The sequence below is a fragment of the Halorussus limi genome, assembly GCF_023238205.1.
Classification (GTDB): domain Archaea; phylum Halobacteriota; class Halobacteria; order Halobacteriales; family Haladaptataceae; genus Halorussus; species Halorussus limi.
Genome location: NZ_CP096659.1, coordinates 2329311 through 2549685, shown reverse-complemented (window position 1 = coordinate 2549685; position 220375 = coordinate 2329311). Strand labels below are relative to the sequence as shown.

225 protein-coding genes, 2 tRNA genes and 2 pseudogenes (2 of these 229 only partly in view) are annotated in these 220375 nt (G+C 67.0%); 133 read left to right on the top strand and 96 right to left on the bottom strand.

The genetic code is table 11. From position 1 onward, the window contains the following. The 4 genes from M0R89_RS13185 to moaA all read right to left on the bottom strand — a co-directional run. A protein-coding gene (locus M0R89_RS13185; RefSeq protein ID WP_248649549.1) for a 30S ribosomal protein S13 crosses the window boundary here: on the bottom strand, positions 1–130 show its beginning. Its footprint begins 389 nt before the window's first position; only the first 130 of its 519 coding nucleotides appear in the window; it begins with the start codon at positions 128–130; the stop codon falls past the left edge of the window. Between the two features lie 18 nt (positions 131–148). Further along, positions 149–233, bottom strand: a tRNA-Ser gene (locus M0R89_RS13180). 172 nt (positions 234–405) lie between these two features. After that, complete coding sequence (locus M0R89_RS13175; protein ID WP_248649548.1) at positions 406–732, bottom strand: hypothetical protein; 327 nt, start codon at positions 730–732, stop codon at positions 406–408. Between the two features lie 237 nt (positions 733–969). Beyond that, on the bottom strand, positions 970–1938 hold the full coding sequence (moaA, locus tag M0R89_RS13170) for a GTP 3',8-cyclase MoaA (protein ID WP_248649547.1): 969 nt from the start codon (positions 1936–1938) through the stop codon (positions 970–972). 130 nt (positions 1939–2068) lie between these two features. On the opposite strand from moaA, the gene M0R89_RS13165 reads away from it, so the two are divergent. Continuing rightward, the gene (locus M0R89_RS13165) at positions 2069–3103 is read left to right on the top strand and encodes an Mrp/NBP35 family ATP-binding protein (RefSeq protein WP_248649546.1); all 1035 of its coding nucleotides are present in this window, start codon (positions 2069–2071) and stop codon (positions 3101–3103) included. Between the two features lie 3 nt (positions 3104–3106). After that, positions 3107–3316, top strand: coding sequence for a DUF7976 family protein (locus tag M0R89_RS13160; protein WP_248649545.1), 210 nt, complete (start codon positions 3107–3109; stop codon positions 3314–3316). A gap of 5 nt (positions 3317–3321) precedes the next feature. Here M0R89_RS13160 and M0R89_RS13155 read toward each other — a convergent pair whose 3' ends face one another. Then, entirely contained in the window at positions 3322–4254 is a 933-nt protein-coding gene (locus M0R89_RS13155; RefSeq protein WP_248649544.1) for a hypothetical protein, read from the bottom strand. Positions 4255–4259: 5 nt separating this feature from the next. Beyond that, entirely contained in the window at positions 4260–7748 is a 3489-nt protein-coding gene (locus tag M0R89_RS13150; RefSeq protein ID WP_248649543.1) for a PKD domain-containing protein, read from the bottom strand. A 237-nt stretch (positions 7749–7985) separates the two neighbouring features. Here M0R89_RS13150 and M0R89_RS13145 point away from each other — a divergent pair, with 237 nt between their 5' ends. Together M0R89_RS13145 and M0R89_RS13140 are read left to right on the top strand one after the other, a co-directional pair. After that, the gene (locus tag M0R89_RS13145; RefSeq protein WP_248649542.1) at positions 7986–9884 is read left to right on the top strand and encodes a 2-oxoacid:acceptor oxidoreductase subunit alpha; all 1899 of its coding nucleotides are present in this window, start codon (positions 7986–7988) and stop codon (positions 9882–9884) included. Between the two features lie 2 nt (positions 9885–9886). After that, on the top strand, positions 9887–10822 hold the full coding sequence (locus M0R89_RS13140) for a thiamine pyrophosphate-dependent enzyme (protein WP_248649541.1): 936 nt from the start codon (positions 9887–9889) through the stop codon (positions 10820–10822). 234 nt (positions 10823–11056) lie between these two features. Here M0R89_RS13140 and M0R89_RS13135 read toward each other — a convergent pair whose 3' ends face one another. Continuing rightward, positions 11057–11302: a hypothetical protein gene (locus M0R89_RS13135; protein WP_248649540.1), complete on the bottom strand. Its 246-nt coding sequence runs from the start codon at positions 11300–11302 to the stop codon at positions 11057–11059. Positions 11303–11492: 190 nt separating this feature from the next. Between M0R89_RS13135 and lrpA1 the strand changes: the two genes are divergently transcribed. Continuing rightward, positions 11493–11921 (top strand): HTH-type transcriptional regulator LrpA1, encoded by a 429-nt coding sequence (gene lrpA1 / locus M0R89_RS13130; RefSeq protein ID WP_248649539.1) that lies wholly within the window; start codon positions 11493–11495, stop codon positions 11919–11921. A 196-nt stretch (positions 11922–12117) separates the two neighbouring features. Here lrpA1 and M0R89_RS13125 read toward each other — a convergent pair whose 3' ends face one another. Continuing rightward, on the bottom strand, positions 12118–13275 hold the full coding sequence (locus M0R89_RS13125; RefSeq protein ID WP_248649538.1) for a pyridoxal phosphate-dependent aminotransferase: 1158 nt from the start codon (positions 13273–13275) through the stop codon (positions 12118–12120). Positions 13276–13439: 164 nt separating this feature from the next. On the opposite strand from M0R89_RS13125, the gene M0R89_RS13120 reads away from it, so the two are divergent. The 6 genes from M0R89_RS13120 to M0R89_RS13095 are packed head-to-tail and all read left to right on the top strand — an operon-like array spanning position 13440 to position 18464. Continuing rightward, positions 13440–14726, top strand: coding sequence for a substrate-binding domain-containing protein (locus M0R89_RS13120; protein ID WP_368408834.1), 1287 nt, complete (start codon positions 13440–13442; stop codon positions 14724–14726). 13 nt (positions 14727–14739) lie between these two features. Then, entirely contained in the window at positions 14740–15672 is a 933-nt protein-coding gene (locus M0R89_RS13115) for a carbohydrate ABC transporter permease (RefSeq protein ID WP_248649536.1), read from the top strand. Continuing rightward, entirely contained in the window at positions 15669–16589 is a 921-nt protein-coding gene (locus M0R89_RS13110; RefSeq protein ID WP_248649535.1) for a carbohydrate ABC transporter permease, read from the top strand. The genes M0R89_RS13115 and M0R89_RS13110 overlap by 4 nt, the downstream gene beginning before the upstream one ends. A 10-nt stretch (positions 16590–16599) precedes the next feature. Then, positions 16600–17727 carry an ABC transporter ATP-binding protein gene (locus M0R89_RS13105; RefSeq protein WP_248649534.1) on the top strand — a complete coding sequence of 376 codons (1128 nt, stop codon included), beginning with the start codon at positions 16600–16602 and terminating at the stop codon, positions 17725–17727. After that, a complete protein-coding gene (locus M0R89_RS13100; protein ID WP_248649533.1) occupies positions 17724–17915 on the top strand; it encodes a hypothetical protein in 192 nt (63 codons plus the stop codon). Before M0R89_RS13105 ends, M0R89_RS13100 begins: the two co-directional genes overlap by 4 nt. Positions 17916–17975: 60 nt before the next feature. Beyond that, positions 17976–18464, top strand: a complete 489-nt coding sequence (locus M0R89_RS13095; RefSeq protein WP_248649532.1) for an SRPBCC family protein — start codon at positions 17976–17978, stop codon at positions 18462–18464. Positions 18465–18483: 19 nt separating this feature from the next. Here M0R89_RS13095 and M0R89_RS13090 read toward each other — a convergent pair whose 3' ends face one another. Further along, positions 18484–19725 carry a tripartite tricarboxylate transporter permease gene (locus tag M0R89_RS13090; RefSeq protein ID WP_248649531.1) on the bottom strand — a complete coding sequence of 414 codons (1242 nt, stop codon included), beginning with the start codon at positions 19723–19725 and terminating at the stop codon, positions 18484–18486. 156 nt (positions 19726–19881) lie between these two features. Here M0R89_RS13090 and M0R89_RS13085 point away from each other — a divergent pair, with 156 nt between their 5' ends. The 3 genes from M0R89_RS13085 (at position 19882) to M0R89_RS13075 (ending at position 22055) form a co-directional block, all read left to right on the top strand. Next, positions 19882–20499, top strand: a complete 618-nt coding sequence (locus M0R89_RS13085; RefSeq protein ID WP_248649530.1) for a DUF420 domain-containing protein — start codon at positions 19882–19884, stop codon at positions 20497–20499. Beyond that, positions 20496–21443, top strand: a complete 948-nt coding sequence (locus M0R89_RS13080) for a fructosamine kinase family protein (protein ID WP_248649529.1) — start codon at positions 20496–20498, stop codon at positions 21441–21443. Before M0R89_RS13085 ends, M0R89_RS13080 begins: the two co-directional genes overlap by 4 nt. A 72-nt stretch (positions 21444–21515) precedes the next feature. Next, positions 21516–22055, top strand: a complete 540-nt coding sequence (locus tag M0R89_RS13075) for a hypothetical protein (protein ID WP_248649528.1) — start codon at positions 21516–21518, stop codon at positions 22053–22055. A 37-nt stretch (positions 22056–22092) separates the two neighbouring features. Here M0R89_RS13075 and M0R89_RS13070 read toward each other — a convergent pair whose 3' ends face one another. The 3 genes from M0R89_RS13070 to M0R89_RS13060 form a co-directional block, all read right to left on the bottom strand. After that, positions 22093–22638, bottom strand: a complete 546-nt coding sequence (locus tag M0R89_RS13070) for a hypothetical protein (protein ID WP_248649527.1) — start codon at positions 22636–22638, stop codon at positions 22093–22095. 74 nt (positions 22639–22712) lie between these two features. After that, positions 22713–23513, bottom strand: a complete 801-nt coding sequence (locus tag M0R89_RS13065; protein WP_248649526.1) for an ABC transporter permease — start codon at positions 23511–23513, stop codon at positions 22713–22715. Beyond that, positions 23510–24526: an ABC transporter ATP-binding protein gene (locus M0R89_RS13060; RefSeq protein WP_248649525.1), complete on the bottom strand. Its 1017-nt coding sequence runs from the start codon at positions 24524–24526 to the stop codon at positions 23510–23512. The genes M0R89_RS13065 and M0R89_RS13060 overlap by 4 nt, the downstream gene beginning before the upstream one ends. Positions 24527–24610: 84 nt before the next feature. Between M0R89_RS13060 and M0R89_RS13055 the strand changes: the two genes are divergently transcribed. Beyond that, positions 24611–24868, top strand: a complete 258-nt coding sequence (locus M0R89_RS13055) for a WNWW family protein (protein WP_248649524.1) — start codon at positions 24611–24613, stop codon at positions 24866–24868. 19 nt (positions 24869–24887) lie between these two features. On the opposite strand, the gene M0R89_RS13050 is transcribed toward M0R89_RS13055, so the two are convergent. The 3 genes from M0R89_RS13050 to M0R89_RS13040 form a co-directional block, all read right to left on the bottom strand. Next, on the bottom strand, positions 24888–25508 hold the full coding sequence (locus tag M0R89_RS13050; RefSeq protein ID WP_248649523.1) for an SHOCT domain-containing protein: 621 nt from the start codon (positions 25506–25508) through the stop codon (positions 24888–24890). 133 nt (positions 25509–25641) lie between these two features. Further along, positions 25642–26313 carry a DUF7546 family protein gene (locus M0R89_RS13045; RefSeq protein ID WP_248649522.1) on the bottom strand — a complete coding sequence of 224 codons (672 nt, stop codon included), beginning with the start codon at positions 26311–26313 and terminating at the stop codon, positions 25642–25644. A gap of 3 nt (positions 26314–26316) precedes the next feature. After that, positions 26317–27693: a heme o synthase gene (locus M0R89_RS13040; RefSeq protein ID WP_248652272.1), complete on the bottom strand. Its 1377-nt coding sequence runs from the start codon at positions 27691–27693 to the stop codon at positions 26317–26319. Between the two features lie 167 nt (positions 27694–27860). Between M0R89_RS13040 and coxB the strand changes: the two genes are divergently transcribed. Then, on the top strand, positions 27861–28580 hold the full coding sequence (gene coxB / locus M0R89_RS13035; protein WP_248649521.1) for a cytochrome c oxidase subunit II: 720 nt from the start codon (positions 27861–27863) through the stop codon (positions 28578–28580). Between the two features lie 727 nt (positions 28581–29307). On the opposite strand, the gene M0R89_RS13030 is transcribed toward coxB, so the two are convergent. Together M0R89_RS13030 and pdhA are read right to left on the bottom strand one after the other, a co-directional pair. After that, positions 29308–30159, bottom strand: coding sequence for a cytochrome c oxidase subunit 3 (locus tag M0R89_RS13030; RefSeq protein WP_248649520.1), 852 nt, complete (start codon positions 30157–30159; stop codon positions 29308–29310). Positions 30160–30328: 169 nt separating this feature from the next. Beyond that, the gene (pdhA, locus tag M0R89_RS13025; protein WP_248649519.1) at positions 30329–31408 is read right to left on the bottom strand and encodes a pyruvate dehydrogenase (acetyl-transferring) E1 component subunit alpha; all 1080 of its coding nucleotides are present in this window, start codon (positions 31406–31408) and stop codon (positions 30329–30331) included. A gap of 198 nt (positions 31409–31606) precedes the next feature. Between pdhA and M0R89_RS13020 the strand changes: the two genes are divergently transcribed. The 3 genes from M0R89_RS13020 (at position 31607) to M0R89_RS13010 (ending at position 34353) form a co-directional block, all read left to right on the top strand. Continuing rightward, positions 31607–32917, top strand: a complete 1311-nt coding sequence (locus M0R89_RS13020) for a M28 family peptidase (RefSeq protein WP_248649518.1) — start codon at positions 31607–31609, stop codon at positions 32915–32917. Positions 32918–33093: 176 nt separating this feature from the next. Further along, a complete protein-coding gene (locus M0R89_RS13015) occupies positions 33094–33864 on the top strand; it encodes an NAD(+)/NADH kinase (protein WP_248649517.1) in 771 nt (256 codons plus the stop codon). Between the two features lie 48 nt (positions 33865–33912). Continuing rightward, the gene (locus M0R89_RS13010; RefSeq protein ID WP_248649516.1) at positions 33913–34353 is read left to right on the top strand and encodes a DUF7313 family protein; all 441 of its coding nucleotides are present in this window, start codon (positions 33913–33915) and stop codon (positions 34351–34353) included. Positions 34354–34882: 529 nt separating this feature from the next. On the opposite strand, the gene M0R89_RS13005 is transcribed toward M0R89_RS13010, so the two are convergent. From M0R89_RS13005 to M0R89_RS12960, 10 genes are all read right to left on the bottom strand, one after another. Beyond that, positions 34883–35137, bottom strand: coding sequence for a DUF7314 family protein (locus M0R89_RS13005; RefSeq protein ID WP_248649515.1), 255 nt, complete (start codon positions 35135–35137; stop codon positions 34883–34885). Continuing rightward, complete coding sequence (locus M0R89_RS13000) at positions 35130–35450, bottom strand: DUF7315 family membrane protein (protein WP_248649514.1); 321 nt, start codon at positions 35448–35450, stop codon at positions 35130–35132. The genes M0R89_RS13005 and M0R89_RS13000 overlap by 8 nt, the downstream gene beginning before the upstream one ends. Positions 35451–35468: 18 nt before the next feature. After that, positions 35469–36248 carry a cytochrome b family protein gene (locus tag M0R89_RS12995; protein WP_248649513.1) on the bottom strand — a complete coding sequence of 260 codons (780 nt, stop codon included), beginning with the start codon at positions 36246–36248 and terminating at the stop codon, positions 35469–35471. 3 nt (positions 36249–36251) lie between these two features. Continuing rightward, entirely contained in the window at positions 36252–37055 is an 804-nt protein-coding gene (locus tag M0R89_RS12990; RefSeq protein WP_248649512.1) for a cytochrome b, read from the bottom strand. Between the two features lie 3 nt (positions 37056–37058). Continuing rightward, a complete protein-coding gene (locus M0R89_RS12985; protein WP_248649511.1) occupies positions 37059–37907 on the bottom strand; it encodes a ubiquinol-cytochrome c reductase iron-sulfur subunit in 849 nt (282 codons plus the stop codon). Between the two features lie 2 nt (positions 37908–37909). Continuing rightward, on the bottom strand, positions 37910–38296 hold the full coding sequence (locus tag M0R89_RS12980) for a DUF7318 family protein (protein WP_248649510.1): 387 nt from the start codon (positions 38294–38296) through the stop codon (positions 37910–37912). A gap of 2 nt (positions 38297–38298) precedes the next feature. Next, positions 38299–38952 carry a plastocyanin/azurin family copper-binding protein gene (locus M0R89_RS12975; protein ID WP_368408832.1) on the bottom strand — a complete coding sequence of 218 codons (654 nt, stop codon included), beginning with the start codon at positions 38950–38952 and terminating at the stop codon, positions 38299–38301. A gap of 85 nt (positions 38953–39037) precedes the next feature. Next, a complete protein-coding gene (locus M0R89_RS12970; protein WP_248649508.1) occupies positions 39038–39943 on the bottom strand; it encodes a DUF7319 domain-containing protein in 906 nt (301 codons plus the stop codon). Positions 39944–40042: 99 nt separating this feature from the next. Further along, entirely contained in the window at positions 40043–40708 is a 666-nt protein-coding gene (locus M0R89_RS12965) for a DUF7504 family protein (protein ID WP_248649507.1), read from the bottom strand. After that, the gene (locus M0R89_RS12960; RefSeq protein WP_248649506.1) at positions 40705–41640 is read right to left on the bottom strand and encodes a GAF domain-containing protein; all 936 of its coding nucleotides are present in this window, start codon (positions 41638–41640) and stop codon (positions 40705–40707) included. Before M0R89_RS12960 ends, M0R89_RS12965 begins: the two co-directional genes overlap by 4 nt. A 135-nt stretch (positions 41641–41775) precedes the next feature. Between M0R89_RS12960 and M0R89_RS12955 the strand changes: the two genes are divergently transcribed. Further along, positions 41776–42264 (top strand): DUF7321 family protein, encoded by a 489-nt coding sequence (locus M0R89_RS12955; protein ID WP_248649505.1) that lies wholly within the window; start codon positions 41776–41778, stop codon positions 42262–42264. 17 nt (positions 42265–42281) lie between these two features. Here M0R89_RS12955 and M0R89_RS12950 read toward each other — a convergent pair whose 3' ends face one another. Next, the gene (locus tag M0R89_RS12950; RefSeq protein ID WP_248649504.1) at positions 42282–42737 is read right to left on the bottom strand and encodes a DapH/DapD/GlmU-related protein; all 456 of its coding nucleotides are present in this window, start codon (positions 42735–42737) and stop codon (positions 42282–42284) included. 75 nt (positions 42738–42812) lie between these two features. Next, positions 42813–43499, bottom strand: a complete 687-nt coding sequence (nth, locus tag M0R89_RS12945; protein ID WP_248649503.1) for an endonuclease III — start codon at positions 43497–43499, stop codon at positions 42813–42815. 98 nt (positions 43500–43597) lie between these two features. On the opposite strand from nth, the gene M0R89_RS12940 reads away from it, so the two are divergent. Together M0R89_RS12940 and mvaD are read left to right on the top strand one after the other, a co-directional pair. Continuing rightward, entirely contained in the window at positions 43598–44005 is a 408-nt protein-coding gene (locus M0R89_RS12940) for a DUF7979 domain-containing protein (protein ID WP_248649502.1), read from the top strand. 86 nt (positions 44006–44091) lie between these two features. Next, positions 44092–45075 carry a phosphomevalonate decarboxylase MvaD gene (gene mvaD, locus M0R89_RS12935; RefSeq protein WP_248649501.1) on the top strand — a complete coding sequence of 328 codons (984 nt, stop codon included), beginning with the start codon at positions 44092–44094 and terminating at the stop codon, positions 45073–45075. A 6-nt stretch (positions 45076–45081) separates the two neighbouring features. Here mvaD and M0R89_RS12930 read toward each other — a convergent pair whose 3' ends face one another. Beyond that, on the bottom strand, positions 45082–46614 hold the full coding sequence (locus tag M0R89_RS12930) for an MEDS domain-containing protein (RefSeq protein ID WP_248649500.1): 1533 nt from the start codon (positions 46612–46614) through the stop codon (positions 45082–45084). Between the two features lie 398 nt (positions 46615–47012). On the opposite strand from M0R89_RS12930, the gene M0R89_RS12925 reads away from it, so the two are divergent. Beyond that, positions 47013–48173 carry an NAD(P)/FAD-dependent oxidoreductase gene (locus M0R89_RS12925; protein WP_248649499.1) on the top strand — a complete coding sequence of 387 codons (1161 nt, stop codon included), beginning with the start codon at positions 47013–47015 and terminating at the stop codon, positions 48171–48173. A 13-nt stretch (positions 48174–48186) separates the two neighbouring features. Here the strand turns inward: M0R89_RS12925 and M0R89_RS12920 are convergent, their stop codons facing one another. Then, on the bottom strand, positions 48187–48561 hold the full coding sequence (locus M0R89_RS12920) for a hypothetical protein (RefSeq protein WP_248649498.1): 375 nt from the start codon (positions 48559–48561) through the stop codon (positions 48187–48189). A gap of 185 nt (positions 48562–48746) precedes the next feature. Here M0R89_RS12920 and M0R89_RS12915 point away from each other — a divergent pair, with 185 nt between their 5' ends. The 3 genes from M0R89_RS12915 (at position 48747) to M0R89_RS12905 (ending at position 52185) form a co-directional block, all read left to right on the top strand. After that, positions 48747–48968 (top strand): hypothetical protein, encoded by a 222-nt coding sequence (locus tag M0R89_RS12915; RefSeq protein WP_248649497.1) that lies wholly within the window; start codon positions 48747–48749, stop codon positions 48966–48968. Positions 48969–49003: 35 nt separating this feature from the next. Then, positions 49004–49351: a DUF8159 domain-containing protein gene (locus M0R89_RS12910; RefSeq protein ID WP_248649496.1), complete on the top strand. Its 348-nt coding sequence runs from the start codon at positions 49004–49006 to the stop codon at positions 49349–49351. 125 nt (positions 49352–49476) lie between these two features. Next, positions 49477–52185 (top strand): bacterio-opsin activator domain-containing protein, encoded by a 2709-nt coding sequence (locus tag M0R89_RS12905; RefSeq protein ID WP_248649495.1) that lies wholly within the window; start codon positions 49477–49479, stop codon positions 52183–52185. A gap of 171 nt (positions 52186–52356) precedes the next feature. Here the strand turns inward: M0R89_RS12905 and M0R89_RS12900 are convergent, their stop codons facing one another. The 6 genes from M0R89_RS12900 to M0R89_RS12875 all read right to left on the bottom strand — a co-directional run bounded on the left by M0R89_RS12900 (position 52357) and on the right by M0R89_RS12875 (position 58004). After that, positions 52357–53445 carry a pyridoxal-phosphate-dependent aminotransferase family protein gene (locus M0R89_RS12900; RefSeq protein WP_248649494.1) on the bottom strand — a complete coding sequence of 363 codons (1089 nt, stop codon included), beginning with the start codon at positions 53443–53445 and terminating at the stop codon, positions 52357–52359. Between the two features lie 143 nt (positions 53446–53588). Then, entirely contained in the window at positions 53589–54131 is a 543-nt protein-coding gene (locus M0R89_RS12895) for a chemotaxis protein CheD (RefSeq protein ID WP_248649493.1), read from the bottom strand. Continuing rightward, on the bottom strand, positions 54128–54874 hold the full coding sequence (locus M0R89_RS12890) for a chemotaxis protein CheC (RefSeq protein ID WP_248649492.1): 747 nt from the start codon (positions 54872–54874) through the stop codon (positions 54128–54130). Before M0R89_RS12890 ends, M0R89_RS12895 begins: the two co-directional genes overlap by 4 nt. Next, positions 54871–55377, bottom strand: a complete 507-nt coding sequence (locus tag M0R89_RS12885) for a chemotaxis protein CheW (protein ID WP_248649491.1) — start codon at positions 55375–55377, stop codon at positions 54871–54873. The genes M0R89_RS12890 and M0R89_RS12885 overlap by 4 nt, the downstream gene beginning before the upstream one ends. Positions 55378–55380: 3 nt before the next feature. Further along, complete coding sequence (locus M0R89_RS12880) at positions 55381–57312, bottom strand: methyl-accepting chemotaxis protein (RefSeq protein ID WP_248649490.1); 1932 nt, start codon at positions 57310–57312, stop codon at positions 55381–55383. Positions 57313–57464: 152 nt separating this feature from the next. Beyond that, positions 57465–58004 carry a heme NO-binding domain-containing protein gene (locus tag M0R89_RS12875; protein ID WP_248649489.1) on the bottom strand — a complete coding sequence of 180 codons (540 nt, stop codon included), beginning with the start codon at positions 58002–58004 and terminating at the stop codon, positions 57465–57467. A 293-nt stretch (positions 58005–58297) separates the two neighbouring features. Here M0R89_RS12875 and M0R89_RS12870 point away from each other — a divergent pair, with 293 nt between their 5' ends. The 6 genes from M0R89_RS12870 (at position 58298) to M0R89_RS12845 (ending at position 64545) form a co-directional block, all read left to right on the top strand. Then, positions 58298–58939, top strand: coding sequence for a GNAT family N-acetyltransferase (locus tag M0R89_RS12870; protein ID WP_248649488.1), 642 nt, complete (start codon positions 58298–58300; stop codon positions 58937–58939). 82 nt (positions 58940–59021) lie between these two features. Then, positions 59022–60554 carry an FAD-dependent oxidoreductase gene (locus tag M0R89_RS12865; protein WP_248649487.1) on the top strand — a complete coding sequence of 511 codons (1533 nt, stop codon included), beginning with the start codon at positions 59022–59024 and terminating at the stop codon, positions 60552–60554. 163 nt (positions 60555–60717) lie between these two features. After that, a complete protein-coding gene (locus M0R89_RS12860) occupies positions 60718–62079 on the top strand; it encodes an OFA family MFS transporter (RefSeq protein ID WP_248649486.1) in 1362 nt (453 codons plus the stop codon). A gap of 352 nt (positions 62080–62431) precedes the next feature. Further along, positions 62432–62665: a DUF8015 family protein gene (locus M0R89_RS12855; RefSeq protein WP_248649485.1), complete on the top strand. Its 234-nt coding sequence runs from the start codon at positions 62432–62434 to the stop codon at positions 62663–62665. 150 nt (positions 62666–62815) lie between these two features. Beyond that, positions 62816–63814, top strand: a complete 999-nt coding sequence (locus tag M0R89_RS12850; protein WP_248649484.1) for an ornithine cyclodeaminase family protein — start codon at positions 62816–62818, stop codon at positions 63812–63814. 404 nt (positions 63815–64218) lie between these two features. Continuing rightward, entirely contained in the window at positions 64219–64545 is a 327-nt protein-coding gene (locus M0R89_RS12845) for a hypothetical protein (RefSeq protein WP_248649483.1), read from the top strand. Between the two features lie 33 nt (positions 64546–64578). On the opposite strand, the gene M0R89_RS12840 is transcribed toward M0R89_RS12845, so the two are convergent. After that, on the bottom strand, positions 64579–65619 hold the full coding sequence (locus M0R89_RS12840; RefSeq protein ID WP_248649482.1) for a presenilin family intramembrane aspartyl protease PSH: 1041 nt from the start codon (positions 65617–65619) through the stop codon (positions 64579–64581). A gap of 176 nt (positions 65620–65795) precedes the next feature. Between M0R89_RS12840 and M0R89_RS12835 the strand changes: the two genes are divergently transcribed. Next, the gene (locus tag M0R89_RS12835) at positions 65796–68546 is read left to right on the top strand and encodes a DUF7282 domain-containing protein (RefSeq protein ID WP_248649481.1); all 2751 of its coding nucleotides are present in this window, start codon (positions 65796–65798) and stop codon (positions 68544–68546) included. Between the two features lie 49 nt (positions 68547–68595). After that, positions 68596–68913: a hypothetical protein gene (locus tag M0R89_RS12830; RefSeq protein WP_248649480.1), complete on the top strand. Its 318-nt coding sequence runs from the start codon at positions 68596–68598 to the stop codon at positions 68911–68913. Between the two features lie 31 nt (positions 68914–68944). Here M0R89_RS12830 and M0R89_RS12825 read toward each other — a convergent pair whose 3' ends face one another. From M0R89_RS12825 to M0R89_RS12815, 3 genes are all read right to left on the bottom strand, one after another. Then, positions 68945–69172, bottom strand: coding sequence for an H/ACA ribonucleoprotein complex subunit GAR1 (locus M0R89_RS12825; protein WP_248652271.1), 228 nt, complete (start codon positions 69170–69172; stop codon positions 68945–68947). A 5-nt stretch (positions 69173–69177) separates the two neighbouring features. Next, entirely contained in the window at positions 69178–69459 is a 282-nt protein-coding gene (gene srp19, locus M0R89_RS12820) for a signal recognition particle subunit SRP19 (protein WP_248649479.1), read from the bottom strand. A 70-nt stretch (positions 69460–69529) separates the two neighbouring features. Then, positions 69530–70618, bottom strand: coding sequence for a PGF-CTERM-anchored ABC transporter substrate-binding protein (locus M0R89_RS12815; RefSeq protein WP_248649478.1), 1089 nt, complete (start codon positions 70616–70618; stop codon positions 69530–69532). A gap of 61 nt (positions 70619–70679) precedes the next feature. On the opposite strand from M0R89_RS12815, the gene btuC reads away from it, so the two are divergent. The 3 genes from btuC (at position 70680) to M0R89_RS12800 (ending at position 74219) form a co-directional block, all read left to right on the top strand. Next, positions 70680–71792 (top strand): vitamin B12 ABC transporter permease BtuC, encoded by a 1113-nt coding sequence (gene btuC / locus M0R89_RS12810; protein ID WP_248649477.1) that lies wholly within the window; start codon positions 70680–70682, stop codon positions 71790–71792. A gap of 100 nt (positions 71793–71892) precedes the next feature. Next, positions 71893–73158 (top strand): heme ABC transporter ATP-binding protein, encoded by a 1266-nt coding sequence (locus M0R89_RS12805; RefSeq protein ID WP_248649476.1) that lies wholly within the window; start codon positions 71893–71895, stop codon positions 73156–73158. A gap of 41 nt (positions 73159–73199) precedes the next feature. Continuing rightward, entirely contained in the window at positions 73200–74219 is a 1020-nt protein-coding gene (locus M0R89_RS12800) for a hypothetical protein (RefSeq protein ID WP_248649475.1), read from the top strand. Between the two features lie 58 nt (positions 74220–74277). Here M0R89_RS12800 and M0R89_RS12795 read toward each other — a convergent pair whose 3' ends face one another. Further along, positions 74278–74586, bottom strand: a complete 309-nt coding sequence (locus M0R89_RS12795; protein ID WP_248649474.1) for a hypothetical protein — start codon at positions 74584–74586, stop codon at positions 74278–74280. A 146-nt stretch (positions 74587–74732) separates the two neighbouring features. On the opposite strand from M0R89_RS12795, the gene crtID reads away from it, so the two are divergent. From crtID to folP, 5 genes are all read left to right on the top strand, one after another. Next, a complete protein-coding gene (gene crtID / locus M0R89_RS12790) occupies positions 74733–76295 on the top strand; it encodes a bifunctional phytoene desaturase/3,4-desaturase (RefSeq protein ID WP_248649473.1) in 1563 nt (520 codons plus the stop codon). A 6-nt stretch (positions 76296–76301) separates the two neighbouring features. Next, positions 76302–77207, top strand: a complete 906-nt coding sequence (locus M0R89_RS12785) for a prenyltransferase (protein WP_248649472.1) — start codon at positions 76302–76304, stop codon at positions 77205–77207. Continuing rightward, complete coding sequence (cruF, locus tag M0R89_RS12780) at positions 77200–78036, top strand: bisanhydrobacterioruberin hydratase (protein WP_248649471.1); 837 nt, start codon at positions 77200–77202, stop codon at positions 78034–78036. Before M0R89_RS12785 ends, cruF begins: the two co-directional genes overlap by 8 nt. Before the next feature lie 54 nt (positions 78037–78090). Beyond that, positions 78091–78618 (top strand): SHOCT domain-containing protein, encoded by a 528-nt coding sequence (locus M0R89_RS12775; protein WP_248649470.1) that lies wholly within the window; start codon positions 78091–78093, stop codon positions 78616–78618. 139 nt (positions 78619–78757) lie between these two features. After that, on the top strand, positions 78758–81226 hold the full coding sequence (gene folP, locus M0R89_RS12770; protein WP_248649469.1) for a dihydropteroate synthase: 2469 nt from the start codon (positions 78758–78760) through the stop codon (positions 81224–81226). Positions 81227–81392: 166 nt separating this feature from the next. Here the strand turns inward: folP and M0R89_RS12765 are convergent, their stop codons facing one another. The 3 genes from M0R89_RS12765 to M0R89_RS12755 form a co-directional block, all read right to left on the bottom strand. Next, a complete protein-coding gene (locus M0R89_RS12765; protein WP_248649468.1) occupies positions 81393–82526 on the bottom strand; it encodes a glycosyltransferase family 4 protein in 1134 nt (377 codons plus the stop codon). A gap of 165 nt (positions 82527–82691) precedes the next feature. Continuing rightward, positions 82692–83255: a DUF7344 domain-containing protein gene (locus M0R89_RS12760; RefSeq protein WP_248649467.1), complete on the bottom strand. Its 564-nt coding sequence runs from the start codon at positions 83253–83255 to the stop codon at positions 82692–82694. A gap of 396 nt (positions 83256–83651) precedes the next feature. Then, positions 83652–85670 carry an integrin alpha gene (locus M0R89_RS12755; protein ID WP_248649466.1) on the bottom strand — a complete coding sequence of 673 codons (2019 nt, stop codon included), beginning with the start codon at positions 85668–85670 and terminating at the stop codon, positions 83652–83654. Positions 85671–85840: 170 nt separating this feature from the next. Here M0R89_RS12755 and M0R89_RS12750 point away from each other — a divergent pair, with 170 nt between their 5' ends. The 5 genes from M0R89_RS12750 (at position 85841) to M0R89_RS12730 (ending at position 91035) form a co-directional block, all read left to right on the top strand. Beyond that, complete coding sequence (locus tag M0R89_RS12750; protein ID WP_248649465.1) at positions 85841–87643, top strand: S9 family peptidase; 1803 nt, start codon at positions 85841–85843, stop codon at positions 87641–87643. A 393-nt stretch (positions 87644–88036) separates the two neighbouring features. Further along, positions 88037–89065, top strand: a complete 1029-nt coding sequence (locus M0R89_RS12745; protein WP_248649464.1) for an ABC transporter ATP-binding protein — start codon at positions 88037–88039, stop codon at positions 89063–89065. Beyond that, positions 89062–89895: an ABC transporter permease subunit gene (locus M0R89_RS12740; RefSeq protein ID WP_248649463.1), complete on the top strand. Its 834-nt coding sequence runs from the start codon at positions 89062–89064 to the stop codon at positions 89893–89895. The genes M0R89_RS12745 and M0R89_RS12740 overlap by 4 nt, the downstream gene beginning before the upstream one ends. A gap of 37 nt (positions 89896–89932) precedes the next feature. Further along, positions 89933–90469, top strand: a complete 537-nt coding sequence (locus tag M0R89_RS12735) for an NUDIX hydrolase (RefSeq protein WP_248649462.1) — start codon at positions 89933–89935, stop codon at positions 90467–90469. 101 nt (positions 90470–90570) lie between these two features. Next, the gene (locus M0R89_RS12730) at positions 90571–91035 is read left to right on the top strand and encodes a DoxX family protein (protein ID WP_248649461.1); all 465 of its coding nucleotides are present in this window, start codon (positions 90571–90573) and stop codon (positions 91033–91035) included. A gap of 45 nt (positions 91036–91080) precedes the next feature. Here M0R89_RS12730 and M0R89_RS12725 read toward each other — a convergent pair whose 3' ends face one another. The 3 genes from M0R89_RS12725 to M0R89_RS12715 all read right to left on the bottom strand — a co-directional run bounded on the left by M0R89_RS12725 (position 91081) and on the right by M0R89_RS12715 (position 94110). Continuing rightward, entirely contained in the window at positions 91081–92130 is a 1050-nt protein-coding gene (locus tag M0R89_RS12725) for an NAD(P)-dependent glycerol-1-phosphate dehydrogenase (RefSeq protein WP_248649460.1), read from the bottom strand. 85 nt (positions 92131–92215) lie between these two features. Beyond that, the gene (locus M0R89_RS12720) at positions 92216–92944 is read right to left on the bottom strand and encodes a hypothetical protein (protein ID WP_248649459.1); all 729 of its coding nucleotides are present in this window, start codon (positions 92942–92944) and stop codon (positions 92216–92218) included. Positions 92945–93120: 176 nt separating this feature from the next. Next, positions 93121–94110, bottom strand: coding sequence for an NAD-dependent epimerase/dehydratase family protein (locus tag M0R89_RS12715; RefSeq protein ID WP_248649458.1), 990 nt, complete (start codon positions 94108–94110; stop codon positions 93121–93123). Between the two features lie 188 nt (positions 94111–94298). Here M0R89_RS12715 and M0R89_RS12710 point away from each other — a divergent pair, with 188 nt between their 5' ends. The 3 genes from M0R89_RS12710 to M0R89_RS12700 are packed head-to-tail and all read left to right on the top strand — an operon-like array spanning position 94299 to position 97697. Further along, on the top strand, positions 94299–95057 hold the full coding sequence (locus M0R89_RS12710) for a GNAT family N-acetyltransferase (protein ID WP_248649457.1): 759 nt from the start codon (positions 94299–94301) through the stop codon (positions 95055–95057). A 35-nt stretch (positions 95058–95092) separates the two neighbouring features. Continuing rightward, complete coding sequence (locus tag M0R89_RS12705; RefSeq protein ID WP_248649456.1) at positions 95093–95839, top strand: hypothetical protein; 747 nt, start codon at positions 95093–95095, stop codon at positions 95837–95839. A gap of 31 nt (positions 95840–95870) precedes the next feature. After that, positions 95871–97697 carry a prenyltransferase/squalene oxidase repeat-containing protein gene (locus M0R89_RS12700; protein ID WP_248649455.1) on the top strand — a complete coding sequence of 609 codons (1827 nt, stop codon included), beginning with the start codon at positions 95871–95873 and terminating at the stop codon, positions 97695–97697. 188 nt (positions 97698–97885) lie between these two features. Here M0R89_RS12700 and gltB read toward each other — a convergent pair whose 3' ends face one another. Together gltB and M0R89_RS12690 are read right to left on the bottom strand one after the other, a co-directional pair. Next, a complete protein-coding gene (gltB, locus tag M0R89_RS12695; protein ID WP_256478329.1) occupies positions 97886–102532 on the bottom strand; it encodes a glutamate synthase large subunit in 4647 nt (1548 codons plus the stop codon). A 187-nt stretch (positions 102533–102719) separates the two neighbouring features. Then, entirely contained in the window at positions 102720–103745 is a 1026-nt protein-coding gene (locus M0R89_RS12690; RefSeq protein ID WP_248649454.1) for a phosphotransferase family protein, read from the bottom strand. 161 nt (positions 103746–103906) lie between these two features. Between M0R89_RS12690 and M0R89_RS12685 the strand changes: the two genes are divergently transcribed. Beyond that, positions 103907–104047, top strand: coding sequence for a DUF7563 family protein (locus tag M0R89_RS12685; RefSeq protein ID WP_248649453.1), 141 nt, complete (start codon positions 103907–103909; stop codon positions 104045–104047). 68 nt (positions 104048–104115) lie between these two features. On the opposite strand, the pseudogene M0R89_RS12680 reads toward M0R89_RS12685, so the two are convergent. Continuing rightward, positions 104116–105028 (bottom strand): annotated as a pseudogene (locus tag M0R89_RS12680) (branched-chain amino acid ABC transporter permease); the annotation flags it as partial. A gap of 148 nt (positions 105029–105176) precedes the next feature. On the opposite strand from M0R89_RS12680, the gene M0R89_RS12675 reads away from it, so the two are divergent. From M0R89_RS12675 to M0R89_RS12660, 4 genes are all read left to right on the top strand, one after another. After that, positions 105177–106010: an aldo/keto reductase gene (locus M0R89_RS12675; protein WP_368408831.1), complete on the top strand. Its 834-nt coding sequence runs from the start codon at positions 105177–105179 to the stop codon at positions 106008–106010. An 87-nt stretch (positions 106011–106097) separates the two neighbouring features. Next, a complete protein-coding gene (locus M0R89_RS12670; RefSeq protein ID WP_248649452.1) occupies positions 106098–106619 on the top strand; it encodes an SHOCT domain-containing protein in 522 nt (173 codons plus the stop codon). Positions 106620–106862: 243 nt separating this feature from the next. Beyond that, positions 106863–107606, top strand: coding sequence for a hypothetical protein (locus M0R89_RS12665; RefSeq protein ID WP_248649451.1), 744 nt, complete (start codon positions 106863–106865; stop codon positions 107604–107606). A 37-nt stretch (positions 107607–107643) separates the two neighbouring features. Next, positions 107644–107835, top strand: coding sequence for a DUF7333 family protein (locus M0R89_RS12660; protein WP_248649450.1), 192 nt, complete (start codon positions 107644–107646; stop codon positions 107833–107835). Between the two features lie 210 nt (positions 107836–108045). On the opposite strand, the gene M0R89_RS12655 is transcribed toward M0R89_RS12660, so the two are convergent. The 6 genes from M0R89_RS12655 to M0R89_RS12630 form a co-directional block, all read right to left on the bottom strand. After that, on the bottom strand, positions 108046–109017 hold the full coding sequence (locus tag M0R89_RS12655) for a phosphoadenosine phosphosulfate reductase family protein (protein WP_248649449.1): 972 nt from the start codon (positions 109015–109017) through the stop codon (positions 108046–108048). A 274-nt stretch (positions 109018–109291) separates the two neighbouring features. Next, on the bottom strand, positions 109292–109879 hold the full coding sequence (locus tag M0R89_RS12650; protein ID WP_248649448.1) for a DUF7110 family protein: 588 nt from the start codon (positions 109877–109879) through the stop codon (positions 109292–109294). Positions 109880–109991: 112 nt separating this feature from the next. Beyond that, positions 109992–110333 carry a glutaredoxin family protein gene (locus M0R89_RS12645; protein WP_248649447.1) on the bottom strand — a complete coding sequence of 114 codons (342 nt, stop codon included), beginning with the start codon at positions 110331–110333 and terminating at the stop codon, positions 109992–109994. A 37-nt stretch (positions 110334–110370) separates the two neighbouring features. After that, positions 110371–111012, bottom strand: a complete 642-nt coding sequence (gfcR, locus tag M0R89_RS12640; RefSeq protein WP_248649446.1) for a transcriptional regulator GfcR — start codon at positions 111010–111012, stop codon at positions 110371–110373. Next, positions 111009–112121: a glucose 1-dehydrogenase gene (locus M0R89_RS12635; protein ID WP_248649445.1), complete on the bottom strand. Its 1113-nt coding sequence runs from the start codon at positions 112119–112121 to the stop codon at positions 111009–111011. The genes gfcR and M0R89_RS12635 overlap by 4 nt, the downstream gene beginning before the upstream one ends. A gap of 270 nt (positions 112122–112391) precedes the next feature. Beyond that, a complete protein-coding gene (locus M0R89_RS12630) occupies positions 112392–113360 on the bottom strand; it encodes an AIR synthase family protein (RefSeq protein WP_248649444.1) in 969 nt (322 codons plus the stop codon). 82 nt (positions 113361–113442) lie between these two features. Here M0R89_RS12630 and M0R89_RS12625 point away from each other — a divergent pair, with 82 nt between their 5' ends. The 3 genes from M0R89_RS12625 (at position 113443) to M0R89_RS12615 (ending at position 115732) form a co-directional block, all read left to right on the top strand. Further along, positions 113443–113853, top strand: a complete 411-nt coding sequence (locus M0R89_RS12625) for a hypothetical protein (protein WP_248649443.1) — start codon at positions 113443–113445, stop codon at positions 113851–113853. A gap of 71 nt (positions 113854–113924) precedes the next feature. Beyond that, positions 113925–115184 carry an HAD family hydrolase gene (locus M0R89_RS12620; protein WP_248649442.1) on the top strand — a complete coding sequence of 420 codons (1260 nt, stop codon included), beginning with the start codon at positions 113925–113927 and terminating at the stop codon, positions 115182–115184. A 74-nt stretch (positions 115185–115258) separates the two neighbouring features. Then, the gene (locus M0R89_RS12615; protein ID WP_248649441.1) at positions 115259–115732 is read left to right on the top strand and encodes a hypothetical protein; all 474 of its coding nucleotides are present in this window, start codon (positions 115259–115261) and stop codon (positions 115730–115732) included. A 103-nt stretch (positions 115733–115835) separates the two neighbouring features. On the opposite strand, the gene M0R89_RS12610 is transcribed toward M0R89_RS12615, so the two are convergent. Beyond that, on the bottom strand, positions 115836–116108 hold the full coding sequence (locus M0R89_RS12610) for a MoaD/ThiS family protein (RefSeq protein WP_248649440.1): 273 nt from the start codon (positions 116106–116108) through the stop codon (positions 115836–115838). A gap of 100 nt (positions 116109–116208) precedes the next feature. Here M0R89_RS12610 and M0R89_RS12605 point away from each other — a divergent pair, with 100 nt between their 5' ends. The 3 genes from M0R89_RS12605 to M0R89_RS12595 all read left to right on the top strand — a co-directional run bounded on the left by M0R89_RS12605 (position 116209) and on the right by M0R89_RS12595 (position 118894). After that, positions 116209–117129, top strand: a complete 921-nt coding sequence (locus M0R89_RS12605; protein ID WP_248652268.1) for a dihydrodipicolinate synthase family protein — start codon at positions 116209–116211, stop codon at positions 117127–117129. Positions 117130–117388: 259 nt separating this feature from the next. Beyond that, on the top strand, positions 117389–117646 hold the full coding sequence (locus M0R89_RS12600) for a hypothetical protein (protein WP_248649439.1): 258 nt from the start codon (positions 117389–117391) through the stop codon (positions 117644–117646). Positions 117647–117655: 9 nt separating this feature from the next. Next, a complete protein-coding gene (locus M0R89_RS12595) occupies positions 117656–118894 on the top strand; it encodes a mandelate racemase/muconate lactonizing enzyme family protein (protein ID WP_248649438.1) in 1239 nt (412 codons plus the stop codon). Positions 118895–119299: 405 nt separating this feature from the next. Here M0R89_RS12595 and M0R89_RS12590 read toward each other — a convergent pair whose 3' ends face one another. After that, the gene (locus M0R89_RS12590; RefSeq protein WP_248649437.1) at positions 119300–119662 is read right to left on the bottom strand and encodes a group I truncated hemoglobin; all 363 of its coding nucleotides are present in this window, start codon (positions 119660–119662) and stop codon (positions 119300–119302) included. A 163-nt stretch (positions 119663–119825) separates the two neighbouring features. Between M0R89_RS12590 and M0R89_RS12585 the strand changes: the two genes are divergently transcribed. The 7 genes from M0R89_RS12585 to M0R89_RS12555 all read left to right on the top strand — a co-directional run bounded on the left by M0R89_RS12585 (position 119826) and on the right by M0R89_RS12555 (position 127201). Continuing rightward, complete coding sequence (locus M0R89_RS12585) at positions 119826–120197, top strand: response regulator (RefSeq protein WP_248649436.1); 372 nt, start codon at positions 119826–119828, stop codon at positions 120195–120197. Positions 120198–120257: 60 nt separating this feature from the next. Beyond that, positions 120258–123596, top strand: a complete 3339-nt coding sequence (locus M0R89_RS12580; RefSeq protein WP_248649435.1) for an ATP-binding protein — start codon at positions 120258–120260, stop codon at positions 123594–123596. Beyond that, entirely contained in the window at positions 123593–124891 is a 1299-nt protein-coding gene (locus M0R89_RS12575) for a chemotaxis protein CheC (RefSeq protein ID WP_248649434.1), read from the top strand. Before M0R89_RS12580 ends, M0R89_RS12575 begins: the two co-directional genes overlap by 4 nt. 47 nt (positions 124892–124938) lie before the next feature. Continuing rightward, entirely contained in the window at positions 124939–125517 is a 579-nt protein-coding gene (locus M0R89_RS12570) for a class I SAM-dependent methyltransferase (protein WP_248649433.1), read from the top strand. A gap of 78 nt (positions 125518–125595) precedes the next feature. Beyond that, the gene (locus M0R89_RS12565) at positions 125596–126012 is read left to right on the top strand and encodes a DUF3054 domain-containing protein (protein WP_248649432.1); all 417 of its coding nucleotides are present in this window, start codon (positions 125596–125598) and stop codon (positions 126010–126012) included. Positions 126013–126122: 110 nt separating this feature from the next. Further along, on the top strand, positions 126123–126791 hold the full coding sequence (locus tag M0R89_RS12560) for a helix-turn-helix domain-containing protein (protein WP_248649431.1): 669 nt from the start codon (positions 126123–126125) through the stop codon (positions 126789–126791). A gap of 74 nt (positions 126792–126865) precedes the next feature. After that, entirely contained in the window at positions 126866–127201 is a 336-nt protein-coding gene (locus M0R89_RS12555; RefSeq protein ID WP_248649430.1) for a HalOD1 output domain-containing protein, read from the top strand. Positions 127202–127268: 67 nt separating this feature from the next. Here the strand turns inward: M0R89_RS12555 and M0R89_RS12550 are convergent, their stop codons facing one another. Next, entirely contained in the window at positions 127269–127910 is a 642-nt protein-coding gene (locus M0R89_RS12550) for an SdpI family protein (protein WP_248649429.1), read from the bottom strand. A 134-nt stretch (positions 127911–128044) separates the two neighbouring features. On the opposite strand from M0R89_RS12550, the gene fen reads away from it, so the two are divergent. Continuing rightward, a complete protein-coding gene (gene fen / locus M0R89_RS12545; protein ID WP_248649428.1) occupies positions 128045–129028 on the top strand; it encodes a flap endonuclease-1 in 984 nt (327 codons plus the stop codon). 195 nt (positions 129029–129223) lie between these two features. Here the strand turns inward: fen and M0R89_RS12540 are convergent, their stop codons facing one another. After that, positions 129224–129544: an antibiotic biosynthesis monooxygenase family protein gene (locus M0R89_RS12540; protein ID WP_248649427.1), complete on the bottom strand. Its 321-nt coding sequence runs from the start codon at positions 129542–129544 to the stop codon at positions 129224–129226. A 513-nt stretch (positions 129545–130057) separates the two neighbouring features. Here M0R89_RS12540 and mre11 point away from each other — a divergent pair. Next, positions 130058–131479, top strand: a complete 1422-nt coding sequence (mre11, locus tag M0R89_RS12535; RefSeq protein ID WP_248649426.1) for a DNA double-strand break repair protein Mre11 — start codon at positions 130058–130060, stop codon at positions 131477–131479. Continuing rightward, on the top strand, positions 131476–134142 hold the full coding sequence (gene rad50 / locus M0R89_RS12530; protein WP_248649425.1) for a DNA double-strand break repair ATPase Rad50: 2667 nt from the start codon (positions 131476–131478) through the stop codon (positions 134140–134142). Before mre11 ends, rad50 begins: the two co-directional genes overlap by 4 nt. A 58-nt stretch (positions 134143–134200) precedes the next feature. Here rad50 and M0R89_RS12525 read toward each other — a convergent pair whose 3' ends face one another. The 3 genes from M0R89_RS12525 to M0R89_RS12515 form a co-directional block, all read right to left on the bottom strand. Beyond that, on the bottom strand, positions 134201–134626 hold the full coding sequence (locus M0R89_RS12525; RefSeq protein ID WP_248649424.1) for a DUF7346 family protein: 426 nt from the start codon (positions 134624–134626) through the stop codon (positions 134201–134203). 25 nt (positions 134627–134651) lie between these two features. Beyond that, positions 134652–135086 (bottom strand): DUF7322 domain-containing protein, encoded by a 435-nt coding sequence (locus M0R89_RS12520; RefSeq protein ID WP_248649423.1) that lies wholly within the window; start codon positions 135084–135086, stop codon positions 134652–134654. 148 nt (positions 135087–135234) lie between these two features. Next, the gene (locus tag M0R89_RS12515; RefSeq protein ID WP_248649422.1) at positions 135235–135420 is read right to left on the bottom strand and encodes a DUF7331 family protein; all 186 of its coding nucleotides are present in this window, start codon (positions 135418–135420) and stop codon (positions 135235–135237) included. 114 nt (positions 135421–135534) lie between these two features. On the opposite strand from M0R89_RS12515, the gene M0R89_RS12510 reads away from it, so the two are divergent. The 8 genes from M0R89_RS12510 to M0R89_RS12475 all read left to right on the top strand — a co-directional run bounded on the left by M0R89_RS12510 (position 135535) and on the right by M0R89_RS12475 (position 144057). Continuing rightward, on the top strand, positions 135535–138267 hold the full coding sequence (locus tag M0R89_RS12510) for a DNA-directed DNA polymerase (RefSeq protein WP_248649421.1): 2733 nt from the start codon (positions 135535–135537) through the stop codon (positions 138265–138267). 151 nt (positions 138268–138418) lie between these two features. Continuing rightward, the gene (locus M0R89_RS12505; protein ID WP_248649420.1) at positions 138419–139327 is read left to right on the top strand and encodes an ABC transporter ATP-binding protein; all 909 of its coding nucleotides are present in this window, start codon (positions 138419–138421) and stop codon (positions 139325–139327) included. Between the two features lie 9 nt (positions 139328–139336). Beyond that, the gene (gene sufB / locus M0R89_RS12500; RefSeq protein ID WP_248649419.1) at positions 139337–140767 is read left to right on the top strand and encodes a Fe-S cluster assembly protein SufB; all 1431 of its coding nucleotides are present in this window, start codon (positions 139337–139339) and stop codon (positions 140765–140767) included. Beyond that, complete coding sequence (gene sufD, locus M0R89_RS12495; RefSeq protein ID WP_248649418.1) at positions 140764–141978, top strand: Fe-S cluster assembly protein SufD; 1215 nt, start codon at positions 140764–140766, stop codon at positions 141976–141978. The genes sufB and sufD overlap by 4 nt, the downstream gene beginning before the upstream one ends. Before the next feature lie 172 nt (positions 141979–142150). Next, entirely contained in the window at positions 142151–142642 is a 492-nt protein-coding gene (locus M0R89_RS12490) for a ferritin-like domain-containing protein (RefSeq protein ID WP_248649417.1), read from the top strand. After that, the gene (locus M0R89_RS12485) at positions 142639–143067 is read left to right on the top strand and encodes a metal-dependent transcriptional regulator (RefSeq protein WP_248649416.1); all 429 of its coding nucleotides are present in this window, start codon (positions 142639–142641) and stop codon (positions 143065–143067) included. Before M0R89_RS12490 ends, M0R89_RS12485 begins: the two co-directional genes overlap by 4 nt. Before the next feature lie 86 nt (positions 143068–143153). Further along, positions 143154–143903, top strand: a complete 750-nt coding sequence (locus M0R89_RS12480) for an HNH endonuclease (RefSeq protein WP_248649415.1) — start codon at positions 143154–143156, stop codon at positions 143901–143903. A gap of 50 nt (positions 143904–143953) precedes the next feature. Further along, positions 143954–144057, top strand: a tRNA-Gln gene (locus M0R89_RS12475). A gap of 177 nt (positions 144058–144234) precedes the next feature. Here the strand turns inward: M0R89_RS12475 and M0R89_RS12470 are convergent. Next, positions 144235–145296 carry a BAR domain-containing protein gene (locus M0R89_RS12470; protein WP_248649414.1) on the bottom strand — a complete coding sequence of 354 codons (1062 nt, stop codon included), beginning with the start codon at positions 145294–145296 and terminating at the stop codon, positions 144235–144237. Between the two features lie 240 nt (positions 145297–145536). On the opposite strand from M0R89_RS12470, the pseudogene M0R89_RS12465 reads away from it, so the two are divergent. The 6 genes and pseudogenes from M0R89_RS12465 to M0R89_RS12440 all read left to right on the top strand — a co-directional run. After that, positions 145537–146118, top strand: a pseudogene (locus M0R89_RS12465) (FAD-binding oxidoreductase); the annotation flags it as partial. A gap of 133 nt (positions 146119–146251) precedes the next feature. After that, positions 146252–146461, top strand: coding sequence for a DUF6199 family natural product biosynthesis protein (locus tag M0R89_RS12460; protein WP_248649412.1), 210 nt, complete (start codon positions 146252–146254; stop codon positions 146459–146461). A 176-nt stretch (positions 146462–146637) separates the two neighbouring features. Next, positions 146638–146973, top strand: a complete 336-nt coding sequence (locus tag M0R89_RS12455; RefSeq protein ID WP_248649411.1) for a hypothetical protein — start codon at positions 146638–146640, stop codon at positions 146971–146973. A 125-nt stretch (positions 146974–147098) separates the two neighbouring features. Beyond that, complete coding sequence (locus M0R89_RS12450) at positions 147099–147821, top strand: alanyl-tRNA editing protein (protein ID WP_248649410.1); 723 nt, start codon at positions 147099–147101, stop codon at positions 147819–147821. Positions 147822–148060: 239 nt separating this feature from the next. Beyond that, on the top strand, positions 148061–148771 hold the full coding sequence (locus tag M0R89_RS12445) for an HD domain-containing protein (protein ID WP_248649409.1): 711 nt from the start codon (positions 148061–148063) through the stop codon (positions 148769–148771). A gap of 135 nt (positions 148772–148906) precedes the next feature. Further along, the gene (locus tag M0R89_RS12440; protein ID WP_248649408.1) at positions 148907–149707 is read left to right on the top strand and encodes an aldo/keto reductase; all 801 of its coding nucleotides are present in this window, start codon (positions 148907–148909) and stop codon (positions 149705–149707) included. 9 nt (positions 149708–149716) lie between these two features. On the opposite strand, the gene M0R89_RS12435 is transcribed toward M0R89_RS12440, so the two are convergent. Both M0R89_RS12435 and M0R89_RS12430 read right to left on the bottom strand, forming a co-directional pair. Continuing rightward, on the bottom strand, positions 149717–150391 hold the full coding sequence (locus tag M0R89_RS12435) for a LysE family translocator (protein ID WP_248649407.1): 675 nt from the start codon (positions 150389–150391) through the stop codon (positions 149717–149719). A 44-nt stretch (positions 150392–150435) separates the two neighbouring features. Then, positions 150436–151152 (bottom strand): metal-dependent transcriptional regulator, encoded by a 717-nt coding sequence (locus tag M0R89_RS12430; RefSeq protein WP_248652267.1) that lies wholly within the window; start codon positions 151150–151152, stop codon positions 150436–150438. A gap of 272 nt (positions 151153–151424) precedes the next feature. Between M0R89_RS12430 and M0R89_RS12425 the strand changes: the two genes are divergently transcribed. Together M0R89_RS12425 and M0R89_RS23315 are read left to right on the top strand one after the other, a co-directional pair. Then, entirely contained in the window at positions 151425–151595 is a 171-nt protein-coding gene (locus M0R89_RS12425) for a hypothetical protein (protein WP_248649406.1), read from the top strand. Positions 151596–151875: 280 nt separating this feature from the next. Then, positions 151876–152001, top strand: a complete 126-nt coding sequence (locus M0R89_RS23315) for a hypothetical protein (RefSeq protein ID WP_256468562.1) — start codon at positions 151876–151878, stop codon at positions 151999–152001. Here M0R89_RS23315 and M0R89_RS12420 read toward each other — a convergent pair whose 3' ends face one another. Next, positions 152002–153195, bottom strand: a complete 1194-nt coding sequence (locus M0R89_RS12420; protein WP_248649405.1) for a threonine synthase — start codon at positions 153193–153195, stop codon at positions 152002–152004. Between the two features lie 127 nt (positions 153196–153322). Here M0R89_RS12420 and M0R89_RS12415 point away from each other — a divergent pair, with 127 nt between their 5' ends. Both M0R89_RS12415 and M0R89_RS12410 read left to right on the top strand, forming a co-directional pair. After that, a complete protein-coding gene (locus M0R89_RS12415; protein WP_248649404.1) occupies positions 153323–154417 on the top strand; it encodes a phosphotransferase family protein in 1095 nt (364 codons plus the stop codon). Between the two features lie 266 nt (positions 154418–154683). Next, positions 154684–154905 carry a hypothetical protein gene (locus M0R89_RS12410; protein ID WP_248649403.1) on the top strand — a complete coding sequence of 74 codons (222 nt, stop codon included), beginning with the start codon at positions 154684–154686 and terminating at the stop codon, positions 154903–154905. Positions 154906–154920: 15 nt separating this feature from the next. Here M0R89_RS12410 and M0R89_RS12405 read toward each other — a convergent pair whose 3' ends face one another. Continuing rightward, positions 154921–155556 carry a cupin domain-containing protein gene (locus M0R89_RS12405; protein WP_248649402.1) on the bottom strand — a complete coding sequence of 212 codons (636 nt, stop codon included), beginning with the start codon at positions 155554–155556 and terminating at the stop codon, positions 154921–154923. Between the two features lie 163 nt (positions 155557–155719). On the opposite strand from M0R89_RS12405, the gene M0R89_RS12400 reads away from it, so the two are divergent. Continuing rightward, positions 155720–157003 (top strand): MFS transporter, encoded by a 1284-nt coding sequence (locus M0R89_RS12400; RefSeq protein WP_248649401.1) that lies wholly within the window; start codon positions 155720–155722, stop codon positions 157001–157003. 20 nt (positions 157004–157023) lie between these two features. Here M0R89_RS12400 and M0R89_RS12395 read toward each other — a convergent pair whose 3' ends face one another. Together M0R89_RS12395 and M0R89_RS12390 are read right to left on the bottom strand one after the other, a co-directional pair. Then, on the bottom strand, positions 157024–157920 hold the full coding sequence (locus M0R89_RS12395) for a hypothetical protein (protein WP_248649400.1): 897 nt from the start codon (positions 157918–157920) through the stop codon (positions 157024–157026). A 68-nt stretch (positions 157921–157988) separates the two neighbouring features. Next, a complete protein-coding gene (locus M0R89_RS12390) occupies positions 157989–158765 on the bottom strand; it encodes an enoyl-CoA hydratase/isomerase family protein (RefSeq protein ID WP_248649399.1) in 777 nt (258 codons plus the stop codon). Between the two features lie 239 nt (positions 158766–159004). Between M0R89_RS12390 and M0R89_RS12385 the strand changes: the two genes are divergently transcribed. Next, positions 159005–159505, top strand: coding sequence for a DUF5797 family protein (locus M0R89_RS12385; RefSeq protein WP_248649398.1), 501 nt, complete (start codon positions 159005–159007; stop codon positions 159503–159505). Positions 159506–159784: 279 nt separating this feature from the next. Here the strand turns inward: M0R89_RS12385 and M0R89_RS12380 are convergent, their stop codons facing one another. After that, complete coding sequence (locus tag M0R89_RS12380; protein WP_248649397.1) at positions 159785–160867, bottom strand: DUF5787 family protein; 1083 nt, start codon at positions 160865–160867, stop codon at positions 159785–159787. Between the two features lie 130 nt (positions 160868–160997). Further along, complete coding sequence (locus tag M0R89_RS12375; RefSeq protein WP_248649396.1) at positions 160998–161432, bottom strand: bis(5'-nucleosyl)-tetraphosphatase; 435 nt, start codon at positions 161430–161432, stop codon at positions 160998–161000. Between the two features lie 382 nt (positions 161433–161814). Between M0R89_RS12375 and M0R89_RS12370 the strand changes: the two genes are divergently transcribed. Next, positions 161815–162141, top strand: a complete 327-nt coding sequence (locus M0R89_RS12370) for an uS10/mL48 family ribosomal protein (RefSeq protein WP_248649395.1) — start codon at positions 161815–161817, stop codon at positions 162139–162141. Between the two features lie 132 nt (positions 162142–162273). Here M0R89_RS12370 and M0R89_RS12365 read toward each other — a convergent pair whose 3' ends face one another. Beyond that, positions 162274–162540, bottom strand: a complete 267-nt coding sequence (locus M0R89_RS12365; protein ID WP_248649394.1) for a DUF7513 family protein — start codon at positions 162538–162540, stop codon at positions 162274–162276. Continuing rightward, entirely contained in the window at positions 162537–164120 is a 1584-nt protein-coding gene (locus tag M0R89_RS12360; protein WP_248649393.1) for a Na+/H+ antiporter NhaC family protein, read from the bottom strand. Before M0R89_RS12360 ends, M0R89_RS12365 begins: the two co-directional genes overlap by 4 nt. A gap of 208 nt (positions 164121–164328) precedes the next feature. Here M0R89_RS12360 and M0R89_RS12355 point away from each other — a divergent pair, with 208 nt between their 5' ends. From M0R89_RS12355 to M0R89_RS12335, 5 genes are all read left to right on the top strand, one after another. Further along, positions 164329–165612, top strand: a complete 1284-nt coding sequence (locus M0R89_RS12355; RefSeq protein ID WP_248649392.1) for an amidohydrolase — start codon at positions 164329–164331, stop codon at positions 165610–165612. A 121-nt stretch (positions 165613–165733) separates the two neighbouring features. Further along, positions 165734–166030, top strand: a complete 297-nt coding sequence (ddfA, locus tag M0R89_RS12350; protein ID WP_248649391.1) for a DdfA family disk-determining factor — start codon at positions 165734–165736, stop codon at positions 166028–166030. A gap of 167 nt (positions 166031–166197) precedes the next feature. Continuing rightward, positions 166198–166488 carry a DUF5789 family protein gene (locus M0R89_RS12345; RefSeq protein WP_248649390.1) on the top strand — a complete coding sequence of 97 codons (291 nt, stop codon included), beginning with the start codon at positions 166198–166200 and terminating at the stop codon, positions 166486–166488. A 94-nt stretch (positions 166489–166582) separates the two neighbouring features. Continuing rightward, positions 166583–167170 carry a CPBP family intramembrane glutamic endopeptidase gene (locus M0R89_RS12340; protein ID WP_368408873.1) on the top strand — a complete coding sequence of 196 codons (588 nt, stop codon included), beginning with the start codon at positions 166583–166585 and terminating at the stop codon, positions 167168–167170. Positions 167171–167259: 89 nt separating this feature from the next. Beyond that, the gene (locus M0R89_RS12335) at positions 167260–167712 is read left to right on the top strand and encodes a DUF302 domain-containing protein (RefSeq protein WP_248649388.1); all 453 of its coding nucleotides are present in this window, start codon (positions 167260–167262) and stop codon (positions 167710–167712) included. Here M0R89_RS12335 and M0R89_RS12330 read toward each other — a convergent pair whose 3' ends face one another. From M0R89_RS12330 to M0R89_RS12320, 3 genes are all read right to left on the bottom strand, one after another. Then, positions 167713–167934 (bottom strand): hypothetical protein, encoded by a 222-nt coding sequence (locus tag M0R89_RS12330; RefSeq protein WP_248649387.1) that lies wholly within the window; start codon positions 167932–167934, stop codon positions 167713–167715. It abuts the gene before it with no gap. A 54-nt stretch (positions 167935–167988) separates the two neighbouring features. After that, entirely contained in the window at positions 167989–169248 is a 1260-nt protein-coding gene (gene nreA / locus M0R89_RS12325; RefSeq protein ID WP_248649386.1) for a DNA repair protein NreA, read from the bottom strand. A gap of 409 nt (positions 169249–169657) precedes the next feature. Continuing rightward, positions 169658–170623, bottom strand: coding sequence for a transcription initiation factor IIB (locus M0R89_RS12320; protein ID WP_248649385.1), 966 nt, complete (start codon positions 170621–170623; stop codon positions 169658–169660). Positions 170624–170798: 175 nt separating this feature from the next. Between M0R89_RS12320 and rnhA the strand changes: the two genes are divergently transcribed. Next, complete coding sequence (rnhA, locus tag M0R89_RS12315; protein ID WP_248649384.1) at positions 170799–171392, top strand: ribonuclease HI; 594 nt, start codon at positions 170799–170801, stop codon at positions 171390–171392. Further along, a complete protein-coding gene (locus M0R89_RS12310; protein ID WP_248649383.1) occupies positions 171385–171978 on the top strand; it encodes a DUF7108 family protein in 594 nt (197 codons plus the stop codon). Before rnhA ends, M0R89_RS12310 begins: the two co-directional genes overlap by 8 nt. Before the next feature lie 22 nt (positions 171979–172000). Here the strand turns inward: M0R89_RS12310 and M0R89_RS12305 are convergent, their stop codons facing one another. Further along, entirely contained in the window at positions 172001–172357 is a 357-nt protein-coding gene (locus M0R89_RS12305; RefSeq protein ID WP_248649382.1) for a PadR family transcriptional regulator, read from the bottom strand. Positions 172358–172582: 225 nt separating this feature from the next. Between M0R89_RS12305 and M0R89_RS12300 the strand changes: the two genes are divergently transcribed. From M0R89_RS12300 to M0R89_RS12290, 3 genes are all read left to right on the top strand, one after another. Continuing rightward, positions 172583–173116 carry an inorganic diphosphatase gene (locus M0R89_RS12300; RefSeq protein ID WP_248649381.1) on the top strand — a complete coding sequence of 178 codons (534 nt, stop codon included), beginning with the start codon at positions 172583–172585 and terminating at the stop codon, positions 173114–173116. A gap of 104 nt (positions 173117–173220) precedes the next feature. Then, positions 173221–174336 (top strand): DHH family phosphoesterase, encoded by a 1116-nt coding sequence (locus tag M0R89_RS12295; RefSeq protein ID WP_248649380.1) that lies wholly within the window; start codon positions 173221–173223, stop codon positions 174334–174336. A 107-nt stretch (positions 174337–174443) separates the two neighbouring features. Then, positions 174444–175787 carry an alkaline phosphatase family protein gene (locus M0R89_RS12290; RefSeq protein WP_248649379.1) on the top strand — a complete coding sequence of 448 codons (1344 nt, stop codon included), beginning with the start codon at positions 174444–174446 and terminating at the stop codon, positions 175785–175787. A 94-nt stretch (positions 175788–175881) separates the two neighbouring features. Here the strand turns inward: M0R89_RS12290 and M0R89_RS12285 are convergent, their stop codons facing one another. Continuing rightward, entirely contained in the window at positions 175882–176961 is a 1080-nt protein-coding gene (locus tag M0R89_RS12285) for a tubulin/FtsZ family protein (protein ID WP_248649378.1), read from the bottom strand. 176 nt (positions 176962–177137) lie between these two features. Between M0R89_RS12285 and M0R89_RS12280 the strand changes: the two genes are divergently transcribed. The 12 genes from M0R89_RS12280 to M0R89_RS12225 all read left to right on the top strand — a co-directional run bounded on the left by M0R89_RS12280 (position 177138) and on the right by M0R89_RS12225 (position 190894). Then, entirely contained in the window at positions 177138–177650 is a 513-nt protein-coding gene (locus tag M0R89_RS12280; RefSeq protein WP_248649377.1) for a DUF7310 family coiled-coil domain-containing protein, read from the top strand. After that, positions 177650–178156 (top strand): DUF7311 family protein, encoded by a 507-nt coding sequence (locus M0R89_RS12275; protein ID WP_248649376.1) that lies wholly within the window; start codon positions 177650–177652, stop codon positions 178154–178156. The genes M0R89_RS12280 and M0R89_RS12275 overlap by 1 nt, the downstream gene beginning before the upstream one ends. Positions 178157–178408: 252 nt before the next feature. Further along, complete coding sequence (locus tag M0R89_RS12270) at positions 178409–180397, top strand: ATPase, T2SS/T4P/T4SS family (RefSeq protein ID WP_248649375.1); 1989 nt, start codon at positions 178409–178411, stop codon at positions 180395–180397. Beyond that, positions 180394–182082, top strand: a complete 1689-nt coding sequence (locus M0R89_RS12265) for a type II secretion system protein (protein WP_248649374.1) — start codon at positions 180394–180396, stop codon at positions 182080–182082. The genes M0R89_RS12270 and M0R89_RS12265 overlap by 4 nt, the downstream gene beginning before the upstream one ends. 144 nt (positions 182083–182226) lie before the next feature. Further along, entirely contained in the window at positions 182227–183411 is a 1185-nt protein-coding gene (gene solA / locus M0R89_RS12260) for an N-methyl-L-tryptophan oxidase (RefSeq protein WP_248649373.1), read from the top strand. 120 nt (positions 183412–183531) lie between these two features. Beyond that, positions 183532–183996 carry a DUF7283 family protein gene (locus M0R89_RS12255; protein WP_248649372.1) on the top strand — a complete coding sequence of 155 codons (465 nt, stop codon included), beginning with the start codon at positions 183532–183534 and terminating at the stop codon, positions 183994–183996. Next, positions 183977–184390 (top strand): DUF7285 family protein, encoded by a 414-nt coding sequence (locus M0R89_RS12250; RefSeq protein ID WP_248649371.1) that lies wholly within the window; start codon positions 183977–183979, stop codon positions 184388–184390. The genes M0R89_RS12255 and M0R89_RS12250 overlap by 20 nt, the downstream gene beginning before the upstream one ends. Next, entirely contained in the window at positions 184387–184923 is a 537-nt protein-coding gene (locus M0R89_RS12245) for a DUF7284 family protein (protein WP_248649370.1), read from the top strand. Before M0R89_RS12250 ends, M0R89_RS12245 begins: the two co-directional genes overlap by 4 nt. Continuing rightward, positions 184920–188042, top strand: a complete 3123-nt coding sequence (locus M0R89_RS12240) for a DUF7286 family protein (RefSeq protein ID WP_248649369.1) — start codon at positions 184920–184922, stop codon at positions 188040–188042. The genes M0R89_RS12245 and M0R89_RS12240 overlap by 4 nt, the downstream gene beginning before the upstream one ends. Positions 188043–188129: 87 nt before the next feature. Then, complete coding sequence (locus M0R89_RS12235) at positions 188130–188564, top strand: DUF5791 family protein (RefSeq protein WP_248649368.1); 435 nt, start codon at positions 188130–188132, stop codon at positions 188562–188564. A 184-nt stretch (positions 188565–188748) separates the two neighbouring features. Further along, positions 188749–189636 carry an SDR family oxidoreductase gene (locus M0R89_RS12230; protein WP_248649367.1) on the top strand — a complete coding sequence of 296 codons (888 nt, stop codon included), beginning with the start codon at positions 188749–188751 and terminating at the stop codon, positions 189634–189636. Between the two features lie 70 nt (positions 189637–189706). Continuing rightward, entirely contained in the window at positions 189707–190894 is a 1188-nt protein-coding gene (locus tag M0R89_RS12225) for a DHH family phosphoesterase (protein WP_248649366.1), read from the top strand. A 24-nt stretch (positions 190895–190918) separates the two neighbouring features. Here M0R89_RS12225 and M0R89_RS12220 read toward each other — a convergent pair whose 3' ends face one another. Together M0R89_RS12220 and M0R89_RS12215 are read right to left on the bottom strand one after the other, a co-directional pair. Beyond that, positions 190919–193366 (bottom strand): DUF5059 domain-containing protein, encoded by a 2448-nt coding sequence (locus tag M0R89_RS12220; protein WP_248649365.1) that lies wholly within the window; start codon positions 193364–193366, stop codon positions 190919–190921. A gap of 60 nt (positions 193367–193426) precedes the next feature. Then, positions 193427–194107, bottom strand: a complete 681-nt coding sequence (locus M0R89_RS12215) for a hypothetical protein (RefSeq protein ID WP_248649364.1) — start codon at positions 194105–194107, stop codon at positions 193427–193429. A gap of 132 nt (positions 194108–194239) precedes the next feature. Between M0R89_RS12215 and M0R89_RS12210 the strand changes: the two genes are divergently transcribed. Beyond that, a complete protein-coding gene (locus M0R89_RS12210) occupies positions 194240–195328 on the top strand; it encodes an aldo/keto reductase (RefSeq protein WP_248649363.1) in 1089 nt (362 codons plus the stop codon). Between the two features lie 40 nt (positions 195329–195368). On the opposite strand, the gene M0R89_RS12205 is transcribed toward M0R89_RS12210, so the two are convergent. Further along, a complete protein-coding gene (locus M0R89_RS12205; RefSeq protein WP_248649362.1) occupies positions 195369–195560 on the bottom strand; it encodes a hypothetical protein in 192 nt (63 codons plus the stop codon). Positions 195561–195688: 128 nt separating this feature from the next. Between M0R89_RS12205 and M0R89_RS12200 the strand changes: the two genes are divergently transcribed. From M0R89_RS12200 to M0R89_RS12190, 3 genes are all read left to right on the top strand, one after another. Then, positions 195689–196885: an MFS transporter gene (locus tag M0R89_RS12200; protein ID WP_368408872.1), complete on the top strand. Its 1197-nt coding sequence runs from the start codon at positions 195689–195691 to the stop codon at positions 196883–196885. Between the two features lie 63 nt (positions 196886–196948). Then, entirely contained in the window at positions 196949–198052 is a 1104-nt protein-coding gene (locus M0R89_RS12195; RefSeq protein ID WP_248649360.1) for a glycosyltransferase family protein, read from the top strand. A 104-nt stretch (positions 198053–198156) separates the two neighbouring features. Continuing rightward, positions 198157–199290, top strand: coding sequence for an ArsA family ATPase (locus tag M0R89_RS12190; RefSeq protein ID WP_248649359.1), 1134 nt, complete (start codon positions 198157–198159; stop codon positions 199288–199290). Positions 199291–199386: 96 nt separating this feature from the next. Here M0R89_RS12190 and M0R89_RS12185 read toward each other — a convergent pair whose 3' ends face one another. The 4 genes from M0R89_RS12185 to M0R89_RS12170 form a co-directional block, all read right to left on the bottom strand. Next, positions 199387–200229 carry an SDR family oxidoreductase gene (locus M0R89_RS12185; RefSeq protein ID WP_248649358.1) on the bottom strand — a complete coding sequence of 281 codons (843 nt, stop codon included), beginning with the start codon at positions 200227–200229 and terminating at the stop codon, positions 199387–199389. Between the two features lie 168 nt (positions 200230–200397). Beyond that, the gene (locus M0R89_RS12180) at positions 200398–201222 is read right to left on the bottom strand and encodes an endonuclease V (protein WP_248649357.1); all 825 of its coding nucleotides are present in this window, start codon (positions 201220–201222) and stop codon (positions 200398–200400) included. Positions 201223–201246: 24 nt separating this feature from the next. Next, the gene (locus M0R89_RS12175; RefSeq protein WP_248649356.1) at positions 201247–202176 is read right to left on the bottom strand and encodes a rhomboid family intramembrane serine protease; all 930 of its coding nucleotides are present in this window, start codon (positions 202174–202176) and stop codon (positions 201247–201249) included. Between the two features lie 109 nt (positions 202177–202285). Next, positions 202286–202975: a class I SAM-dependent methyltransferase gene (locus M0R89_RS12170; RefSeq protein ID WP_248649355.1), complete on the bottom strand. Its 690-nt coding sequence runs from the start codon at positions 202973–202975 to the stop codon at positions 202286–202288. A gap of 205 nt (positions 202976–203180) precedes the next feature. Here M0R89_RS12170 and M0R89_RS12165 point away from each other — a divergent pair, with 205 nt between their 5' ends. Genes M0R89_RS12165 through M0R89_RS12155 form a run of 3 tightly spaced genes read left to right on the top strand, consistent with a single transcriptional unit; the run spans position 203181 to position 205874 of the window. Continuing rightward, positions 203181–203618 carry a DUF5788 family protein gene (locus M0R89_RS12165; RefSeq protein WP_248649354.1) on the top strand — a complete coding sequence of 146 codons (438 nt, stop codon included), beginning with the start codon at positions 203181–203183 and terminating at the stop codon, positions 203616–203618. Positions 203619–203622: 4 nt separating this feature from the next. Further along, positions 203623–205362 (top strand): DNA polymerase/3'-5' exonuclease PolX, encoded by a 1740-nt coding sequence (locus tag M0R89_RS12160; RefSeq protein WP_248649353.1) that lies wholly within the window; start codon positions 203623–203625, stop codon positions 205360–205362. 2 nt (positions 205363–205364) lie between these two features. Then, entirely contained in the window at positions 205365–205874 is a 510-nt protein-coding gene (locus tag M0R89_RS12155) for a Mut7-C RNAse domain-containing protein (protein WP_256478325.1), read from the top strand. Between the two features lie 8 nt (positions 205875–205882). Here the strand turns inward: M0R89_RS12155 and M0R89_RS12150 are convergent, their stop codons facing one another. Both M0R89_RS12150 and M0R89_RS12145 read right to left on the bottom strand, forming a co-directional pair. Next, positions 205883–206032: a hypothetical protein gene (locus M0R89_RS12150; protein ID WP_248649352.1), complete on the bottom strand. Its 150-nt coding sequence runs from the start codon at positions 206030–206032 to the stop codon at positions 205883–205885. Positions 206033–206096: 64 nt separating this feature from the next. Continuing rightward, positions 206097–207098, bottom strand: coding sequence for a cell division protein CdpA domain-containing protein (locus M0R89_RS12145; RefSeq protein ID WP_248649351.1), 1002 nt, complete (start codon positions 207096–207098; stop codon positions 206097–206099). Between the two features lie 369 nt (positions 207099–207467). Here M0R89_RS12145 and M0R89_RS12140 point away from each other — a divergent pair, with 369 nt between their 5' ends. From M0R89_RS12140 to M0R89_RS12130, 3 genes are all read left to right on the top strand, one after another. Then, positions 207468–207908: a hypothetical protein gene (locus M0R89_RS12140; protein ID WP_248649350.1), complete on the top strand. Its 441-nt coding sequence runs from the start codon at positions 207468–207470 to the stop codon at positions 207906–207908. A 338-nt stretch (positions 207909–208246) separates the two neighbouring features. After that, a complete protein-coding gene (locus tag M0R89_RS12135; protein WP_248649349.1) occupies positions 208247–209542 on the top strand; it encodes an MFS transporter in 1296 nt (431 codons plus the stop codon). Between the two features lie 72 nt (positions 209543–209614). Continuing rightward, a complete protein-coding gene (locus M0R89_RS12130) occupies positions 209615–210388 on the top strand; it encodes an NAD-dependent epimerase/dehydratase family protein (RefSeq protein WP_248649348.1) in 774 nt (257 codons plus the stop codon). Between the two features lie 105 nt (positions 210389–210493). Here M0R89_RS12130 and M0R89_RS12125 read toward each other — a convergent pair whose 3' ends face one another. From M0R89_RS12125 to M0R89_RS12110, 4 genes are all read right to left on the bottom strand, one after another. Further along, positions 210494–210763, bottom strand: a complete 270-nt coding sequence (locus M0R89_RS12125; protein WP_248649347.1) for an HAH_0734 family protein — start codon at positions 210761–210763, stop codon at positions 210494–210496. Between the two features lie 117 nt (positions 210764–210880). Continuing rightward, a complete protein-coding gene (locus M0R89_RS12120; protein ID WP_248649346.1) occupies positions 210881–211681 on the bottom strand; it encodes a hypothetical protein in 801 nt (266 codons plus the stop codon). Between the two features lie 193 nt (positions 211682–211874). Then, positions 211875–212273 (bottom strand): hypothetical protein, encoded by a 399-nt coding sequence (locus M0R89_RS12115; protein ID WP_248649345.1) that lies wholly within the window; start codon positions 212271–212273, stop codon positions 211875–211877. Further along, positions 212273–212659 carry a hypothetical protein gene (locus M0R89_RS12110; protein ID WP_248649344.1) on the bottom strand — a complete coding sequence of 129 codons (387 nt, stop codon included), beginning with the start codon at positions 212657–212659 and terminating at the stop codon, positions 212273–212275. The genes M0R89_RS12115 and M0R89_RS12110 overlap by 1 nt, the downstream gene beginning before the upstream one ends. A 367-nt stretch (positions 212660–213026) precedes the next feature. On the opposite strand from M0R89_RS12110, the gene M0R89_RS12105 reads away from it, so the two are divergent. From M0R89_RS12105 to M0R89_RS12085, 5 genes are read left to right on the top strand one after another with little or no spacing between them, the layout of a single operon-like run. Then, positions 213027–213308 (top strand): 50S ribosomal protein L44e, encoded by a 282-nt coding sequence (locus M0R89_RS12105; protein ID WP_248649343.1) that lies wholly within the window; start codon positions 213027–213029, stop codon positions 213306–213308. A 3-nt stretch (positions 213309–213311) separates the two neighbouring features. Further along, positions 213312–213527: a 30S ribosomal protein S27e gene (locus M0R89_RS12100; RefSeq protein WP_248649342.1), complete on the top strand. Its 216-nt coding sequence runs from the start codon at positions 213312–213314 to the stop codon at positions 213525–213527. Then, positions 213524–214327, top strand: coding sequence for a translation initiation factor IF-2 subunit alpha (locus tag M0R89_RS12095; protein ID WP_248649341.1), 804 nt, complete (start codon positions 213524–213526; stop codon positions 214325–214327). Before M0R89_RS12100 ends, M0R89_RS12095 begins: the two co-directional genes overlap by 4 nt. Before the next feature lie 12 nt (positions 214328–214339). Then, positions 214340–214522: an RNA-protein complex protein Nop10 gene (locus M0R89_RS12090; RefSeq protein WP_248649340.1), complete on the top strand. Its 183-nt coding sequence runs from the start codon at positions 214340–214342 to the stop codon at positions 214520–214522. Between the two features lie 5 nt (positions 214523–214527). Then, positions 214528–215286 carry a proteasome assembly chaperone family protein gene (locus M0R89_RS12085; protein WP_248649339.1) on the top strand — a complete coding sequence of 253 codons (759 nt, stop codon included), beginning with the start codon at positions 214528–214530 and terminating at the stop codon, positions 215284–215286. Positions 215287–215344: 58 nt separating this feature from the next. Here the strand turns inward: M0R89_RS12085 and M0R89_RS12080 are convergent, their stop codons facing one another. Next, positions 215345–215884: a DUF7344 domain-containing protein gene (locus M0R89_RS12080; protein ID WP_248649338.1), complete on the bottom strand. Its 540-nt coding sequence runs from the start codon at positions 215882–215884 to the stop codon at positions 215345–215347. Positions 215885–216039: 155 nt separating this feature from the next. On the opposite strand from M0R89_RS12080, the gene M0R89_RS12075 reads away from it, so the two are divergent. Continuing rightward, positions 216040–216600, top strand: a complete 561-nt coding sequence (locus tag M0R89_RS12075; protein ID WP_248649337.1) for a J domain-containing protein — start codon at positions 216040–216042, stop codon at positions 216598–216600. Between the two features lie 25 nt (positions 216601–216625). Here the strand turns inward: M0R89_RS12075 and M0R89_RS12070 are convergent, their stop codons facing one another. Continuing rightward, on the bottom strand, positions 216626–217411 hold the full coding sequence (locus M0R89_RS12070) for a DUF7839 domain-containing protein (protein ID WP_248649336.1): 786 nt from the start codon (positions 217409–217411) through the stop codon (positions 216626–216628). A gap of 118 nt (positions 217412–217529) precedes the next feature. Between M0R89_RS12070 and M0R89_RS12065 the strand changes: the two genes are divergently transcribed. Beyond that, positions 217530–217955, top strand: a complete 426-nt coding sequence (locus M0R89_RS12065; RefSeq protein WP_248649335.1) for a putative toxin-antitoxin system toxin component, PIN family — start codon at positions 217530–217532, stop codon at positions 217953–217955. 61 nt (positions 217956–218016) lie between these two features. Next, positions 218017–218727, top strand: a complete 711-nt coding sequence (locus tag M0R89_RS12060) for a metallophosphoesterase (protein ID WP_248649334.1) — start codon at positions 218017–218019, stop codon at positions 218725–218727. Positions 218728–218793: 66 nt separating this feature from the next. On the opposite strand, the gene M0R89_RS12055 is transcribed toward M0R89_RS12060, so the two are convergent. Next, on the bottom strand, positions 218794–220059 hold the full coding sequence (locus tag M0R89_RS12055) for an NAD(P)/FAD-dependent oxidoreductase (RefSeq protein ID WP_248649333.1): 1266 nt from the start codon (positions 220057–220059) through the stop codon (positions 218794–218796). Between the two features lie 97 nt (positions 220060–220156). Between M0R89_RS12055 and M0R89_RS12050 the strand changes: the two genes are divergently transcribed. Further along, positions 220157–220375 carry the 5' portion of a DUF5789 family protein gene (locus tag M0R89_RS12050; RefSeq protein ID WP_248649332.1) on the top strand. It continues 39 nt past the right edge of the window, so only the first 219 of its 258 coding nucleotides appear in the window; it begins with the start codon at positions 220157–220159; the stop codon falls past the right edge of the window.

Sequence of the window (220375 nt, the reverse complement as noted above, 5' to 3'; positions counted from 1 at the left end):
CTCGGCGACCGATCCCGTTCAGTTCGCTGAGGGATCGTTCGACGGACTTCGTCCCATCGAGGTCGGTTTGCCCGATGCGGACGAAATAGCGGAGGTCCTCGTCTTCCTCCTGTGGTTCTTCCGTACTCATGGTTTGGATACTGGAAAGCGTCGAGGGAGGGATTCGAACCCTCGAGGCTTGACGCCACAGAGTTAGCAACCCTGCGCCGTGGGCCAGACTAGGCTACCTCGACACGCTTGCATTCACTGTCGCCCTCTCGGACTCGGGACCCGGCGCCCCTACAGGTTTGCAACTCAACGTACTGGGCGACCATATATAAATACAACGAAACGCTGCCCCTTCGTCGCGCCTTCTCACTCCCCGACGGGCCGGGATTCCGACGACGGGAGACCGGCCGTACTTGGCTACGAGTGACCCCACTCCCACTCGTCTTCGTCGCCGCGAACCTCGATGCGTTCGACCGCCCCGAGGGTCTCCCATCCGGAATCGCCGTCGGCGGCGTCGGTGTGACGGACCGACATCGCATTCCACTCCCCGTCGTAGTCGGCACGGAGTTCGTACCGCTCGGTGGTCCCGCCCTCGGGCCGGACTTCGACCCGGAGCGACTCCTCGGGAACGTAGTCGATGGGACTCGCCACTCCTTCGAAACTGGTGCCGTCCGCGAGGTCCACGCTCACGTGGTCGCCTACGTCGGCCGCGCCCAGTCGTTCGACCAGTTCGGTCTCGCTCATGTCTCGGGGTTCATCGGAATCACGGTTAAGCGTACGGGCCGGTAACGATGCGGGTCGGCGACGGTGGCGGTGAGGCCAGTAGTGCTGCGTGGCCGTCGCACGACGATTACGTCGGCAATCGGTAACGGTGCAACTTCCGACAACTTCGTACTGCCATTGCGAGGAACAGGGATAGGAGCCACTCCGCCACGAACGCCGGAAACTCCGGAGAGGACGATTCGAGCGCGAAACCCGGAATCAGACTTCGACGTTGTTGACGTACTCGTCGTTTATCTCCCACTCGCCGTCGTCGCCTCGAACCATGTACTCGCCGTAGTAGGGGACCCGATTCTCGACGGTTTCGCGGAACGTCTCCCGAATCTCGCCGCGAGTCATCTCGCCCATCGAACGGAGGTCGTCGTTCCGATTGAGACACCCCTTAAGGAATCCTTCGTGCGTGACGCGTACGCGGTGGCAGTTCGCGCAGAACTGCGGATTCTCCACCGGGTCGACGATTTCGACCATCCCGCCGTCCACCCAGTAGCGGTTCCGATGGTGCATCTCGCGGGTCTCGACCTCGTCGGCGATGTCCGCCAACCAGTCGTGGACGCGCTGGATGTCGATGTTCCACTCGGGCTTGCCGGTGAGTTCCGGCATGTACTGGATGAGTTGAAGCTGAAGTCCGTCGTTCTCGGCGACGTGTTCGACCATCTCCTCGACGTAGCCCGCCGTGTGCTCGAACACGACCATGTTCAGTTTGACGGGGTCGAGTCCGGCGTCGAGCGCGGCGTGAACGCCCTCGATGACCTTGTCGTAAGCCCCGCTCTGAGTGACTTCCGCGAACGCCTCGGGGTCGAGCGCGTCCTGCGAGACGTTCACGCGCTCCAGTCCGGCCGCAACGAGGTCCGGCGCGCGACCGGGGAGGAAAGTCCCGTTGGTCGTCAACGAGACCTCCATCTCGTCGGGCGTTCGTCGGATGATGTCCTCCAAGTCCTGCCGGAGCATCGGTTCGCCGCCCGTGAACTTCACCTTCTCGACGCCGAACTCACGGGCAACTTCCAGGAACCGGACCACGTCGTCGGCGCTCATCTCGTCGTCCTGTGGGTCCATGGGACCGCGCGTGTCGCCCAACCCCTCGTTGTGGCAGTAGACGCAGTCGAAGTTACACCGGTCGGTGAGCGAGACCCGAACCCCGGAGACCTCGCGCCCGAAATCGTCCTCCAACATAGTTCGGACCTTTCGCGCGCGAGTCCTTAAAATCGCTGTCGAATACCCCGCGAGAGTAACCGAATCCGGTTACGGTTTCGGACTCGAAAGTTGACAAGGCTTATCGCCGCTTCGGACCGTACCCACGGCTATGGACGCATCAGAGGTACGCGACTTGCTCCGGGAAGTCGAGGACCCGGACCTCGGCGACGACATCGTCTCGCTCGGTCTCGTCAACGACGTGTCGGTCGACGGCGACACAGCGACCGTCTCGCTGGCGTTGGGTGCCCCTTACTCGCCAAACGAGACCCAAATCGCCAACCGGGTTCGAGAGGTCCTCGGGGACCGCGGTCTCGACGCCGAACTCTCGGCCCGCGTGGACGACGACATCTCCGCCGACGAGCAAGTCCTGCCGAACGTCAAGAACATCATCGCGGTGGCGTCCGGTAAGGGCGGCGTCGGCAAATCCACCGTCGCGGTCAACATCGCGGCGGGCCTCGCACAGATGGGTGCGCGCGTCGGCCTGTTCGACGCCGACGTGTACGGCCCGAACGTCCCCCGGATGGTCGACGCAGAAGAGGTCCCGAGAGCGACCGAAGACGAGACCATGATTCCGCCCGAGCAGTTCGGCGTGAAACTCATGAGCATGGCCTTCCTCGTCGGCGAGGATGACCCCGTCATCTGGCGCGGTCCGATGGTCCACAAGGTCCTCACGCAACTCTGGGAGGACGTCGAGTGGGGCCACCTCGACTACATGGTCGTGGACCTGCCGCCGGGAACCGGTGACGCTCAGCTCACGCTCCTCCAGAGCGTGCCGGTCACGGGTGCGGTCATCGTCACGACGCCCCAGGAGGTCGCTATCGACGACGCCCGCAAGGGTCTGCGGATGTTCGGGAAGCACGACACGCCGGTCCTCGGCATCGCCGAGAACATGTCCACGTTCAAGTGTCCCGACTGCGGCGGTGAACACGACATCTTCGGCCGGGGCGGCGGCGCGAAGTTCGCCGAGACGAACGACATGCCGTTCCTCGGGTCGATTCCCATCGACCCCTCGGTCCGGACCGGCGGCGACGAGGGTAAACCCATCGTACTGGACGAAGACAGCGACACGGGCGACGCCTTCCGCGTCTTGACGGAGAACGTCGCCAACAACGTCGGAATTATCAAGCGACGCCAACAACGCTGACCCATGTCCGACGACGGCCCAGATGGAAGTGACGCTCAGCGCGTCGAGACGCTCCGAGCGATTGCCGACGACATCCGCGCCGAGAGTTCCGAGAGCAAGATGGTCGCCGCGATTCTCTACCGTATCAGCGACATCTACGACCCCGACGAGGAGACCACGCCGCGGGATATCTACCTGAACATGCGCGAAATCATCCGTACGAAGGAGTCGTAGGCCGTTTAACGGAATTTCCGAAACGCAAACAGTCCGAGCAGAACCCCGGCACAGAGATATGCGACCGGGATTCCAGCCACTTCGTGCCCGCCGCTGAGCTTCGTCGCGAGACCGGGGGCGTAGCTGTCGTTGTGATACTCGTAGTTGTTCTGCATCCACGTCGGCCGCACGGACTCGTACGAGGCGTTCCAGACTCGAGTCTGGGCTCCGGCACGACCGGCAAACTCTACTTGGTCGATACCGCCTTCTGCTGTCGTCAGGTTACCGGTGTAGAGTCGCGCCTCGCCAGCTATCTTGGCACCGCGGTCGTCCAGCAACTCCACGGTGATCGTTCGGGTGTCGCCCGGACGGACCGAAGCGGGGTAGAGACTCCCGTCGGTCCCGACCGTGTGGACCATGAGCTTCGTGCTGTAGAGTTGTTCCGAAGGATTCGCGAGCGTCACCTCGGCGACTGCGGACGGTTCACCGTTGATGGTGCCCTCAATGACTTCTACGTCCGCAATGTACGGTGTTGGAATCTTTCCGGAGTCGGCTGAATCTATTTCGCGAGTGAAGTTGAACTCGGTGTGACCGCCGTAGGTGGAGAAGGTTACGGTGTGGCTATCCTGGTTGACGTTTATGCCGTCCGTAATATTGATTCGTTTCGTTCGTTCTTCGCCCACGGAAAGATTGAGATTCTTCTCATGAACTTGTCGTCCATCGACAGTGACTACATATCCTGCAAGTCGGATTTTCTCTTTAGTCGGGTTTTTAGCAGTAACTTTGAGAGCCGACTCCTCCCCGTTGAAAGCGACTGTGTACGTAGTCCCTCCGGTCGCTTCGACCTTCTCGTTCGAACTCTCGTCTTGCAGTACTCCAGCGGCGACTACTCCCGTGGACAACAACGCGCAGACCACGAACAGCGTTCCGACGGTAACGTAGAATTTTTTGTTCGTCATGTCCGTTAGATCCCTCCGTTAGACTTCGAGCATGCGACTTTCACTCGACACCAATTGAGTCTCTCCTCGCCCCTATCTATTTTTCCTATTATATATTGTCTGCTTTTTGCCCCTTCGTACGTGAAGGTATCTGATTTGAGTTCGCTCTCCTCCGTGACACGGCCAACCCTGGAATCGTAGGATCGGGTCGTGAGCGTCCCGGTGATGGTAGCTTTGGTTTTGACGACGTCGCTTTCGGCTTCGTATATCGGCGTCCAGAACTTCGTCGTGCCATCGTCTCTGCCGAGAACCCACGTAGTGGCCTGTGCCTCCCTCATCCGCCAGCCGTTTCGGGACACTTGCTTTCTCGCGAGTACGTAGTCCGTCGTCTCCGATTTTGCCCGCCACTCGTAGACCGCATCCTGGACTTTCTTGTCGCGTATCGCCTCGTACTTCGTCACGGTCTCCGTGCGTTGAGTCTTGTACTCAACCTCGAAGCGAGTTTCGTAGACCGCATCCGAGATTTTTACTCGTCTCTTCTTTCCGGTAAACGCGTGGTCCGACTGGTGCCTCGAAGTCGCCCAGTACGTTTCCGTCTTCGTGATCGTGTACGTGTAAGTCTTCGTCGTTCTGTAGGTGTACGTTTCCTTCGTCCTGTAAGTGTACTTCTGGGTCACCTCTTCGCAACCGAACCTGAGACTACAACGCTCCACCGTCCGTGTAGCGGTTTTCGTTACCCATCGAGTTTTGCTCCGTCGTACCGGAATCGTCTTCGTTTTCTCTATCTCGTTTTCGTAGCGGTACTTGCGCTGCGTCCGGTACTCGGCAGATTCGACTTTTATTCTGCGGGTGTCACCGGTCCGCTCACCGTTCCAGAGGCTCGAATCGTGCCACTTCTTCTTGAATTCTATTTCCGAGGACGGGTGCCACTGGGAGAACCGTTCGACCTTGGTTCGCTGCGTCTCGTGACGTCCGGAGGCGTACCACGCATTCGACGTTTGTAGAAACATCTTCCGGAGGCGCCGACTGGCGAAGCGCTTGGTTTCGGTTCCGTACTTCGCGTCCTGCGTCTTAACCTTCTTTTCGAGGATGTATTTCGTGGTTCCGGTCGTCCGCCGAACTTCGTATCCATGCTTGAGATACTCGTCCCGAGTCTCCTTCTCGTTGACCGTCACGTTTCTTACGCGAGGCTTCTCGACCAAATAGGAGAGATTTTGTACAGTGACGTCAGTCCAGTACTTACTACTGCTTCCCGAAACGAGAATTTGCGGTAGCTCCGCTTCGGTCTTCTTCCGAGCGTTCTCTCGGTTGTAAATCGTCACGGTTTGAGACGGTGTAGTCGAGGCGAGCGATTCGGTGGGGAGTTCGATAGTCCAGACGTATCGATATGCGTCTTCGGTCGCGTCTGAATGGCCGCTTCGCTCGGCTTCGACCTTCTCTCGCTCGACGACGCTCGCAGCGGGATTCGACACCGAGATCCCCAACGAGAAGTCCTGATAGTACGTCTCTTTTGCGAAGTGATACGGTTCCGTTTCTACTTGGACCCGAACCGTTTCCTCGTCAGAGTACGGTTCTTCGCTCAGAACACTCGTGTTGGAAATGCCCGGAACGAAGTAGTTCAAGAAGTCGAAGTTCCGCTTCGCTCGCAGGTCGTAGCCGTCTTCGACGATACTCGCCGCTCGCTCGTAAGACCGAAACTTCGCCGTGGAATTGTCGGGTTTCGTGGGTTCTGCCCCGTATTTCCAGATATATTTGAGATCCGTACCGTCTGGGTCGAACGAACCGGACGCATTTACTAGGATACCGTGTTCTCGGGTGATATACTCCTTTGTGCCGTCGTTGACGACATTCAGTCGAAGTTCTGGTTTACTAGGTGTAACTCGGAAATTTGACACGCTTTTACTTTCCCAATGGGCATATGTATTTGAGTAGTTAACGTACGCAGTTGTGCTGTACTGGCCTGGTGATTCTCCAAACCAGAAACTATGCAGTACTAAGTGCTCCTTGCCTCCTTCTTCTACTCGGCTAAGTCCATTAGTGTCGGTTCTTTTGGCAAGATCATTCCTTGACTGAATTTGGATATCCACCTTTTCAGGGTCTACACCGTTCAAATCAATTTCCAAGACGTGATGTGCCGCATATCGAGTAGGATCAAGGCGTTCGTGATACGAATCCACCGGCCCGTTGACGAACTCTGACCGGACGATTTCGGGTTTCTCGACCGGAACGATTTCGCGACTCGCCCGGACGGTCTGGCCCCGTTCGTCGGTGGCAACGACGGTCACCGTGTATGGTTCACCGGGCGTGAACTCGGCGTCGGAGAAGCGCATAGTCCGCTGGCGGCCGAAATCGTGACGATACCGACCGCGTACGGTGCCCCCGGCCACTGCAACGGTCTCGCCGTCCACTTCGACGCGGAGTCCGTTCAGATTCTCGTACTCGTCGACTCCACGGACCGCACCCGAAATCAAACCGTGTCGGTCGAGCGATTCGAACGACACGTTCGGGCGAGGGTCGGCCGTGACAGTCGTCGTCCCGTCGGCGAACGTGGCGACGTTCGACGAGCCATCGGCGTAAGTCACGACGGCGTAGAGTTCGTGGTCGCCGGGTTCCCACGTCCGGGTCAGTGACCGTCCCTCGGAGATTTTCCCGGCGGTGCTTCGCCATTCTACCGCGGCGACGGCAGTAGTCGGAGCGTCCAGTCGAACGTCGTACCGGCCGCGGAGCGGTTTCGACCCAGTCACGACCTTGTCACCCGCTATTCGAGGAGACTTTCCATCGGCGGTCGACGTACTCGATTCCGGCGATTCGGACGGTGAATCCGAATCAGACTGGACCGCTACGGTGAGGGAACTCGCGTTCGTGAGTCCGTCGGCGTCGTAGACCGTCGCAGTAACGTCGCGATTCTCGGCAGTGGGGAAGTGTTTCGTCACGGCGTCGGTCGTCTGCTCGGCCGAGAGCGAGTGGTTGGCGATTCGAGTACCGTCGACCTTCCAGACGACATAGTCGAGCGCAGCGGCCCCCACCGTGAGGTTCGCGGTGTAGGTCGCCGTAGAACCCTCGGTCGGCCGCGTCGGTCCGGAGACCGAGACGCCGGGGCCCGACCCGGGTGACACGTCGACGTAGAGCGTGTCCGAACGCGTCGCGCCGTCGTCGTCAGTGACGGTTATCGTGACCTGATAGCGACCGGTCTCGGTCGGTGTGAACCGAGTTCGGGCACAGTCGGCGCAGTCCGGCGCAACCGTGTCGCCGTTCGGTGTCCGAATCGACCACTCGTAGCGTTCGATGCGACCGTCGGAGTCGCGCGACCCCGTGGCGTCGAGGAGAACGGTCGCACCTCTCGTTACGTCTTGGTCGAGACCGGCGTCTGCGAGCGGTGCTTCGTTCGGAGTCGCGGCGTCGTTCGCCGGGGTGGCGTCCGTGACGGACGCGGCATCGTCCGTTGGAATCGTTCCGGCAGCAGTGGTCGTCACGACGAGAAAGACGGCGACGGCGATCAACGTCGGCTTCGACATACGATTGGTTTGCCCCTATTTTTCTTATAAACTTATGTGTTTAGTTTTAGTTAGAAACTGAAGTATCGGTTAATCGCTGCCGTCTCCGGCACGGAGTACCGATTAACAGGGAAATGGTCGGAAATGCGCCATTACCGCCTATCCCTCATGAACATTCCTTGCTAATCTATAGCAAAGGCTTTACTGACTCCCCGATTTATCTTCAATCACTGGGCCTAACGGCCGTGAGCAACAGATATGACTAATGACGAACTTATCTGGCGAATCGCGGGCGGTTCCGGCGACGGAATCGACTCGACGAGCCAGAACTTCGCCAAAGCGCTGATGCGCTCGGGCCTGAACGTCTTCACGCACCGACACTACCCGTCGCGCATCCGCGGTGGCCACACGTACGTAGAGATTCGGGCGAAAGACGAGCCCGTAAAGTCGCGGGGAGACAACTACAACTTCCTGCTCGCGCTGGGCGACAGCTTCGCCCGGAACCCGCAGGAGGAAGCCTACTACGGCAACGAGGAGATCAAGCCGCTGACGGAGAACCTCGACGAGCTTCGAGAGGGCGGGGTCATCGTCTACGACTCCGGCCTGCTCGACGCCAGCGAAATCGAGAACTTCGACGAGCGCGTCGAGGAGAACAACTGGCACGTCTACGACCTCGACCTGCGCGGCCTCGCCAAGGAACACGGTCGAGAGGTCATGCGCAACACGGCCGGCGTGGGCGCGACCGCCGCGCTGCTCGACATGGACCTCCAGTACATCGAGGACCTGATGGAGGACGCCATGAGCGGCGACGTGCTGGAGGCCAACCTCCAGATTCTCGAAGAGGCCTACGAGTCGGTCAACGAGGATTACGAACACACCCACGACCTGCGCGCCCCGACGGGGACGCAGGAAGAGGAGCAAGTCCTCGTCTCCGGTTCGCACGGCATCGCCTACGGATCGCTCGACGAGGGCTGTCGGTTCATCTCGGGCTACCCGATGACCCCGTGGACCGACGTGTTCACCATCATGACCCAGCACCTGCCGGACATGGGCGGCATCTCCGAGCAGGTCGAGGACGAAATCGCCGCGGCGTCGCTCGCCATCGGCGCGAGCCACGCCGGCGCGAAGGCGATGTCCGGGTCGTCGGGCGGCGGGTTCGCGCTGATGTCCGAACCGCTCGGTCTCGCGGAGATGACCGAGACGCCCATCGTCCTCGTGGAGTCGATGCGCGCCGGCGGTTCGACGGGGATGCCGACCAAGCCCGAACAGGGCGACCTCGAACACGTCCTGTACACGAGTCAGGGCGACTCCAACCGCGTCGTGTTCGCACCGGGCGACGCCGCGGAGTGTTACGAGCAGACTCGGAAGGCCTTCGAAATCGCCTACGAGTACCAGATTCCGGCCATCGTCATCTACGACCAGAAGCTCTCGGGCGGCCACCAGACCGTCCCCGAGGACGTGTTCGACGAGGAGCCGAACCCCGACATCGGAAGCGTCGTCACCGAGGAGGACCTCGAAGAGGCCGTGCAGGAAGCCGGTCGGTTCAAGCGGTACATGTACGACGCCGACGGCGAACGCGGCGGCGTCAGTCCGCGCTCGCTCCCCGGACAGAAGGGTGGCAACTACCTCGCCTCGGGTAACGAGCACAACGAAGTCGGCCACATCAGCGAGGACCCGGACAACCGCGTCCTCCAGATGAACCGCCGGATGTCGAAACTCGAGTCCATCCGCGACGAACTCGCGGAGAACGCCGACCACCAGACGGTCTACGGTCCCGAGGACGCCGAGTACGGCATCCTCAGTTGGGGCAGTACCAAAGGCGTCGTCGAGGAGGCCGTCGACGTACTGAACGAGCAGGGCCACTCGGTGAAGGCCATGAACGTCAGCGACATGATGCCGTTCGCCAAGGACGAAGTGACCGCGTTCCTCGAGAGCGTCGACGAGGCGCTGGTCGTCGAGATGAACGCCACGGCGCAGTTCCGCCGCCACGTTCAGGGCCAACTCGGCCGCTTCGGCGAGAAACTGTACAGTCTGCTCAAGTACGACGGCAACCCCTTCGAGCCTCGCGAGGTCGTCTCCGGCTTCGAGAGCCGAATCGGCGACGACGCCGACCTGAGCCAGTACAACGTCCGCATCGAATCCGCAACGGGTGACTAATCATGAGTGCATTCAACGCAATCGGTGAAGAGCGAGAGATCAACAGAGACGAGTTCACGCCCGAAATCGAACCGCAGGCGACGTGGTGTCCGGGCTGTGGCGACTTCGGCGTCCTGAAGGCGCTGAAGCAAGCGATGCCCGAAGTCGGTCGTACCCCCGAGGAGACCCTGCTGGTCACGGGTATCGGTTGCTCGGGTAAGCTGTCGAGTTACTTCAAGAGCTACGGGTTCCACTCCATCCACGGCCGGGCGCTGCCGGTCGCTCGCGCGGCCAAGATGGCCAACCCCGACCTCGAAGTCGTCGCGGCGGGCGGCGACGGCGACGGCTACGGCATCGGCGGGAACCACTTCATGCACACCGCCCGAGAGAACCACGACATGACCTACATCGTCTTCGACAACGAGATCTTCGGGCTGACGAAGGGCCAGACCTCCCCGACCAGTCCGAAGGGCCACAAGTCGAAGACCCAGCCCCACGGCAGCGCCAAGCAGCCGATTCGGCCGCTGTCGCTCGCGCTGACCTCGGGTGCGTCCTACGTCGCCCGGACCGCGGCGGTCAACCCGAATCAGGCGAAGGAAATCCTGACGGAGGCGATGGAACACGACGGGTTCGCGCACGTGGACTTCCTCACCCAGTGCCCGACGTGGAACAAGGACGCCAAGCAGTACGTCCCGTACATCGACGTGCAGGACAGCGACGACTACGACTTCGACATCACCGACCGCAGCGAGGCGTCGGAGATGATGCAGAAGGCCGAGAACGCCCTCTACGAGGGCGAGGTCCTCACGGGTCGGTTCTACCACGACGAGGACCGACCGTCCTACCAGGAGGAGAAGCAGGCCACGGGCGACATGCCCGAGGAACCGCTGGCCGAGCGGTACTTCGACGAGGACTACGAGTGGGAGCGTAGCTACGACCTGCTCGACCGCCACAAGTAAACGGGGACGAGAACCGTCGGTCGCGGTCGGATTATCGCCGTTCTCTTCGCTTTTTCGGGACCGAGCGTCTACGTCCGTTCGCTACTCTCTAGAATCTGCTTTCTACTCGCTACACGGGTCGTGTTTCCAGAAGGCGTTGGCCGCGTTCATCAGGTCCCGCTGGTCACGACCCGGGTAGGTGCGGTCGAAATTCGGTATCTCGGTCAACCCCCCGCGAACCGAACACCGGCCGCGCTACGAATCGGGACCGACCTCGGGCGCGGCCCTGTCCTCGCCGCCCTCACCGCCTTCGCCACCTTCTCCTCCTCCTTCACCGCCCTCTCCGCCTTCTCCTCCCTCTCCTCCTCCTTCACCGCCCTCTCCGCCTTCGCCACCCTCCCCGCCTTCGCCGCCACCGCCCGGGAAGCCGCACCCGGCGAACGCAGTGGCTAGTCCGGCGAGCGAGACCTGAAGGAATCGTCGGCGCGAGCGTCGTGCCATACGCTCGGTACCTCGTCTGCGGGGAAAAAACGGATGGCCGTCGCCGAACGGCGGCGTTCCGTGACGAGTCGTTTCCGTTCCGAGCCGACAACCGGCGGGCGACTCGAAGTTCCAAAGGAGTGTTCGGTCAGCGTGGGGACCGTTTTCCTATTCGGAAGGTATTTTTTCCCGTATCCGAAATACACTGGTAATGAGTACACAGTCTACGGAGGACCGAATCCTCTCGGTCCTCGAGGAGGACGCCCAAGCGTCCTACGCCGAAATCGCCGACCGGGCGAACGTCTCGAAGCCCACGGTCCGGAAATACATCGAGAAACTCGAAGACGAGGGGGTCATCGTGGGGTACTCGGCCGAAATCGACCCGAAGAAGCTCTCCAGCAAGTCCATCGCGATGGTGGGCATCGACGTGGCCAGCGAGGAGTACGTCGAGGCGACTCGCGACCTGAAGAACTTGGACGAGGTCGAGACGCTGTACTCGTCGTCGGGCGACCACATGCTCATGGCGGAAGTTCGCGCCGCGGACGGCGACGCCGTCGGCGACGTCATCAGCGAGAAGATTCTGAACATCGAGGGCGTGACGGCGGCCCACCCCTCGTTCCTGCAAGAGCGACTGAAGTAAGCCGGTACGGGGACGGGAACTCGCCGGAGGCCGGTCGGGCGGGGTCGGGACTGACTCGTACGAGATACGTCGAGTAGCGGTGGCGCTACCGAATCCTGCGAGCAGAGAGTCCTCGAAGCTATCTACTACTGTCGTTTACCATTCTATATGTTTCTCGGAGAAATGAGAATGTTGCTGAAGGCCGTCTGCTAACGGGTCAGTCCGCCGCTGAAATCTCGACGCTCTCCAAGGCGCGCTGGATGCGCTCGGACGCCTCGGCCAGTCGCTCGGCGCTGTTGGCGTACGACACTCGCAGGCACTCCTCGGCGTTGGTCCCGAAGTCGGGACCGGGCGTCATCGCCACGCCCGCGTCTTCGAGGAAGAAGTCCGCGGCGTCGAAGGCGTCGCCCGGCAGGTCGCTCACGTCCACGAGCAGGTAGTACGCGCCGCCGGGCGTGTACCCCATGCTCAGTCCCCAGTCTTCGACTTCGCTCACGAGGAAGTCCCGGCGCTCGCGGTAGGTGTCGCGCACGTCGTCGAGGAAGTCGTCGCCGGATTCCAGCGCCGCGACGCCGCCCGACTGGACGAAGTTCGGCGCGCAGATGAGCGTGTTCTGCGCGATGCGGTTGACGTGGCCGACGTACTCCGGCGGTGCGACCATCCACCCGAGTCGCCACCCGGTCATCGCGAACCGCTTCGAGAAGCCGTCTATCACGAAGGCGTCGTCGGTGTACTCCAGCACCGTGTGGTCCTCGCCCTCGTAGGTCAGGCCGTGGTACACCTCGTCGGACACCACGGTTGCGTCGGCGTCGTCGGCCAGCGCCACCAGTTCCTCCAGCGTTCCGCCGTCGAGGACCGCGCCGGTCGGGTTCGCGGGCGAGTTGAGCAACAGCGCCTCCGTGTCGGAACTTAGCGTGCGCGCGAAGGCGTCCGCGCGCGGGCGGAACCCGTCGTCGGCCGACAGCGGAACCGTCGAGATGCGCCCGCCGGTCTGGCGGACGAAGTTGGGGTAGCAGGCGTAGTATGGGTCGGTCAACACCACCTCGTCGCCGGGGTCCACCAGCGACGAGAACGCCAGCAAGAGGGCGGGCGAGGACCCTGAGGTGACGACGATGCGGTCGGGCGACACGTCCACGCCGTACCGCCGGTCGTAGTACTCTGCGATGGCCGCCCGGAGTTTCGGTTTGCCCTTCGAGGACGTGTAACTGGTCTCGCCTGCCCGGAGCGCTGCGACTGCCGCGTCGGTGACTGCCGCCGGCGTGTCGAAGTCGGGTTCGCCTACTTCGAGGTGTACCACGTCGTCCATGCGGTTTGCCCGTTCGAGTACGTCCATCGCGGCGAACGGGGTCGTCCGGGTCGCGCGCTCCGATACCATGTGCAGTGGAGAACGGGACCACGCATATAAAGCTTCGATGTGACAGTCAGTATTTGCCGGGCACCAATCCATCATGAACCATGATTATACTCATGGCGTAGCGCCGCGCCTCCGATAATATTACTGCCCATTGGTGACACTGGCCGTGATTATTATTACCATGGATGCGGAATTGCGGGTGGGATTTGGGGGCAGTCATGAAACAGACACGCAGAAGCTTTCTGAAAGCGACCGGAGCAACGGGTGTGGCCGGTGTGGTGGGGAGCGCCTCCGCACTGGCTCAGAACAAGTCGATTACCTTCTACAACGCCGGGAGCCTGAAGTACGACCCCGGTACGGAGAAGAACATTCAGCGGTTCGAGGACGAGACGGGCATCACGGTCAACGTCAACGAGGTGCCGTGGTCGAACCTCAAGACGACGCTCATCACGCAGTGGCGCAACCAGGGGAGTCAGGTCGACGCGTTCAACGGGCCGACGTGGTGGCTGGCGGACTTCGTCGCGGCCAACTGGATCGTCCCGCTGGACCTGCCGAGCGACCACGTCTCGAAGTACCCGAAGAACCTGCAGGAACTCATCCAGTTCGACGGACAGGCCTACATGGCCCCGCAACTGGGCAAGTGGGGCACCTACCTCTACGACAAGCAGGCGATGCAGCAGAACAACGTCCAGCAACCGCCCCAGAACTGGGACGAGATCATCCAAAAGGGCAAGAAGATGAGCGACGGGAACCAGTCCGGGTTCGCGTTCACGTGGGCGAACAAGGACGTGTTCACGTTCAAGCAGTTCCTCTATCAGGCGGGCGGCCAACTGTTCAACGAGAACAACGAACCGACGTTCGTCAACAAGGGCGTCGACGTGTTCGAGAACCTGCTCACGCCGCTCCGAAAGCAGAACATCATCCCGGACGGCATCTCGACGATGGGCGAGGGACCGGTCGGCGACGCCTTCATCGGCGGCAGTCTCGCTACCGTCGAGTCGTGGACGCCGCTGGCGAGTCGCGCGTGGGACTCCCAAGACTGGAGCCAAGAGCGTCTCGGCGTCGCCAAGCCACCGAAAGGGCCCCAGAGCCGCGCGACGTTCCAAGACACCAACGGCATCGGCGTCTCGAAGTTCTCGCAGAACAAGCAGGCCGCGAAGCGGTTCGCCCGGTTCATGTCCACGACCGAGTCGGTCAAGACCGACATGATAACCGAGGGCAACCCCGCGCCAGTGCCGGAGGTCTACGACATGCAGGAAGTGAAACAGGAGTTCCCGCAGAAGTGGCTCGACGTTCAGCAGTACAACCTCAAGCACGCCAAGAGCGAGACCTACCGCGCCCAACCGCAGGTGGACAACTACCTCTCGAACCAGATCACCCCGGCACTGCTCGGTAAGAAGCCGCCGAAGCAGGCGCTACAGACCGCCGAGAAGAACATCACGCAACTCTACAAGAACCTCGGCATCCTGTAGCTGCATCCCCTTCATGTCGCAATCGTCACAGTCGATACGCCGCACGCTCGACCGCCTGTTCGTCCCGCTCACAGTCGGGCCGACGGTTCTCTGGATAGCCGGTATCATCGTCTATCCGACGCTGCAACTGTTCTGGTCGAGCCTGTTCTGGACCAATCCGATAACGGGTGCCAAGGAGTTCGTGGGCCTCGAAAACTTCACGGACCTCCTGTTGGGCGACGCCGGGGGTTGGTTCGGCGTACTCAACCCGACGTTCGTGAACTTCACGTGGCACACCATCGTCTACGTGGGGTTCAGCGTCTCCATCTCGTTCCTGCTCGGACTGGGCGTCGCGCTCCTGTTGAACAAGGACTTGGCGGGTCGCGGCTGGCTTCGCACGGCGGTCATCGTGCCGTGGATTCTGCCGTACGTGATGAGCGGGCTGATGTGGCGCTGGATGTTTCAGGCCCAGTACGGAGCCATCAACGGCGTCCTGATGCAGACCGGTCTCATCGACAACAAGATTGCGTTTCTATCGGACGGGACGCTGGCGATGATGGCGCTGATAATCGCGGACGTCTGGGTGTTCACTCCGTTCATCATCATCATCCTGCTCGCAGGGCTGCAAAACGTCCCAGAACAGCTCTACGACGCCGCGGAGGTCGACGGCGCGAGCCGGTGGTCGCGCTTTTGGAACGTCACGTATCCGTTCCTCAAACCCTCCATCCTCGTCGCGCTCACCATCCGCATCATCTTCGACATCCGCGCCCTCGACCTCGTCTGGGTCATGACCCAGGGCGGCCCCGGAAAGAGCACCGAGGTGTGGGCGTCGTGGCTCTACCGGACCGCGATGGTGTTCGGTCGTCCCGGTGAGGGCGCCGCGCTCGGCGTCGTCCTGCTGGCGGTCACGTTCGCCATCGTCGCAGTGCTGTACAAGGTATTCGGCGAGACTCCCTACGCAACATGAGTACGAGAACGTCCTACATCGACCGAATCGTCGACGGGTTCGGCCTCGACACCGACAACGAGTGGCCGAGCGTGGTACGCGAGCGACTGGTGTCGTACGGCCTGCTCGGGTTGTACGTGTTCGTGGTGTGGTTCCCCATCTACTACATCCTCATCACGAGCATCCAACCGACCGCGGAAGTGCTGAGTCTCCCCGTCAACTTCCTGCCGGCCAGACCGACTATCGACAACTACGTGGACATCTTCGCCAATCGGCCGTTCGAGCTATACACGCTCAACAGCCTGATAGTGGCCAGCACGACGACGCTCATCTGCGTCACCCTCGGGACGCTCACGGGCTACACGTTCTCGCGCCACGACTTCTTGGGGAACAAGGCGTTGCTCCTCTCCATCGTCGGCGCCCGCATGATTCCGCCCATCGCGCTCATCGTCCCGTTCTTCGCCATCATGTCGAACCCGCCGCTCGTCGGCGGCCTCACGGGGAGTCTCTACGACACGAAAATCGCGCTCATCCTGACGTACACGTTCTTCAACCTGCCGTTCGCGGTGTGGATAATGAAGAACTACTTCGACGGCGTGCCCGAGAGTCTGGACGAGCAGGCGCAGGTCGACGGCTGTTCGCAGTGGGAAGGGTTCGTGAAAATCATCCTCCCCGTCGCCAAGCCGGGCATCGCCGCGACGGCGATTCTGGCGTTCATCTTCTCGTGGAACGAGTTCGTCTTCGCGCTCGTTCTCACTTCGTCCGAGCAGGCCCAGACGCTCCCCATCGCCGTCTCGCTGTTCATCGCCGACGACTTCGTGGACTGGGCGCATCTGGCCGCGGGCGGGATGATAGCGGCCCTGCCTGGCATCCTGTTCGGCCTGTTCTTCCAGCGGTACATCGTCAGCGGACTGACTCAAGGAGCTGTCAAAGAATGAGGTGGTACACGTGGCCGAAGTAACGCTCGAGGAACTGGTCAAGGAGTTCGACGACGTGGTCGCGGTCGACGGCGTCTCGCTCGACATCCCGGACGAGAGTTTCACGGTCCTCGTCGGACCGTCGGGGTGTGGCAAGACGACGACGCTCCGACTCGTCGCGGGTCTCGAACGCGCTACCGACGGTATCGTCTCCATCGGGGGCGAGGTCGTCAACGACAAGCGCGCGTACGAGCGGGACATCGCGATGGTGTTCCAGAACTACGCGCTCTACCCGCACAAGACGGTCGAGGAGAACATGCGGTTCGGCCTCGAACAGCAGGGCACCGACGACGACGTTATCGAGGAACGAGTGGCCGACGCGGCGCAACTCCTCCAGATAGAGGAGTTGCTCGACCGCCGCCCCTCGGAACTCTCGGGGGGTCAGCAACAGCGGGTGGCGCTCGGCCGGGCAATCGTCCGGGACCCCGACGTGTTCCTGATGGACGAACCGCTCTCCAATCTGGACGCCAAGTTGCGCGTCCAGATGCGGGCGGAACTCAACAAACTCCACGACGAACTCGACACCACCACGGTGTACGTCACTCACGACCAGATAGAGGCGATGACGCTGGCCGACCAGATTGCAGTGATGGACGCCGGGAAGATTCAGCAGGTCGGCGAACCGACGTTCGTCTACGCCAACCCGCGGAACATGTTCGTCGCCGACTTCCTCGGCAGTCCCTCGATGAACTTCCTCGAAGGCGACCTTCGACGGAGCGACTCGGGGCTCGTCGTGGATCTCGGGGGTCTCGAACACGAGATACCGGAGACACACCGTTCGAAGGTCGAGCACCGGGTCGGCGAGTCGCTCGCGCTGGGAATCCGACCCGAGAACATCTCGGTCGCTCAGCGAGGCTACCCCGCGAGCGTCGAGGTCGTCGAACCGCAGGGCGAGAAGACCGTCCTCGAACTGACCGTCGGCGACGACCGCTCGCTGAACGCCTCGGTCGAACCCGACGTGGACGTGAGCGTCGGCGAGGAGATTCGCGTCGAGTTCGACCGGTCGAAGCTCCACTACTTCGACCCCGCGACCGGGGAGTCGCTGACCTTCTCCGAGCGGACCTCCGACGCGGCCGACCCGGTCGCGACCGAGCGATGAGGCCCCGTTCGCGGTCGGGGCGACTCGGACGCCGAGTTCGCTCGGCGGCGTCGCCGCTCCTCGGTCTCGCCGTCGCGCTGACCGCGGTCGCGGCCTACGGGTTCCTCCGAGGCGCGTACGCGACCGCGATGGCCGTCGGCGTGGCGGCCACGCTGACGAGCGTGTTCGTCCTGCTGACGCTCGACTAGCGACGGCGAGACCGCTCGCGACCGCAAGGATTGGGTTGCCGCGGCCCCTACGTCCCACCGATGGCCACCTACCAGCGAGCAGTCCGGGTGAACGCGCCGCTCGACGAGGTGTGGGAGTTCCACTCCCGAATCGACGGACTGGAGGCGCTCACGCCCGACTGGATGCACCTCCGAGTCGAGGGAATCCGCGGCCCGGACGGGAGCAAGCGCGGCGACGACGCGGTGCTCGAATCCGGCACGGCGGTCCGGATGTCGATGCGACCGTTCGGCGTCGGCCCGCGCCAGCGGTGGACCTCGCGCATCACGCGGCGCGAGGAGGGCGACGGGTCCGCGGTCTTCGCGGACGCGATGGAGGACGGCCCGTTCCCGGAGTGGCACCACACGCACTACTTCTACGCCGACGGCGACGACCGGACGCTCCTCCGCGACCGGGTCGAGTACCGACTCCCGGTGGTCGGCGACCTGCTCGGACCGCTCGGCTGGGTCGGCTTCGAACCGATGTTCCGGGACCGCCACCGCCGGACGAGGCGGATTCTGGAACGCCGGTAACGAGTCGCCGAGCGGACCCTCACGCGCCCAGCATCAGCGGCCCGAGCAACACCCCCATCAGGTGGACGCGCCGGGCACCGAACCGGGCGGGGACGAGACCGACGAGCGTAGCGACCCCGAAGACCGCGACGCCGACGCCGCCCGCGAACAGCCAACTCAGTCCGGCCAGCAGGCCGACGACGCCGACCGAGAGGCGCGACTGGTCGACAGCGCCGACCGCACGGAGGTAGCGGTCGCCCACGCCGAGGACGAGCAGGAAGCCCGCGACGCCCGCAATCGCGGCCGTGGAGAGCAGGAGCGGCAGGTTCACCGGCGCGTTCGCCTCTCGGAGCGCGACCATCACGCCGGTCCGAGGCGTGCCGAGCGCCGACAGCGCGAAGAGCGCGAATACGGTGTTCGCTGTGTTGACGCCGCTGGTCGCCACGACGAACCCGCGGGCGTCGGTCGAACCGGGGACCAGCGCGAGCGCAAGCACCGCGGCGACGGCCGACGAGACGCCCGGCAGGTAGCCGACGACCGCCCCGGCGAGACATCCGGCCGCCGCGGTCAGGCCGACCGTCCGCCGGGAGGCCGCTATCGTCGAGTCGTCCTGCTCGGGCACGCCGGACCCGGAGAGCGCCTCTATCAGGACCGGCGCGCCGAACAGTCCCGCGAACAGCGGCGTGAGCATCCCGCCCGCGTCGAGGGGCGCGGCCGGACTCAGGTCGAGGGTGGCGCGCCCGAGCGCTCCGCTTCCCGCGAACCCCGCCGCGCCGCCGCAGAACGCCCGAACCGACCCCTCCGTCAGTAAGAGGAACGCGACGACGACGCCGAGGACGACCGGGAGGTGAGCGCGCACGACCGGGTAGGCGACCGTCATGCCGCGCGTGACCGGAATCGCGAGCGGGACCGCGAACGCGACCGCGAGTCCGCTCCCGAGCGCCGATAGCCTGACCGCCTCTCGCCCTCGCCCCGCGATGACGAGTCGGTGAGCGGGCAGGGCGGACGCCGCCATCGCGGCGTCCGGCACGCCGAGCGCGAGCGCGGGTACGGCGTCGAGAAACGAGTGGACCACCCCGGCAGCGAGCACGGCCGCGCCGACGAGTCGCGGCGGACCGGGAACCGCGGGCGCGACCGACGCCAACAGGAGCGCGAGGTTGTTGACGTGCAGACCGGGGGTGAGTCCGCTCAGGGTCCCGAGCGCGACCCCGACGAAGACGAACGCGAGCGCCGCGGCCGACGGGCCGAGAGACAGGCCGATTCGGACGCCGAGCGCCTCCATCGAGGCAGTTTCGTCCCGGTCTCGGACTTAAACGTTCGTGCGCCTCGCGAGCGGTGGGGAGACGTTCCTGCGTCGCTGAAGTGACGAGAGAAACGACCCGTACGCCCGCCGAGGCGGACAGGAACACACTTGGGCCGGTAGTCCTAACGCCCCGACATGGCTACTTCGACTGCGAAGCGGCGGGTCAAGAACAACCCGCGTGCCGTGACCGCGGTCCTCTCGGTGCTGGGCTACGTCCTCGTCCTCGGGACGTTCGCGGGCGTCCTGCCCATCTATCCGGAACTCGAACGCGCGACCGTGGACCTGCTGAGTCACGCAATCGCGGTCGTGAACACCCTCGCGCTGACCACCATCGTCCTCGGCGTGCGGTGGATTCGCCGCGGCGAGGTTCGCAAACACCGGACCGCGATGCTGGCGGCGTTCACGCTCATCCTCCTGTTTCTCGTCCTCTACCTCACGAAGCTCGGGGGCGGCGGCGAGAAGCACATCGCGGCGAGCGGGGCGGTCTACTACGCCTACATCGTGATGCTCGCCATCCACATCGTCCTCTCGGCGGTGTCGGTTCCCGTGGTCGTCCACGCTGTCGTCCTCGGCCTCACTCACACACCGTCGGAGCTCCGGGACACCGCCCACGCGAGGGTCGGCCGCATCGCGGTCGCGGCGTGGGGACTGAGCCTCGCGCTCGGAATCGTGACCTACGTCCTGCTCAACCACGTCTACGGCGTCGAGCAGTACGTGATGTCGCTGGCACCGCTCGTCGTCGGACGCCGATGAGCGGAGACGCCGACGACTCGTCGGGTCCGGATTCGGACGATTCGTCGGGGTCGGACGACTCGCCCGGGTTCTCGCTCCGGGACCGAGTCGCCGACGCACTCGGAACCGACGTCGAGTCGGTCGCGGAACTCGACGGCGGCGAGGTCGGCCGAGTCGCCCGCGTCGCCCTCGCCGACGGCCGGACCGCGGCGGCCAAGACCGGCGAGACGCCCCTCGGCACGGAGGCGTTCATGCTCGAATTTCTGTCCGACCGCGGCCTGCCTGTCCCCGAGGTGTACCACCGCACCGACGCCCTGCTGGTCTTGGAGTACGTCGAGGGCGATAGCGAAGTCACTCCGGCCGGCGAGCGCGACGCCGCCCGTCACCTCGCGGCGCTCCACCGCGAGCGCCCGGAGGAGACCGCCGGACGGGAGGACGGCCCCGGGCGAAACTACGGCTTCCCGCGGGACACCCTGACCGGGCCGTACCGTCAGCCGAACCGGTGGACCGACTCGTGGGTCGCGTTCTTCCGGGACCGACGGCTCCGCCACTTCGCCCGGAAGGCCCGCGAGGCGGGCGTCCTCCCGTCGGACCTCAGCAATAGACTCGACGCGCTCGCCCGGGACCTCGACTCGTTGCTCCCCGACGACCCGCCGCCCGCCCTGCTCCACGGCGACGTGTGGGCGAACAACGTCCTCGCCGACGGCGGGCGGGTCCGGGCGTTCCTCGACCCGGCGTGTTACTTCGGCCACGCCGAGGTCGAACTCGCGTACGTCGCGTTCGCGGGGTCGTTCGGCGACGCCTTCTTCGAGGCGTACGACGCCGAGCGCGGTATCGACCCGGGATTCCGCGAGGGGCGGCGCGCGGTGTACCAGTTAGTTCCCCTGCTCGAACACCTGCTGTACTTCGGGGACGAGCGCTACGCCGCGGGAATCGACGGGCGACTGACCGGCCTCGGTTACTGACCGACCGCGGATACTGACCACCCGCTCACGCCAACCGCCCGACATAAGTCGCTCGGCGACGAGCAACCGCTCGTGACCGACGAGTGGACGTTCCGCACGACGACCGGAACCGCGACCGTCGCCGACGGCCGCCTCGAAATCTCGGGGTCGGCGCGGCGACTGGCGCGGGGGAAGTGGCGCGACGGCTGGACCACCAACGCCGCGGGTCGGCGCGCGCTGTTCGTCTTCTCGACGGTCAGTACCGCGTGGTTCGTCGTCCGCGGGGCCCGAAAGGTACCCGCAGTGCTGGCGGGGCGGGCCGACCTGCCGTCGCTGTTTCTGGTCGCCTGCATCGGCCTCATCGCCCTCGTCGTGGCGTACCGCGCGACGCGAACGAAGACGGCTCGACTGCGCGACGTCGCCGCGGCCCGACGCGTGGACGACGACCGCCTCAGCGTCGAGTTCGACGACGAGGCGCGCGATCCGCTCGAAATCGAGACGCCGACCGAGCGCGACGCCGACGAGGCGGCCGAAATCCTCCGGTTGCGGGGCGTCCCCGTCGAGGACGCGACGGACGCCGATACCTCCGAGTCGGTCGGGTTCCGGCGGCGACTGCTCGCGAAAGAGAAGTGAATTAGCCGGCGAACGGCGCGACTCCGAGTCGGCGACGTTACCAGCAGACGACGGTGCCGGTCGCACCGGCCTCGCCGCGCCGGACGACGCCCCGGTCGGTCACGCGGTAGGTGACGGAGTACGGCCGATGGACGTGGACGACCGTCGCGTTCTCGCCGCCGCGCTCGTCGTAATCGAGTTCGCCCTTCAAGGCGACCCGGTAGCCGCCGTCGACCGATTCGACGCCGGAGACGGTCGTGTGGTGGTTGAAGTACGTGTGTTCGTCCACGCGGACCGACTGGTAGCGCGAGGCGACGGTCTCGGCGACGTCGCGGGCCGTCGCCTCGGAGAGGGTCTCCGGTTTCGACACCGACGAGAGCGTCGCGTTCGCGTCGAGCGAGCAGGACGCTCGGGTGGTGGTTTCGGCCCCGGTGGTCGCGGTAGACGGGGCGGACGAGACGGACGAGGTTTCGAGGTCGGTCGTCGCGGTGTCGGCCGTCGCGGACGGCGAGCCGGTCGCTCCGGGCGCGGAGCCACCGCCGATACATCCCGCGAGGACGAGGAGGGCGCCGAGCGAGAGGGCGGCCAGCGGTCGTGAGTGCATAACTCGTGGTCCGGCCAGTGCCGGTAAATGTTTTCTGACTGAACCTCGGCGAACCGAGACGGTCCGAAACCCGGTCAGTCCGTCCGGGGAATCGCGTAGGTCCCGGCCGCGAAGAAGACCAGCGTGAGGGCCGCGAGGACCGCGAGGTCGAACTCCCACCCGCCGAGCGGCGACGCGCCGAGCGGTTCGACGCCGGTCTCGGGCGGCACGTAGGTCAGGTCCCGGACCCCGCGGGCGAAGTAGGTCAGCGGCGAGAGGTTCGTCGCGGGCCGGAACCACGCCGGGAGCAGGTCGGGCGTGACGAACGTGTCCGAGAGGAAGAGTAGAGGGAGCGCGATGGTGTTGCTCGCGGCGATGACGCCGTCTTGGGAGTCGGCGAGTCCGCCCAGCACCGCGCCGAGACCACAGAACAGCGCCACCGCGAACGCGAGGAACACCGCGACCAGCGCGAGGGTCGTCGGGCCGAGCGCCAGCGACGCGGTGCCCGTCACCAGCGCCATGAGTCCGAGGATGAGCAGGCCGGCGATGCCGATGATGGCGACGTTGACCAGCGTGTGGGCGAGCAACCACTCGGCGCGCGACAGCGGCGTCGTCTCCAACTTCTCGAACCGGTTGCCCTCGCGGTGGCGCGCGACCTCCGAACCGACCCGCGAGAGCGGCGTGAACAGGACGACGACCGCGAGATACCCCGGCAGGTAGTAGCCCGGCGGTTCGGCGAACAGGCCGCCGCCGCCCGGGTTCGTCTGGACCAGCACCGCGAAGATGAGGATGAGGATGACCGGGAAGAAGAACGTGAAGAAGACGGCGGTCCGCCGCCGGGTGAACGACCGCCACGCCGCGCTGGCCTCCGCGCGGACCCGACCGGTCGCCGTCATCGCTCGCCCCCCGCGAGCGCGGCCTCGCCGTCGCCGTCCGCCTCGCCGGTCCGGCCGAGCGAGACGCCCTCGCCGCCCGCGACCGACCGTCCGGTCAGTCGGAGGAAGGCGTCTTCGAGGTCGGGTTCCGTCCACGTCAGCGACTCGTAGGCGACGCCGCCCTCGTTCAGCGCCGCGACGACTTCGGCGATGTCCTCGGGTCGGACGCCGGTCACGACGAGTCGGCCCTCGGACGCCTCGACCTCGAAGTCGGTGCCCGCGAGCGCGTCGGCCGCCCCGGCGAGTCCGGTCGCGTCGGCGGCCCCGTCGTCGATTCCCGAGTCGGTCTCGGTCTCGACCACGATTCTCGTCCGGCCGCCGTACTCGGCCACGAGGTCCGAGGGCGCACCGACCGCCGCGAGTTCGCCGTCGGCGAGCAGACCGACCCGGTCGGCGAGGCGCTCGGCCTCCTCCATCGAGTGGGTCGTCAGGAAGACCGTGGTGCCGCGGTCCGCGAGGTCCTCCACGAGCGTCCAGAGCGCGCGCCGCCCCGCCGGGTCGATGCCCGTGGTCGGTTCGTCCAGAAAGAGGAGGTCCGGGTCGTTGACCAGCGCCGTCCCGACGCAGGTCCGGCGCTGCTGGCCGCCCGAGAGGTTCTCGTACCACGTGTCGTCCTCGGCGTCGAGACCGACCTCCGCGAGCACGGTGTCGGGGTCGCGCGCCTCGTCGTACAGGCCGGCGTAGTACGCGACCAGTTCGCGGGCGGTCAGCCGTTCGGGCGGGTCGAACGCCTGCGGGAGGAGGCCGAGGCGCTGGCGGTCGGCCGACGCGGGGTCGGTCCCGAACGTCGATACCGACCCCGAGTCGGGTTCCGTGGTTCCGGTCAGCGCCCGGACCAGCGTGGTCTTGCCCGCGCCGTTCGGGCCGATGAGTCCGAACACCTCGCCCTCGCCGACCGACAGCGAGACGCCGTCGAGCGCCGTGGTGTCGCCGTAGGACTTCCGCAGGTCCTCGGCGACCAGTGGCTCGGTCATGTCGGGCACTTGCGCCGGTCCGGCCCTAAGCCCGTCGGTTCCGACGCCAGCAACTATTTGTGTCGGAGGTCGGATAGAACCGGTATGACCGACGGAGCCGACGAGTTCAGAACCCGAGTCGAGACCAAGGTCGCCGCGGAGTTCGGTGCCGAACGCGACGCCGAACGAGTCGCCGAGGCCGCGGTCCGCGTCCGGGAGGCGGGCGTCGAGTGGAGTCCGACGTTCATCGCCGAGCGCATGGCCGACGCGCCGAAGGACGCCTCCGTCTCCGAGAAGTGGAACTGGTTGCTCGGCTACGTCGGCGGTCCGGCGGACGCCGAGGAGTACCGACTCGGCGAGTGAAGACGAGGGTGCGAGAACGTCACTCGTCGAGCAGTTCGTCCTTCCGGTGTTGAAACTCCTCCTCGTCGATGAGTCCTCGCGACTTGGCGTCGCCGAGGCGCGCCAGTCGCTCACGGAGACTCTGCGACTCGTCCGACGAGGCGTCGTCCGCGCCCGAGTCCGGAGTTTCGGCGGTGTGGCGGTAGCTCACGTACTCGGCGGCCTCCGCCACGTCCCCGGCGTCGAACTCCGGGGAGACCCAGAGGTAGTATCTCGACCCCGAGACCGCGAGGTCGATGCGGTGGCGCCGCTGGCCGCTCCGGTGGCGAACGCCCGCGATTTCCCCGTAGGGGAGACTCAGCGACCTGTCCTCGTCGCCGACGCCCAGACGGACGTAGACCCGCCGGTTCGTAATCAGGTAGACCCCGCCGCGTTCGGGCGTGACCGTCGAATCGGGGTCGCCGAACCCGACGCCGCCCTCGCCGCACTCGAAGCAGAACTTCGGGCGTTCGGCCTCGGCGAGGACCGCGACGAGCGTCTCCGTGAGGTCGGCGACGGCGTCCGCGGTGCCCGCCAGTCGCTCGGCCGTGACCGACCGGTGGTCGGCGCGTTCCGCGAGCATCGACGCGTATCGTCTGGCGTCGTCGCCGGGGGTCGGCATGGGTGTCAGACGAACGTCTGACGCGAACCGGATTATAATTTCCTCAAATTATCGCGAAAGATAACCGGGCACGCCTACCGGACGCGAAAAGCGACTGCGGTCGAGTCTCACCGGAAGCGACTGCGGCCGACGCTCACCGGAAGCGACCGAACGTCGGCCGCCAGCGGAGCAACACGACGGTCGCGGCGAACGCGAGGGTGCCGAGCGTGTACGACCACTCGCTGGCCGCGGCCGCGACCGCGGTGCCCGACCCCGCGAGTCCGGCCGCGAGCGTGGCGACGACCGGCCACGTGCAACTGACACAGGAGACGAGTCCGAGCAGGCCCGACACCGCCGACCCCGCGGTTTCGAGGACCGTGTCGTAGACGAGGTACGCCAGCGTCAGGTAGCCCACGAGTTTGTACGGGAACAGCGATATCTTGACCGCGGTTCCGGTGTACAGCAGCGCCGGACCCCACCCGGGCGGGAGCCACGCGACCCGCCACCCGAGCGCGTGGTGTCCGCCGGGCGCGAGCAGGCCGCCGACGTACGCCAGCAACAGGAAGTAACCCACCGCTATCGTCGCGCCGATGTAGCGCGACCGGGGCGAATCGGCCGACGGCGTCGTCCGGACCAGCGCCCACACGCTGAGGTTGAGCCACACGTACGGGAAGACGAGATACCGCCACTCGGTCACGGTCACGTCCGCGAGCAGGAGGTACGCGAACGTCAGGATGAGTTCGGTGTTGAGAACGAGACCCGCCCACAGCAGGGTATCGCGGTCCGGCCGGAGTCGGTCCAGCGAGACGTCGATGGTGCGTGTCATGGGTCAGAACGCGAGCGCGTCGGCGACGACAGCGAGCAGGAGCGCGCCCAGATAGGCGTTCGAGGCGTGGAACGACCGGAAGGCCGCCGCCTCGGTCCGTTCGCGGTGGAGTCGGACGACCGCCCAGAGGAAGACGCCCCCGAACGCAACGCTCGTCCCGGCGTAGAGCCAGCCGAGCGTCGTGACCGCCGAGAGCAGGCCCGCCGAGAGCAGGGTCGCGCCGAGGTACAGCAGGATGTGCTTGCGGGTCGCGGCCTCGCCCCGGACCACGGGCATCATCGGGAACCCGCCGCGGGCGTAGTCGTCCTTGTACGCCAGCGCGAGGTTGTAGAAATGAGCGGGGGTCCAGAGGAAGATGACGCCGCCCAGCACGAGCGCGGGTAGGCCGACTTCGCCGGTGACCGCGGCCCCGCCGATGAGCGCGGGGAGCGCTCCGGCGAACCCGCCGATGACCGTGTTCTGGACCGTGTTCGGCTTGAGCAATAGCGTGTAGACCACGCTGTAGAACAGGATGGCGAACATCCCGAGCACGGCGGCCAGCACGTTCACCGACAGGAACGCGACGAGCGAGAGCGCGGCAAGCGCGAATCCGAAGGCGACGGCGTTGCGAACCGGAATCTGGTCGGTCGCCGCGGGCCTGTCGGCGGTCCGGTTCATCTTCCGGTCCACGTCGCGCTCGAAGACGTGGTTGAACGTCCCCGACGCGCCGATGGAGAGGACGCCGCCGACGAGAGTGGCGACCACGGTTTCGACCTGCAGGGCCGGTCCCGCCGCAAGCGCCATCGCGGCAGAGGCGACCAGACAGAGCAACCACATCAGCCGCGGTTTCATCAGGCGGAAGTAGGCGAACCCGGTCCGCTTCGCGCGGGCGAGTACGCCGTCGGGGGTCGCTCGACTCCCCGGCGTCGGGGCCTGTTCCCCGGCGTCGGGCATCTCCTCGGGGTCTTCGACGCCGGTCGGTTCGTCGAACGTCTCGGGTTCGAGCGTCCACGCCAGCGCGAGGACGATGCTGCCGAAGATGGCCATGCCGACGACGAGGTGGACCGCCGACAGCAGCGCCGGGGTGGCGGTGGTCGCGGCGAACGCGCCGAGACCTACCTGCGTCGGGTAGAGCAGCGCGGCGGCGGCGAGCGCACCGCGAACGCGGCGGTCGGTGTCGGCCCGCCACGCGAGGACCGTCGTCGCCGCCAGGGCGAGTCCCACGCCGAGCGCGGCGACTCGGTGGCCCCACGCGACGGCGAGTTTCGGCCGGTCGAGCGGGACGAGCCACCGTCCGTTGCACGCGGGCCACGTCGGACAGGCGGCCGCGGCGTCGGTCAGCGCCGTGGTCGCACCGACGACCACCAGCAAGTAGACGCCTATCGCGGTGCCAGCGAGCATCGAGACGAACCGCCGAGACGTGTATTCTGTCACGCGAATCTCCTATCGAACATCGGTACTCGTCGTATTTAGAAGAACCGAATCGAGCGGGACAGGGGCGGCGAACCCCGCGTCCGACGGGGAAAGTCAGTAGGTATTTATGAGTCTCGTCCTAATTCCGGAACAGCATGAGTTCCAAGCGGACAGCGTTCGCAACGCTACTGGGGGTCGCGGCGCTCGCCCTGTTCGCCGACCCGGTGCTGGCGCAGGGATACGACTCTACGACCGAAGCGCTGATTCAGTCGTTGAACACGCAACTGCTGTACATGGCGATCCCCATCACGGTGCTGGTCGAGGGCATCCTCATCTACACCGTGTGGAAGTACCGGAAGAACGACGAGCCCAAACCCACCAAGGAGAACCGCCGCCTCGAAATCTCGTGGACCATCGCCACCGCGCTGGTCCTGCTGGTCGTCGGCTACGCCTCCTACGGCGTGATGGCCAACGGCTACGTCTCGAACGCCAGCGGCGAGTACCAACCGAGCCAGCAGGCCGTCGAAGTCGAAGTCGTCGGCCAGAAGTACCTCTGGAAATTCAACTACGAGGGCGAGAACGTCTCGACTACCGGCACGCTCGTCATACCGAAGGGCCAGAACGTGTTCCTCAACGTCACGTCGACCGACTGGCTCCACGCCTTCCACGTGCCCGAACTCGGGTTGAAGCAGGACGCCATCCCAGGCACGCACAACACCATCAAGACGAAGCCCACCGAGACCGGGACCTACCAGCTCTACTGTGCGGAGTACTGCGGTGTCGGCCACTCGAAGATGCTCGGCGAGGTCAAAGTCGTCTCCCAGCAGGAGTATCAGAACTGGCTCGACGAGCAACGGGGCAACAGTTCGAGCTAACGCGTTCCGCTTTTTCCTATTTTCCGACTCTCCTTCGAACGTAGCGGCGTCGCCTCGAGTCGGCCGACGAGCACGTAGACGTCGCACGCGGGCCTCCATTTCGAGATTGTAGCGGTGCCTCGTGATGCTTCCTCCTCCCTTCAGAACTCGACTCCGACCGCTCACGACGGGCGGGAAGTCGGTCTCCAACGGTGGCCGCGACACCGAACTTTCCGACCCAGACCGCCGGTCTCTCGATTGCGGCGAGTTCCGGTCCGAGAAGTTCACCGCGTTTCGGCGGTTTCCCGTCCCGTTCTCGCGGACAGTAGGGTGTCCCGCAGGTCTGGTGTACGCGAGACGGCCGCGGTTCGGAACGTAACACGAGGGTGAGATACGGTAGACGAACCACGGTACGACTTCGCAGAGAGGCGTCCGTGAATACTCACCGCCGGGACTCGCGTCGCTCCGCGAATCCTCGCCGTATCACAGCGACGCGGGGAGAACGTCGAGTTCTCGCCGGTTCAGTTCGCGACTGGTAGGAAGACACCACGTCAATTCGGGTCGCGCTCGGAAGACGAACGTCCGGAAGACGCCCGCCGGATGGACGGAACCGAGGCAACCCTCCTCTCTCGAACGACCGATGACGCCGACACGGGGCGGCGACAGTGGTCGTCGAGCGGACCCACCGATAGACGTTCGTCTACGCGGGCTACAGTGACGGGGAACGAACGAGTGAAAAGCGGACCGCTTACAGCGAGACTTCCGAGCCGACGTACAGCACGACGACGAGGAATATCCAGACCGCGTCCACGAAGTGCCAGTACATCGAGACCGTCGTGACCGACGTGTGGCGGTCGGCGGTGTACTGCCCGTAGAGCGCGCGGATGAACACGATGCCGATGAGGACCGCGCCCATCGAGACGTGCAGGCCGTGCAGGCCGGTCAGGCCGTAGAACGCGGAGGCGAAGATGCCCGAGGTGAGGGTGAAGTGCTCGTGCTGGATGAACTCGTAGTACTCCAGCACCTGCCCGCCGATGAACACGATGCCGAGCAGGAGGGTCGCGGCCAGTCCGACGAGGAAGTTCCGGCGATTACCCTTCCGGAGTTCGACGTGGCCCCAGTGGAGCGTGATACTCGACAGCACCAGCAGGGCGGTGTTGACGAGCACGAGCGACCCCAGCAGTTCCGGGAACCCTTCGGTGGACCACGTGCCCACGCGGATGAAGAAGTAGTAGACGAACCCGGCGCTGAAGGTGGCTATCTCGGACCCGAGGAACAGTATCATGCCCCACCTGAGCCCGGTGTTTCCGTGGCCGCCGCCCGACCAGAACGCCTTGACGAAGGCGTGGTAAACCCATCCGTACAGGCCCGCGAGGAACAGACCGACCGCCCCGACGAACACGAGCGGACCGTAGAGGGGGTCGACTATCGGTTGCTGTCCTTGGGCGAGCAGGAACAGTGCAGCACCGACGTAGATGCCTGCACCGCCGAGCGCGGTGACGAAGGGCCACCAACTCGCCTCGCCGAAGCCGCGAGGCCAGTCCTCGACGGCCGGGAGGTGATGGCCGTGCTCTTCTGCTGAATCGTCCGCTACTGTCATACCGTAGCGTTGCGGGTCGAATAGTAAAAAGGCACCTGAACGAGTCCGCGAATCGATTCGACCTCCAGACGGGAGTGGCGGTCACCCCGGGTCCGTCGTTCGACTTCTAGGTCTGAACTTTCGTGGTCTTCCGTCGCTCGATTCGTGTCTCCGAATTCCCGTCGTCTCGCTACCGCTCGACTTCCGGGTCGTTCACCACTTGCTCGCGCTGACGCCGGAGTTTCGCCGGCGTCTCGGCGTAGACGTGTTCGAAGATGGCGTCCGCGTCGAGTCCGGTGCGGTCCTCGACGTTGGACACCGCCTCCGCGACGCGCCGGTCGGCCCACTCCCGGAGTTCCTCCTCGTCGGTCGCCGACCAGTCGTGGGCGTCCGCCAGATACTCGCGAGTTCGCTCCACCGGGTCCTTCCGTCGCCACTCCTCGACCTCCTCGTCGTCCCGGTACTTCGACGGGTCGTCGGTGGTCGTGTGGGCACCCTGTCGGTACGTGACCGCCTCAATGAGGCGCGGTCCCTCGCCCGCCTTCGCGGCGTCGAGCGCGTCCTCCACCGCGGCGTAGACCGCCAGCACGTCGTTGCCGTCCACGCGGACGCCCTCGAAGCCGTAGGCTTGCGCCTTCTGGGCGATGGTCGCGGAGGCGGTCTGGCGCTCGCGCGGGACCGAGATGGCCCACTGGTTGTTCTGACAGAAGAAGACGGTGGGCGCGTCGAAGACGCCCGCGAAGTTCATCCCCTCGTGGAAGTCGCCCTCGCTGGTCGCGCCGTCGCCGAAACTGACCAGCGTCGCGCAGTCGTCGCCTCGGTAGTCGGCCGCCATGCCCGTCCCGACGGCGTGGGGAAGTTGGGTCGCGATGGGAATGGTCGGCGGGAAGGTCCGGAGAGTAGCGGGGTCCTCGCGGTCCACGTAGTTGCCTTCGCCGAGCAGGTAGACCAGCACGTCTTCGAGGTCGAGTCCCCGGGTGAGGTACATCGCGTGGTCGCGATACGTCGGGAAGCAGTAGTCCGCCTCCGCGAGCGCGTACGCCGCGCCGACCTGCGCGGCCTCTTGACCCTGAAGCGGCGCGTAGGTTCCGATGCGGCCCTGTCGGTGGAGTCTGACGGCTTTCTCGTCGAACGTCCGGGCGAGTACCTGCAGTCGGTAGAGGTCGATTACCGCCGACTCCGAGAGGTCGGGGTCGGTGCCTTCGTCGACGGTGCCGTCCAGATCGACGACGCGAGTCACGTCGGGAGCCTGTATTGCCATATCATCCATCACCGACTTCCATGAAGAAGTGGAGTCCCAGCGTTATAAAGTATTGTTGGGCCGCCAAAATGTCTAACGTCGAGCGATGTCTTTAAAAGCAACGTTGAGGTTCTTTCGCGTTACTGCTCCGAAATCGCCCGCGAAGTGAAGAATCATCGGAATTTTCGATTCGAAAAACTTACGCTACGACGAACTGCATGCGAAGGTATGGCACAGTGGATCGGTGAGACGTTCATCAGCGACGTCGGGTGGAACCACTTGGAGACGCTCGTAGACATCGGCGACCGGATGGCCGGGAGCGAGGGCGAACGCGAAGCGGCCGAGCGAACGCGCGACGCACTCGCCGAGGCGGGCGCTCGGGACGCCCGACTCGAAGCGTTCGACGTGCAGGGTTGGACCCGCGGCGACAGCGAGATTCGCGCGGGCGACACTGCACAGGAGTCCATCGCGCTCCCGCGGAGTCCCGACGCGAGCGCGACGGGCGAACTCGTCGATTTGGGGTACGGCCTGCCCGAGGACTTCGAGGAGACCGACGTCGAGGGGAAGGTCGTGATGGTCGCGTCGAACGTCCCCGACTACTACGACCGGTTCATCCACCGGCGCGAGAAGTACTACTACGCCGTCGAGGGCGGCGCCGCCGCGTTCGTCTTCCGGAACCACGTCGAGGGCTGTCTACCGCCGACGGGCAGCGTCGGGACCGGCGAAGACCCCATCGGCGACGTTCCCGCGGTCGGCGTCTCGAAGGAGGTCGGCTCTCGGCTCTCACGACGCTGGGAGGGCGAGGAGGTCGAGGTGGCCGTCGAGGCGGACATCCACGAGGCGACCAGCCAGAACGTCCACGCCGAACTCGGACCGGACACCGACGAGGAGGTCCTCGTGACGAGTCACGTGGACGCCCACGACATCGCGGAGGGCGCGATGGACAACGGTGCCGGCACGGCGATGGTCGTCGAGATGGCGAAGGCGCTCGCGGCGCGCGAGGACGAACTCGACACGAGGGTCCACTTCGTCGCGTACGGGGCCGAGGAGGTCGGTCTCGTGGGGTCGGAGGTAGACGCCGAGAGCCGCGACCTCGACTCCATCGAGGCCATCGTGAACAACGACGGCGTCGTCCGCGGGCGGACGCTCTCGTTCTTCACCCACGGGTTCGACGCGCTCGAGGCCGCCGCGGAGGAGGTGGGCGACGACCTCGGCCACCCCGTGAATACCGTCCCCGAACAGGGACCCCACAGCGACCACTGGCCGTACGTGAAGTGGGGCGTGCCGGGCTACCACGTCATGAGCGAGACCGGCGACGAGGGCCGCGGATGGGGCCACACCTACGCCGACACCCTCGACAAGTTGGAGGTCCGGGACCTCCGCGAGCAGGCGGTCCTGCTGACCGAACTGACCGTCCGCCTCGCGAGCGACGACTTCGAAGTGGCGCGCAAGGACCCCGAGGAAATCGCCGCGGCGCTGGAGGACGAAGACCAAGCCGAGGGCATGAAGATAATCGGCGACTGGCCGTACGGCGAGTAGGTCGGGAGCGCCCGTTCGCACGACTGCCGGACCGACCCCGGCCGACGACGTACTGCCCGCCGCGTATCTCGCCCTGCTAACGCTCTCGGGGCCGTCGGACGGGTCCGCCATCCGCCGCACGCGGCGCCGTCGCGGACTCCGTACCCTTTTCAGGGACGGCGACCAAGTGGCGCCCAATGGGTAGTCCGAACGACGAGGCGGTCGGGACCGCGACGCTCGGAATCGTGGGCGACGGCGCGCTCGCCGACGAGATACGCGATTCGGTCGAGGCCGACGCGAACGCCGTCGGCGGCCCGGCGAGTGAGGCCGTCGCGGCCGACCGCGAAGCGGTCATCGCGGTCGGCGAGACCGCTCTGCTCGAAACAGTCCGAGAGGGCGTCGAGGTGCCGGTTCTCCCGGTCGACGCCGGACCGGGTTACGGCGGCGTGGACGCCGACGCCGCCGCTACGGCGGTCGAGTCTCTCCTCGCCGACGAGTTCGAGACGGTTACGCGGTCGGTCCTCTCGGTCGCGGTCGGCGGCGAACGCGTCGGCCCCGCGATGGCGGACGTGATGCTCGTGACGGCCGAACCCGCGCGCATCTCCGAGTACGCGGTCCGGTCGCGCGGCGAACTGGTCTCGCGGTTCCGCGCCGACGGCGTCGTCGTCTCGACGCCGACCGGAAGCCACGGCTACGGCCGGAGCGCGGGCGGGCCGATTCTCGAACCCGGCACCGGCGTCGTCGGCGTTGTTCCGGTCGCGCCGTTCGCGGTCGACGTCGACAACTGGGTCGTGTCGGCCGAGCGCCCGGTCGAGTTGACCGTCGAGCGCGACGAAGGCGAGGTGTCGCTGTCGCTCGACGACCGGCAGGTTCGCGCGGTCCCGCCCCACACCACGGTCGAAGTCGCGGAGGACGGCGCGGTCGAACTGGTCCGGGTCGCCGAGAGCCGACCGTTCTTCGAGCGGTAGTGGCGGCAATGGAAAGGATATAATACGTCGGCTTTCCGAATATCCAGTATGGAACCGCTGTCACTGCTCGGACCGATTGACACGCTCTTCGCGGACATCGTCGAGTACGTGGTGTTCGCTCTCGTGTTGGTCAACATGGGCACTCGCTGGTGGGCCTACAGGGACTACCGCAAGCAGGCCCGAAGCGACGACCACGACGAGGAACTGAGTCGCAACTGGCTCCACGAGGTGTCGAACGTCGCCCTGGTCCTCGGGGCGTTCTACCTGCTGAGTCTCCACCACCACGCCGGGATGGTCCTCTCGATACTCGTCATCGGCCTCTTCATCACCGACTTCTTCGAGTTCGAGGCCCGTGAAGTCGAACTCCGGAACGACGAGCGACTGTCGAGTCCCAAGGGCGCGCTGACGGCCTCGTTCGTCGTGTTCCTCTACGCGGGCTACCTCAGCCTGTTCTTCCTCATCAAGCCGTACTGGAGTTCCATCATCTAACTCCGGTCGCTTCGTTACTTTTCCTCGCTCTCTGCCCGACCAGCCGACCGCTCGGACCGCTCTTTTCGGTTGGCGAGGGCGTCCTCCGAAGGGTCGCGACAAACGAGGTACAGCCGACGGTACTCGGAAAACACACGGTTCTGTCGGTCATAGGTCTGCCTGCCTTCTGGCGGATTCACAGCACTCTCGGAGAATCCGGCGTCTACTGCTCAGTCGAACTGTTCGCGCGCCACACGCGCTCCGCGCGGACGGGGACCGCCTCGACCGCGGCAGGTCGCCCACAGCGACACAGGTCCGACCCAGAGCGGTCAGTCACTCCTCGTCGCTGTGCGAACCGGCTCGGTGGTCAGGCGGGGCGTCGAGCGGTCAGGCCCGGACGCACTGACTCGATTGGGGGGTCACTGGTCCGACGGTGGCGCGCTGAGATGCCGTCGAGCAACGCCCACTCACGAGACGAACGAGAGACACGGACCGCTCCGGAGCCATCGGCTAGCGAAACGAAGAAACGAGAGATACGGACCGCGCGATTCTACGACGATGCTTCCCGAAGCTCTTCGAGCGCCGGGAGGACGACCCAGAACGTCACTACTCCGAGGACGGTGAACCAGAACATTACCTCCCGGAGCATGATGGCGAACTGTCCGTAGGTGTCGAGGTTGCCGGGAATCTTACCGAGGAGTTGCGTGTCTTCGAACCCCGGCGTCGTGTACCAACCCGACAGCACCATCCAGACGAGACCGCCGCCCGTCAGGATACCGAATCCCTTAGCGAATTCGTCAGCCATTGTTTGATGGTTCGTCGGAGCCGTCTTTAGGTTTTCCCATTCCCTCGGCGCGGAACCGGGTCGCGAAGGCGTAGACGACCCCGCCCGCCGCTATCATCGCCACGCCGAGCAGCGCGAGCGGCAGGTTCATCTCCGACGGCGAGAGCCGCGCCCGTCGCGTCGCGGTGTCGAGGACGATGAACCCACCCACGACGAACGCCACCGCGAACATGGTCGAGAACACGATGACGACCTTGTAGAGCCCGATGGGTACCTCGACTTCGCGGTCGGGAGACTCCCCCTCGACGTCGGCGTTGTCCGTACTCGAATTCATAAGGAAAATCCTGCGGCGTCACTTCGGCGGCCGGAGCCGGTAGTACCGCCGGTTGAGGTCGAACATGTACCCCTCGCGCATCGACTTCAGCACCGCGTAGGTGATGGTGCCTGCGATAATCGGCAGCAGGAACGCGAGGTCGAACAGCAAGTGGGAGTTGATGGGGACGAGGTTCTTGATGGACACTGCACTGATGGTCCACGCGAACACGAACCCGGCCATCCCGACGGCGGCCCAGAACGGCTGCTCGACGGGGCGGCGCGCGCTCCCCTTGTTCAGGAACGGAACCATGGCGATGAACCCGACCACCACGACGTTGGCGATGACGCCGTAGGCGCGGTCGGACAGCAACTTCTCGCCGCCGAGGATCGCCAGTTCGGGGTTGAGCGGGCCCAGCTTCAGCAGTCCGAACGACCAGTAGAGGTACCAGTCCGGCAGGATGACCGCCGGTGTCGAACTCGGGTCGGCCGGCGCCCCGAGGTGGGGCGGGAGCGTCGCGGACAGGAAGAGGATCATCCCGACGAAGAAACTCGTCAACGAGAGGTTCCGGATCATCTCGTGGGGCCACACCGGGAACGCCAGCACGTCACGCTCGACGTAACTGGACTCCTGTCGAAGGTCCTGGTCCTCGCGGCGCGCACGCTCGAAGTACTCGTAGGTCAGTCGGGAGAGCCCCTGTGTGCGCTCCTTGCGCTCGCTCCACGTCGGGGTCTCGTCGTCGGGCGGGACAATGCCGGTGCCGCCGCCGTCCGTCTGTGCTTCTCCGCTTCCGTCGGTTTTTGCTTGTTCGTCTGACATGGTTTAGTGGGGTTCTGCGATGCCCTGAATCCACACGATGGCGATGTGGACCGCGACGAGGGTCGTGACTACGAACGGGAGCAGGAACACGTGCATGATGTACATGCGCTGGAGCGTCGCCGCTCCGGGACTGAACCCGCCGAACACCAGCTGTGCGACCCACTCGCCGATGAGCGGTATCGAGAGGCTCATCTCGACGCCGATCTGGCTGGCCCAGAACGCCAACTGGTCCCAGGTGAGGAGGTATCCGGAGTAACCGAACACCATAGTCAGGCTGATGAGGATGATGCCCAGCAGCCAGTTGAGTTCACGAGGCTCCTTGTACGCGCCGGTGAAGTACACCCGGATCATGTGCAGGAACACTGCCGCGACCATCACCTGCGCCGCCCACCGGTGGATAGACCGGAGCATGAATCCGAAGTTCAACTCGGTCATGATGAACGACAACTGGTTGTAGGCCAACGACGCGTCACCTGACGCCGATACGGTCCCCGGTGCGTAGTAGAATCCGAGTAACGCGCCACTCAGCGCGGCTACACCGTACGCGATGGTCGAGAAGCTACCGAGCGCGTACAGCGGGTACCAGTACCAGAACTTGTTGTCCAAGTTGTACTGCTCGGTGTGGCTCTTGGGCATCTGCATGTTGACCCTGTAGTAGAGGGTCTCAAGAATCTCGAGGTAGTCGACGATCCGGAACCGCTGGTCCATCCAGATGAGTGCGGTCAGGAACGTCGTCTCTACCGGCGTGAGATCCTTCTCCTTCATCCACTCGCCGTGGTCGTGTTCGTCTTTCCGTTCTAAGCTCATTCGTTATTCCTCCGGTCGCGGGAGCGCCACGAACGATTTCTCCACGATGTTGAACGGGTCGTACACCGACTGGTGGCACTGACAGTAGATCTTGTCCTGTGCGTTGGCCACCGCGGACCCTGCCAGACCCTTGAACGACGGCACGCAACAAAAGTGCGTGCATTTGTTCAAGTTCGCAATGAATCCTTCCTGGGTGCTGGCCTTCAGCCACTCGTTGTCCTTGGCCATCTCTTCGACCCGCGTGCTACGGATGACCTGAATCGGCATCGTGCCGCTCGGCGGGATGTCCTGCGAGCGCCACGTCCCTTGTGCGGGTTTGCCGAGACCGTCTCGTCCGATGCCGTTGCCCCACGTCTCGTAGTCGCTGAAGTCGTCGACGTGAATCTTGTTGCCTTCGCTGACCTCCTCGTTCTGCCACTCGAACTTCGAGTTGCCGGAGTATCGGAAGTAGTTGTCCTGGTCGGCGTCGGGTTGGACGCCGGGGTACGTCTGGACGCCGCAGTACTGGAACCACTCGGCGGAGTACGTCACTCCGCCCAGTTCCATCTCTGCGACTTTCACTTCTCGCCCCTGCTGTTTAACCGTCTTCACGTCGGGCCAGACGCCCTTCAGGTAGCCCTCCGAGTCTATCTCGACCGGAATCTGGGGCATCCCGCGCGGCGCAGGACCGGCGGTGTTCTCCATCGCCATGAACTTCGTGATGCCACCGCCGGCGCCGGTCGGCGACGTCGTGGAGTTGATACCCGCCGCGGCGGCCGTGCCGACGCCCGCGAGGGACGCGCTGCCGACCACGCCTTTCACGAAGCGGCGACGACCTGTGCTCTCGGGATACTTATCGTCTTCTCCTGCCATAGTTATCGTTTGTAGTACGGGTACACTGCCTGTTTGAACTGCGACCACGCGTCACCGACCGAGTCGGTGCCGTGCTGCTGTTCCTCGCGGATGTAGAGGTCTTCCCACTTGCGGCGGCGCTTCTTGACGATCATCACGTCGGGGAGGAACTCCTTGCGGTACAGTAGGAGGATGAACGCGAGGTCGATGAAGATGACCGCGAGGACGCCCCCGAGGTACATGTTCCCGATCTCGCTGTACCCCCAACCGGTCACCAGTCCGTACGTGAACAGACCGACGAACACGACCTCGACCACCGTCAGCAGGACGATGGCGATGGCCGCGGCCGTACTCTCCCGCGCCGCTTCGTAGCGGTGAATGTCGCCGTAGGTCGAGCCTGTGGATGACATCGTTAGTTACCTCCACTCGCGTGCGGCGATTCGCCGTACTTCAGGAGGAAGAACGTGTAGACGAGCGACACGGCTATCATCAACAGGGTCGCGAGGCCGACGAAGTGGGCTTGGAACGGAACGCCCATGTGTTCGGGGTTGGCCTCTTTCTGCCCGCCACCGCCGCCGCTACTGATGCTCTCTTTGACGTTGATGGTACCGACCATCCCGGCGGTCTCGTGAGGCTGACAGTAGTACTCGAACGTTCCGGTCGTATTGAACGTGTGGGAGTACTCGTAGCCCGTGTTGTACGTCTTACTGGGTGCGCCGGGCGTCCCCTGCCAGTCAGCACCCTCGGGTTGGCTCGACGGGACGACGTTGTGGTTGTCCGACTCCCAGACCCACTTCACCGTCGTTCCCGTTGCAATCGTAATCTCGGCGGGCTCGAACACGAGGCTCCCGCCGGGACCGACTATCACCTCTTTGGTCGGACCGCCACCGCCGGACGCGCCTCCGCTGGTCGTCGTTCCGTTGGCGGCAGTCGTGGTCTCGTTTCCAGAGGCAGTGGTATTGCCGGACGACGTGGTGGTCGTCTCTTGGGCCGCAGCGGCCGTCGCCCCTGCGGCACCGCCGCCCGCAACACCGGTGGCTGCCATCAGAAAGTCCCGCCTCTTCATACAGTTGAAAGTCAGGACACGACTTGCTTAAAGCCACCGATGCCGCCGGACCGGTGTTTCGGCGGCCGACGCGCCGAGTATGGGTCTAGTTCCCACTCTCGGAGGCCGACGAGACTCCGGTTTCCGCCGCCCCGCCGTCGGCCGGGTCGGCGGTCTCCTCGGCGAGCGAATCGGACGACTCGGCGTCGGAGTCGGGGAGGAAGTCGGGGCGCTTCTCGTCATCCAACCCGACCGCCCGGAGGCGGTTGCGGTACTCTTCGGCGCGGAACCGGTCGGAGAGTCGGGCGTTCGCCACCAAGAGGAAGACGAACACGCCGAAGGCGAGGAAGCCGAACGCCGCCACCGCTGCGATGATGGGGAGGCCGACGGCTATCCACGACACGAGCAGTGCGACGCCCGCGAGGACGTGGACCGCGGCGACGACCTGCATCAACTGGTTGCCGAGTTTCCCGGACCCCTCCGGCACCTCCGCGGGGTCGGGAAGCACCTCGCCCTCCGGCATCTCGGGCACGTCGTAGCTCTCCATCGAGGCCAGAGCGACCGAGGGTTTCACGTCGCGGAGGACGGTGCCGCTCCCCTCGATTGTCCCGTCGGGGTAGACCACGGCGTACCCCTCGTCGGAGTACGCCAGCAGTTGCGGTTCGCCCTCCTGTTCGATGCGCTCGACCACGGCGAACACGTCGCGGTCGGCGACCCGACTCTGGAGGTCGGCCTCGACCCTGTCGAGCAGGTCGCGGCCGGTGATCCACGAGTCGTGGTCGAAGACGGCCTCCCACTCCTCGTAGGTCATCTCGGCCATGTCCTGCGGCCCGAAGTCCTCGAAGTCGTACTTCTCCTCGATTTCCTCGGGCGTGAGTCGGTCGCGCTCGTCGCCTGCGGGGCGGTCCCGAGTCTCCGCCCCTTCTTCGGGGGCGGGCCGGTCGCCCGCGTCGGCCCCGCTCGGCGAATCGACCGGTCGCTCGCCCGCCGGGTCGTCCGAGGCGTCGGTCATTGTCCGAAAGTCAGACCCGTAGCGGTATAAGCGCCGCGACGTAGTCTCGGCGCGCGGTCGGTCGAGACCGGTCCGAACGGCGTCGATTGGCGTGAAAAGTCAGAACGGCGTCCACTCGCGCGGTTGGTCGCGCAGGCCCCGAACTCGGAGTTCGCTGCCCCCGTCGTCGCGCTCCCGAACGTCGACTCTGGCGTCGCAGAGTTGGGTCACGGTGCTGACGACCTTCTGGTCCTGCGTGGCCGGGTCGATGAAGAACACGCCGAGGCCGTCGGTCGCCGCGATGCGCCCGCTGACGGTGTGTACGAACCGCGAGACGGTCTGAAAGTCGGCGTACATCAACAGCGTCGAGACGGAGTACAGGCCCGCGCGAACGCGCTCGGTGCCCGCCCGATGGATGTTCTGGTAGAGCCCCGAGAACTCGATGCCGATGCCGGTCAGGTCGCCCGGACTCGACACCGTCTCGACCCTGTCGGCGAACCGGCCACTCCCCGACCCCCTGCTCACGCAGTCCACGACGCCGAGCGGCGAGCGTCCGAGGTCGGTACAGAGGCCGTCGCACTCGGAGAGCAGTTTCCCGCTCGCCTTGTCGGTCGAGACGAGGACCATCCCCTCCCCGCGGTCGTTCCCCTCGGCGACGAGGCGGAGCGCGAGTCGCCGCGCGCCGCCCATCGCGGGTCCCGCGACGAGCAGGTTCGTACCGGGTTCGATGCTCCCGAGCGGCAGGTCGTCGGCGAACTCGTACGGTCGGGCGCGTCGTTCGCTCACCGGCGACCACTCCCGGCGTCTCGCTCCGGCAGGTCGGCGGGGTCGCGCTGTAACTGCGTCACCTCGTGGTGGAGTTCGAGGACGGTCATCGTCACGTCGGCCAGCGTGGCGAGGAACTCCCGGTCGCTCTCCGAGAAGGTTCGTGGCTCCTCGCCGTAGGCACAGAGCGTCCCGATGGCCAGTCCGTCCGAGGTCCGCAGGTCCGCGCCGGCGTACGACCGGATTCCGAGGTCGTCGAGCGTCCGGTTCTCCGCGAACCGCGGGTCCTCCTTCACGTCTTCGACCACGGCGACCGGCCCGTCCTCGACGATGGCGTAGGTGCAGATGGAGTCCTCGCGGTTCGTCGGCGTCCAGTTCGCGCCGTGACAGACCAGAAACTCCTGACTGTGTTCCTTTATCAGGTTGACGGACGCCATCGGCACGTCGAGGTGCCGGGCCGCGAGGTCGGTAATCCGTTCGACGTCGTCCTGTAGCGTCTCGGGGTCGAGTTCGTAGGCCTCGAGCGCGGCGAGTCGGTCGGTCTCGTTCTGGGGGAGCGGATACGCCGTCTGGGTCCGGAACGACCCGGTGAACGCCACGACGTTCCGCAACTGCTCGGCCGCGTTCGGCGCGTCCTTGGCGACGTACTCCGCGACCGGGTCGCCGAACTCGTCGGTCGCCAACTGCTCGCGGTCGGCCGCGGTGTAGAGGACGCACCCGACGCTCGGCCGGAAGTCCCGGACGCGCGCGGCGAGTTCGAGGCCGGTTCCGTCGGGAAGGTCGTGTTCGGTCACGACGCAGTCGACGTCCCGGTCGCGCACCCGTTCCTCGGCCGCCGCGAGCGACTCGGCCGTGACCAGCGTCGGGGCGTCGCCCGCGTCCCGCAGTTGGGCGAGCGTCTCCTCGCGCGCCGACTCGTCGGGGTCCACGCAGACGATAGTGAGTCCGGACATTGAGATAGTTCGTCCCGACCCTGGTACGTCGAACTGATTAAGGTTGCTACCCGCTGTGGCGGCGCTCCCCGTCCGGGCGGATTGCGCGAGTCAGGTTTCGCACCCCTTAACCGCCAGCGCTCCTAACCGCCGCGCATGGCCAGCGAGACGTTGGTTGCGGCCGGAGTCGCCCTCGTCGTCACTGCCAGCTTTCCGTTCTACCTCTACGGGGCGTGGTACATCCTCAATCAGGAGGTGGTCACGTGGGACGTGTTGATGCACCACCTCAAGTTCATCACGGTCGGACTCCTGCTGACGACAGTGCCGTTGGTGACGTGGATGCTCCCGCGGTTCTTCGACCAGTTCGGCGGGTTCGCGGCCCTCCACGCCTTTCTCGGCCTCCAGGCCTACGCGATGTTGCTCGTCGCGATGACGGGCATCGTCCGCATCTTTCAGGTCAAACACCAGCACGACCTGTACGACAGCGACGCGGCCGACCGCGACGTGGACATCGGCGAACTCCACGAGAACATGGGCGCGTGGCGCGGCCGACTCCGCGTCGGCGTCGCTGGCTACGTCCTCTTCTGGATGCTGGCGTGGCTAATCGGGATGGTCCGGTTCTTCATCGACTACGTGTTGTACTGAACCGAGTTCACCGCCGCTCAGAGTTCTCGGGTCCGCGTGTTCGATTCCGCCCGCACGACGCACTCGCTCGGCACGTCCGTCGAGACCGTCGTCCCCGCTCCGACGACGGCGTTTTCCCCGACGGTGACGCCGGGAAGGACGACCGCACCGGCCCCCACGAACGCGCCGTCTTCCACGACGATTTCCTCGAACCGGTCGTTCCCGAACTCCATCCCGGTGTCGGTGAGGTCGTGCGTGACGCCGACGATGGAGGCGTTCGGGCCGACTTGGACGCGCTCGCCGAGTCTCGCGTTCTCGACGTAGCAGTTCGCGTTGACGACCGTCGGGCCGTCGAACACCGACTTCTTGACGGAGGTCCGCTCGTACACTCGCACGCCGTCGGCGAGTTCGGAGTCGTGGACGGTAACGTACTCTCGGAGTTCGACCTCGCCGAGCGTCGAGTCTACTATCGACGCCGTCTCGTCTATCGTCATAGCGGAGCGCGAACGGCGACGGTAATCAATCCACCGGAGTTGACAATGAGCTAGCAGAAACAGCTCCGCGGGCGGTCAGTTCCACGTCTCGCCGCTGGCCAAGTCCACGTCGTGGTCGAGTTTCGAGGACGGACAGAGGTCCTCCACGACGCAGTCCGAGCAGTCGGGGTTCCGGGCGGTGCAGGTCGCTCGGCCGTGACTGATGAACAGGTGGGTGTACTGCTGCCAGTGTTCCTCGGGGACGATTCCCATCAGGTCCTGCTCGATGTCCTCCGGTCGCTCGTCCTCCGTGATACCGAGTCGGCGGGAGATGCGCTGGACGTGGGTGTCCACGACGACGCCCTCGACGATGTCGTAGCCGTGCTGGAGGACGACGTTGGCGGTCTTGCGGCCGACGCCCTTCAGGTCGGTCAGTCCCTCCATCGTGTCGGGAACCTCGCCGTCGTACTCGTCGATGATGGTCCGGGCGGACGACTTGATGTAGTCGGCCTTGCTGTTGTGGTAGGTGATGGAGCCGAGTTCCTCCGAGAGTTCGTCCTCGTCGGCCTCGGCGTAGTCCTCGACGGTCTCGTACTTCTCGAAGAGATGTTCGGTCTCCTCGTTCACGCGCTCGTCGGTACACTGCGCCGAGAGCATGACCGCGATGAGGAGTTCGAGGCGGTTCGAGAAGTTGAGCGAGATGGTGGAGTCTGGATACTCGTCGTAGAGGCGGCCGATGACCTCCTCGGCCTGCGCTTCGCGCGTGTCGAGTGGCTCTCCCATGCGGGAAGCGTGGGGCGGAAGGGGTTTGAGCTATTCGGGTTCGAGCGACGACGCCGACTTCCACAAAACCTATACGGATTTTAGTTCCGGTCAAGAGTGTGAACAGAACTGCTGTCATCGCCGCGGTCACCCTCGTCGGCGTCGCGTTGACGGGATACGGAGCGTACTTCTTCGTCGACTCGGGCGGTTGTTCCACCTATTATCTGTCCGTCAGCGACGATGCGAGCGGTTACGCGGACGCACCGACGACGGAGTTCGAGAATTTGACCGACGAGCAGAAGGCGGGATTTCGGAAAGCACTGAGCGCAGGCGACGAGGTAGCCGTCGCCGAACTCCACTTCGAACGACCGACGTGGGTCAGGTATCGAGGCGACTCGTACTTGGTTCTCGGGATGGTGAACGACGGGTGTTCGCCTCTACTCCACAACGTCGTTCGCACGACACCGCTTGCGGTCGGTCTGCTCCTGTTGGCGTCTGCGGGAATCTGGAGATACAGGACGGAGTAACACGACGCGCCGTCGACACGTCCGACCCGTCCGCGGTTGGGGTCGGTTCCGGGGAATTTAAACGGACATCGCTCCCCCGTCAAAGCATGAAGGCGACCGCGAAAGCCCACCCCATTCAGGGACTCGTCAAATACCACGGGATGCGCGACGAAGAACTCCGTCTCCCCTACCACGACTCCATCAGCGTCTGCACCGCGCCGAGTCACACCAAGACCACCGTCGAGTTCGACCCGGACCTCGACTCGGACACCTTCGTCGTCGGCGGCGAGGAGTTGGCCGACCACGAGGCCGACCGGGTGTCGAACGTCGTCTCGCGCGTGCGGGACCTCGCCGACGCCGACCACGCCGAGTACCCGGTCCGACTGGAGAGCGAGAACTCCTTCCCGTCGAACGTGGGACTCGGCTCCTCGTCGTCGGGGTTCGCCGCGGCCGCGACGGCGCTGGCCGAGGCCGCTGACCTCGGACTCTCCCGACCCGAAATCTCGACCATCGCGCGCCGGGGCTCCTCGTCGGCCGCCCGCGCCGTGACCGGCGGCTTCTCCGACCTCCACGCCGGACTCAACGACGAGGACTGTCGGTCCGAGCGCCTCGACTCGCCGCTCGAAGACGACCTGCGCATCGTGGCGGGTCTCGTCCCCGCCTACAAGGAGACCGAACACGCACACCGCGAGGCCGCCGACAGCCACATGTTCGAGGCGCGACTCGCCCACCTCCACGACCAGTTGGCCGAGATGCGCGACGCGCTCCGCGAGGGCGACTTCCACCGGGTCTTCGAGACCGCCGAACACGACTCGCTATCGCTGGCCGCGACCACGATGACCGGTCCCGCGGGATGGGTCTACTGGAAGCCCGCCACCTTAGAAATCTTCGACGCCGTCCGCGAACTCCGCGAGGAGGAGGACGTGCCGGTCTACTTCTCGACCGACACGGGCGCGAGCGTCTACGTCAACACGACCGACGAGTACGTCGAGCGCGTCGAAGAGGTCGTCGCCGACTGCGGCGTCGAGACGATGGTCTGGGAGGTCGGCGGTCCGGCCGAGGTTCTGGACGAGAGCGAAGCCCTGTTCTGAGCCGTCCTACGCGCCGGTTTCCACGTTTCGGAACTCGAAGCGCGCGCCGCCCGCCTCGCTCTCGGTCACGTCGCAGTCCCAGCCGTACGTCTCCACGAGGCGCGCGACGAACGTGAGGCCCAGTCCGATTCCGTCGGCCTCGGTGCTGTGTCCGGCGTCGAAGATGGTCGCGCGCTCACCCTCCGGGATGCCGCTTCCGTCGTCGGCGACGTAGAACCCCTCTTCGAGGCTGCCGATGCTGACCGTCAGCGTCGCGTCGTCGCCCCGCAGGCCGCCGTCGGCCGAGAGTTGCTCGTTCTCGGTCGCGCGCTCGGCGGTGGCGTTCGCCGGACGACTGTTCGCGGCGCCGTGTTCGCCGGCGTCCTCGCGAGACTTCGAGCGAGGGGTCGTCGACCCGTGTTCGACGGCGTTGCTGAACAGGTTCTCCAGCAGGTGCCAGCAGTGGACCGGGTCCACCTGAATCGTCCGGTCGGTCTCGACCCGGAGCGTCGCCCCTTCGGGCGAGAGGTCCGCCCACGCGTCGGCGGCGGCCTCCGAGAGGTCCACCGCCTCGTAGTCGATGTCCGCCTCGCTCGTCCGCGCGGTGACGAGCAGCACGTCTATCATCTCCTCGATGCGGTCGAGCGCGGTCGCCACCTCCTCGGCGGCGTCGCCGTCGTCGGTCACCGCCTGTTCGAGGTATATTTGAGCGATGGAGAGCGGGTTCCGGAGTTCGTGAGCCAGCATGCTCGCGAACGATTCCAGTCGGTCGTTCTGGCGCTTCAGTTCGCGCTCGCGCCGACTGAGTTTCTCGGTGGCGATGGTCCGGTCGCGGAGCGACTTCAGCATGCGCTCGACCTCCCGGGCGGGTCGGTCCGGTCCGAAGAACTCCTCGGGCGGCGTGTAGTAGGCGTTGTGCGACACCGTGTTGTCGTAGACGAGGTGGGGGTGCGTCCGAACGATGTCCCGAAGCACCTCGGCCGGGAAGCGGTTGCGGTTGTACTGACAGAGCGCGATGGAGTCCTCGTCGGGCAACAGGTGGTTGAGTCGGCCCTCGTACTCCACGAGGTCCTCTATCTGCGGGTCGTCGCCGAATATCCACGTCATCTCGCCCGCGATTCGGAGCGCCTCGTACTCCTCGGTGGCCTCCTCGATGGCGGCCTCCAGAAACGCCAGCATGTTCTCGGGGTCGAACGAACCGCCCCGACAGTACGTGTCCTGCTTGGTGTGGAGCGTCAGCGCGCCGGACTCCAGCGCGTCGTCCACGTTCACGTCGGCGTTCCGCATCGCGTCGAGAACCTCCGTCTCGGAGTTCTCGTCGGCGATGTAGAGACACCGCTCGTTCCGGTCGAGTCCCTGCTCGACGAACGGCACCGCGGCCGCGAACTGCTCTTCGCGGGTCTCGTAGACGAGCGCGAGGTGGTCGTTCGAGTCGTGACCGTCGAGGGGTTCGACGGGACCCCGGAACGCGGGGCTCTCGCGTAGGGCTTCGAGTCCGCTTTCGAGGCCGAGCGTCGTCCGGTCGCTTCGCCGGTCGGTGTGTACTGGGTTGTGGCTCATGATGGTCAAGTGGTCTCGGAGGAGGGCGACGGCGTTCCTCGACGAGTCAGCAACTCTACGAGACGCTGGCCGAGATACAGACGACGGCCGACGACTCGCGTCAGTGAACTCCCTTCCCCGTCCCCGTCGAACCGCGGACCGATTCCTGCGACCCCCGAGTCGTGACCACACGTTGTCGTCGAGTTCACTTAAATGCCGACCGTTATCTGTCCTACTCGGACCGAACCGCGGTCTGGCGGTCTCCGGTCCGCCCGCGTTCTGTGCCCGCCTGTCTACTCCTCCTCTCACCGCTTTCGTCCATCCTCCCCTCTGACCGTTCTCTCTGCGCTTTCCGTCGCTCGTCCGTCCCACGTCGGCCTCCCTCACTTCTATACCCGCACGCTCCGTACCCCCGACGAATGCGAATCGCTGTCCTCGGCGCGGGCTACGCCGGACTGACCCTCGCCCGAAAACTGGAGCGCACCGTCCCCGACGACGTGGAGATTCTGGTGGTCGAGCGGACCGGCCGCCACCTCGTCCAACACGAGGTCCACCGCGTGATTCGCCGCCCCTCGCTGGCCGACGACATCGTGGTCGAGTTGGACGAAGTGCTGGACCGCGCCGGGGTCAGACGGGCCGAGGTCGTCGACGTGGACCCGGACGCGGGCGTCGTCACGCTAGCGTCGGGCGAGCGAATCGACTACGACTACGCCGGGGTCTGTCTCGGGGCCGAGACCGCCTTCTACGACCTGCCGGGCGTCGAGGACCACGCCGCGCCGCTCAAGACGCTGGACGATGCCGAGCGGATTCGCGAGGAGTTCCTCGACGCGCTGTCGGCCGGTCGTCCGGACGACCCCGCCCGCGTCGTCGTCGGCGGCGCGGGCCTGTCGGGCGTGCAGGTGGCGGGCGAACTCGCGGCGTTCGCCCGGGAGGAGGACGCCAGCGAGTCGGTCACCATCACCCTGCTCGAACAGTTGGACGAAGTCGCGCCCGCGTTCCCCGAGAACTTCCGGGCCGCGGTCCGCGACCAACTCGAAGCCCGCGACGTGGAGATTCGGACCGGAACCGGGGTCGCTTCCGCGGACGACGACTCCATCGAACTCGAAACCGGCGAGCGACTCGACTACGACCAGTTCGTCTGGACCGGAGGCATCCGCGGTCCCGACGCGCTCGACGGCGAGCGCCCCGCGGTGAAGAACACCCTGCGACTCGGCGACGGCACCTTCGTCGTGGGCGACGCCGCCCGCGTGGTGGACGCCGACGGCGAACCGGTCCCGGCGAGCGCGCAGGCCGCGGTCCGGGAGGCCCGCTCCGTGGCCGAGAACGTCGCCAAACTCGTGGAGTACGACCGGGAGGGCGACGACATGTTCGAACCGCGACTCGACCCGTTCGCGTTCGACTCGCCGGGGTGGCTGGTCTCGGTCGGCGACGGCGCGGTGGCTCAAGTCGGGCCGACCGTCCTCACGGGCCGGGCCGCGAAGGCGCTCAAGACCACCGTCGGCGCCGGCTACCTCTCGTCGGTGGGTGCGATACGCAACGCCGCAGATTTGGTCGGCGAAGAACTAGGGTACGAGCGGTAATCGGCCGGGGCGCTCAGAGCCAAGGGACGCCGAGCGCGCCGGACGCGATGATTTCGAGGCTTTCGAGGACGACGAGAACGACCCAGACCGCGAGCCACGCGACTACGCCGATACCGATGGCGCTGCCCCAACCGCCGGGATACCGCGCGTTGATGACGTACACCCACGCGACGAGACCGAGGACCGCGCCGATGAACTCTCCGGCGAACGGAATTATGCCGAACAGCCCCGTGATGAGCCACCAGACGAACGCGCCGACTAGCGCGGTCAGGACGGCGTACTCGTAGTCGTTTCGGTCGGCGATGACGCGCGCGCCGACGTAGATGCCGAACGCTCCGATGAGGAGGCTCACGACGAACCCGATGACGAAGTTCAGGAACCCTACCATGTACGTAACTGTATCGACCGGACTTTTATAAGTGGTGTCCATCGCTCGAGAGCGCGCTCGGGGTCAGACCGGAGAGCGCGTCGGGTCCGACGGTGTCAAAATCCGCTAATCATACTGACACGAAAGGATTCCGTTGGTCGTCCGGCGTCAATGGGTTTAAGGTTGTGGGCCAACCTCGGGAGCGCATGGCACGCGAAACTGCGTTCGTAGACAAGGCGCTGGCGGGGGCGGTCGGCCTCGCCGCCGGAGCCGTCATCGGTGCCCACGCACTGCGCCGGTACCGGCGCAGCGAGGGCACGACCATCGTCTGTACGGAATGCGGCGAATCACTCCCGGTCGACGACGTACTCGACCCGACCGTGACCTGCTCCTGCGTGGCACCGCGGGACTCCCACGGCTTCTGGTAGCGAGACGTTTTCCCGCTTCGCGCCTACCACCCCGTATGGACGACTCGGACCTGCGCGAGCGACTCGAACAGCGACTGATGAGCCACGGCGTCTACGTCACCGACCTCGCGACCGACGACGCGACGCTCCGCATCGAGTACGAGACGGCCTCGTCCGGCGAGGGCGTGCCCCACCGCGAGGTCGGCCGGGTCCTCAACCGCCTGCTGGCGCTCCAAGACGAGGGATGGGACCCCATCGACGTGCGCGCCGACGTGTCGAGCATCGAGGAGGACCCCCGCGGCGCGTGGCGGGCCGACGCCGAGTGGTTGGCCGCTCACGCGCGCGGCGACCTCTCGGACGTGGACCTCTCTCAGCGCGTCATCGACACCATCGAGGAAGCGTGAGGACGGCCGGAGCGTCGGGAATCGGTACCGTCGGTTCCGCGACGCATCCATCCGGAAACTCGTCCGAATTGAAGCGTTTCCGTTGACGGAACAACTTATCTTCCGTCGGCGTCTGACAGACGGGTATGGACGCCGCGGACTCCCTCGCAGACACCCTCGCGGTCTTCGACCGTGCGGACTCCCCTTCGACGCCGTACACGACGAGCGAAGTCGCCGACGAACTCGACTGTTCGCGCCGGACCGCCTACAACCGCCTCGAACGACTCGCCGAGAGTGGCGACCTCGAAACCAAGAAGGTCGGCGCGCGCGGCCGGGTCTGGTGGCGGCCCCCGGACCCGACAGACGGTGGGAGCGACGACGCGGCCGAAGACGACGCGTCCGTAGACGACGCGACCCGACTCAGAGAGCAGGTCCGCCGACTCGAACGCCAGCGCGAGGACCTGCGCCGCGAACTCGACGAGTTGTTCGAGCGCATCGACGACGCGTTCCTCGCGCTCGACGACGACCTGCGCGTCACCTACGTCAACGAACGCGCCGAGTCCCTGCTCGACGTGGCGGCGACCGACCTCCTCGGCCGCCCCATCCACGACGAGTTGGAACCGGGAGTGCACTCCGAGCGACTCTTCCAAGAGGCGTTGGAGACCCAAGAGTCGGCCACCTTCGAGGAGTTTCACGAACCGCTCGACCGGTGGTTCGAGGCTCACGTCTACCCCTCCGACACGGGCCTGTCGGTGTATTTCCGGGACGTGACCGAGCGCAAGGAGCGCGAGCGCGAACTCGAACGCTACGAGACGGTGGTCGAGACCCTCTGGGACGGCGTCTACGCGCTAGACGAGGACGAGCGGTTCGTGATGGCCAACCGGCGGTTCCTCGACATGACGGGGTACGACCGAGAGGAACTGCTCGGTCGGCCGATTCACCTCGTCCACGGGGAGTCGGTCAACGAAGTCGCAGCGGAGTCGAGTTCGACGGTGGCGACGAGCGACCCCGAGGGGGCCACGCTGGAGTTCGACCTCCGGCGGAAGGACGGCGAGACGATTCCGGTCGAGAGCAGGTTCGGGCCGTACGGTCCCGACGACAGGTACGCGTGGACCGGCGTCACTCGGGACGTCTCCGACCGCAAGCGGTTCGAGGAGACCCTGAAGTCGCTCCACGACTCCAGTCGGGAGTTGCTCGGCGCGAAGTCCCGCGAGGAGGTCGGCGAAATCGCGGCGAACGCCGCCACCGACGTCCTCGACCTGCCGGGCGTCATCGTCTACCGCCACGACGCCGCCGACGGCCGACTCCGGCCCGCCGAGCGGTCGGTCGAGGCCGACTTCATGCGAGACGAGTTTCCCGATGTCTCGGCCGACGACAGTACCATCACCGGGAGCGCGTTCGTCGGCGGCGACCCGGTCCACCACGACGACGTCCTCGACGCGCCGAACTTGGGCGTGGACCCCGACGGCACCCGGATGCGCGCCGGGTCGTTCGTGCCGATGGGCGACCACGGCGTCCTCGTCGTCGGGTCGCGCGAACCCGGCGAGTTCGACCACCGGACCCGCCAGTTGGTCGAACTGCTGGCCGCGAACGCCGAGGCGGCCTACGACCGGGTCGCCCGCGAGACCCAACTCGTGCGCCACCGCGAGCAGTTGACCGCGCTCAACAACCTGAACGCGGTCGTCCGCGACATCAACGAGGCGCTGGTCCAGCAGTCCACCCGCGAGCAGGTCGAGCAGGTCGTCTGCGACCGACTCGCCGACGCCGAGTCCTACGAGTTCGCGTGGTTCGGCACGGTGGACACCCAGTCGGAGACCGTCGAACTCACCGCCGAGGCGGGCGTCGAGAACTACCTCGACGGCGTGGAGATTTCGATAGACCCAGACGACGCGACCGCCAGAGGCCCGACAGGTCGGGCGGTCCGGACCGAGGAGATGCAGGTCACGGGCGACGTGTTCGAGGACCCCGACTACGAGTCGTGGCGCGACCACGCTCGGGTCCACGGCTTCCGGTCGTCGGCCGCGATTCCGGTCACGTACGAGGACACGCTGTACGGCGTGCTGAACGTCTACGCCGACCGCGTCGGCGCGTTCGAGGGCGACGAGCGGCGGGTGGTCCGGCAACTCGGCGAGGTGGTCGGCCACGCCATCGCCAGCATCGAGCGCAAGCGGGCGCTGATGAGCGACGAGATGGTCGAGTTGGAGTTCCGCATCCGGGACGTGTTCGAGTCGGTGGGCCTCCCCGAGAGCGAGGGCACCATCTCGTTCGACCGGGCGGTCCCGGTCGGCGACGACGTCTTCATCGAGTACGGCACCGCGACCAACGACGCGATAGAGACGCTGACGGCGTTGCCCGAGCAACTTCCGTACTGGGAGGAGGTGACGCCCGTCCGCGAACAGTTCGGAACGACCACCTTCGAGGCCCGCCTCACCGAACCGCCGGTCGTCTCGATGGTCGCGTCCGCGGGCGGCTACATCGAGAGCGCGTCCATCGAGGGCGGCGACTACCACATGACCCTCCACTTCCCGCCGACCGTCGACGTCCGGAGCGTGGTCGAACGCGTCCGGGACGCCTACCCCACGGTCGAAGTCGTCACCCGGCGGCAGGTCTCGCGGACGAGCGAGTCGCTCCGGCGACTCGACGAGGTGCTGACCGACGAGATGACCGACCGCCAGCGCACCGCGCTGGAGACGGCCTACTTCGCCGGGTTCTTCGAGTGGCCCCGCGAGAGCAGCGCCCAGGACGTCGCCGAATCGCTCGGCGTGGCCGACGCGACCTTCCACCAGCACGTCCGTCTGGCCGAGAACAAGCTTCTGGGCGCGCTGTTCGAGCAGCCAGCCACTAGTATCCGGTGACGCAACCTCGCTGATTAGGCAACGGGGTTACTCCCGTCTGTAGTGAACGGCTGGCGTACGAATGTCTCCCTCTCCCGGCGAACCGGAACCCGGAAGCGCTCCGCGGTCGGCGAGCGGTGGCCTCGCACGCCGACGGTCGCCGGGGAGTAGCGACCGCCCGGTCGCGCGAACTCAGTCGAGAACGTCGGCCAGCGCGTCCATCGTGCGCTCGACGCGGTCCGGGTCGGCGTTGTACCCCATGTGCCCGACCCGGAGCACGTCGTCCGCGAGGTCGCCGAGACCGGTCGCCACGACGACGCCGCGGTCGTCCGCCAGTCGCTCCTGCAGTTCGCCGGCCCGACTCTCCGTCCGGAACGCGGTCACGGTCGGCGAGCAGAGCGCGTCCGACTCCGCGAACGGTTCGAGTCCGAGGTCCCGGCCGCGCTCGCGGCACTGCGCGGCGACCGCCTCGTGGCGGTCGTAGACTTCCCCCAGACCCTCGTCCAGCAGTCGGTCGAGCGAGGCGTCCAGCGCGTAGAGGTTCGACACCGCGTGGGTGTACGGCAGGTGCGGCGGCGCGTCCTCCGGGATGTCGGCGTCCCGCCACGGTTCGAGACTGGCGTAGAAGCTGTTCTGTTCGGTCTCCTCGACCTTCGACCACGCCGCGTCGCTGACCGACAGCGTGGTGAGACCCGCGGGGGAACTGAAGCACTTCTGGGACGCGCCCAGACACACGTCGATGCGGTCGGTCGGGACCGGCGTCCCGCCGAGCGACGAGACGGCGTCCACGACGGTCAGGACGCCCGCGTCCTGTAGGACGCCCAGAACCTCGCCGAGGTCGTTCAGGACGCCGGTCGGCGTCTCGCAGTGGACCATCGTCGCCACCGCGAAGTCGCGGTCCTCGACCAGTTCCTTCACCGCTTCCGGGTCGAATCCGGCGTCGGCGGGCGCGTCGTGGACCACGGGGTCGCCGTCCTGCATCTCCACGAAGTCCGCGAACCCCTCGCCGAAGATGCCGTTGGCGAGACACAGCACCTCGTCGCCGGGCGCGACCAGCGAGGCGACGCTGGCCTCCAGTCCGAGCATCCCCTCGCCGCTCAGCACCAACACGTCGTCGTCGGTGTCGTAGACCCGCGCCAGTTTGTCGAGCAGGTCGCGGTAGAACGGCGAGAACTCGGCCTGCACGTCGGGGTTGACCGGCGGGCGAGCCATCGCGTCCAGCACGTCCGGCGGGACGGCGGTCGGGCCGGGCGTCATCAGCAGTTCGTCGCGTTGGGTCATGTGAGTGTGTGGCACCGGGTCGGGTAAAGAAGCGTCGTTTGCTCGGAGAGGTCGGGAAAACCTCCGACAACCGCCGCGAACGCAGAGGGTTATAGAGACGCGGAAAAGACAGATTTTCGTTGCTCAAAAGGGTACAGAGTTATCTACGACCCGTCTTCGTCGTCCTCGCCCACGCGGAGCAGAATCGGTTCGGGGTCGTACGCGGTCAGGACCGCGATGCGGCCCGTCCCGGTGTCGAACTCCACGGTCCGGCCGCGGCCGCCGCCCACGTCCGCGCCCTCGACCGGCACGTCGAGTTCCGCGAACGCCTCGCGGGCGGTCGCGACGTTGTCGTCGCTGACCTCCCGGGGGAGTTCCCGGAGGTCGAGCAGGTCGCTCCCGCCGACGACGTACCCCTCCAGCGCCCCGTAACTCGCGCCCGCCGAGACCGCTTCGCGGAGCATCGTCTCGACCGCGGCGTCGACGTACTTGCCCTCGCTGGTGCCGTCGCCCTCCGACTGGCGGGGGAGCATCGCGTGGGCGAGGCCGCCGACCGCGTTCTCGGGGTCGTAGACCGCGAGGCCGACGCACGCGCCGAGACCGTAGGCCGCGAGCGTCGACCCGTCGCCCACGACCTCGTACTCCGAGACGCCGACGAACCGGCGCTCGCGGTCGGGGTCGTCGGGGTTCGACTCGTACGTCTTCACTCTATCACCTCGAGGTCGACCGCCGAGAGCTTCGTGACGAACTCCTGCTTGCCGGGGAACATGTATATCGCCGCGTCCACGTCGTGTCTGGGGATTCGTAGCCGCGACCGGATGAACAGGCCGACCCCGTACTGCTTGAGGATGCGCGCGACGAGGGTCCGCTCGGGGTCCTGCACCGGGACCGGCGACCCCGTGTCGATGGTCGTCTCGAACAGCGTGGCCCACTCGTCGACGAACCCGTTGGCCATCATGTTGCAGAGTTCGGTCAGCGCGTCCCGGCCCATCTCGGTCGAGACCGACGAGAGGTCCTCGACCGCCCGCTGGAGCATCAGCGCCGCGGCCTTGTTCGCGCTGTCCATCGGGAACACGACCAGCACGTTCCCGACCAGCGGCTTGCTCAGCAGGACCCGCGCCCCGGCGCGGTCCTCGCCCCGGAACTGGCTGGCGACGGTCGCTTGGTCGGCGTAGCCGATTTTGACCTGCTCGGTCGTCACTGACAGGTCGTCGTCCAGCACGTCGTTGAGTCGGGACTCGACCCCGCTGACGCCCTCGTCGCCCAACCAGTTCAGCACCGCCAGCGTTTCGAGCGGAATCGACGGCTCGTCGGCGCTCGCCGCCGGGTCGGGGTCGGCCGTCGACTCGCGGTCGTCCGCTGGCGCTCGCTGGTCGCCCGAGCGGTCGCTCGCGCCCGTCTCCTCGTCCGCCCGGTCGGTCTGCTCGGCGGCGTCGTTTTCGGGCGTCACGATTGATCCCTCGCGTTGGCGACGAGAACGTCGAGGTCGAGGACCCCGATTGGCTCGTCGGTGCGCTCGGACGCCTCGACCACGGCCCGGAACCACCGCCGTCCGACCGGCGGGTCCCACGCGGCCTCGTGGGGCACCGCGACGGTATCGACGTGGTGGGCGTCGATGCCCGTCACCTCCTCGACCAGCAGGCCGGTCGGCCGGGCGTCGCCCCGGTCCAGCAGGAGGAGCGTCGCCTCGTCGGCCGGCGCTCCGTCCGCGAGACCCAGCAGGGCGCCGGCGTCCACGACGACCGGCAGTTCGCTCCCGAGGTTGGTCACGCCCGCGATGGCCGGACCGGTCTGGGGAACCGGCGTCACGTCGGGGTCGGAGACTATCTGCTCGACCCGGCCGAGTTCCAGTCCGTAGGCACGCCCGCCGAGCGGGAATCGGACGAACTCGACCCACTCGCGTCGGTTCTCGGTGGTCTCGGGCGGCGTCGCCGCGCTGATGTCGCCGCTCATCCGTCAGACCTCCTCGTCCTCCGCGGCGTCGGTCGGTTCGTCGCCGTCCGTCGGGTCGTCGAGGTCCGCCGGTTCGCCGCCGTCGGTCTCGGGCGTCTCGGCGTCGGCGTCTTCGACCAGCGGGTCGGTCCCCGCGCCCTCGGCATCTTCGGCCGACGGGTCCGCTTCCGCGTCTTCGACCAGCGGGTCCGCTTCTTCGTCTTCCGGCAGTGCGTCCGCGTCGTCCGCCGTCGAGGAGACCGCCACCGACTCGGTGTCGCGGTCGTCGGGGTGAACGGCGTCGGCGTCGCCGTCCTCGAAGTCGGCGTCGCCGTCGGCCTCGGTTTCCGCATCGTCGCTTGCTTCAGGCTTCGCGTCCTCGGACGCGACTTCTACCTCGTCGCGTTCCTCGGTCGCTGCGTCGTCGGTAGCCTCGGGTTCCGCATCGTTGCTCGCCTCGGGTTCCGCGTCGTCGGCCTCGTCGCCGACCATCGCCTCGTCGGTGTCGAACGAGTCGAGAGCGTTGCTGAGTCGAGTCGCCTGCCGGGCGAGGTCGCTCGCGCTGTCGGAGACCTGCGAGAGCGCCATCGTCTGGGACTCCGCGGAGGCCGCGACCGTCGTCGCCTCGTCGGTGATGCCCTCGCTGACCGCGGCGGCCTCCTCGACCATGTCGAGGGCCTCCTTCGTGGAGTCGGCCTGCTCTTGGGTCGCGTCGGAAATCTCTTGGACGCCGGCGTTGGTCTCTTGGGCGTAGCCCGCGATGTCCGCGAGCGCCTCGGCGGCGTTCTCGACGGAGTCGGTCTGCTGGGCGATGCGCTCGCTGGTGTCCCGGACCTCGTCGACCGTCCGGTCGGTCTGGTCCCGAATCCCGTTGAGGCGCTGTTCGATGTCGGCCGCCGCCTCCTTGGTGCGCTCGGCGAGTTCCTTGATTTCGTTCGCCACGGCCGCGAAGCCGGCGCCCTGCTCGCCCGCCCGCGAGGCCTCGATGTGGGCGTTGAGCGCGAGCATGTTGGTCTGCTCGGCGATTTCGGAGATGAAGTCGATGAGTTCGTCCACCTGCTGGACCTCGGCTTCGAGGCTCTCGATGGCCTCGACGGTGTCCTCTGACTCGCTCTCGATGTCGTTCATGCCCTCGACCGCGTCGGTGGCGGCCGCCCGGCCCTCGCGGCCGGTCTCGGCGGTCCGCTCGGCGATGGAGGCCACCTCGTCGGTCGATGCCGCGACCTCCTGAACCGCGGTCGAGAGGCGGTTCATCTGCTCGGTGGCGGCCCGCAGGTCGTCGGTCTGGGTCTCGGCCTCCGCGGAGATGTCCCGCAGGGAGTCGACGACGCGGGCGCTCCCGTCGCTGACCTCCTCGGTGCTGAGCGTGACCTCTTGGCTGTAGGTCGCCACCTCGTTGGCGAACCGCGTCAGGTTGTCCACGGTCTCCTCGAACTCCGAAATCATCTCGTTGAACTCGGTGGCGACCCGGTTCATCGCCTCGCTCTCGGAACTGGGATCCATGCGCTCGTCGAGGTCGCCGTCGGCGCACCGGCGCATCACTTCGCCGTACGTCTCGGCCTTCTGCTCGACGTGGGCGTTCAGGTCCTCGGCCGCGAGTCTGGCCCGGTGCTGTTCGACCAAGGTCTCGTGAGTGTCGGCCATCGAGTCGGCGACCCGACCCACGGAGTCGATGCGGGCCGAGTCGAAGGACGGGTCTTCGCCGTCGGCCCGGCGCTCGGCGCTCTCGACGAGTCGGTCGAGCGACCGACTCGTTCGCCACGAGACGGCGGTTCCGACGACGCCGGCGAGGAGTGCGCCGCCGAACGTCGCACCGACGACAGTTCGGTCGAACTGACCGCTCGCGTACAACCCCCCGGCCGCGGCCGCGCCGACCAGTACCATCGTCAGACCGAACTTCAACGAGTACCGTCGCCTGACGAAAGCAGGGACGAGTGCGCGCGCAAAGTTAGACATTGAGAGAACCCAATCAGCACGGCGTAATAAATCTTCACGCAACATGAATTCCAGATTATAAAATATAGAGTAGAAGAAAATTCAACTGATGGCTCTCGGTCTCGGAGTTTTCGCGAGAGGCGAACGGCCGTCGGCGCGTCGGGAGTGGGGACCTATCGGGTGACGACCAGTTCGCAGCGGTCGTCGCCCTCGTGCATGCAGGTCGGTTCGGTCACCTCCACCTGTTCGTCGTAGTAGTCGCCGACGCCGGCCAGCAGTCCCTTGGCGAGCGAGCAGAGTTCGCGCTCGGAGGCGTAGGTCACTTTCACCGTCTCGTCGCCCACCCACTCCGCCGAGAGCGCGGGCGGCGTGTACGTCGAGAGTTGCTTGCCCCGAAGCGCCTCGTGGATGTACGTCTCGACGTTGGCTATCAGTTCGAGACCGGTCCAGTCCTCCTCGACGTGAACGCCGTAGGTCTCGACCAGCGGCGGGACCAGAAACCGACCGAAGGCGTCGAGCAGGTCCGGCGGGTCCTCGCCGGTGGCCTCGGCGGCCGCGTCCACGAGATTCAACGCGTCGGCGTCCTCGTACTCGGTGACGGGGACGTACACCTTGCCGCCGAGACCTGCCTCGTCCTGAATCGCGCGCCACGCCTCGCGGTCGTACTCCGCGGTCACGAAGTCCTTCAGACCTTTCAGCACGATGCCGTGCAAGGCTCACACCACCGTTCCGTGAGAGGTCGGCTTCTGGACTGTTCGGGCGGAACCGACTCGGCGCAGCGGGTCGCCCTCCGGCGGTTCCGGGCGCTGGGCCGAACCCTCCGACGCTGATACATGATTGAATCCGATTCGGAGCGGTAATATAACTGTTCTGGCCGCTCCGGTCGGTAATTTTTCGTTTTCGGTAGTGATTCTGAGTCTCACAAAATTAGCGAGCGCCGAACGAAACCTCTCGGTCCCGAACTCGCGAGCGAAGGGGAGTTACCGCCAGAACCCCAAGTCCGGCCATGCAGTACGCGGTACTCGGGTGGCCAGACGACGGCCCGCAACTCCGACTCGACCACCGCGAGTTCAGCTACGCCGGGAAGTTCGTCATGTCGAACACCGGGAAGGCGGTGGCCCGCGAACCGGTCGGAGAGCGGTCGCCGGGGGACGACGAGGGCCGGACCGGCGGCAACGCCGAAGCGACCGAGGAGCTACCGGGGACCGACGCGCCGGACCGCGAGTGGGTCGAGGACGACCGCATCGTCGGAGCCGTCGCGTTCAACGAGGACCGGACCGACTCGACGGCGGCGTGGCTTCGGTACGTCACGGTCCGGCGCGACCGACGCGGGGCGGGCGTCGGCGCGCGGCTCTGTCGGTTCGCCACCGCGCGACTCCGCGAGCGGGGGTACGACCGGGTCCGCATCGCGGTGAACAACCCCTTCGCGTACCACGCGCTCTACAAGGCCGGGTTCGGCTACACCGGCGAGGAGACCGGTCTCGCCGAGTTGGTCCTCGCCTCTCCCGGCGACCGGTCGGCCGAGCGCTATCGGACCGGACTCGACGCCTATCGGGAGCGAGACGACCTCGCGCCCGCGGAGCGCGACTTTCTGGCCGCGAAGGCCGACGCCGAACCGCCCGACGTGGTTGCCGTCCCCGAAGCGTAGCCGCCGGTGCCGACTCGCTACCCGGGCCACCGAGGTTAAGCGACACGCGACCGAACCGGGACTCGTTCCGGAGGGTTCGGGCATGACAGAACGACAGCCGTTACCGGGGAAGGACGCATCGCTGTGGTTGGACACGACCGACCGGACCGACTTCCCGGCGATGGACGGCGACCGGCACGTCGACACCGCGGTAGTCGGCGGCGGCATCGCGGGCGTCACCGCCGCGCTCCACGCCGCGGAGGCGGGCCAGTCGGTCGTCCTGTTAGAGCGGGACCGCATCGTCGAGGGCGTCACCGGCAAGACGACCGCGAAGGTCACCGCCCAGCACGGCCTCATCTACGACGACTTGGTCGACAAGCACGGGCGGGACGCCGCCCGACAGTACGCCCGGGCCAACGCGGCCGCCGTCGAGGAGATAGCCGAACGGGTCGAGCGCCACGACATCGACTGCGGATTCGAGCGCCTCCCGGCCTACACCTACGCCGCCGACGAGGACCAACGCGCCGCGGTCGGCCGCGAGGCCACGGTCGCCGAGGGACTCGACCTGCCGGCGGAGTTCGTCACGGACCCGCCGTTCCCCGCCGACACGCCCGGCGCGGTCAAGTTCGCCGACCAGGCCCAGTTCCACCCCCGGAAGTACCTGCTCGAACTCGCCGACGAGATTTCCGGCGACGAGGCGCACGTCTTCGAGCAGACGAAAGTGACGGACGTGGACGACGGCGGCCGGGACGACCCCTGCCGGGTCAAGACCGAGAACGGGACGGTCACCGCCGAGAGCGTCCTGCTGACGACCCACTTCCCCATCGAGGACCCGGCGTTCTACTTCGCGCGCCAGTACCCCAAGCGGTCGTACGTGCTGGCGGTCGAACTCGCCGAGGAACCGCCCGAGGGGATGTTCTACCGCGACCAGTCGCCCTACTTCTCGGCACGTCCCGTCCCGAACGCGGACGGACCGACGATGCTGGTCGGCGGCCAGAACCACAAGACCGGGCAGGGCGGTTCGACCGCCGACCGGTACCGGAAACTGGAGGCGCAGGCCCGCGACCACTTCGACGTGGAGTCGGTCGAGTACCGCTGGTCCACGCAGGACTACGTGTCCGTCGACAAGATTCCGTTCGTGGGCGAACTCGGCCCGACGACCCACGACGTGTACGTCGCCACGGGGTTCGGCGGGTGGGGCATGACCAACGGGACCGCGACCGGAAAGATGCTCGCCGAATACGCACGGGGCAAGTCGCCGCAGTGGAGCGACGCCTTCGACCCCGAGCGCATCGACCCGGAGGCGGGAGGCAAGGAGTTCCTGAAGGAGAACCTCGACGTGGGCAAGGAGTTCACCCGCGACTGGGCGAAGGCACCGTTCCGCGGCGAGGACCCGAACGTCGCACCGGGCGAGGGCGAGGTGATTCGACGCGGCGGCAAGCAGTACGCGGTCGCCCGCGACGACGACGGCGAAATCCACGTCACCTCGGCGGTCTGCACTCACATGGACTGCATCGTCCACTGGAACGACGCCGAGCGGTCGTGGGACTGTCCGTGTCACGGTTCGCGGTTCTCGATAGACGGCGAGGTGCTGGACGGCCCCGCTGTCGAGGACCTGCCCAAGCGCGGGGAGTGACGAAACCCGCCGAACCCGGACGACCACCGGCCACTCCCGAATCTCGGCGTTCACCACGGGGTCCTGCCGACGTTCGAACGACGGTCGAGTCCGCCGGTTCGTAATCCCCGACCGGACTACCGCAAGCACAACGCTGATTGGGGGGCGAAAACACTTCCCGGTAATGACAGCGTCGTCGCAGTCCGACACCGACTACGCCGCGCGGGCGCGGGACGTGCTGGGGTTCTCGCGGTGGTGGCAGGTCGCCGCCGCCGCGGTGATGATGGGACTCATCAGTCCGTACCAGTACGTCTGGTCGTCCATCGAGTCGCCCATCGCGCGGTCGCTCGACCTCGAACCGACCGCGCTCGGGTTCGTCTTCACCCTGTTCGTCATCTTTCAGGCCGGGTCGCAGTTCCCGGTCGGGTGGTACCGCGACCGCCACGGACCGCGGGGTCTCACCCTGCTCGCGGGTCTGCTCGCGGGCGGCGGGTACGTCGGCTTGGCCTACGCGACCGAGGTCTGGCAACTCTACCTGCTCTACTCGCTGGGCGCGGTCGGCGTCGGCATCGTCTACACCGTCGCGGTCAACACCGCGCTGAAGTGGTTCCCCGACCGCCGGGGTCTCACCACCGGGGTCGGCACGATGGCGTTCGCGGGCGGGAGCGCGCTCTTCGTCCCGTACGTCCGCCAGAACGCGACCATCGCGGGCTATCCGGAGGTACTCCGGAACATGGGCCTGCTCATCGGCATCGGCATCCTCGTCGGCGCGCTGGTCCTGCGCGACCCGCCGAGCGGATGGGTCGGCGCGAGCGACGCAGACGCCGAGTCGGTCGAGGCGAGCGACGCAGACGCCGAGTCGGTCGAGGCGAGCGACGACGCGGCCGACGCTGTCCCGCGCGACGACGCCGAACCCGCCGACGCCGAGACCGACGGCGGGGCGAACGTCGCCGCCGCGCGCAGACAGTACACCTCTCGCGAGATGCTCCGGACGTGGCAGTTCTGGTTGATGTACGCGATGTTCGTCTTCGCCAGCGGGGCCGGATTGATGCTGACCGCCAAAGTCATCTCGTTCGCCCAGAACGTCGGACTCACGGCGCTGACCGCGACAGCGGGGGCGACGGTCCTCCCCATCGCGGCCGGAGTCGGCCGCCTCGTGGTCGGCGACCTCTCGGACCGGGTGGACCGCGAGAGCGCGATGGGAGTCTCGTTCCTGCTCTGCGGTCTCGGCCTGTTCGCGGTGGTCTGGTTCGGCGTGGCCCAGACGCCGCTGGGCTTCCTCGCGGCCGTGGTGATAGCGACGTTCTTCTGGAGTCCCCAGTACACTCTCTTCCCGAGCGTCGTCGGCGACTACTACGGCCAGCAACACTCCTCGACCAACTACGCACTGCTCTACTCCGGCAAGATGTGGGGCGGCGTCTTCGGCGGCGGCGTGACGGGGTGGCTCGTGTCCCAGACTAGTTGGCCCGTCGCGTTCGCCCTCGGCGGCGGTCTCGCGGTGCTGGCGGGACTCGGAGCGTTCCTGCTCCGCGAACCGAGCGAGTAACCACCGTCTCCGAAACGCCGGAAATCGATATTTTCGCGGTGTTTACTCGCGATTCTCGACCAATTTGTAATAGTCGTTCACCGGCTCTCCCGTACTCGCTGGTTCGTTCGACCGGTTTACTGAGGTGAGCGGTGCGTCCGGTCAATCGCTCGAAATTACTGCTGGGAATTTCACCGTCGGTCTCAGAACCGCCCTCTGGTTCGTTTGGGGCGCTCTGAGTACGAAAACAGTCCGGTGACGTATCCATAAGTTATGAGAATCTCATGGAGTGCATAGGATTTGCCTATCGGTATTGAATCGCTCAACTACGGGAAAGAGTTATATACCTATGGAGCATATTTTGTAATAGATTATGACTGGGTACTACGACCTAATCCTCGGACTCATCCCGCTTTCCCTGATAGGTGTAACCGCTGCGCTGAGCGTCGTCGGCTTCTCGATTACGGCTGCCGTGCCGCTGGCGGCCAGCATTCCGGTCGCACTCATCGGTCACGCACTGTTCGTCAACAGCCCCGTCGACGACACCCAGTCCGCGACGGAGTCCGTCGAGTCCTCGTCTTCGTCTTCCTTCGAACCCGCCGACTGAGTCGGTTCTACGTCGGGTCGCTTCGCTTTTCTTCTCGCTTTTCGTTCGGGGTTCGGGTCGCGTTCACTGCTTTCACGGTGAGTCGCATCCCCAGAGTCGCACCCGACCGGTTCCTCAACCGTTTTCCCGCTGGACTGTGTTGGATTGGCCATGACGGACGCACTGTTCCTGACCAGCGAGGACGTTTCCGGACTCGCGTCGCCCGCCGAGTACGTCGACGCCGTCCGCGAGGGCTACCGCCAGCGCGGCGAGGGCGCTCCGGCCCGACCCCGAGCGAAGTTGACCAACGCGGAGCCACCGGGGATGCTGACCGACTACACGGCCGTCCTGCCCGAGACCGGCGCGATGGGCGGGTACATGTACGCCGCCGGGTTCGGCGCGGAGGACGCGTGGTTCGTCGCGCCGCTGTTCGACGCCGAGTCGGGCGAACCGCTCGCGCTCCTCGACGGCGCGAGCATGAACCCGTTCAAGACCGGCGCGGCGGGCGCGGTCGGCACCGACGCGCTGGCCCGCGAGGACGCCGAGACGCTCGCGCTCATCGGGAGCGGGTCGCAGGCCCGCGGGCAGTTGCGCGCGATAGAGACCGTGCGGGACCTCGAAAGCATCTGGGTGTACTCGCCCACCAAGGAGTCGCGGGAGTCGTTCGCGGCCGAGATGAACGAGCAGTTGGACCCCTCGGTCGCCGCAGTCGCCTCCAGCGCGGCCGCGGTCGAGGAGGCCGACATTGTCGTTACCGCCACGACCGCGAGCGACCCGGTGTTCGACGGCGACCTGCTCGCGGACGGGACCCACGTCACCGCGATGGGCCAGTACCACCCCAAGAAGCGCGAACTCGACGCGACGACCGTCGAGCGCGCCACGTACGTCCCGGACCTCCGCGAGCGGGTGATGCAGGACGCCGGGTCGTTCATCGCCGCGGTCGAGGAGGGCGCCGTCTCGGAGGACCACGTCCACGCGGAACTCGGCGAGGTCGTCGCGGGGGAAGCGCCGGGCCGCGAATCGGAGGACGAGATTACGGTCTTCGACAGCGGCGGCACGGGCATCGAGACGGTCGCGGCGGCCCACATGCTCTACGAGAAGGCCAGAGACGACGGTCTCGGGTCGGACATCTCGCTCGCTCCCGCGAGCGAGGCGCTCACGGGTCGATAGTCCCGCCGCTAATCGGTCAGTAGTTCCGTCGCTAATCGGCCAGTAGTCCTATTCCTAACCGGTCGGGTAGTCCGGTCGGTCGCGGTCAGTAGTTCGGAGAAAGGTGTGACTGCGAATTCGTTGCAAGGTTACCTCACGCCGCGATCATCACGGCGGCGATGAACGACGAGTTGGTTCCGGCCTTGGTTTCTTGCTGTTTGCGCTCTGCGTCGGTCATGTTTCGGGGGTGCTGCCATCGCATAGCTATACAAAATATTTACTCACACTTGAGTACATCGTCTCGGGTACGTCTCTGCTACCGACTCGCAAATCATTTGGAATGACGTGACACGGAGTTCCGGTGGGATGCCGCCTACACGTATGATTACCGATAGTTTTCTGTGGTCGCCTTCCGATGACGACGTATGGTCTCCACCACGGACGAGCAGTCCGACCGACCCTCCCGCGACCCGGAAGAGACTGCCGAACCCGACGGGGGCGAAGAAATCGGCTTCGACGAGGCCGCGCTCCACGGCGTGGTCCGAGACGCGGTAGAGGACGCCATCCTCGGCGTTATCGGGACCGTCCTGCTGACCGGCGTCGCGCTCGTAGTTACGTGGACCGGGATTATGCTCGCCACTCAATCGGTGAGTGTGGCCGGGACGGGACTCGGCATTGTCGTCACCGCCTTCGGACTCTACGTCGGCGCGGCGACGCTCGGCGTCGTCCCGCCGGCGCGCGAGTGGTTCTGAGCGGGGACCGGGCGAACCTGATTCGCGCTCCGACTACAGTCCCAGCGCTTGCATCAGCGTCATTCCGCTGGCCAGCGCGCCGACCAGATAGCCGCCGATAGCGCCGCCGTTCAGGAGCGGGAGTCCGGCGTGCGCTCGGCCCTTCATGACCATCCAGAGAAGCACGAGCAGGCCCGCGATGGTTCCGACCATCGACGTGAGCGCGGGCAGGTTGAGCGCGAGGCCGGAGACGAGCGGTTCCGGCGGCGCGAACGAGGCCGCGCTGGCGACCATCACGGTGGGCATCACCGCGTCGCCGAGGCCGATGAAGAACACGTCGCGGTCGGCGGCGTCCGGACGCTCGGCCTCGGCGTGGGCGTCCTCGCCGTCCGCTTCGTCGGCGTCCGTCTCCGGGACCTCGCCGCCGTCGGCCGCGCTCGCTTCCGTCTCGGCCTCCGACTCCGCCGCCATCCCGTCGTCGTCGAGGAACGAGTACGAGAGCGTCATCGGAATCACGAGGATGACGGGAATCTTGAGGTCCATCACGCCCGAGGCCAGCGTCAGCATGTGTTCGGTGCCGTAGACGCTGATGGCGTCGTAGATGGCCAGCACCGAGAGCAACAGGATGGCCGGGAGCAGGCCGAAACTGATGCCGAACAGTCCTGCCGCGCCGGCGCCCATCAGGACGCCCGCGGCGTCGATGACGTACCACTCGGGGTGAACTGCGAGCGCCAACGAGACGCCCGCGGCCGCGGCCAGCGCCGCCACGTTGAGGGGTGCGCCGCCGAACTGCACGACGACCCACCCCGGAATCACGACCGAGAAGACGTACCACGAGAGCAACCCGCTGGTGAAGATGAGCGCCCCGCGGAGCAACCACTGCACGTCGAGTTTGATGATGGCGAGCATCACGCCGGTCAGGACCAGTACCGCCGCGACGTAGACCAGACTGTTCGTCGGGTCGGAGGGGTTCTCGACCTGCTGGTAGCCCGCCTGCTGAAACGGTTTGACGAGCGCCAGCGCACCGAGTTGGACCAGCAGGAACATGGCGACGGTCAACCCGGCGGCCGCGAACACGCGCGTTCGATTCTCCATGCCCGAGCGTTGCCCCCCGGCCGCCTTTGGGGTTGTGGATTCGCGCGCGGTAACGGACCGATACCGGTCGGTACTCCTCGTTGTCGCCCCGACACCGCTCGTTTCCGCCGCGAGGGCCTGCGAACGGAGCGTAAACCGTTCTCGGGATTCAAATCCGGACCGACTGTGGACAGCCTATGCCATCGCTCCGACGCTTCACGGTACTGCTCGTCGTCGCCTCGCTGCTTGCTGCCGGGTTCGCCCCGCCTGCCGTGGGCGGTCCGGCAGACGCCGACCGCCGAGGCTCCGAAACGGCGACCGACGGCTCACCGACGGGGTCACCGCAGACAGGTACGTCCGAGTCCATCGACGCACCGCAGACGCTCCCTCGGACAGTAACAGACCGTCCCCAGTTCGACGTGACCGAGGGCCCGCTCTCGCGTCAGGACGTCGGTGACCTCACCCCGCGAGAGGCGGCCGTTCTCGGGGCGCGTCAGGGCGCGCAACTCGCGGAGATACAGGGCGCGACCGTGACGCCCGAGCGACGGCAGGCCGCAGTTCGCGGGGCGGTCGCGGCGTCCCAACGCGAGTCCGACGTGAACGTCGCGCAACTTCTGGTCGCCGCGCGCGGTGCGGCCCACGGCGCGCTGCTGCACTTCCAGTCGCAGGCGGCCGAGCGCGGCCCCACCGTCGCCCCCATCCGGGCCGCGGTCCGGGGCGCCACCGGCGGTGCGCTGGTACAGACACAGGAGGCGAACGTGGCGCAGATTCAGGGCGCGTCCTACGGCGCGGCCCACGGCGCGGTGGCCCAGCGCCAGCAGGCGAGCGTCTCCCAGATTCAGGTCGCCTCGCAGGCGGCGGCCGAGGGCGCTTCGCGCTCGGCGGTTCGCCGAGACGTCGACGCGGTCGGCAAAGTTCAGGAGGCCGCACAGGGCGCGGCGTACGGGTCACTCGCCCAGCGCCAGCGCGTCGAGGTGTCGCAACTCCAAGCGGCGGCCCGAGGCTCCGCGTCCGGGGCGCTGGTGCAGGTCCAGCGCGCCGACGTGAAACAGATACAGGTCGCCGCGCTGGGGGCGGCCAAGGGCGGCGTGAAAGAACCGAAGGAAGTGCCCGCCGAGAAGGTCGAGGCCGGATGCAGGGGCGCGGCGACCGGCGCGGTCAGCCAGACCCAGCGCGTCACGGTCGAACAAATTCAGTTGGCGGCCGAGGGCGCCGCGCAGGGCGCGATAATCACCCAGATTCAGCAGGTATCTATCCAGCAGGTGCAGGCCGCCGCGCTCGGCGCGGCCCGCGGCGCGCTCCTCCAAGTGACCGTGATACAGGTCCAGATAGTCAACGTCGTCCAGATTCAGGTCGCCGCGCAGGGCGCGGCCGCCGGGTCGCTCGCGGCCACCGTCCAGCGCCAATCGGTCTCGGTCCGACAGGTGCAGGCCGCCGCGCTCGGCGCGGCCAAGGGCGGCGTGACGCAGGTCCAGAGCGTGAACGTCCAGCAGGTGCAGGCCGCGTGTCGGGGCGCGGCGTACGGGTCGCTCGTCCAGTCGCAGGACGCCAGCGTCACCCAGATTCAGGCCGCCGCACAGGGCGCGGCCGACGGTGCGGTCGTCGCCAGCCAGCGCCAGCAGGTGGACGTAACGCAGATACAGGTCGCCGCGCAGGGGGCCGCCACGGGGGCCGTCTCACAGAGTCAGACCGCGAGCGTCGTCCAGATTCAGGCGGCCGCGAACGGTGCATCGGCCGGGACCGTCGAGCAACTCGGCGAGATAGAGGCGCTCGACCCGGCTCAGACGCTCGCCGTCGCACAGGGCGCAGCGGTCGGCGCGGCCGCGGCCGCGGTGGAAGCCGACGTGACCGCGCCGCAGACCATCGTGACGGCCGCGGCCGAGGGTGCCGAGGAGGCGACGCAGGTCGTCGCGGAGTCACCGGAGGCCGACCCCGCGCAACTCCGCGAGACGGCCGCAGCGGTCGCGACGGAGGTCGTCGAGACCGCTCCGGAACCGGAGACCACGACGACCGAGACGACGACCGCGCCCGGACCGACCACGACCCCGGTCGTCACGACAGTTCCCGATACGACCACGACGACCGCGACAGGGACTACGACGACCGAGCAACCGACGACTACCACCACGGACCAGACGACTACCACGACGACGACAGAACAGCCAACCACGACCACCACGACCGACCAACCGACGACCACGACGAGTCAGACCACCACGACCACCGAACAGCAGACGACCACCACGACTCAGACCACCACCACGACCGCTCAGCCCGGTGTCCAGGCTGATACGACCACGACGACCGAACAGCCAACGACGACCACGACCACGGAACGACCGACGACCACTACGACAACCCAACAGCCCACGACCACTACGACAACCGAACAACGGACTACGACGACTCAGACCACTACGACGACCACCACTGAACAGCCCACGACAACCACGACCACTGCAACAACGACGACCACGACTCAGCCGACGACTACAACCACGACGGCACAGACGACCACGACGACCACCGAACTGCCCACGACAACGCCGTCCCAGACGACCACCACGACCACAGTAACCGGTGACTCCGCGGCCCTCAGCCTCGACAATCAGACGGCCGACGGTCAGGTCACCGTCGCGGCCGCCGACCTGCCCGAGGGCGGGTTCGTCGCGGTCTACGACCGGAGCGGGAACTTCCTCGGCGTCTCGGAGTACCTCGCTCCCGGCGAGTACGAGAACGTGTCCGTGCCGGTCGACGAGTCGCTGTCCGGCCAGCAGGTGGTGTTCGCCGCGGCCCACCGCGACACCGACGGCGACCGAGCCTTCGGATTCATCGAGTCCGGCGGGCAGGTCGATACGTTGTATCTCGACCCCGACGGCGAGATAGTCACCGACCCCGCGGTGGTCGAGTTCCGGACGGAGAACGCGACGGCGGCGACAGCGGGATAGCCCACTTTATTTCGACGCTTCTATAGGTCGGCGGTGACCTCGTTGTGGCATGGTAAGTCACGGCAGGACCGCGACCACGGCACGGGGACCCCGGCTACCCGACGCGGTTCCGTTCGACCTGACGACCGTGACGCGACTCAGTTGGGAGTTAGGGTCGCAGGTCGTCTCGGACGCGGCGCTACTGTCCGAGTGGGAACACGTCACGTCGGGGCGGACGCTCGCCGTCTACGACGCGACCGACCACACCGTCGTCCTCGGCGTCCGGACGCCGGTCGGACGCGAGCGCTTCTTCGGAGCGACGAAGGACGACGTGGGCGCGAAGCGGTCGCGCCTCCGCGACGCCGAGAACTGGCGTCGATGCGAGTAATCGGGGACCGAATCGAACGCGGTTTTCGCGTCTATCGGGCGTAGAGTTTCTGACCCAACAGCGTCGCCAGCGCGACCCCTTCGTCGGGCGAGACCGCGACGTAGGGCCGCGAGACCGGGCCGAACACGTCCACGACCCGCCCCACGGCGTTCAACTGCTCGTCCACCGCTTCGGTGCCCACGTCCGGCGGCTCGTCGTCGGGACACCGGACGACCGCGAGGCCCTGCGCGGTCCGGACGACGTCGCCGAGTCGCTGCATCGCCATCAGTCTCGGAGCGCCGCGACGTACGCCGCGACCGCCTGAATCAGGTCGTTCTTCGAGGAGTCGTCGGCGTTCTGGACCAGCACCCGGCCGCGCTCGTTCCAGTTCTCCCGGGAGTAGGCCTTGTCGCGCTCGATTATCGCGTCGTACCCGACTTGCTGGACTGCCTGCGCTATCTCGTCGACCGTCGGTTCGTCGACGGCCATCTCGGCGGCCACCCGTCGGCCCTCGTTGCGGGTCTTCTCCGCGTCGAAGTAGGCGGGCCACAGCACTTTCTCGACCATACGTCAACGTCTCGCCCCGGCCATTAAACAACTTAGGAAACTCGCGAGAAAGAGGCGTCTTCGAGTCGCTTCAGGGCCGACGCGCGAGCAGGGCCGCGCCCGCGAGCGCGACGAGCGCGACGGGGACGCCGAATCCGGGGACGCCTCCGGAAGACCCGCCGTCAGTCGTCGTCTGCGTGGTCGTCGCCTCCTGCATCGCGCCCTCGTCGGTTCCGTTCGCCGCGGCGTAGGCTTCCGGATGGAACGCCTTCGCCATCTTCGTGACCGCGTAGACGACTCGCGGTGCCGGCTGGCTGATGTTCTCGTTGCTGACCGTGAGGACCTGTCCGCTCTCGACGGCGGCGGTACCGTTGTACGCTTCTGTCTTCGGATACGCGCCGAACGCGCCGAGTTGGACTATCCACTCGGGGTTCTGCTGCACGACGACCTCCTCGCTTATCTTCCCGTAACCCGAGATGTTGGCCTCGGCCGCGACGTTGGTGCCGCCGGCGAGTTCGACCACGTTGCCGACGAACGTGCCGTTTCCGGCGGTCCAGCCGCCGCCCTGCGAGATGAGGACGCGGGGCGGGTCCTCGCCCTTCACGGCGTCGCGGACCGTCGAGATGCGGTCTTTCATCCATGAGACCGTCTCGTTCGCGCCCTCGCAGTTACCCGTGAGTCGGCCCATCAGTTCCGTCTTCGAGTAGATGTCCTCGACGGAGGTCGCGTAGTCGAACTTGAAGACGGTCAGTCCGGCCTCCCGGAGCTTCTGGACCGTCTCGTTCGGGATGACGTTCGGCGCGAGGACGAGGTCGGCCTCGGTCGAGACGACCTTCTCGACGTTGACGTAGGACCGGCCGGCGCCCGAGATGTTCGTCCGGGAGTCGGCCCCCTCCAAGTACGTCGCGTACTGGGAGACGCCGACGACCTGTGACTTCCCGCCGATTTCCCACATCGTCTGGGCCGCGCTCGGCGCGAGCGTGACGACTCGCTCGGGTTTCTGTTCGACCGTGACTTCGGTTCCCGTCGCGTCCGTCTCCGTGACGGGGAACGAACAACTCGTCTGGGTCGCCGCTCCGGCGCTCGCGACGGCGCCGTCTCCGGTGACCGCTCCGACCGGGGCGACGCCCGCCGCGAGCAACAGCACTACCGCGAGTAGACTCGTGAATTTCTGACTCATGCGTGCCCAACTCCGGCGGTATCCAATAAGTATTTACCTAAAGCAATCAGGCTTTCAGACGATGCGTGACTCAGCGCGGGTCGTCGGCTGGTCGGGCGGACTGACCGCCGCGCTGGCGGTCGTCGTGGTCGTCAGCGCCGCGATAGGGCCGGTGGCGCTCGACTACGTCGTCGTCGGGAAGGTGCTTTTGAACGCCGTCGCGGTGCCCGTCGGGGTCGGCGTGGCTGAGCGAACGCTCCGAATCGCGGGACTCGCGGTCTCGGCCCCGACGCCGACGGTCGAGTTCGCACCGGTCTTCGACTTCGCGGTGCCCGATACGGCCCGGACCATCGTGGTGACGCTCCGCCTGCCCCGCATCGTCCTCGGGGCGGTCGTCGGCTTCGCGCTCTCGACCGCCGGGGTCGTGATGCAGGGGTTCTTCCGGAACCCGATGGCCGACCCCTCCATCATCGGCGTCTCGTCGGGCGCGGCGGTGGGCGCGGTGGCGACCATCGCGCTCCCCTTCGCGCTCCCGGTCGGACCCCACCTCGCGCTCCCCGCCGCGGCGTTCCTCGGTGCGGTCGGGGCCGCCTTCGGAGTCTACCTGCTCGCGACCGAGGACGGCCGAACGCCAGTCGCCACCCTCCTGCTCGCGGGCGTAGCGGTCCAGACGTTCCTCGGCGCGGTCGTCTCGTTTCTGCTGCTCCAGAGCGGGCGGAGCCTCCGGCGGGCGGTCTACTGGCTGATGGGCCACCTCCACCTCGCGTCGTGGGCGGACGTGGCGATGGTCCTGCCGGTGACGCTCGTCGGGTTCGCGATTCTGCTCGCGTACGCGAGCGACCTGAACGTCCTCCTGCTCGGCGAGGAGGACGCCCACGCGCTCGGGGTCGAGGTCGAGCGCACCAAGCGACTCCTGCTCGGGGTCGCCAGCGTGATGACCGGCGCGGCGGTCGCCGTCACGGGCGTCATCGGCTTCGTCGGTCTCGTGGTTCCCCACGTCATGCGCCTGCTCGTCGGCCCGAACCACCGAATCCTGCTCCCGACCTCCGCCTTGGCGGGCGCTACCTTCCTCGTCGCCACGGACACGCTGGCGCGGTCGGGGCCGGCGGAGTTGCCGGTCGGCATCGTGACCGCGTTCCTCGGCGCGCCCTTCTTCCTCTATCTCCTGCGCTCGCGGGAGGTGCACGCGCTGTGAGGTCGAGGTCCGACACTCGAAGTCGGCGACCGCGGCGATGCAATCGCGCTCGGACTCTCGAAAACGGCTCACCTCCGACTCCGGAGACGATTAGAAACCGATGATAGAGATAGACGACGTCGCGGTCGAACTCGGCGGGAATCGGATTCTCGACGGCGTCACCACCACCGTCGACGAGGGCCAGTTCGTCGGCCTCGTCGGCCCCAACGGCGCGGGCAAGACCACGTTGCTTAGAACAATCCACGGTGTGCTTAAACCTGATTCTGGTGAGGTCTGCGTCGGCGGCGACCCGGTCTCCTCGCTCACTTCGAAGGAGGCCAGTCGCCGGGTCGCGGTCGTCCCGCAGGACACCACCCTCTCGTTCGACTTCCCGGTCGAGGACGTGGTGGCGATGGGCCGCCACCCCTACCGGTCGCGGTTCGCCGGTTCCCAGTCCGCCGCCTCCGACCGCGAACGCGTCGAGGCGGCGATGGCGCGCACCGAGGTCGAACACCTCGCGGACCGCTCGATTACGGCGGTGTCGGGCGGCGAGCGCCAGCGCGTCCTGCTGGCCCGCGCGCTGGCGCAGGACGCGCCGGCACTCTTGCTCGACGAACCCACCGCGAGCCTCGACATCAACCATCAGGTGCGGACGCTCGAACTCGTCCGCGAACTGGCCGACGAGGACGGCAAGACCGTCGTGGCGGCCATCCACGACCTCAACCTCGCGGCCCACTACTGCGACGAACTCCGCCTGCTCGCGGGCGGCGAAATCCGGGCCAGCGGCGACCCCGAGGCGGTCCTCGCGGAGGACCACCTCGAAGCGGCCTTCGACACGCGGGCGGTGGTCTCCGCCCACCCCGTGACCGGTTCGACCTACGTCACGGCCCTGCCCGAGCGACCGGCCGAGCGCGAGGGTCGAGTCCACGTCGTCGGCGGGGGCGGGACGGTCTCGCGCCTGCTCTACGTCCTCTCGGCGGCGGGCTACGAGGTCTCTGTCGGCGCGCTCAACGAGGGCGACTCCGACCTCGAAACCGCCCGGTCGCTCGGTCTCGACGCCGTGACCGAGGAACCGTTCGCGCCGGTCGGCGACGAGGCCCGACGGGCGGTCGAAGACCGGGTCCGCCGGGCCGACGCGACGGTCCTCGCGGACGTGGAGGTCGGCGCTGGCAACCTCGCCAACCTCCGGGCCGCCCGCGAGGCGGAGTCGGTGGTCGTGGTCGAGGAACGGCCCTTCGCGGAGCGCAACTACGCCGGGAGCGACGCCGCGGCGCTCTACCGGGAGTTGAGCGAGCGCGGACAGGTGGTCGGCCCGGACGAGTTGCTGTCGGCGGTGGAGGAGGCGGTGGCCGCGTCCGGCGAACGACCGAGCGCGGAAACCGAGTGAGTCGCCGGAGCGTGTTTTCCCACGGTCGAGACACAAAGGATATGTCAGCCGTGGCGAAACTGCGGACGATGCCCTCCACGATTTCGCGGCGGCGACTGCTGGCGGCCACCGGGGCGGTCGGACTCGCCGGTTCGAGCGGTTGTCTCGACGCCATCCCCGGTGCGACCGAAAGCGAGAACGCCGGGCGACGACTCAAACTCACGCTCGCACGCGGGTCCGAGACGCTGCGCGACAGCTACGTCACCGACCTCGAACAGTCCCGGCCGGAGTGGGACGAGAAGGCGTTCGCGGCCGCTCTCGACGGCCGGACGTACACGACCCGGGCCAAGGAACCGTTCTTCGCGCGCGACGACCCGACGTACGCGAAGCGCGATGGGACCTACTACCGACTCGGGTCCGTCGTCGTCGGCGAGAAGGAAGCGACTCGACCGGTCCTCCGACTCCGGACCGTCGGGCGGCCCGGCGAACTCGACTCCGTCCCCGACCACGTCGCGCAGTCCGACCTGCCCGAGGCCGACCAGCGGGCCGTGACAATCGCGTACAAGGCGGCCCGAGCGCGCGGGAACGCCGGCGGCGTGCCGTGGGGACTCGTCCGGCGCGGCGGCTACGTCTACCCGAACGAGGAGGCGGTCGGCGCGAGTCGTCTCCTCGGCGATTCGGGACCGAGTCACGTCGCCTACCGAGACAAGATATACGCGGTCGAGACCGCCCGCGAGACGTTCCACGACCGCGTCTACCGCGCCGAGGTCGAACCGGTCGCGGAGTCGCCCGCCGAGATGGAGGCGGTGCTTCGCGCCCGCTTCGTCGGCGCGCGCTTCGACCGGAGCGACCTCTCGGACGAGGAGCGATCGCTCCTGAGCGAGGCGCGGGGCGGCGAGGGCTACAGCGAGACCCACCCCTACTCGTCGGCGTACCGGTCGGTGTTGAAGCGACTCGAGCGCCGGGCGTACATCGACGGAAACATCCGGAAAGACGCGTTCTCGGAACCAGACCGCCCCGAGTTCCTCCGGTACGGCGAAACGTACTACGAGTTCCGACTGCGTTTCCTCGACGGCGAGTGACACGGTCGCGTCGTCGCGAGTACCGACCGGACCTCCGACCGAGTCGCGCTCGAAAGAACTAGCTCGCCGCGAACTCGTACTGCTGGGCCAACTCGAACAGCATCAGCGCCGCGAACGTGCTGGCCGCGAGCATGACCATCCCCGCGACGCCAACCTCAACGTTGGGCGCGGCCATGCTCGCGGTGCCGAGCAGAGCGCCCGAGAGCAGCGCGATTATCGACCGGACGGGTCCCGAGAGGTCCGCGCACCGCTGCGCGAGCGTCGGGTCGAGACCCACGATACGGGTCCAGACGACGTACAGCGACAGCACGAACAGGAACGCGAGCAGGCCGACGCCCAGTAGGAGGGCGAACTTCGCGGGGTTCATCTCCTGTGTCCAAGAGCGTCATCGTTCAGATATAAGTGTATCGGTGATATCTCCCGGGAATTACACGACGGCGCGGCGGTTCGACCGCCGGACTCGCCGCCGACCCGGTCCGTCGATTTATGTGACTCGCGCCCTCAGAAGCCGACATGGAACTCGCCGACCGGTCAGTCGTGGTCGTGGGAAGTGGCTTCGGCGGCCTCTCGACGGCCTGTTACCTCGCCGACGCGGGCGCGGACGTGACCGTCGTTGAGAAGAACGAGCAGTTGGGAGGCCGGGCGAGCGTCCTCGAACGCGATGGTTTCAGATTCGACATGGGTCCGTCGTGGTACCTGATGCCCGACGTGTTCGAGCGCTTCTTCGGCCACTTCGGTCGGACTCCCGGCGACTACTACGGACTGGAACATCTCGACCCCCACTACCAGATTTTCTTCAAGGACGGCGCGCCGCCAGACGGCGCGGAACCGTCGAGCGGTCGAGGCCCGCGAGACAGCGACGCGGTGACTATCACGGCCGACCGCGAGGCGACCAAGGCGACCTTCGAGGAGTACGAGCCCGGCGCGGGCGCGGCGCTGGACGCCTACCTCGACGAGGCCGAGGAGACCTACGAAATCGGCATGGAACACTTCGTCTACGAGGACCGGCCCCGGTTCCGCGACTACGTGGACCTGGACGTGTTTCGCCACGCCCGGGGACTGACTTTCCTCGGGTCGATGCAGGGCCACGTCGAGGACTACTTCGACCACCCGAAACTCCAGCAGATAATGCAGTACACGCTGGTCTTCCTCGGCGGCTCCCCGAAGAACACCCCGGCGCTCTACAACCTGATGAGCCACGTCGATTTCAACCTCGGCGTTCACTACCCCGTCGAGAACGACGATGAGGACGGCGCGTCCCGCGGCGGAATGGGCGTCGTCGTGGACGGTATCGCCGAGTTGGGCGCGGAGTTGGGCGTCGAGTACCGGACCGACGCCGAAGTCGAGTCCGTCCTCGGGTCGGCGGGGAACTTCCGGGTGGAGACCGAAGACGGGGTTCTGCGCTCGGACCTCGTGGTCAGCGACGCCGACTACGCCCACACCGAACAGGAACTGCTCCCGCCCCAGAGCCGCCAGTACGACGCCGACTACTGGGAGTCCCGGACCTACGCGCCCTCCGCGTTCCTGCTGTACCTCGGCGTCGAGGGCGACGTGGACCCGCTCGAACACCACACGCTCGTCCTGCCCCCCGACTGGAACGACCACTTCGACGGGATATTCGAGGACCCCCAGTGGCCCGACGACCCGGCGTACTACCTCTGCGTGCCCAGCGAGACCGACGAGACGGTCGCGCCCGAGGGCCACAGCAACCTGTTCGCGCTGGTGCCCGTCGCGCCCGGTCTGGAAGACGGCCCCGAGACCCGCCAGCGCTACCGCGACCTCGTGCTGGAGGACATCGCCGAGAACACGGGCGTCGACCTCCGGGACCGCATCGTCGTGGAGGAGCGGTTCTGCGTCTCGGAGTTCGCCGACCGGTACAACTCCACGAAAGGCAGCGCGCTCGGACTGGCCCACACGCTCCGCCAGACCGGCCCGCTCCGGCCCGGCCACCGCTCGTCGGAGGTGCCGGGCCTCTACTTCACGGGGTCGTTCACCACGCCCGGCATCGGCGTCCCGATGTGTCTCATCAGCGGCCAGCACACCGCGGACGCCGTGCTGGAGGACTACGGTCGGTAGCCCAGAATGTCCGAACGCTCCTCGGCGGCCACGCTCGGCTACCTCCTGAAACTCTCCCGGCCCCGATTCTGGCTCTATCTGGCGGGGCCGGTCCTCGTCGGGGTCGCGTACGGCGCGTCGGCCGCGAGCGACCTGTTCGCCCCGGCCGCGGTCGCGCTGTTCGCGTACTTCCTCGTGCCCGCGAACGTCTACCTCTACGGCGTCAACGACGCGTTCGACGCGGACATCGACGCCGAGAACCCCAAGAAGACGGGCGAGGACGCGCCCGAGGCCCGGTTCCGGGGCGGGCGCACGGTCACCGCCGCCGTCGCGGTCTGCGGTCTCGCGGGACTCGCGCTGGCGGTGGCGTTCGCGACGGGTGCGCTGGCGCGCTCCCCGAACCCGCCCGCAGGTGCGACCGTGGGCGTGGCCGCGTGGGTCGTCGCGTTCCTCGTCCTCGGCTACGCCTACAGCGCACCGCCGTTCCGTCTCAAGACCGTCCCGCCGCTCGACTCGGTGTCGAACGGTCTCTACGTCCTGCCGGGCGCGGCGGCGTTCGTCGCCGTGGCGGGCCGCCAACCCCCCGCGCTCGCGGTCGCTGGCGGGTGGCTCTGGGCGATGGCGATGCACACCTTCTCGGCGATTCCCGACATCGACCCCGACCGCCGGGCCGGGATTCGAACGACGGCGACCGCGCTGGGCGAGCGCCGGACGCTGGCGTACTGCGGGGCGGTCTGGCTCCTCGCCGCGGGAGCCTTCGGCCTGCTCGACCGGCGAGCGGGGGTGCTGCTGCTGCTCTACCCCCTGCTGGCCGCGGGCGTCGCCGAGACCGACGCGGACGTGGCCCGGGTCTACTGGTGGTTCCCCGCGGTCAACGGACTGGTCGGGATGGTGCTGACCCTCGGCGGTCTCTGGGGGGTCGTGCGTGGGTAGCCCGAGCAGGCGGCGGGTCGAGGCGGCGCTCTCGACCCTCGTTCGGGAGAACCGGTTCACCATCGCGGTCGTCTTCCCGCTGGTCGGGGCCGCGCTGTTCGTCCTGAGCCACGAGCGGGTGCTGCTCCCGGCGTGGCTGGCGATGAACCCGCTTCTCGTCCTCTTCGGGACCGCGGTGATGCGCCTCCCGCTGGTGGCGGGCCTCGCGCCCCTCGTGGACCGGAAGGCCGGACTCGGCCTGCTCGCGGTCACGGCCTACAGCTACGCCGTCGAGTACGTCGGCGTCCACTACGGCGTGCCCTACGGCGAGTTCAGCTACCAACTGGAACTCGGACCGATGGTCGGCGGGGTGCCCGTCGGCCTGCCGGTCTTCTTCCTCCCGCTGGTGGTCAACAGCTACCTGCTCGTCCTGCTTCTGTTCCCGCGGGCGGGTCGCGTCCGGCGGACGCTCGCGGCGCTCGCAGTCGTCCTCGTCGTGGACCTCGTGTTGGACCCCGCGGCGGTCGGTCTCGGCTTCTGGACTTACGACGGCGGCGGGGTCTACTACGGCGTCCCGCTCTCGAACTTCCGGGGGTGGGTCCTGAGCGGTCTGGTCGCGGTCTCGATAGTCGAGTGGAGTTTCGACCGCGAGGCGCTGGCCGACCGACTCGCGAACTGCGAGTTCGCGCTCGACGACTTTGTCAGCTTCGTCGTGTTGTGGGGCGCGATGAACGTCTACTTCGGCAACTGGGTCCCGGTCGCGCTCGCGTCTGTCCTCGCCACAGGACTGGTCCGGACCGACCGCTTCGACTTCGCGGGACTCGGTCGGGAGCGACCCGAGCAGGGGTGAACCTTTCCCGCCCGAAGGACGAAATTCAAGTGCGCGCGCCACCAAACGCCGACGATGGGATTGGTAGACGACTCGCGGGTCACGGTGCTTCTCGGCGGGTTCCTGCTGTCGCTGCTCGCACTGGTCGGCGTCACCGCGCTCGGCGCGTTCGCGGTACTCTCGGCGCTCCTCGACCCGGCCGCGGGCGCGCCGGTGTTGGTCGTCCTCCTCCAGACGGCCGCACCGTTCGTCGCCGTCGCCGCGATGCTCGGGGTCGTGTCGATTCTGCTGCTCGTGGGCCTCGCGGTCGCCGTCGTCCGGAGCGCGTCGATACCCCGCGACGACCGCCTCGCGCGACTCGCCCGGAAGGTCGAGCGCTACTACCCCGACGCCCGCGGTCTCGGCCTCTCGGACCGGTTCGAACCCACGACCGAGGACCGCATCGAGGAGTTGAAACAGCAGTACGTCGCGGGCGAGATTACCGAACTGGAGTACGAGCGCCGGCTACAGGACCTGATGGGCGAGGAGGGCGTGAGCGACGAACGGGTCCGCCGGGAGCGCGACCGGACCGACCGCAAGCGCGACCGAGAGTTCGAGTGGTGAGTCACGCGGACCTGCCCCGCTTCTCGCCGCGGCCTCGAACGCGGACCGATACGTTTCTACCGTCTGGCCCGGTGGCGGGCGAGGCCGGGCCGTTTCCGACTCCGATACTCCTAAGCGCGCCGCGCTAATCTTCGCAGATATGGACTATCACGAGGCGGCGAACTTCCTGTTCGACCTGCGTCGGTTCCGGCCAAAACCGGGGACGGAGTCGACCGCGGAGTTGCTCGCCCACCTCGGCGACCCCCACGACGGGGTCGATTTCGTGCAGGTGGCCGGGTCGAACGGGAAGGGTTCGACGGCCAGAATGGCCGAGCGCGCCCTCCGCGAGGCGGACCTCGACGTCGGACTCTACACCTCCCCGCACTTCGACGACGTGCGCGAGCGCGTCCGAGTGAACGGCCGCAAGATTCCGAAGGCCGCGCTGACCGAGTACGTCGAGTCGGTGCGCGAGTACGTCGAGGACCGGGCGGCCGACGGCGAAGCGCCCACCTTCTTCGAGGTCATGACCGGACTCGCGCTCTGGCACTTCGGGCGCGAGGAGGTCGACGTGGCGGTTCTGGAAGTCGGAATCGGCGGGAAGTACGACGCGACCAGCGTCGTGGACCCCGTCGCCAGCGCGGTCACGAGTGTCACCTTGGAGCACACCGGTATCATCGGCGAGACCATCGGGGAAATCGCCCACGATAAGGCCCACGTCGCGCCCGAGAACGCGCCGCTCGTGACCGCGACGACCGGCGAGGCGTTGGACAACGTCCGCGCCCACGCCGGGGACGTGGTTCGCGTGGGCGAGGACGACGACGCCGACGTGCGAGTCGCGTACCGCGGCCGGACCAACCACACCGAAGCCGAGGTTTCGATTTCCGGGTCGGACTGGGCGGTCGAGACCCGGATTCCCCTGCTCGGCGAGTATCAGGCCCGAAACGCCGGCGTGGCCGCCGTGCTGGCCCGACAGGTCGCGGCCCGCCGCGACCTGCCGGAGTCGGCGCTGGACGGCGAGACACTCGCCCGGGGCCTCCGGAAGGCCGACTGGCCCGGCCGGTTCGAGGTGATGGGCCGGGACCCCGTGGTCGCCCTCGACGGGGCGCACAACCCCGGCGCGTGCGAGGCGCTGGCCGAGACGGTGAGCGAGTTCGACGGCGAGTACGACGACCTCCACCTCGTGTTCGGCGCGATACACGACAAGGACCTCCGGGGGATGGCCGAGGCCCTGCCGACCCCCGACCGCGTGGTCGCCTGCCAACCGAATCTCGACCGCGCGGAGGACGAGGCGGTCGTCGCTCGCGCCTTCGAGGAGTCGGGCGCGGGCGAAGTGCTGACCCGCAACTCGGTCGAGGGCGCGGTCGAGAACGCGCTCGACGCCGCCGACGAGGACGACTTCGTGCTGGTCGCGGGGTCGCTGTTCGCGGTCGCGGAGGCCCGGACGCGCTGGACCCGCGCCGAGATTCCCAAGCGCATTCGGAATCTGGACGACGCCCGGGAAGCGCTCGAAGGCGCGGACGTGACCGACCCCGGCGTCTGGCGCATGCGCGGCAAGGCGGTCCACCGCGTCCTCAAGACCCGCGTGCAGGTCCGACAGGCCCGCTACCTCAAGGAGGAGATGCTGAGCCTCGGCGGCGAGTGCGCCGTCTCGGGAACCAACGAGCAGGACGAGGAGAACGTCGACGTGGTGCTGATGGGCACTCTCGCGCAGTTCAAGCGCCTCGCCGGCAAACTCGACGGTCAGCCCTACGGCCTGTCGGTGTTCGCCGACGAACTCCGGGAGGCGCTGGGCATCCGGACCGAGAGCGACCGCCGGGGCTACCCGTGGGAAGAGGGTACCGCCGTGATGGGCATCCTGAACGTCACGCCCGACTCGTTCCACGACGGCGGGCGCTACGAGGCGGTCGAGGACGCCGTCGCTCGCGCCGAGGAGATGGTCGAGGCGGGCGCGGACGTCATCGACGTGGGCGGCGAATCGACTCGACCCGGCGCCGACGAGATTCCGGTCGAGGACGAAATCGACCGCGTGGTCCCCGTAATCGAGCGAATCGCCGACTCGGACGCCCTCGTTTCCATCGACACCCGGAAGGCCGCGGTCGCCGAGGCCGCGCTCGACGCCGGAGCCGACATCCTCAACGACGTGTCGGGCCTCGAAGACCCCGAAATGCGCTTCGTCGCGGCGGACCACGACGTGCCCATCGTCGTCATGCACAGCATCGACGCTCCGGTCGTCCCCGACCGCGACGTTCGCTACGACGACGTGGTGGAGGACGTGATAGAGGAATTGGAGGAGAAGGTCCTGCTCGCCGAGAAGGCGGGACTCGACCGCGAGCAGATAATCGTGGACCCCGGTCTCGGCTTCGGCAAGTCGATGCGGGAGAACTTCGAACTGCTGGGGCGGACCGACGAGTTCCACGCGCTCGAATGCCCGGTCCTCGTCGGCCACTCCCACAAGTCGATGTTCGGCATGATCGGGGAAGAAGACGATAGGACCGCGGCGACGGTCGCCGGAACCGCGATTGCGGCCGAACGAGGCGCTGACATCGTGCGCGTCCACGACGTGGCCGAGAACGTCGCGGCGGTGAACGCGGTGGAAGCGGCGGACGCTCCCGAGAAGTTCGAGGAGTAACTTTTCTCACCCTTGGCTGTGACCGTTCCGGTCGTGTTCTGCCCTCCATCAGTCCCTTCGACCGCCAGCGACCGGTCGATTCGGCGCTGACCGTCGCGTCGTGGCTCGCAGGACTCCGGTTGCTCGCGCGAGTACGGGGCGGAATCGGTGAGAATAGGACCGCCAGTCAGAGCAGCACGACCAGCAACACCAGAAGCGACACGACCAGCACCGCCGCGCCGGCGACCGCGGCGGGTTCGACCCAACTCAGCCGCTCGTTCGCCTCGTCGTAGGCCGCGAGGTACTTGTCCAGCACCTTCGCCTCGTCGTACTCCGCGAAGTTCTCGTTGAGTTCCATCGGCTCCATCTCGCTGGCGGCGACGAGCGCGTCGGTGAGTTCCTGCTCGCTGGTGGTCCGGAACGCCCGGTCCTCCTGCTCGACCAGTTCGTGGGCGCTCGACTCGACGTGGTACTCCACGACCCCGGCGCACCCGCAGGCCAGCGCCCGGAGCAGGTCGGTCGGGAACGCCTCCCGGCGGGCGGTCTGGGCGTAGACGTGCGCGCCCTTGAACGCCGCCAGCCGATTTTCGAGGGGTTGTTCCCCGGCGAACGAGACGCGGTCCTCGATGCGGAGGTCCCGGACCTGTCGCTCGTAGACGTCGCGTTCGGGCCCGTCGCCGATGACGACCGCCGACCAGTTGTGGTCCCGGAGTTCCGCCAAGGCGAGCAACAGACTTTCGAGGTTGGCGTCGGCGTCGAGCCGCCGCGAGTAGACGATATCGGCGACCTCGCGGGGTTCGGCCGCGCGGACGGCGTCCATATCGATGCCGTTGGGAACGACCCGGACCGCCTCGCCGTCCGCGCCGAGTTCCCTGACGCGAGTCCGGACGGTTTCCGAGGGCGCGAGAACGAGTTCGGGCACCGTCGCGGCGAGTCGCCAGCGCGGGTCGTCGGCGTCGCCCGCCTGCGGCGACTCGTACCAGTCCACGACCAGCGGCGCGCGCAGGAAAAGACTGGCGGCTTTCGCCGCGAGGACGTGCATCGGGTCCGCGGCGGTGGCCTGAATCACGTCCGGGTTCGCGTCCCGGAGCGCGGCCGGAAGCGAGACGGCGAATCTGCCCTCGCCGGGCGCGTCGGTCACGGCCCGGTAGGTCACGCCGTCCTGTTCGAACGTCTCGTGGTCGCCGTCCCACCACTGCGCACAGCAGACGACCACGTCGTGGCCCCGGCCGGCGAGCGCTTCGGCGGTGCGCTGGAGTCGTCGCGTTGCCCCCGTCTGTCGGTGTTGGGCGACCGTCTCCGAGACGAACGCGACGCGCATACGTTCCGCCACGAAGCGGCCCACTAAAAACCCAACTCTTTGCGTCCGCCGGGAGTTCGGTGGCGGCGCGCGCGGGCTATCTCCCTCCGAGGCACGTGACGCGATTCTCCGGCGGAAGATGAAACCGAGAAACGAAAGAGAGAACCAAAACCACACGAGGCCGAGTCAGTCGTTCAGTTCGAGGATGAAGTCGGGCGCGGCGTTGTCGGCCCGGCGTCGCCACCGTCGCAGGTCGTGGGTGTGAAACAGCGCGGTCACGCCGAACACCGAGATGACGACGAGCGCGTACTGGACGCCCGAGAGCAGCGTGAAGGGGTAGAGGTCGACCCAGACCGAGGTCAGCAGAACGAGGCTCACCGCGGCGAGACCGAGGTAGAGGCGGTGCCAGCGGACCGAGGTCTGTGGGTCGCTGGCCAGTTGCATCTCCAGTCGCTCGGCCCGTTCGGTCGCTTCGACCAGACTCCGGTCGGGGTCGTACCGCAGGACGCCCGCGGCCTCCAACTTCGGGAGATGCGTCTGGTGGAGCGCGCTGTACACCGATTTGCGCTGGCCCGACGAGACCCCCGAGACGGTCGTGTCGTTCTCCCACGCCGCGACCTGTTCGGCGAGTTCGCCGAGGTCGACCGGGCCGCCGTATCGCTGGAGATAGTAGAGGACGTATCGACGCCGGAGATTCTTCACGGCGTCGAACACTTCCTCCCGAGAGGGGTGTGTGGTTTCGGTAGCCATGTGTACCGTAGAAAACGGACGGCAGAAACCCGGATAAACAGATTTGACTGTTTACCCCTCGACCCAAATCGTTCAACGGTTCAACCAAAAGTTGCGCGCGAACCGCCGGAAGAAACCCCGCGTTCTAGCGGCCGGGTCCTCCGACGAAACCGAGGCCCGGAACTGCTTCGCCGGAGTCGGCCGACCGGCCGCGTCGGCGACCACCGGACCGACCGGCCCCGACGGGGCGGCCGGCACACCGGCGAGCAGGGTGCCGCGTCGCGCTCGGAACCGACCGTTACCGGGGTTCCATTGTTGGTTTCGGAGTCGCGCCGCCGGTAGTCACCGTCTACGCGGGGATTTGACCCTATCGCGAGGACCGATTCGGCGAACGGTTCGAGCCGCCGCCGGAGTCCGTCAGCCGTCTGACTCGCCCCCGCTCTCGGTCGTCGTCTCGCGCCCGCCGCCCTTGTCGGGCCTGCCGCGCCTGTCGCCGTCGCGGTCCACGCTGTCGCCGGGGTCGATGTTTCCGCCGTCCGACTCGTTGGTCGTGGTGGTTTCCGTCGTGGTCGTAGTCTCAGTGGTCGTTTCGGTAGTGGTCTCAGTAGTCGTGGTCGTTGTTTCCGTCGTAGTCGTCGTCTCAGTGGTCGTCGTTTCGGCGGTGGTCTCGGTAGTTGTCGCCGTTCCCGTGGTGGTCGTTTCGGTAGCGGTGGTCGTCTCGGTGGTCTCGTTCGAGGGGGCTTCGGTCGTCGTCTCCGTCTCGGTCGTCGCGTTCGCGGTCGTGGTTTCCGTCGTCGCACTCCGGGCGGTCGTCGCCGTCGTGACGTTCGCCGCTGCGACTGCACAATCGCGCTCGACGAGGTACGCGGCACCCGAGTCGTTCCCAGCGGGGTCGGCCCCCGGCGCGCCGACCAGCAGGTCGCCGCCGTCGCCGTCCGCGTCGCCGGCCGCCACCGCTTCCCCGGCCCGGTCGCCCGACTCCGCTCCGAGGAACGTCGCCGCGGCGTCCGCGAGGTCCGTTCGTCCGTCGAGGCCCTCGCCCGAGACGAGATACGCCGCGCCGGAGGCGTTCCCGCCGTCGGCCGCGTCGCCCGCGTCAGCGCCGGGTGCGCCGACCAGCAAATCGGTCTCGCCACCGCACACGACCGCCGCGAGGGCCGCGCCCGCCCGGTCGCCCGAACTCGCGCCCGCGAGCGTCGCGGCGGCCGATTCGAGGCCGCGGGTCGTCCGGTCCGCCGCGTCGCCGGGCGAGACGACGTAAACCGCGCCGGAGGCGTTCCCGCCGGAGTCGTTGCCCGGCGCGCCCACGAGGAGGTCGGCCGCGCCGTCGCCGGTCAGGTCGCCGGCGGGCGCGACCGCCGACCCCGCCCGGTCGTCCTCGCCGACGCCGGTGAACTGCGCGCTCGCCTCGTCCGCGCCGACCCGCCCGGCGTCGACGGCGTCGGTCACGAGGTAGGCCGCGCCGGCGTCGTTCGCGCCGGTCTTCTCGGTCTCGGCGTCGTCGCTCTCGTTCTCGCCGTCGCCTCCGTCGGCGTCGAATCCGGGCGCGCCGACCAGCACGTCCGGCGCACCGTCGCCGTTCGCGTCGCCCGCCGACGAGACCGCGAATCCGACGCGGTCGTCGGCGTCCGCGCCGAGGAACGTCGTCCCCGCGTCGGCCAGCGGAACCGTGCCCGAGAGGTTGCCGTCGAGGAGGTAGGCCGCGCCCGCGTCTTCCCCGGCGGAGTCGTTGCCCGGCGCGCCGACGACCACCGCGGCGCTCTCACCGGTAGCGTTCGCCACGGCGGCGACCGACCGTCCGGCCCGGTCGTTCTGGCCCGCGCCGACGAGAGTCGCGTCGGCGTCGGCCAGCGAGACGGTTCCGGACAGCGACTCGCCGCCGTAGACGACGTGGACTGCGCCCGCGCCGTCCGCGACGGTGTCGTTCGCCGAATCGTCAGTTCCGTCGGCGTCGCTCTCGGAGTCGTACCCCGGCGCGCCGAGTAGCAGGTCGGCGGCCCCGTCGCCGTTCACGTCGCCGCCCGCCGCGGCGAAGCCAGCGCGGTCCCCGGCGGACCCGCCGACGAAGACGGCGTCGGCCGCGGCGAGACTCACCTCTCCGCGGTCGATCGGCCCGTAGAACAGGTAGGCCGCGCCGGAGTCGTTTCCGCCGGCGTCGGCCCGGGGTGCGCCGACCAGCAGGTCGCCGACGCCGTCGCCGTTCACGTCGCCGACCGCCGCGACCGCCGACCCGGCGCGGTCGCTGGCGTTGGCACCCGCGAGCGCGGCGTCGGCCTCGTTGAGCAGGACGGTTCCGGTGGGGGCGTCCTGTGCCGACGGCGTTCCGGCGCTACCGAAGCCGAGGGCGGTGGTGCCGGGAACAAGGGCGGCCGCGGCGAGGACCAGTGCGGCGAGAACTAGCGCGGTCAACGGGAGGGTTCGGGGAGCGTCCGTCATTTCTCTCGTCGGGGTTTGCACGGTCCGAGTTTTGTTATTCGGCCGATGAACTGGCGTAACCGGCTGTTTCGACGAGCGTCTCCGGACTCGGGAGGCGTATCTCGCGGTCGGCGCACCCGCCGACTTCCGGAGACCAAAGCGATTTGCCCGTCGGCTTGCAATCACGAGCCATGACAACGTACGACTTCGAGCGCTACCTCAACGTCCGGAGCGCGAAGGCTCCGTCGTTCGGTCCCGACGGCGAACTCTCGTTTCTGATGGACACGACTGGCGTCTCGCAGGTCTGGCGACTCGACGAACCCCGCGAGTGGCCCCAGCAACTCACCTTCGAGGAGGAGGCGGTGAGTTTCGCCGACTGGTCGCCCGAGCGCGACGAACTCGCCTTCGGGATGGACCAAGGCGGCGACGAGCGCACCCAACTGTTCCGACTCGACGGCGACGGCGAGACCGTCACGCCGCTGACCGACAAGCCCGAGGCCATCCACTACTGGGGCGGGTGGAACTCTGACGGGTCGGCGTTCGCGTTCGCGTCGAACCGGCGCGACGAGTCGGTGTTCGACGTGTACGTGCAGGGCCGCGACGAGCGAGGCGACGACGCCGAGATGGTCCACGAGGGCGACGGTTGGCTCTCGGTGTCGGGGTGGAGTCCGAGCGACGACCGCCTCGTCGTGACAGAGATGCACTCCAGTTTCGACTACGACGTGTCGGTCCTCGACCTCGAAACCGGCGACCTCGACCACGTGACGCCCCACGAGGGAGACGTGCGCTACCAGTCGGTCAACTGGGGTCCCGACGGCGACGCGCTCTACCTGATTACCGACGAGGGGGAGGACACCACCTACGTCGCCCGACTCGACCTCGAAACTCGGGAACTGGAGACGGTCGCGACCGGCGGGCAGTGGAACGTCGAGAGTCTCACCGTGGACGAGGACACCGGCCGGTTCGTCTTCGGAACGAACGTAGACGGCTACACCGAACTCACGGTCGGGGAACTCACGGGCGAGACCGAGTTCGAGGAGTTGCCCGCGCCCGACGTTCCGAAGGCAGTCACCGGCGGCGGCGTCTTCGACGACGGGGCCGAGCGGTTCGCGCTGACCGTCACGGGAAGCACCGAGAACACCAACGTCTACGTCGTGGACGTCGAATCGGGCGAGTCCGAGCGGTGGACCGACGCCGCCACGGCCGGACTCCCGAAGGACTCGTTCGTGGAACCGCGACTGGTCCGGTACGAGACGTTCGACGGCCGCGAGATTCCGGCCTTCTTCTCGGTGCCCGAGGGCGCGGCCGAGGGCGAGACGCCGGTCATCGTGGACATCCACGGCGGCCCCGAGAGCCAGCGCCGGCCCACGTTCCACTCGGTCAAGCAGTACTTCCTGAACCGGGGGTACGCCTACCTCGAACCGAACGTCCGCGGTTCGACGGGGTACGGCAAGGCGTACACCCACCTCGACGACGTGGAGAAGCGCATGGACTCGGTGCGCGATATCGCCGAGGCGGTCGAGTGGCTCCGCGACCAACCCGAAATCGACCCCGAGCGAGTCGTCGCCTTCGGCGGGTCGTACGGCGGGTTCATGGTGCTGGCGGCGCTGACCGAGTACCCCGACCTCTGGGCCGCGGGCGTGGACGTGGTCGGCATCGCGAACTTCGTCACGTTCCTCGAAAACACGGGCGACTGGCGGCGCGAACACCGCGAGGCCGAGTACGGGTCGCTCGCCGACGACCGCGAGTTCCTCGAATCCATCAGCCCCACGAACAACATCGAGAACATCCAAGCGCCCCTGCTGGTCCTCCACGGCGCGAACGACCCCCGCGTCCCGGTCGGCGAGGCCGAGCAGATAGCCGAGACCGCGGCCGATCAGGGCGTTCCGGTCGAGAAGTTGGTCTTCGAGGACGAGGGCCACGGCTTCTCGAAACTGGAGAACCGAATCGAGGCGTACACCACGGTCGCGGACTTCCTCGACGAACACGTCTGAATCGCCGCGACGCCCGGTTATGGTTCACTTACCGCCGGAGTGCGGGCGCGAACGTCGGACCCGCCCTCGTCACGGGTGACTCGCCGCGGTCGAGCGATTCGGCCGGCCGACGAGGCGCAACAGGCACACCTTAACCGCCGCGTCGCGCCTCTACCGGACCAGCGCCGGACCACTGTCGGACCACTCTCGGAGCGAGACTTCCACCACTGCTACCTGTGGGCACAGTTTCCGACTCGGAAATCGTGCGAGGGTTTTTATAGTCCTACTCGTCCTCGGTCTACCCGTGAAACCGACGAGACACCAGCGAACCGGCGTTCCGCGCGTCGGTACGCGACCTCCGAGAACAGGACGCGTTCGAGACGACTGCGACGGCGCGACTCCCACGGGAGACCCATGCCAGCAATCGAAACGCGCGGTCTGACCAAGCGGTTCGGTGAGGACGTGGTCGCCGTCGATTCGCTCAACCTCACCGTCGAGTCCGGCGAGATATTCGGCTTTCTCGGGCCGAACGGCGCGGGCAAGTCCACGACCATCAACGTCCTGCTCGACTTCATCCGGCCGACCGAGGGGTCCGCGGAGGTGCTGGGCCACGACGCCCAGCGCGAGACGCAGGCCATCCGCGAGCGCGTCGGCGTCCTGCCCGAGGGCGCGACGCTCTACGACCGACTCACCGGCCGCGAACACGTCGAGTGGGTCGCCGACACCAAGCGCGCCGACGACGACCCCGACGAGATTCTCGACCGCGTGGGCCTCGGGCGCGAGGACCGCCAGCGGCGCGCCGGCGGGTACTCGAAGGGGATGAGCCAGCGCCTCGCGCTCGGGATGGCGCTGGTCGGCGACCCCGACCTGCTGATTCTGGACGAACCGTCGTCCGGCCTCGACCCCAACGGGATTCAGGAGATGCGCGACCTGCTCCGCGAGGAGGCCGAGCGCGGCACGACCGTCTTCTTCTCCAGCCACATCCTGCCGCAGGTCGAGGCGGTCTGCGACCGCGTGGGAATCATGAGCGGCGGTCGCCTCGTCGCCGAGGACACCATCGAGGGCCTCCGGGAATCGACCGGCGGGAGCAGTCAGATAACCGCTACCGTGGACCGCATCCCCGACGGCTTCGACCCGACGGAACTCGGGACACTCGCTGGCGTCGAGCGCGCGAGTTCGGACGGCAACGCCGTGACCGCGGTCTGCTCGGACCCCGGCGCGAAGATGGACGTGCTGAAACGCATCGACGAGGTGGCGACGGTCCGCGACATCCGCTCCGAGGAGGCGTCGCTCGAAGAACTGTTCAACCGGTACACCGCCGCCGACCCCGGCGACGGGACCGGTCCGACCGGGAGCGCCGAAGCGGGCAGGACCACAGAAGCGAGCGGAAGCGACGGGTCCGACGACGAACCCGCCGAGGAGTCCGCGGGGGTGACGGCATGAGCCTCCGCGCCGTCGCCGCCAAGGACTTCAAGGACGTTCGGCGCGCGAAACTCCTCTGGTTCGTCGGCGGCATCTACACGCTGTTCGCCGCGCTGTTCTTCTACACCGGCAGTACCGGCCAGAGTCCATCGGTCCTGCGACAGCTCTGGAACATGTCGGGGCTGGCCATCCTGTTCATCCCGCTGGTGGCGCTCGTGGCCGCCTACCTCGCGGTCGCGGGCGAACGCGAGTCGGGGAGCATCAAGTTCCTGCTCTCGATTCCGAACCGCCGCCGGGACGTGGTGTTCGGGAAGTTCCTCTCGCGGGCCGGACTGGTCTGTGGCGCCATCGTCGCGGCGTTCGCGGTCGGCGCGGCGCTGACCGCGGCGCTCTACCCCGCGGTCGAACTCGGCACCTTCGCGCGGGTCGTCGCGCTGGTGCTCTACTTCGCGCTGGCCTACGTCGCCGTCGCCATCGGCATCTCGGCGCTGACCGCCTCCCGGTCGCGGGCGATGGCCGGGTCGGTCGGCTACTTCTTCGTGTTCAACGTCCTCTGGATTCAGGGGTCGGCGTTCTCTGTCGTCGGCGCGCTCCGGTTCGTCTTCGAGGACACGCTCGGGGTCTCGCTCTCGCAGAACACCGAGGCGTTCGTCCAGTCGCTGAGTCCCGCGGCGGCGTACCTCCAGTCGCTCCGACTCGCGTTCCCCGAGGGCTACCGGGACATCCCGCCCGCCGACCCCTCGACGCCGTTCTACCTGACGCCCGAGTTCTCGCTCGCGATTCTGGGCGCGTGGATTCTGCTGCCCCTGCTCGTGGGCTACCTGCGCTTCGAGCGGACCGACCTCGGGTAGCGAAACCGTCTTCTTCGCTCCGGTTCGACTGCGTGGCATGACCATCGAACAGCGGTCGCGCCGCCGGGTCCGCGCGACCCTCGACCGCCTCGAACGCGAGTACGCCGAGTTCGGGGCAGTCGAGAAGACGTGGCACCACTCCCCGGAGGCCTACGAGACCGTCCGCGACCGATTCGAGGCCGGAACCGTCGGCGGCGCTGGCGTCTGGACCACCGACGACGAGGGCCGGGTCCTGCTGGTCCGCCACGAGGACGAGACGGCGTGGAGCGACCCCGGCGGCAAGCAGGAACCCGGCGAGAACCTGGCCGAGACGGCCCGCCGCGAGACGCGCGAGGAGACCGGCGTCGAGGTCGAACTGACCGGAGTCCGGCAGGTCCACCGGGTCGAGATTCGGGACGAAGACGGGGGTGAGCCGCCGATTCATCGACTCATCGTCATCTTCGACGGCGAGCGAGTCTCGGGGGAGACTCGACCGCGGGAGGGCGAGATTGCGGAGGTTCGCTGGTGGCGCGAGCGCCCCGACGACCTGCTGTATCCGGAACTGGCCGGGTTTCCCGTTCCGGCCGCGGAGTGACAGGTCGGCCGCCGCCGACCGGGGTGATACCGACCGAGGCGATACCGGCGAGTCCGGGCGCGGCGAACAGACGTAAGTCGCGGACTCCACTACGTTCGCCCATGTGGTCACTCGGCAGTGAATCGACCGACAGCGTCGCAGAAACCGCACAGGAAGCCACGGAGAGCGTGACGGGTGAGGACGCGCCCAAGACACACTCCACGTCGTTCAAACTCGCCCGCGCGCTGTTCGGGGGCGTGCTGGCGTTCACGGCGGTGGACAACTTCCGTGACTTGGAGAGTATGATAGGCTACGCCGAGAGCAAGGGCGCGCCGATGGCCGACCGGTCGGTCCCCGCCATCAGCGGAAGCCTGCTGTTCGGCGGTCTGGGCGTCGCGGCGTGGAAGCTTCCCCGACTCGCCGCCGGAGCCATCGCCACGTTCCTCGTGTCCACCACGCCGGTCATGCACGACTTCTGGTCGATGGACGACGGCCAAGAGAGAGAACAGCAGATGGTCCACTTCCTGAAGAACACCGCGCTTCTGGGCGGCGCGCTGGCGTTCCTCCGAGTCGCGCAGGACGACTGAACGGCGGAGAGCGACAGCGGGCGGCGCAGGCGAGACTCCGTTTTTTCAGATGACGCCGGTCGTCTCGACGGCCTCGTAGGCGGCCGCTTCGCTCATCCCGTTGCCCAGAATCGTGTAGCGGTCCCGAATCTCGTGGGCCGAGGTCAGCGCGGCGACGACCGTCTCCTCGTCGATGCCCAACTCCTCGGCGGTGGTCGGCGCGCCGATGGTCGAGAGCGCGTCGCGGACGCCCCGCCAGTTGCCGCCGTGGAGGTACTCGGCGACGATGGTGCCGACGCCGACCTGATGGCCGTGAAGCGCGGCGTCGGGGACCATGCGGTCTAACTGGTGGCTGAAGAGGTGTTCCGCGCCCGAGGCGGGCCGCGAGGAGTCGGCGATGGACATCGCCACGCCAGAGGAGACCAGCGCCTTGACGACAGCCCACGCCGACTCCTCCAGTCCCTGCTTTATCGAGTCGGCCTCCTCGACCAGCATCTCGGCGGTCATCTCGGCGAGCGCCGCGGCGTAGTGGTGGTACTCGACGTTCTGGAGTCGGTTGGCCAGCCGCCAGTCCTTGATGGCGGTGTAGTTGCTGATGATGTCGGCACAGCCAGCCGTGGTGAGTTCCCACGGCGCGTCGGCCAGAATCTCGGTGTCGGCGATTACGGCGAGCGGCGGTTCGGCCGCGACGCTGTGGCGGGTGTCGCCCTCGGGGACCGACCCCCGGCCCGAGACGATGCCGTCGTGGCTCGCCGCCGTGGGGACCGAGACGAACCCGCGACCGATGTCGTGGCTCGCCATCTTGGCGATGTCGATGGCCTTCCCGCCGCCGACGCCCACGAGGTAGCCGGCGTCTATCTCCTCGGCGGCCGCGATGACCTCTTGGACCGCCTCGAAGCTGGCCGTCTCGATTTCGACTACCGCGGGGTCCTCGCCCGCGTCCTCGAAGTCGGCGGCCACTCTGTCGGCCGCCACCCGCCGGGGTGTGGGGCTGGTCACGACCAGCGGACGCCCGTGGAGGTGGAGTTCGGAGACGGCCTCGACCGTCTGGTCGAGGACGCCGTGGCCGACTACCACGTTGCGCGGCAGGCGAATCCACGTCGTTTTGTCGAACATACCTGCTACTCTCTCGCGGGCGGGCAAAACAGTTTACCTCTCCGGTCGGGTCGGGGCTGGCGGGGCCGCTGACCTCCGCCGCCGACTACTTCCGGAGTGTACTCCGGGACGAGCGCCACGACGACTGCGAGGCCCGCGGCGGTCGGCGGAGCGCGTGGCGGACCGCCAGCAGGTGGCGGACGAACACCGCGGCGGCGAGCAGGACCGCCCCGACCACCGCGTTCGCCGAGAAGCCGGCGACCGGGACCGAGACGAACCACTCGGGGACCGCGACAGCGCCGGTCACGACGAGGAACCACGCCGTCGCGCCCGCGGCCTGTAGGACCGCGAGTCCGATAGTCGTGCGCTGGACCAGCGTGGCGAGCGCGTTCCGGCCCCTGACGACGTTGTCCGCGACGGTGTGGCGGGCCACGAGCGCGACCGCAAAGGCGAGTCCGGCACCGACGACGCCGACGAGTCCGTCCGTGACCTCGGCCGTCCCGAACCATCCGACCCAGAGCGCGGTCTCGGCCAGCGCGAGTCCCGCGAGCGCCCGCGCCGGAATCGCTCGACTCCACCCGTTGACCGTGACGTGGGCGAGCAGCGCCTCCACGAGCATCCCGGCCGTGAGACCGACGACCCCGACCAGCGCCGACACCGAGACCGCCTCGGCGTCGACGACGAGTCCGAGCCAGACCGACAGCGCGGTGACTTCGACGACGGTCAGGCAGACGACGCCGACGGCCCTGACGGTCGTCCGAATCGCCTCGCGTATCATCGTCGGGGGAGTGGGAGAGACGTTCGGTGACAGCGATGCGGTGGCATGGCTTGACATTCCACCTCGCGGGTGTTTGTTATCAGCCACCTGAGACGGGTAGCGTGGTCCTGCGAACGGTCGAAAGTCGCGGTTAACGGCGTAGGCGGAGGCTTCGGAGCTCGCGGTGGAGCGAAGTAAAATCAGCCTGTCACTGGCGGGACGTCACGGGACCGGAATCGAGTTCGGGGCGACCCTCAGAGCGTGTCCAGCACGCCGAGGACGCGCTCCTCGGCCTCGCGGCCGGGGTCGTACTCGCTCCCGTCGCGGTCGCTGTCGAGGTGTTCCTCGACGGTGGCCGCCATCGCCTCCGAGAGCGGCGTCGAGTCCCACCCGAGCGCCGCCAGTTTGTCGGTGTCCAGCACGTGCGGGTAGTCCCGGTAGAGGACGTAGTCGTCGGGCGAGAGGTCCGCGGCCGCGAGTTCGCGCTCGCCCGCGTGGACGATTTCGAGGTCGGTGTCCATCGCGTCCGCAATCAGTTCCAACATCTCGTCTATCGTCACGACGCGGCGGTCCCCGACGTTGTAGGCCTCGCCGGGCGTCCCCTCCTCGGCGACTACCCGGAGCGCGCTCGCCACGTCCTCGACGTAGGCGCGGTGCCAGACGTTGTCGCCATCGCCGGGCACGACGACGCGGTCGTAGTTCGCCACCCGGTCTATCCAGTAGTCGAGTCGCTCGGTGTAGTCGTGGGGACCGTAGACGATGCAGGGCCGGACGCTGTAGGCGTTCACGCCGCGGTCGGCGGCGGCCCGAATCGCACGGTCGCCCTCGGCCTTCCGGTTGCCGTAGGTGTCGCCCGAGTCGTCGGTCGCCTGCTCCATCGTGCAGGGCCGGAGTTCGGTCTCGCCCTCGCGCTTGGGAATCTCCTCGTTGCCGTAGGCGTCGCCGCTGGAGATGTAGACGTAGGCGTCCGCGTCGGAGAAAATCTCGGTGGCGGCCCGGACCTCTCGGGGTTTGTACGCCACGCAGTCGAAGACGGCGTCGGGTTCGACTTCCTGCTTCGCCCGTTCGAGCGCGGTCTCGTTGCTCCGGTCGCCCTCGTAGTGGGTGACGCCCTCGGTCTCCGCGAAGGGGTTGTCGTGGTTCCCGCGGTTGAAGATGGTCACGTCGTAGTCGTGGTCGCGCAGTTCCGAGACGAGGTGGCGGCCGATGAACCGCGTGCCGCCGACGACGAGTGCGGTGTCCATGCCCCGCGCTTGGACGACCAGTCTCAAAGACCTACTGGAGTCGGAAATACGACGTTCGACCGATTCTGAGACAGTTACCGAACGTGCGTATCAAAGTACGAATTAATCCGGGCTATTCGTTCGCTTTTCGTCTGATTTGGTCGAATCGGGTAGAACGTTTATCAGTGAGAACGTCGAATACATGGGGCATGGGACAGAGAGAGGCCGACTCCGACGGAATCGAAATCCGCGAAGCCGAATCGAGCGACGTGGAAGGGATTCGGAACGTCGCGCTGGAGTCGCTCCACGAATCCTACGCCGACGTGCTCGGCGGGGAAGTCGTCGAGACCGCGGTCGAGAAGTGGTACGCCGACGACGCGATGGACGCCGAACTCGACGAGGAGGGGATGCTCTACCTCGTCGCGGTCGCGGGCGACGAGGTCGTCGGCTTCTCGCAGAACCTCGTGGCCGGGGAGGACGGCACCATCCTCTGGTTGCACGTCGACCCCGACAACCGCGACAAGAACGTCGGGACCACCCTGCTGAACCACACGCTGGCCACGCTCTCGGAGCGAGGCGTCGAGCGCATCGCCGGGGAGGTCCTCGCGGAGAACGAGGCCGGATGCACCTTCTACGAGGCCAACGGCTTCGAGAAGGTCAGCGAACGGGAGCGTGAAATCGGCGACGAGAGCTTCGTCGAGAACGTCTACGTCCACGAGGGCAGGGCCAAGTACGAGACCCGCGAGTTCGAGGGCCAGACCCTCTACGTCAACTGGGCGGAGAGCGAGCGCGGGTCCGACGCCCCGTTCTACGCCGCCTACACCGACGAGGAGGGAGAGGACCTCTACGGCTGGTTCTGTTCGAACTGCCAGAGCTTCGACACCGCGATGGACTCGATGGAGCGGTTGGAGTGTAACGACTGCGGCAACCAGAAGAAGCCGACTCGGTGGGACGCGTCGTATCTGTGACCTTCTTTGCCCGTTAGCCTTATCTTTCACCGTAGATGAAGTGTTCAGAAAAGTTTTTAACAACCCAGTATAGTTATAATATTGGGTTGTACCCAATGAGAAAGAAAGCTAAGAAGCTATCCGTGGCGATAGTCACTATTGCTCTCCTCAGTAGTGTCTTCGCGCCCGGTGCAATGGCACAGTCTGGAGATTCGGATTGTACGTACGCGACCGGGAAGACAGTCGAAGATAAACGAGCGTACGCTGAGCAACTAGAAGAACAGAACTGTGAAGGAAGCAGTTCCTCCTCGGGACAGGTCGGAACACAGGCCGTCTACGATACGAAGGAAGGTACCGATCAAGCTTCGTCGACTCACAACGGAGCCGATATGAAAGGTCAGACTCGCTTCGCGGAGCAGACAGACTACAGCGAGTCGGAAAACAAAATGACGGTCAACGGTACGTCGGAAGCCACGTGGTACGGCAGTGACCCGTACACTGCAGACACGATCAAAATCGAACAAGTGATTACTATCGGAGTTGAGGGCACTTCGAGTGTCTCTCTGAGCATTCCACCGTCCTGGACCGTGTCTAACGGTAACAAAAAGGCAAGTCTTACGACTTCGTGGCAAGACAAGTGGGACGTTAGTAAGCAGTACAGTGGCATTGTCTTTGAAACGGGCGGTAAGTTCAAAGACGCGGACCAGAACGACTACTTCACCTTCAAGTTTAGCGGAACGGCTTACACTCCAAGTACGCACGTCGACCTGAATCCGGACTCGCAAGGGAAGGACTGGGTCTAAACACTCCCGTTTCGGAGCATATTTTTGTACAATGAAACGAGCAACGATACCAAAAGTCGTAGTGGCTGTTTTGATAGTCTCCTCAGTAGTGACTGTTACCCTTCATGAACCACTGGGGAAGTCGCGGCAAGAAACATCTGTGACACACAAATCGCCCTCTCTCAACGCTTCCAAGTACCAAGAAACTCAACAAGTGGTGCAACAGGCAGAGAGTCCCCGAGGTGGATTCGGGGAAATTCCAAACGGGGAAGCTAAACTGTACCCAACCTATTATTACCTTCAGGTATCGTCGGAGATGGATTTCAAGAAAACGAACACGGACGAAACAACAGAATGGCTTCGAGGGATAGAATCTAAGAGATACAGACATGCAGAAGCCAATACCACGAAGATAGCGGACATCTTCTACGTAGTCGGTAGCTTGGAAGAATTAGGAGCGAAGCCGCTCAACCGCAAAGGAACGATTAAACAAATAAGCCAATTCCGGAAGTCCGATGGCTCATATTGCGCTGCAGTATATGCTAACGGTACGTGCGTTAATGGTGAAAACCGATTGTTATCGACCTACCGTGCGCTGGCGACATTAGAGACGGTGAGCGCACTCGAAAGTAAAAACTTGACCCGAACCCGTGAGTGGTTACTCTCACGCTGGAAAAACGATACTCAGTTCCAACGGTACCAAGATTTACCTCGTGCGGAACGGATAGTGATGTCGCTAAAAATCCTGGGTATAGAGCCGAAAAGTCTCCCGAGATATGACCAGCGGAAAGCGTGGGTAGAAGGCCAAGGGGAAAACGTTGACCGCCGAATAGAAAATAAAAAGGCAGACATGTTCGGAATTAGCGCTTACGATTACCTGACCCAGACGTTAGATGTGAAAGGTGAAGTATCCCAAAACGAGATCGACGAATACATCGTAAGGAATCAGCTCCCCGATGGTGGCTATCACGCGTTCAATCAAGGGTTCTCTGAATCGAAGGGGACGTATTTAGCGATACGGACGCTATCTGCGAACCAGTACGACGAACTCGATCAGTCGAAACTGGAGGAGTTGGTTAAATCATATGGACTACGTTCTGGAGGATTCTCCTTTGCATTCCGGCCGTCCGCGTCACTTGACGATACTTACTACGGAGTTTCGATTTTAAACGCACTCCGTACTGAACAGCATCACTCCGAGAAGACTGCTTCTATCATCCAACGTGAAGTGCAGAAAATCGAACGTGGTAAAGCTGCGAGTCCGAAGGAACTGTACCGAGTGTACCGAACTGCTACACTCTTAGGCGTTCCGACACCATCTGATCAAGCAATCCGAAAACAACTTAGTAGATATTCGGAAACATATCTCCAGAATAGCACTACGAGGCTAAAACACGTATACTACATAGCTTACCTCTCAAATAAGTCGTCGTACGGGCTGAATGAGTCGCGAGTTAGTAACCACGTGGCCGCACAACGTCACGAAACTGGCGGTTATGGAGCCGGTACTTCTCCCACCACCGAGGGGACTTACTACGCGATAAAGACACTAGACTGTCTCGGTCACCCGGTTGCTAACCAATCGGCAACAGTAGAGTGGATTCGTTCCACACGGACAGAAAATGGTTACAATTACCGTGTCGGAAACAACCAAAGTAATCATTCAAACTTGTACGCAACGTATCTGAGTGTCGGTGTACTCCAGACCCTCGGAACTAATATTGAGAACAAGTCGGGGCTCAAATCGAGTATTCGATCGGCCCAGCATCCTGACGGAGGATTCAGCCCAATCCTTTCGAAGAGAACTGATCAGTTGAGTCCCGAAATGCGATACACCTATTGGGGCCTTCGAGCGCTACAAATAGTTAAAACAAGTTAGTCTCCGATATAGTACAAACTTTAAATATCTTTATCAGAAATGTAAGTTGTAGCCTCCAATGTTCACATCAAGTACAATGATGCTGTTCTGGGGTTTCGTGATTCTAACCGTACTCATCGTCGGTGCTGTCCTCTACTATCTGCAGGAAATAGCTCGCAGGTCAAGCAGTTGAGGAAACGACTAAGGGATTAATCGGCCCGACTTCCGGCGAGACGTGGTTTTCCACTCGCACGCGGCGGCGGCGAGTTGCGCACGTCCTCGCGGCCCTCCTCGGTCACGGCGCGCTCGTAGGCCTCGGGCATCACCTTCACGAACGCCGCCAGCGCGTCGTCCCAGTCGGCGAGCAGTTCCGCCGCGCGCTCGCTGTCGGTGTAGGCCGCGTGGTTCTCCACGAGTCGCCGGAGGACGTTCTCGTCGCGCTCCGACAGCGAGTCTTCGACGCTCACCATGCCACGGTTCACCTTCTCCGCGAAGTCGCCCGACTCGTCGAGGACGTACGCCACGCCGCCCGACATCCCCGCCGCGAAGTTCCGGCCGGTCTCGCCCAGCACCGCGACGACGCCGCCGGTCATGTACTCGCACCCGTGGTCGCCGACGCCCTCCACGACCGCCTTGACGCCGGAGTTTCGGACGCCGAATCGCTCGCCCGCGACGCCGTTGACGTAGGCTTCGCCGTCGGTCGCGCCGTAGAGCGCGACGTTGCCGACCACGACGTTCTCCGCCGGGTCGTAGGCCGCCGACTCCGGGGTCGAGACGGCGATGCGGCCGCCCGACAGTCCCTTGCCGAGGTAGTCGTTGGCCGCGCCCGTGAGGTGGAAGTCCACGCCAGACTGGAGGAAGGCCCCGAAGCTCTGGCCCGCGGTGCCGCGGAAGTCACAGGAGAGGGTCCCGGTCGGCAGGCCCGACTCGCCGTGAAGTTGGGAGATGCGACCCGAGAGCATCGCGCCGACCGCGCGGTCCTCGTTGCCGACGGCGGCCTCGACGTGCGCGGGGTCGGCGTCCTCGACCGCCGACTCGGCGGCCGCGAGCAGGTCGCGGTCGAGGTGGTCGTCGAGTCCGTGGCGCTGTTCGCGGGTCTTGGTCCGCTGGGGGTCGGCGGCGTCGTAGTCGGCGGGGTCCGCGACGACCGACGCGAGGTCGAGACCGCGGGCCCTCGGGTGGTCGGTCGCGCGCTGTTCGAGGCACTCGACGCGCCCGACCATCTCCTCAACCGTCTCGAAGCCGAGTTCGGCCATGATTTCCCGGAGTTCCTGCGCGATGAACAGCATGTAGTTGACGACGTGGTCGGGTTCGCCGGGGAACCGCCGGCGGAGGTCCTCGCGCTGAGTGGCGACGCCGACCGGGCAGGTGTTCTCGTGGCACTGGCGGGCCATCACGCACCCCGAAGTCACGAGGCTGGCGGTGCCGAAGACGTACTCCTCCGCGCCGAGCAGGGCCGCGACGGCCACGTCGCGGCCGGTCTTCAGTCCGCCGTCCACGCTCACGCGAATCCGCGAGCGCAGGCCCGTCTCCCGGAGCATCTGGTTGGCCTCCGCCAGACCGAGTTCCCACGGCAGGCCCGCGTGCTTGATGGAGGTCCGGGGACTCGCGCCGGTGCCGCCCGAGTGGCCCGAGACGTGGACCACGTCGGCGTTGGCCTTCGCGACGCCGGCGGCGATGGTGCCGATGCCGTCCTCCGAGACCAGTTTCACGTTCACGTCGGCGTCGGGGTTCGCCGACTTGAGGTCGTAGACCAACTGCTTGAGGTCCTCGATGGAGTAGATGTCGTGCTGGGGCGGCGGCGAGATGAGACCGACGCCGGGCGTGGCGTACCGGACGTGGGCTATCATCTCGTCGACCTTGCTCCCCGGGAGGTGGCCGCCCTCCCCGGGCTTAGAGCCTTGGGCCATCTTTATCTGAATCTCCTCGGCGTTGGCGAGGTAGGCGCTCGTGACGCCGAACCGGCCGGAGGCGACCTGCTTGACGTTGCACTCCCGTTCGGTGCCGAACCGCTCGGGCGGTTCGCCGCCCTCGCCGGTGTTGGACTTCGCGCCGAGGCGGTTCATCGCGACGGCGTTGTTCTCGTGGGCCTCGGGCGACAGCGACCCGAGACTCATCGCCGCGGTCGAGAACCGCTCCACGATGGACTCGACCGGTTCGACCGCCTCGACCGGAATCGGGTCGCGTCCCGCCGAGTCGAACTCTAACAGGCCCCGAAGGGTCTGGAGGTCGCCGTTCTGGTCGTTGACCGCCTCGGCGAACTCGGCGTAGGTGTCGGGGTCGTCCTGCCGGACCGCGCGCTGAAGGCTGCCCACGGTCTCGGGGTTCCACTGGTGACGACGGCCGTTCGAGCGATGCTCGAACTCCCCCTGACGCTCCGGTTCGGGGGCGTCCTCTCCGTCGCCGCCGAACGCCTTCGCGTGGCGTTCGCGCAGGTCCGCCTCGACGCCCTCGATGCCGACGCCCTCGGTGCGCGCGGGGGTCCCCTCGAAGTACTCCTCGACGAAGTCCGAATCGAGGCCCACGGCCTCGAAAATCTGGGCGCCCCGATAGCTCTCGACGGTCGAGATTCCCATCTTCGACATCGTCTTCTGGAGGCCGTCCTCTAGCGCCGCGACGTAGGCCTCGATAGCTTCGGCCTCGGAGACGCCGTCGGGTCCGGCCACGAGGTCCGCGATGGACTCGAACGCGAGCGTGGGGTTGACCGCGCCCGCGCCGTAGCCCACCAGACACGCGAGGTGGTGGACCGTCCGGGGGTCGCCCGACTCCACGACCAGACCGGTGCGGTTCCGGAGGCCGTTCCGGACGAGGTGGTGGTGGACCGCGGCGGTCGCCAGCAGACTCGGAACCGCGAGTCTGTCGGGACCCACCTCGCGGTCCGAGAGGACCAGAATCTCCGCGCCGTCCTCGACCGCCTCGCTGGCCTCGCGGCGGACGCGCCGGACCGCGGTTTCGAGGTCGGTTTCGGGGTCGTAGGTCGCGTCCACGGTCGCGGTCGGAATCTCGTCCTGCTCGCGGACCTCGGCCGTCTCGGCGTCGGTCAGCACCGGCGAGTCGAGGACGAGTTGGCGGGCGTGGGCGGGGGTCTCCGACAGGAGGTTGCGCTGGTTGCCCAACCGGCTTTCGAGACTGGTCACGCAGTCCTCGCGGAGGTAGTCGATGGGTGGGTTCGACACCTGCGCGAACAGTTGCTTGAAGTACGAGAACAGCGGCCGGTCGAACTCCGAAAGGACCGACAGCGGCGTGTCGTCGCCCATCGACCCCACGGGGTCCTTGCCGTCCTCGGCCATCGGTTCGAGCAGTTCGTCCAACTCGTCGCGGGTGTAGCCGAAGGCGGTCTGGCGCTCGCGGAGGGCGGCGTCGATGCGCGCGTCGGCGGTGGCGCCGGCGCGCGGGTCGGCGTCCTCGGGCACGTCGAGTTCGACCTGCTGGTCCTCGACCCACTCGCCGTACTTCTCGTCGGTCAGGTCGTCGAACACCTCGGCGTCCGGGACCACGCGGCCCTCCTCGGGGTCCGCGAGGAACAACTGGCCGGGTTCGAGGCGGCCCCGTTCGCGAATCTCGCTCTCGTCGGTGTCGAGCGCTCCGGCCTCGCTGGCCATCACGAGGCGGTCGTCGGTCGTCACGTCGTACCGGCAGGGCCGGAGGCCGTTCCTGTCCAGCACCGCGCCGACGCGTTCGCCGTCGGTCGCCGCGACCAGTGCGGGACCGTCCCATGGTTCGAGTAGCGAGGCGTGGAAGTCGTAGAACTCCTTTCGCTCGTCGGTCATCTGGTCGTCCTTCCGCCACGCCTCGGGGACCATCAGCCTGAGCGCGTGGGGGAGTTCGCGGCCGCCCTGCATCAGCAGTTCGAGGGCGTTGTCCACCGCGGCGGTGTCGCTGCCCTCGGGGTCGGCGACGACCGGGGTCACGCTGTCGGGGTCGAACGCCTCGGATTCGAGGTCGTTCTCCCGGGCGCGCATCCAGTTGACGTTGCCCCGGATGGTGTTGAACTCGCCGTTGTGGACGACGTTGCGGTACGGGTGCGCGAGGTGCCACGCGCCGAGCGTGTTGGTCGAGAACCGTGCGTGGACCATCGCGAACGTGGTCTCGAACCGGTCGTCGCGAAGGTCCGGGAAGTAGTCGGGCAGTTGCTCGCCCTTCAGCAGGCCCTTGTAGACGACCGTCTGTCGGTCGAGCGAGCAGACGTAGAAGCGGTCGGCCCCCGCGAGGTCCACGCCCTCGACGGAGCGTTCGAGGACGCGCCGGGCGACGTAGAGGTCCCGGTCGAAGCTCTGGGGGTCGAACTCGTCGCCGCCCTCGGCGTCGTGACCCTCGCCGTCCTCGCTCTCGGCCCGGACGAAACACTGCCAGATTTCGGGTTCGGCGTCGAGCGCGGTCCGGCCGAGGTCGGCGTTCTCGGTCGGGACCTCACGCCACGCGAACAGGTCCAACCCCTCGTCTTCGAGGACGGACTCGGCGAGCGATTGGAGTCGGTCGCGGGCCGTCTCGTCGGTCGGGAGGAACAGCGACCCGACCGCGTACTCGTCGGGGTCCGGGAGGTCGGCGTCCAGTTCGTCGGCGAAGAAGTCGTGGGGCTTCCGGAGCAGGACGCCGGCGCCGTCGCCGGTGTTCTCCTCCGCGCCGGTCGTGCCGCGGTGTTCGAGGTTCTCCAGCAGGTCGAGACCGTCGGCGAGAACGTCGTGACCGCCCTCGCCCGCGAGGTCCATCACGACGCCGACGCCGCAGTTCGCGCGGTAGTCCTCGGGGTCGGCGAGGCGGTCCGCATCGTCGCGGCCGCGGACTCGCTCACCAGATTGGGGACGGTCACCCGGTTGGGGTCGGCCATCGGACGCAGAAGGTGGGTACTCGGTCATGTGCGAAACCAAGCCCGAACCGCTACAAGAGGCTACCCCTGAATGGCTAAGGGGATGTTAATGCCAAAATAGGGGCCTTATATGGATTCGAACGCCGCCCGCCGCCGAGGAGAGCGGTCGGAGCGTCCCCCTCGTCCGCGGGTCTCGGTCTCGGCGGACGTTCTGCGTTGCTCCCGCAGTAGACAAGTCAGCGCCGTATCTCGGCGAGTCGCTCCTCCATGTCGGCCTGTACACGCTCGGCCAACTCCTCGGTCGGTTCGTCGGCGCGGTGTTCCCACTTCTCGAAGAACCCCGACGCGCCGAGGAAGGTGACGGCGTCGTAAATCGGTCGCCTGTCCGCGAACCCGTCCGGGAGCGACCCCGCCGTCTCGCGGTACCCCTCGCGGAACGCCGAGACGAGTCGCTCCGGACCGTCGGACACCAGCGGCCCGAACTGGAGGCGACAGGTCCGCCGGAGTTCTCTGGCCGGGTCGCCGACGTGCGAAATCTCCCAGTCGAGGAAGCCGACCTGCCCGTCGTCGGGCGCGGCCGCGTCGCCGCGAGCGTCCGCGTCGGCGCGGCCGACCGCCGCCCCGGTGTGGACGCAGTTCGGGTGCGCCGGGTCGCCGTGGACCAGCGCGGCGGGCGCGTCGTCCAGCAGGTCGCGGTTCGCCTCCACCGCGGCGATGACCTCCTCGAAGTGGTGGTCGAACCGGCCGTCGCCCGCGATGTCGCGCATCCGCTCGATTCGCTCCACGAGGACGTCGGTCCACGGGCCGTTTTCGAGTTCGAGGCCGTCGGCGTCCCCGCCGACGACGTGACCGTGGCTCTCGAACCGGAGTTCGTGGAGGCGCGCCAGCGCCCGGCCGACCTGCCGAGCGAGGGCGGCGCGGTACTCGTCGTCGGCACCGTCGTCGTACCACAGTTCCAAGCGGCGCTGGCCGTCCATCGCGGCGGTGGCGAGGTAGGGGACCTCGCCGGCCGTCTCGCTCGCCAAGACGGTCGGCACCGGCACCGACGAGTGAGTTCCCACGTACTCCATCACCGCCCGCTCGCGGGCGACTCGGGAGGCGTCGCCGTCGGCCGCGACCTTGAGATACGCCTCCTCGACGTCGGCGAACGCGACGGCGACGGTCTCGTTCTTGTCGTTCCACGACGGTTCCGCGGCGTCGACGCTCTCGAACTCGCGGTCGGGAAACGCGGCGTCGAGGACCGACCGAATCTGCTCGTCCATAGCGAGCGGTCGCGGGCGTCCGAAAAGGAAGTTGCGGTGGTGTGGGACGACCTGTCGGGGGCGGCCCGACTTCACCACTCGGTCAGCGCCCGCGCGCCGTAGTTCCCGCGAGGCGACTGAAGGCCCCAAAGGCCAACTGTCCGACGCGCCGAATCCAACCCATGCCAGAGTGTCAGAACTGCGGCGCGTTCGTCACGCGGGAGTTCGAGCGAGTCTTCGCCGGGCGCGACGGCGAAGTCCACGGCTGTTTCGAGTGCAAACAGAAGACCGCCATCAAGAACGGCGGGGCGACCCGGGCGTAATCGGAGTCCGTCGTCGGCGACGGTGGACGAGCGTACCGACGAAGGGAGCGACGTACGGTCGCCGGGTCTCAGCCCCGCCACTCCAGTACCGTCGCGGCCCACGTGTAGCCCGTTCCGGCAGCGAGCAGGCAGAGCAGGTCGCCCGACACCGTCAGTCCGTCGTAGAGTTCGGTCGTCATCGTGGCCTCGCCGAGGTGGTCCCGGAGGTAGGGGAGCAGTCCGCCGCCCTCCCCGGTCTTCGAGAGGAACTCGGTGACGCTCTCGTCGAACAGCCACCCGTACAGCGGGCCGGCGAGCGTGCCGAACCCGCCGATGATTGACGCCAGCAGGGCCGTCGCCGGTCACGAGGAAGTAGAAGGTGCTCTCGGGCGAGGCCGACCGCTGGAACCCCGCGAACAGGCCGCCGGCGACCGCGGCGAAGAAGGCGCTGACCGCGAACGCGCCGAGTTTGTACCGGAAGGTGTCGTAGCCGACCGCCTCGGCGCGCTCCTCGTTCTCGCGGATGGCGACGAGGACGCGACCGAACGGCGAGTGGACGATGCGCTGCATGGCGAAGTAACAGACCAGCACCACGAGGCCGACCATGTAGTACGACACCTCGGTCGTGCCGAGGGTGACGAATCCGAGGAACCCCTCGACGCTGTCGCCCGCGAGTTGGCCGATGGCGAGGTTGAGCGAGTCCACGCCGGGGACGCCGACGCTGAACGGGTCGGTGCGTTCGAGCACCGCGGGACCGTCCCGGGGGTTCGACGCGGCGTAGTCCCACCCGCGGACGAACACGTACAGCACCTGCGAGAAGCCCAGCGTAATCATGTCGAAGTAGACGCCCGAGAGTCGGAACGACACTGCGCCGATGAGCAACGCGAGGACCACCGCGACCAGTCCCGCCAGCACGAGCAGGTAGACGAACGGCGTTCCGACGCCGACGAACGGTATCTTCCCGTTCGACGCGAGGACGACGAAGTTCGGCGACCCCCCGAAACTGTAGCGGGTCGGCTCTCGCACGAAACTCGACGAATCGGCTCGGGCTGGCGTTCAGGGATTTCTGATTGGCTCCGGCGGCGCGCCGTATTCAGAGATTTCCGACGCCGTAACCACTTTCCTCGCGCTCGCCCAAGGGAGAGACGTTATGGCTCAACGCGAGGAACACAGCGACGCGCAGTCGCTCGACGGCATGCCGCGACTCGGACTCGGAACGTGGGAGAACACCGACGGCGAGACGTGCGCCGAGAGCGTCCGACAGGCGCTCGAGATGGGGTATCGTCACATCGACACCGCACAGGCCTACGACAACGAGGAGTACGTCGGACAGGGCATCGCCGACGCCGACGTGGACCGCGAGGACGTCTTCCTCGCGACGAAAATCTGGACGAGCAACCTCTCGTACGACGACGTGATTCACACCGCGAAGGAGAGCCTCGACAAACTCGGCGTCGACTACGTCGACCTGCTGTACGTCCACTGGCCCGCCAACGAGTACGACCCCGAGGACACGCTCCCGGCGTTCGACCAACTCCACGACGACGGACTCATCGAGAACGTCGGCGTCTCGAACTTCGAGCCCCGACATCTGGACGAGGCCCGAGAAATCCTCGACGCGCCGGTGTTCGCCAATCAGGTCGAGATGCACCCGATGCTCCCGCAGGACGAACTGGTCGAGTACGGCCGGGAGAACGACGTGAACCTCGTGGCCTACTCGCCGCTCGCCCGCGGCGAGGTGTTCGACGTGCCCGAGATTCAGGAAGTCGCCGAGAAGCACGACGCCTCCGCGGCGCAGGTCAGCCTCGCGTGGCTCCTCCAGCGCGACGGCGTGGCCGCGATTCCGAAGGCCTCCAGCGAGGACCACATCCGGGACAACTGGGGCGCACTGGACCTCGAACTCGACGACGAGGACGTCGAGAAGATAGAGAGCATCGACCGGCGCGAGCGGCGAGTCGACCCCGACTTCGGCCCGTGGAACTGAGCCGGTAGCCTCGCCGATTTCTCCGACACTTTCGTTCCACTCGATAAAACAAAATGCTTTACTGATAGGTATCCGATTCGACGCACGATGAACCAGTCCGCCGACACCTCTACGTTCCGCGCCCTCCACCGACTGGTCGAACACTACACGCCCGACGGCACCCTCGGCCGGTCCCTGCTGGGCGTAACGGCGCTCGTCTGCTCGCCGTTCCTGTTCTTCGGCGGCGTGATGGGACTGGAAACCGCCGCGAACTTCGCCGCCTTCGGGATGGCCCTGTTCGCGTCCGTCCTCGGCGTCCCGGCGTTCTTCGTAGGGTTACTGACGCTCTGGCCGGTGTACCTCTCGCTCATCGGAAACGTCGAGTCCCCCGAACTCTATCCCGACGGCGCGAGCGAACCGGCGGCCAGCGAGGACCGCGAGAGCGCCGAGGCCATCCTGAAGCGCCGGTACGCCGCCGGGGAACTCTCCCGCGAGGAGTTCGAACGCCAACTCGACGCGGTGATGGGAGACTCCCGTAGCGACCGCGGGACGAGGCCGACCGGCGAGGAGCGACGAACCGGCGAGGAGAAGCGAAGCGCGGACCGCCGCGAGCGGACTCGAAGTCGGTAGCCGAGTCCGCTTGACCCGCCAATTCTTCGGCGTGACGACTGGGAGTTTCCTCCTCTCTCTTTCTTTCTACTCTCCTCTCCAGCCTTCCACTTCCTCTCCTATCTTCCCCTCCTCTTCTGTCTCCTACCACTCTTTCACGGTACTCCGGAAGGATCCCCATATGTCCCGAAAACGTGCCAGCCGAGTTTCACCTCTCGGAACGACCCCGAAACTTCATAATGGCCGTAACGTATTAAAACGCAGATGCACGGCGGAACAAGCAGCACCGGTCTCGTCGGGGCGATTCGGTACGACTTGAAGCGACTGCACGAGAGTTGGATGGCCCTGTTCTTCCCCCGCCAGCGGAGCAATCAGGGCGGCGTCCTCGGGAAGTGGGAACCCTCGACCACCTCCGGGCGGGTCGCCTACCGCGGGTGGAGCGCGGTCGGCACGGCGGTCGTCGCGCTGCTCTACCCCCTGACGCTGTTCGGGTTCGCGGCCCGGTACTACACCCGGAAGATAGACGGCACGGCGACCCGACTCGGCGTCGTCGGCGTGGTCCTGCTGTCGCTGTTGGTCTGGGGCGGCCTGACCGCGCTCGCTCGACTCCGATTCTCGACGGACGGCTTTCTGGCGGTCGGGGCCGCCGGCGGGGTCGCCACCGTGGCGGCCGTGCTGGCGTACCTCTCGGGGACCCGCGGCGGGCGCTTCAGCACCGTCCTGCTGGCCTACCCGTTCGCCATGACCGCGCTCTTTCTCCCGCCGGTCGTGGCCGCGCTCTACTCGCCGACGCTCTCGGAGGTCATCTTCCCCAAGAGCTACACCCTCGCGGTCTGGCTACTCGACAACCCGCTCGACCTCTGGGGAATCAATACGTTCCTGCGCGAGCAGTTCACGCTCGAAGGCGCGAACTACGCGGCGATGTGGTTCGGCCTCTCGGTGCCGACCGGGTGGTTCCTCGGCCTGCTGGTGACGTTGGCCGACGTGGTGCGACCGAAAGGGGAGTAGAGCAACGCTTTTGCCCTTCTCGTCCTGAAAATCGCGCATGGAGTTCAATCTGCCCGTGACTGCCGCAATACTAGTCGGCATTGTCGCGCTCGGAACCGCCGCGCTCATCGGAATGGAAGTCATGGCTACGAGTACGGTGTTGATGATGGTCGCGCCCTCGATGCTGGTGTTCGGCGCGATAGCACTCGCCGTGGGGGTCAAGCACGGCGAGTACCGGGCGACGCGGTAAGCTTCGAAGAAAGGAACGACGAACCGTCGGTCCGACTCCCTCCTGCGGTCGTCCCGACCCTACCCGGAGAGTACCGACGGACGACCGCGAAGCGAACGGAGTGACCGACTGCTCGGAAGACGCGGTTCGTCTTCCGGTGTTCTTGGTCGAGCTTTTACCAGCGAGAAATCGCGGCGGAGCCGCGGTTTCGAGCGCAGTAAACGGTCGTTCCTACATGTAGCCGAGGTCGCGCAGGCGCTCCATCAGGTCCTCTTTGTCCTGTGCGCGGCCCGCGCGCTCGGTCGTGTCGTCGAGGTCCTGTAGCCACGCCGGGTCCTCGGTGGTCTTCTCGGTGCTGACCTCGCTACCGAGCGAGCGGAATCCGGCGAAGTACTTGGGGCTGACCGGGATGTCGTCCTGCGTGAGTCCGTTCGGCAGGTCGTCGGCGGACTCGGGGACGTAGCCGTCGTCGGGGTAGTCCTCGACGGTGTCGGGCACGACGTAGTGCCAGAAGGTGTCCCAGACCGCGCGCTCGTCGAACTGGAGAATCGGCTGAACGCGGTCGTGGGGCGGGTAGATGTCGGGGTCGTGGCGGGGCGAGAAGAACGTCTCGTCCGCGCGGGCCTCCTGCTCGTCCCAGCGGACGCCGGAGATGATACCGTCGATGTCGAGTTCCTCGATGGTGTCGTTGAGCGCGACCGTCTTCAGCAGGTGGTTGCCGACGTAGGTGTCGAGCAGGAACGGGAACTCGTCTTCCTCGTATTCGAGGATGTCGCGGACGTGGTGCTGGTTGTGCTCGTTGAGGGCGTCGATGGGGATGTCGTCGCCCGGTTCGAGGTCGTTCTCCTCGGCGTAGTCGCCCACGTCGTCGTTGCTCGCGTAGACGACGTCGAGGTCCCACTCGTCCTCCCACTTGGCGACGAAGTCGTGAATCTCGTCGAAGTGCTGGAAGTGGTCGATGAAGACCGCGGTCGGGGTTTCGAGGTCGAACTTCTCGGCGACTTCCTTGATGAAGTAGAGGGTCAGCGTCGAGTCCTTGCCGCCGGTCCACATTACGGCGGGGTTCTCGTACTCTTCGAGACCCTGTCGGGTCACGTCGATGGCCTTCTCTATCTTGTGCTCCATCGAGGCGTAGTCCTCGGGGTCTTCGCCTTCGCCGTCGGTGTAGTCAACGTCGACGTAGTTCGGGAAGTCTTCGGGCATCGTTCGTAATTACATCTAATTACGACCCTAAAGTGCTTTTCGGCTCTCCACGCTCGCAGGCCACGTCAACGGACTCGAAAGCGCCGTCTACCGGTGTCTCAGGCCCGAATTGGTGTGTCGGAGTGGCGTGGTAAAATGGACCACGAATGATGGAATCGAACTCCAGACGCGAGCAGGTCTTTTTTGGTCCACATTTTTCGAGGAGCGGTGCCCGTAGGGAGAGCGGCGCAACGCGCCGTCCTCCCGAGGACACCCGACGAAGAAAGAGGTGGGTTCAGATAAACTCGTTGTCCCGCCAGTCGACTCCGCTCGACCCGGAGTTCGAGGAGTCGGGCCCTTCGACCACTTCGATGGAGGCGGGTCGGTCCTCGCCGTCCACGATGCGGGTCGCCTGCAGGTCGCCGTCCTTCTCGGTAATCGCGGTCAGCGTCCCCTTCTCGGCGAGTCGCGCGATGTCACAGAGGACGAGGAACATCGGGTACTGGAGCGCCGTGTTCTGAAGCACGGTCTCGCGGTCGCCCTTGAACGCGGCGACCTCGATGAGTTCGCCCATCGGTTCGTCGTCTTCCTCCTCGTCGAGTTCCTCGGCGTCGTCGCCCCACCGCGGCCCCTCGCGGCGCTTCTGCTCTTCTTCGGTGTAGACGCGGGTCTCCGAGATGGACGCCTTCAGTTGAGCGGTCGGCGTGTACTTGCTGATGCTGTCGTCGTCCGCGACCGCACTGATGATGAGCGTGTTCTTGCGCCGGGTGATGTCGACGCTGGCTATGCTCGGGGGGAGGTCGGGGTCCTCCTCGAAGTGGTCGTAAACGTTTTCCAGCGGCAGTTCGAGCGTCGAGTGAAGTCGATATACTTGCCCCGTCATTTGTGATTTACATGCAGGTTCCCGGCTGACGACACGGTACACGGGTGTCTAAGTTGTCCGAACATATATGGCCTGCTCTTTTGGTCCTCGGTGTCTCGGTCGAAACTACTATTCAATCTGACAGCTCGTCGGCGAGTTCGCCGCGCTCCTCGAGTTCCGCGAGAACGTCGCTTCCGCCGACGAACTCCCCGTTCACGAACGTCTGGGGAATCGTCTCCCAACCGCTGTGGTCTTCCAGCGCGGTCCGAAACTCCGCGAGCGCGTCCAGCACGTCGACCGTCTCGTAGTCGTCGCGGTGCTGCTGAACGAGTTCGAGCGCCTTCTGGGAGTAGCCACACTGGGGCATCAACTCGTTGCCCTTCATGAAGAGGACCACGTCGTTGTCCTCGATGGCCGAGTCCACGCGGTCCCGAACCTCTTCTTCGGTCAGTTCGCTTTCCGGCTGGAAAGTCATACTCCCTGATACGCGACCCTCTCGCAAAGAAGTTGCGTTACTCGTCGTTTCCGACGCGGACCACGTTGATGAGCGAGTGGACCGGGACGCCCTCCACGTCCTCGACGCCTTGTTTGTCCACGAGGACAACGCAGGCGACCGGTTCGCCGCCCTGCTCGCGGATGGCCTCGACAGTCTCGCCCATGGTCGTCCCGCTGGTGATGGTGTCGTCCACGACGTAGCACTCGCGGTCCCGAATCTGGGCGAAGTTCCGCGAGAAGGTCCCGCCGAGGTCCTCGATGTCGCCCTCCTCCCACTGGTGCTTGCTCGGCGCGTAGGTCCCGAGGTCGGTGTCGAGTTCCCGCGCGACGGCGGTGGCGAGGGGCGCGCCCGCCTTCTCGATGCCGATGGTCAGGTCCACCTCTTCGCCCTGCTTTTCGAGGAGGTCGGCCATCGCGGCCCCGGCGTGGTAGAGGCGGTTGCTGTCCCGGCCGAGCGCCGACCAGTCGACGTGGATGTCGTGGGGACCGCCCGCGGGTTCGGTCGGCGTCGTCGTCGCCGGCGCGCCGGTTCCGCTCCGTTCGACCAGCCAACTCGCGGTCTCTCGCGAGACGTTGAGTTCGTCGGCGATTTCGCCCTTCGATAGCCCCTGCTGGGCGAGTTCTGCCGCGCTCTCGATGAGGTCGTCGACGTTCTTCATATCTGGCTAAATTGTAGCGCGGTCTTTATTGTCGTTTCGTCATGGCGAGGCGCACTCTCGCCGCTCGCCGAATCGCCGTCGGCGGTGTCCCCGAACGCGGCCTCGTAGTCGCCGAGGTCGTGGACGCCCGTCACGAGGTCGTCGAGGAACCACGAGGGGAAGTCCGCGAGCGTCTCGACGGCCGCCTCGAAGTGCGAGACGTTGGAGTTGACGCTTCCGACCAGCGCCTTGTTGTTCATCACGAACTCCTTGTGGAGTCGCCCGCCGTCGATTTCGAAGTCCCACGGTTCGGGCACGCCGAGCAGCGCACCCACCCCGCCGGGCGCGAGCGCCTCGATGCACTCGAACGCGTGGCGGGCGTAGCCGGTGGCCTCGTAGACGAAATCCATCGACTCGTGGGCCTCCGGAATCTCGGTCACGGGCGTCCGACGGGAGTCCACATATGTCGCGCCCAACTCCTCGATGATGTCGATGGTGGGGTCGGGCCGGTCGCGCCGCCCGAGACAGTAGGTCCGGTCGTAGCCCCGTTGGTCGAGCATGGCGAGCGTGAGCAGGCCGAGGCTCCCGTTGCCGAGTACGAGACCCGACTCGGGGTCCCACTCGAACGCCGACCGGGAGGCCGCGGCGTGTTCGAGCGCCTTCTCCGAGATGCTGACCGGTTCCACGAGGAACCCCCACTCCGCGAGGTCCTCGGGCACGGGCACGAGGTACTCGGCCGGCGCGGCGAAGTACTCGGACATGAACCCGTGCGCGCCGTCGATGCCGCACTCCCGGCAGGCCTCGGGCGGAGCCATGTCGGGTTCGCCGCGCTCGAAGTACTCGTTCGTCCCCTCGACGGGCGGGCGTCGGACGGTCGGAACCACCACGTCGCCCTCCGCGAAGGGAGTGCCGTCGGCCTCGACGACGACGCCGACCGCCTCGTGACCTAACACGAGGTGGTCTTCGCCCTCGGGGAACCCGCCGTGGCTCCCGGCGATGACTTCGTGGTCGGTCCCGTCCACGCCGACGCGGAGCGTCCGAACCAGCGCCTCGCCCGGTTCGGGGTCCGGCCGCGGCACTTCGGCGACTGTCGGCGAGGTCTCGCCCCGCCGGACGACGATTGCTTCCATGACAGGTCGTATGACCGCGGGGGACAAAAGATTTATTCTATCCCGAGTAAACATCTGAGGTGGGCGGGCTGGTCGAACCCAACGTCTGTCGCCCTGCCCACCGCGCACATTCTGGCGCTCCGCTACACGACTCGACAGTCGCGCGTTTCGCGCTCGCTCGGGCGTCACGTTGGTCCGGCGTCGTTCCCCTCAAGTCGTCGTTCACGTCCTCGTCGCTCCCGTCAAGTCGTCGCGCCCGTCCGGACGCGACTCCGGAAATCGGTCGGCGGTCTACTCCCAGAGGTCGTAGAGGTCGTCGCGGACGGCGTCCCGAATCAGTTCGCCGTCGAGTTCGACCCCCGCTTCCTCGGCGTCGCTCACGTCCTCCACGGCGCCGATTTCGCTCGCGCGGATGTCCTCCGCGTCGAGCGCATCGAGGACGCCGTCGAGTTCTCCTTCGGGCACGGTCGCCAGTAGCGCGCCCGACCCGAAGATGCGGAGCGGGTCCACGCCCATCGCGTCGCAGATTGCCGCGGTCTCCTCGCGGACGGGGACCGCGCGCCGGTCGATGTCGAGGCGGACGCCGGAGGCGGTCGCCAGTTCGACCATCCCGTTGACGAGTCCGCCCTCGGTCGGGTCGTGCATCGCGGTGGCCGACTCGCGGAGGACGCGCGACTCCGGGAGGACGCTGATGTCGTCGAAGAACGTCTCGGCGCGCGCCAGCAGGTCGTCGGGCAGGTCGATGTCGTCGCGGAAGTCGGTCGCCAGCACCGCGGTCCCCTCGACGCCCGCGCCCTTCGTGAGGACGACGCGGTCGCCCGGTTCGGCCCCGCCGGTCGGCACGAACTCGTCGGCGAGTCCCATCGCGGTCATCGACACCATCGGACGCTCCAGCGCCGGGGTGTACTCGGAGTGACCGCCGACGATGGCGACGCCCGACTCGCGGGCCGCGTCGTCCATCTGGGTCGTCAGCGCGTCCAGCGTCTCCTCGTCGTCGTCGGGCAGGAACAAGACGTTCGTGAGCCACCGGGGGTCGGCCCCCGACGCGGCCACGTCGTTGCACGCGACGTGGACCGCGAGAGTTCCCAGACGCTCCTTCGCTAACGAGAGCGGGTCGGAACTGGCGACGAGCAACTGGTCGCCGACCCGCATCGCCGCGGCGTCCTCGCCGTACTGCGGTCCCATCACTACCGAGTCGTCGTGCGCGCCCGTCCGCGAGAGGACGCGCGCGAGGACCTCGGGGTCGAGTTTGCCTATCATACTCGTCTCTCGGAGGCCGGGGGCCTAAGATGCGACGGACGAAGATTTAACAGGTATCGTACCGTTTCGCGGACACGATTCGATGTCGAGTCTCTCGGAGTGGGACACGCTGGCCGGAGCGTTCGGCCTCGCCTACGCCCTCGCGCTGCTCCGACTGCGTGCCGACCTAGGGAATCTGATTCACCTGCTGCTGTTCTCGGTCGTCCTCCTCGCGGGGTCCGTCGTCGTCGTGCAGGGCCTCTCGTCGCCGGACCTCGAAGTTCGACTGCTCCGATTTCGGCTGAGTCCCGTCGGAAAGGCGCTCGAGTGGAGCGCGGGGGTCGCCGTGACGATACTGACCGCGCTGGTCCTCGACAGACCGCTGGTCGCCGTCGCGCTCGGTGTCGCTGTCGGCTACATGTGGCGATATCGGGGGGAGTACTACGCCGAACTTCGGGACGAGACGGAGCGACTCGAGACGAGCGAGGCGTCCGCGCGGCCGGAGAACGCCTGAGCGCGGTCGGCCGAACGACCGTCTTTCGCGCCGACCCCGACCTTTATCCGGGATTGCGACCCAGTTCGGGCATGGAGCGGTACGACCAACTCTATCGACTCTACGACGAGTTCGACGCCGCGACCCTCCGGGCACTCCAGAACTTCGTGGACCTCTTTCCCCCGGTGGACTCGCGGGTCGCGCTCGAACACTGGCAGGAGGCCAGCGACGAATTGGACGGTCTGAAAGCCGAGGTGCGCGACGCGTTCCCCGCGACCGGCGAGACGTTCTGCGAACTCGCGGCGCGGGCCACCCGCGACCAAGCGTTCACCGCGCTGGACCTCTACGCCAAGTACGACCGCGGGGTGAACGTCCTCGTCCTCGACGTGGACGAGACGCTACGCTCGGCGGGCGGCACCGACAACGAGATTCCGCGCGAGACGCTCCACCTCCTGACCGAGTTCCACGAGTCGGGGTTGCCCATCGTGGTCTGTACCGGCCAGACGCTCGAGAACGTCAAGGGCTTCCTGATTCAGGGCCTCGGCAACGAAATCGTCCACTCCGGAAACCTGTCGGTGGTCTACGAGGCCGGGACCGGCGTGTTCACGCCGGGCCACGGCGCCGACACCAAGCGACTGCTCTACGACGACCTCGACCGCGACGTGCGGGCCATCTTCGACGCGGTGCGCTCGCGGGTCCTCTCGGAAGCGCCCGAGCGCCTCCGTCGGGGGTGTCACCTGCAGGGCAACGAGTTCAACGTCACGCTCAAGCCGAACTTCGAGACCGGGAGCGACGACGCACGCGAGGTCATCGACCGCGCGCTGGTCTACGAACTCGACCTGCTCGGTTCCGCGGTCGCAGCGGAAGTCGGCGAGGGAGTCGAGGCGGACGCCGAAACGGCGAGCGACTGGGCGCGGGCCTACTACGCGTCTCGGGACCCCGAGATTCGGGGCGTCCTCGAGAGCGAGGGCGAGACGCCCGACGCGGACCCCGAGGACCTGCCCGACCCCGTCCGGGCGGCCTTCGAGCGCATCGACGTGGCCTACTACGAGGCCGACGCGGCCGAAATCGGGAGCCTCGAACTCAACAAGGTCGCGGGCGTCGAGTCGGCCTTCGACGTGCTGGGCATCGACGACCCCTTCGCCGCGGTCATGGGCGACAGCAAGAGCGATTTGCGGGTGATGAAGTGGGTCGCCGAGAACGACGCGGGCATCGCGGCCGCGCCGGAACACGCCTCGCGGGACGTGCTGGACCACGTGGTCCGGACCGACGAGTTGATTTTCGACCGCGGGAAGGCCGGCGACGTGCTGCGGACGATTTACGCGCTGAACCGACTGGCGAATCTGGGGTGAGTTCAGCAGCGACACGAAGCTGACTGGTCGCTGTGCCGAAAGCTTATCCCGTCGTTCGCACAACAGGCACGCTGATGCCCTCCAACGTGAAATCGGCCCTCTTCGCGGCCGTTCGCGTCGTTTTCGTCTGCGTCGGCGTCGGAGTCGCGGCCGCAATAGTTCTCGAACTGGCGTCGATGCCACCACCGCCGCCCGAGAGCGACGGGTTCGCGCACGGGATGGCGGCGATTGTCGGCGGGATTATCATCGTCCTGGCGCTTGGACTCGCCGCGGTCGGCGTCAGTCTGCCCGCGCTACTGGGCCGGGACGACCGACTCGGCTTCAATCGGTGGCAGCGTCTCGCGCTGAAGGGCGCGGGGGTCCTGATAGGCGGCGGAATCGTCGTCGGACTGGCGTTCGGCTTCGTGACCCAACTCCAGCTAGGAATCGTCCTCTGGCTGGGCCTCGTGGCGCTTGCGACCGTCGTCGTCTGCGCGACGCTCGTCTGGCGAGTCGCAGAAGTAGTCGTTCGACTGCTCTATCGGGCCTTCGACGCAGATATTTCGTAGTCTCCGATCCGGACGATTTCCTCGGAGCGCGGAACGGAGAACGAGTCGAGAGACGTCAGCCAGAAATCGCCGCGCACTCGATTCTGCGCCGACCGATTCGCGCTCAGACGTTCAACTGGAACCGCACCGTGTCGCCGCTCTCCAGCGAACTGTGGGTCGAGAGCGTCTCGGTCGAGTCGAACGTCTCCCGGACGACGACGGTGTCCGAGCGGAGTCGTTGGCCGTCGAGGACGCCCGCGCGGACCTGCGGGCCGTACTGCTCGGCGAGTTCGTCCACTACGTCTGCGACCGTCGCGTCGTCGGGCACCGCCACGCGGGCCTCGTGGGTGCCGGTCCGGGCGACGAGGGTTCCGGTAAGTTTCACAGTGACGTTCATACACACACCGTGAAGCGCCATCGACTAAAAGTTTACTCACACCCGAAAAAGTCCTGCCGAGATGCGACCGCTTAAGGACGCGGCCCTCCACGCTTCGGACATGGCGAACAACGCGCCCGACCCCGGTACGGACGACCCGCTCTCGGTCCGCGGCGTCGTCCCGCCGACCGTTACGGCGTTCGACGAGGACGAATCGGTCGATTACGAGGCGACTGCCGCCCACGCGCGGTTCGTCGTGGACCGCGGCGCCCACGGCGTCTTCCCGCTGGGGACCAACGGCGAGTTCCCGCTGTTGACCCCCGACGAGCGCGACGGCGTGGTCGAGGCCGTGGTCGAGGAAATCGGCGACGACGCGCCGGTCATCGCGGGCGTCGGCGCGCCGAGCACGCGCCAGACCGTCGCGCACGCCGAACACGCCGAGCGCGTGGGCGCGGACGGCGTGGTCGTCGTGACGCCCTACTACTACCCGGTGGACCACGACGCCGCGGTGACCCACTACCGGCGAGTCGCCGAGGCGGTGGACCTCCCGGTGTACGTCTACCACATCCCGAGCAAGACCGGCAACTCGCTGTCGCTGGAGACGCTCGACGCGCTCGCCGACATCGAGAACTTGGTCGGCCTGAAAGACTCCAGCAAGGACGTGCCGTGGCTCGGACAGGCCATCGACGCCCATCCCGAACTGACCTTCCTCGCGGGGTCGGACTCGCTCTTGTTCCCCGGACTGGAGGTCGGGTGCGCGGGCGTGGTCAGCGCGGTGGCGAACGCGTTCCCCGAACTCGTCGTGGACCTCTACGAGTCCTACGACGAGGGCGACGAGGAGCGCGCCCGCGAACTCCAGAGCGAGGTGTACGACGTGCGCTCGGCGCTCAAGCGCGGTCCCTACATGGCGGGCGTCAAGACGGCGCTCGGCCTGCGCGAAACCGGGTTCGACCCCGGCCCACTCCGGAGTCCGCTCCGGACGATGGACGACGACGACCGGGAGGCGCTCCGCGCGGACCTCTCGGACCTCGACCTGCTCTGAGCGGTCGAGCGACCCGCGACGGACCGGTCGAACGGCCGACCGACAGAGCGGGCCGACCGGCGAACGGACCAATCGGCCGGCCGAACGATGCGCCGGTTCCGTTCCGTTTCGTTCCGCTCTCGTGAACGTTCGGAGGCTTTAATATCTGTGGAGCGTCATTGAATTCAACACGCCGGTCGGGGCGTGGCGCACGACGGGACGCCGACGGGAATGGGACTGCTCGAAGCGTCCCAGTCGCGACTCTCCGACCGCCTCAGTCATGACCTCCGACCTCCTCAGTCGCGGACCCTCCGAGTCCGCGGCCACGAACTCCGACCGTCCGTCTCTGAACAAGCGGACGCTGCTCGGCGTGCAGTGCTGGATAATCGGCGCACTCGGTGTGTTCGGCGCGCTGACGCCCGCCGGTGCGCTCTTGGCGGCACCGCTGGTCGCGCTCGGTACGTACCTCGTTTTCGCGCCCGCGCTCGCGCGAGCCAACGTGGCCGGAACCTCCAGATTTTTACTCTGGGCGGAGTAATCGGGTGGCATGGTTCGAGACTACGAGTCGCTCCACGACCCGAACGCCGAGTACACCATGCGGGACCTCTCGGCGGAGACGATGGGTTGTGGCGGCCAGCGCGGCGAAGGACGAGACGTAGAGATTACCGACGTGCAGACGACGATGGTCGACGGCAACTTCCCGTGGACGCTCGTCCGAATCTACACCGACGCCGGGGTCGTGGGTACCGGCGAGGCCTACTGGGGTGCGGGCGTGCCCGAACTCATCGAGCGCATGAAGCCGTTCGTCGTGGGCGAGAACCCGCTGGACATCGACCGCCTCTTCGAACACCTCATCCAGAAGATGTCGGGCGAGGGGTCCATCGAGGGCGTCACCGTCACCGCCATCTCGGGCATCGAAGTCGCGCTCCACGACCTCGCGGGCAAGATTCTCGACGTGCCCGCCTACCAGCTTCTGGGCGGCAAGTACCGCGACAAGGTCCGGGTCTACTGCGACTGCCACGCCGGCGAGGAGGCCGACCCCGAATCGAACGCCGACGAGGCCGAGCGCGTGGTCGAGGAACTGGGCTACGACGCCCTGAAGTTCGACCTCGACGTGCCCTCGGGCCACGAGAAGGACCGCGCGAACCGCCACCTCCGGAACCCCGAAATCGGCCACAAGGTCGACATCGTGGAGGCGGTCACCGAGCGCGTCGGCGACCGGGCCGACGTGGCGTTCGACTGCCACTGGACGTTCTCGGCGGGGAGCGCCAAGCGCCTCGCCAGTGCGCTCGAAGAGTACGACATCTGGTGGCTCGAAGACCCCGTGCCGCCGGAGAACCACGACGTGCAGAAGAACGTCACCCACTCGACCACCACGCCCATCGCGGCGGGCGAGAACGTCTACCGCAAGCACGGCCAGCGCCGCCTCATCGAGGAGCAGGCCGTGGACATGATTGCACCCGACATGCCCAAGACCGGCGGGATGCGCGAGACCCGGAAGATAGCGGACCTCGCGGACATGTACTACATGCCGGTCGCCATGCACAACGTCTCCTCGCCCGTCGCCACGATGGCCTCCGCACACGTCGGCGCGGCCATCCCGAACTCGCTGGCGGTCGAGTACCACAGCTACCAACTCGGCTGGTGGGAGGACCTCGTGGAGGAGGACGTCATCGAGGACGGTTACATCGAGATTCCGGAGGAACCGGGCCTCGGCGTGACCATCGACATGGACGTGGTCGAGGAGAATATGGTCGAAGGCGAGACGCTGTTCGACGAGGCGTAAGCGACGTCGAATCCAAACACCGTTCTCGGCTATTTCCAGGCCGACACGATTTAGTTCCGCGACTGTTCGCACGTAACCGATGACAACTGCCGTCTGTTGACTCCTCCACACCGCGACGCCCCCTGACGACGAATCGACCGTCACTCGTACCTACCCGGGAGTGGCCTCCCGAAATTTGTCGCCACGAAAAACATCTACGAATCTTAGACGTTGGAGAAGAGATGTTTAGGACAGATATTCATTTCCCTACGGCATATGCCAGCACAACCCCGCCGCGGTGGCGACCCGCGTCGCAGTCCGCCACGGACCCTCGGCTACAGACAGTAGTCGTTGGATTTTCACCGGACGACGGTCGTCGTACGCCGGTTCCCCAGAGACCCGTTCGACCGACCCCGTTTCGTCGCTCTACTCCGCGGTGACGATGGCCGATTCGAGTTCGGCGATCGCGGCGACGACCTCCTCGCGGTCGTCCGCCGACACGTCGAACTCCGCCAGCGCCTCGTCGAGGTGGCGGGCGACGATTTCGAAGTCCCGTCCGTCGATGTCGAGGTCGGCGTGGGCCGAGGAGAGGTCCGCGCCGTCGTACTCGACCGGTCCGCCCGTGACCGAGGCGAGAAACGTCGTCTGGTGGGCGCGGAGCGCCGACATGTCGGTGTCCTCGAAGAAGTGGGCGATGCGGTCGTCGTCGAGGACGCGGTCGTAGAACGATTCGACGACGGCCGCGATGGCGTCTCTTCCGCCGAGGCGGTCGTAGAGGGTCTCGGACATCCTGTCCGTAGCCAGATATGCTGGTGTCTTTAATTTATTGGCCGGAAATTGTCACATTTTCGGCCTCGGAGCTTCCTAACCGACCGCCTGCGGGCGAAATTCGGGTCCGAGGAATAATGTTTTATGCTATGCACGGTATCGGCTAACTAATGAGTAAGACGCCATGAAGACCGGGATTCTCATCGTGGACGATTCGGAGTTCATGCGACAGCGAGTAAAGAGCGCGCTGGCCGACGACGACTACCGAATCGTCGCCGAAGCGCCGAACGGCGCGTGGGCCATCCAGAAGTACAAGGAGAACGCCGACGAGGTGGACCTCGTCCTGATGGACATCGTGATGCGGAAGGCGAACGGCCTGAAGGCGACGGCGGCCATCAAGAAACTCGACGACGACGTGCGAGTCATCATGTGCACCAGCGTCGGCCAGCGCCAGAAGATACAGTTGGCGGCGCGGGCCGGGGCCGACGCCTACATCACCAAACCGTTCGAGGACGAGGAACTCACCGACGCCATCGACGGGGTGGTGACCGGATGACCGCGGGTCGGGCCCCGGCCGGCCGACGCCTCCGGCGCGGAACCTCGCGGAGGTGCCGGTATGGCCCCGACTGACGACGCCTTCTTTCGGGAGGCCAAGTCCCAGATTCGAGCGCTCAACGACGGTCTGCTCGCGGTCGAACGCGACGGCGAGAGCGTCGCGGTCGCCGAACTCTTCCGGGTCGCCCACTCGCTCAAGGGGTCGTGTCGCACCCGCGGACTCGACGACGCGGGCGACCTCGCCCACGCCATCGAGGACGTGCTGGACGCGGTTCGGGCCGACGAGGTCGCACCGACGCCCGCGCTGGTCGACGCCGCCCTCGACACCGTGGACCTGCTGGAGGCGACGGTCCGGGCCGCCGCGGTCGGCGGTCCGGTGAAGGGCGACGCCGAGGCCACGCAGGCCGCGCTCCGGGCGACGCTGGACGAGGCGCGCGCCGAGACGGCGGGCGACTCACCGTCGGGGACGACCGGCGGAATCGCGGCCGAGACGACCGGCGCGCCGGACGACGAGTGGGACCCCGCGGACGACGACCTGAGCGACGACGTGGTCGAAGCGCTCGAAGAGACCACCGAGTTCGACGACCTCGACGCCCTCCTCGACGGGATGGACGGCTCCGAGGGCGGCGAGGAACTCGACGGCTGGGGCATGCTGGACGGCGACGCGTCCGACGAGGCGGGCGAGGCGGGCGAAACGGCCGACACGGCCGAGACGGACGAGATAGCCGAGACGGCAGAAGGCGCCGACGACGCCGAGACCGGGCGGTCAGGCGGGAAGCCGAAGGCGGCCGAGACCCCCGACGAACCCGCGACGTTCTTCGAGCAGACCAAGGCCGAAGTCGAAGACGACGCGGACATCGACGCGCTTCAGGAGGACATCGACGCGGTGGAGTTCGGCGAGTTCGACGACGAGGACAACTACACCATCGAGGAACTGGTCGAACTCGACCCCGACGAACCCTCCGGCGGGGGATCCCAGAACTCCGGCGAAGCGTCCGGCGTACCAGCGCCGGACGCCGACGAGTCGACGACCGAGGACTCGCTGGCGGAGGACGGCTTGCCGGCAGAGACCGACGCGACGACAGAAAGCGACTCACCGAGCGACGCCGACGGAGTGGACCTGCCGCCGGACCTCCTCGGTGTCGGCGACGACGCGGCGGACGCGGAGCGCGGCGTCGATTCCGCGCCGGACGCCGAATCGACCGCTGACGCCGAACGGTCCGCCGGCGAAGCGCCGGACGCCGGCGCATCGGAGGAAATCGGCGACCCGCTCGGACTCGGCGACGCGGACCTCGGTTCGGGCGAGGTCGGCGATTCGGACGAGGCCGGCGACGCGGGCGACTCGGTTTCGGACGATGCGGACGACGTTGCCGAGAGCGACGCCGGCGATTCGATTCCGGACGACCAACCGGCCACAGGAGCGGCCGAAACGCCGGAACGAGACTCCGACGGACGGGCCGACGAAGCCGACGCGACCAACACCTTCGTCTTCGGTAACGACTCGGAAGACGAATCCGCGCAGGGCGATGCCGAACCCGCGTCATCCGACGAGTCCGTCGCGCCGGAGACCGAATCGAGCGAGGCGTCCGCCGCGCCAGCGGCAGACGCCGACGCTCCGTCGGCGGACGGGCCGAGCGAGACCTCAGTCGAGCAGAGCGACCACGCGGAAGCGGCTGAGACCGATTCGGAGCGCGAGGACGTGCCGGACGCGGATTCGGTGCCGGACAGCGATTCGGTGCCGGACAGCGATTCGGTGCCGGACAGCGATTCGGTCGCTGGTGCGGACTCGCTGCCGGACGCCGGTTCCCTCCCCGACGCCGATTCACTTCCCGACTCGGACTCGATGCCAGACGCCGACTCGCTTCCGGACGCCGATTCGATGCCGGAGGCCGACTCCGTGCCCGAGACCGACCTCGGCGTGGACCTCTCGACAGACTTCGACGCCGACATCGGCGCCGACCCCGCCGCGACCGACGACGCGGCCGAGACCGAGATGGACGTGTCGGTGGACGACGAGATGGCGGAGTTCGAGTCGCGCTTCGGCGACTTGCTCGGCGAGGGGCCGGGCGACGACGAGGCCGACGAGGGCGCGGTGTTCCGGTCCGCGGTGGCGACCATCGAGGAGAGCCGACTCGACGCCGACCGATTCCCGACCGGCGACCGGGCCGACCGGCGCGACGACGCCGACGAGTTCGACCGCCTGCAGGCGATGACCGTGGACGTGGAGACCGCCGACGAACTCCTGAACGTCGCCGAGGAACTGTCGCTGACCCACCTCCGACTGGACGAGGCGGTGAGTCCGGAGACCGACGACGCCATCCGCGAGGAGGTCTCGAACCTGCTCCGGGTGCTGACGAAGTACCGCCGGACCGTGATGGACGTGCGACTCATGCCGCTGGAGACCGCTATCGAGACGATTCCGCGGACGGTCCGGGACGTGGCGCGCTCGCAGGGCAAGGAGGTCGAGTTGGAAGTCGCGGACGCCGACGTGGAACTCGACCGCTCCATCGTGGACCGACTCCGCGACCCGCTGGTCCACCTCGCGCGAAACGCGGTCGACCACGGCATCGAGTCGCCCGACGAGCGAGAGGCGGCCGGGAAACCGCGGGCGGGCACGGTCGAAATCTCGGCCGAGCGCGTCGGCGACGAGGTGGTCGTGGAACTCACGGACGACGGTCGGGGCGTGGACCCCGAGGCGGTCCGCGAGCAGGCCGTCGAGAACGGCGTCGTGACGGCCGCCGAGGCAGACCGACTCTCGGACGACGAGGTCCGCGACCTGCTCTTCGAACCCGGCTTCACGACGGCCGAGGAAGTGACCGACGTGAGCGGCCGCGGCGTCGGGATGGACGTGGTCAACCGGACGGTCGCGGACCTCAACGGGTCGGTCTCGGTGGACAGCGAACCCGGCTACGGGACGACGGTCCGACTCCGGGTTCCGGTGTCCATCGCGCTCACCGAGGTCCTGTTCGTGGAGGCCGAGGGCCGGACGTTCGGGATTCCCATGGCCTCGGTCGAGCAGATTACCGCCGCGCCGCCGGTCGAGGAGGTCGGCGGCCGGGAGGTGGTGCGCCGGTCGGATCTCGACCTCGTTGGCGGACTCCCCGAGGGCGTGGAGGCCGACGATGCCTACCCGTTCCGGCGGTTGGGGACTGCGCTCGACCTGTCCGAAGGCGACGGCGAGAGCGCCGAGGCGACCGACTCCGAGGCCCCGGACCCACAAATCGTCTGGATTCGGAGCGAGACCGGGCGACTCGCGCTCCGGTGTGACCGCGTGGTCGCCTCCCAAGAGGTCGTGGTCCGGCCCTACGGCGACCTGCTCAGGGACGTGCCCGGCGTCAGCGGCGCGACGACGCTCGGCGACGGCGAAGCGGTGAACGTACTGGACGTGGCAAGCCTATGAAACTCGACGTGGACACCCTCGGGACGTTCTACGAGATGGCCCGCGAAGGGGCCGGACTCGCGGCGAATCGACTGAGTTCGATGACCGACATCCCGGCCCGGGTCAACGTCACCCACCTCAACTTCACGCGGGACGCCTCCATCGCCCGCGACCTGACCGACACCGGGTGGGTCGGCATCCGGGTGGGCCTCTCGGACGGGTTCGGCGGGACCTCGCTCCTGCTGTTCGACCGGGAGAGCGCGGCGACCATCGCGTCGGCCGTCGTCGAGGACATCCCGACAGTCGAGGACGGGACGCTACAGGACAGCACCGTGACCGAAATCGCCCAAATCATGAACAACGGGTTCGTGGACGGGTGGGCGAACGTGCTGGACACCAACATCGACGTGTCGGCCCCGACGTACGTCGCGGCCGACCACCCCGACGAGTTTCTGGACGACGAGACGCTGGCGCTCGGCGGCGAGACGGGAGCGTCGGGAGGCGACGAGGGGAAGAGCGCGGACGACGACCTCGCGGTCCTGTTCCGGAACAACCTCGAAGCCGTCGGCGAGGAGTTGACGTTCCGCCACTACCTCGTGCCCGACACCGAGACGGTCCAGCGCCTCTTCCGAGCGCGGACCGAGGAGCGGGCAATCGAGTTCGAGAAACTGGTCGGGTTCGACCGCATCGCCCAACGGGGCGCGACGCAGGTGGCGAGCAACCTGACCCAGATGACCGACATCGAGATGGACGTGGACATCCGGCGCATCAACTTCATCTCGCTCGACGCGATTCCGAGCGAGGTCTCGACCGAGCGCATGATAGGCGTCGCGTTCAGTTTCGCCGGGATGCCCAGCGGCTACCTCCTGTTCCTGTTCAGCGAGGAGTCGGCCCGGAAACTGGTCAGTCGGAGCGCCGAGACCGAGACCGCGGCGGGCCTCGGCGAGTTCGAGCGCGACGCGATTCAGGAGCTCTCGAACGTGATGGCCAGCGGGATGCTCGACGGGTGGGCGAACCTGCTGGACACGACCATCGACCACTCGACGCCGGCCTACGCCCACGACATGGGCGCGGCGGTCGTGGACCCGCTCGTGGTCGGTCTCGGCGAATCGCAGGAGTTCGCCTTCGTCTTCGACACGCGCATCGAGGCCGTCGACACGGAGGTCGACCTCGACATCTACGTGATTCCCGACGAGGAGGACCTGCGCGAAGCGCTCGGCGCGTTCGACATGGGCCGCGTCGCCGACGCCCGACCCGAGGCCGACACCGACCTCTCGAACGAGGAGATGGACCTCGACTACTGGGAATCGCTCTGAGCGGCACGCCCCTTCGGTTTTTCCCGCTCGACCACGTCACCTCGGGTATGAGCAGCGCGCTCGGCGACACCGCCACGTTCGACCGCACGGCCCGCTTCTACGACTGGTTCGCGCCGACGCCCGACGCCGAGGAGTTCCGGGACGCGCTGGCCTTCGCCGACCGCGAAATCGAGCGCGTCCTCGACGTCGGCGGCGGCACCGGACGCGGCGCGTCGGCGCTCGGCGCGCGCGAGCGTATCGTCGCCGACGCCGCGGCGGGGATGACCCGGCAGGCCCGTCGGAACGGCTTCGAGGCCGTCCGGGCCGACGCCGCCCGCCTGCCGTTCGCGGACGAGAGCGTCGACGCCGTCCTCGTGGTCGACGCGCTCCACCACTTCGGCGACCCCGAGAGCGCGGTCGGAGCGGCCGCCCGCGTCCTCCGTCCCGGCGGCGTCCTCGTCGTCCGCGAAATCGACCCGACGACGCTGGTCGGCCGACTCACCGAGGCCGGCGAACACCTCTACGGCTTCGAATCGACCTTTTTCGCGCCCGACGACCTCGGCCGAATCGTCGCCGACGCGGGCCTCGACGCCAGATACCGGTCGGGAGGGTTCGAGTACACCGTCGTCGGCAGGCGCGGCGAGTAGACCGGTCGGACGTCCGGAGAGCGGTGTCGGCGGGCGAACACCGAGGGAAACATTACCTGCCGGTCCGAAGGCGTCGGCATGAGCAACGCCGAAGGACTTCTGGGCTCGCGGTTCGACCGCTCGCGCGCCACCGCGGGACTCGCGCTCGGCGACCTGTTGGTACTCGCGGGGTTTCTCACGGCCGGGTCGCTCAACCACGGGGTCGACCCCGTCTCGATGCCGGGACACGTCGCGGGGACGATCGCCCCGTTTCTCGTCGGATGGGTCGTCGCCTCGCTGGTCGCGGGGGCGTACGCACCCGACGCGACGCGCACGGTCGGCACCGCTGTCCTGCGCGCCGTCTCGGCGTGGGTTCCCGCGGCGGCCATCGGACTGACGCTCCGCTCGACCGGATTCTTCCACGGCGACTCGCCGGTGACGTTCATCCTCGTCGTGACCGTCGTCGGAATCGTCTGCTTCTCGGCGTGGCGAGCGTTCGCGGCGTACCTCTGGTGACGTTCGCGCGGTGAGATGGTCGGAAGATTTCACGGCGAACGGGTTCGGTGTTGACGGTGTTCTGAGAATACGGGTGAATCTTATCCGCCTGCGAATCGACTCGTACCAGCATGGCGACCATCGCGGAGTTCACTATCCCGGCCAACGACTTCGCTCTCGGCCGCGTCTTCGAGCGCCTTCCGGAGGCGGCTATCGAACTCGAACGCGTCGTTCCCACCGACGACCACATCCTGCCGTACTTCTGGGTTCGCGACGGCGACGCCGACGACGTCCGAGAGATTCTCGCGGACGAGCCCTCGTTCCTGTCGGTGACGCTCATGGACGACCTCGACGACGAGGGTCTGTTTCGCGCCGAGTGGAATCCTGACGTCGAAGGCGTCCTGACAGCCATCTTGGAGAGCGGTCTGACGCTGCTGTCGGCGTTCGGCGTGCAGGGGAACTGGACGTTCGAGTTCCGCGCCGCGGACACGGACCAGATTTCGACGTTCCAGCAGTACTGCACCGACCACGGCATCAACGTGACGCTGACACGGCTGAAATCGCTGGCGGAGATGCAGGTTGGCGACGAGTACAATCTCACGACCAACCAGCACGAGGCGTTGCTCCTCGCCTTCGAGGAAGGGTACTACGACGACCCGCGCGAGACCGACCTCGAGACGCTCGCGTCCCGAGTCGGCATCTCGCGGCCGGCGTTCGCGAATCGCCTCCGTCGGGGGATTCGGAACGTCCTCGGGAGCACCATCGCCCAGCACGACTCGTCGGACGACGCGGCCGAATGAGTCCGACGGACTATTAAACGGATTCCATAATTAATACCAAGCGCCAATGCCGTCCCGCGACAACTTCCGCGGACATGCCTGACGAAGCCACCCCCGACACCGGCCGGTCGACCGGCGAGGACTCTCCCACCTACGAGTACAACCCCGACGAGGACGAAACCGTCATCGAATCGGTGCTTCACGCCGTCGAAGCGGCCACCGACACTCGCCTCCTGCCGAGTTCCCGTAAACCGGGTGCGACCGCCGGACGCGAGCGGGTTCGGCCGCTTCACGACGTGGTCGACCCCGAGGCGCTCGCCCGCCTCTCCTCGGCCGCCACCGAGGTTCGTGTGACGTTTCCCTACGCCGGATGTACGGTGACGGTCGCCGGTACCGACGCCGTGCTGGTGACCGAGGAGTCACCGCCGTAGCGTTCGGTCGAGCGGCGAGGGGACGGCCGACCGAGACCCGGTTCCGGGCGGAGTCTCCCCGTCGGCGCTACGCGCCGACGCGTCGGTACGCGACGTAGGAGTAGACCGTGCTGTAGAGCGCCACCGCGAACACCGGGGCCGCGACGAGGAGTTCGGCGTAGGCCGGAACCAATGCGCCGAGCGCGGCCACGACGCCCGCGACTTTGAACAGCGGGGCGGCGCGCTCGTGGGTCTGTCGCCAGACTTCGTCGTTCGAGATTGTCCACGGAGTCCGGATGCCGACGAACCAGTTGCGCTCGGCGTGGGCCGAGAGGACGCCGACGTAGTAGTACAGTCCGCCGATGGCGGGCGCGAGCGCCTGCATCACGGCGAACTCGTAGCCCGCGTTGGCCGCGAGGACGAGTCCGTGGACGTAAGTCAGGAAGGCGAGCAGGAGGACGACGAAGGTGTCGTACTGCTCGCGGAACTGCGCGACGTTCTCGCCGAGAGGATCGACACGCGGGAGAGCGGCAAACAGCGCGAGCATCCCGGCCGACAGCGCCGGGAACAGCGCGAGCGCGACTAGCTTGGGCGTTCGGCCGTCGATTTCGCCCGCCCCGTTCCAGTGGGTCGCCATCTCGGCCGGCATCTCGGGGTAGGCCAGTGCGCTCATCGCGGCCGAGAGCGCCACGAGGAAGGCACCGGCGAGGTAGCTTCGTCGGAGGGACATACTCGACTCTTGTCCGCTTTCGGATATAAAACTCCGGTCGGAACTGCAGGGCGTGAAACGGAGCGATAGACTTTCGGGCGCGAAGCCGAGCAGTAGTAGCTTTCAAACCCTCGCGCTCCCTACCTCGACCAACGATGGGAAACACGGACATGCGCCAACTGGCGGTCCTCTCGGCGGTCCCCTTCGACGAACTCGACGGGAGCGTCGTCGCGGTGGACGCCCACAACTGGCTCTACAAGTACCTCACGACGACGGTCAAGTGGACGCGCGACGAGGTGTACACCACCGACGACGGCACCGAAGTCGCCAACCTCGTCGGCGTCGTGCAGGGGCTTCCGAAGTTCTTCGAGAACGACCTCACGCCGGTGTTCGTCTTCGACGGCGCGGTCACCGACCACAAGTCGGCCGAAATCGAACAGCGCCGCGAGGAGCGCCAGAAGCGTGAGGAGAAGTTGGAGGAGGCCCGCGAGGAGGGCGACGCGGTCGAAGTCGCCCGACTCGACGCACACACCCAGCGACTGACCGACACGATTCAGCGCACGACCCGCGAACTGTTCGACCGCCTCGACGTGCCCTACATCGAGGCCCCCGCAGAGGGAGAGGCCCAAGCCGCGCACATGGCCCGCACGGGTGCGGTCGATTACTGCGGAACCGAGGACTACGATTCGCTCCTGCTCGGTGCGCCGTTCACGCTCCGCCAGTTGACCAGCAAGGGCGACCCCGAACTGATGGACTTCGAGGCTACGCTGGAGAAACACGACGTGACGTGGGAGCAGTTGGTGGACATCGGCATCCTCTGTGGCACGGACTTCAACGAGGGCGTCTCGGGCGTCGGTCCGAAGACGGCTCTGAAGGAGGTCAAGGAGTACGGCGACATCTGGGGCGTGCTGGAGGCCCGCGGCGAGAGCATCGAGAAGGACGTGGACGTGATTCGGGAACTGTTCCTGAACCCGACCGTCTCGGACGACTACGAGTTCGACGCCGAGATGGACCCGGACATGGAGGCGGCCCGCGAGTACGTCGTGTCTGAGTGGGGTGTTGCAGAGGACGAGGTGGAACGGGGCTTCGAGCGAATCGAGGAGTCGGTCGTGCAGACCGGTCTCGACAAGTGGACGTAGCGGCGCTTTTACTCCGTCCCGGTCGGTGACCGCTTCGAGATTCCGGGCGCACTCTCGCCGGACTCTGGCGAGAACTCAGCAGTAGATAGTAGCACAATTCCTTACCTCGAACTACGTCTGAAACCACGGTAAGTGGAGAAAGGGAGTCTATTACACCGCTTGCGGATTTCACCAATCGAACGAGGCCGTGACATCCTACGCGGGCGGGTCTGCGTCGTCACCGAATCCGCTCCCGTACGCCTCGACGACTTCTGTAACGGTGACTTCGTACGCATCGTACCACTCCGTCCACCGCTGTTTCGCCCGCTCGTGGTCAGAATCTGCTCCGAACGACTCGAGCGCGTCCAACGACTCCCAGTAGTACACGACGAGTACCTCCTCGCTCTCCGGGGCGTGCCACGTCCGCTTACCCAGATACCCCTCCGTGTCCTCGGCGGCCGCTTGAATCGCGTCGTTCAACTCGTGGAACTCCGCGTCGTACTCCGCCGGGTCGAGGCGGAACGTGACGAGATACATCGTTACGGTTCACTCGCTGGCGCGAATAAAACGCTTCTCCTCCGGAGACAGAGGGTTTCGCTACAGACCACTCGCTGACCTGCGCCAATCCGGTTTTTGTCGCTGGCCAGTCTCGCCTGAATCTCGCCTGAAACTCCATAGCTATCCATCGCTGGAAAGAATACTCCTACGAACAACCCGGCCGTATCGGGGGTGTACGACCTCCCGAGTGGGTCTTACGGTGTGTTACCGATGGCACGAAACGACGACCAGTCCAACAGGAATCGATTCGCGACCGTCGCCGTCGGCGCCGCTGAGACCGAGACGCTTGGCGACGACGCCCGCACGCACCGGGTCGTGAAGTGAGGGTCTCGCTGAGGCCGAAAATCGCGCTCGCCGCCGGACAAAGTTTATACCGCAGAGCGAAGCAGTCGGGGGCATGACCGACGCCGAGCAGTCCCGGTCGGAACCGACCGCGGGGAGCGGTAGACCGTCACGGAACGCCTTTAGGCCCCGGACGCCAACCACGACCCAATGACACGGGTGATACACACGGGGGACACCCACCTCGGGTACCGACAGTACCACTCCCCCGAGCGCCGGGAGGACTTCCTCCGGGCCTTCGAGCAGGTCGTAACGGACGCCATCGAGGAGGACGTAGACGCCGTAGTTCACGCGGGCGACCTGTTCCACGACCGTCGCCCCGACCTGAACGCCCTCCACGGGACCATCTCGGTCCTGCGCCGCCTTCGGGACGCCGACATCCCGTTTCTCGCCGTCGTCGGCAACCACGAGGGGACGCGTGGCCGCCAGTGGCTCGACCTCTTCGAGATGCTGGGGCTGGCCACCCGACTCGGCGACGACCCCGAAATCGTCGGCCAGACGGCCTTCTACGGACTCGACCACGTGCCCAAGTCCAAGCGCGACGACCTCGACTACCAGTTCGCCGACCACGACCAACCACACGCCGCGCTGGTGAGCCACGGCCTGTTCCAGCCCTTCGACCTCGGCGACTGGGACGCCGAGGAGGTGCTGACCGAGGCGAACGTGGACTTCGACGCGATGCTGCTGGGCGACAACCACAAGCCCGGCAAGAAGGAGGTCGCCGACACGTGGGTCACGTACTGCGGGTCGACCGAACGCTGTAGCACCGACGAGCGCGAGGACCGGGGCTACAACATCGTGGCGTTCGACGGCGAGACGACCATCGCCCGCCGGGGCCTCGACGCGACGCGGGACTTCGAGTTCGTCGAGGCGGACCTCGCCGAGGGCGAGGGCGTCGAGCGAGTCCGCGAGAAACTCCGAGAGCGGGACCTCGACGATGCCGTCGTCGTGGTTGAAATCGACGGCGAGGGCGAGGACGTGACGCCCGCCCGCGTCGAGGAGTTCGCGCTCGACGCCGGGGCGCTGGTCGCCCGCGTCAAGGACCGCCGGGAGGTCGACGAAGACGAGGGCGACCTCGACGTGTCGTTCGCCGACCCCGACGACGCGGTGCGCGAGCGAGTCCGCGACCTCGGCCTGAGCGAGGCCGCCCGCGGCATCGACGAGACCGTCCGCGCGAGCAAGGTCGCCGACTCGAACGTCCGCGAGTCGGTCCAGAATCGCGTGAGCGAACTCGTGGCCGACGGCGACCTCGACGCCTTCGAGTCCGCGCCGGACGACGACGGTTCGTCGGAGGGTGGAAGCGACGACGCCCCCGCTGGCGAGAGCGAGGTCGGCGAGTCGGCCGCAGACGCCGACAACGCCACCGACGCGGAGAAAGCGCCCGACCCGGACGACCCGGAGGCCGTAGAAGCGGTCGCCGAGGCCGCAGCGGACGCCGACGCCGAGGCCGCAGCGAACGCCGACGCCGAGGCCGCAGCGAACGCCGAAACCGAAGAGGGGACCGCGAGTGCGGCCGGTGACTCCCCCTCGGGAGAGACCGACGCCGACGGAACGCTGGAGGAGTACCTGTGAAGTTCGACCGCGTGCGTCTCCGGAACTTCAAGTGCTACGCCGACGCCGACCTCGAACTCGACCGGGGCGTGACCGTCATCCACGGCCTGAACGGGAGCGGCAAGTCGTCGCTGCTGGAGGCCTGTTTCTTCGCGCTCTACGGCGCGAACGCGCTCGACCGCACGCTCGACGACGTGGTGACCATCGGCGAGGAGGAGGCAATCATCGAACTCTGGTTCACTCACGACGGGGGCGCCTACCACGTCCGTCGGCGCATCCGGGCGACCGGCGAGCGCGCGACCACCGCCGAGTGCGTCCTCGAAACGCCCGAGGACACGATAGAGGGAGCGCGAGACGTGCGCCGGGAAGTGACGAGCCTCTTTCGTATGGACTCGGAGGCGTTCGTCAACTGCGCGTACGTCCGGCAGGGCGAGGTCAACAAACTCATCAACGCCTCGCCGGGCCAGCGCCAAGACATGATAGACGACCTGCTCCAACTCGGGAAGTTGGAGGAGTACCGCGAGCGGGCCAGCGACGCCCGACTCGGAGTCAAGTCGGTGCTGGACGACAAGCGGGGCAGTCTCTCGGAGTTGGAGAGCCAGATAGAGCAGAAGGAGGAGAAGGACCTCCACGCGCGTCTGAACGACCACAAGTCCGACCTCAAGGAGACCCAGAGCGAAATCGAGCGGTTCGAGGACAACGAGGAGACCGCCAGAGAGACCCGCGAGCGGGCGGTCGAGATACTCGACACGTACGAGGAGAAGCGCGACGAACTGGAGTCGCTGGACGAGGACATCGAGGAGTTGGAGTCCGAAATCAGCCAGACCGAACGAGAGCGGACCGAACACGGCGAGCGCGTCCGGGAACTCCGCGAGCGCGTCGAGGACCTCGAATCGACGGTCGCCGACCTGCTGGCCGACACCGACCTCGACGCGGCGGACGACGAGGCCATCGCGGCCCGACTCGACGAACTCGACGCCGAGGACGACGAGTTGCAGTCCGAACTGAGCGACGCACAGACGCAGGCACAGCGGTTCGACACGCAGACCGAGAACCTGAGCCAGCGGGTCGAAGAACTCCGAGAGCGCGCGAGCGAGAAGCGCGAGCGCGCCGACGAACTCGACGCCGAGGCCGACGACGCCGAGGCCGACCTCGAATCCTACCGCGAGAAACTAGAGGCCCTCGGCGAGCAGGTCGAGGCCGAGAAGGCGGCGTTCGAGGACGCGCCCGTCGAGTTCGGCGAGGCCGAGTCGTACCTCGAAAATCGGCGCGAGGAACTGACCGACCTCCGGGAGCGCGAACAGGAACTGACCGCCGAACTCACCAGCCTCCGCGACAGCATCGAGGAGGCCGAGGAACTCCTCGAGGAGGGCAAGTGTCCCGAGTGCGGCCAACCCGTCGAGGACTCACCCCACGTCGATTCGCTGGACGCCGACCGCGAGCGCGCCGACGAACTCGACGCCGAGTTGAGCGACGTTCGGGAGCGGCGGGAGGCGGTCGAGAGCGACATCGAGACCGCCCAGCGACTCCGCGACGCGGAACAGGCCGTCGAGAGCAAGCGCGAGAACCGCCGGAACGTCGAGCAGTTGGTCGAGAACAAGGAGTCGTCGGTCGCCGAGAAGCGCGAGGAGGCCGCCGAACTCCGCGAGGCGGCCGACGAACTCGAAGCCGACGCCGCCGACAAGCGCGAGGACGCCGAGGCCCTCCGCGAGAAGGCCGCCGACCGCGAGGCCCGCGTCGAGGAGTTGGAGGCCGAGCGCGAGGCAGTCGCCGAACAGCAGGAGCGTCTGGAGGAGATTCGGTCGGTCCGCGAGGACATCGCGGACGCCGAGGACGACATCGAGCGCCACCGCGAGAAGCGCGCGAGCCTCGAAGACCAGAACGACCTGCGCAGGGACCGACTCGCCGACAAGCGCGAGCGCCGGAGCGACCTCCGGGAGAGCTACGACGAGCAGAAGGTCGAGACCGCCCGCGAAGACAAGCGAGAGGCCGAGGACTACTTGGAGAAGGTCGAGGTGAAGTTGGAGACGCTTCGGGAGAAGCGCGACGACCTCCAGAGCGCCATCGGCGGCGTCGAGAGCGAAATCGAGGAGTTGGAACGCCTGCGCGACCGGCGCGACGACCTCGCCGAGCGCGTCGAGTCGCTGGAGTCGCTGCGCGACGAGGCCGCCGAACTGCAGGAGATGTACGGCGACCTCCGGGCCGAACTCCGCCAGCGCAACGTCGAGCAGTTGGAGGAGATGCTCAACGAGGTGTTCGACCTCGTCTACCAGAACGACTCGTACGCGCGCATCGAACTCGACGGCGAGTACGAACTCACGGTCTACCAGAAGGACGGCGAGACGCTCGACCCCGAACAGCTATCGGGCGGCGAGCGCGCGCTGTTCAACCTGAGCCTGCGGTGTGCCATCTACCGGTTGCTCTCGGAGGGCATCGAGGGAACCGCGCCGATGCCGCCGCTGATTCTGGACGAACCGACGGTCTTCCTCGATTCGGGCCACGTCTCGCAACTCGCCGAACTCGTCGCGTCGATGCGCGAGTTGGGCGTCGAGCAGATAGTCGTGGTGAGCCACGACGACGAACTCGTCGCGGCGGCCGACGACGTGGTGTGGGTCGAGAAGGACTCGGTGTCGAACCGCTCGACGGTCGAGCGCCGCGAAGCGGTGCTGAAAGCGGCCGACTGACGTTGATATAGGTTCCTTTTAGCAACGAAAATGTTTCTCTGCGGTCGGTAGAGATTGGTTACTCGCCGGTCAGCAGTGCGAGTCCCTCGTCCGCCCGGTCGGTGGTCGCGTAACCGCGCTCGCCCATTACGTCGGTCTCCTCGACCAGACCGGCGGCGCGGAACTCCGTGAGCAGACCGAGCAGGTCGCTCTCGCAGAGGTCGGTCGCCGAGAGCAGGTGTCTGACCGAGTGGGGACCACGCCGGGCGAGGTCCACCAGCAGGCCGAGCGCGCGCTCGTCGGGCGTCGCGGTCAGGACAGCGCGGGCGGGTTCCGGAACCGCGCGGGCCGCCGCGGTCAGCGGCGACTCCCCGGAGACGAGTTCGAGGTCGTCGCCGTCGCGGTAGCTCTCCTCGCCGGTCTCGGGGTCCCGGACCCTGCAGGCGTCGCTCGACTCCGCGAGTAACAAGAGTAGGTCTCCCGACTCGTCCCGGACGGTTCGCATGACCGTCCGTAGGTCCGGCGCGCGGTTAGTCCTTCTGGAGTTCCGCATCGTCGGCGACGGACGCGTCGGAGTCGTCGGCGTCGCCGGAGTCGTCTCCTCCGTCGTCGTCAGATTCGTCTCGGACGTTCCGGTAGCCGTGCCAACCGCGGAGGAACGCGAACGCGCCCACGGCGAACATCGCGCCGCCGACTCGCCAGCGCCCCTCGAACCCGGCGAGCATCAGGCCGAGGCTCATACCGAACAGCGCGACGTTGAAGACGATGACCAGCGACCAGAACTTCCGTTTGACCTCCGGGTCGGCGTCGTTGCTCGACGTGTCGGGGACTCGCGGCGGGTCGGGTCCGAGGTTCTCGGCCGGGTCGTCCGGGAGCAGGTCGGCCTCGGCCTGCGGCGGGTCCTCGGGGAGCAGTTCGGCTACCGGGTCCTCGCTGTCGTCCGGCGTCGAATCGTCGGGAGCCACTGTTCGAAAGTCGAAAGGGAACGAGGAAAAACGCTTCGTCCTCGTCGGTCGTCGAAGCGGTCGTCCCGGTCGTTGGATACCGGCTTCCCGGTCGCCGAACGCGGCCGTCGGGGAGTCGGAGAAGTCGGCGACGGTCGGTCGCCGGTCGTCAGATCTGCTCTTCGAGCGTGAGCGGTCGTCCCGCCTTCAACCACGCCAACGGATTGTCCGCGTCATAGAATACGACGCCGTCCTCCGTCTCGTAGGCCTCGATGGGTGCTTCCGTCTCCGCGGCCTCGGGAAGCGCCGCTTCCGCACGGTCCAGCTCGTCGCCAGGGTTGACGTGGTCGGACATAGGCGTCACCTCGTCCCGTGGTAAGTGTTAACACATTATATAGCTTTCCCTTAGACACCTCGTCGGGGTCGCAGAAGGGAGGGTTTTTAGCCGAATGCGCCAAAGTCGATTCACATGAGCGATTCGGGGTCTACGACACTTACCGACTTCTCCGACGGCGGCGGCGACGACCGCGACGTCGAGGCGGAGGCCCGCGCGGTCGCCGGTAGCGACCACCAACCCGCCGCCTCGGTCGTCGGCGACGACGACTGGCTTCCCGACGCCGACGGCGAGGTCGAACTCTCCGTCGTGCAGGTCGATTACACCGTCGAAGGGTCGGGCGACGACAAGGAACCGGTCGTCCACGTGTTCGGGCGCACGGACGACCAGCAGCTAGAACACGTCGAAGTCTACGATTTCGAGCCGTACTTCTACGCGCCGGCCGAGAACGTCGACGACGCGCGGATAGCGCAGTACGACGGGCTACTCACCTACCACGAGACCGACGAGAACGGCGACCCGTTCGAGTCCATCCGTGGCAATCGCCTCGTCAAGATAATCGGGCGAACGCCCCGAGACGTCGGACAGGTCCGCGACGAGTTCGACCACTACGAGGCGGACATCCTGTTCCCGAACCGCCTGCTCATCGACAAGGACATCAAGAGCGGCGTCAGGGTGCCCGAGCGCCGCGCTGACGACGGGAACATCCGCATCTCCCACGAGGAGATCGAACCCGTCGACGCGAACGTCACGCCGCGGGTGAACACCTTCGACATCGAAGTCGACGACAGGCAGGGGTTCCCCGAGGACGGCGAGGAGACCATCATCTGTCTCACCTCCCACGACTCCTACCGCGACGAGTACGTCAACTGGCTCTACCAGTCGCCGGCCGGCGTCGACGGTCCCGCGGCCCTGGCGGAGTACGACCCCATCGAGGACGACTTCGAGGCCGACGTTCGAGTGTTCGAGGAGGAGGAGGCGATGCTGGAGGCGTTCGTCGACTACGTCGAGGAGACGAACCCCGACATCCTCACGGGGTGGAACTTCGCCGACTTCGACGCGCCGTACCTCCTCGACCGGATGGAGCGACTCCAGAGTCCCAACCACGACTACGACCTCGACATCGACCGACTCTCACGGGTGAACGAGGTCTGGCGCTCGGACTGGAACGGCCCCGACGTCAAGGGCCGAGTCGTCTTCGACCTGCTGCGGGCGTACAAGAGCAACCAGCGGACAGAACTCGAATCCTACCGACTCGACGCGGTCGGCGAGGTCGAACTCGGCGTCGGCAAGGAGCGCTACAGCGGCGACATCGGCGACCTCTGGGAGGACGACCCCGAGCGCCTGCTGGAGTACAACCTTCGGGACGTCGAACTCTGCGTGGAACTCGACCGCAAGCAGGACATCGTCGCGTTCTTCGAGGAGGTCGCGTCGTTCGTCGGGTGCAAGCTAGAGGACGCGCCGACGGCCGGCGACGCCGTCGACATGTACGTCCTCCACAAGGCCCACGGGGAGTTCGCGCTCCCGTCCAAGGGGACCGTCGAGTCCGGCGAGGAGTTCGAGGGCGGTGCCGTCTTCGAACCCATCACGGGCGTCCGCGAGAACGTCTCGGTGCTGGACCTGAAGTCGCTGTACCCGATGTGCATGTGGACGGTCAACGCCTCGCCCGAGACCAAGGTCGACCCCGACGAGTTCGACGGCGAGACCTACCGCACGCCGACGGGCCAGCACTTCCGGAAGGAACCCGCCGGGATGATGCGGGAGATGATAGAGGAGTTGCTGGCCGAACGCGAGGAGAAGAAGCAACTGCGCGACCAGCACGACCCCGGAACCGAGGCCTACGAGCGCTACGACAACCAGCAGGCCTCCGTCAAGGTGGTCATGAACTCGCTGTACGGCGTCTCGGGGTGGGACCGGTTCCGCCTGTACGACAAGGACAACGCCGCGGCGGTCACGGCGACCGGACGCGAGGTCATCAACTACACCGAGGAGACGGTCAACGACTTCGACTACGAGGTCATCTACGGCGACACCGACTCGGTGATGCTGGAAATCGGCCGCGACGTCGAGAAAGAGGAGGCGATAGAGAACTCCTTCGAACTCGAAGAGCGAATCAACGAGTCGTACGACGACTTCGCGCGCGAGAACCTCGACGCCGAGGAACACCGCTTCCAAATCGAGTTCGAGAAGCTCTATCGGCGGTTCTTCCAAGCGGGCACGAAGAAACGCTACGCGGGCCACATCGTCTGGAAGGAGGGCAAGGACGTCGACGACATCGACATCACGGGCTTCGAGTACAAGCGGTCGGACATCGCGCCCATCACGAAGGAGGTCCAGAAGCGCGTCATCGACATGATCGTCCACGGCGAGGACCTCGACGACGTGAAGGAGTACGTCCACGGCGTCATCGAGGACTACCAGAGCGGCAACGTGAATCTGGACGACGTCGGCATCCCCGGCGGCATCGGCAAGCGACTCGACGCCTACGACACCGACACCGCGCAGGTCCGGGGCGCGAAGTACGCCAACCTGATGCTCGGGACGAACTTCCAACGGGGGAGCAAACCCAAGCGACTCTACTTGGAGGGCGTGCATCCGGACTTCTGGCAGCGGATGGAGAGCGAACAAGGCTTCGACCCGAGCGGAAACTCGAAGGAAGACCGCCTCTACAGGGAATTCAAGAAGGACCCCGACGTGGTCTGCTTCGAGTTCGCCGACCAAGTGCCCGACGAGTTCGAGGTCGATTGGGACAAGATGCTCGACAAGACCCTCCAAGGACCCATCGAACGCGTCCTCGAGGCCCTCGACATCTCGTGGGACGAGGTGAAATCCGGGCAGGAGCAGACCGGACTCGGCAGTTTCGTCTGAGTCGCGACTCCGACGCGACTCGTCCTCTCACGTGATAGCTTTTCCCATTCCGGAAAGATATTTTTCGGCGGCGCGAAACCATTTACGTGTGAATGCGAAAGCATTATGGGTCGCACAACCCTTTCTCCGAACGACTTAGGTGAACCTAACAATGGCAACGCTCGAACTCAAAAATCTACACGCAGAGGTCGTCGAAGCCGACGAGAAGATTCTCGACGGCGTCGACCTCCAAGTCAACTCGGGAGAAATTCACGCGCTGATGGGACCGAACGGGAGCGGCAAGTCCACCACAGCGAAAGTAATCGCCGGACACCCGGCCTACGAAGTCACCGAGGGCGAGGTCATCCTCACCCTCGACGACGAGGAGTACGGCGAGGAGATTCCCGAGGACAAACTCTCGTGGAACTTGCTCGACCTCGAACCGAACGAGCGCGCGGCGCTCGGCGTCTTCCTCGGCTTCCAGTATCCGGCCGAAATCGAGGGCGTCACGATGGTCAACTTCCTCCGACAGGCGCTCAACGCCAAACTCGACGAGCGCGAGGAACTCTTCGAGGACGAAGACGAGGAGGAAGCCGAGGCCGACGAGGAGGACGCGGGCTACGACACCAGCCCCATGGAAGGCCCCGCCGACGAGGGCGAGGTCGACGTCGCGGAGTTCCAGCAGATACTCTCCGAGAAGATGGAACTGCTCGACATGGACGAGAAGTTCGCCCAGCGCTACCTCAACGCGGGCTTCTCCGGCGGCGAGAAGAAGCAAAACGAAGTGCTTCAGGCCGCCATCCTCGAACCGTCCATCGCGGTCCTCGACGAGATCGACTCCGGTCTCGACATCGACCGCCTGCAGGACGTATCGAACGGCATCAACGCCCTGCGCGACGAGCAGGGAACCGGTATCCTCCAGATCACCCACTACCAGCGGATTCTCGACTACGTCGAGCCCGACCACGTTCACGTCATGCTCGACGGCGAAATCGCCATGAGCGGCGGCGCGGAACTCGCCGAGAAGCTGGAAGACAAGGGGTACGACTGGGTCCGAGAAGAAGTCTACGAGGCTGCGTAAGGTGATAGCATGAGTTCGGAACAAGACCAACTGAAAGAGACCAACACCGAGGAACGTTTCGCGTTCAAGAAAGAGGAGAGCGCGGCGGTCCGCTCGGACAAGGGACTGACCGAGGAGGTCGTCCGCCTCATCAGCGAGGACAAGGACGAACCCGAGTGGATGCTCGACCGGCGCCTCCGGGCGCTCGAACACTGGCAGAACATGCCGATGCCGACCGACTGGCCCGGCCAACCGGACCTCACGGAACTCGACGTCGAGGAAATCGTCCCCTACATCCGACCCGACGTGGATAAGCGCGAGGGCGCCGATAGCTGGGACGACCTGCCGGAAGACATTCAGGACACCTTCGAGAAACTCGGCATTCCGGAAGCCGAGCGAAAGGCGCTGTCGGGCGTGGGTGCCCAATACGAGTCCGAAGTCGTCTACCAGAACATGCAGGAGCAGTGGGAGGAGAAGGGCGTCGTGTTCTGCAACATGGACGAGGCCGTCCGCGAACACGAGGACCTCGTGAAGGAACACTTCATGACCTCCTGCGTGCCCCCGAGCGACAACAAGTTCGCCGCTCTCCACGGCGCAGTCTGGAGTGGCGGGAGCTTCGTCTACGTGCCCGAGGACGTGACCGTCGAGATGCCGGTGCAGGCTTACTTCCGCATGAACTCGGAAGGCATGGGCCAGTTCGAGCACACCCTCATCATCGCCGAGAAGGGTTCGGAGGTTCACTACATCGAAGGCTGCAGTGCGCCCAAGTACGGCAGTCACAACCTCCACTCCGGTGGCGTCGAGGTGTTCGTCGGCGAGGACGCCCACGTTCAGTACTCGACCGTGCAGAACTGGTCGAAGAACACGTTCAACCTCAACACCAAGCGCGCTATCGTCGAGAAGGGCGGCCGCATGGAGTGGGTATCGGGCAGCATGGGGTCGAAGGCCACCATGCTCTACCCCTGCACCATCCTGAAGGGTCGCGGCGCGAGCGCGAACAACATCACCATCGCGTTCGCGGGCGAAGGCCAGAACATCGACACCGGCGCGAAGGTCTACCACAACGCGCCCCACACAAAGTCGACCATCGAGTCGAAGTCCATCAGCAAAGACGGCGGCCGCACCAACTACCGCGGTCTCGTCCACATCTCGGAGGGTGCCGAACACTCCTCGACGTCGGTGGAGTGTGACGCGCTGATGTTCGACAACGAGAGTACGTCGGACACGATGCCGTACATGGAAATCGACGAGTCGAAGGTCGACGTGGCCCACGAGGCGACCGTCGGTAAAATCGGGGACGAAGACGTCTTCTACCTCCAGTCGCGCGGACTGGACGACGACGACGCCAAGCAGATGATCGTCTCCGGCTTCATCGAGCCGATTACGGAGGAACTGCCCATCGAGTACGCCGTCGAACTCAACCGACTCATCGAACTCGAAATGGAGGGGAGTCTCGGATGACTGCGACGCAGGTACACGAGACCATCTCGGAGGAGACGGTCCGCGAGATTTCCGACGAACTCGGGGAACCCGATTGGCTCCTCGAAACTCGCCTCGACGCCCTCGCGGCGCTCGAGGAGTTGGAGATGCCCGACGTGATTCGGACGCCGGGCCGCGACTGGACCAACCTCGACGCGCTCGACTACGAGAGCTTCGTCGACCCGCTGAACGCCGCCGAGGAGAAGGACCAAGTCGGTCCCGAGGACGCCGAGGTCCTGCCGCTCTCGGAGGCCGTCTCCGAGCGCGAGGACCTCCTGAAGGAACACTTCGGGTCGGTCATCGACCCCGAGGAGAACTACCTCACGGCGCTCTCGACGGCGCTGTTCAGCACCGGCACGCTGGTCTACGTCCCGAAGAACGTCGACGCCGAAGACGTGACCATCCGGACGACCCAGCACTCCCAGTCGCTGTTCAACTACACGCTGGTCGTCACCGAGCAGTCGAGTTCGGTGACGATTCTGGAGCGACAGGACACCGGCGAAGACGTCGACGGCGACCGCTACTACAGCGGCATCGTGGAGGTCGCCGCGGGCGAGAACAGCCACGTCCAGTACGGGTCGCTACAGGACCTCGACGAGGAGACGTACAACTACACGCTCAAGCGCGGCGAGGCCGACGACTACGCCACGGTCAACTGGGTCGAGGGCAACATCGGTTCGCGCCTCACGAAGTCCTCCGTCGAGACGAACCTCGACGGCGAGGGGTCCGAGACCAAGACGGTCGGCGCGTTCTTCGGTCACGACGACCAGCACTTCGACATCGCGGCCCGAGTCTGGCACAACACGGCCCACACGACCGCGGACCTCGTGACTCGCGGCGTGCTCGACGACGACGCGCGCTCGGTCTACGAGGGCGTCCAAGACGTCGGCCGTGACGCGTGGGACACCAACTCCTACCAGCGCGAGAACACCCTGATGCTGAGCGACGAGAGCGAGGCCGACGCGTCGCCGAAACTCATCATCAACAACCACGACACCGAGGCGAGCCACTCGGCCACCGTCGGCCAGATCGACGAGGAGGACATGTTCTACATGACCTCCCGCGGACTCGACGACGAGTCGGCCCGCAACATGCTGGTCGAAGGCTTCTTCGTCCCGGTGCTCGAGGAAGTCGAGGTCGAGGAGCTTCGCGGAGACCTCGAAACCCGCGTGCGGGAACGACTCCACGAGTAGCCGCTCGGTTCCGGTTTCTACGGTCTCTCTCCGTTTCTGCGTTTTCCGACGTTCGGTGATTCGGTCCGACGCCACCGCACGAGTAGGTTTCCGGACCAAATGTGTTAAGTCGCCCAACTCCCGACTGTGTATCAATGATAGCGGTATCGAAGCACAGTTACGGGTGGTCGGGATGACGGTCAACGACCGGGTCTCGACCGACAACCAACTCGCCCGCCTGCTCCAGATCGGCATCGTATTGGAGGAGGTCGTCGAGGTCCGCGCGGCGCGTCACTACGAGACGCTCTCGCCCGACGAGCGCGACGCGGACGTCGAGGAACTGCTGGAGGAGGCCCGCGAGGAGTCGGCGGACCACCGTCACCGACTGGAGGGTCTCATCGATCAGTTGAACGCCGAAGCGGTGCCGCTCGAAGAGGTTCAGACGCTGGTGGAAGCCCGCTACGCCCAGACCGGTCCCGAGGGCTTCGACGGCGTCCTCTACGACCAACTCCACGGCGAGGAGACCGCGTACAAGTTCTACGACGACCTCATCGAAGCCGTCGAGGCCAGCGACACCGACTACGCGCTCGACCGCGAGGAACTGCTCGCTACCCTGAAGGCGATACGCGAGGAAGAGGCCGAAGGAGTCGAGGAAGTGACAAAAATCATGGAGGCCCGAGAATGAACACGGCAGACCAGTATCTGAAGGCGATATATCTCGTGCAACGGATGGAGAACGGGCCGGCGTCGACCGGCGCCCTCGCCGACCGCCTCGACGTGAGTCCCGCGAGCGTCAACGAGATGATCGGAAAGCTTCAGGACAAGGGCCTCGCCGACCACGAGAAGTACAAGGGCGTCTCGCTGACCGACGAAGGCATCGAGCAGGCCCGCGAGGCGCTCCAGACCTACTGCATCATCGAGCGCTTCCTCCACAACGTCCTCGAAGTCGAGGAGTTCCCGAGCGAAGCGAAGGCCTTAGAGAGCGTCATCGACGAGACCGTCGCGGAGCGACTCGACACCATCATCGACCGCGAACCGCAGTGTCCCGACTGCTTCGACGCCGAGGCCGACATGTGCGCCGAACTGGTCGGCGAAGGCGAAGCCGACTGAATTTGCGGGGGCTTGCCGGGGCTTTTCGATTTTATTGTTCTTTCGGAGTACGAACGTTAAAGTCGATATAGTCACAAATCCCGAGAATGGACTGTCCGACGTGTGAAGATTCGTTCGATTCCCGGCAAGGAACCCGAATCCACCATAGCCATGCGCACGGCGAGAAACTCCCGAACCGGACGTGTAACGGTTGTGGTACCGACTTCTACGACCCGAAATCCCGACTGGAGTACTGCGGCGACTGCGACCCGAACGCCGGGGAGAACAACGGAAACTGGAGGGACGCGAGAGAAACCGGAGCGTGCCGGTGTTGTGGCGCCGAGTTTCGGTACTATCCGTCCGACAAAGACGGCACGTACTGTTCAGGTTGTATGGAGGATGCCACCGGCTTACTCCCAGAAAACCCAGCGACCAAAAGTCGAGTCTCTGTCTCGTGTACGCAGTGCGATGCGGACATCGAAGCACGACCTGCTCGCGTCGAAAACAGAAAACGCGGTGTTTTCTGTAACCTCGACTGCTACGGGTCGTGGCTCTCGGAAAACGTCGTCAGCGAAGACCACCATCAGTGGGAGGGTGGTGAACTCGATTACGGCGAGAAGTGGTGGCGCGTTCGACGTGAAGCGTTAGACAGAGACGACTACTCCTGTCAAAACTGCGGAGAAACCGCCGAAGAAATCGGCCGGAATCCGGACGTCCATCACATCAAACGGGTTCGTAATTTCGATTGTCCACAGGAGGCACACGCGTTAGAAAACGTGGTTACGCTCTGTCGAAGCTGTCATCGGAACGTGGAAGCGGGAAACGTTAGCGTGCCAGCAACGTCGGCCGAAAAGTAACACTATTGTACGAGGAAAGACTACGACTCGATGCGCTCTTACGAGCGCGAAGTCCCGTGGTGTAGTGGCCAATCATATGGGCCTTTGGACGTAGCGAGTTACGGGTCGTTACGGAAGACAGCCTATGACGGCGGTTCGAATCCGCCCGGGACTATACCCAAAACGGTACGAATCCTCTTTTTCGTGGCAACATTTGCAGCGAGCCGGCGCTCCAGAGTACCAGTCGAAGCCATTTGTTCAGTAACTTTCTGACCCACCGCGAGACCAATTTACAAGCATGGGTGACCCTTCTGTACACAAGTACATAAGCTCCTATAGTGGTTAGAAGTTGTTAGTCTGTGGACAGCCAGCCTTGTAGTGTCTTATCACCCCAGAACACGTTAGATGCATGGGAGAGAGCAAGGTATTTTTCTGACTGAATTAAGAATGCGTACACCCATTCACCACTTTGGTTCTTCCACGCGATCTTTTCGGCACTTTCGACAGTCATGCCGTTTGAGCGTGTTCCTTCGTGGTTGACATTACTCTGGTTCAAAAGTTTGTCCCGTGCTTTGCGTGCTGCCGAGGAGGAGTCGTACTGTTTGAAGACTTCAATTGACCCGACTCCCCATTCTTGCATCAAATCTTCGTTTTTGTCCGTCAATGAGCCGGCAAGAATTGTGTTAGCAGTATCTACTGGGAGTGGTTGAACCATCTCTTTTCCATTGGCGACTTTCTTTTCGGCCTCTATCATTTTTTCTTTTCTGTAGAGTGTCGCTCCCGTTGACGGTGAAGAGACAAACGAAAGGTAGACGTATGGGGTGAATTTCGTCATACGTGGCTTTTCTTGACAGCATGCTCCCATGTCGATGTCTGGGTGTTCAGCCGCCATGGTGTATTGCCGCCACGTTATCTTGTTACTCGGAATGTTTGGTTTGAAGCCATAGCGACTCTTCTTCACTGCATATTTTTTGAGGAGTGTGGCGATTCTGTCGGTCTCATTATATTTGGCATATTGCTTCAACTTTTTCAACACGCCTTGTCTACGTTGGCGTCGTTTCTTGAACGCTGATTGCAATCGACTACGGTCTACACTGTAGTATTTTGGAACGGTACGAAGGATGAGCTGTTCTGCTTTGCGGACAGTCTGCTCAAGTTTCTCAAATTTGCTTGGAGAGACTTCGGATGCCGTTTGAAGTGCATAGTAGTTGTCTCCGATGGTAGTAATCAGTGACGTGAGCTCTTGTTTGAACGATGGAAATTCATGTGTAATCCATCTGCCGGTTGTGTAGAACATCGAAGGTTTTTGTGCGGGGTTGGGAGACGATTGTACGCGACCAGCGGCTGACGAGTTCTGTAAAAGGGCCGATCCACCAATAGTTGGGAGTGTGCCGAGGAATTTTCTCCGTTTCATGTTCCGTCGAATCGACAACAGGACATACAAAATACATTATTGAACCATCCTTATGGGTCGGGAATTGATGGAACTCTCATTCGGCCAAAAGATGAAGCGTATGCGACGGCGAAAGTGTCAATATAGGGTGGAGACCCACAAACCGTGAGCGTTGAATAGGGACACCCCAGGCATAATCCGAAATATTCGTCCACGATTTTCCGGAGTATACACAAGCAATAGGACAAAGTTGAGAAGAGTTCGGTCCGCGGCGACCTCTCGAAGGCCGAGGCGGTCTTCGAACCGCTGATCGAGAGCGCGACGCCGATAGCCGACTTCAGCGGTCCGACGGCGTTCGTCGAGTTGCAGTCGATGTTGGACGAAGACTACCCGGACGGGCTACGGTACTACTGGAAGTCGATATACCTCTCGGAACTGACCGACGAGGTCGTCGACCTCGTGGTTCGCTACAACGAGTCGGCCCCCTCGAAGTTATCGACGGTCGACATCTGGCACCTCGGCGACGCCGTCAGCGACGTTCCGCAGGACTCGACCGCGTTCTGGCACCGGGACAAACCGTACATGATGGCGTTCGAGGCTAACTGGGAGAACGCGGAAGACGACGACGCGAACGTCGAGTGGGCGCGCGAGGGAATCAGCGAGGCGGAGTCGCTGTCGATCGCGTCGGGCCGGTACGGCAACTTCCCGGGTCTCTCCGAGGACCCGGCGACATTGCTGTTCGGTGACAACTACGAACGCTTGGTCGAGGTGAAGACGGAGTACGACCCGGAGAACCTGTTCCACGTCAACCAGAACATCGCGCCGCGAGACGGTGACGCCTGAGTCGGGGACGAGACCCATCCGGGACTACTCCCCGCCGTAGCGATGGTACTCCCGGCCAGACTCCTCCGGTGGCGAACAAGTCTCGGGAGTCGCAGTAATCTATTTCCTGTTTAACGTTGACTAGGCACAACCCATGTCCAGCCCCGTAACCCTCTCCGTCGGACTCCTGTTGGTCGCGTGGGGGTTCGCGGACTACCTCTTTCCGCAGACGGTCCTTCGGGTCCAGTCGGGCCTCCTGAACGTCCCGTCGGAACCGAACGACGACTTCGCCGACCACAAGCGCCGGGTCGGACTCGTCTGCATCCTCGCCGGAATCGTCACGCTCGTCCTGACCGCGGACTGACGGCCCTTACTCGACTACAAAGACTCTTTACCTCCGCCGGGTGTTTCCACTCCGGAAGTAACAGAACAGATAACTTCGTCAGACGGTGTATAACAAACTCGCTATGAGTCGACGGACCACTCGATGGTCCCCACCGGCACGTATCGAGAGCCAGTCCGCCCCGACGTCGGAGAGCGATGGAACTGACGTGGCTGATACCGGCATCGGTACTCCTCGTCGGCGTCGGGTACGTCACCGTCCGCCGCGCCCCGCGGCCGCGGTTCGTCAACTGGACCCTGCTCGGCGCGTCGCTGTTCGCGCTCGCCACCCGCGACCTGTTCCGGTCCCGCGAGCGGGGTCAGTCCGCACCCGCCGCGCGAGAGTCGGCGACCGAGACCGCGAACCGCCAGTCGGCGACTCGACAACCCGCGAACCGGCGGCCTGCGAACAGGCGACCGGACCGCGACGACGACCCCCAGCGGACGCCGCTGTTCGTGCGACTCCGGCGGCGGGTCGCCGGTTGGCTCAACTGACGACGTTCGACCGGCCTCGTTCCGCCCGCATTGGCGCTCTGCTCGCTCCCGCTCCGATACGAGACAAGTAGCCGCGCGTTTCCGCCAGCCAATCGATTAAGCCGCTGGGTCGCCTCTGGCCGGACGTGACCGAGCAACGCTACCTTCCCGACGCCGACGGCGTGACCGAGTTCGAGGCGACCGCGAGCGAGGTGGCCGACGACTTCCTCGTCCTCGACGGGACCTACTTCTACCCCGAGGGCGGCGGGCAACCGGCCGACCGCGGCGAACTCGCGTGGGACGGCGGGTCGGCCACGGTGACGACGGTCCGGAAGAACCACGGCGACGTGCGCCACTACGTCGAGGAAATCGAGGGCGACCGCCCCGAAGTCGGCGACGCGGTAGAGGGACGAATCGACGCCGAACGCCGCGAGGCCCACCGCCGGATGCACACCGCCCAGCACGTCGTCTCGCGCGTGGTCTTGGACGAGTACGGCGCGGAGACCGCGGGCAACCAGATTCACGCCGACCGCTCGCGCATCGACTTCGAACCCGCCGACTTCTCCGAGGCGGACGTGGCCGAAATCGAGCGCCTGTCGAACGAGGCCATCGAGCGCGACCTCCGGGTCAGCAAGGCCGAGCGCCCGCGAGAGGAGGTCGAGGAGCGCACCGAGGAGGGCCGGGCCCTGCTGAACCTCATCCCCGACCACGTCGACCCGCTCCGCGTGGTCGAAATCGAGGGCTTCGACTACTGCCCCTGCGGCGGCACGCACGTCGATAGCCTCGGCGACGTCGGGCGCGTGGAGATAACGAACCGTGAGTCGAAGGGCGAGGCGACCGAGCGCATCGAGTTCGTCCTGAGGGATTAACTACCGCGCGTCACAGACGCGCGCCGACGCCGAGGCGAGCGGTTCGAGGCGTCCGCGCGAGGTGTCAGCGACCTGCCGAAGTCGGTCGTTCGGTCGCCCGAATCGAGCGACGGGCGTTCCGGACGAACGCGCAGAAACGGCCGAACAGTTCTGAGTGTCGTCGTCGTAAGTCTAAAGAGTCAATCATTCGTTTATACGAGTAAGAATGAGTACGGACATCTGCGAATCGAGGTGGTTCTGTGGGAGTCGAAATTAAGGAGTCGCCCGTCACGGAGGCCGAGTTCGAGGAGATGAAGGACTTCGTCTACGAGTATCTCGCCGCCAGCGTCGAGAACGAGGACGGCGGCGGTCGGATGCGCTGGTACCCGTGGCACTCCGCCGAGTACCGGTTCAACCACATCCTCAACGTGGTGGACCTCGCGGGCACCATCGCCGAGAAGGAGGGCGCGAACGTCGACGTGGCCCGCGTCGCGGCGCTGTTCCACGACATCGCCAAACTCGACGCCGACCAAGAGGTCCACGCCGAGGAGGGCGCGCGCATCGCCCGGAAGTACCTCGAAACTCACGGCGACTTCCCGGAATCGTTCATCGAAGAGGTGTGCAAAGCCGTCGAGAACCACTCGTATCAGGGCGACCTGACAGACCTGCCCAAGGAGACTCAGTGTCTCATCGAGGCCGACCTGCTCGACAAGGTGGGCGCGAACGGCACCGCCCTCATGCTCCTGCGGATGGGCTACGAGGCCCGGACCCACATGGACGCCGCCGAGATGGTCGACCGGGTGATGGAGCGTGGCAAGGACGCCGCCAATCGCGTCCAGAGTGACGCCGCGGAGGGCATCGCTCACAAGCGCCTCAAGCGCGTCAAGTGGTTCCGCGAGTGGCTCGAGGGCGAGGTCCCGGAGATGGACCACGAGGAGTCCACGGACCGTCGGACACAACGACGGCCATAGCGGCGTTCGTGGACGAGTGCGGCCGGTCTTCCGGTCGGAGCTATCGCTGAAACCGGTACCGAGATAATAGTTCTATCGCTTACAGAAACGAGCGACCGGAAACAGCCTTGAGTCCGGCGCTCGACGGAACGACCGATGACCGAGACGCTCCCCGACATCGGCATCGGGACCTACGAGATCACCGACCCCGAGACGTGCGCCGCGAGCGTCGAGACCGCGCTGAACTGCGGGTACCGCCACGTCGACACCGCCGAGATGTACGACAACGAGGTCGCGGTCGGCGAGGGCATCGCCGCGGCCGACGCGGACCGCGACGACGTGTTCGTCTCGACGAAGATTCACTCGCGAAACCTCGGCTACGACGACGTGCTCGAACACGCCCGCGGGTGCTGTGACCGACTCGGCGTCGACTCGCTCGATCTCCTCTACGTCCACTGGCCGATTCGAACCTACGACCCCGACGAAACGCTCGCGGCGTTCGACCGACTCCACGACGAGGGCGTGATTCGCCACGTCGGCCTCTCGAACTTCACGCCGGACCTCCTCGAAGACGCGCTCGACCGCCTCGACGCGCCGCTGTTCGCTCACCAAGTCGAGTGCCACCCCCTGCTCCAGCAGGCGGAACTCCGGTCGCTCGCGCGGGAACGCGGCCACACGCTGGTCGCGTACTCGCCGCTGGCCAAGGGAACCGTGACCGAAGTGCCCGAACTCGTCGCCGTCGCCGACGAGAGGGACGCGACGCCCGCGCAAGTCAGTCTCGCGTGGCTTCTGTCGAAGGAGAACGTCGCCGTCATCCCGAAGGCCTCGTCGGAAGCCCACGTTCGGGAGAACTTCGAGGCCCGGAAACTGGACCTCACCGACGACGAGGTGGCGCGAATCGACGCCATCGAACGAGAGGCGCGGCAGGTCGACTTCGAGGCGGCCCCGTGGAACTGACCCTCGCGGTCACGCCAGAACCCCGGCCGCCTTCGAGAGAAACGAGAGGCCGGCCAGCGCGAGCACCGCCGCGCTCAGGTAGGCGACGACCGGCGCGAAGGCGTCCACGCGCCGCCCGACCGTGACCAGCGCGGCCGGGAAGCCGGTTATCCAGAGCGCGATACCGCCGAAGAACCCGACCACGATTATCGGACTCCCGGTCGAGACGGTCAGGCCGCCGAGCGCGTCGGGCGCGAACGTTCCGGGGTCGAGCAGGCCGACGCCCGCCGTGAGCCACCAGAGAATCTGGTAGGGGTTGGTCAGCGCCAGCACGAACGCCTTCCGGAAGCCCTTGCTGTCCTCGTCCTCCGCGAGTCCGCGCCCGTCGGTCGCGGCGTCGCCGCCGAACGCGGCGTTGGCGTCGCTCGCCGCGCCGTAGGCGAAGTAGAGCATCAGGAGGCCGCCGACGGCGAACAGCACCCGCTGGACGACCGGCACGTCGCGGACCACGGCGACGACGCCGAACAGCGCCAGCACGAAGAAGCAGGCGTCGGCCGACATCGCGCCGAGGCCCGCGCGCAACCCCGACCCCCACCCGCGGAGGACGCTCTCCTCGGCGATGATGGCGTTCATCGGACCCGGTGGGGCCGCCAGCGAGAGGCCGAGGGCGACGCCCGCGAGTCCGGAGACGACGGCGTTCGACATTCGATAGGGAGGTTCGTCGCGGACGAGAAAAAACTGTCTCTCCGTCAGGCCTCGACGCCTTCGCCGTTGTCGCCGTTCTCGGTCCCGCCGCTGCCGTCCGCGGGCCGGACCCGGATGGAGCGCGCGACGTTCTCGGGGAGACTCTGCTCGCGGTCGCCGTCGGCGTCGAACCGGACCGTCACCATCCCGAACGGGGCCACGTCCACGACGACGAGTTCGGTCTCGGGCGCGATGCCGGCGTCCGCGAGGTAGCGCAGTTCCTCCTCGTCGCGGTCGCTCACCCGCGCGACGACGAGTCTGTCGCCGGGGCCGTGGTCCGAGAGCGGGGCGGTGTCGTCGGCCTCGGGCGGCGTGAGGTCGGCGCTCGGAATGGGGTCGCCGTGGGGGTCCACCTCGGGGTCGCCCAGCGCCTCGGCGACGCGCTGTTCGAACTCCTCGCTGATGTGGTGTTCGAGCGTGTCGGCCTCCTCGTGGACTTCGCTCCACGAGTAGTCGAGGTGTTCGGTCAGGTAGGATTCGAGCAGGCGGTGGTGGCGCAGCACTTCGAGCGCCACGGTCTCGCCCTCGGCGGAGAGTTCGACCCCCTTGTACTTCTCGCGCTCGACCAGCCCTCTCTCTTCGAGTTTCTCGACCATGCTGGTCACGGTCGGGGGCGTCACGTCCAGATACTCGGCGATGGCGGAGGTGGCGACGGGACCCTCCTCGTCCTGCTGGAGGGCGTATATCGCTTTGAGGTAGTCTTCCATCACGTCGCTCAACATCACTTACACCGATTAGATTCGTCTAAAACTTATATTTGTCTCAGGCGGGCCCCGTACGCGTCGGCGGCGAGTCGAATCCCGCGCGCGAAACTCGGTTCGGGGACGATGTCGCCCTCGCGATTACGGAGTCCGTGTCGGCCGACAGGCACCGAAAACGGCGTCTCGCGCCGGCCGTACCCCGAGGCTACCGTGCGTTAGCGCGAGACCAACGCTCGGTTCACGGGCCGTTTAGACGGTTTATAACTAACTAACCGGGACACGTCGGAGGGGATATGTCGCGAGCAGCAACGAGTATCGAGTGTCCGAACTGCGACGACGGGGCCGTCGAGTTGGTCGCGGACGGCGGCGACTCCGACCCCCAGTTTCGGGACGCCGACCGCCTCACCGGAACGACGACGGACTGTAGCAGTTGCGGCGACGAGTTCGAAGTGTACTTCTACTGACGACGGTTCCCCGTTTTCTCCGGTTTCTGGTCTCCGCGTTCCCCGGTTTTCCAGTGCTTCGGTCTCTACGTTCCTCGGCCTCGCAGCCCTCAATCTCTACGTTCCTCGGCTCACGGTCCCCGTTCCTTCGGCCCGGACGTTCCACTTCCCATGCGCCCGATTCTCTCGCGTCCGGGCGGGCTTATCTCCGAGTAGTCGAGACGTATTCGCACGTAGACCGGCTGTACTCCCTCGTAGACGCCGAATAGTAATGTCCGGGTCCGGCGTAGCGACCGACAGGATGTCTGAGTCCGAGACGAGCGAACGTATCACCGCTCACTTCCACGAGGGGAGCCTCGAACTCCGGTCGAAGGAGTCGCCGGACGCGTGGATAATCGCCGAGGACCCCGTGAGCGTCGAACAGTAGCTAAACGCCCTTGCTCATCAGGTGACTGCGGAGGACGTCGTCGTCCTTGTTGCCCGCGCCGGTGTTGAGAAGGACGACAGTGTCGTCGTCGTCGAACTCGCCGCGGCGCGCGAGTTCCCACGCTCCGCTGGCGGCCGCCGCGCAGGTCGCGCCCATCTCCAGTCCCTCCTGCTGGGCGACCGCGACCGCGCTGTCGAGGATGTCCTCGTCGCTGGTCGCGACCGCGCCGCCGTCGCTCTCGCGGAGGGCGTCCAGAATCAGGGGACTCGCGCCGGGGTCGGGAATCTCGATGCCGCCGCAGATGGTGTCGGGGGTCTCCCAGACCTCGTGGACGTCTTTCCCTTCCTCGAACGCCTCCACGACGGGCGCACACCCCGACGACTGGGCCGCGTACATCGAGGGAATCTCGTCGGTCAGGCCCAGTTCCCGCAACTCCTTGGCGCCCTTGTGCATCCCGACGAGACCCACGCCGCCGCCGGTCGGGTAGACCACGGCGTCGGGCACCTCCCAGTCGTTCTGCTCGACCAGTTCGTAGAGCATCGTCTTCTTGCCCTCGTGGCGGTAGGGCGTCACGAACGTCTTGACCGAGTACCAGTCGTCGTGTTCCTCCATCGCGTCGGCGTAGGCCGCGCCCGCGTCGCCGATGCGCCCCTCTACCACGGTCATGTCGCCGCCGTGGACGTTGACCATCGCCTTGTTGGTGAACCCGGCCCGCGAGGGCAGGAAGACGTGCGACTGGAGGTCGGCGCGGGCGGCGTAGGCCGCGGCGGACTGCCCGGCGTTGCCCGCGGAGTTGAGCGCCACGTCGGTCGCGCCGTGCTGGACGGCCGCCGTAATCGCGGCGGTCTGGCCGCGGTCCTTGAACGTCCCGGTCGGGTTCCGGCCCTCGTCCTTGAACAGGACGCGGCCGACGCCCATCTCGTCGGCGAGTTTCGGGCACTCGACCAACTGGGTCGCGCCCTCGTCCATCGAGACGGCGGCCTCCCGGGGGAACGGCAGGAGTTCCTCGTAGCGCCACATCGAGTCGAACCGGCGGGATTCGAGGTCCTCGCGCGTCAGGTCGACGTCCTCGTAGTCGTACTCGGGGTCCAGAATCCCGCCGCACTCGGGACAGCGGTGGGTCGTCTCCTCGGCGTCGAACGTCTCGCCGCAGTCGACACACGTCAGGCCGACGAACGCGTCGGTGGTCTCCATGGTCGGCCGTTCGGAGTCGAGCGACAAATCCCTGCCCCTTCGCGGTAGGCGATTCGGGTCCGGAGTCGGTTGTCACCTCGTGTCAAACAGTCGGAAGAGATTTGCAATCCGTCCGACATCGACGAGTATGGTACGAGACGAGCGGTTGCCCGAACCCGACGCCGAGGCGGTCGCTGGGGCCGCGCGGGCCGCCTGCGGGCGCGCCGTCGCCGAGGTGACACCGGTCTCGAAGGGCATCAACGCCATCTACCGAATCGACTTCGCCGACGGCGACGCGGCCGTCCTCAAGGCCGCGACGTTCAACACCACCGCCGAACTCCGACCGGAACCGTACCTCCTCGAAACGCTCCGCGACGAGACCGCGCTTCCCCTCCCCGAGGTGCTGGCGATAGCCGAGGACGGCGGACCGCTGGGCGTCTTCCACTTTCTGCTCGACTACCGAGAGGGTCGCCAGATTCGGGACCTCGACGGACTCTCGTGGTCCGAGCGAGAGCGTCTGGTCCGCGCGGTCGGTCGCCACCTCGCGCGACTCCACGAGTTCCGACTCGCCGAGACCGGGGCGCCGGTAGCGGCCGACCTCGGCGCCGACGACTGCGGTCCGCTCCGGATGACCGACCCCGGAGACGGGGCGACTCCCACCTTCACGACCGGGGACGGCGTCGATTCGTGGGGCGAGGTGTTCGCGTCGCTGGCCGACCACCCCGTCTCGCTGGTCGAGCAAGTCCAGTGCGGCGACGACCCCGGCCGGTTCGCCGACCTCGTGCCCGAAATCGTCGCGGCGTTCGACGGCGTGGCCGACGACGTTCGGGACCCGGCGTCGCCGACGGTCCTCCACCGCGACTTCCACCTCGACAACCTCGTCCTCGCCCCGGAGGCGGACGCCGACGGTGGGGTCGGTATCCGTTCGGTACTGGACTTCGGCGACCCCTACGTCGGCGACTACCGATTGGACCTCGCGTTCGCGGAAGACGCCGTGGTTCGGGTCCAGTTGCCCACCGCCGACCGGGCGGCCGACCTCGCGGGACTGCTCCGGCGGAGTTACGCCCGCGAGCGAGGCATCGACCCGAGCGAAATCGTGACTCGGGAGTATCACTACTACCTGCTGGTCCAGCGGTGCCGGTGGATGGCCGTCGCGGTGGACTGGGACGCGTGCGACGACCCGGCGGCCGTCGAGCGCGCCTATCGGTCGTTCGTCCGGGAGCGACTGGCCGAAATCGAGTAGCGCACCGGGGAGAAGTATCGAGTAGAGCAATCTATACCTGTGTTTAAAGATGGAGTATATTTCCATAACTAGTGTATTGATTTCTCTACTGGGCCGCGAATACGCACCGCCGCGGCCGACCGGAGCGCCGAAACCGGCGGGCGAGACGGGGAACTCGCTCGATACCGGGGTACCCGTGACCGTGGTTCGGTACGGCGCTCCGTCGGCGTCTCCGAGAGCGCCGATAGTAGGACGTATTTAACACGTCTCCGTCTGTATCGAAGAACGTGACCCGAACCGAAGCCGTCGACGAGGCCGCCTTCTCCGGACTCGCTGGCGCGGCGCTCCTCGCCGGCGGGAGTTTCGTCGCCTCGAGCATCTTCGAAGCCGCTGGACCGTGGCTCGGCGCCGTCCCGGCGCTGCTGGTGTGGGGCGTGAGCGTCTACTACGCCGTGAAGCAGTTCGCCCACGGCATCTACACCGTCGTCGCGGACGCGAGTTCCCGGTAGCGGTCCGGCGAGCGGTCACGCCGTGAACGGAGTCTCGGCTTCGGCACTGCACTCGGGACAGCGCACGACCGTCTCGCTCCCCTCCCCGAGCGCGACCCGCATCTCGGCCCCGCAGTCGGGACACCCCCGCGGGACGTTCGCGGTTTCGCAGTCCGGGCAGTCGAGAGTCACTCCGTCCGGGCCCGCCTCGGGATGCAGGTAGCCGTGACCGCATTCGGGACAGTCGAGGGGAACTCGCACGTCGTCGCTGTCGCGGGGCGCTCCGAGCGCGAGCGCCACGAGGTCGGCGTCGCCACCGGAAGACTCGCTCCGCTCGGCCTCCGAGTCGTCCGAGCGTGGCTCGGAGACGGCGTTCCGCCCGGACTGGTACTCGCCGGGCGCGAACCGGACGGCCTCGCCCGCTCGGACCGCGACCTCGCCGGCGTCCTCGCGGTCCGGTCCGAGTCGCTCGAAGGTCGCCGTCCCGGCGAGGACGACGAACACCTCCTCTTGGTCGCCGTGGGCGTGGAGGCCGCTGGGGAACTCCTGCCCGGGCGGAATGCGGTAACGGTTGAGTGCGAGACCGGTCGCGTCGAGCGGGTCCGAGAGCCTTCGGGCCTCCCCGCCGCCGAGGTCCTCGGGTTCCGCGTCGGCGATGGCGGCTTTCTCCATAGTGGGACCTCGGCGACCGGCGATAAATCGTTTCGGTGGCGACCGGTCGGACCGCCTGTCCGCCGGGGCCCCGCGAACGCCCAGTAGACGCCCGCCGTCCCCGACGAGCAGGCCCGTCGCGGTGCCACAACCGTCTTGGCCGAACGGGGCGACGTTCCGACGAATGGCACTGCTCGGCACCGACCGGCGGGTGTTGACCCTCGCGTTCGCCCGCATGATAGACGCGGTCGGCAACTCGTTTCTGATCGTCGTCCTCCCGCAGTTCCTGGACGAAGTCGTCCTCGACGTGCCGGGCGGTGGCGGCCGACTCCTCGGCGTGGCGGTCGCTCAGTCGGTCCTCATCGGGGTCGCGCTCTCGCTGTTCGGCTTCCTCAACAGCTTCGGTCAGCCGTTCGCCGGTCGGCTCTCGGACCGGACCGGCAAGCGCAAGGCGTTCATCCTCGTGGGACTCGCGCTGCTCGGGGTCGCGAGCGGGGCCTACGTCTTCGCCGACAGTTACGCCGCGGTCCTCGGTCTCCGGATGTTACAGGGCGTCGGCGCGGCGCTGGCCATCCCCGCGACGGTCGCGCTGGTCAACGAACTCGCGACCGACGCGACCCGCGGGGGCAACTTCGGCGTGTTCAACACCTTCCGGCTGATAGGGTTCGGGTTCGGCCCGCTGGTGGCCGGATTCCTCGTCGAGTTGGGGCCGTACGCGACGCCCGCGGGGACCGTCTCCGGTTTCACGGCGGCGTTCGGCGTAGCGGCCCTCGGCGCGGCGACGAGTTTCGGCCTCGTCGCGGCGTTCGTCTCGGACCCCGAGCGGACGAAGGCCCGGGCGGGCGACGAACTCGGAGTCTCGGTCACCGACCCCGAGGACCGGGGCCTCGACCCCGTCTTCACCCTCGGTCTGGCGACGCTGTTCATGGCCATCGGCATCGGCCTGTTCGCCACCTTGGAACCGCAACTCTCCGAGCGTCTCCGGCAGGGGTCGGTCCTCTTCGGTCTGGAGTTCGCCGCGGTCGTCATCGCCAACGTCGTCTTTCAGGTGCCGGTCGGCCGGGCCAGCGACACCTACGGGCGACGGCCCTTCCTCGTCGCGGGGTTCGTCCTGTTGGTGCCCTCCCTGCTGGTGCAGGGGTTCGTGACGACGCCCGCCGGGATGGTCGCCGCCCGGTTCGTGCAGGGGGTCGCGGTGGCGATGGTGTTCGCGCCGTCGCTCGCGCTGGCGGGCGACTTGGCGAAGGAGGGCGAGTCGGGGACGAAGCTCTCCATTCTGACGATGGCGTTCGGCCTCGGGACCGCCATCGGCCCGCTCTCCTCGGGCTTTCTCGTGACCTTCGGGTTCGTCTGGCCCTTCGCGTTCGGCAGTGCGCTGGCGGCCGTGGGACTGGTGCTGGTCTACACGCAGGTCGAGGAGACGGTTCCGGAGGCCGAGGAAATCGCCGCGCCCGCGCCCCAAGACTGAGCGAGCGTCGGACGGGCGCGTCAGGCCACGAACCTGAGGAGTGCGAGACCGCCGCCGACCAGTAGCCACGCGAACACAAGCAGGTTCCCGGCCGACGTTCCGACCCACGCGAGAGCGAGCAGGCCCCCGACAGCCAACAGGAAGGCGCCGGCCGCGACGACCCGGTTCACCCGCCGGAAGAACCGGGCGCGCTCGGCGGTCTCGGGGTCGACGGGCGGAACGGCGGCGAGTCCCGTCTCGAAGGCCGACCGACCGCGTTCGACGACCCCGGTCGGAATCGCGTAGAAGCCCTGTATCGTCGTCCGGTCCTCGACGCCGGGCGCGACCGAGAGCCAGCAGACCGCGAACGGACCGACCGAGACCCGCCGCACCGACGCGAGCGCCCGGAGGTCCACCTCGCGCCACTCGCGGTACCGCGGCGTCGCGAGCGTCAGTTCGTCGGCGTCGAGTCGGCCCTCGGAACTCAGGAACTCGCCGAGCGCCGAGCAACCCGCGGCGAGGAGCAACGTCCCGAGCCACCGCGAGTCCTCCGAGAACGCCCCGGTCGCGCCGGACCCGAGCGCGACCAACGCCGTTCCGACGACGAGCGTAACCAGTAGCGGCCACCGCCACTGCTGGTCGCGAGTCCACGTCAGTAACGTGGCGCCGGGACCGCTCCGGGACCGGTCGGCCGCGGCCCGGACGACAGCGTAGCCCCAGACCACGCGACCGACGGCGAGGAGGGCGAACACGGCGAGGAGTCCCGGCGCCCACGGGTCGCCGGCGAGCGCCGCCGGAAGCGTCTCGGCGGCCACCGAGAACAGTATCGAGACGACCGCACCGCCGAGCAGCCCCTCGGCGAGGTAGAACAGGACTCGAACCGCCCGCGAGTCGGCCGGGCCGACCGACCACGAGAGGCTTCCCGGGGCGTCGGACATCCACTGAGTCAATGACGTTCGGCGGAAAAAGTATGGGCCGCGTATCGGGCGCTCGGCCCCTCTCCGCGCTACTCGAAGTCGGGCGCGCGGTCTTCGAGGAACGCCTCCATCCCCTCGCGCTGGTCGTGGGTGCCGAACAGGCCGCTCCAGAGGCGACGCTCGTAGCGCAGGCCCGCCTCCTGCCCGGTCTCGTGGGACTGGTTCAGCGCCTCCTTCGCGGCGGCGAGCGCGTAGGTCGGCTTGGCCGCGAGGTCGGCCGCGAGTTCGTGGACGTGGTCGTCGAGTTCGTCGCCGGCGACGATTTCGCCGACGAGTCCGTGTTCGCGGGCGTCTTGGGCGTCGATGCGCTCGCCGAAGAATATCAGGCGGCGCGCCATCTCGTCGCCGACGAGTCGGGGGAGGCGCTGAGTGCCGCCCCACCCGGGGATGATGCCGAGGTCGATTTCGGTCTGGCCGACGACGGCGTCCTCGCTAGCGACCCGGAGGTCGCAGGCCAGCGCCAGTTCGCACCCGCCGCCGAAGGCGTAGCCGTTGATGGCCGCGACGACGGGCGCAGGGAACCGCTCGATTCTGTCGGCGACCCGGTGGCCCAGTTCGGCGTAGGCCTGCGCCTCGGGGACCGAGAGGTCCTGCATGTAGCTGATGTCCGCGCCGGCGACGAAGGCGTCGTCGCCCGCGCCGGTGAGGACGAGCGCGCCGACTTCTTCGGACTCGGCCTCGTCGAGCGCCTCCTCGATGGCTTCGAGGGTGTCGACGTTGAGCGCGTTGAGTCGGTCGGGTCGGTCCACGGTCAGCGTCGCCACGTCGTCCTCGTAGTCGAGGCGGATGGTCTCCCAATCGGACATATCTCGGCAGACGACGGCCGCGGGAATAATGCTTGTGAGACCGACCGGTCTCGCGGTGGCGCTCGGGGGCGTCGCTCGCTGCCTCTCCGCCCGCACCGCCGGCGGATTCGCGACCGAAGAGCGAACGCGTCGCCGATGCGCGGGCCTCCCGTCGAGCGTTCCGGCCCAGCCCCGACGAGCGGCGAACCCGTTTCTTCCTTCCGGAAAGTGGAAATATCGCCGCGCCGTAGCGCCGACCGATGACTCTCTCGGAGGAGGCCCGCGAGCGACTCGCCGACCTCGTGGAGCTACAACCCACCAAGAACGCGGAACTACAGGAGCGATGGGGTCTCGAAAGCGGGAGCGAGGTCCACCAGTACCTCGAAAACGAACTCAAGGAGTACTACTACCGCGACGACAACAGCCTGATTCGGGCGAACCGGGAGGCCGCGGAACTCGTGGACGTGGAACCCGGCGTCGTGGACGACGAGGAGTCGGGCGCGCCCTCGGCCATCCGGGTGCCGAAACTCCAGCAGCAGGTGTTCTCTGTCGTGGCTGGTCCGGACGAGGACTCCGAGAGCGTGGTGTCGGTCCTCCAGAAGTTGCGCGCGGAGTTCGACGTGGACCCCGAGGCCGAGGACGTTCGGAGCGCGCTACAGGCGCTCCGGCGCAAGGGCGTCGTGGAAGTCGTCTACCGGACCGTGCCGACGTTCAAACTGACCGTCGAGCGCGACGAGGTCGACGTGTCGGTCTCGGACTGAGTCGGTCGAGACGAAAGAAAACGTCGCCTGAGACGGCGTCACTCCCCCGGACCGGTCGTCGGTTCCCGTATGATGCGACCGATGATGTCGCCGATGTCGGGCGCGCTTCTGTCGCCGTCTCGGTCGCTCTCGGGGAACGGCGGTTTCCTTGGCATTCACTCTCCCCACGTTACCCGTCCCCGCTCAGAGCAAAAGTCCTTGGTGTGCATTTCGTAACAGGTAGGGTCCTCTAAAACGGGTGTGCGCCGCGCTCCCGACGGCGTCGGGGTCGCTCCCCGACTACTCGGGGCGATTGCGCTCGCGCCGCTCCTCCAACAGCCGCCGAATCCCCTTTCCCGGCCCGCCCTCGATGGGCCACCCTCGCGTGCGCCACTGAGGCGGTTCGGGCGAGAACTCGGGGCACGACCCCGAGCACTCCGAACTGGTCTGGTGGCAGTCCTTCGCGGGGCAGAACGGCAGGAGCGTCCGGCCCTCCCTGCGCAACCGGAAGTGCCGGCAGTCAGGCCGCATGGTCTCGGCGTACGCGCGCCACCCCTTCTCGTAGGCGCGTTCGGCGATTTCGAGGCGCTTGTGGGCCTTCCACTCGGGGTCGGCGTACTCGAACTGGGCGGCGGAGCTACCGTACTCGGTCTCCTCGCCGCGTTCGCGAATCAGCGTCCCCGGCGCGTCCACGTCGAGGCTCCGGGGGAACCACTCGACGCTCGCTCGCGGGTCCGCGCCGCTCCGCGCCTCGCTGTCAAGCGTCAGGATGCCCGCCTCGACGGGCACGCTCTCCAGCAGGGCGGGTTCGACCCGGTCGCCGGTCGAGCGAGTGGCGACCCAGACCTCGTCGGCCAGCGAGAGCGCGACGTCGTACTCCAGTTGCGCGGCGAGGTCGCGGGCCGCGCTGGCGTCCAAGTCCGGTTTGTTCTCGACGGCGACGATGCGCTCGACCCAGTCGGGGTAGGCCCACTTCCGGCGAATCTCGATGCGGTTGTTCCGCTTTCGCGTCTCCAGAATCCCGCGGTCGTCGGCGCGGTGGATGGCCTCGCGGACGTAGCGCCACGGGTAGCCGGGGTCGGGGAGCGCTTCGCGGTAGTACTCCCACTCCGCCGGCGCGTGGGGTATCACGTCGAGCAGGTCCGAGTCGAGGCGCTCGCGGCCGAAGTTCGCGCGCCGGCGGAACCCCTCGGGGTCCACCTCCACGACGATGGTGTCCCACCGCCTGCGCTTGGTGCCGAGTTGCCGGGCGACGATGGCGGGCGTGGAGTCGGAGCGGTCGCTGTCGGCGTCGTCGTCCGCGCCGGGCGGCCACTCGCGCTCGGCCCACCGGCAGGTCCGCAACTCGAAGACGAACTCGGGGTCGGCGTCCGCGTCGCTCACGGTCGGCGTTCGGAGCGACGCGGCCTAAGTGATTCGGAACCCGAGCGGACCGTCGTCGAGCAGCGAAGCGGTCGCTCGACGCGCCCGAAAGAACGAGAACGATTCGGTGCGGTGATAACCGACGGCCGGACTACGCGTCGTCCCCCTCTTTCTCGTTGAGGAACTCGTGGGCGTCTTCGAGGATTTCGCGCGGGCCGTCCTGCGTGATGGTGTTGATGGCCTGGTCGTAGTCGCGCCACTGGTGGTCGCGGTGTTCGTGGGACAGTTCCGCGCTCGCCTCGTAGGACTTGGCGATGAACAGGTGGACCGTCTTGTGGATGGTGTTGCCGTTGGCCTCGAAGACGTAGTCGTAGTCGTCGCGGAAGCCGTCGAGGAGACGGAAGTCCTTGATTCCGGCCTCTTCTTTCACTTCGCGGATAGCTGTCTGCTGTAACTCTTCGTCCCCCTCTACGCCGCCCTTGGGGAACTCCCAGTCGCCCGGACGGGACTTGAGGAGGAGGTATTCCCGGCGACCGCGGGTATCCCGGTAGAGGATCGCACCCGCGCTCGTAGCTTCAACCGTCATTTACCGGAGTATAAACGGCCGTCGGTTAAGAGAATGTCGGAGAACCCGCGAGCGCCGACCCTGACTGGCCAGCCGGTGAAACCTGACTTCGGAAAGTCGCCATATCCGTCCGTAGAGGCGTTGAGTCGCCGTTCGGGCGGTGAGGTGAGTCCCCGAGACGGTCGGCTACAGGCGGAGTCGTTTACGGATGGAGGTCGCTGGAGAGTGAGTTCGATTGCAGAGCGGCGTCACTCGTGAGCGAGTTCGGTTCTAGAGCGGACTGTGCCGGACGAGGTCGGTCGCCGAACGCACTCGGAAATCGGCGCGGCCGACCCGGCCCGCGACGAGAACAGACGTTTTACGTACCTCGATGCTGAAGAACATCGACACCGAACCCCCAGCCATGACCTTCGTAACCAAAATCCGGCTTCAGAGCGGGAACCGCCCGGCTCTGGACCGCATCGTGGACGAGATTCGCTCGACAGCAGAACGAAAGGGCGCGGAACTCCGCGGGCCCCACTCCGCCCCGCCGGAACGACTCAGCGTCCCGCAGTACAAATCGACCGCTGGCGACGAACATCGACAGTTCCGGTCGTGGGACTACACGGTGTACACTCGCGAGATGGAAATCGTCGGCCACAACGAACTGGCGCGACAAGTGACCGAGTTCGACTTCCCGGACGGCGTCCACGTCGAGGCCGAACTGAAGCAGGTCGAGCAGATGGCCTAAGTTCTGGATTTCTGCCGGCGCGCCGAGAGAACGCGCAGCATCTCGAAGACTACACTTTTCGTTACTTGACCGCCAGAGTAGTGGTGTCGCCGGCGAACAACCGGTCGCACAGCGGAAAAATAGGCGTCGCGCTCAGAACGACGACTGGCCGACCGTCTCCAGATACGTCGCCGTTCCGCGGTGGTCGTTGTCGTCGAACTCCTCGACGCGGAGTCTGATGCGGGTGTCGAGCGCGTTTCCGGGCGCGCCTTCGACTCGGAGAATCGTGTCGCCGATGCGCGCGACGGGCGCGTCGCCGTCGTGGCCCGTCACGAACGCCGAAATCTCCTCGCCCGGTTCGAACTCGGGCTTGTTCGTCCGGAAGCCTAGACCGGCGAAGTACTTCTTTCGGAGGCTCATACGCGCGCCACCTCCTCGGACTCGCGGTCGGTGGTGTACTCCAGTCCGAACCCGGTCAGCGCCGAGACGACGAACACCCCGAACAGGAACCAGCCGTGGAAGACGAACGGCCAGACCTCCGCGGGATTGACCACGAATTCGCGGGTGAACCACTGGAAGTTCTCGGACCCGACCAGCGACTGAATCTGGACGTAGCCCACGAGGACGCCGCCCGCCCACGGGAAGATGTAGCCGAGCGCCGAGGTGTTGGCGTCGAGGATGTTCGCGCGCCGGTACCCGTTGACGTTGAACCGCTCGCCGATGCGCGCGACGTACGGCGCGATGGCGATTTCGGCGGCGGTGTTGATGGTTATCATCGCGTTGACCGACGCGGTGCCCAGCACCATCGTGGTCTCGGCGCGCCGGACGTTGGTGGCGACCCGTTCGAGCAGGAAGTTCTGAATCGCCTCGAAGCCGCCGCCCCGAATCATGATGCGCGCCCCGGCCACGATGAGTAGCGTGAGCACGATGAGCGGGAAGAAGCCCGCCGCGCCGGCGTAGAGGCTCCCGCCGACGCCGACCTGATCCGACCCGGCCGGAACCGTCGTCAGGAAGGGGAGCCACGAGAGCGACTCGGCCGCGGCGACGTTCTCGGGCGCGCGGAACACGAGCATCTTGGAGACCGACGCGAGGCCGAACGCGACGTTGGCGACCGCCGCGACGACGATGCCCCACGAGATGGCCTCCACGATGTGGCGGCCGCGGACCGCGGTGAAGATGACGACGCCGATGGAGACTAGGTGGACCAGACCGAGCGGTTCGGCCTGCTCGCCCAGCACGTTAGCGGCCCCCGCCACGTCGACGGTGGGCATCACCGACCCCGCCACGAGGTAGCTGACGAACGCGAGGACCGCGGCGACGATGGCGTACTTGAACCGGGACGCCACCACGCCGCCAATGTCGCTGTCCTGCGTCACCGCGCTCACGATGGTCGTGTCGCTGACCGGCGCGAGGTTGTCGCCGAACACCGCGCCCGACAGGATGGCTCCGAACAGCAGGACCGGGTTCGCGCCCACGAGCACGCCGGCGGGGAAGAACAGCCCCGAGAACGCGATGGTCGTCCCGTAACCCGTCCCGATGCCGGTCGCGAGCAGGGCCGCGAGGATGAAGGTGACCGCGGGGAACAGCGTCGGACCGACCGACAGGGCGTCGGCGGCCCACACGAGACCGCCGACGAACTGGCCGTCCTGAATCGTCTGGGCGAACATGCCCGCCCAGAGCCACGCCACGATGGCCGTCGCGGCCACGCGCTGGGTCATCCCCTCGAAGATGGTGTTGGCGTAGGTCGCCCAGTCGCCCTTGGCGAAGAACATGCCGACGATGAGCGAGACGAGCATCCCCGCGACGAGTCCGGTCGTGTCACTGATCCGGAGGAGTCCGGTCTGGAAGATGGCCCACGCGATGAACAGCGCGATGGGGATGGCGCTGGCCGCCGGGCCGCCGTAGAACTCGATGCGAGACTCGCTGCGTGCCTCTCTAGCGTCTGCCAATTCCTCTGCGACGTCTTCTTCTTTCGGTGGGTCGTCTCCCTTGTCAACCATACTCTCGCGGGAGTGTATTCATGCCGGGTACAAGAACCCACTCCTCCGGCGCCAGATACTGTCAACACACCGCCAACAGCGCTCTGATAGTTCTCCGGCGGCCGGTTAGTGTCAATTATCCCGGCAATCGGCTCCGTGCAGTCGCCCAGTAGCGTCCGGGGTTGCCGGGCCTCAAGCACTTAAGCCCCCGGCGTCCCTCCGCACGAACATGAGCCAACAGGCCGAACGCGACCGACTGGTAGAGATTCGACGCGACCTCCACCGACACCCCGAACCCGCGTGGCGCGAGTTCTACACGACCGCCAGAATCGTAGAAGAACTCGAACGCATCGGCGTGGACGACCTCTACGTCGGCCCTGACGCCATCGCCGAGGACGCTCGCATGGCCGTCCCCGACGACGAGGAACTGGACGAGTGGTACGAGCAGGCCCACGAGACGGGCGCGGACGAGGACGTACTCCGGCAACTGGAGGGTGGCTACACCGGCGCCGTCGCGGTCCTAGAACGCGGCGACGGCCCCACGGTCGGCCTCCGAGTGGACATCGACGGTCTGCTCCGGGAGGAATCGACCGACGACGACCACGAACCCGCCGCCGAGGGGTTCCGGTCTGAACACGAGGGCGCGATGCACGCCTGCGGCCACGACGCCCACGCGACCATCGGATTGGGCGTCGTCGAGGCCATCAAAGACAGCGACTTCGAGGGGACGCTCAAGGTGTTCTTCCAACCCGGCGAGGAGATGATAGCCGGCGGGAAGTCGATGGCCGAGAGCGACCACCTCGCCGACGTGGACTATCTGCTGGCGGCCCACGTCGGTCTCGACCACCCGACCGGCGAAGTCGTCGCGGGTCTCGACGGCTTCCTCGCGGTCAGCCACTTCCGGGCCGAGTTCTCGGGCGAACCCGCCCACGCGGGCGGGGAACCCAACGAGGGCGAGAACGCGGTGCAGGCGATGGCGACCGCGGTCCAGAACCTCTACGCTATTCCGCGTCACGAGGACGGTGCGACCCGCGTGAACGCGGGGCAGGTCGGCGGCGGCACCGCGACCAACATCATTCCCGAGGAGGCCTTCGTCGAGGGCGAGGTCCGCGGCGAGACGACCGAACTCAAAGATTACATGAAGGAGCGCGCCGAGCGCGTCCTCGAATCCGCGGCCGAGATGCACGGCTGTGAGGTCGATATTACGACCAACGGCGAGGCCCCGAGCGCCGAGAGCGACGAGGAACTCGTCTCGGTCGTCGGCGACGTGGCGGGCGAGACCGCCGGCGTCGAGAACGTGGTCCACCGCGACGAACTCGGCGGGAGCGAGGACGCGACCTATCTGATGCGGGCCGTCCAGCAGAACGGTGGGAAGGCGGCCTACGTCGGCGTCGGCACCGACCATCCGGGCGGCCACCACACCGCCACCTTCGACGTGGACGAGGACTCGCTCGCCGTCGGCATCGACGTACTCGCCGGAGCCATCCGAGACATCGCCGCGGACCGACCGTAATCTCAACGACCCCTGCGACGGTATTGACACCGAGACAACTTTTTCAAATTCGTTGCGGAGATTTTTTATGCTATGCTGCGGCAAGGTTGAGTAGCGCCTGCCGAACGGAGGAAGATGACATATGAGTGAAAACGTTATCGAGAACCCTAACGACACCCACGAAGTCACCGAGAGCGCGACCTACGACCGCGACGAACCCCTGAGCACCGCGGTCATCGAGGCGGTCGCAGACGCCGCGGACCTCGAACCCGCCGAACTCGGAACACCTCTCTACGACCAGATAGACCCCGACGCACTCGACAACCTATTTGGAGACCGACATAACGGGATACCACGCGGTAGCGGTCACGTCGTATTCACGCTCCTCGACTACGAAGTCACCGTCTACAGCGACGGCTACGTCGTCGTCCGCGAGTAGTTCGCTATTCAGCGCGACAGTACAGATTGCTCGACGCCCGGCGCACAGTACCGACCACTCGACGCCCGCCGTCGAGTATCGACCGCCCGGCCGACCGGCGCACGGACCGAGATTCCCGGAAAGGTCGTTCCGAAAACTCTAATCCCGAGGGATTCGAATCTCGGCGTATGGCTGACGACAACGAGGAAGAAGCAGAGCCTGCCGTCGAACTCGGCGACGGCGAACCCGTCGAGGGTGCGCCGCTCGCTCGCGTCGCCTCGCGCCTCCACTGGCCGGTCCAGAAGAGCGAAATCCTCCGGAAGGAGGAGGGCGTGACCGTTCGGACGCCCGACGGTCCGCGCAAACTGGCCGACCTGCTCGAACGGGTCGACGAGAGCTACTTCCAGAGTCGCCAGGAGTTCCTCGAACTGGTCCGCGACGCGACCGGCACCGGCCCGGTCCCGACCGCGAGCGAGTAGCGTGTCGGTCGCTCGGTCGGTCCGCCGGGGCGTCGCCCGCCTGAGTTGGGTCCAGCGCGCGCTCGTCGCCGGGGCAGTCCTGACTGCAATCTGGATGGCGTGGGACGTGCGCGGACTGAACGAGCGACTCGTCCGGGACACCGTCGTCTACATTCTCGCTCCGCTCGCGCTGGCGGTCCGGCACGGCCGCCACCTCGGGTATCGTGTGGACCGCACCGCGGTTCGCAACACCGTCCTGCTCTCGCTGTTCGTCCTCCCGTTCTACGTCGTCGGGTCGTCGCTCCCGACGATTCGGGCGTACTATCCGATGTGGGAGACCAGCCCCGCGCTCGCGCAGTTCCTCCCGCACGCGGTGATGCAGTTCGTCATCGCGCTCGCCGCAGAGACGTACTACCGTGGCCTGCTCTGCGTCGGCGTGCGCGAAATCGGGTTCAAGAGCGTCTTCATCAGCCCGGTCGTGTACGCGTTCCATCACCTCTACAAGCCGCCCATCGAACTCGCGCTGTCGGGACCGACCGACGTGTTGTTCGGCGCGGTGGACTACAAGAGCAACTCCATCCTGCCGTCGGTCGTCGCCCACGGCGTCGGACTGGCCCTGTTGGACTGGCTGGTTCTCCACCCGCCGCTGTTGGCTCCCGAGCGAGTAATTCGGTGGCTTCAGTGGCTCCCGATTCCGCTCTGACGACGGAGTCCCCCGACGCCGCTCGACGTTCCGAACGTCGACGGCCGCGAGGGGCGCACTTTTCACGCTCGGCGACCAAGCGATATTGTATGACTCTTCCAATCGACCCCACGGCACTCGACGGCGAAGACATCGGCGAGAAGCGCGCGACCCTGGAGATGGACCACGAGCAAGCGGTCGAACACGTCCGCGAGGCGTTCACCGACGCCGGGTTCGGCGTCCCCGAAGAGTTCTCGCCATCGGAACTCCTCAACGAGAAAGTCGAGGACGCGGACCACGACCACTACTACGTGCTCGGCGCGTGCAATCCCAACATGGCCGACCGGGCGCTCGGCGCCAGCGACAACCGCATCGGCGCGCTGTTCCCGTGTAACGTCGTTATCTGGCAGGAGGAACCCGGCAGACAGACTGTCTACCACGTCAGCATCATGCGAATCGCTCGGTTGGTCGGAATGGCCCCCGACAACGAGGAGTGGGAGGACATCGTGACCGAGACGGGCGAACTGGTCGAAGAAGCGTGGGCGAACCTCGAGACGGCCTGACTACTGGCGGTCGTCCAACTCGTCTATCTCCTCGCGGAGGTGTCGGACCTCCCGGCGGAGCGATTCGACCTCCTCGCTCGCGGGGCCGTCCGACTGCGTCTCTCGGTAGAGGACGAGACCGCCGCCGATGAGGACGATTGGCAGGCCGAACACGAGCAGTGCGACGAGCAGAATCACCGCGATTTCCATCCCGCCGGGGACGGGACCGAACAGGGGAACCATGTCCGGAACTGGTTCGAGGAGCGGAATAAGTCTTCTCACGTGACCGGCGGACCGTCAGGAGAAGTCCGCGAGGTTCGCCTGCAGGCCCGAGAGCATGTGGGACTTGCGCCGGAGGTCGGCGAGCGAGACCGGTAGCTGTGGGGCGATTTCGCGGACTGCCCCGTGGAACGTCTCTGCCTCGCCGAACTCACCCTCGAAGGCGTTGCGGACGCTCTCGCGAATCTGCCAGACGCCGACCGGCGCCCAGTAGTCGTCCGAGACCTCCCGGAGGACGAGGCACTTGGCCTGCCGACCGACCGATTCGAGGTGTTCGAGGACCGCGAGTCGGGACGCGTAGTAGGCCCCGGCGGTCTCGTCGACGTACCCGGTCCGACCCTCGTAGCCCTCGTGGGCGCTCCCCATCCACGTCTCGCCGGTGGGGTCCTGATTCCAGATGCTGCCCGGCGCCTTCATCTCCACGAGTTCGTACTCCCACTGGCCGGGCGTCAGGACGACCCAGTAACGGTTGCCCATGTACTCGTTGACCCAGACCTGAGTCTCGTCGATGCTCTGGCGGTCCCGAATCTGGCCCCGGAGATACTGGCCGATGGTGTCGTCGACCGCGGTGATGGACCACCGGGTCGGCACGAGTCGGCGGTTCTGTCCCCGACCGAGTGCACCCGCCGAGAGGATGTCGTTGATGTCGTAGACGTCGAAGCCCCGGCGGTAGAGGTAGGTCATCGCGCCCTGCGCCTGCCAGTCGTCGTCTTCGAGGGTCTTCTTGACCGGCCGGGGGACGTGGGGGTTCTCCGCGAGGTCCGCGGAAGTCGCCCGCGCCGAGGGGCCGGTCGGAGTTGTCACGTCGTCCACGTCCAAATCGAGGTCCAGCGAGTTCGAGAGGCCGATTTCCACGTCCACCGGTCGGTCGGCGATGGCGACCTCGCGCTGAGTGCCGACGAACCCGTCCCACGCGTCGTTCACGTCGTCCACGTCGGCCGAGTGGTTGGAGTTCAGCAGGCCTGTCCGGTACTGGAGGACGTTGTCGATGTCGAGGCCCTGCTCGTACCACTCGCTGCTCGTGGCGAAGTCGGCCGCGCGCTCCTCCTCGCCGACCGGCGAGAGGATGCCGGTCGAGACGTTGGGGTAGTTCGACCGCCCGACGAACACCGAGGGCGAGGTGCTACCGAACAGCGAGTCGCCCTGCGTGACCTCGGAGAAGCGGTCCTCGACCTGTTCGACGTAGTCGAGAATCTCGTAGGACTTCTCCTCGGCGAGTCGGCGCTTGCGGTCGGCCTCGTCCGGGCCGAGTCCCTCGATGTACTCGTCGAGACGCATTCGTCGCTCCTTGGGACCCGAGCGATTTGAACCTTACTCGCTCGTCGCGAGACGGCGGTCCCGCGCTGTGGCGTACAGGTGGTGCTATCCCTCGCGGAGCGGTCGCACCGCCGATTTCGCTCGGCCGCCCGCGTCAGTTCTCAGGTCACGGCCGAGGTTGGTTCCGTCCTCGCATTTGAACCCACGGACAGCGGCGTAGCCCCGGCGACTTCGTCGGGTCAGCAGTGGACCGCTCTTTCGGTGACTGTCGGGAAGTATCCGGACGCTCGGCTCTCCCTTTCGCAGATACTGGACGACGAACCGATTGCTGTCGCACAAGAGCGCCGCAAAAATCGACGGGATGGTTGCCGTCGCACACCACCAGTCGCCGAAACCGCGAGGAGTCGGTCGAAAACGGTCCGTCGAGACGTTAGCTGTGGATGCCCATCGCCTCGATCTGTTCCTGATACCGGTTGCGGATGGTGACTTCCGTCACCTGCGCCACGTCGGCGACCTCGCGCTGGGTCTTCTTCTCGTTGCAGAGCAGCGACGCGGCGTAGATGGCCGCGGCCGCGTAACCCGTCGGGGACTTGCCCGAGAGCAGGCCCTCCTCGGCCGTCGTCTCGATGATTTCGTTGGCCTTGGTCTGGACCTCCTCGCTGAGTTCGAGTTCAGAACAGAACCGCGGGACGTACTTCTTGGGGTCGACCGGTTTCATCTCCAAGCCGAGTTCTTGAGAGATGTAGCGGTAGGTTCGACCGATTTCCTTTCGTTCGACGCGCGATACTTCCGAGATTTCTTCGAGGCTTCGCGGGATGCCCTCCTTTCGACAGGCAGCGTAGAGCGCGGAGGTGGCGACGCCCTCGATGGAACGCCCTCGGATGAGGTCCTCCTTCAACGCGCGCCGGTAGATGACGCTCGCCACCTCCCGGACCGACCGCGGGACGCCGAGCGCCGAGGCCATGCGGTCGATTTCGCTGAGCGCGAACTGGAGGTTGCGTTCACCCGCGTCCTTCGTGCGGATGCGCTCCTGCCACTTGCGCAGGCGGTGCATCTGGCTTCGCTTCTTCGAGGAGATGGACCGACCGTAAGCGTCCTTGTCCTTCCAGTCGATGGTCGTCGTCAGGCCCTTGTCGTGCATCGTCTGCGTGGTCGGGGCACCGACGCGCGACTTCTCCTGGCGCTCCTGGTGGTTGAACGCGCGCCACTCAGGACCGGGGTCGATCTGCTCCTCCTCGACGACGAGGCCGCAGTCTTCACACACGAGTTCCGCCCTGTCGGAACTCTTGACGAGGTTATCAGATTCGCATTCGGGACATTCCCGTACACCCTCTGATTCGTCCTCGGTTTGCTCCGCCTCGGCTTGGCGCTCCCGCTGGCGAGTGGACCGTGTCATCGCACTTTTATAGTAGTAGTGTCGACGCACTTAAACCCTTGGCCGGTAATGACTGGTTTCTCGAAGGTCAGAATTGGTCACGCGCGCCGTTCGTTACGAATCCGGCCGGTAATTAAAACGAGACCCGCGAACCGCCATCGGAAAGCGTTTATGCGGCTATCGAAGACCAACGTGTATGCCCGTCATCGAGTGCGACGTGGACGCCGCGCGGGAGAAACTTGTCGAAGCAGGCGTCGAGGTTTCGGCGGGCAACTCCGACCACGAGGAGTGGCGCGCGGATTACGGCGACGCCAACGCGGTCGCCTACGACGACAAGGTCGTAATTCAGGGCGCGAACCCGCAGGACATCGAGACGCTCCTGCGCGAGGAGGGTGGCCACGCCTACCTCTACTTCGACGGCGCGAGCAGGGGGAATCCGGGGCCCGCGTCGGTCGGGTGGGTCATCGTCACCAGCGACGGCATCGCCGCAGAAGGCGGCGAGACCATCGGTCGCGCGACGAACAATCAGGCCGAGTACGAGGCGCTGATTCGAGTACTCCGGGCCGCCCGCGACTACGGATTCGACTCGGTCGAGGTGAAAGGCGACTCCGAACTCATCGTCAAGCAAGTCACGGGCGCGTGGAACACCAACGACCCGGAACTCCGCGAGCGCCGCGTGACCGTCCGGGAACTGCTCGCCGACTTCGACGACTGGGAGTTGAGCCACGTCCCGAGAGAGATAAACGAGCGCGCCGACAAACTGGCCAACGAGGCCCTCGACGATGCCTGAGACCCACCCTTCTGACGACGCTACCGAGAACGGCGACGAACCGGACGACGGCCAACTCCCGAGAGAGACGGTCGAGCGCGCCGAGCGCCTGACGCGACTCGCGCGCGAGGCCGTGGACGACGACGAGGCCGACGCCTACCGCGAGGAGCGAAGCGAACTGCTCGCCGACCACGAGTTCAGAGCGCGGGTCCGCGAGGAGGACACCGGCGAGACGCTGGTCCTCCATCCCGACGAGTGGGTCGAAGACGGAATGATTCGGACCGAGCGCATCGAGGACACCGACCGCGCCGTCGAGGTGTCGCTGTCCGGGCCGGGCGACCCCGACGAGTGGGAGTCTGTCGAGGAACACAACCGCGACATCGCCGCGCGCGTCCGGTCGGCCCACGGCGAAGTTCACGGCGACAACGCCGCCGCGTTCGCCGACTTCATGGGCAACCACTACGCTCGCCCGGTCGAGTCGGCGACCGGCGGCGAGGTAGAGGAGTTCCTCTCGGAGTACTTCCCGCGGAACGCGTGGCCGACCGAAGAACAACGCGCGGTAGTTGAAGAATCCATCGACCTCGTGTTCGAGGTCGCCGACGAATAGTCTCGTCGGGAGAACGAGATTCCTACTCGTTGTCCGCGACGAGGTCGCGAATCTGCTCGGACCGGTCCTCGTCCGTGACGAACTTCGAGAGCGTCCACTGGAGGAGGTCGACGACGACCGCGAGACCCTCGTCGGTCAGTTCGTACTGGTTGGTCCGCTTGTCGAGTTCACTCTTCTCGACGTACCCCTTCTCGACCAGCGTGTCGAGGTTGGGGTACAGGCGACCGTGATTGACTTCCTCACCGTAGTAGTCCTCCAACTCGCGCTTGATGGCGAGTCCGTACATCGGCTCTTCGGAGAGGATGGTCAGGATATTCTTCTGGAAGGCGGTGAGGTTGCGTGCTGTACTCGTCTCTGTGAGTGTCTGTGCCTCTGACATAGACTCTGACACCCTGCGATTTGTCACGATGGTATTTAATCCTTCCTCACTTGCTTCGAGTTTCCCCCGTTATACAGTCGTCGTACCACCGATTGTTAGGTAATTTCGGAACTCTCCCGGAAATTGCCAGTAGCTGTCGCGGAATTATCCTCTTGCTTTCGGGGGCTTCACCAGCGCAATGCCGAAAGGATTTTCCGGACTTCGGACGGAATTCCGGACTGCAACATGGCTAATCTCTGGGAAGACTTGGAGACCGGACCGAACCCGCCCGAGGAAATCTACGCCGTCGTGGAGTGTCTCAAAGGCGAGCGAAACAAGTACGAGTACGACAAGGACATCCCCGGCGTCGTCCTCGACCGCGTCCTCCACAGCAACGTCCACTACCCGAGCGACTACGGGTTCATCCCGCAATCGTACTACGACGACGAGGACCCCTTCGACGTGCTGGTCCTCGTCGAAGACCAGACGTTCCCCGGCTGCGTCGTCGAGGCCCGTCCGGTCGCGCTGATGAAGATGGACGACGACGGCGAAAAGGACGACAAGGTCATCGCCGTCCCCTCGGAAGACCCGCGCTACGACGACGTGCAGGACGTCGACGACCTCACCGACCAGCAGAAAGACGAGATTTCCGAGTTCTTCGAGACCTACAAGAACCTCGAAGCCGGCAAGCAGACCGAGACCCTCGGTTGGGAGGACAAAGAGTCGGCGAAGGACGCCATCGAACACGCGATGGACCTCTACGAGGAACACTTCGCCTGACCGTTCCGTCGGTCACTTTTCTCCGCCGTTTCCGCTTTCTGACAGTCTCAGCTACCGGATACCTGCCCGAAACTATTTGAAGGTGGCCTGAACAACCCCACTCGATGGCTCTCGGGTCTGCGCTCGGCGGTGCAGAGATGGTCGTGGTAGCCGCGACGCTCCTGTTCTCGGGCGGTCTGGTTCTCTACGCTGCCCAGTCGGTCACAGATTGGCGACAGGAAGACGAGGACGAACCGGTCGACGCACTGAAGCAGACGGTCGCGGGGCAGAATCGCATCGCACTCGTGGTCCCCGAGGGGCCGAGTATCGACGCCCTCGCGGCCGCGATGGGCCTGCAGACGCTCTCGACCGAGTGGGGTGTCACCGCTCACCTCTTCGCGGAAGGGCCGGTCACGGGCGAGGACAGCAAGACGTTCTGTAACATCTTCGACCTCGAACTCTCGGTCATCGGCGACGGGGCCGACGAGTTGACCGACGCCGACGCGGCAATCGCGGTCGGGGGCGGCGGCGGGGTCCCGCGCCTCTCGAACAACCCGCCGGTCGTCGCGGTGGTCCGGCATCGACCGACCGCCGAGGAGAACATCCTGACCGTGACGCCGACCGACGACGGCGCGACCGCCACGACGGTCACGCGCCTGCTGGAGGAGGAGGGCGTCGTGCCCGACCAGCGGGTCGCCACCGCGCTCCTCCACGGCGTCCGGGCCGGGACCCGCGAGTTCCGCCGGGCGAACGGCCAGCACGACTACGAGGCCGCCGGATTCCTCCACGCCTACGCCGACCTCGGACGCATCGAGGACCTCCGGTCGCCCGGCATGAGCGGCGACACCTTCGACGTCATCAGCGACGCCATCGCCAACCGCGAGCGCCGGGCGAGTTTCGCGGTGACGAACGTCGGGTCGGTGCCTTCGGTCTCCGCGCTCGAAGAGGCCGCCGACACGATGCTCCGACTGGAGGGCGTCTCGACCGCCGCCGTCTTCGGCATCCACGAGGAGACCATCGTCGTCTCCTGCCGGGCCGAGGACGTGCGGACCAACGCCTTCGACATCCTCGACTCGGCGTTCGGCACGAGCGAGACGACCGGCGGTAACACCGACGCCGCCACCGCGCGGGTGCCTCTCGGCCTGTTCGCGCAGGTGGACAGCGACCACGAGGAGACCCTCGACATGCTCATCGACGCCAGCACCCGGAAGGCGCTGTTCGAGGCGTTCGAGAGTTCGTAACGACCGCCGAACCCGTCGGCTCGACCCCATATCCTTCATCATCGTTCACGTCGATGGCTGTGACTACGAAAAGAAATTTCACGTAGCCCCCCGTTCTACCGGGATACATGGGTCTCTTCGACAAGCTTCGTGGCGACGACAAGCCCCGCGTCGCCTTCTTCGGTATCGACGGCGTTCCGTACAGTTTCCTCGAGGACCACTTCGACGAGTTCGAGCATCTGGCTGCCCTCGCCGAGGAAGGTTCCTCGGGCGCGATAGACAGCATCGTTCCGCCCGAGTCCTCGGCGTGCTGGCCCTCCCTGACGACCGGGGTCAACCCCGGCAATACCGGCGTGTACGGGTTCCAAGACCGCGAGGTCGGCTCTTACGACACCTACGTCCCGATGGGTCGCGACGTGCAGGCGACTCGCCTCTGGGACCGCGTCCACGACGCCGGTCGGGACGCCACCGTGATGAACGTCCCCGTCACCTTCCCGCCCCAGCGCAACGTCCAGCGCATGGTTTCGGGCTTCCTCTCGCCGGGCATCGACAAGGCCGCGTACCCCGACGAACTGCGCGACTACCTCGAGTCCATCGACTACCGACTCGACACCAACCCGAAACTCGGCCACGACGAGGACAAACAGGAGTTCATCGAGAACGCCCACGCGACCCTCGACGCCCGCTACGAGGCGTTCAAACACTACATCCAGCAGGACGACTGGGACCTCTTCTTCGGCGTCTTCATGACGACCGACCGGGTGAACCACTTCCTGTTCAAACACTACGAGGAGGACATGGAGTACAAACAGGAGTTCCTCGACTTCTACGAGAAGGTCGACCGCTACCTCGGCGAGATTCGCCAGAACCTCCCCGACGACGTGACGATGATGGTCGCCTCCGACCACGGGTTCACCTCGCTCGACTACGAGGTCCACTTCAACGAGTGGCTCCGACAGGAGGGTTGGCTCTCCTACGAAGACGACGACCACGAGGGTCTGGGCGACATCAGTGACGACACGGAGGCCTACTCGCTGATTCCCGGCCGGTTCTATATCAACCTTGAGGGTCGCGAACCCCGCGGGAGCGTCCCCGAGAGCGAGTACGAACAGAAGCGCGACCAACTCAAGGAGGCGCTCGAGAACCTCGAAGGCCCCGAGGGCCGGAAGGTCTGCGACCGCGTGGTCGAGAAGGAGGAGGCGTTCCACGGCGACCACGAGGACATCGCGCCCGACCTCGTCGCCATCCCGAACCACGGCTTCGACCTCAAGGCCGGGTTCAAGGGTCACGACGACGTGTTCGGCCACGGACCCCGCAACGGAATGCACAGTTTCGACAACGCCTCGCTGTTCGTGGACGACCCCGACGCGACGATTCGGGACGTGAACCTCTACGACATCGCGCCGACGATTCTCGACCTGATGGAGATGGAGTACGACGCGGGCGAGTTCGACGGCCGGAGTCTGGTCTGAACTCGGCTCCGGACGGACCGTCGGCTTCGGATTTTCGACTTTTTTTGGAACGTAACGACGATTCGTTAGCAGAGAAACGAAAGGCGTGAGGCCGCTAAATCAGGTCGTCTAGCTGGTCGTTGTGGAACTTCTCGGCCGGGTCCTCGTCGGGTTCCTCGGTCTGCTTGCTCGCCTCCTTCGCGCGTTCGAGGAACTCCTCGACGCGCTCGGAGCGTTCGACGCCGCCGAGGAGGATGAGCGCCGCGAGTCGGTCGCTGTCCAGCGGGAAGTCGCCGCCCCGGACCTGCAGACTCCCGGTCTCCTGTTCGACCCACTTCCGGGCGCGCTCGACGCCCTTCCGCGGGATGGACTCGGGTTGGCCGGCCACCACGAGGAGGCCGGAGTCGGCCTCGATGGCGTTGGGGAGGCTGAGGTTGCTGAGGAGGGCCTTCCGAGTCATGGAGGTGACGGCGTTGACGTTCTCCTCGGCGCTCTCGGCGGCCGCCGCGCTGGCGAATCCGAGCGTGGCGATGCCGCCCGACCGGAGGGTGTTGATGACCTCGCTGGAGTCGACGACGCTCTCGCCGACGCCCTCGACCGCTTCGCCCGACGCGAACAGCAGACCGACGCGCTGGGCGATGTTCTGGTTTATCTTCTCGAAGGCCTCGCCCATGCTCTCGCCCGAGGTGTGCCACGCGTCGTTGTCGATGAGGAGGGTCGCGTCGGCTTCTCGGACGAGGGTCTTGAGCGAGCGCCCGGCGTTGGCCTGATACATCGCGCCCTCGCCGCGGCCGGGGAGGACGCCCAGTCCGTACACCGGAACTTGGTAGACGCGGTTGAGTTCGCGGGCGAGGACGGGCACGCCGCCCGACCCCGTGCCGCCGCCGAGTCCCGCGACGACGAAGATAGCCTCGGCCTGCGCCGTGATGCGTCCGTCGAGCGCGTCCATCACTTCGGTCGCGTCGCTCTGCATGACCTCGGCACCGAGTTCGTTGTCACCGCCGACGCCGTGACCCTTCACGCGGTCCTGTCCGACCAGCACCGTGTCGAGGTCCAACTCTCGGAGGTCCGCCTTCGCGGAGTTGACCGCGAGCGCTCCCTGTACCGCACCGAAACCCATCTTCTGGTCGTACTGGGCCAATCGCTGGGTGAGTTTCCCCCCGGCCTGTCCGACACCAATCAGGACGACTTTCATGCGCGGTGAGTCGAATTGACGACTAATCAACCTTCCGGCGTCCGTGCCGTCTGGCGGCTGTCACCTCCGGAATCCGGTACTTTCGGCTTCGTTAAGTTCGACCCGGAACCGTCGCCGTATTGCCGCCCTTCGCGCCGGGCGCACCCTTAAATATCAGAAGGAAACGAACGAGTTCCATGTCCGAATCCGAGGCGCTCGACCGGCGACTCCGCGCCGTGGAGCGCGCCCTGACAGACGACGATAGCGACCTGACCGACCTCCGGGACTCCGCGGAACTGACCCGCGAGGTCGAAGCCCTGTCCGCGCGACTCGACGCGGTGGACGAGCGACTCGACGAACTCGACGGCGCGACGCAGGCGCTCCGCGGCTACGTCGGCAACGTCAGCGCCGTCAACGAGTCGGTCGAGCGTCGGGCCGACGCGGCGCTGGCGAAAGCCGAGTCGCTGGAGTCTGAGTTCGACGGCGACCGCGAAGACGTAGCGTTCGACGGCGACCGCACGGAACGCGATGCAGACGGCGGACGCCGGCGCTCGGCCGAACACGAGCGACCCTGCGAGTGCGACTCCCCGCGGGCCACGCCTTCGCGGTGCGCGAAGGCCGATTTCGAAGCCGAGGACGGACCACGCGATAGCGACAAACGGGAGGCCGACGACCGCGGCCTACTCGCTCGCTTCGCGGAGATGCTGTAGTGCTACGGCTAGTCCTCGGCGTCGCGCTCGCTGCGGCGCTGGTCGCGGCGGTCACGCCCGCGCTCGACGGCGCGCGAGCGACCCGGACCGAACGCCTCGCCGAGCGCGAACTCGACCGGGTGGCCGCGGCCGCGACGACACTCGCCGCAGAAGACGCCCCGGGCGCGCGCCGGACGCTCACGGTGTCACTCCCGGCCCGGTCGCCGACGTCGGCCCCGTTGGCCGTCGTCGCGCTCGGCGGCGTTCCGGATGGCGAGTTGCCGGAGGGGGACCCGTCAGCGGTGACTGATTCGGCCGAACGCGACGTGTTCGCGTTCCGGGTCGCGGACGCCCCGCGGCAGGTCCGCCGGGTCGGGACCGACCTGCGTGCAGTCCGAGACGGCGCGGTGGCCGAGTCCGACGCGGCGGTGCTGGTCCTCCGGGGAGGTAAGACCTACAAGGTGACGCTCCGACTGGTTCCGCTCGACGGACGGCGGACGGTAGTCGTTTCGGCGGAAGCGCGTTGAAACATATATACAATTGTATTAGAAATTTATAGCTGCTTATTACCCGTGCAAAATCACCTCTAACATTCGTAGGCCGAGGTGGCCGTGTGCCGCACGCCGCCCCGCATCGGCGGTCGTCCGAACGTGACCGCCGCCACCGGAAGACGACCCGCGTCGTCCGAACCCCCGAAATCGAATCGAGAACGCCTCGCCCGAACCGTCCGACCCGCCCCGCGCGAGGGTTTAAATCCGAAAACGGGACCACCTCGGCCCATGCGAAATCCGCTCGCGCGCTTCCGCGACGACGACCCGGACTGCGCCTGCGACCCCGAGTTCGACGACGACCGACTCCTGCTCGACGCCGCGGCCTGCCCCGGCGGAGGCGACCTCGCGGCCGAACCGGCCTGCCGCCGGACCGCAATCGCCGCGTTAGCCGACCGCGAGGCCGCGGCGGTCGTGACCCGGACAGACCGCCTCGAACGCGCCTACGAGGGCGAGGCGGCCGCGCTGCTCGTCGCCGCCGGACGGTTCGCCGAGCGCGCGGCGTTCTACGACGCGGCGCTCGCGGACCGCGCGGAGTCCGACCCGCTCGCGGCCGCCCGCGCCGCCGTCGGACGCGCGGGACCTGTGGGCGAACTCGTCGCCGAGACCGGCCTCGCGGAGTGCGCGCGCCGCGTCGAGGGCTACGCCGACGCGCTCCGCCCGTTCGTCGGCCCGCCCGTCGCGAAGGCGCGCGTGGCCGCCGACCCTCCGCCGGACGCGGCGTTCGCCGAGACCCGCGAACTCCCCACCGGCGCGACCGTCCGAGTCTACGGCGACGAGCGCGTTCTCCGGACCTACCACCTCGAACCGGTCGAACACGCCTTCGACGCGAGCGCGCTCGACGCGCTCGCCGAGGCGCACGAACTGCTCGCCGACGGTGCAGTCTCGGGACCCAGCGCGGTCGCGGGGACCGACAGCGAGCGCGCCGGAAGCGCCGCCAGCGAGCGCGCGCCCGGCCGAGCGGTCCGGGAGGTCGCCGACGCCGACGCGCCCGTCGAGTCCCTCGCGGCCGCGCTCCGGAAGCACACCCGCGGCTACGGCGTCCTCGCGGACTTCTTCGCCGACCCGGCGGTCTCGGACGTGTTCGCCACCGCGCCGGTCGGCCGGAATCCCCTCCGCGTCACGGTGGACGGCGAGCGCATGCGGACCAACGTCCGACTCACCGACTCGGGCGCGAGGGCGCTCGCCTCGCGCTTCCGACGCGAGAACGGCCGCGCGTTCTCGCGGGCCGCGCCGACGCTCGACGCGACCGCCGAGGTCGGTGCGACCGGGAGCGACCGCGGCGGGGTCCGGGTCGCGGGCGTCACCGACCCGGTCAGCGACGGGCCGGGGTTCGCCTTCCGCGCTCACGACGCGACGCCGTGGACCCTGCCCGCGCTGGTCGAGAACGGAACGCTCGCCGCGGACGCCGCCGCGCTCCTCTCGCTGGCCGCCGAACGCGCCGCGGCCGGACTCGTCGCCGGACCCCGCGGCGCGGGCAAGACGACCCTGCTGGGCGCGCTATGCTGGGAACTCCCCGCGGCGACCCGGACGGTGGTCATCGAGGACACGCCCGAACTCCCGGTCGCCGCGCTCCAGCGTCGGGGTCGGGACTTCCAGCCGCTCCGGACCGAGTCCGGAGACGGACCGGGTCTCGCACCGCCGGACGCCCTCCGGACCGCGCTCCGCCTCGGCGAGGGCGCGCTCGTCGTCGGCGAGGTCCGCGGCGAGGAGGCCGCTGTCCTCTACGAGGCGATGCGCGTCGGCGCCAACGGCGACGCGGTCCTCGGTACCATCCACGGCGACGGCGGCGCGGGCGTCCGCGAGCGCGTCGTCTCGGACCTCGGCGTCCCGGCATCGTCGTTCGCCGCGACCGACCTCGTGGTGACGCTCGAAGCCGTCTCGACGCCCGCGGGCAAGCGCCGCCGCGTGAAGACCGTCGAGGAAGTCGTGGACGGCGACCGGTTCGAGGCGCTCTTTCGGACCGACGAGTCCCAGCGCGCCCGGCGAGCGAGCAGCGGAACCGCGAGCGCGGGCGGGAACGCCGAACTCGACCCGACGGGCCGCATCGACCGCGGAAACAGCGCGCTGGTCGCCGCACTCGCCGACTCCGGTGAGTCCTACGCCGACGTGCGCGAGGCCCTGAGCGACCGCGAGTCGCTGCTCGCCGACCTCGCCCGCCGGAATCGGACGACGCCAGCGGCGGTCGTCTCGGCCTACGCCGACCGGAGGCCGTCGTGACGCTCCTCCGATTCCTCGCCGGCCTCTCTCCGTGGCCCGTCGAGACGGACGACGGCGGCGACCTCGCGCGGGCGCTGGCGTACCTCGACGCCGAGACGGACGCGGAGACGACGGTCCGTGCGGGCAACGGCGCCGCGGCGCTCGTCGTCCTGCTCGGAACACTTCTCGCGGCGGTCGCGCCCGGCCGAGTCCGTCTGTTCGTCGTCGTCGCCGCACTCCTCCTCGCACTCGGGGTCGTGCACGCTGCCCGGCGCACCCCGGTCGCGCTCGCTACCGCCCGGCGGACCGCCGCGCTCGGCACCGCGCCAGCGCTCGTCGCTCGGGCGGTGCTGCGGATGCGCGTCGAACCCGCGAGCGAGCGCGCGGCGACCTTCGCGGCGCGGGCCGAGGGGCGACTCGCGGACGACCTGCGCGAACACGTCCGGCGGGCCGCGGGCACTCCTCGCTCGGGTCTCGGGGCCTTCGGCGCGGCGTGGGCCGACCGGAACCCGCCGCTCCGGCGGGCGGCGCTGCTCGTGGAGTCGGCGGCCGACGCTCCCGCGGGCGAGCGCGAGACCACGCTCGACCGGGCGATGACCGCGATTCTCGACGGGACCCGCGACCGCATGGCCGAGTTCGCCGAGACGGTTCGGGGGCCGACCACGGCGCTGTACGCCTTCGGCGTCCTGCTTCCGCTCGCGCTGGTCGCGGTCCTCCCCGCGGCCCGCGTGGCCGGGGTGCCCCTCTCGATTCACGCGCTGGTCGTCGTCTACGACCTGCTCCTCCCCGCGGCGCTGGTCGCGGCCGGCGTGTGGCTCGCGGTTCGACGACCCGCCGCGTTCCCGCCTCCGGAGGTGTCGCGGGACCATCCCGCGGTTCCGTCGCATCGCTGGCCGACGCTCGCGGTCGGAGTCGGCGCGGGACTGCTCGCCATGCTCGCCACCGCGCCGCTCCCGGGGTGGACGCGCTGGCCCGCGGTCGCCGGCGGCGCAGTCGGGGCCGCGCTGGTCCGGTGGTTCCGCCCGGTCAAGCGGATTCGAGACGACGCCCGGGCGGTGGAGTCGAACCTGACCGACGCGCTCTATCTGGTCGGCAGGCGGGTCAGCGACGGCGCGGCCGTCGAGTCCGCAATCGCGGACGCGGCGCCCGAAGTCGCCGGGCGCACGGGCGAGACGCTGGCCGCGGCCGCAGGTCTCCAGCGGCGACTCCGGGTCGGCGTCCGCGAGGCGTTTCTGGGCGAGTACGGCGCGCTCGCCGACGTGCCGAGTCCGCAGGCCCGGAGCGTGGCCGCCCTGCTCGCGCTCGCGGCCCGCGAGGGGCGACCCGCCGGTCGCGCTATCGTCGCGATGGCCGACCACGTCGACGACCTCCAGCGCGTCGAGCGCGAGGCCCGGCGCGAACTCGCCAGCGTGACCGGGACGCTCCGGAACACCGCGGCGGTCTTCGGCCCGCTGGTCGGCGGGGCCACGGTCGCGCTCGCCGACGGGATGGCCGCCGGAACCCTCGGCGACCCGCTCCCGACCGCGGCGCTCGGTCTCGCCGTCAGTGGGTACGTCCTGCTGATGGCCGCCGTCCTGACCACGCTGGCGACCGGACTGGAGCGGGGCTTCGACCCCGCGCTCGTGGGCTACCGGGTCGGACTGGCACTGCTCGGCGCGGTCGGGTCGTTCCTCGCCGGCTTCGTGGGCGCGGGGTTCGCGGCGTGAGACGGGACGCGCGGTATGGCGGCGGGAGGTGCGGTGTGGACGCGAGAGGTGCGGTGTGACGGCGAAATTTTCGGCGTGGAGGTCCCTGCGAACGAGGCGCACGGAACCGGAGTAAATTAGGTCCGGCCGGGCGACGGACTCCGTATGTCCGCCACCGAGACTCGCCGCTACGACGCCATCGTCGTGGGCGTCGGCGGGATGGGGAGCGCCGCCGCGTACCACCTCGCCGACCGCGGGAAGGACGTTCTCGGACTGGAACGCTACGACGTACCCCACACGCAGGGGTCGTCGCATGGCTACACTCGAATCATCCGCCTCGCGTACTACGAGCACCCCTCGTACGTGCCCCTACTCCGGTCGGCCTACGACGAGTGGGCCGCGCTCGGCGACGAGTACGGCGAAAAACTCGTCCACGAGACCGGTTCCGTCGCGGTCGGGCCGCCGGACAGCGACATCTTCGAGGGCGCGCGCCGGTCCTGCCGGGAACACGGCCTCGACCACGACGTGCTGTCGGGCGCGGCGCTGAACGACCGGTTCCCCGGCTACGACGTGCCCGAGGACTTTCGGGCGGTGTTCCAGCCGCGAGGCGGCTTTCTCGTGCCCGAGGAGTGCATCGTCGCCCACGTCGAGGGCGCGCAGGCCCGCGGTGCCGAGATTCGCGCCCGGACGCAGGTCCGCGACTGGCGCGCGCTCGACGACGGCGGCGTCGAAGTCGTCGCCGAGTCGGCGCTCCCCGGGGCCGACGGGACCGCGACCTACGAGGCCGACTCGCTGGTCTTCGCCGCGGGCGCGTGGACCGGGAAACTCCTGCCGGAACTCGCGCCGGTGCTGGAACCCGAGCGGCAGGTTCTGGGCTGGTTCCAACCCGACTCGCCCGACCGGTTCGCGCCCGAGGAGTTCCCCGTCTTCTCGATGCGGTGCGACGAGGGCTACTTCTACGGCTTCCCGATTCACGGCGTGCCCGGCGTCAAGGTCGGGAAGTACAACCACCGCCGGGAGACGGTGGACCCCGACGAGATGAACCGCGAACCGACCGCGACCGACGAGGAGATTCTGCGAGAGTACGTCGAGGGCTACTTCGCGGACGCCGCGGGACCGACCATGCGCCTCTCGACTTGCATGTTCACCAACACGCCCGACGAGCGGTTCGTCATCGACACCCATCCCGAGCATCCGCAGGTCGCGGTCGCCGCTGGGTTCTCCGGCCACGGGTTCAAGTTTTCGAGCGTCGTGGGGTCCGTCGTCGCCGATTTGGTGGACGACGGCCACACCGACCATCCCATCGAACAGTTCGGAATCGACCGGTTCGACGAGGTGGAGTTCGCGTAGGGCGACGGCCGAGTGGTCGCGACGACGGTCGTTCGCGACCGGTTTCGTCGGGCTATCGCCGACGCCTACCGACCCGCCCGACCCCGAGCTTTAAATCCGAGGACGGGACGAACGCGGGCCATGTTCGACGCACCAGTCGAGACGTGGTACCTCTGGGTCGGCCTCGCGCTGGCCAGCACCACCGCAGTCGGCGTCGCGGCGACGCTCCCGCGCGCACCGCCGCCGGACGCCGCGAGCGCGGCCGCGACCGTCGATTCGGTCGCCGCGAGCGCCCATCCGACGACCGGCGTCCACCCGCTGGCGGTCGAGGCCGCTCGAATCGGCCCGTACCGACTCTGGCTCAGGGACGGCGGTACGACCGGCCACGCGACGTTCGCCTACGGCCCCGTGACGCCGGTCCGGCGCGACACAGCGCTCTGGGACGTGCTTCGGGGGACGCCGCCCAAGCGGGCGTTCGGAACTCCCGCCGAGTTCCGGCGGGCGTCGGCGGCGGCCCGCGACCGGACGCCCGAGTGGCGCTCGCGCGAGCAGTTGACCGTGCGTCGAGTCTCGTGGGAGGGCGTCGATGTCACGTTGGTCGGGTAGCGAGTCGGCGTCCCGAGCGTCGAACCGCGCGCAGGTCGAACCCGTCGCGGCGCTGGTGGCGGTCTTCGCGGTCGGCGTCGCGCTCTCGGCCTACACCGGCGTCCTCGGCGCGACGCTCCCGACGCCGGACCGGAACCTCGCCGACCCGACCGTCGAGCGAGCGAAGCGCGCGACGACCGAGACCGGCGTCGCGGACCCCGAGGCGCTCGCCGCGGGCCTGCGCGCCGGTCCGGAGGGCTACCGGCTGAACCTCACGCTCCGCGCGGCCGGGCGGTCGTGGCACGCCGGGCCGACGCCGCCCCCGGGCGCCGACGCCGCCGCCCTCTCGGTGAGCGTCCGCGTCGCGCCGGGGAGCGTCCGCCCCGGTCGCCTCCGGGCGGAGGTGTGGTCGTGAGAGCCATCAGCACGGTCCTCGACGTCTCGCTCTGCCTCCTGCTGGTCTCGGCGAGCGCGCTGACGCTCGCGGGGACGCCGATGTCCGAGACGCGGAACGAGTCGGGAGCAGGTCCCGCGACCGCTCCGGACGCCGCCGACGAGGCCGCGACGGTACTGGCGACGAGTACCGCGAGCGTGACCTACCGCGCTCCGTCGTCGGACGCGGCCGCCGCGGGCGTCGGCGACCCGGAGAACCGGACGGTCCACGACACGCTCGCCGGACTGCTCGCCGGCGCAGTCGCGGCGAAGGCCGGACCGGACCCGGCGACCGACTTCGCGCGGGCCGTCGCGGCGCGAGTCGGCCGGGCGCTCCATCGGTCGGGAGGCCGCGCGCAGGTGGTCGCGCGCCGCACGACCGCCCGGACCTCTGGGAGGTCGGTGGGGTCCGGCCGAGTCGTCGCCGGTCCCGCGCCGCCGCCCGACGCCGACGTGTACGCGGCCGCGTTCTCGGTCCGCGGGGTCCGCCTGACCGTCAGGACGTGGTCGCGATGAGACTGGCCGAGGACCGGCGCGGCCGGGTTCCGTTCGCGCTCGTCGGCGTCGTCCTACTGGTCGCGAGCGCGGGCCTCAGCGCCTCGCTGGCTGGCGGGCCGACGCCCCGGACCGACGACTCGGTGGGCGTCGCCGTCGAGCGCGCCACCGCCGCGACGAACACCGCGCTCCGGGATGCGGTCGCACGCGCCGGGCGACGGGCCGCCAGCGCGCCGGTGACGGCGGTCGCGAACACCACTGCGGGGCGCGCGCTGAACGACTCGACGCCGTTCCGCGACGCGCTCCGTCTCCGAATCTACCTCGCGGCCCGCGAGAGTCTCGGCGAAGTCGGCGTGCGGACGGGCGGAAGCGGGTCGGCGGCGGTCAGCGCTTCGGTCTCGCTCCCGGCGATTCGGAACGCCTCGGACCTCCGGGCGGCCAAGCGCCGGGTCGAAGTCGACCCGGCCGGGGCCAACGGGAGCGCCGAGAACGCCGGACTCCGCGTCCGAATCCGGAACGTCACCGTCACCGCGACCCGCGACGGCCGGGTGGTCGAGCGCGAGCGACTCGCGCCCGAGTTGGTCGTCGCGACGCCCGCGCTGGCGCTCCACGAGCGCGTCGAGCGGTTCGAGTCCCGACTCGACCGCGGTCCGCTCGCGCCCGGCCTCGGCCGCCGACTCACCGCGCGACTCTACGCCGTGGCGTGGGCGCGGGGTTACGCCCAGTACGGCGGCGCGCCGGTCGAGAACGTGGTGGCGAACCGCCACGTCGAACTCGCGGCGAACGGCGCGCTCCTGCGCGAACAGCGGGCCGCCTTCGGCCGGACCGACCCCCGGGCCCGGCGCGCGGTCAGGTGGGCGACCGCCAGAGTCGGCGCGACGGACCTACTCACGGCCGCCAACGCCCACTACGGCTCCGCTCGAACCGACCAACTGCTCGCGGCCGCGAGGGACTACCAGAAGCGCAATCCGATGCCCGGCGGGGTGACGAGCGGGAACCCGACGGACTCTCGCGAGACCCGGCGTTCGCTCCGCGTCGGCGTGAACCGGACCGCGGACCGCGCGTTCGCGGGCCTCGTGACCGGCGCGAACGGGACCGACCTCTCCGGCGTTCTGCGCTCGGCTTACGCCGCCGACGCGCGCCTCGTCGCCGCGGTCCGAGAGGTCGAGAGCGAGGCCCGGCCCGCGCCCGAGTCGCCGGGCGCGAACTGGACGCTCCGGTCGAGCGAGGTCCGGACGAGGACCGCAGTGGAGTCCGGCGTCGGCGACCTTGCGAGTGCGCCGACCCTCGGGACTCCGGAGGGGCGGCACCTGCTCGGTGCCGAGTCGCGCCGAGTCGTGCGAACCCGAACGCTCGTCGCCGAGTGGACCCGAGAGGGCGGGGCTCGCGGGAACGGAACTACCGGTTCCGAGACCCGCAGAACGGTCCAGCGGTGGACCGAGACGTTCGCGGTGCGGGTCGGGGTCGCGGGCGACCACGACGCGAACTCCGAGTTCGCCCCCTCGCGGCCGGTGTCGGGCGTCCACGAGCGCGGCGGCGCGCTCGGCGGGCCGAACCTCCGGGACCTGTCGCAACGGGCGACCGAGGAGTTGGTCGAGTCGCGCGGCGGGTTCGACGCCGCCGCCCGTCGGGCGGTCGCCGGAACGCTCGACACTCGGCCCGAACGGGTCGCGGGTCGGCGGCCGGACGGACTCCGACGGTGGGTCTACCGGGACCTCGTCGGCCTGCGCGAACGCGTCCGGAACCTCTCGGTGACGGTCGCTCGGCGTCGGGCGGTCGGCGGTCCGCCGCCGACCGCCGAACTCGCTCGGGCGGTCCGGAGTCGGCGCGCGGCGCTCCTCGACGCGCCCGGTCGCTACGACGGCGCGGCCGACCGGGCGCGGGTCGCGGCGCGGGCCGCGTACCTCGACCGAGTGGTCGCGCGATTGGAGTCGCGTGCCGACCGCGAGGAGCGGACCCGGAGCGGCGTGAAGGACGCGCTCGCCGACGCGGGGGTGTCGCTGGACCGCGTCCGCCGGATTCTGCGCGCCCGAACGACGCCGGAGACTTCGCCGCCGCGACCCCTGCCCGCCGACGGGCCGGGGAGCGCGGTCAATCTGAGCGTGTCGGGCGCACCGCCGTACCTCACGCTCGCGGGCCTCGACCACGAGCAGGTCGCCGCGATTCCCGCTGGCGAGGAGAAACGTCCGCTCGCGGCCCGGAACCTGAACGTCTTCGCGGTCCCGTACGGCGACGCCGCGGAGTCGGTCGCCGCGGCGGCGGTCGGCGACGGCGGGTCTGGCCGGACCGACCTCCGGACCGCCGCGCTGGCGCTCCGGGCCGCGAACCGCACGTTGGCCGAGGCGGACAATCAGAGTCTGGCGCGTCGGCGGGACGCGCTCCGGCGGTCGCTCGCGGCGTCGATGCGGAACGTCCGCCGGGAGTTGGTCGGCGGGTTGGCTCTCTCGCGGTTCGACCTGAGCGCGGCCGAGCGCCGGGCCGCGGTCGAGTCGGCGCTGGCGCGGTGGAACACGACCGCCGGGCGGGCGCTCGCCGTGGCGAACGGGACGGCGGGCCGGGCCGTCGCGGCGGCCGTGGTCCGCGGGCGGCCCGCGCTTCGGCGACCCGACCGGCGCGACTGGGTCCGCCTGCGCGCCGAGTTGGCGGTCGAATCGGTCCGCGAGCGAGTCGCCGGACCGACGCGTTCGACGGTGAACGAGACCGCGAGCGTGACCCGACAGGTCGCCCGGACGGCGCTCAAGCAGGCGGTGGCGAGCGGACTGGCCAACGCGACCGAGGTCGCCAGCAAGCGGTGGTTCGGCGAGGCCTTGGGCGCAGTCCCGGCCGGGTTACCGGTCGCGCCGGTGCCGGGCTACTGGTACGCGACGCTCAACGTCTGGTCGGTCGAGGTCCTGGGCGAGTACGCCCGCTTCGCGGTCAGCGCGCCGCAGGGGCCGCCCGGCGAGTCGGTGACCTACGTCCGCGAGTCGGCGACGGTGAGACTCGACTGGGACGGCGACGGCGAGTCGGAGGTCGTCGGGCGCACGACGCCGGTCGGCTTCGAGACCGAGACGGTCGTCGCGGTGGTCGTGCCGCCCGGTCCGCCCGGGGTCGGCGACCGAGGCGGAAACCGAGACGAGACTTCGCCGGGGTGGCCCTGAGAGTCGCCTCCGCGAGCGGACGTCGGTCTCGCGACCCGCTTCTATCGAAGTGAAACCCCTTTCAATCCCGGGACCGTCGGTTCGACCATGATTTACGACGACATCGAGGACCCCGAGTCGACCTCCCCGGAGGAGGTGCGCGCGAACTACGTCGCGGACCTCGCCGCCATCGTGGACGAACGCGGCGTCGATTCGGTCGCCGAGGAGACCGGCGTGGACCGCGAGACGCTCGAAGCCGTGGCCGACGAAGACGCCGGGGTCGCCGACGAGTTGACGCTGGAGGACGCCGCCGCCGTCACGGCGCTGGCCGACGACGCTCCGCCGGCGGACGCCGTCGTCGCCGAGGTCCGGGACACGCTCCTGATGGGGATGACCACGGCGGTCCTCGACGTGGACACCATCGCGGCCGAAATCGACGATTTGGACGGCAAGCAGGTCCACCAGAAGGTCGAGGGGCGCGCGCCGATGACGCTCGCGGAGTACGCGACGCTCCACCACCTCATCGCGAGTCGCCAGCGGTAGCGGATTTTCGCGGCGTTTCGGTCGGCGTCGGTGTTTTCGCCGCCTCGGAGTTCTGTTTCTATCGTTCTCGGAGACACATGTATACCCATCTCTACCAAATACAGACCTGTCCCTACCAGGTACAGACCTATCTCGGACTGGCTTCGTCGGGGGAGTTATCCCGGCCACGCCCCAACGTCGGCGCATGCACGTGGCGATACTCGGATGCGGCTACGTCGGTCTGGAACTCGGTCGCCAGTTGACCGAGGCGGGCCACCGCGCGGTGGGCGTCCGGCGTTCGGACGACGGCATCGCCGAGATAGAGGACGCGGGCTTCGAGGCGGTGCGGGCCGACGTGACCGACGCCGACTCGCTGGCCGGGGTGCCCGACGCCGACGCCGTGGTCTTCGCGGCGAGTTCCGGCGGGCGCGACGCGGCGGCCGCCCGCGAGGTGTACGTCGAGGGGTTACGCACCGCTATCGAAGAGTTCGGCGGGCGCGACGACCCGCCGGAGCGACTGGTCTACACGTCCAGCACGGGCGTCTACGGCGACCACGGCGGCGACTGGGTCGACGAGGAGACGCCCCTCGACCCCCGGACCGACAAGACCGAGGTGCTGGCCGAGGCCGAGCGCGTGGCACTCGAAGAGTCTCGGAACCACGGCATCGACGGCACCGTCGCGCGCCTCGCGGGCATCTACGGACCCGGCCGGACCCGACTACAGCGGTATCTGGAGGGACCGGTCACGGAGGGCTATCTCAACATGATTCACCGCGACGACGCCGCGGGCGCGGTCCGGTTCCTGCTGGACGAGGACCTCGCGCGCGGCGAAGTCGTGCTGGTCGCTGACGACGACCCCGTCTCGAAGTGGGACTTCGCGGACTGGTTGGCCGACGAGTGCGGGGAGCCACGCCCGCCCAAGCAGACTACCGAGGAGCGACTGGCCGACGGCGACCTCTCGGAGCGGACCGAGCGCCGGATTCTGACCAGCAAGCGGTGCGACAACGCGAAACTACGGGACCTCGGATACGAGTTCAGCTATCCGACCTATCGGGAGGGATACCGTCGGGAAATCGCGTCGTACCGGAACTAATCGGCGCGAACCCCTCAAATTTCTATCTCTCGGGAAAATTTCTTGTTCGTCGGGGTTGTCAGTACGAGTCATGCAACTGCCGGTCGTCCCGGAACTCGGGGTTCGGGAGGTCGTTCAGGCCGCCGAGTCCTACGGTCTGAGTTCGCCCGAACTCGCGGGGGCCGCCGCTCTCGGAGCGATTGCCCTGCTGGCGTCGCTGTGGCTGGTCGTCCGCTGGATTCGGCGGCCGATGGGCGCCAAACTCAAGCGCGCGCTGGCAAAGCGCGACGAGGTCGCGGTCCTGATGCATCCGAACCCCGACCCCGACGCGATGGCCTGCGCCATCGGAGTCGCTCACTTGGCCAGCGAGGTCGGCACCGACGCCACCCTCCAGTTCGCCGGGCAGATTCGCCACCAGGAGAACCGCGCGTTCCGGACGGTCCTCGACCTCGAACTCGAACAGATAGACCACGTGAGCGAGGTCGCCGCCGAGGACGTGATTCTGGTCGACCACAACACGCCCCGCGGCTTCGAAGGGGCCGAGCGACTCGAACCCTACGCGGTCGTGGACCACCACCCCGGTAACGGGACCGGCGAGCAGTTCACCGACCAGCGCACCGACTACGGGGCCTGTGCGACCATCGTCGCCGAGTATCTGGAGGACGTTGGCGGCACGCCGGTCGGACCCGACGACGACGCGAACGCGGACGGCCTGACGGTGCCCTCCGAGGTCTCGACGGGCCTGCTCTACGGCGTCCAGTCCGACACGAAGCAGTTGACCAGCGGTTGTACCGACGCGGAGTTCCGGGCGGCGGCGTACCTCTACGAGGGCGTCGACGAGGACCTGCTCGACCGCATCGCCAACCCGCAGGTCAGCGCCGAGGTGCTGGAGGTCAAGTCCCGCGCCATCTCGGGGCGGGACGTTCGCGGGTCGTTCGCGGTCAGCGACGTGGGCCGAGTGAACAACGCCGACGCCGTCCCGCAGGCGGCCGACGAACTCCTCCAACTGGAGGGCGTGACCGCGGTGGTCGTCTACGGACGGCGCGACGAGACGGTCCACCTCTCGGGCCGGTCGCGCGACGACCGGGTCCACATGGGGAAGGCGCTCGAAACCGTCGCCGGCGATATTCCCGGCGCGAGCGCCGGCGGCCACGCTCGCATGGGCGGCGGACAGGTTCCGGTCGAGGGCGCGGCCTACGCCAACGGCGGCGAGGCCGCGATGTGGTCGCAGGCCGAACTCGCCGAGGACGTGTTCGCCGCGCTGAACGGCGACGTGTGAGCGGACGACCCGACCGGCGTCGCGCTATTCCACGACGATTTTTCCCTTCATCCCCGCGGCCTCGTGGGGAATGCAGAAGTACTCGTGAGTGCCTTTCGTCTCGAAGGTACGGACGAACGAGTGGCCCGACTGAACTGCACCGTTGCCCTTCTCCCACCCCGACTCGGCCTGCTTCTGTGAGTCGAAGTCGCCGGAGGCCCAGTACGCTGCGCCCTCCGGAATCCCGTCCTCGTAGGCCGTGACCGAGTGGGCCTCGCCGCCGGCGTGTTCGAAGGCCACTTTGTCGCCCTTCTGCACCGTCAGTTCGGCCGGGTCGAACGAGACGGCCTTCAGTTTCACGACGTGGTCGGCGTCGTCTGGCACGCCCTTCACGACGTTGGGACCGCCCTGCAGTTGCGTCTGGGACCCACTCTCGCTGCCGCCGCCGGACTCGCCCTCGCCGACCGGGGCTTTCGCCGGCGCTCCAGCGACGGCGAACTCCGCGCGGACCGAGGCCCGCGAGAACGCCGCGAGCGCGTCGGAGACGCCGCTCCCGCCTTTGAGCGCCCCGATTAGCCCTTCGAGTTTACCCTCGAAGCGCTCGTAGGCCTCGCGGTCGGCCTTCTCCAGCAACTCGTGGACTTTCGCCTCCTCGAACGCCGCGAAGGCGTCCTGCGCGACCGCCGCCGCCGCGCCGCCGAAGTCGCCGCCCGCGTTCGCGACGACCGCGTAAATCGCGGCCACGGCCTCGCCGTCGAACGCCTTCGCCTTCGCGTAGGCGTCGCCGTCTGACCCGCTCTCCGCAGCGCTCCCGACCGCGTTCAGGGCGCTCTCGAAGGACTCGTATCGCTTCTGGCCGGCGTGTTCCAGCGCCTCGTGGAACCCGCCCGCGCCCTCCTCGAAGTGGCGGAACGCCGACCGGACCACGGACTTCGCCCGACTCGACTCGCCGAGCGCAGCGAGCGCCGCGGCGTCGAAGACGCGGGCGCTCATCAGGCCGCTCTCGGCCGCGCTCACCTGCGCCGTCGACCCGGCCTGCGTCGCGAACTCGACGAGGGCGTCGCCGACGCCCGCGAAGTGAGTCGCGACCGCTTCGTCGTTCCCGTTCCGGAACCCCGGAATCAGTCCCTTCTGGAGGTGTTCGTGCTCGAAGGCCTCGTAGAGGTCCTCGCTGGTCCGTTCGAGCGTCTCGTGGAAGCCGAGTTGGTCCTTCTCGAATCGCTCGAAGAGGCCCTGCGCGAGGCCGGCCGCGGCCTCGCCGTCGCCGAGCGCGTACAGTTCGCGGGCGTCACCGAACCGCGCTCGGAAGAACGCCGCCTGCAGGACCGCGGCCTCGGTGTCGGTGGCGAGCGTCGAGATGCCCGCGCGGAGGTGCTTCTCGACGGTACCGGCCGCTTTCGCGGCGGCCTCCGCGTCGCCGTTCCCGGCGGCGGTGGCGAGGTCCTCCAGTCCGCCCTCGAAGCCCTCGTAGGCCTCGTGGTCGGCTTCTTCGAGCGCTTCGTGGGCTTTCGCGCCCTCGAAGTGGGCGAAGATATCCTCGGCGACTCGCTTCGCGTACTCGGACTTCCCGCGGGCGGTCAGCCACGCCGCGTCGTAGGCCCGCGCCCGGTAGCCGTTCAGCGCGGCGGCGTGAGCGAAGTCGGTCGAGGGGCCGCCAAGCGAGGCCAGCATCGAGGCGTCGTAGCCGCGGGCCTGCATCGCCGCGAGGTGGCCCGCCCCGGCCGCGCTCTCGCTGGCCGCGACCGCGTACGACCCCGTCGCGGCGGCGTCGAAGGCGGCGTTTGCCTCGTTACGAACGGTTCCGCCGGTTCCGGCCTTCGCGGCCTTCTCGACCGCTTCGACGGCACTCTCGAAGCTCTCGTAGCTCTCGGAATCGGCCGTTTCGAGGTCCTCGTGGACCGCGGCCTTTTCGAACTGCTCGTAGGTGTCGCCCGCGACCGTCGCCGCGGCGTCGCCCTTCCCGGCCGCGTAGAGCGACGAAGCGGTCGCGAGGCGCGTCCCGAAGAACTGGAGGTCGAGCGCGCGAGCGTTCTCCTCGCCGACGAGTTTCGTCTGGGCGGCCGAGAGGTGCTTCGAGACGAGGTCCGCCTCGACTCGCATCTCCTCGACGTTCTCGCCCGTCGCGCGCTCTCGGAGTTGGCCGAGCGCCTCCTCGAACTCCGCGTAGCGCTTCTCGCTGGTGGTTTCGAGGACTTCGTGGGCACCCCACTCGCCCGTGGCCCCCTCGAACTTCTCGAAGGCGTCGGCCGCGACTCCGGCCGCGGCGTCGAACTCGCCCGCGATGCCGAGCGCGAGCGCGTCGGCCGCCAGCGCCCGGTAGACGTTCCACTCGGCAGCGACGGCCAGTTCGGCCGGTTTCGGCGCGTCGCCGCCGCTTTGGTCGCCGGACGACCCCGGAGCCACAGATTCTAACTTCCCGCCGCAACCCGCGAGCGAGACGCCCGCGAACAGTGCGCTCCCCGCTTTCAACAGGTCTCGTCGATTAGTCGCCATATCGGTTTAGGTATACCTAAAAATAAAAAGCGTTCCGGTTTTGGTCGGCCTAAAACTCTGCTAACGACCCTCGCTCGGGTCTGAATCACTGTGGCGGAGGGACGCCGCGTAGAGCGCTGGCAGGCCGAGCGGGAGCGCCAGCACGCCGAACGCCGCCAGCGCGTACTTCGTCAGGTCGACTCCGCGGTACGCGAGCAGGGTCGCGACGAGACCGAGCACGGCGACGGCGTAGGCCGCGTTGCTCCACAGCGGAACGTACGACGAGCAGTAGAGCCAGCAGACGAAGGTGTAGGACGGCGCGTTCCACGACGCCGGGTAGAGCTTCGGCCAGAAGAACCGACAGTAGGTCGTGAGCGCGAACATCGCCGCGGTCGGGAGTCCGACCAGCCACAGGGTGGCGCTCCGTCCGCTCTCGGCCGCGTATCGCCCCGCGTACCGGCGATACCCGGCCAGAAACACCGCCGGGAGACAGAACACCCACAACCAGATACCGGCGGTGTAGGTCACCGGCCAGTGTTCGATTCGCGGTTGTGCGACCGGAAACCGAACCGAGGCGGGCAGCGTCGCCCACGGGAACGACGGGTCCGGCACGGGGTTGGTGACGAACGCGGCGAGGCACAGAATCGTCCCTGCCAGCAGTCCGTACAGACCCCAGTCGGCGTATCGGGCCAGCCAGCGCGGGAGTGTACCGTCGGGTGTGTCAGGCGCGTCGGGAGCGGAAGCAGTCGAACGCTCGAACACGACTGTTACGACACGCGGATGACCTATTGCAGTTTCCACTTCGAAACTGGCGATTTCGGACCCCGGGATTTGTGGAAACCGAACCGAATCGAATCCTCCGGTCTTATCCTGATAGAGCCGCTACGTTCGGGCATGGCCACCGACGACGGCACTTACGAGTACAAACTCCAGCACGGCGACGACTTCGGCCGGACCTACTTCCGCCTGTTCGACGGACTGGCCGTCTCGTCGCTCGGGGTCGGCACGTACCTCGGCGACCCGACCGACGAGGTGGACGCCCGGTACCGCGACGCCATCGCCACCGCGCTCGAGAGCGGCGTCAACGTCGTCGACACCGCCATCAACTACCGGTGCCAGCGGAGCGAACGCGCCGTCGGCCGAGCCATCGAGGACGCCGACGTGGACCGCGACGCCGTCTTCGTCTCCACGAAGGGCGGCTTCCTCCCCTTCGACGGCGAGCGACCAGAGGACCCCGGCGAGTACGTGAAGCGGGAGTTCGTGGACGCGGGTCTCGTCGAGCGAGAAGACTTGGCCCGAGGGAGCCACTGCATCGCGCCCGACTTCATCGACGACCAAGTGGACCGGTCGCTCGACAACCTCGGAGTCGACGAAATCGACCTCTACTACGTCCACAACCCGGAGACGCAACTCCACGCTCGCTCGCGCGAGGAGGTCTACGACCAGTTGGAGGAGACGTTCACCCGTCTCGAAGAACGGGCCGCCGAGGGCGACATCTCGAAGTACGGCGTGGCGACGTGGAACGCCCTCCGGGTGCCCCAAAGCGACGACCAGTACCTCTCGCTGCCCGAAATCGTCTCGCGCGCCCGGAAGGCCGCCAAGGCCGCCGAGAACACCGCGACCCACCTCCGGGCGATTCAACTGCCCTTCAACGTCTTCATGGCCGACGCCTTCACCGTCGAGTCCCACGAGGGGCCGGACGGCCCCCAGAGCGCGCTCTGGTTCGCCCACGAGGCGGGCCTCAACGTCTTCACCAGCGCCAGCATCGCGCAGGGCGACTTGGCCGCCGAGATTCCCGACGCGGTCGGCGAGCGACTCGAGGGCGACACGACGGTCCAGCGCGCCATCAACTTCGCCCGGAGCGCCCCCGGCGTTACCTCCTCGCTGGTCGGAATGAGCAGACCCGAACACGTCGAGGAGAACGTCGGGGCGGGCCGGTTCGACCCACTGGGCGCGGACGCCTTCGACGCCGTGTTCGAGTGAGCGCGCCCGTCGGTCCGCTTTCGCCGGTCCGCGTCTCGCGTTACCCGCCGGTCGTCCGCCAGCGCGGGGCGGTCGACTTCCACGACCGGTCGCACTCCGGACACGACCGCTCGGTTCCGTCTCCTTCCTCGGACCCCACCACGAGCGACTCCCGACAGATGCGACACGCGAATCGGCCCCGGGTGTCCTTGCCGACCTCGCCGTCCCAGAGACCGCGACGAATCGATTTCATGGCCTCCGAACTACGACGAGACGAATGAAAAGTGTAAGGGCCACTTCGCCGGATTCGGAAGGTTTGACTGTCCCCTCGGAATAGCACTCCGTGTGTCACGTGGTCGGGTCTTCGCTTCGATGTGTACGATGGTCTTCCTCGTCAACCTCGGTCGGGTGGTGTTCGCGCCGCTGTTGGAACCGCTGTCGGCGGCGTTCGCGCTCTCGGCGTCCACGGCCGGGTTGATAGCGACGCTGGCGTGGTTGGGGAGCGCGACGCCGCGAATCCCGACCGGCTACCTGCTGACCCGGGTCGAGCGCCACAAGGTCGTCCTCGGGACCGGCGCGGTGCTGGCCGGGTCGGCGGCGTTCATCGCGTTCGCGAACTCGGTGGTCATGCTCGCGGTCGGCGCGTTCCTGATGGGCGTGGCCAGCGGCGCGTACTTCATCGCCGCGAACCCGCTCATCTCGGAACTCTACCCCGAGCGCGTCGGCCGGACGCTCGGGATTCACGGCACCGCGAGCCAACTGGCCGCGGTCGCCGCGCCGCTGTTCGTCGGCGCGGTCCTGACGGTCGGCTTCTGGCGCGGCGTCTTCGGGAGCGTGCCGTTCGCCCCGTGGCGCGGCGTCTTCGTCATCGTCGCGGTCGTCGCGGCGGCCGCCACCGCGGGCTTCTACTGGACCGCCAAGCGGACCGAGATGCCCGCCGCCGGGTCGGAGGACCGCGCGCTCGTCGCCGCGGCCCGCAACCAGTGGCCCATCATCGTGAGCGGCGTCGCCATCCTCGGGATGGCCGGGTTCGCGTGGAACGGGCTGTTCAACTTCTACATCAAGTACGTCACCGCGACGAAGGGCATCGACGCCGGGACCGCCAACACGCTCCTGACGGTCGTGTTCGCCGCGGGCGTGCCCGCCTTCTGGGTCACGGGGCGACTCGCCGACCGCCTGCCCCACGTCCCGCTGATGCTGTCGATTCTGGGCGGGTTCATCGCCTGCCTGTTCGCGCTGACCGCGGTGCAGGGGCTGGTCGCGCTCGCGGTCGTCACGGCGATTCTGGGCTACGTCATCCACAGCCTCTTCCCCGCGCTCGACACCTACCTGCTCGACTCGCTCCCCGACGAGAACCGCGCGAGCGCCTACTCGGTGTACAGCGGGTCGATGATGATAGTGCAGGCCACCGGGAGCGTGGCCGTCGGGACGCTGGTGGACATGGGGTTCGCCTACGACACGGTGTTCCGGACGTTCGGCGGGGCGCTGGTCGCCGTGCTGGTTGTTCTGGTCGTCCTCTACGCGACCGACTCGCTCCCGACCGGCGGACGGGACCCGAGCGTGGCGCGCGGAGATTAGCGACGGTTCCCACCCGACCCGCTTCCCGTTGCTTTTCAACCCCTCCTTTCTAACCTCCGGGCGATGGAGTACGGACAGGAGCGAGTCGCCACGTTGCACGACCTGACGGGCCACGTGCCGGACGCGCCGACCGACCGCGCCGCGGTGGTCGTGCCGATGACCGAACGCGAGTACGCCGGACTCGCCGCCGAGCGCGTCCTCTCGGAACTGGAGTCGGTCGCGCCCGGCGAGGTGGTCGTCGCCCTGCGTGCGCCGCCCGAGAAGGTCGCGCCGTTTCTGGACTGGCTCGACGGGTTCGACCTGCCACTGTCGGTGGTGTGGTGCAACGGGCCGGACGTGACCGACCTGCTGGACGACTTCGGCCTGAACGGCGCGGCGGGGAAGGGCCGGGACGTGTGGCTGGCGCTCGGGGTCGCCGCCGCGCGCCGGGAGTACGTCGTGGTCCACGACGCCGACGCCAAGACCTACGAGGCCGGCGACGTCTCGCGCCTGTGCTACCCGCTCGCGTCGGGTTACGAGTTCTCGAAGGGCTACTACGCCCGCGTCGAGAACGGCACCCTCTACGGGCGGCTCTGTCGGCTGTTCTACGCCCCGCTCGTGCGGGCGCTCGCCGACGCCCACCCGGACGCGGCGGTGCTGGACTACCTCGACTCGTTCCGGTACGCGCTTGCGGGCGAGTTCGCCGCGACCGGCGACCTCGTGGAGTCGCTCCGGGTCGAGCGCCACTGGGGGCTGGAGGTCGGCACGCTCGGCGAGGCGTTCGCTCACGCGGGGTTCTCCGGCACCGCACAGGTGGACCTCGGCCGCTACGAACACGACCACCGGGCGGTGTCGGGACCGACCGGTCTCTCGGACATGAGCCGTCACGTCGGTCTCGCGCTCCTCCGAGCGGTCGAGTCCCACGGCGTGACGCCCGAGTACGACTCGCTGGCCGACCGCTACCGGGAGACCGCCGAGGAGTTCGTCGAGCAGTACGCGGCCGACGCGGGGTTCAACGGTCTCGACTACGACCGGGGCGAGGAGCGCGAGCAGGTGGACATCTACGCCGAGGCCATCGTCCCGCCGGAGGCCGACCGGCGGCTTCCGGCGTGGCGCGAGACCGAACTGACTCCCGGCGAGGTGCTGGAGGCCTCTCGGCGGGACGTGTCGGCGCTCCGCGGCGATTGAGGCCACGGCAGGCCGAGGACGAATACCCGAATCCTCTCGCGATTCGACCCTCGTAACGCGAAGGACCGACGAGTACACAAGTCCGGGCGGACAACCCTCCGACAATGAGCCAACTCGACGTCGAACCGGTCGAACACATCGACGAGACCGACCTGCCGAAGGGTGTGGACGCGCCCGAGTACGTCCTCTACGGTGGGAAAGGCGGCGTCGGCAAGACCACGATGGCGGCCGCGACGGGTCTGGCGAGCGCCCGCGACGGCACCTCGACGCTGGTCGTCTCCACCGACCCAGCCCACTCGCTGTCGGACACCTTCGGGACCGATATCCCGGCCGACCCCGAGCGCATCCGGGAGGACGTGCCGCTCTACGCCGCCGAAATCGACCCCGACGCCGCGATGGAGGCCGGCGAGGCGATGTTCGGCGGGGTCGCGGGCGGCACGGGCGGCGGGGACGGTGCCGACGCCACGGGCGTCGGAGACCCGGACGCGGGTGCGACGGGCGGCGACGCCGCCGGACCGATGGGCGGCCTCGCGGGGATGCTCGGGGGCGACAATCCGATGGACGCGATGCTCGGCGGGCCGATGCCGGGCGCGGACGAGGCCGCCGCGATGCAGAAGCTCTTGGAGTTCATGGACGACGCGCGGTTCGAGCGCGTGGTCGTGGACACCGCGCCGACCGGCCACACCCTCCGCCTGCTCGAACTGCCGGAACTCATGGACACGATGGTCGGCCGAATCATGAAACTCAAGCAGAAGTTCGAGGGCATGATGGAGGGGATGAAGGGCATGTTCGGCGGCGACGACGCCGACCCCGAGCAGGGGTTGGACGACCTCGAAGAACTGAGCCAGCGCATCGAGCGCCTCCGCTCGACGCTCCGGGACCCGAGCCAGACCGACTTCCGGGTCGTGATGGTGCCCGAGGAGATGAGCGTCTTCGAGTCCAAGCGCCTGCTCGGCCAACTCTCGGAGTTCGGCGTCCCGGTCGGTACCGTGGTGGTCAACAAGGTGATGGAGGACCTGACCGCCGTGGCGGGCGGTGGAGGTACCGACACGGAAGCGTTCGTCTCGCCGAACCTCGACACCTGCGAGTTCTGTCAGCGCCGGTGGGAGGTCCAACAGGACGCGCTCGCAGAGGCGCAGGAGGTCTTCCGCGGCCACGACGTGAAGCGCGTGCCGCTGCTCGCCGACGAGGTTCGCGGCGAGCGCATGCTGGCGCTCGTGGCGAGTTGCCTGGAGTGACTCCGGGCCGAGCTTCGAATTATTACATACTTCAGTTAGGTCCCGGTCGGCCCGCTCGCGGCCGCGGCGCTCGCGCGCCGGGCGGCCGAGCAGGACTCAGTCCCCGAGCGGATTCTTCGCCACGAGCGAGAGCGCGATTCGGTAGAACTTGTCGCGCAGTTTCGCGGGCACGAACCGCCCGAGCATCGCCACCTTCGCCACCTGTCCGACCGGGTAGCGGTCCGCGGGGTCCGAGAGGTTCGCGGCGTCGAGAATCGCCTCGGCGACTTCGCGAGGGTGGACCGCGCCGGGACCGCTACCGCCGACGGCCTCGGTGTCGTCCAGAATCGAGTAGAGCGTCTCGTAGGCGTCCGACCGCTCTAACCCCTCGATTTCGTCGCTCGCGCGCTCGGTGAAGGCCGTGTCGACGGGGCCGGGTTCGACCAGCACCACGTCGATGCCGTACTCCGAGACTTCGGGCCGGAGCGCGTCGCTGATTCCCTCCATGGCGAACTTCGACCCGTTGTAGATGCCCATGCCGGGCGTGGCGAGTCGGCCCGAGACGCTGGAGACGTTGACGATGGTGCCGGTCTGGCGCTGGCGCATGTGGGGCAGGACCTCGCGCACGAGGCGGTGGGGTCCGAAGACGTTCACCTCGAACTGGTTCTCGACGCTCTCGACGCGCACGTCCTCGACCGGGCCGAGTTGCGCGTACCCCGCGTTGTTCACGAGGCAGTCCACGCGGCCCTCCTCGTCTATCATGCGCTCGACCACGCGCTCGGCGTCGTCTTCGTCGGTCACGTCGAGCGACGCGATGTTGGCCCCGGCGTCGCCGAGCGACTCCACGTCGGCGGGGTTTCGGGCGGTGGCGTACACTTCCCACCCGTCTTCGAGGAACGCGTGGGCCGTCTCGCGCCCGATGCCCGACGAGCAACCAGTGATGAGAACGGTTTCGGTCACGGTTCCACTGTCGCGGCGCGGACAGTTAAATTTCGTCGCTCTCTGGTCTCGTCAGGGTCTCAGAAATGGCACTTCCTGTCACGGGTGAACTGATACGTCGGTCGCGTCGGAACTGCGGTGAACGTGTCCCCGGCGTTCAGTCGCGGTCTGTGACCCCGAGCGTGGGCGTCAGTCGCCGACGTCCGCTTTCATCTCGTCGGCAAACTGGTCGGCCAAGCGGGTCGGTTCGGGGAGCTTGTACCCCGCGCAGAGTCGCCCCACGAGGTCGGTCGCTGTGTCGGCGCTCGCGCGGTGGCCCGGACTCACGTAGAGGGGATTCACGTGGCGTTTTTCGGGGTTGTCGTACTGTCGGGACTGGTAGGCGTGGCCGATGACCGTTCCCTCGGGTGCGGTCACGCTGTCGTCGGCCTCGATGGCGACCCGCGCGCCCTCCGGCAGGTAACCGTCGAGCGACTCGCGGGGGCGACCGCAGAGCAGGTTCTTGGCGACGCCGACCGCGGGAAGGTCGAGCATGACGCCGATGTGGGTGGCGATGCCCGCCTGCCGGAAGTGGATGCGCCCGCTCCCGTCCACGACCGCGAGGTCCGGTTCGACCGAAAGCGCCTCGAACGCCGAGAGGATGGCCCCGCCCTCGAGGAACGAGAGCAGGCCCGGGATGTAGGGAATCTCGACCGGTTCGACCGCGTGGACGCGCTCGATCACCTCGCCGCCCCGCGAGGCGACGATGGCGCTGACGGCCTTCTCGCCGTCGGCGGCGAACGCTTGGTCCACGCCCGCGACGACGGGGGGTTCGGAATCGACGGTTTCGGCTTGCCCGGTCGTCTGGCCCAACTGTACCTGTTCGGAGTCGCTCGACTCGGCGCGGACCGCGGCCGGGTCGAAGTCGAACTCGTCTTCGAAGACCGCGGTCTCGGCGAGGTCGCGCTGGAGTTGCTCCATCTCCGACCGCGAGAGACTCGCGTCGGGCGCGAACTCGGGACGAACTGGCGTCATGCGAGAACAGAGGGGCGCGAGGGTTTAGAATCGTCCGCCCGGACCGCCCGGTCCCCTGCCGGGACCGCCGCCACCGCCGAGTTGGAGTTCCTGCGGGGCGCGCTCGCCCTCGCGCTTGAGTTTCGCGCCGTAGGCCAACCCGATCGCGACGCCCGCGAGGTGGGCCAACTGGGCGACTCCGCCCGCGCCGATGCCGCCCGTCGCGGAGACGAACACCGAGTATCCGACGAACAGCGTGGTCGCCAGCCACAGCGGCATGGGCAAGATGAAGTAGAGGTAGATGGTCAGGTTCGGGTTCAGGACGGTCAACACGCCCAGAATCGCGGCGATGGCACCGCTCGCGCCCAGAACCGGGGCGAGCAGGCCGGGGTTCATGAACATCGTCGCGACGACCTGCGCGATTCCGGCGACGGCGCCGCTGACGAGGAACAGCGCCGCGAACTTCTTGGACCCGATGCGGCGCTCGACCACCGGCCCGAAGAAGTACAGCACGATGGAGTTGAGCGCGATGTGGCCGAACCCGCCGTGGGAGAACACCGACGTAATCCACGGGTAGCCGTAGAAGATGTTCTCGGAGTTGAGCGTGAAGATGTTGTACCACGTTATCGACCCCGGCCGGATGCCGAGCAGGAACGGCGCGATGCCCCATTGGAAGGCGAACCATATCCACATCGCACCGAGGAACACGAACGTCATGTTGTTCCGGAAGTAGCCCAGCGGGCCGCCCGGTCCCGTGTTCACCCCGATGCGGTCGGTGATGCCTCCGGACCCACCGCGGTCGTTCACGCTATCGTCGAACCCGCTGTCGAACACGCCCTCCGGGTCGTCCCACTGGTTCAGTCCCGGACAGTCGTGACTCTCCGGTAGTCGATGGGACGAGCAGTAAGTGCCGCCGCACCGTCGGCACTTGTACGGCATGTTCTCGTGTTCGCCACACTCGTCGCACTGCGCCATTGGGGGAGTCTTTGGGGCCGGACCTGAAAGGGATTTGGGTCGTCGGCGAGCGCGGCGGGGCGACGGACGCCGAAAATCGGCGTGTCGAGAATCGTAACAGACGCCGCGTTCACTCGGACTTCCCGCCGCCGTACACCGCGAAGTTGTAGTACTGCCAGATGGACGTGACCGCGTCGAAGCCGGATTCCCGGAGCCAGACCAGTTGGTCGGTCAGCGTCGAGGGGTCGTCGTAGTCGTCGCTGGCCTCCCACTCGTCCATGAACTCGGACTCCTTCCACCCCTTCGAGCGGACCCAGTTCTCTATCATGTCCTCCGAGAGGGTTTCGAGGTGGGGCGCGTCGAACCGAATCACGTCGCCGTTGATGAACCACCCGCCGGGCGCGAGCGACCGGTGGATGGCGTCGAACAGGTCGCGCTTCCCGTCCTCGTCGAGGTGGTGGACCGCCAGCGACGAGACGACGAGGTCGTACTCGCCTTCCGCCCGCGGGTAGTCGTCGGGGAAGGCCCCGGATTCGAGAGTCACCCGGTCGCCGAACGTCTCCAGTTTGCGCTCGGCCTCTTCGAGCATCTGGTCGCTGTGGTCCACTGCAAGCACCTCGCTCTCGGGGAACCGCGTCAGGAGCTTCGTCGTGAGTTCGCCGGTCCCCGCGCCGAGTTCGAGGACGCTGACGGGTTCGTCTCGGTCGTGGGGCGGCGCGTTGAGGACGGTGTCGTGGAGTTCGTCGTACCGCGGCACGATGGCCTCGATACCGGGGTCGTAGACGCTCGCGTCCTCGAACACCTCTCCGGGCTTCTTCATGCCTTCCCCGTAATCACTCCGGGTACCTATGCTTTGAACCGAGTCATACCGCCACCCGGCGATTATTTCCGGGGCGCATGCTTCGGCAGTCGTCGCCCGTATCTGTGACGGGCCGTCGCGCCTCCGGAAACCGCGGTCGGCGACGAACGACGGCGCGGCGGGTATTCCCGGCGAATTTTTGACGCTGGCGGCCCGAGGGAGAGACGTGAAGGAGTACCAGCGCAAGCAACTGCTGGAGCGCGTTGAGCGCGAGGGCGCGACGGTCGGCGCGAACATCCCCGAGGCCATCGACGTGCAGGGCGAGTCGGTGGACCTCCGGGAGTTCGTCTTCGAAATCAAGCGTCGGGACACCGTCCCCGCGGGCGAACGCGAGCGAGTGGACGAGGCCAAGAAGAACCTCCGGCGCGAGCGCCTCCAGCGCCGACAACTGCTGGAAGAGGGCGACATCACCTACGAGGAGGGCGAGGACCTCGCGGCGGCCATCGTCGGCATCGACCGGGCGCTCAACGCCTTAGAGAGCCTCGGCCCGACCGACCTCGAACGCGAGAGCGAGGCCAAGGAGGCCGCCGACCAGAAGCGCTGGATGTCGTTCCTCAAGCAGGCGCTCGGCCGGGACGACGCCAACAACCGCGGACGATTATAGAGCCATGTCACGAAACGCCGAAGTCGCCGACTTACTCGAAGCGTACGCCGACCTGCTGTCAGCCCAAGGCGTCGACTACAAGCCGAAGGTGTACGAGCGGGCGGCCGAGAGCATCCGCGACTCGCCCGAGGACGTGGAGGAACTGGCCGCCGAGGGTCCCGAGGCGGTTCAGCGGATTCAGGACGTTGGCGAGTCAATCTCGAAGAAAGTCGTGGAGGCCGTCGAGACCGGCACGTTCGAGCAGTTGGAAGAGAAGCGCGCCGAGATGCCGGTCGAGATGGCCGAACTCACCAGCGTCGAGGGAGTCGGCCCGAAGACGGTGGGCGACCTCTACCGGGCGCTCGACGTGCGGGACTTAGACGACCTCGAGAACGCCGCCCGCGAGGGCGAGATTCGGGAGGTGTCCGGGTTCGGCGAGAAGACCGAGCAGAACATCTTGGAGGGCATCCAGTTCGCCCGCGAGTCGCAGGGCCGGAAACTGCTCGGCGACGCCCGGCCGGTCGGCGAGGCCGCCTTGGAGTTCTTCGAGGCGATTCCGGAGGCGGGCCGGTGCGAACTCGCGGGGTCCCTGCGTCGGTGGAAACCGACCATCGGCGACATCGACGTGCTGGTCGGGAGCGACGACCGGCAGGCGGTCATCGACGCGTTCACCGAGTGGTCGGAGGCCGACGAAGTCATCGAGGCCGGAACCGACAAGGCCAGCGTGCGCTCGGACGGCCAGCGCGTGGACCTCCGGGTCGTCGTACCCGAGGAGTTCGGGTCGGCACTGCAGTACTTCACCGGGAGCAAGGAACACAACATCCGGTTCCGGAACTACGCCATCGACCGGGGCTTCAAAATCAACGAGTACGGCGTGTTCGACGTGAGCGAGGTCGAGGACCCCGACGCCGGCCAACGAGTCGGCGAGCGGGTCGCTGGCGAGACCGAGGCGGGGATGTACGAAGCGGTCGGCCTGCCGTACATCGAACCCGAGATGCGCGAGGACCGCGGGGAGATCGCCGCCGCCGCGGACGGCGACCTGCCGGACCTCGTCGAAGAGGACGAGATTCGGGGCGACCTCCACCTCCACACCGAGTGGTCCGACGGCGGGTTCACCGTCGCGGAGATGGCCGAGGCGGCGGCCGAGTTCGGCCACGACTACATCTCCGTCGCCGACCACGCCACCGGGCCGGGGATGGTCGGCGGCGTCGGACTCGACGACGAGGAGTTGCGCGAGCAGTTGGCCGAGATTCGGGACCTCGAACCCGACCTCCCCGTCACCGTCTTCGCGGGCGTCGAGGCCAACATCGCCGAGGACGGGTCCATCAGCGTCGGCGACGACCTGCTGGCGGACCTCGACTGCGTGGTCGCCTCGCCCCACAGCAAACTGGAGGGCGACGCGACCGAGCGAATCATCGCCGCCATCGAACACCCGTGCGTGGACATCATCGGCCACCCGACCGGTCGGATGATACACCAGCGACCCGGCGTCGAGTTGGACATCGACGTGGTGGCCCGCGCCGCCGCCGACCACGGCACCGCCCTCGAAATCAACAGCAGCCCCTACCGCCTCGACCTCTGGGGGAGCGCGGTCAAGCAGGCCGTCGAGGAGGGCGCGACCATCGCCGTCGACACCGACGCTCACTCGCCGGGAGAGTACGAACTCGTCAGGTACGGCGTCCACACCGCCCGGCGCGGATGGGCGCAGGCCGACGACATCCTGAACGCCCGGGACGCCGACGGCGTTCGCGAGTTCCTCCACTGAGCATGACCGAGGACGCCTCCGCCGACCGGCGACCGTCCGCGGACGGGTCCCCATCCCGCCGCGCGCCCGCCGATACCCCGCTCTTGCTCGACGTGATGCTCGGCAAGTTGGCGACCTACCTCCGGATGTGCGGGTACGACGCGGCGTACGCGCTCGACCGGGGCGTCGAAGCGGATTCGAAACTCCTTGCTCTGGCGGAGTCGGAGGACCGCCTGCTCGTGACCCGCGACGTGGAGTTAGCTGAGCGCGCGGACGGCCTGCTCCTCGCGTCGAAGCCAGTGACCGACCAGTTGCGGGAACTTGCCGACGCCGGGTTCGCGCTCGAACTCTCGGAACCGGCGCGGTGCGCGGAGTGCAACGGCGAGTTGGTCGCGGTCGGGGAAGACGCCTCGACGCCGGAGTACGCTCCGGACTCCGCCGAGATTCGAGTCTGGCGGTGTCCCGACTGCGGGCAGTACTTCTGGAAGGGCAGTCACTGGGAGTCGGTCGAGGCTACGCTTCGAGAACTTTGAGTCGGGGACTACTCGGCGGTCGGGATGCGTATCGTCCGGTCGGAGGCGAACAGCGCGAATAGCGCGAACAGGGCGAACAGCGCCGGTTCGTTGGTCCACACGCCGAGGATGCCCAGTATCCCGAGGGCGCCGAGTCGGTTCACGCTGAATTCGAGCATACGGTACCGTCGTCGCTCCAGCAAAAGTTATCCTCTGCCGAACACGTTCACGGTCGCCGACGGGTTAGCCGTTCGGTTCCCACTCCTCGCAGGCGTCCATGTCGCTCATCGTGCGGCCGTAGAAGCCGCAGTGTGGTTGCATCCCCTCGTTGGTCCGGACGTACTGGAAGTGCTGGCAGTTGCCGCAGTAGGCGTCGGTGGTTCCCTGTCGGGAGCGGGCGGTCGCGTCGGCGTCGTCCAGCGGCGACCGGATGTCGTCGGTCGCGGTCCCGCCGTCGGACTGCGGGTCCGACGAGGCTCGCAGACCGAAGGTCTGCTCACCGCCGTCGCTGGTCGGGCGCGCGCCGCGACCGGAGTGGTTCGTCTGGGTCGGAGTCTCGCCGTCGGGCACGTCGCCCATGAACGCGACGCCGCCGAGACCGGTCTCGGTCGGGTCGGCGGGCACCGGTTCGGGGTCGTTGTCCGGGTCGCCGGCGGCCGAGTCCGCGAGTTCGGTCTGGAGCGCGCTCAGATTCTCGATGTCGTCGAACTCCTCCAGTTCGCCCTTCCGGACCTCGACGGTCCGGACCTCGCCCTCGTGGGCGACTTCGAGCGTGACGGTGCCGCCGGGGTCGTTGCGCGTCTTGAAGTTGACCACGGCGACGAACAGGCACCCGAACGTCACCATGACGCCGACGAAGTAAACGGCGACGACCTGAAGCGTGAGGTCCTCGGGACCGGGCGCGCCGGTCCACTTGTAGGGGTAGGCGTGGGCGAACAGCGCGACGCCGAGCGTCGAGATACCCGCGCCGATGGCGGCGGCCGCCCGGACGCGTTCGCTCGCGGGGAGGACGCTGAAGATGCCGACGAAGACGGCCGGGACGCCGAGTCCCGCCAGTATCCCGGCGGCTTTCCGGCCCTGCCACCACTCGATGCCGAAGGCCGATTCGACGCCCGTCGTGGCGAAGACGATGCCGAGCACGACGAGCAGCGCCCCGGCGGCGAACAGACCGACCCCGAGGTAGAGGAGTCGGACGTTACCGACCTCGCCGACGTTCTCCTCGTAGGCCTCCGCGAGGCTTGTCATGGGCGGACAATTGCACGCGAACAAGTAAACGTTGCGTCAGACGCCTGTCGGTCGTTCTGAGAGGTCGGACGGCCGCGAGAATCGTCGTCAGCGGGCGGTCGCCGCGGTGTGTACCGCCGGTTCGTGTCACTCCTCCGAAACAGGGCCAGGGGAGGTACGCACGGCCACTGTCCACAGACGCTGCCCGGCGGCGCCGTTCGCCGAGGCTACTTCCCGCCACCTCCCGACGCTGTTCGAGACTTCGCCGACCGCGGACCGGCGGTTCCGACGAGTCCCTCGCCGAGTCCGCTTCAGGGCATCTCGGCGTTCGACGCCTCGGACGCTTCCGAAGACACCACGTTTTTCCACTTCGGCCCCGAACCCCGAGTCATGGCAGACGACGAATCCAACGAGAACGCACCTGACGAAACGGAGTCCGAGGGCGAAGAGGGCGAGGAGAAGTCCTTCCGCGAGCGCGTCGAGGAGATTCGAGAGAAGCGCGCCGAGGAGGGCGAGGGCGACGCCGACGAGCGACGCGAGAAGATGGAAGAGATGATGGGCGGCGGCGGCCCTGGCGGGATGGGCGGCGGCGGCGGCGGTGGCGGCAACCCGTTCGCACAGATGATGAGCGGCATGATGGGCGGCGGCCCCGGCGGCGCCGGCCCCGGTGCCGGACCGGGCGGCGCCGGCCCCGGCGGCCGACCCGGCGAGAGCGAGTCCGGCGGCAACGAGGAACTCGTCCGCGAGGTCCGACAACTCCGCGACGAGGTCCGCGACGCGACCCGACAGCTTCAGCGCATCGCCGACGCCGTCGAAGGCCTCGACGACTGAGCGGTCGGGCGTCTTCCGAATCGCTCCGTCTCGTTTCCCGACGACTTTTTCGAGCTATACATCCGACTCGGAGACCCGGGAATAGTTAGGTAATACAATGTGGATGCGCGCCGAACGATACCCGTCAGTTCCGTCGCCGCCGCGCTGAATCTGTCGGGGTGTCTCGGCCGGTCCGGCGGTGGCGAGTTCGAGACGGTTTCGACCGAATAGCGGGTGTCAGCCAATTTCGGCGGCGTTTTCGCCACCCTCGTTCCGCTCTCGGCGGCGGAGTTCGACGCCGTCTGTTTCCGCGAGCCGTGGATTTATTACTGGGTCGTCTGCTATTTCGATTCGTAACAGTGGCCGAGTCGAGCGGCGGGTCGCTCCGCCTCTTCGGAAACCGCGAGTTCGTCGCGCTCGCCAGCACCGCGTTCGCCCGGAGTCAGGCGTACTCCACCATTCTCATCGCGCTGGGGGTGTACGCCAACATGTTCGATACCTCCGGTACCGTCGAGGGACTGTTCGGCACAGCGTTCGCTGCCGTACAGTTGCTCATCGTTCTACCGCTCGGCAGGTATATCGACCTGAAGGACGCCAAGCGGTTCCTGCTGGTCGGACTTCTCATCAACGTCGGTGTGTTCGTCGGCTTCATGTTCGTCTCGGCGGTCGAACACGTTATCCTGCTTCGAGCGATACAGGGTCTCGGTGCGAGCATCCTCTGGCTGACCGGCACCACCGTCGTCGGCGAAATCAGCCCCGACGAGTCGCGAGGGTTGTGGATCGGAACCTACAATCAGGTTGGCGCGTTTTCCAGTCTGCTCGGCGATCTCATCGGCGGTCTCCTCCTGCTGGTCTACGGTTTCAGTCTCACCTACGCCGTACTCAGCGTCTTCACCATCGGCGCGTTCGTTTCGGTGTACCTCTTCCTCCGAGATAATCCGGGCGGCCGGTCGGACCCCGAAGAGGCTACCGGCTACGAGACGCTTCGGGATCTGATGGGCCGCCGTGCGATAAAAGCGCTCGTCTTCTTTCGGGGCGCGTTTAGCGTCGGGAAAATGGCGGTCATTATCTTCCTGCCAATCTACGCTCAGACGAGGTTCGGCATCAACGAGTTCCTGACCGGCGGCATCCTGGCCGGCGGCAAACTCACCAAGACGCTCACGCAAGGCAAGGTCGGCGACCTGACCGACCGGTTCGGCCAAAAGCACCGGTTCATCCTCGCGGGCGCGCTGACCTACGCGCTCGGCACCGCGCTCATTCCCCTCGCCGAGTACGCCGACGGTTACGTCTCTGGCGTCACGCTCGCGGCACTCGGTCGGGAGATGGCGCTTCCGGGCGCGTTCTTCGTCCTCTTTTCGGCTTACGCGATTCTCGGCGTGGCCGACAGCCTCCGCCTTCCCGCGAGCATGGCGCTGTTCATCGAGGAAGGGGAGTACTTCGACGCAGTCGGGTCGAGTCTCTCGTTACGGTCCATCGCGTGGAAGGTCGGACAGGTCGGCGGCCCGGTGCTTGTCGGGGCCATCTGGGACGCCACCTCGGTTTTCGTCGCGTTCTGGACCGCCGCGGCCTTCATCGTGATTTCGTCGACCGTGTTCGCGTGGCTGTTCACGATAGAGTCCGCGCCGGAGCATGCAGTCACGCCCGCGGACGACTGACCGACGGTCGCCTCCGCTCGCCGGTCGGACGTCGGCGACCACCTATTTTTGGCTCGTCGTGGTAGCGCCGCTATGAACGTCGCAATCACCGGTGCCGCGGGGAACGTGGGCCGAGAGGCGCTGTTGGCGCTCTGTGGCCACGACGTGACGCCCATCACCCACCGCGACCACGAGGACCTCGACGGGCCGACGCTCGACGTGACCGAGCGCGAGGCCTTCGCCGACGCGCTCGCGGGACAGGACGTACTCGTTCACCTCGCGGGCAACCCCTCGCCCGACGCCGACTGGGACGGCGTCTTCGAACCCAACGTCGGCGGAACCTACAACGCCTACGAGGCCGCCCGCCAGAACGACCTCGACCGAGTCGTCTTCGCCTCGTCGAACCACGCTGTCCAGATGTACAACACCGACGACCCCGCCGAACCCGAGTCGATGCGCGAGGACGCCCGCGTCGTCCGCCCCGACGACCCGACCCGGCCCGACTCCTACTACGGCGTGAGCAAGGTCGCGGCCGAAGCCCTCGGCGACTTCTACGCCGACCGCCACGGCGTCGAGGTCGTGAACCTCCGAATCGGCTGGCTGATGGACGAGGACGACCTGCGCGAAACGCAGGACGCAGACGACGAGGCCGACGCGGCCCGCGCCCGGTTCGCTCGCGCGATGTGGCTGAGTCCCGGCGACTGCCGCGAGGCTATCAAGTGCGCGGTAGACGCCGACCTGCCGGAGTCGCCCGTGACCGGCCACGCGGTCTCCCGGAACGACGACCGCTACCTCTCGCTGACCGAGACGATGCGGAAGTTGGACTACCGGCCGCGGGACGACTCAGCGGAGGTGCTGGAGGACTGACGGGACGGGGACGACTCGGTCGGCGCGGCCGACGGTTACTCGGGCCAAATCGGGGGGAAAAGAGGCTGCGGCGCGTCGCGAAACTCGAACTACCGAGGCGACCGATTACGAGACGGCGATGTCGTCGGCGCGCTTGATGACGTCGATGGCCTCGGCGTCCACGGATTCGGTTTCGAGCCAGTGGGGGACGAAGTTGCGCTTCTGGTAGTCCTCGCGCTCGTCCTCGGTACCGATGGTGCACCACAACTGGGGTTCGTCCGGGCCGTGCCAGTCGCCCTGCCGACTGATTCCGAAGCAGACGACTTCGTCGCCGTCGTAGTCGATGACGGCGTTCTTCCGGATACCGGGGTCCCCGTGAATGATGAGTCGCTTCATGCTCGGCGATTCGGAAGGAGCGCGTTTAAGCGCTTCGGGACTGCCTCGGCGGCGGGTTCGGAGACGACGCCGTCGCGGCGTGACTACCGGTAGAAAAACCGGGCCGACGGGTCCGAGTTACACGTACGAACTGACGTTTTCCATGTGGTAGACGACTTCGTCCGAGAGGTTCGTCAGGTAGCCCGAGTGGTTCGACCCGACCTGTGAGGTGGCGTCGAACTCGGTGTAGTTCGGCGCGGGCGTGTTGCCGTCCTCGTAACCCGTCTCGCCGAGGGCCTGGTCGAACTCGATGCTGTTGTAAATCCACTGGAGCGTGTCGTCCTCGTGGCTGTGGTAGTTGAACGCGCCCGTGACCACGTCGCGGATGGCGTTGTAGGTGTCGGTGGTCTCCTGCGTGGGCGCCTCGTTGTCCTGCGCGGCGCCGAGGAGGTGCGTCGAGCGAACCTCGTGTCCGTTGTCGGTGAACCACGACCCGTTCAGCGACCGGAGCGAACTCAGCAGAACCTGCGCGCCGAGCGAGTGACTGGAGAGTCGAACCGTCGAGTCGGGGCACCGGTACTTGTAGTCCACGAGGAACTGCGCGAGTTTCGCGCCGTTCTTCTGGGCGACGGTCTGGGCCTCGCCCCACCCGTAGTCCGCGCCGCCGCCGACGTCGTTGTCCCACGTGTAACCGACGACGGTGCCGCCGTACCCGGCGGCGGTGAGTTCGTCGCGGGCGTGCTTGCACTTCTCGCGGGCGGCCTGCTCGGCGTCCGACTCGCTGCTCTTCTTGTCCCAGCCGTGGATGAACACCGTCAGGTCGCCGACGCATCCGGTGTCGACGCCGGGCACGAGACCGTTGGTGTCGTAACTGGTCGCAGTCTCGCCCGAGACCAGCGTAGTACCGCTGTAGTGGTCGCGCGTCGAGACCAGCGGCACGTCGTAGGCCGCGGCGGACCCCGAGACCGACGAGAGCGGCGGCCCCGACGGTGGCTGTTGCGCTGTGCTTGAGGAATCTTCGTCGATTAACCGTCATCGTATTCACCGACGCGCCGGTTTTACTTAGTATTTTTTAATTAGTAATTAATATGTATAGTGCTGTCTGTCGAAAGGAGCTCCGATGAGCGTCCCGTCACCTGAAGAAATCGTCGATAGCATCGGCCATCGAGTCGTCGCGGTCCCGAACCCGACGGGCGTAGCAGGCCTCGCAGACCAGTCCCTGTTCGCCGACCGGCGCGCGGTCGTCGTCGCCCTCGTGGCCGAAGTAGTAGCCGCAGTCGGCACAGACGAGCAAGTCGTCGGCCGGTCCGAGCCACCCTCTGAGCGACCCGAAGGCGGCGTCGTCGGCCAGCAGGTCGTCGGGTGCGAGTTCGTCGGGCCAGTCGGGGTCGCGGGCGAGTCGGTCCTCGTGCATTTCGTTGACGTGGGCCGCACCTCGCTCGCGGGCGTCCTGCCGGGCCGCCTCGCAGTCCTCGCCGGTCACGCGGATGCGATACCCGCAGTGGACGCACTCGAAGCGGTGCTGGACCATTATGCCGACTCGGACGCTTCTGGTCGGTCCGGGTCCAGTACGGCCCCGTAGGCGAGTTCGTAGACCGTCGCCGTGGCCTTCGGAACCCAACACCCGCGTCGGTCCTGTCGGACGTAGTGAGCCTGCTCGGTTTCGCGTTCGGGCACGGCTTCGGCGACGAACACCCGGTCGCTCCCGGCGACCGATTCGAGGATTGCCTCCTCGGCCACCACCAGCGGAAGTCGGAACGCGACCTCTCGCGGGCCTGCGGGGAGCGCGGCCGCGAGCGCGTCGGCGTCGCGCCGGTCGAGGCCCGGGTCGGCGAGCAGGTCGGCGTATCGCTCGACGCGAATGCGTTCGACGGTCGTCGCACCGCCGTCGAGCGGGGCAGAACCGGAGTCAGTCATCGAGACCCACCCCGCGTTCGCCTCGTCGCGTTCGTCGGTTCCCCCTGACCGTCCATTCCGTATCGTTCGAGTCGATTCGATTGAGAGCCTACCATCGTGTCCTCCGACGACCGTCGCCGCGGGCACAGTCGGCACACCACCACGCGCCCGCCGTTCGACGGTCGTTACCCAATTGTTCACACGGAGAGGACTTAAAATCGTGCCACGTATGGCGAAAGTAAAACTACCGGACGAGAGCGACTCGGTGATTCGAGGCGAACGGACCCGTTGCGCCGGGGGCGAGACCGCAGTCCAGTCCTCGGGGTCCGACCGTGAACCAAACGGGTTTTAAGCCCCGTGGCCTTACACCACGGCAAGGTAGATATCTATGCAGATGCCACGACGCTTCAATACGTACTGCCCGCATTGCAAGGCTCACGAAGAACACGAGGTCCAGAAGGTCCGAACCGGTCGCTCGACCGGCATGAAGTGGGACCAGCGTAAGCAGCGCGAAGGCTCGAAGGGTATCGGGAACCGCGGTCGGTTCTCCAAAGTTCCCGGTGGGGACAAGCCCACGAAGAAGACCGACCTGAAGTACCGCTGCAGCGAGTGCGGCAAGGCCCACCTCCGCGAGGGATGGCGCGCCGGCCGACTCGAACTGGAGGACTAACCCATGGCAGGAAACTTTTACACGGTCCAGTGTCCGGACTGCGACAACGAACAGATCGTCTTCGGTAAGGCCGCGACTGAGGTCGCCTGCGCCGTCTGTGGCGCGACCCTCGCCCGCCCGACCGGCGGCGACGCCGAGTTCGAGGGCGAAGTGACCGACACCGTGGAGCGACGCTCCGCGAGCAGCGTACAGTCCGACGACAGCGTGGAAGCGCGATGAAATACAGCGGCTGGCCCGACACCGGCGAACTCGTCGTCGGCAAGATAGACGAAATCGAAGACTTCGGCGTCTTCGTGGACCTCTCGGAGTACGAGGACAAGCGCGGTCTCATCCACGTCAGCGAGGTCGCCAGCGGGTGGATCAAGAACATCCGCGACCACGTCAACGAGGGCCAGACGGTCGTCTGCAAGGTACTGGACGTGGACGAGGGTGCACAGCAGATCGACCTCTCGCTGAAAGACGTCAACGACCACCAGCGCTCCGAGAAGATTCAGGAGTGGAAGAACGAGCAGAAGGCCGACAACTGGATGGAACTGGCCTTCGGCGAGGACATGGGCGACGAGAAGTACTCGCAGGTCGCCAACGAACTCCTCGCCGAGTTCGGCGGTCTCTACGGCGGCTTCGAGCAGGCCGCGATTCACGGCCCCGAAGCGCTCGACGCCACAGGCCTCACCGACGAGGAAGTCGAGGCCATCGTGGACACCGCCCGCGAGAACGTCTCGGTGCCCTACGTCACGGTCACGGGCTACGTCGACCTCGAAAGCGCGTCGAGCGGCGGCGTGGACGACATCAAGGAGGCCCTGCAGGCCGCCGAGGGGAACGGCGACATCCCCGACGAAATCGACCTCGAAGTGACCTACGTCGGCGCGCCCGAGTACCGCATCCGGGTACAGGCGCCCAACTACAAGACGGCCGAGGACCAACTCAAGGAGAGCGCGGCCCGCGCCCAAGAGGCAATCGAATCGGTCGGCGGCACCGGGTCGTTCCACCGCGACCGGCAGACCGAAGAGGAACAGTAGGCCACTTATCCGATGAAATCGGATATCCTCGTCTGTTCGGCGTGGCGCGACGAACACCCGCGGCCGGTGTACACCCTTTCTACGACGTGTCCGGAGTGCGGAGCCGAGGCCGTCAACAGCGCGCCCGCTCCGTTCAACCCCGAGGACCCCCACGGCGAGTACCGACGGGCACTTAAGGAGCGCGCCCGCGAGTAAGCCACATGGACGAACTCGACATCGAGGCAGTCGCCGACCCCGACCTGCAGGACCCCGTCCTCGTCGAGGGGCTTCCGGGCGTCGGCCACGTCGGAAAACTGGCGGTCGAACACCTCCTCGAGGAGAAAGAGAGCGAGTTGGTGCGGCGGGTCTACTCCGAACACTTTCCGCCGCAGGTCAGCGTCGCCGACGACGGCACGACCGAACTCGCCTGCGCGGAGATCCACGCCGTCGAACTCGACGACCGAGACCTACTGGTGTTGACCGGCGACCACCAGGCCAGCGACAACACCGGCCACTACCGACTGACCGACGCGTTCCTCGACGTGGCCGCGGAGTTCGACGTCGAGACGGTGTACGCGCTGGGCGGCGTGCCAACGGGCGAACTCATGGACGAGTACGACGTTCTCGGCGCGGCCACCCACGAGGAGTTCGCCGAGGAGTTACGCGACGCGGGTGTCGAGTTCCGAGAGGACGAACCCGCGGGCGGCATCGTCGGCACGAGCGGTCTCTTGCTCGGTCTCGGCGAGCGCCGTGGCTTCCGCGCGACCTGTCTGATGGGCGAGACCAGCGGCTACCTCGTGGACCCGAAGAGCGCTCGCGCGGTCCTCGAAGTGCTGGAGGACGTGCTGGGCTTCGAGGTCAACTTCGACTCGCTGGAGGAACGGGCCGACGACATGGAGGACGTGGCGAACAAGATTCAGGAGATGGAGAACCAGCAGTCCGGGATGGCGACCGACGAGAATCTGCGATACATCGGCTGAACGACGCTTTTCTATCTGTCCGGTGCTGGACACAGTTTCTGTCCGAGCGCCGCCACCTTCAGAGTCCCAAGACCTGCTGTTTCTGCTCGGAGTAGGCGTGGTACGTCGCCGAGAGCGTGAACAGAACGAGGAAGTACCACGACCAGAATTCGACGCCGAACGACGAGACGAACAGGAGGTTCAGGCGGACCGCGAGGAGCGTGAGAAGGCCTAGCAGGCCGACCCCGAAGTAGTAGGTGGACCACGAGATGTCGTCCTCGGAGACGACCTCCATGTACACCTCGACCTCCTCGGCCCGGTCTCTGAGTTCGAGTTGCTGGTCGCGCTGGTCGTAGTCGACGATTTCGAGGTCGTCGAGTTTCGGGAGGTGAGTCTGGTGAAGCGAGACGTAGACGCTCTTGCGAACGTCGCGAGGCGGCGGCGACTCTCCTGTCTCGACGGAGGCGATGTGTTCGGCGAGCGTATCCACGTCTATCGGTCCGTCCGACTCTCGCAGATGCTGTATCGCGCGTCGGCGTCGGTCGTTCCGGAGGACGTTGTGAATCTCGCTGGGGTCGAGTTCGTCCTCGCGCTCCGGGGTCTGGTCCTGTACTGTCATTGGTCCGAGTAGCGATACCGACCTGACATACCGTTCGGTCTATCTAAGCCGACGGACATTAATGTTGCCATCGTTTCGATACCACCGCTCCGGAAATAACCGGCGGGAGATTCTTTATGATACGGCCCTAACGAATTTTCGTGTTGCCTGAATGGATGGTTGTCGGCCTCTGGCTGTCGGTCGGAATCGGGGTCGTCATCGGTGCCATCTTCGTCGCCGGAGCGCGACTCTACCCGACCAGGTCCTCGAACGCGACCTACACCACGGGCGAGGGCCGACGCCGCATCGAAATCCGCCAGTACCTCTCGACAATCGGCGAGGCGTTCGCCGAAGACCACTTCGTGGAAGGCCAGCACGTCGCCTTCTACCTGCCCGAGCGTGACGTGGCCATCACCTTCGACGCGCGGGCCTACTTCCGCATCGAGCGGTCGCCGACGTACGCGGTCCTCGTGGAACACGAGATGCCCGGCATGCATCTGGGCGACCGCCTGCCGTTCGAGACGCCCGACATCGCCGACGAGGAGGACGACGGACACATCGACCCAACCGGGGCGGCCTTCGCCGTTCTCGGCGTGCCCCGCGGGGCGTCGCTCTCGGAGGTCAAGCGCGCCTACCGTCAGAAGGTCAAGGAGGTCCACCCCGACCACGGCGGCGACCGCGAGGAGTTCCAGCAGGTCCGGGAGGCCTACACGGCGGCGAAGAATCGGGTGAGTTAGGGCCGACGCGCGAACGGTTGCGTGGCTACGGGCCGAGTTCCGAGACCTCGTAGGCGATGTTTCCGTCGCGGAGAGCGTCGGTGACTCGACCCACGATGTCGGCGGTGGCGACCACGACGGCGTCGAGACCCCGTCCCGCGGCCTCGGCGGCCACCTCGCCCGCGGCGAAGGTCGTCGCGGGGTCGCAGTCGGCGCGCCGGAGCGCCACCACGGCCTCGACGCCGGTCGCGGCCACGAGGTCGGCCGACTCGCAGGCGTCGGCGAGAGCGCCGGGGTCGGTGGCCGACGCGCCGCCCGACCGGACCGGCGGCACTTGGAACACCGTGACTTCGCCGGGGTCGAAGTCGATGATGCCCTCGAACCCGGTCACACCCACGTCCGCGCCCGCCTCGGCGTCGGTGGTGGCGACGCCGGTCGCCGGCCCCTCTTCGCCGGGGGTCGCGTGGAGGAGTCCGCCGCGGAGCGAGAGCGTGACGGCCTCTCCCTCGGAAACGTCGTCGGTGGCGATGGCCGCCTCCTCTTGGACGCTCCCCAGAATGTCGTCGGTGACGTGGTCGGCGTACCGGCGCACGTCGGTCGCCTCCTGGAGCAGCCAGTCGACGCCCTCCTTGGTCACGGTGTAGCGCGACCGACCCTCCTTCTCGACCAGTTCGTCCTCGACGAGCGCCCGGATGTACTCGCTGACGGCCTGACTCGTCACCCCGACCGCGTCCGCGATTTCGCCCTGACTCACCGCGGGTTGGCGCTCCGCGATTTCGGCGAGGATGCGGAATCGCGTCGCGGCCCGCTTGTTCTCCAAAACGTCGGCCATACCTACCGGTTTCGCCACGACGAACATAAATCCCCGGCGGTCGAGCGTTTCGCGCGGCCTCGGCGTTCGCCGGGCGGTGGTCGGGAGGTTTTTCGCCGACGCGGTCCGAGTCCTCGGCGTGAGTCGTCCGACCGTCGTCTTCGACACCAACGTCCTCGTCGCGGAACTCGCCTTCCCCGACGAACCGCTGGCCTGCGTCGCGCTGGCCGACGCGGGCGAGGTCGAAGTCGCTGTCTCGCCCGCGCTCCTCGCCGAGTTCGCGGCGGTCCTCGCCTACGACCACCTGCCGGTCTCGGACCTCCCGCCGGCGCGTCGGGCCGAGAGGGTGGAGCGCGTCCTCGAGTTCGGCCGGGTGGTCGAACCCGCCGTCGAAATCGACGCCGCGGCGGACCCCGACGACGACGCGGTCCTCGAATGCGCGGTGGCGGCCGCGGCGGACCTCGTCGTCTCCGACGATTACCACCTCCGGGACCGCGACGGGTTCGCGGGCGTGGCCGTCCGGACGCGAGAGGCGTTCCTCGCCCGCTACGGAGAGTCCCGCTGAGACGCTTCGTGTGCCTCGGCGACCGCAACCCCGAAGACCGACGGGAGCCAACACCGCGACGATGGACGCGCAGTTCCGCGACCGAGCGGTCTACCTCCCCGCCGAAGACGCGCTGGTCGTCGCCGACCTCCACGTCGGCCGCGACGCCGCCTCGGCGGTCGAACTCCCGCTGGGCGAGCGCACCGACCTGACCGACCGACTCGCCGACCTGCTGGCCGCGTTCGACCCCGCGACGGTCGTGGTCGCGGGCGACCTGCTCCACGCCTTCGACCGCGTGCCCGCTGGCGTCGCCGAGACGGTGGCCGCGCTCCGCGAAACCGTCGCGGACGCTGGCGCCGACCTCGTGGTCGTCCGTGGGAACCACGACGCGATGCTCGACGCGGTGAGCGACGAGTTGGCGGCGGACTCGGGGCGCGTCTCGACCCCCGACGAGTTCCGCGTCGGCGACACGCTGGTCGTCCACGGCCACGCCGCGCCCGAGGCGTCGGCCGACCGCTACGTCGTCGGCCACGACCACCCGGCCATCGAAATCGAGGGGTCGCGCCACCCCTGTCTGCTGTACGGGCCGGGTACGTACCGGGGCGGCGACGTGCTGATGGTGCCCGCGTTCAACCGCCTCGCGCCCGGTACGACCGTCAACGGGATGCGGGCGAGGGATTTCCAGTCGCCGGTCGTCCGGGACGCGGACGCGCTCCGCCCGGTCGTGTGGGACGCCGACCGCGGGGAGACGCTGTCGTTCCCGCCGCTGGGGGAGTTTCGGCGGATGCTTTGAGGGGAACGTCGGTCAGGTTCGGGGGAGTGCGCGGCGGACTCGCGCACGTACGGCGATTCGTCGTCGCTACTCCAAGTCGAGGTCCTCGGCCACCGTCTTCGCGGCCTTCCGACCGCTCGTCATCGCGGCGTTCAGCGACGACGCCTCGGTGAACTCGCCCGCGAGGTAGACCGGGCCGTCGGGAGCGTCCACGTCGGGCAGGCGGCCGTGAACCCCCGGCGGTTGGGCGAACTGGGCGAACTCGACCCGACTCGTGTGGAGGGTTTCGAGGTCGAGGCGGCGCTCGGGGTACCACGAATCGAGCGTCCGGGCCGTCGCCGCCGCGAGGTCCTCCTCGGGGTCGTCGGGGACCCCGAGGAACGTCGCGCTCAGGAGGTTGCGGTCCTCGGGCGCGTACTCCGGCGCGACCGACGAGAGCTGGGCGACGTGGTTCGGTGCGTCCGACTCGGCGTTGAGCAGGAGGCGCTGGCCGGCGTCGAGTTCCTCGCCGTCGAAGGCGTAGTACTGGGTGACACAGCCCTTCGCGTCGGTCGGAATCGACTCGACGCCGGTCAACTCGCGGGCCTGCTTCGGGTCGGTGGCGACGACGACGGCGTCGGCGGCGGTCGAGTCCCGGCCGAGTTCGAGCGTCGGGTCGCGGCCGTTAGGGTCCAAATCGGTCACGGTCTCGTCGGTCACGACGTCGACCCCGGCCTCGCGGGCGGACGCCGCCAGTCGCTCGCTCACCGCCGCCATCCCGCGGGCCGGGACCGCGATGCGGCCGACCGTCAGCATCTTGAACGTGAACTCGAAGACCTTCTTCGAGGTGCCAAGACTCCGGTCTAACGTGATACCGCCGTAGAACGGCGCGGCGAAGTTCTCGACGAACTTCTCGGAGAACCCCCGGTCGCGGAGGTACTCGCGGGTGGTCGCGTCGCGGCCGCGAAACAGTTCGCGGTCGGACTCGTCGGCGAGTTCCCGGCGGAGTCCGAGGACCTTGAGTTTGTCCCGGAACGTCACGTCGCGGTTGAGCGCCGTCTCCAGCGCGGCGTCCACGTCCCGAAAGGGGTCCGAGAGCGTCGAGCGCTCGCCCGGGCGGGCGACCACCGCGCCGGGTTTGAAGTACCGCAGGTCGAGGTCGTCGAGGTCCAACTCGCGCCGGAGCGCCGGGTACGCGGTGAAAAGCACCTGAAACCCGCGGTCGAAGACGAACCCGTCGCGGCGGAGCGTTCGCACCCGCCCGCCGAGGTCGTGGTGGCGCTCGTAGAGTCGCACGTCCGCGCCCGCGTCGGCGAGACGACGCGCCGCGACCAGTCCGGCCGGTCCACCGCCAGCGACGACGACTTCGGTCATGACGGCAGGTTCGGGCGCGCGCCACAAATTTTTGCTGCTCCGGGGCGGCGGGCAATCGCCGACAACACCTAAGGACCGACTCGTCGTAGCCCGGGACATGGCACGGGAGGTCAAACTCAGCCACGTCGAATCGATGCTCGGCGAACTCTCGTATCCGATCGCGAGAGAGACGGCCGCGAGCGAGTTCGAGGACGTGACGCTGTTGCTCGCCGACGGGGAGCGCAACTTGGGGGAACTGATAGCCGACGTTCCGGCCGAGGAGTTCGAGTCGAACGAGGAACTCCAGTCCGAAATCAACAACGTCCTGCCGCGCGAG

Excerpts from the sequence above, each read along its gene's own strand:
- M0R89_RS13175 (WP_248649548.1), bottom strand. The coding sequence starts at position 732 with ATGAGCGAGACCGAACTGGTCGAACGACTGGGCGCGGCCGACGTAGGC.
- moaA (WP_248649547.1), bottom strand. The coding sequence starts at position 1,938 with ATGTTGGAGGACGATTTCGGGCGCGAGGTCTCCGGGGTTCGGGTCTCG.
- M0R89_RS13165 (WP_248649546.1), top strand. The coding sequence starts at position 2,069 with ATGGACGCATCAGAGGTACGCGACTTGCTCCGGGAAGTCGAGGACCCG.
- M0R89_RS13160 (WP_248649545.1), top strand. The coding sequence starts at position 3,107 with ATGTCCGACGACGGCCCAGATGGAAGTGACGCTCAGCGCGTCGAGACG.
- M0R89_RS13155 (WP_248649544.1), bottom strand. The coding sequence starts at position 4,254 with ATGACGAACAAAAAATTCTACGTTACCGTCGGAACGCTGTTCGTGGTC.
- M0R89_RS13150 (WP_248649543.1), bottom strand. The coding sequence starts at position 7,748 with ATGTCGAAGCCGACGTTGATCGCCGTCGCCGTCTTTCTCGTCGTGACG.
- M0R89_RS13145 (WP_248649542.1), top strand. The coding sequence starts at position 7,986 with ATGACTAATGACGAACTTATCTGGCGAATCGCGGGCGGTTCCGGCGAC.
- M0R89_RS13140 (WP_248649541.1), top strand. The coding sequence starts at position 9,887 with ATGAGTGCATTCAACGCAATCGGTGAAGAGCGAGAGATCAACAGAGAC.
- M0R89_RS13135 (WP_248649540.1), bottom strand. The coding sequence starts at position 11,302 with ATGGCACGACGCTCGCGCCGACGATTCCTTCAGGTCTCGCTCGCCGGA.
- lrpA1 (WP_248649539.1), top strand. The coding sequence starts at position 11,493 with ATGAGTACACAGTCTACGGAGGACCGAATCCTCTCGGTCCTCGAGGAG.
- M0R89_RS13125 (WP_248649538.1), bottom strand. The coding sequence starts at position 13,275 with ATGGTATCGGAGCGCGCGACCCGGACGACCCCGTTCGCCGCGATGGAC.
- M0R89_RS13120 (WP_368408834.1), top strand. The coding sequence starts at position 13,440 with ATGCGGAATTGCGGGTGGGATTTGGGGGCAGTCATGAAACAGACACGC.
- M0R89_RS13115 (WP_248649536.1), top strand. The coding sequence starts at position 14,740 with ATGTCGCAATCGTCACAGTCGATACGCCGCACGCTCGACCGCCTGTTC.
- M0R89_RS13110 (WP_248649535.1), top strand. The coding sequence starts at position 15,669 with ATGAGTACGAGAACGTCCTACATCGACCGAATCGTCGACGGGTTCGGC.
- M0R89_RS13100 (WP_248649533.1), top strand. The coding sequence starts at position 17,724 with ATGAGGCCCCGTTCGCGGTCGGGGCGACTCGGACGCCGAGTTCGCTCG.
- M0R89_RS13095 (WP_248649532.1), top strand. The coding sequence starts at position 17,976 with ATGGCCACCTACCAGCGAGCAGTCCGGGTGAACGCGCCGCTCGACGAG.
- M0R89_RS13090 (WP_248649531.1), bottom strand. The coding sequence starts at position 19,725 with ATGGAGGCGCTCGGCGTCCGAATCGGCCTGTCTCTCGGCCCGTCGGCC.
- M0R89_RS13085 (WP_248649530.1), top strand. The coding sequence starts at position 19,882 with ATGGCTACTTCGACTGCGAAGCGGCGGGTCAAGAACAACCCGCGTGCC.
- M0R89_RS13080 (WP_248649529.1), top strand. The coding sequence starts at position 20,496 with ATGAGCGGAGACGCCGACGACTCGTCGGGTCCGGATTCGGACGATTCG.
- M0R89_RS13070 (WP_248649527.1), bottom strand. The coding sequence starts at position 22,638 with ATGCACTCACGACCGCTGGCCGCCCTCTCGCTCGGCGCCCTCCTCGTC.
- M0R89_RS13065 (WP_248649526.1), bottom strand. The coding sequence starts at position 23,513 with ATGACGGCGACCGGTCGGGTCCGCGCGGAGGCCAGCGCGGCGTGGCGG.
- M0R89_RS13060 (WP_248649525.1), bottom strand. The coding sequence starts at position 24,526 with ATGACCGAGCCACTGGTCGCCGAGGACCTGCGGAAGTCCTACGGCGAC.
- M0R89_RS13055 (WP_248649524.1), top strand. The coding sequence starts at position 24,611 with ATGACCGACGGAGCCGACGAGTTCAGAACCCGAGTCGAGACCAAGGTC.
- M0R89_RS13050 (WP_248649523.1), bottom strand. The coding sequence starts at position 25,508 with ATGCCGACCCCCGGCGACGACGCCAGACGATACGCGTCGATGCTCGCG.
- M0R89_RS13045 (WP_248649522.1), bottom strand. The coding sequence starts at position 26,313 with ATGACACGCACCATCGACGTCTCGCTGGACCGACTCCGGCCGGACCGC.
- M0R89_RS13040 (WP_248652272.1), bottom strand. The coding sequence starts at position 27,693 with ATGCTCGCTGGCACCGCGATAGGCGTCTACTTGCTGGTGGTCGTCGGT.
- coxB (WP_248649521.1), top strand. The coding sequence starts at position 27,861 with ATGAGTTCCAAGCGGACAGCGTTCGCAACGCTACTGGGGGTCGCGGCG.
- M0R89_RS13030 (WP_248649520.1), bottom strand. The coding sequence starts at position 30,159 with ATGACAGTAGCGGACGATTCAGCAGAAGAGCACGGCCATCACCTCCCG.
- pdhA (WP_248649519.1), bottom strand. The coding sequence starts at position 31,408 with ATGGATGATATGGCAATACAGGCTCCCGACGTGACTCGCGTCGTCGAT.
- M0R89_RS13020 (WP_248649518.1), top strand. The coding sequence starts at position 31,607 with ATGGCACAGTGGATCGGTGAGACGTTCATCAGCGACGTCGGGTGGAAC.
- M0R89_RS13015 (WP_248649517.1), top strand. The coding sequence starts at position 33,094 with ATGGGTAGTCCGAACGACGAGGCGGTCGGGACCGCGACGCTCGGAATC.
- M0R89_RS13010 (WP_248649516.1), top strand. The coding sequence starts at position 33,913 with ATGGAACCGCTGTCACTGCTCGGACCGATTGACACGCTCTTCGCGGAC.
- M0R89_RS13005 (WP_248649515.1), bottom strand. The coding sequence starts at position 35,137 with ATGGCTGACGAATTCGCTAAGGGATTCGGTATCCTGACGGGCGGCGGT.
- M0R89_RS13000 (WP_248649514.1), bottom strand. The coding sequence starts at position 35,450 with ATGAATTCGAGTACGGACAACGCCGACGTCGAGGGGGAGTCTCCCGAC.
- M0R89_RS12995 (WP_248649513.1), bottom strand. The coding sequence starts at position 36,248 with ATGTCAGACGAACAAGCAAAAACCGACGGAAGCGGAGAAGCACAGACG.
- M0R89_RS12990 (WP_248649512.1), bottom strand. The coding sequence starts at position 37,055 with ATGAGCTTAGAACGGAAAGACGAACACGACCACGGCGAGTGGATGAAG.
- M0R89_RS12985 (WP_248649511.1), bottom strand. The coding sequence starts at position 37,907 with ATGGCAGGAGAAGACGATAAGTATCCCGAGAGCACAGGTCGTCGCCGC.
- M0R89_RS12980 (WP_248649510.1), bottom strand. The coding sequence starts at position 38,296 with ATGTCATCCACAGGCTCGACCTACGGCGACATTCACCGCTACGAAGCG.
- M0R89_RS12975 (WP_368408832.1), bottom strand. The coding sequence starts at position 38,952 with ATGAAGAGGCGGGACTTTCTGATGGCAGCCACCGGTGTTGCGGGCGGC.
- M0R89_RS12970 (WP_248649508.1), bottom strand. The coding sequence starts at position 39,943 with ATGACCGACGCCTCGGACGACCCGGCGGGCGAGCGACCGGTCGATTCG.
- M0R89_RS12960 (WP_248649506.1), bottom strand. The coding sequence starts at position 41,640 with ATGTCCGGACTCACTATCGTCTGCGTGGACCCCGACGAGTCGGCGCGC.
- M0R89_RS12955 (WP_248649505.1), top strand. The coding sequence starts at position 41,776 with ATGGCCAGCGAGACGTTGGTTGCGGCCGGAGTCGCCCTCGTCGTCACT.
- M0R89_RS12950 (WP_248649504.1), bottom strand. The coding sequence starts at position 42,737 with ATGACGATAGACGAGACGGCGTCGATAGTAGACTCGACGCTCGGCGAG.
- nth (WP_248649503.1), bottom strand. The coding sequence starts at position 43,499 with ATGGGAGAGCCACTCGACACGCGCGAAGCGCAGGCCGAGGAGGTCATC.
- mvaD (WP_248649501.1), top strand. The coding sequence starts at position 44,092 with ATGAAGGCGACCGCGAAAGCCCACCCCATTCAGGGACTCGTCAAATAC.
- M0R89_RS12930 (WP_248649500.1), bottom strand. The coding sequence starts at position 46,614 with ATGAGCCACAACCCAGTACACACCGACCGGCGAAGCGACCGGACGACG.
- M0R89_RS12925 (WP_248649499.1), top strand. The coding sequence starts at position 47,013 with ATGCGAATCGCTGTCCTCGGCGCGGGCTACGCCGGACTGACCCTCGCC.
- M0R89_RS12920 (WP_248649498.1), bottom strand. The coding sequence starts at position 48,561 with ATGGTAGGGTTCCTGAACTTCGTCATCGGGTTCGTCGTGAGCCTCCTC.
- M0R89_RS12915 (WP_248649497.1), top strand. The coding sequence starts at position 48,747 with ATGGCACGCGAAACTGCGTTCGTAGACAAGGCGCTGGCGGGGGCGGTC.
- M0R89_RS12910 (WP_248649496.1), top strand. The coding sequence starts at position 49,004 with ATGGACGACTCGGACCTGCGCGAGCGACTCGAACAGCGACTGATGAGC.
- M0R89_RS12905 (WP_248649495.1), top strand. The coding sequence starts at position 49,477 with ATGGACGCCGCGGACTCCCTCGCAGACACCCTCGCGGTCTTCGACCGT.
- M0R89_RS12900 (WP_248649494.1), bottom strand. The coding sequence starts at position 53,445 with ATGACCCAACGCGACGAACTGCTGATGACGCCCGGCCCGACCGCCGTC.
- M0R89_RS12885 (WP_248649491.1), bottom strand. The coding sequence starts at position 55,377 with ATGAGCGGCGACATCAGCGCGGCGACGCCGCCCGAGACCACCGAGAAC.
- M0R89_RS12880 (WP_248649490.1), bottom strand. The coding sequence starts at position 57,312 with ATGTCTAACTTTGCGCGCGCACTCGTCCCTGCTTTCGTCAGGCGACGG.
- M0R89_RS12870 (WP_248649488.1), top strand. The coding sequence starts at position 58,298 with ATGCAGTACGCGGTACTCGGGTGGCCAGACGACGGCCCGCAACTCCGA.
- M0R89_RS12865 (WP_248649487.1), top strand. The coding sequence starts at position 59,022 with ATGACAGAACGACAGCCGTTACCGGGGAAGGACGCATCGCTGTGGTTG.
- M0R89_RS12860 (WP_248649486.1), top strand. The coding sequence starts at position 60,718 with ATGACAGCGTCGTCGCAGTCCGACACCGACTACGCCGCGCGGGCGCGG.
- M0R89_RS12855 (WP_248649485.1), top strand. The coding sequence starts at position 62,432 with ATGACTGGGTACTACGACCTAATCCTCGGACTCATCCCGCTTTCCCTG.
- M0R89_RS12850 (WP_248649484.1), top strand. The coding sequence starts at position 62,816 with ATGACGGACGCACTGTTCCTGACCAGCGAGGACGTTTCCGGACTCGCG.
- M0R89_RS12845 (WP_248649483.1), top strand. The coding sequence starts at position 64,219 with ATGGTCTCCACCACGGACGAGCAGTCCGACCGACCCTCCCGCGACCCG.
- M0R89_RS12840 (WP_248649482.1), bottom strand. The coding sequence starts at position 65,619 with ATGGAGAATCGAACGCGCGTGTTCGCGGCCGCCGGGTTGACCGTCGCC.
- M0R89_RS12835 (WP_248649481.1), top strand. The coding sequence starts at position 65,796 with ATGCCATCGCTCCGACGCTTCACGGTACTGCTCGTCGTCGCCTCGCTG.
- M0R89_RS12830 (WP_248649480.1), top strand. The coding sequence starts at position 68,596 with ATGGTAAGTCACGGCAGGACCGCGACCACGGCACGGGGACCCCGGCTA.
- M0R89_RS12825 (WP_248652271.1), bottom strand. The coding sequence starts at position 69,172 with ATGCAGCGACTCGGCGACGTCGTCCGGACCGCGCAGGGCCTCGCGGTC.
- srp19 (WP_248649479.1), bottom strand. The coding sequence starts at position 69,459 with ATGGTCGAGAAAGTGCTGTGGCCCGCCTACTTCGACGCGGAGAAGACC.
- M0R89_RS12815 (WP_248649478.1), bottom strand. The coding sequence starts at position 70,618 with ATGAGTCAGAAATTCACGAGTCTACTCGCGGTAGTGCTGTTGCTCGCG.
- btuC (WP_248649477.1), top strand. The coding sequence starts at position 70,680 with ATGCGTGACTCAGCGCGGGTCGTCGGCTGGTCGGGCGGACTGACCGCC.
- M0R89_RS12805 (WP_248649476.1), top strand. The coding sequence starts at position 71,893 with ATGATAGAGATAGACGACGTCGCGGTCGAACTCGGCGGGAATCGGATT.
- M0R89_RS12800 (WP_248649475.1), top strand. The coding sequence starts at position 73,200 with ATGTCAGCCGTGGCGAAACTGCGGACGATGCCCTCCACGATTTCGCGG.
- M0R89_RS12795 (WP_248649474.1), bottom strand. The coding sequence starts at position 74,586 with ATGAACCCCGCGAAGTTCGCCCTCCTACTGGGCGTCGGCCTGCTCGCG.
- crtID (WP_248649473.1), top strand. The coding sequence starts at position 74,733 with ATGGAACTCGCCGACCGGTCAGTCGTGGTCGTGGGAAGTGGCTTCGGC.
- M0R89_RS12785 (WP_248649472.1), top strand. The coding sequence starts at position 76,302 with ATGTCCGAACGCTCCTCGGCGGCCACGCTCGGCTACCTCCTGAAACTC.
- M0R89_RS12775 (WP_248649470.1), top strand. The coding sequence starts at position 78,091 with ATGGGATTGGTAGACGACTCGCGGGTCACGGTGCTTCTCGGCGGGTTC.
- folP (WP_248649469.1), top strand. The coding sequence starts at position 78,758 with ATGGACTATCACGAGGCGGCGAACTTCCTGTTCGACCTGCGTCGGTTC.
- M0R89_RS12765 (WP_248649468.1), bottom strand. The coding sequence starts at position 82,526 with ATGCGCGTCGCGTTCGTCTCGGAGACGGTCGCCCAACACCGACAGACG.
- M0R89_RS12760 (WP_248649467.1), bottom strand. The coding sequence starts at position 83,255 with ATGGCTACCGAAACCACACACCCCTCTCGGGAGGAAGTGTTCGACGCC.
- M0R89_RS12755 (WP_248649466.1), bottom strand. The coding sequence starts at position 85,670 with ATGACGGACGCTCCCCGAACCCTCCCGTTGACCGCGCTAGTTCTCGCC.
- M0R89_RS12750 (WP_248649465.1), top strand. The coding sequence starts at position 85,841 with ATGACAACGTACGACTTCGAGCGCTACCTCAACGTCCGGAGCGCGAAG.
- M0R89_RS12745 (WP_248649464.1), top strand. The coding sequence starts at position 88,037 with ATGCCAGCAATCGAAACGCGCGGTCTGACCAAGCGGTTCGGTGAGGAC.
- M0R89_RS12740 (WP_248649463.1), top strand. The coding sequence starts at position 89,062 with ATGAGCCTCCGCGCCGTCGCCGCCAAGGACTTCAAGGACGTTCGGCGC.
- M0R89_RS12735 (WP_248649462.1), top strand. The coding sequence starts at position 89,933 with ATGACCATCGAACAGCGGTCGCGCCGCCGGGTCCGCGCGACCCTCGAC.
- M0R89_RS12730 (WP_248649461.1), top strand. The coding sequence starts at position 90,571 with ATGTGGTCACTCGGCAGTGAATCGACCGACAGCGTCGCAGAAACCGCA.
- M0R89_RS12725 (WP_248649460.1), bottom strand. The coding sequence starts at position 92,130 with ATGTTCGACAAAACGACGTGGATTCGCCTGCCGCGCAACGTGGTAGTC.
- M0R89_RS12720 (WP_248649459.1), bottom strand. The coding sequence starts at position 92,944 with ATGTCAAGCCATGCCACCGCATCGCTGTCACCGAACGTCTCTCCCACT.
- M0R89_RS12715 (WP_248649458.1), bottom strand. The coding sequence starts at position 94,110 with ATGGACACCGCACTCGTCGTCGGCGGCACGCGGTTCATCGGCCGCCAC.
- M0R89_RS12710 (WP_248649457.1), top strand. The coding sequence starts at position 94,299 with ATGGGACAGAGAGAGGCCGACTCCGACGGAATCGAAATCCGCGAAGCC.
- M0R89_RS12705 (WP_248649456.1), top strand. The coding sequence starts at position 95,093 with ATGAAGTGTTCAGAAAAGTTTTTAACAACCCAGTATAGTTATAATATT.
- M0R89_RS12700 (WP_248649455.1), top strand. The coding sequence starts at position 95,871 with ATGAAACGAGCAACGATACCAAAAGTCGTAGTGGCTGTTTTGATAGTC.
- gltB (WP_256478329.1), bottom strand. The coding sequence starts at position 102,532 with ATGACCGAGTACCCACCTTCTGCGTCCGATGGCCGACCCCAACCGGGT.
- M0R89_RS12690 (WP_248649454.1), bottom strand. The coding sequence starts at position 103,745 with ATGGACGAGCAGATTCGGTCGGTCCTCGACGCCGCGTTTCCCGACCGC.
- M0R89_RS12685 (WP_248649453.1), top strand. The coding sequence starts at position 103,907 with ATGCCAGAGTGTCAGAACTGCGGCGCGTTCGTCACGCGGGAGTTCGAG.
- M0R89_RS12675 (WP_368408831.1), top strand. The coding sequence starts at position 105,177 with ATGGCTCAACGCGAGGAACACAGCGACGCGCAGTCGCTCGACGGCATG.
- M0R89_RS12670 (WP_248649452.1), top strand. The coding sequence starts at position 106,098 with ATGAACCAGTCCGCCGACACCTCTACGTTCCGCGCCCTCCACCGACTG.
- M0R89_RS12665 (WP_248649451.1), top strand. The coding sequence starts at position 106,863 with ATGCACGGCGGAACAAGCAGCACCGGTCTCGTCGGGGCGATTCGGTAC.
- M0R89_RS12660 (WP_248649450.1), top strand. The coding sequence starts at position 107,644 with ATGGAGTTCAATCTGCCCGTGACTGCCGCAATACTAGTCGGCATTGTC.
- M0R89_RS12655 (WP_248649449.1), bottom strand. The coding sequence starts at position 109,017 with ATGCCCGAAGACTTCCCGAACTACGTCGACGTTGACTACACCGACGGC.
- M0R89_RS12650 (WP_248649448.1), bottom strand. The coding sequence starts at position 109,879 with ATGACGGGGCAAGTATATCGACTTCACTCGACGCTCGAACTGCCGCTG.
- M0R89_RS12645 (WP_248649447.1), bottom strand. The coding sequence starts at position 110,333 with ATGACTTTCCAGCCGGAAAGCGAACTGACCGAAGAAGAGGTTCGGGAC.
- gfcR (WP_248649446.1), bottom strand. The coding sequence starts at position 111,012 with ATGAAGAACGTCGACGACCTCATCGAGAGCGCGGCAGAACTCGCCCAG.
- M0R89_RS12635 (WP_248649445.1), bottom strand. The coding sequence starts at position 112,121 with ATGGAAGCAATCGTCGTCCGGCGGGGCGAGACCTCGCCGACAGTCGCC.
- M0R89_RS12630 (WP_248649444.1), bottom strand. The coding sequence starts at position 113,360 with ATGATAGGCAAACTCGACCCCGAGGTCCTCGCGCGCGTCCTCTCGCGG.
- M0R89_RS12625 (WP_248649443.1), top strand. The coding sequence starts at position 113,443 with ATGTCGAGTCTCTCGGAGTGGGACACGCTGGCCGGAGCGTTCGGCCTC.
- M0R89_RS12620 (WP_248649442.1), top strand. The coding sequence starts at position 113,925 with ATGGAGCGGTACGACCAACTCTATCGACTCTACGACGAGTTCGACGCC.
- M0R89_RS12615 (WP_248649441.1), top strand. The coding sequence starts at position 115,259 with ATGCCCTCCAACGTGAAATCGGCCCTCTTCGCGGCCGTTCGCGTCGTT.
- M0R89_RS12610 (WP_248649440.1), bottom strand. The coding sequence starts at position 116,108 with ATGAACGTCACTGTGAAACTTACCGGAACCCTCGTCGCCCGGACCGGC.
- M0R89_RS12605 (WP_248652268.1), top strand. The coding sequence starts at position 116,209 with ATGGCGAACAACGCGCCCGACCCCGGTACGGACGACCCGCTCTCGGTC.
- M0R89_RS12600 (WP_248649439.1), top strand. The coding sequence starts at position 117,389 with ATGACCTCCGACCTCCTCAGTCGCGGACCCTCCGAGTCCGCGGCCACG.
- M0R89_RS12595 (WP_248649438.1), top strand. The coding sequence starts at position 117,656 with ATGGTTCGAGACTACGAGTCGCTCCACGACCCGAACGCCGAGTACACC.
- M0R89_RS12590 (WP_248649437.1), bottom strand. The coding sequence starts at position 119,662 with ATGTCCGAGACCCTCTACGACCGCCTCGGCGGAAGAGACGCCATCGCG.
- M0R89_RS12585 (WP_248649436.1), top strand. The coding sequence starts at position 119,826 with ATGAAGACCGGGATTCTCATCGTGGACGATTCGGAGTTCATGCGACAG.
- M0R89_RS12580 (WP_248649435.1), top strand. The coding sequence starts at position 120,258 with ATGGCCCCGACTGACGACGCCTTCTTTCGGGAGGCCAAGTCCCAGATT.
- M0R89_RS12575 (WP_248649434.1), top strand. The coding sequence starts at position 123,593 with ATGAAACTCGACGTGGACACCCTCGGGACGTTCTACGAGATGGCCCGC.
- M0R89_RS12570 (WP_248649433.1), top strand. The coding sequence starts at position 124,939 with ATGAGCAGCGCGCTCGGCGACACCGCCACGTTCGACCGCACGGCCCGC.
- M0R89_RS12565 (WP_248649432.1), top strand. The coding sequence starts at position 125,596 with ATGAGCAACGCCGAAGGACTTCTGGGCTCGCGGTTCGACCGCTCGCGC.
- M0R89_RS12560 (WP_248649431.1), top strand. The coding sequence starts at position 126,123 with ATGGCGACCATCGCGGAGTTCACTATCCCGGCCAACGACTTCGCTCTC.
- M0R89_RS12555 (WP_248649430.1), top strand. The coding sequence starts at position 126,866 with ATGCCTGACGAAGCCACCCCCGACACCGGCCGGTCGACCGGCGAGGAC.
- M0R89_RS12550 (WP_248649429.1), bottom strand. The coding sequence starts at position 127,910 with ATGTCCCTCCGACGAAGCTACCTCGCCGGTGCCTTCCTCGTGGCGCTC.
- fen (WP_248649428.1), top strand. The coding sequence starts at position 128,045 with ATGGGAAACACGGACATGCGCCAACTGGCGGTCCTCTCGGCGGTCCCC.
- M0R89_RS12540 (WP_248649427.1), bottom strand. The coding sequence starts at position 129,544 with ATGTATCTCGTCACGTTCCGCCTCGACCCGGCGGAGTACGACGCGGAG.
- mre11 (WP_248649426.1), top strand. The coding sequence starts at position 130,058 with ATGACACGGGTGATACACACGGGGGACACCCACCTCGGGTACCGACAG.
- M0R89_RS12525 (WP_248649424.1), bottom strand. The coding sequence starts at position 134,626 with ATGCGAACCGTCCGGGACGAGTCGGGAGACCTACTCTTGTTACTCGCG.
- M0R89_RS12515 (WP_248649422.1), bottom strand. The coding sequence starts at position 135,420 with ATGTCCGACCACGTCAACCCTGGCGACGAGCTGGACCGTGCGGAAGCG.
- M0R89_RS12510 (WP_248649421.1), top strand. The coding sequence starts at position 135,535 with ATGAGCGATTCGGGGTCTACGACACTTACCGACTTCTCCGACGGCGGC.
- M0R89_RS12505 (WP_248649420.1), top strand. The coding sequence starts at position 138,419 with ATGGCAACGCTCGAACTCAAAAATCTACACGCAGAGGTCGTCGAAGCC.
- sufB (WP_248649419.1), top strand. The coding sequence starts at position 139,337 with ATGAGTTCGGAACAAGACCAACTGAAAGAGACCAACACCGAGGAACGT.
- sufD (WP_248649418.1), top strand. The coding sequence starts at position 140,764 with ATGACTGCGACGCAGGTACACGAGACCATCTCGGAGGAGACGGTCCGC.
- M0R89_RS12490 (WP_248649417.1), top strand. The coding sequence starts at position 142,151 with ATGACGGTCAACGACCGGGTCTCGACCGACAACCAACTCGCCCGCCTG.
- M0R89_RS12485 (WP_248649416.1), top strand. The coding sequence starts at position 142,639 with ATGAACACGGCAGACCAGTATCTGAAGGCGATATATCTCGTGCAACGG.
- M0R89_RS12480 (WP_248649415.1), top strand. The coding sequence starts at position 143,154 with ATGGACTGTCCGACGTGTGAAGATTCGTTCGATTCCCGGCAAGGAACC.
- M0R89_RS12470 (WP_248649414.1), bottom strand. The coding sequence starts at position 145,296 with ATGAAACGGAGAAAATTCCTCGGCACACTCCCAACTATTGGTGGATCG.
- M0R89_RS12460 (WP_248649412.1), top strand. The coding sequence starts at position 146,252 with ATGTCCAGCCCCGTAACCCTCTCCGTCGGACTCCTGTTGGTCGCGTGG.
- M0R89_RS12455 (WP_248649411.1), top strand. The coding sequence starts at position 146,638 with ATGGAACTGACGTGGCTGATACCGGCATCGGTACTCCTCGTCGGCGTC.
- M0R89_RS12440 (WP_248649408.1), top strand. The coding sequence starts at position 148,907 with ATGACCGAGACGCTCCCCGACATCGGCATCGGGACCTACGAGATCACC.
- M0R89_RS12435 (WP_248649407.1), bottom strand. The coding sequence starts at position 150,391 with ATGTCGAACGCCGTCGTCTCCGGACTCGCGGGCGTCGCCCTCGGCCTC.
- M0R89_RS12430 (WP_248652267.1), bottom strand. The coding sequence starts at position 151,152 with ATGTTGAGCGACGTGATGGAAGACTACCTCAAAGCGATATACGCCCTC.
- M0R89_RS12425 (WP_248649406.1), top strand. The coding sequence starts at position 151,425 with ATGTCGCGAGCAGCAACGAGTATCGAGTGTCCGAACTGCGACGACGGG.
- M0R89_RS23315 (WP_256468562.1), top strand. The coding sequence starts at position 151,876 with ATGTCTGAGTCCGAGACGAGCGAACGTATCACCGCTCACTTCCACGAG.
- M0R89_RS12420 (WP_248649405.1), bottom strand. The coding sequence starts at position 153,195 with ATGGAGACCACCGACGCGTTCGTCGGCCTGACGTGTGTCGACTGCGGC.
- M0R89_RS12415 (WP_248649404.1), top strand. The coding sequence starts at position 153,323 with ATGGTACGAGACGAGCGGTTGCCCGAACCCGACGCCGAGGCGGTCGCT.
- M0R89_RS12405 (WP_248649402.1), bottom strand. The coding sequence starts at position 155,556 with ATGGAGAAAGCCGCCATCGCCGACGCGGAACCCGAGGACCTCGGCGGC.
- M0R89_RS12400 (WP_248649401.1), top strand. The coding sequence starts at position 155,720 with ATGGCACTGCTCGGCACCGACCGGCGGGTGTTGACCCTCGCGTTCGCC.
- M0R89_RS12395 (WP_248649400.1), bottom strand. The coding sequence starts at position 157,920 with ATGTCCGACGCCCCGGGAAGCCTCTCGTGGTCGGTCGGCCCGGCCGAC.
- M0R89_RS12390 (WP_248649399.1), bottom strand. The coding sequence starts at position 158,765 with ATGTCCGATTGGGAGACCATCCGCCTCGACTACGAGGACGACGTGGCG.
- M0R89_RS12385 (WP_248649398.1), top strand. The coding sequence starts at position 159,005 with ATGACTCTCTCGGAGGAGGCCCGCGAGCGACTCGCCGACCTCGTGGAG.
- M0R89_RS12375 (WP_248649396.1), bottom strand. The coding sequence starts at position 161,432 with ATGACGGTTGAAGCTACGAGCGCGGGTGCGATCCTCTACCGGGATACC.
- M0R89_RS12370 (WP_248649395.1), top strand. The coding sequence starts at position 161,815 with ATGACCTTCGTAACCAAAATCCGGCTTCAGAGCGGGAACCGCCCGGCT.
- M0R89_RS12365 (WP_248649394.1), bottom strand. The coding sequence starts at position 162,540 with ATGAGCCTCCGAAAGAAGTACTTCGCCGGTCTAGGCTTCCGGACGAAC.
- M0R89_RS12360 (WP_248649393.1), bottom strand. The coding sequence starts at position 164,120 with ATGGTTGACAAGGGAGACGACCCACCGAAAGAAGAAGACGTCGCAGAG.
- M0R89_RS12355 (WP_248649392.1), top strand. The coding sequence starts at position 164,329 with ATGAGCCAACAGGCCGAACGCGACCGACTGGTAGAGATTCGACGCGAC.
- ddfA (WP_248649391.1), top strand. The coding sequence starts at position 165,734 with ATGAGTGAAAACGTTATCGAGAACCCTAACGACACCCACGAAGTCACC.
- M0R89_RS12345 (WP_248649390.1), top strand. The coding sequence starts at position 166,198 with ATGGCTGACGACAACGAGGAAGAAGCAGAGCCTGCCGTCGAACTCGGC.
- M0R89_RS12340 (WP_368408873.1), top strand. The coding sequence starts at position 166,583 with ATGGCGTGGGACGTGCGCGGACTGAACGAGCGACTCGTCCGGGACACC.
- M0R89_RS12335 (WP_248649388.1), top strand. The coding sequence starts at position 167,260 with ATGACTCTTCCAATCGACCCCACGGCACTCGACGGCGAAGACATCGGC.
- M0R89_RS12330 (WP_248649387.1), bottom strand. The coding sequence starts at position 167,934 with ATGGTTCCCCTGTTCGGTCCCGTCCCCGGCGGGATGGAAATCGCGGTG.
- nreA (WP_248649386.1), bottom strand. The coding sequence starts at position 169,248 with ATGCGTCTCGACGAGTACATCGAGGGACTCGGCCCGGACGAGGCCGAC.
- M0R89_RS12320 (WP_248649385.1), bottom strand. The coding sequence starts at position 170,623 with ATGACACGGTCCACTCGCCAGCGGGAGCGCCAAGCCGAGGCGGAGCAA.
- rnhA (WP_248649384.1), top strand. The coding sequence starts at position 170,799 with ATGCCCGTCATCGAGTGCGACGTGGACGCCGCGCGGGAGAAACTTGTC.
- M0R89_RS12310 (WP_248649383.1), top strand. The coding sequence starts at position 171,385 with ATGCCTGAGACCCACCCTTCTGACGACGCTACCGAGAACGGCGACGAA.
- M0R89_RS12305 (WP_248649382.1), bottom strand. The coding sequence starts at position 172,357 with ATGTCAGAGGCACAGACACTCACAGAGACGAGTACAGCACGCAACCTC.
- M0R89_RS12300 (WP_248649381.1), top strand. The coding sequence starts at position 172,583 with ATGGCTAATCTCTGGGAAGACTTGGAGACCGGACCGAACCCGCCCGAG.
- M0R89_RS12295 (WP_248649380.1), top strand. The coding sequence starts at position 173,221 with ATGGCTCTCGGGTCTGCGCTCGGCGGTGCAGAGATGGTCGTGGTAGCC.
- M0R89_RS12290 (WP_248649379.1), top strand. The coding sequence starts at position 174,444 with ATGGGTCTCTTCGACAAGCTTCGTGGCGACGACAAGCCCCGCGTCGCC.
- M0R89_RS12285 (WP_248649378.1), bottom strand. The coding sequence starts at position 176,961 with ATGAAAGTCGTCCTGATTGGTGTCGGACAGGCCGGGGGGAAACTCACC.
- M0R89_RS12280 (WP_248649377.1), top strand. The coding sequence starts at position 177,138 with ATGTCCGAATCCGAGGCGCTCGACCGGCGACTCCGCGCCGTGGAGCGC.
- M0R89_RS12270 (WP_248649375.1), top strand. The coding sequence starts at position 178,409 with ATGCGAAATCCGCTCGCGCGCTTCCGCGACGACGACCCGGACTGCGCC.
- solA (WP_248649373.1), top strand. The coding sequence starts at position 182,227 with ATGTCCGCCACCGAGACTCGCCGCTACGACGCCATCGTCGTGGGCGTC.
- M0R89_RS12255 (WP_248649372.1), top strand. The coding sequence starts at position 183,532 with ATGTTCGACGCACCAGTCGAGACGTGGTACCTCTGGGTCGGCCTCGCG.
- M0R89_RS12250 (WP_248649371.1), top strand. The coding sequence starts at position 183,977 with ATGTCACGTTGGTCGGGTAGCGAGTCGGCGTCCCGAGCGTCGAACCGC.
- M0R89_RS12240 (WP_248649369.1), top strand. The coding sequence starts at position 184,920 with ATGAGACTGGCCGAGGACCGGCGCGGCCGGGTTCCGTTCGCGCTCGTC.
- M0R89_RS12235 (WP_248649368.1), top strand. The coding sequence starts at position 188,130 with ATGATTTACGACGACATCGAGGACCCCGAGTCGACCTCCCCGGAGGAG.
- M0R89_RS12230 (WP_248649367.1), top strand. The coding sequence starts at position 188,749 with ATGCACGTGGCGATACTCGGATGCGGCTACGTCGGTCTGGAACTCGGT.
- M0R89_RS12225 (WP_248649366.1), top strand. The coding sequence starts at position 189,707 with ATGCAACTGCCGGTCGTCCCGGAACTCGGGGTTCGGGAGGTCGTTCAG.
- M0R89_RS12220 (WP_248649365.1), bottom strand. The coding sequence starts at position 193,366 with ATGGCGACTAATCGACGAGACCTGTTGAAAGCGGGGAGCGCACTGTTC.
- M0R89_RS12210 (WP_248649363.1), top strand. The coding sequence starts at position 194,240 with ATGGCCACCGACGACGGCACTTACGAGTACAAACTCCAGCACGGCGAC.
- M0R89_RS12205 (WP_248649362.1), bottom strand. The coding sequence starts at position 195,560 with ATGAAATCGATTCGTCGCGGTCTCTGGGACGGCGAGGTCGGCAAGGAC.
- M0R89_RS12200 (WP_368408872.1), top strand. The coding sequence starts at position 195,689 with ATGGTCTTCCTCGTCAACCTCGGTCGGGTGGTGTTCGCGCCGCTGTTG.
- M0R89_RS12195 (WP_248649360.1), top strand. The coding sequence starts at position 196,949 with ATGGAGTACGGACAGGAGCGAGTCGCCACGTTGCACGACCTGACGGGC.
- M0R89_RS12190 (WP_248649359.1), top strand. The coding sequence starts at position 198,157 with ATGAGCCAACTCGACGTCGAACCGGTCGAACACATCGACGAGACCGAC.
- M0R89_RS12180 (WP_248649357.1), bottom strand. The coding sequence starts at position 201,222 with ATGACGCCAGTTCGTCCCGAGTTCGCGCCCGACGCGAGTCTCTCGCGG.
- M0R89_RS12175 (WP_248649356.1), bottom strand. The coding sequence starts at position 202,176 with ATGGCGCAGTGCGACGAGTGTGGCGAACACGAGAACATGCCGTACAAG.
- M0R89_RS12170 (WP_248649355.1), bottom strand. The coding sequence starts at position 202,975 with ATGAAGAAGCCCGGAGAGGTGTTCGAGGACGCGAGCGTCTACGACCCC.
- M0R89_RS12160 (WP_248649353.1), top strand. The coding sequence starts at position 203,623 with ATGTCACGAAACGCCGAAGTCGCCGACTTACTCGAAGCGTACGCCGAC.
- M0R89_RS12155 (WP_256478325.1), top strand. The coding sequence starts at position 205,365 with ATGACCGAGGACGCCTCCGCCGACCGGCGACCGTCCGCGGACGGGTCC.
- M0R89_RS12150 (WP_248649352.1), bottom strand. The coding sequence starts at position 206,032 with ATGCTCGAATTCAGCGTGAACCGACTCGGCGCCCTCGGGATACTGGGC.
- M0R89_RS12145 (WP_248649351.1), bottom strand. The coding sequence starts at position 207,098 with ATGACAAGCCTCGCGGAGGCCTACGAGGAGAACGTCGGCGAGGTCGGT.
- M0R89_RS12140 (WP_248649350.1), top strand. The coding sequence starts at position 207,468 with ATGGCAGACGACGAATCCAACGAGAACGCACCTGACGAAACGGAGTCC.
- M0R89_RS12130 (WP_248649348.1), top strand. The coding sequence starts at position 209,615 with ATGAACGTCGCAATCACCGGTGCCGCGGGGAACGTGGGCCGAGAGGCG.
- M0R89_RS12125 (WP_248649347.1), bottom strand. The coding sequence starts at position 210,763 with ATGAAGCGACTCATCATTCACGGGGACCCCGGTATCCGGAAGAACGCC.
- M0R89_RS12115 (WP_248649345.1), bottom strand. The coding sequence starts at position 212,273 with ATGGTCCAGCACCGCTTCGAGTGCGTCCACTGCGGGTATCGCATCCGC.
- M0R89_RS12110 (WP_248649344.1), bottom strand. The coding sequence starts at position 212,659 with ATGACTGACTCCGGTTCTGCCCCGCTCGACGGCGGTGCGACGACCGTC.
- M0R89_RS12105 (WP_248649343.1), top strand. The coding sequence starts at position 213,027 with ATGCAGATGCCACGACGCTTCAATACGTACTGCCCGCATTGCAAGGCT.
- M0R89_RS12100 (WP_248649342.1), top strand. The coding sequence starts at position 213,312 with ATGGCAGGAAACTTTTACACGGTCCAGTGTCCGGACTGCGACAACGAA.
- M0R89_RS12095 (WP_248649341.1), top strand. The coding sequence starts at position 213,524 with ATGAAATACAGCGGCTGGCCCGACACCGGCGAACTCGTCGTCGGCAAG.
- M0R89_RS12090 (WP_248649340.1), top strand. The coding sequence starts at position 214,340 with ATGAAATCGGATATCCTCGTCTGTTCGGCGTGGCGCGACGAACACCCG.
- M0R89_RS12085 (WP_248649339.1), top strand. The coding sequence starts at position 214,528 with ATGGACGAACTCGACATCGAGGCAGTCGCCGACCCCGACCTGCAGGAC.
- M0R89_RS12080 (WP_248649338.1), bottom strand. The coding sequence starts at position 215,884 with ATGACAGTACAGGACCAGACCCCGGAGCGCGAGGACGAACTCGACCCC.
- M0R89_RS12075 (WP_248649337.1), top strand. The coding sequence starts at position 216,040 with ATGGTTGTCGGCCTCTGGCTGTCGGTCGGAATCGGGGTCGTCATCGGT.
- M0R89_RS12070 (WP_248649336.1), bottom strand. The coding sequence starts at position 217,411 with ATGGCCGACGTTTTGGAGAACAAGCGGGCCGCGACGCGATTCCGCATC.
- M0R89_RS12060 (WP_248649334.1), top strand. The coding sequence starts at position 218,017 with ATGGACGCGCAGTTCCGCGACCGAGCGGTCTACCTCCCCGCCGAAGAC.
- M0R89_RS12055 (WP_248649333.1), bottom strand. The coding sequence starts at position 220,059 with ATGACCGAAGTCGTCGTCGCTGGCGGTGGACCGGCCGGACTGGTCGCG.